This window comes from Micromonospora sp. 067-2 (genome assembly GCF_046549295.1).
In the GTDB taxonomy this organism is placed as follows: domain Bacteria; phylum Actinomycetota; class Actinomycetes; order Mycobacteriales; family Micromonosporaceae; genus Micromonospora.
In genome coordinates this window covers 1-229,285 of sequence record NZ_JAJPWB010000001.1, presented here as the reverse complement: position 1 = coordinate 229,285, position 229,285 = coordinate 1, and the positions used below count along the sequence as shown (strand labels likewise).

Genomic DNA, 229,285 nt, shown 5'->3' with positions numbered 1-229,285 from the left:
GTGCCCGGCCCGGCCAGCGCGTCGGCGAAGAGCGCCGGCCCGGCGGTGGCCGGCAGCAGGGTCAGCGGCTCGCGTCCCTCGCAGAGCGGGGTGCCGCTGCGCGCGGCCAGCTCCTGCATGGCCGTGACACCGGGCACCGTGGCCACCCGTACCTCGGGGCGCAGGGCCCGGACGCCCTGTGCGAGGTAGCCGAAGGTGGAGTAGACGTTCGGGTCGCCGATGGTGGCGAAGGCCAGCGACCGCGCGCCCGTGTCGATCGCCTCGACCACGGCTCGCGCCGCGTCGTCCCAGGCCCCCGTTCGGCGGGCGGTCACCCCACCCCGGTCGTCCAGGGCGAACGGCAGTCGGCGCAGCCGGTCCGCCGCGACGTAGGACCGGACGGTCGCCTCGGCGCGCCCGGCGTCCGCGCCCGGCGGGGTCGGACCGCCGGTCCCGGTGGGCTCGACCCGGTCCGCCATCACGGGTACGAAGACCAGGTCGGCCTCGCGCAACACCCGCACCGCCTTGACGGTGAGCAGTTCCGGGTCACCCGGGCCGACACCGACCCCGGTCAGCGTGGCAGCGGTGCTCATCGGCACGCCTCGACCAGGGCTCGGGCGGCACCGGGGGAACCGGCCCAGTGGGTGTGCAGATAGGAGGCGTGCAACCGGCCGGCGACGAAGCCGTGCTCGGCGCCGTCCCAGCGCCACGCCGGCCGGTCGCCGTGCCCCGGGTCGGTGCTGGTGCGGTGGAACTCGTGGCCGCGTACCGGCTCGCCGGCCCGGCTCACCGGGGAGTCGGTGACCGCCACGGCCTCGCGGTAGCCGAGAGTGAGCCGGCCGGTCATCCGGGCGGTCAGGTCGAGCCGGCCACACATGGGTACGCCGTCCAGGGACCGCCCGAGGTAGAGCAGCCCGGCGCACTCGGCCACGATCGGCCCGTCGAAGGCGGCCAGCTCGGCGCGCAGCGCCCCGTTTCCGGCCAACGCCTCCGCGTACGCCTCGGGAAAGCCACCTCCGACGACCACCGCGCGGGTGCCGGTGGGCAGCGCCGGATCACGCAGCGGGTCGACGGTGACGACGTCCGCGCCGGACGCGGTGAGCAGCTCGGCGGTCTCCGCGTACGAGAAGGTGAAGGCCGGACCACCGGCGAGCGCGACGCGTGGCCGGTCCGCGCCGGCTGGTCCGCCGACGGCGGCGACCGGGTCCCAGGCCGGCGCGGTCAGTGCCGGGGCGGTCCGGGCCAGGGCGAGTACCGCGTCGAGGTCCACGGTGGCCTCGACCAGTTCGGCCAGGGCGGCGACGATCGCGAGGGACTCGGGTGCCCGCTCGGCGACCGGCACCAGCCCCAGGTGCCGGGCCGGGGCGGCCACCTCGACGGCCCGGGTGACCGCGCCGAGCACCGGTACGCCCACCTCGGCCAGCGCGTCGCGCAGCAGGGTCTCGTGCCGGGGCGAGCCGACCCGGTTGAGGATCACCCCGCCGATCCGTACGGCCGGGTCGAACGCGGCCATGCCCAGCGTCAGCGCGGCGGCCGAGCGGCCCTGCGCCGTGGTGTCCAGCACCAGCAGCACGGGTGCCTCGATCAGCCGGGCCACGTGCGCGGTGGAGGCGTAGTCACGGCGACCGACGGCACCGTCGTGCAGACCCATCACGCCCTCCACCACCGCCACGTCGGCGGGTGTCGGGACGCTGGCGCCGTGGCGCAGCAGCGGGGCGATCCGCTCCGCGCCGACCAGGAACGGGTCGAGGTTGCGGCCGGGCCGGCCGGCCGCCAGGGCGTGGTAGCCGGGGTCGATGTAGTCCGGGCCGACCTTGTGCGGGCTGACGGTGAGGCCACGGCGGCGCAGCGCGGCGAGCAGCCCGGTGGCCACGGTGGTCTTGCCGTGCCCGCTGGCCGGCGCGGCCACCACCACCCGGGGCAGCGCCCAGGGCGTCGCCGGTAGGGTCACCATTCGATACCCTTCTGGCCCTTCTGGCCGGCGTCCATCGGGTGCTTGACCTTGGTCAACTCGGCGACCAGGTCGGCGGCTGCCACCAGCCTCGGGTCGGCGTCCCGGCCGGTGATCACCACGTGCTGGAAGCCGGGCCGGTCGGCCAGGGTGGCCACCACCTCGTCGACGTCCACCCAGCCCCACTTCATCGGGTAGGTGAACTCGTCCAGCACGTACAGCCCGTAGCGCTCGGCGGCCAGGTCCCGCTGGATCTGCCGCCAGCCCTCCAGGGCGTCGGCGGCGTGGTCGGCGTCGCCGCCGCGCTGGATCCAGGACCAACCCTCGCCCATCTTGTGCCAGGAAACCGGTGCGCCCTGGCCGGTGCGCTCGTGCACCTCGCCGAGCGCCCGGAAGGCATTCTCCTCGCCCACCCGCCACTTGGCGCTCTTGACGAACTGGAACACCCCGACCGGCAGGCCGGCGGTCCACGCCCGCAGCGCCAACCCGAAGGCAGCGGTCGACTTCCCCTTCATCTGTCCCGTGTGCACCACCACCAGTGGCCGACGCCGTCGCTGGCGGGTGGTCAACCCGTCGGCGGGCACCGTGCTCGGCTTCCCCTGCGGCATCAGGCGACGCTCCTGTCTGGCGAGCTGGCGGGGCCGGTTGAGACCGTGGAGGGAAGCCGCCCCTGGAAGGGCCGTTTCGCTCCACGATCTGCACGGGCCGGGGGGTGTGCGTGGGGGTTGAGGGCCACGTCGTTCAGGGGACGGTGGGGGGCCCGGAGTTGGGTGGCCAGGCGGTTGGCCAGGTTCAGGCGGACCGGGCCGGATTCACAGTCGACGACGACGCAGGGCGCGCCCGTCGCGGCGAGGACGGCCGCCGCTGCCGCCGCGCGGTCGAGCGGACGCGGGCCGGCGGTGGCCCGGCCGTCGGTCACCACCAGGACCAGGGGGCGGCGCTTCGGGTCGCGCAGGCGCTCCACCAGCAGCAGGTCGGCGGCGGCGAGCAACCCCTCGGCCAGTGGCGTACGCCCACCGGTCGGCAGTTCGGCCAACCCGGTCGACGCGGCCAGCACCGACGAGGTGGCCGGCAGCAGCGTCCGTGCCCCGGTGCCCCGGAAGGCGATTACCGCGACCTTGTCGCGTCGCTGATAGGCGTCGGTGAGCAGGGCCAGCACCGCGTCCTTGACGGCGGTCATCCGCTGCCGGGCGCCCATCGAGCCGCTGGCGTCCACGACGAACAACACCAGGTTGCCCTCGCGTCCCTCCCGGACCGCCTCGCGGACGTCGTCCGCGCGCAACCGCAGCGGGCCGGTCAGCCGCCCCCGGGCGGCCTGGTGCGGCGCGGCCGCGCGGACCGTGGCCGGCAGGTGCAGCGCCCCGACCCGGCCCGCCGGCACCCGGGATCCGGTGGTGCGGCCCCGCCCGGTGCGGGCACGCGAGCGCCGGCCCGGCACCCCGTCACCGACGCCGGGCGCGGTGAGCAGCCGTGCCGTCAACCCACCCCGGGGTACGGCCACCGGTTGGCCACGATCCTGGTCGTCGCCGGCGCCCGTGCCGTGGGGCTGACGAGAGTCGGCTACCCGGTGGCGCCCGCCCCTGTCCTCGTCCCCGTGCCATCCGTCGGGTCCGTCGACCTGCCCGTCCTCGCCCGGGGCTGGATCCCCACGAGGCGCATCCCGTTCGGAGCCGTCGGTGCCGCGCCCGTCCCCGCCGCTCTCGTCGAAACCCCGCCCGTCCGGACCGGTTCCGTCCGGGCCGCTTCCGTCCGGGCCGCCCTCGTCGAGGCCCCGCCCGTCCGGGCCGCTGCCGGGGCCGCCGCCGCGCGGGCCGCCGCCCCCGTCCGAGCCCGGCCCGTCGGAGCCCGATCCGTCCGGGCCGCCGTCGTCCGGGTCGTCGTCCGGGTGCGCGTCCTGGGCCTGCTGCAACGCCTCGTCGAGACGCTTCTCGTCGAGCCCCGGTGTGTCGAACGGGTCACGGCGGCGGCGGTGGGGCAGGGCCAGCCGGGCGGCCACCCGGACGTCGTCGATGGTGACCCGGTCCCGCCCGTGCCAGGCAGCGTGCGCCAATGCGGTACGGGCCGTGACGATGTCGGCGCGCATCCCGTCCACGTCGAACGCGGCGCACACCTCGGCGATCTGGCGCAGCGCGGCGTCGGGCAGCCGTACCCCGGGAAGCCGGCGGCGGGCGGCGACCACCTGGCGGGCGATCTCGGCGTCGGTGTCGGCCCAGCGGGCGGCGAAACCAGCCGGGTCGGCGTCGGCGGCGAGTCGGCGGCGGACCACCTCGACACGGATCGCCGGGTCACGGCTGGCGCCGACCTCGACGGTGAGCCCGAACCGGTCGAGCAGCTGCGGACGCAGCTCACCCTCCTCCGGGTTCATGGTGCCGACCAGCAGGAACCGGGCGGCGTGGCTGACCGAGACACCCTCCCGTTCGACGTGGCTGCGGCCCATCGCCGCGGCGTCCAGCAGCAGGTCGACCAGGTGGTCGTGCAGCAGGTTGACCTCGTCGACGTAGAGCACGCCCCGGTGCGCGGCCGCCAGCAGACCCGGTTCGAAGGCGCGTACCCCCTCGCCGAGGGCCTTCTCCAGGTCCAGCGAGCCGACCACCCGGTCCTCGGCGGCGCCCACCGGCAGCTCCACCAGTCGGGCCGGCCGGGTCTCGGCGGCGGCGTCGGTCGGGTGCGGGCCGTCCGGGCAGGACGGGTCGGGCCCGGCCGGATCGCAGCCGAACCGGCAGCCCGCGACCCGCCGCACCGGCGGCAGCAGCGCGGCGAGGGCGCGGACGGCCGTCGACTTGGCGGTGCCCTTCTCGCCCCGGACCAGCACCCCACCGATCGCCGGGGAGACCGCGTTGAGCAGCAGCGCCAGCCGCATGTCGGCCATGCCGAGCACGGCACTGAACGGGTAGATCGTGGTCACTGCATCTCCTTGGATCGCGACTGCGGGGCTCGCAAACCCGGCTCACTCCTCGCGCTCACTGCGCCTCCTTGGATCGCGACTGCGGGGCTCGCAACCCCGGCTCACTCCTCGCGCTCACTGCGCCTCCTCGGACCGCGACTGCGGGGCTCGCAAACCCGGCTCACTCCTCGCGCTCACTGCGCCTCCTCGGATCGCGACTGCGGGGCTCGCAAACCCGGCTCACTCCTCGCGCTCACTGCGCCTCCTCGGATCGCGACTGCGGGGCTCGCAAACCCGGCTCACTCCTCGCGCTCACGCCCGGTCCTCCAGGTCACCCTCACTGGCCAGGTACGTGTCCCGGAGGCGGTCGAGGGTGGCCGGCTCGGGTTTGGCCCACAGCCCCCGGTCGGCGGCCTCCAGCAGCCGCTCGGTGATGCCGCGCAGCGCCCACGGGTTGGACTTCTCGAGGAACTCCCGGGTGGTGTCGTCGAAGAGGTACGCGGCGGCCAGGTGCTCGTACATCCAGTCGTCCACCACCCCGGCGGTGGCGTCGTAGCCGAACAGGTAGTCCACCGTTGCGGCCAGCTCGAAGGCGCCCTTGTAGCCGTGTCGGCGCATCGCGGCGATCCACTTCGGGTTGACCACCCGCGCCCGGAACACCCGCCGGGTCTCCTCGCCCAGGGTGCGGGTGCGCACGTCGTGCGGCATCGCCGAGTCGCCCACGTACGCCTGCGGTGAGGTGCCGGTGAGGTGGCGGACCATCGCCACCATCCCGCCGTGGTACTGGAAGTAGTCGTCGGAGTCGACGATGTCGTGCTCGCGGGTGTCCTGGTTCTTCACGGCGACAGCGATCCGGGCGAAGGAGCGTTCCATGTCGACACGCGCCTCCCGCCCGTCCAGGCCCCGACCGTAGGCGTAGCCGCCCCACACCGCGTACACCTCGGCCAGGTCGGCGTCGCTGCGCCAGGTGCGGGCGTCGATCAGTGGCAGCAGCCCCGCGCCGTACGCCCCGGGCTTGGAGCCGAAGATCCGGGCGGTGGCCCGCCGCTCGTCGCCGTGCTCGGCGAGGTCGGCGGCCACGTGCGCCCGGACGTAGTTCTCCGCCTCCGGCTCGTCGAGCGCGGCGACCTGCCGGACGGCGTCGTCGAGCAACGCCACGACGTGCGGAAACGCGTCGCGGAAGAAGCCGGAGATCCGCACGGTCACGTCGATGCGGGGCCGGCCCAGCTCGGCCGTCGGCACGACCTCGACGCCGGTCACCCGCCGCGACCGGTCGTCCCACACCGGCCGGCAGCCGAGCAGGGCGAGCACCTCGGCGATGTCGTCGCCCTGGGTCCGCATGGCGCTGGTGCCCCACACGGTCAACCCCACCGAGCGGGGGTACGCCCCGGTGTCGGCGAGGTGCCGCGCCACCAGTGAGTCGGCGAGGGCCACCCCGACGTCCCAGGCGTTGCGGCTGGGGATCGCCTTGGGGTCGACGGAGTAGAAGTTGCGGCCGGTGGGCAGGACGTTGACCAGGCCCCGGGTGGGCGAGCCGGACGGGCCGGGTGGCACGAACCGGCCGTCGAGCGCGCCGAGGGTGTTGGTCAGCTCGTCGGTGGTCCGGTCGAGTCGGGGCACCAGCTCGGTGGCGGCGAAGCGCAGCACCGCGGCGGCTTCCGGGATCGGTCGGCCGGTCACCTCGTCGACGACGGTCTCGACGGTCTCGACGGTCTCGACGGCCCAGCCGAGGGTCTCCATGCCGACGACCAGCCGTCGGGCGAGGGCCTCGATCAGGTCGATCGCGTCGGCGGCGGTGCCGGCCGGCCCGTCCACCACGTCGGTCAGCGCCGCGGGCAGGGCCAGCCGCTGCCCGGGTGAGGCGAGCAGGTCCTGCTCGTCGAGCCCGTACGCGGCCGCGAGGGCCTGCCGCAGGCCGGGCAGGGCACGGGCGCCACCCCAGATCTGCGGGGCGCGCAGCACCGCGAGGACCAGGTTGACCCGTGGCTCACCGGTCGGCGCGGCGGCCAGGATGTGCAGCCCGTCGCGGATCTGCACGTCCTTGACCTCACACAGGTAACCGTCGAGGTGCAGCACGAAGTCGTCGAAGTCGTCGGCGTCCGGCATCGCCTCGGCGTGCAGGTCGTGGTGCAGCTCGGCGGCGCGGACGAGGTCCCAGATCTGCGCCCGTACGGTGGGCACCTTGGTCGGGTCGAGCGCCTGCACGGTGGCGTACTCGTCGAGCAGCTGTTCCAGTTTGGCCAGGTCGCCGTATGTCTCGGCGCGGGCCATCGGCGGCACCAGGTGGTCGATCACGACGGCGTGCGCCCGCCGCTTGGCCTGGGTGCCCTCGCCGGGGTCGTTGACGATGAACGGGTACACCAGTGGCAGATCACCGAGGACCGCGTCGGGTGCGCAGCCGGCGGCCAGGCCGAGGCCCTTGCCGGGCAGCCACTCCAGGGTGCCGTGCTTGCCCAGGTGCACCACGGCGTCCGCGCCGAACCCTCCGTCGGCGGCCGGCGCGGCCAGCCAGCGGTACGCGGCCAGGTAGTGGTGGCTGGGCGGCAGGTCCGGGTCGTGGTAGATGGCGATCGGGTTCTCCCCGAAGCCGCGCGGCGGCTGGATGAGCAGCACCACGTTGCCGAAGCGCAGCCCGGCGAGCGCGATGTCCCCGCCGTCGGTGTACAGCTCGCCGGGGGGCTCACCCCAGTGTTCCCGGATCCGCATCCGCAGCTCGGCGGGGACCGCCTCGAACCACCGCCGGTACGTCTGGCCGGGCACCCGGGCTTCGGCGGCGGCCAGTTGCTCCGGAGTGAGCCACTCCACGTCGTGACCGCCGGCGGCGATCAGCGCGTGGATCAGCGCGTCGCCGTCGTCGGGCAGCGGCGCGTCGCCGAGGTGGTAGCCGGCGTCGGCGAACGCGGCGAGGAGTCGGACCGCCGACACGGGGGTGTCCAGCCCGACGGCGTTACCGACCCGGGAGTGCTTCGTGGGGTACGAGCTGAGCACCACGGCGACCCGCTTGTCGGCGTTGGGCACGTACCGCAGCCGGGCGTGGCGCACCGCGATCCCGGCGACCCGGGCGGCCCGGTCGGCGTCGGCGGCGTAGACCGAGAGCCCGTCGGCGTCGATCTGCTTGAACGAGAACGGCACGGTGACGATCCGGCCGTCGAACTCGGGGATGGCCACCTGCATCGCCGCGTCCAACGGGGACAGTCCGGCGTCGCTGCCCGCCCACTGCTCACGGGTGCTGGTCAGGCAGAGCGCCTGGATGACCGGGACGTCCAGGGCGGCCAGCGCGCCGACGTCCCAGGCGTCCTCGTCGCCACCACCGGAGGCGTCCGCGGCGACCGCACCGCCGGCCGCGAGCACGGTGACCAGCAGCGTGTCGCAGCGGGCGAAGAGCCCGAGCGGGCCGGCGCCCGCGGTCAGCCCGCGTAACGAACCGCAGAAGATGGGCAGCGGGTTGGCGCCGGCCGCCCGCACCGCGTCGGCGAGCACGTCGACGAAGCCGGTGTTGCCGGCCAGCGCGTGCGCCCGGTAGAAGACGATCCCCACGGTGGGCCGGTCCGGGTCGACGGGGTGCTCACCGTGCACGCCGTACGCCGGGGTGGGTGCGGGTGGGGCGAAACCCTCACCGGTGAGCAGCACCGTGTCGGAGAGGAACCGGGCCAGGTGGCCCAGGTTGTCCGGGCCGCCCTCGACCAGGTAGGCCAGCGCCTGGGTGACGACGCCGGACGGCACGGTGGAGATGGCCATCAGCTCCGCGTCGGGCACCGCCTCACCGCCGAGCACGACCGTCGGCCGGCCGCTCGCGAGCACCGCGGCGAGCCCGTCCGGCCACGCCTGCCGACCCCCGAGCAGGCGTACGACGGCGAGGTCGACCCCGTCGAGAAGCGCGGGCACCTCGTCGGCGCTGACCCGGGCGGGGTTGGCCAGCCGGTAGTCGACACCGCTGGCGCGGGCGGCCAACAGGTCGGTGTCGGCGGTGGAGAGCAGCAGGATGCGCACGGGAGGCTCCGGTGAGTGACGCCCCGGCCGCCGTGGAGGCGACCTGGACGAAGCGGGTGGGTGCGGCGTCAGCCGGTACGACGGCCCGGCGCGCGGTCACCGACGGCTGTCGGCAGCCGGTCGACGCCGGGTGCGCGGCTCAGCGGCCGCAGGAACCGGCGTGACCGTGCGCCCGGCCGGCCGAACGTCCGCAGACGTGGCCGGGTGCGGGGGCTGCGGAGCGCCCACCGTGCGGGTCACGACGATACTCGTCGATGAAAGAGACGCCGTGCGTCATCGGGTCCTCCTCGGGTGTCCACGCCCTGGGGTACGTCCCGACGGCCGAAGTATCCTGGCTTCCGGATCGACGCTCTCCCCCGGCCTTCCAACCGCAGACACACGGTCGTGGCGCACGAGGGGGGATCACTCCCCGGTGACAGTGGCGGGACCGCGTCGGAATCACACCGACTTCCTTCACTGCCGTCAGGCCGCGAATGCTGCCACACCGCTGCGCCGCCGGTCAACGCCGCCCCCTCAGCGGACGGCGCCGCCAATCCATCGACAGACGGCAATTTCTAGGCGCCGATTCACGATCGTCACGACACCGCACCTCGTGTCCCGCACCCGATGCTCCACTCCACCGGCGCCCGGCCAAACGGCCATGATCAATTGGAACCTGCGCTTCGGGATGGCCCGAACGCGAGATCTTGGACACTTACCGTCAACTCGAAACGGTAAGTGTCCAAGATCTGCGTGCCTCTACCGAGCACCGGTCCGCCAGGGGCCGCGGGCCGCGCGGGCCGCGCGGGCCGCGCGGGCCGCAGGTCGCGGGTCGCGCGGGATGCGCGGGCCGCGCGGGATGCGCGGGCCGCGCGGGATGCGCGGGCCGCGCGGGATGCGCGGGCCGCGCGGGCCGCAGGTCGCGGGTCGCGCGGGATGCGGACTGCGGGCGGCGGGCTCGTTGTCGGGCCTCAGCGGGCGTGGCGTTCCGGGTGTGCCCGGCTCCAGGTGCGCATGCGTTCCGGATAGCCGGTGCGGGCCGCCTCGTACAGCGGCACCGCGTGCTTGCGGGCGATGGCGCCCGCCGCGCGTGGCGTGCCGGTCCGGCGGCGGATCCACTCGCCGTCGTGGGCGATGGCCACGACGGTCGTGTCCGTGGCCGTGGTCTCCGGCTCCAGGTAGAACTCCACCCCCCGCCGGCTGGCGAGAAACGCCTCCAGCGCCGCGAGATCCTCCCGGGTCCCCTCGCGGTCCAGCTTCGTCGGGGTCGCCTCGGTGCCCCGTGCCCGTCGACTGAACCAGCCCATGCCCCACCCCTTCCTCGACGCTCCCGCCAGTGCACCACCGCTTCCTGGCAATACGCTGCACGCCGGGTGGGAGTGAGCTGGTCGCGCCACGGTTGGAACCCGCCGCGCCGCAGCGGTGTCATGAGTGTGATGCAACCGGAGGTCTCCCTGAACGACGACGTGCTCGTCAACCGCGCTCGGTCAGGTGACCTGGAGGCGTACGACCTCCTGGTCGCCCGGCACACCCCGTCCGCGTACCGGACGGCGGTGCTGCTCGGCGCGGGCGCGGACGCCGAGGACGTCATCCAGGAGGCGTTTGTGAAGGGGCACCGCAGCCTGTCGCGCTATCGGGGCGACTCGTCCTTCCGATCCTGGCTGTTGGCGATCGTCGCCAACGAGACCCGCAACCTGCACCGGTCCCGTACCCGCCGCGACGGCCTCGTCCTGCGGGCGGCGGCGGCCAACCCGGTGTCCGAGATCACCGAGGACGGTGCGGTCGGGGCGGTCCTCGCCGGTGAGCGTCGCGCGGCGCTGGTGCAGGCCCTGCGCCAACTGCCGGAGCGGGACCGTGAGGTGATCGTCTGCCGGTTCCTCCTCGATCTCAGCGAGGAGGAGACGGTGGCGATGTTGGGTTGGCCGCGGGGCACGGTGAAGTCGCGGACGTCCCGGGCGCTGACGAAGCTCCGTGGCCTGCTCGACCGGGAGGAGGTCCGACATGGCTGACCTGGAGAGGGAACTGCGGGACCTCTCGGCCTGGCTGGAGACACCGGACCCACCCGACGTGAGCGCCCGCGTACGCGCACAGCTCTTCGAGCCCGCGCCCCGGCGGCGCCGGTGGCGCCCCTTCGTCGCGGCGGCGCTCGTCGCCCTGCTGCTGCTCCTGCTGCCGCCGGGGCGGGCCGCCCTCGCCGACGCCGTCGCGGGGCTGCTGCGCTTCGCCGGCGTCACCGTCGTCACGTCGTCGGAACCGGTGGTGCCGACCGGCACTCCGTCTCCGTTGCCCTCGTTGCGGGCCGTCACACTGGATGAGGCACAACGGGCGGTGCGTTTCCCGGTCCGGCTACCGGTGAAGCTGGGTCCGCCCGAGCGGGTGTTGGTCGCCGACCCCGACGGCACGGGCGCCTGTCGGGTGGCGACGCTGCTCTATCGCTCAGGCGCGCTGCGCATCGACGCCTTCGACGGCAGTCTCGACCTGGCCTTCCACAAGCAGACCAGCCGGCCGGCCTCGGAGTGGGTCCAGGTCGACGGCGACTTCGCCATCTGGGTCGGCGGCCCACACGTCCTGTCCTACGTCGACCGTGCGGGAGAGGTTCGCCAGGAGACGGCACGGCTCGCCGCCTCGACCCTGATCTGGCAGGAGGCCGGCGTGAGCTACCGGCTCGAGGGCGACCTCACCAAGCTCGAGGCGATCGAGATCGCCGAATCGCTGGACTAGGGAAGGGGCGAAATGGGTTCCTGGGAAAGGTTTCTGCTGGGGTCGGTGGTCCTGCTGGCGGGCTGCACGACCGGCCAGTCAGCCACGCCGACCGGCGTTGCGGCCACGGCGGGCGCGGCGACAAGCGCGGCGGTCGCGGCGGGCGCGGCCACTACGGCGGGCGCGGCGACGGGCTGCGGGTCGCGGGTCGAGACGGGGCCGTTGCCGGAGTGGGCGAACGCCGGGTTCAGCGGCGACGCCGGAACCCCGCACGTGCTCGGCGCCAGGGGCGAGATCGTGGCCGTGCTGTTCTCCCATCCGCTTGCGCAGGTGCGGCAGGATGGGTCGACCAACAAGATCCTGTGGGTCTCCCGACCGGCCACCTCGCCGTCGGACAGCACGTCGTCGGCCAACCTGACGATCACCGCGACGCTGGACGGCACCGACACCAAGGCGTCCCGGGAGGTCGTCGGAGGGCCGGGCCCGTCGATCATCGACATGCCGCGGGCGGGTTGCTGGCACCTCGAACTCCGTTGGGCCGGGCACACCGACACCATCGACCTGGTGTACGCCGATCGGCTGCCCTGACCGTCGTGCTCCCGCCGACCATCCGTGCCACCGGCCGTACGTGCGCCGGACAGCGAAAAGGAAGGGAGCAACCACTCCCTTCCACTCCCAGAATATAACGCACTGGGGGACTTGCCGCAAGACCCCATTTATGCCGCAGAATTGCTGGCCGTGGCCAGAATCTGCCGAATTGGGAGTGGCGAATGGGCGTTGATGTCGACGGTGCGGTCGTGCGGGAACCAGGCGTGTTCGCCCTTCCCGAACACCTCTCCCCCAAGGCCGACCCGGCGCTGATCGCCCGCGACGTGCAGCACTTCGCGGCCATCAAGAAAAGCCTCGCGCAGTCGTCCGCCGACCTGTCCGACCGCCTCGACGCCGCCCGCAGGGCGCCCGGTGGCAAGGGCCGGCAGGCGGTGGACCGGGACCAGGAGGTCCGCCGGGTGACCGCCCGCCTGCGGAAGCTGTCGCGCTTCGGTCTGGATCTGTGCCTGGGACGCATGGTGGGCGCGGACGACCCGGAGCCCGTGTACGTCGGACGCCAGGGCCTCACGGACAGCGAGGGTCGACGGCTGCTGCTGGACTGGCGCTCCCCCGCGGCCGAGCCGTTCTTCGGGGCGACCCACGCCAACCCGATGGGTCTGGCCAGCCGCCGCCGGTACCGCTGGACCCTCGGCCGGATCAGCGACTACTGGGACGAGGTGTTCGCCGCCGACGGCCTGGAGGGGCACGTCGCGCTCGACGACCAGTCCGCCTTCGTCGCGAGTCTGGGCAGCAGCCGGTCGAGCCGGATGCGGGACGTACTGAGCACCATCCAGGCCGACCAGGACGCCATCATCCGCGCGGGGTCGAGCGGCGCGCTCGTCGTCGACGGCGGTCCCGGTACGGGGAAGACGGTCGTCGCCCTGCACCGCACCGCCTACCTCCTCTACGCCGACCCTCGCCTCGGCAGGGGACGGGGCGGCGTGCTGTTCGTCGGTCCGCACCAGCCCTACCTGTCCTACGTCGCCGACGTCCTCCCCAGCCTCGGCGAGGAGGACGTGCAGACCTGCACCCTGCGGGACCTCGTCGCTGAGGGCGCCGGGGCAGCGGTCGAGACCGACCCCGAGGTGGCCCGGCTCAAGTCGACCGCGGACGTGGTGACGGCGGTCGAGGCGGCCGTCCGGTTCTACGAGGAGGCGCCGACCAGGGGGATGACCGTCACGACCGACGAGTCCGACCTGTGGCTGAGCGCCGACGACTGGGCCCGGGCGTTCGAGGCGCCGGGACCTGGCGCCCCGCACAACGAGGCGCGCGACGAGATCTGGGAGGAACTGCTCACGATCCTCATGGACAAGTACGACGGCGACGAGCCGGACGACCTCGTCCGCGGGTCACTGTCGCGCAACCGGGACCTGCTCACGGCCTTCCACCGCGCGTGGCCGCTGCTCGACGCGGCGGACCTCGTCGGGGACCTGTGGTCGGTGCCCGCCTACCTCCGGAAATGCGCCCCCTGGCTCAGCCCGGACGAGGTCCGCACGCTGCAACGCGGGGACGCGCGGGCTTGGACAATGTCCGACCTGCCTCTGCTGGACGCCGCGCGGCAGCGCCTGGGCGACCCGGAGGCGTCCGAGCGCAAGCGACGGCGCGAGGCAACCGTCGCCGTCGAACGCGCGCGCATGGCCACGGTCGTCGACGACCTGATCGAGGCCCAGGCCTACGACGACGGTGAAGGTGTGCTGTCGAGCCTGCGCCAACTCGATCTGCAGGATGCCCTGGTCGACGAGGCCGCGCTGCCCAGCACCGAACCGGACCTGCTCGCCGGCCCGTTCGCGCACATCGTCGTCGACGAGGCCCAGGAACTCACCGACGCCGAGTGGCAGATGCTGCTGCTCCGCTGCCCGTCGCGCAGTTTCACCATCGTCGGGGACCGCGCCCAGGCCCGGCACGGGTTCACCGAGTCGTGGCGGGAGCGGCTCGAGCGGATCGGGCTGGACCGGGTCACCCTGGCCTCCCTGAGCATCAACTACCGCACGCCGGAGGAGGTCATGGCGGAGGCCCAGCCGGTCATCCGGGCCGTGCTTCCGGACGCCAACGTGCCGACCTCGATCCGCGGCAGCGGTCTTCCCGTCGTCCACGGAGCCGCGTCGGACCTGGGTCCGGTCCTCGACACCTGGCTCGCCGCGCACGCCGACGGCATCGCCTGCGTCATCGGCGATCCCACGTTTGCGGCGACGTCGCGCGTCCGGTCGCTGACTCCGCAGCTGTCGAAGGGCCTCGAGTTCGACCTGGTCGTCCTCGTCGACCCGGAGGCCTTCGGCGAGGGCATCGAAGGGGCGGTCGACCGCTACGTCGCGATGACCCGGGCGACGCAGCAACTGGTCATTCTCAGCACGTCCTGAGGTCGTACGCTGCCTGGCGTGCGCGAGGACGTCCGGGGGGTGGCGGCCCGCGACAACGCCGAGTGGTGCGGGATGGTCTGCGCCAGCCACGGGCTGACCGCCTCCGACGCCCGGTCGGTGCCCCGCCGCTCCCCACCCTGGTATCCGGACGCGGCCACGCGGCTGACCCTCACCCCGTTGATCATGAAGTTGGCGGCGCGACCCGCCGACACGCAGCACAACAACCTCATGATCAACCGGGAGGGCCGGGGCCGGGGCGGGGGCGGGGGCGGGAATGGAGTCGAAACCCGTCCGGTGCACCGTGCGGTCGCCCACCGGTCCAGCTGCTTGCCGCGGCGGCGATCTCCGGGGTTGGCACTGGGCGACCCCCGGGCCAGTGGGGGTGCGCGGCTGTGGTCGGCCGCGCACCCGATAGCGCTCGGCGGTCGGCCGGGTTAGATCTTCTCTGCTGACGGGGCCGGCTGGGCGGCGTTCGGCGGGCGCAGCACCGACACCAGCGCCAGCGTCGGCAACAGCAGCAGCGGCACCACCAGCAGCGCGTGCCGGATGCCGACCTGGTCGCCGAGGAACCCCAGCAACGGCGGCCCGCCCAGGAATGCGGTGTAGCCGATCACCGCGACCACGCTGACCCGGACAGCCGCGTGCGCCTCCTCGTCGGCTGCCGCGCTCATCCCGACCGGGAAGCCCAGCGACGCGCCCAACCCCCACAGCGCGACGCCGACGATGGCCACCGGCCCCGAATCGGCCAGCACGGCCACGCCCGCGCCGACCACCGCGAGCAGGATGGTGCCGGTGAGCACCGGCACCCGGCCCCACCGGTCGAGCGCGACCGTGCCGGCGGTGCGCCCGAGGGTCATGCCGACGACGAAGACGCCGAAGACCGCCGCGCCGGCTGCCTCGCTCAGGTCCCTGCCGTCGACGAAGGCGACCGCCAACCAGTCGTTGGCGCTGCCCTCCGTGAACGCCGCCACCAGCACGAACAGGCCGATCAGCAGGGTCCGTGGCTCCCGCCAGGCCGCAAGCTGCGCCCGGCGGCCGGCGGCCGGGCTGGCGGCCGTCGGCTGGTCGGCCGGGTCGACGGCCAGCCGGGGCAGGAACGCCCGGGCGCTGAGCACGGTACCGGTCAGCACGACCACCGCCACCGCGATGAGATGCGCGCCGACCGGCACGTCGAAGCGGGCCGCTCCGGCGCCGAGCGCCGCGCCGGCCACCGACCCGAGGCTCCACGCCGCGTGGAAGCGGGGCATGACCGTACGCCCCAACCGGCGCTCTACCGCCGCCGCCTCGACGTTCATCGCGACGTCACAGGCCCCGGAGCCGTAGCCGAAGGCCATCAGCCCCACCGCGACGACGATCGCCGAACCGGCCACCGTGGCGCCCAGCCCGGCAACGGTCAGACCGAGCGCGACAAGCGTCGTGGCCAGCGTCACAGTGCGGGCCGCGCCGAGGCGCTGGGCGAGCAGACCGGAGGTGGGCATGGCGAGCAGCGCGCCGACGCTCATCGCCAGCAGGAGCAGCCCGAGCCGGCCGGCGGTGAGGTCCAACGCCTCGCGGACCGCCGGCACGCGGGAGAACCAGCTGCCGACCGCCAGTCCGTTGAGGGTGAAGGTGACGGCGACGCCGTTGCGGGCTGTCCGTACGACCCGCGCGGGCACCGAGGTGGTGTCCGGGGAACGGGGTGGGCTGGTGGGGGCGCTCACGGGGGCAGGTCCTCTTTCTCGACGGTGATCTCCTGGCACGATCGCACACCTGAGAGCGCTACCACCACAACCGCCCCTTACCACCGACGCTCCGGCCGGAGGATGATTCGGGGCAGGGGTTCGTCCGCGGGACGAGTTGACCGGAGGAGGGAACCATGACGGCAGCGGCACAGCGACCCGCGACTCTTCAGGACGTCGCGCGCGTCGCCGGGGTGTCCCGGTCCACGGCGTCCCGGGTGGTCGCCGGCACCGGGTTCGCCTCCCCGACCGCCCGGCAACAGGTCGCGGCGGCCGTCGACCAGCTCGGCTACGTGCCCAACCCGGCCGCCCGGGCGCTGGTCCGCGGCGGAGGCGTACGACTGGTGGTGGCGGTCGCGGGGACCAGCTCGGCGGTGCTGGACGACCCGTACGTCCACCGGGTGGTCGGTTCGGCCGCCCAGGTCTGCGCGCCGGCCGGCATCGGGGTGGCGCTGCACTGGCTGCCACTGGGCGAGCCGGGCGCCCTCGACCAGCTCGCCGGCGACCGCAGCGTGTGCGGCGTGGTGCTGGTCAACACCACCGTTGATCTGTTGGACGCCCTGCCCCGGTCGCTGCGCGGCCGGGTGGCCTCGATCGGCATCGGATCGGCCACCGTGCCGTCGTTCGACGTCGACAACGACGCCGGCGCCAGCGAGGTGCTGCGCCACCTGTACGCCACGGGTCGCCGCCGGATCGCCATGGTGACCGGCCCCCGGTGGCTTCCGTGCTCGCAGCGCCCGGTGCTGGCGTACCGCCGGTTGATGCGCCAGGCCGGCCTGCCGGAGCGTGTGCTGCCCGGGGACTTCACGGCGGCGCGTGGTCGGGCGGCGGCCGGCGAGGCGTTGCGGCGGTGGCCCGACGTCGACGCGATCTACGGGATCAGCGACGAGACCGCGCTCGGCGTGATGGCGACGCTGCACGACCGCGGGGTGCGGGTGCCCGGCGACGTGGCGGTGGCCGGCTTCGACGACATTCCGCTGGCCGGCATGACCGCCCCCGCGCTGACCACCGCGAGCCACCCGGTGGGCCGGATCGCCGTCGCCGCGGCCACCGCCGTGCTGGACGGGCGACCGGTCGCACCGGTGACCCTCTTCCCGTCCGCCCTGGTGGCCCGGAACAGCACCTGACCCGCCGCCGGTCCGTGGCGGCCCCCGGGTAGGGGAGAGGAGCGGGGGCCGGGGGGTCAGAGTGCGGGGAGGCCGAGGGCTTCGTCGACCCGGGCGAGGACCGCGGCGTCGTCCTCGGGGTTGACGCCGCGCAGCAGGTCGATGGCCGTGGCCCGGACCTGGCCGATGATCATGGCGAGCGGGAGGGTCTGGGCCGACCCGAAGAGCTGCCCGGCGGTGTGCACGGCGGCCAGCGCCGACTCGTCGGCCCGGGTGGCGTGCCGGTCGGCGACCTCGTCCTGCCCGTCCAGGTCGGCGGCGAGCGCCGCGCCGGCCTCCCGGACCGCCTCGGCCAGCGACCGCAGCGCCGCAGCCAACCCGGGCGGCGCCGGGGTGTGCAGCCGGCTGAGGGTCACCCCGGCGCGGGCGAGCACGCGGACGTTGCGGACGACGTAGTCGATCTGCCGGATCGACTCGTCCACCGACCGCAGCCGGCCGATGTGCCGCCGCCGCCGTACGTTGAGCCGCAGCGCCTCGCCGGCGGCCAGCACCCCGTCGCGCAGCCCGTCGACCCGCACGTCCATGTTCCGCGCGCGGGTCAGCGCGGCCACCGCGGCGGCCTCGTCCGAGCGGTCCAGCGCGTCGGCGATCCCTGCCAGCAGCTCGGCCAGTTCGTCGAAGGTGCGGCGCACCTCGGCGACCAGCGGGGCCAGCGGGTGCCGGGCGTCGACCAGCAGGCTGGCGGCGAGCGCGACCACACCGCCGACCAGCGCGTCGACGAAGCGGAACGGCACCAGCGACCCGTCCGGTGGCGCGACCACCACCAGGTACAGCGCGGAGACCGCGGCCTGCACCAGCGTCACGCCGGTGGCGCCGAAGGCCACCGCGAGCAGCACGGTGAGCAGGATGACGGTGAACACCGTCCAGGTGCTGCCCGGCCCCAACGCCTGCACCACCAGGTCCGCGACCAGCACCCCGGCGGCCACGCCGAGGACGACCTCGACGGCCCGCCGGATCCGCTGCCCCCGGGCCTGACCGAGGACGATGAGCGCGGCGGCCGGGGCGAAGAAGGGCTGTGGATGGCCGAGCAGCCGGGTGGCCAGCAACCAGGCGGCGGTCGCCGCGAGGGTCGCTTCCAGCACCGGCCGCCAACCGTGCCGCAGCCGTCCACCGGCCACCCGCAGGCCGCCGAACCGCACCATCGTCCACCTTCCCCGTACACCGCGCCGAGGGGTCCGTGCGCGGTCATCCGCACCCCGCCGGTGGCTCGCGGCACCCGGAGCGCCCCTTGCGATCGTCTACCATCGCGCGATGGACCCGCTCACCGGGCTGCTCGACGGTCCCCGCGCCCGGGGCGCCTTCCTGCTCCGCTCGGTGCTCGACCCGCCGTACGCGCTGCGGATCGAGGATCGCGCGCCGCTGACCGTGGTGGCCCTGGTTCGCGGCACCGCCTGGCTGGTGCCGGATGACGCCGCGCCGGCGACTCTGCGGCCCGGCGACGTGGCGGTGCTGCGGGGGCCGGACGGCTACCTCGTGGCAGACGACCCGGCCACACCACCGCAGGTGGTCATCCACCCGGGTCAGCGGTGCACGACCCTGCGCGGCGAGCCGCTGGCCGAGTCGATGGCGCTGGGCGTACGCACCTGGGGCACCGGCCCGGACGGCTCGACGGTGCTGCTGACCGGCACATACCAGTTGCCCGGCGAGGTGAGCCGGCGGTTGCTCACCGCACTGCCGCCGCTGCTGGTGGTTGCCGCTCAGGAGTGGCGCAGCCCGTTGGTTGCGCTCCTCGCCCAGGAGGTGACCCGGGAGGCGCCCGGCCAGGCGGCCGTGCTGGACAGGCTGCTCGACCTGCTGCTCATCGGCGCGCTGCGCACCTGGTTCGGTCGTCCCGACGCGGCACCGGGCTGGTACCGGGCGGCCGGCGATCCGGTGGTCGGTCCGGCGTTACGGCTGGTGCAGAACGACCCGGCCCGAGCGTGGACGGTTGCCGCGCTCGCCCTCGAGGTGGGCGTGTCCCGGGCGGTGCTGGCCCGCCGCTTCACCGAGCTGGTCGGTGAGCCACCGATGACGTACCTGACCGGGTGGCGGCTGGCGCTCGCCGCTGACCTGCTGCGCGAGCCGGACGCCACGCTGGGGGCGGTGGCCCGACGGGTCGGCTACGCCAGCCCGTACGCGCTGAGCACCGCGTTCCGCCGGGTCCGCGGCATCACCCCCAGCCAGCACCGGATCGCCGCCACCACCGACTGACCCGGCGGTCGTCTCAGCCGGTGGTGCTCGTGCGGGCGTCGGCGTACTCGGGCGAGGTGAGGAAGCGGGTCAGCACCTCGACGGTGCCCGGCGTGTAGGGGCGGCCGTCGAGCACCCGGTCGCCGGGCACGAAGACGATCGCCTCCCCCTCGCCGAGCACCACATCCTCCTGTCGGGCCCGGGTGCGGCCGGTGAAGTAGTGCTTCACCCGGCCCAGCTCGGGATGCGGTTGCACGGCGAACGGGCGCAACGGACCCTCGGCGCGCAGGCCGGTCTCCTCCCACAGCTCCCGTTCGGCGGTCTGCTCCGGGGTCTCCCCCGGCTCGCCGTGGCCACCGGGCAGCCCCCAGACATTCGGGTGGAAGCGGGCATTGCCGTCGCGTAGTTGCAGAAGTAGTTGCCCGTCGGGATCCACCAGCAGCACGCACGCGATCGTGATCATTGCCTCAGCCTAGGCCGGGCCGGACTGCCCGCAGGGTAGGCCCGCTCCCCCACCGCGACCAGCCGCGCGCGGGTCGTCGCGTCGCCGAGCATGCCGCGCAGGCCGGCGGCGTACGCGGTCGCCGCGTCGACCCCGAGCCGGTCCGCGAGGGCGTACTCGTCGGCCAGGGTGATGTCGAAGATGGCCGGATCGTCGGTGGACACCGAGCAGACGACTCCGGCGCCGGTCAACACGGTCAACGGATGCGGACGGTCCGGCCGGGCCACCCCGAGACGCAGGTTGGACGTGGGCGTCACGTCCAGCACGACGCCCCGCCCGGCCAGTTCGGCGACCAGCTCCGGCTCGTCCACGGCGCGTACCCCGTGCCGGATCCGGACCGCTCCCATCGCCAGCACCTCACGGACCGCCGCCGGTCCGGCGGCCTCCCCGGCGTGCGGCACGAACGGCAGGCCACCGTCGCGGGCCAGGTTCACCGCGCGGGTGTACGGGGTCGTCGGGTACCGCCCCTCCGCGCCGGACAGTCCGAAACCGACCACGCCCCGACCGGCGAACCGGGCGGCGACCCGGGCCGCGTCCTGCGCGAAGTCGACGTCGTGGCCCCGGCAGACCTGCGGGGTCAACCCGATCGAGACGCCGTGGCGCTCGCGTGCCTCGGCCGCCGCGTCGACCAGGGCGGCGAGCACGTCCGCAAAGCCGGCCAGCCCGAGCCGTTCGTCAGCGTCCACGATGGGCTCCAGGTGGACCGCGCCGTCCCGCGCGGCCTCGGCCGCATAGGCCAGCAGCGCCCGTCGATAGTCCCGAGGGGTACGCAGCACGGTCGTCATCGCGTTCCAGGTGGCGATGAAGGCGTACAGGTCGTCGAAGACCTCGGGCGGGCCGGCCGGCGCCGGGAGGCGGTTGCCGTGGGCCAGCGCGGCGAGCAGCGCCGGACGGACCGTGCCCTCCAGGTGGACATGCAGCTCGATCTTCGGCGTGTGGCGCTGTACGGGCGTCATCGCGGTTCCTCCGGGGGTACGACCGAGGGGTCCCCCAGCGTGTCGCATCCCGGGCCCGGTGGCCTCCCCTGTGGGAGGGAACATTGGCGTCGACGGGCAGTGGGCGCAAAGCTCCAGAATAGTCATCTGCGCCGCATGAGGACTCATCCGAACGTGACAGCGCGCCGGTAAGATCGGCGACTGCGTTGTGACCGATCGCTGACTGCTCGTGGTGAAAGCGATCACACACACTGAGCGCATGAACAGGAGAGTCAACCGCGGTAAGGCACTCCGCGTCGCGGCGTGTCTCCTCCTTCTCGCCGTTCTGAGCGGCTGCATGCAACTCAACATGGGGCTCACCGTCAACGCCGACGACACGGTCGACGGGCAGCTCCTGCTGACCGCCCAGAAATCCCTGCTGAGCTCACGGAACAAGAACATCCCGGTGGCCTTCGCGGAGCTGCGGCAGAACATTCCCGCCCTGCCGGCGGGCGAGGAGACCGGCTACGAGGACAGCAAACTCTTCGGAACCCAGATCAGTTATCGCAAGGCGCCGTTGGCGAGCTTCGACAGCGAGAGCGTGAAACTGGTCCGGGACGGTGATCTCTACCGCTTCACATTGCCTCTGGACCCGGCGAAATACGGCGGGAAATTGGACCAGACGAATCCGCAGCAGCAACAGGCGTTCCTCAAGCTGATGTCGTTCGAGATCTCGGTGACATTTCCCGGCCGGGTGATCGACACCAATGGCACCGTCAACGGCCGGTCGGTCACCTGGAAGGTGGACTCCAACCAGGACAAGCCGGCCGAGCTGCGGGCCGTCGCCGAGGCGCCGCCCCGAGCGTCGGCCTCGCCGGTCGCCGCCGCCGCCGAGGGCGGGTTTCCCTGGCTGCTGATCGTCGGCGGGTTGCTGCTCCTGCTCCTGCTCGCCGCGGTCGGCGTACTCCTGCTGCGTCGTCGGCGCCCGGCGGCGCCTGTCGCGCCGAGCCCGACCGCCCCGGGCCCGCCCGCGGGCGCGCCGGGCCCCGGCTGATCGACCTCACCACCACCACAACCCGGTCGCACCATCGCAGAAAAGGGGGATCGCCGTGAACGATCTCTTCACCTGGGCCGCCCTGGGCAGCCTCGCCGGCGCGAGCGCCGCCACCCTGCTGGCAACCAACGTCATCGGAGGGCTGATCGGCCCCAGCGGCGACAAGATCCGCAAGTGGATCGCCATCGGCATCGCACTGCTGCTCTCCTACGTGACGGCGGCGTTCGCCGACGACGCCGGCGGCGAGAAGTGGATCATCGCGTTCTTCAACGCGCTGGTCATCTTCTCCGCCGCCCTCGGCGTCAACCAGTTCCCGCCCGGCAACCGGCAGGCGACCCAGGCGTCGCCGACCCAGGTCGCCCAGGGCCGCGAGCCCCGCGTCTTCCGCTCCTGGGTCTGAGGAGGGCCATCATGATCTTCGGAATTCTCAGCGCGGCGGTCCAGGTCGCCTTCGGCGCCGTGCTCGGCCTCCTGGCCGGCGGCCCGATCGGCCTGCTCATCGGCGCCGTCGTGGGCCTGCTCGTCGGCGCGGTCTTCGGCTGGGCGGTGGCCTCCGCCGGGGTGTACGCCCCGGACGCCCGCGGCATCCTCCTGTTCGTCGTCGATCACACGTGGAGCCTGCTGAACACTGTCGTCGGGGCCATCTACCTGGCGGTGCACCTGCTGTTCGGGCACTCACTGGACCGGCCCACCGCACAGGCCAGCGGCCGGGTCAGCGTGGTGGAGGGAGTCTCCCCCCGCTACGCGACCACCATCGGCACCGTCTGCGCCGGCGCCAGCTCCGGCATCCAGCGGCACGAGGACGTGCACATCTTCCAGGGCCGCCTGCTCGGCCCGCTCTACATCCCGCTCGTGCTGGCGAACTACGTGCTGTTCACCATCGCCCCGGTGTGGTTGCTCTACCACGACCACACCAACGCGCCCATCAACCGGTTCACGCGCTACTTCGAGATCGGCGTCTACCCGCACGTGTGGAACGAGGCCATCGCGTACCGGATCCAGGGGACGCCGCCGCGATGAGCGCCGACGGGCGCGGACCGATCGAGACGGCCACCGCCGCGCTGTCCACCTGGCTGAGCAGCGCAGCGGGAGAACCCGTCCCGATCGGCCCGCCCCGCACCGACGGCGACGCCGCCGGGCTCACCCTCTGGCCGATGGAGTTGCGCCCGGCCCGGCAGACCCGCTCCAGCGGCGCGGTCCGCGAACCGTACCGGTTCACCGTCCGCTACCTGCTCAGCGCGGCCGGGCCGGCCGGGCTGACCGGGCTGGACCGGGTGCTCACCGCCGCGACCAGCGACGGCAGCTACCCGGTGGTGCTGGAGGCCGGCGACGCCACACTGTGGACGGCGTTCGGCACCGCGCCGCGCCCAGCGCTGCTCATCGACGTACCGGCGCAGGTGGACCACCCGACTCCGGCCGCGCCGCCGGTCCTGCAACCGCTGCGGCTGCGGCAGTTGGAGCTGCGTACGCTCGCCGGCCGCGTGGTCGGCCCCGAGGACCAACCACTGGCCGCCATGCGGGTCGACCTGGCCGGCACCGCGTCGGCCACCCGCACCGACACCGATGGTCGCTTCCAGCTCGTCGGAGTCCCGCACGACCCCGCACAGCCCGGCCCGGTCCGACTCCGGCTGACCGGCCGAGGGCTCGTGCTCACCGCCGAGGTCGACCCCGCCGAAGAAGACATCGTCATCGTCTGCGCGCCACCGACCAACTGACGCCACCCGCACAGGAGGACCGATGCCCAGCTACTTCTCCCCCGGCATCTATGTCGAGGAGGTCCCCAGCGGCGCCCGACCGATCGGACCGGCGAGCACCAGCATCGCCGCGTTCGTCGGCGTCGCCCCGAACCGCAACGCCCACCTGGGCAGAGCGGTGCCGGTCAACAACTGGACCGAGTTCCTGCGGCTGTTCGCCGACGGCGAGCAGGTGGAGAGCACGCCCCTGGCGCGGGCGGTCTTCGGCTTCCTGGACAACGGCGGCGCGCGCTGCTGGGTGGTCAACGTCGGCGAGGGTGGCGCGATCACCGGCGCGGGTCAGCGGCGCGGCGGCCTGCAGCTCCTGGAGGCCGTCGACGAGATCTCCATCATCGCCGCGCCCGGCTTCCACGACGTGGTGGCCCACGAGGCACTGCTGAGCATGGCCGAGCGGACCCGCACCATGGTGGCGATCTGCGACCCGGCGCCGGACATCGACGACATCTCCGCGCTGACCCGGGTCGCCACACCGTCCTCCGGCAAGCCCCCCAAACCCGCCGAGGGTGCGGGCGGCCCTGCCGGCTCCGGGGGTGCGGGCGGCCCGGGCGGAGGCGAGGGAGCGGCGTACCGGCCCCGACAGTCCGAGTTCGGCGCCTTCTACTACCCGTGGCTGCGCGTCCGCGACCCGATCAGCGGGGAGCTGGAACTCACCCCGCCGAGCGGGCACCTGGCCGGCATCTGGGCCCGCACCGACGCCCTGCGGGGCGTACACAAGGCACCGGCCAACGAACCGGTCCGCGGCGCCGTCGACCTGGGCTATCTCGTCACCCGACCCGAGCACGACGTGCTCAACCCCAAGGGCGTCAACGTGATCCGTTACTTCGCCGGCGAGGGCATCCGCGTCTGGGGCGCCCGTACGCTCGCCGCCGAGGCCAGCGAGTGGCGCTACCTCAACGTGCGCCGGCTCAGCATCGCCATCGAGCAGGCCATCGCCAACGGCACCCGGTGGATGGTCTTCGAGCCCAACGACTTCACCCTCTGGCGCTCGATCCGGCGCGACATCGGCGCGTTCCTGACCCGGGTGTGGCGCGACGGCGCGCTGCTCGGACGAAGTCCGGAGGAGGCGTTCTTCGTCAAGTGCGACGAGGAGACCAACCCGGTGGACGTCCGCGACGCCGGCATGGTGATCGCCCACATCGGCATCGCCGTGGTCAAGCCCGCCGAATTCGTGGTGTTCAAGCTGAGCCAGTGGGCCGGCGGCACCGAGACCGAGACGATCGGAGGCTGACATGCCGCCCACCACAGCCACTCCGCAGCCGGGCGCCCCGGTCGACCCGTACCGGGCGTACAACTTCAAACTGCTCATCAACGGCGTCACCAATGGCCACTTCACCGAGATGAGTGGGCTGGAGGTGAACATCCCCGGTCAGCCGTACCGTGAGCACGGGCTCGGCCGGATGCGGATGGTGCCCGGTCAGGCCGAGTACGAGCCGGTCACGCTGCACTTCGGGCTCACCGCGTCGCGGGAGCTGTGGGACTGGGTGAACGCCACCGCCCAGGGCACGCTCAACCGCCGCAACATCTCCGTCGTGCTGCTGGACTCGGTGGGCACCGCCGAGGTGCTGCGCTGGAACCTGATCGACGCCTGGCCCACCCGGTGGCGGGGGGCGCACCTCAACACGCTCAGCCACGAGATCGCCATCGCGTCACTGACCCTGCGGTACGAGGGCCTGGAGTTGGAGTCCGGCGGTGCCACCGCGCCGACTCCCGCGTAGCTGGCTGGCCGGCCGGCTACGCTCGGCGGCCGGGGCGGTGCAGCGCCTCGCCGGGCGGGTCGATCCTCCCGGCGCGACCGGGCAGCGCTCGGTACGCCGGCCGTCGGACGTGCGCACGGCGGCACCGCGCCGCTTCGGGGAGCCACCGCAGCACTGGTTGGATGTGGTCGCCGCGCACGCCCCCGGTCTGCTGCAGGACCTGAACCTCGACGTACCCCCTGGCGGTCCGGGCTCGACCGGCGACGCGTACGACGCTGCCCGAGGGTTCGGTGTCGACGGCGGAGCGATCGGCGGACCTACCGGCACCGGCGGCCCGGACGCCGCTGGTGTGTACGCAGGGCGCGACGCTGGCGGCTTCGGAGAGCCCGGCGCGGCGGATGGGCTGGTGGGACAGGAACCCGGTACGGCTGGCCGACTCGGAGTATTCGGTGCTGGCGGACGGTTCGGAGAACCGGGCGGCCGGCGGGCGGTAGGTGGTTCGGGCCCTTCCGACGACACGTCCGGCACAGCTGACGGACCCGGCAGATCTGGGCTTGGCACCGCCGGTTCGTCCGGTGCCGCCGGCACCGTCGGCGGGATCGGCTGGTTCGGCGAGGGCGGCAGGCACGGTGCCTCCGATGCCGCAGGTACCACCAGGATGTTCGGCACGGGGATGGAGTTGCGGGCAGGGGGTGGACCGCCAGCCGGCGGGCCGCCGCCGGCCCGCCTGGGCTTCCGTCGCGGATTCCACTCAGCGGCTGGGCGCGGTGCACCGGCAGGATCGACCGGGTCGGCGGGATCGGATGCGCGGGCCGGATCGGGTCTGCCGACCGAAGCGGGCGCGTCAGCCGAATCGGGCAGGTCAGCCAGATGGGGCGCGTCAGCCGAATGGGACGCATCACCCGGATGGGGTGCGTCCGCCGGATGGGGCGCGTCAGCCGGTCGGGGCGGATCGGGGCAGCGGGGTGCCGTCACCGGGGTGGCGCGGGACGGGTCGGCGGCATCTGGACGGGAGGGCGAAGCTGTTGGCCCGTCCCGACCGATGCTCCGCCCTGCGGTCCCCGGTCCGCTCGGCTCGACCCCGGGCTCCGACCCATTCGACCAAGCCGGAACAGCCTCAACCACCCCCCCACAACCAACCTCTGTGCGGGAACCGCGCCAGATCTTGGAAGATTTCGGCCCCTCTGGGGGCACTTTCCCTCCAAGATCTACCGCTGCGTTCGGAGACGCCGCGGAGGAGGGGGACAGCGGACGGTTCTCGGTGGGCGGAAGCGGGTTATCGGCCAGACCGGATGGGCGCGGGGCAGACGGGGACGGGGGCGGGGTCGGGTTCCGCCCTAGCGGATTTGGGGGTGGCGACGGCCGGAACGGGTGCGGGGGTGGCGACGGCCGGAACGGGTGCGGGGGTGGCGACGGCCGGAACGGGTGCGGGGGTGGCGGTGACGCGAGTGGGTTCGGGGTTGGCCGTGGACGGCTTGGTGTGGTCTCCGCGACGGGTGGCGGGCCGCGCGGGCGGGACCTGGTCGAGAGTGGAGGGCCAGCCGGGTGGACGGCTTCGACGGGTGCGGGGCTCGCGACGGGCGGTGGCCCGCTCGACGCGGCCCGCGCCACCGGCAGCGGTCCCTGGCCGGCCCTGCCGGACGAGGTGGCCTCGCCCGGACACCCGGCCGGCGCCACGGCCACCGGGCCGGCGGGGCCGGGTGGATCGGGGGCGGGTGGATCGGGGGCGGGCCTGATCGGCGGTGGATGGTCGGCGGTGGCCAGCGGACTGTGGCCAGCACTACCGGACGATCGACCGCTGTGGACTGTGCCCGGTGAAGCGGTGGACGCGGCCCAGCTGCGTCGGCTCGATCGGGAACAGGCGGGCGACTGAATGGAACGGGTCGCCTTCCTCATCGACTCCTCCGGGGAGCGGGTGGACTGCCTGCTCAATCCGGAGACCGTGCAGGTGACGCGGCTCGCCGGCGTACGCCATCGGGGTGCCGGCGGCAGTCAGCTCACCGGGTCCGGGCTGGCCGACGATCCTCTGCTCTTCACCGGCGGCGGCCGGACCGAGCTGGTGCTCGACCTGCTCTTCGACGTCGAGTTCGTGGAGGCGCAGGTCAGGCCGGGCGATGTGCGGGTGCTCACCCGCCCGCTGTGGATGCTGGCCGAGAACTCCACCGCCGAGCACGGGTGGCTGCGACCGCCGCTGGTCCGGTTGGTCTGGGGTAAGACCTGGAACGTGCCGGGCGTGATCATCGCGGTGGCGGAACGGTTCGACGCGTTCACCGGCACCGGCTCGCCGCGGCGCTCGTGGCTGCGGCTGAAGCTGGTCCGGGCGGCCGAGACGGCCGACCAGGCGGAGGCTGGCTTCGCCGAGGAGTTGGCGGCGGCCAGCACCCCGACCGCCGCCCCGGGCAGCGCGGTGGTCGCCGCCGGGGACGGCGCCGCCGAGCCGGGCCGGTCCGGGGTGCGCTTCGACCTGTTGGCCAACGACGCGCTCGGCTCGCCGCTGCGCTGGCGGCTGCTGGCCGAGCACAACCGGATCACCGATCCGTTGGCCGTTCCGGCCGGCACCACGCTGGCCGTCCCGCCGCCCGGGGGCGCTCCGGCCGGCGGTGCGACGGGCGGCGGTGCGACGGGCGGCGGTGCGACGGGCGGCGGTGCGACGGGCGGCGGGTCGACGCTGGCCGGCGCGGTGGCCGGGGTCGCTCGGGCGGTCGCCGGTGCGGTGGGTACGGGCGCGTCGTTCGTCGGCGCCTCCATCGCCACCGCCCCGGCTGCCTGGGTTACGGCAACCGCGACAACGACCACCCCCGCACCGGGCGGCACCAGCCCGGCCGGCACCAGCCCGGGCGGCAGGCCGTGACCAGCGTCGCGCCCCCGGCGCTGACCGTCCTCCTCGACGGCGTCGAGCTGGCCGCCGCGGCCCGTCGACGGGTCCGCTCGCTGCGGGTGGCCGCCCGGCTCGACCAGCCCACCCAGGCCGAGCTGGTGCTCGCCACCAACGCCGGCGGCGGCGCGTTCGACCCGGCCGTACGCCCCGGCACCGCCCTCGACGTGCGACTGGCCGATCATCCCGACCCGCTGTTCGCCGGGGAGGTGACCTGCGTGGAGGTCGAGTACGCCGCCGACGGCGTGGCGGTGCTGCGGCTGCGGGCGTACGACGCGCTGCACCGGCTGCGCAAGCGACAGGGGTTGCGGGTGTTCACCTCGGTGACGGCCGCCGAGCTGGCCCGGGAGCTGTGCGGCGAGGTCGGGCTCACGGTGACGGCGGAGACCGACGGGCCGCGACTGGAACGGCTGCTGCAGCACCGGCACAGCGATCTCGACCTGCTGCGGGAGGTGACGGGCCGCGCCGGGCTGCACCTGGCCGCCGACGGTGGCGAGGTACGGCTGATCACCCTGGCCGGGTACGGCGAACCGGTCGCGTTGACCCTCGGCGCGGGCGTGCACACCCTGCGGCTCGCCACCAACCTGGACCAGGCCGGTGGCGCGAGCGCCGCGCTGGGCTGGCATCCGCAACGGGCCGAGGTGATCAGCCAGCAGGCCGACGAGGCGCGCTGCGGCCGGCCGGCGGGCGACCGGCCGGATCCAGCCGACGTGGGCGCCGACGGGGTACGCACCGCGGTCGACCAGCCCGGCCGCAGTGACGACGAGCTGGCCGCTCTGGCCCAGGCTCGGCTCGACACCCGGGCTGCCGCCCTGGTGACGGCCGAGGGGGTGGCGCAGGGTGATCCGGCGTTGCGGCCCGGCCGGCGGATCGACCTGACCGGTGTGCCCGACCCGGTCGCCGGGGCGTACGTGCTGACCGAGGTGGTGCACACGGTGGACGGCGCCGGGCACCTGACCCGGTTCTCCACGGTGCCGCCGGTCGCGCCGCCCACCCCGTCGAACGCGGGCGCGGTGGTCACCCTCGGCACGGTCACCGACGTCGCCGACCCGGACGGCCTGGGCCGGGTGCGGCTGAGCCTGCCGGCGTACGGGGACCTGGACGCCGGCTGGCTCGCCGTGCTCTGCCCGGGCGCCGGGCGCGGCAAGGGGCTGGTGGCTCTTCCCGATCCGGACGACACCGTGCTGGTGGTGCTGCCCGGCGGCGAGCCGGCCTCGGGCATCGTGCTCGGCTCGCTGTTCGGTGCCGTCGAGCCGTACGACGCGGGCATCGACGACGGCCGGGCCCGCCGTTGGACGCTGCGCACCTCCGGTGGGCAATCGATCGTCGTCGACGACGTCCAGCGCAGCCTGCGTATGGCCACCGAGGGTGGCAGTTGGCTGGAACTCACCCCCGACCTTGCCACGCTGCACGCGGCGAGTGATCTGGTGATCTCCGCGCCCGGACGGGCCATGGTGGTCCGCGCCCGCAGCGTGGACTTCCTGCACGCCGAGTCGACCGAGGACCCGACCACCGCTGCGGAGCGTGCGCGTGCGCTCGCTCGCGAACACCACGAAGGAGGCGGCTGATGCGCTGGATCCACCGCGACTCGGTGATCTTGTGCGACCACGACGGCCGGGTCGAGAACCGGCCGTCGCAGCGGTGGGTGACCATCACCGCCGTACCGGTGCTGGTGGACGACGACCCGGAGGGACGGAAGATCATCGCCTGTCCGAACTACGGCCCGACCGTCAAGCCGTGCACCACGACGGAGAAGCCGCACGTCGGCTACAGCGACTGGCTGCGGGTCGACGGGCACCGGGTGGTGCTGTCGCACCTGGAGGGGTTCACCAACGGGACGCCGCCCAGGGCGGTCCACCACACGGTGCGCGATCCGCGCCAGCGCTTCCTGGGGTCGGACCGGTGAGGGCGTTCCGCTTCGTCGGCGCCGGCTTCGACGCGGGCCGGTCCGGCGGGTTGGCGCTCACCGCGGCCGGCGGGCTGGCCATGACCGAGGGCGACGAGAGCGTACGCCAGGCGCTGTTTCTGCTGTTGTCGACCACGCCGGGCGAGCGGCTGATGCGGCCCGGCTACGGATCTCGACTGCACCGGCTGGTCTTCGCGCCCAACGACGACACCACCGCCGGGCTGGCCATCCACTACGTCCGGCAGGCCATCGCCCGCTGGGAGCCCCGGGTCGAGGTGATCGACGTCGACGCCGGGCCGGACCCGGTCGACGCGTGGCGGCTGGTGATCCGGTTGGACTACCGGGTCCGGGCCAGTCTGACCCCCGGGCAGCTCGTGTTCTCCGTGGACCTGCTTCCGATCGACGATCCGGCGCAGGAAGGACCGTCATGACACTGCCCGTGCCGCACCTGGACGACCGCGCGTTTCTCGACCTGGTCACCGAGGCCCGGGAACGGATCCGGCAGTCCTGCCCGGGCTGGACCGACCTGTCGGCACACGACCCGGGCATGGCGCTCGTGGAGGCGTTCGCGCACCTCACCGAGGTGATGATCTACCGGCTGAACCAGCTGCCGGAGAAGGCGTACGTCTCGTTTCTGAACCTGCTCGGGGTGGCGCGGCACGCGCCGACCGCGGCCTGGGCGGACGTGCGGTTCACCCGCAGCGGCACCGACCGGGGCGCGGTGCGGATCCCGCCCGGCCTGCGGGTCGCGGCGGCCCGTGGCGCCGATCCCCGACCGGTCGTGTTCGTCACCACCGAGCCGTCGTCGCTGCCCGCCGGCGAGGCGTCGGTGACCGTACGGATGCACCACTGTGAGCCGGTGGAGGCGGAGCTGCTCGGCACCGGCACCGGGCAGCCGGGTCAGGTGCTGAGGGCGGCCCGTGCCCCGCTGGCGCACACCGCCGAGGCACTGGACCTGCTGCTCGGGGTGGAGGTGCCGACCGGCACGGTGGAGCTCGGCGCGGCCGCCCGCGAGTACGACGGGCGCACGTTCGAGATCTGGCGGCCGGTGGACAGCTTCGCCGGGCTCGGCCCGCAGGCCAGGGTGTACCGGGTCGACCGCTGTTCGGGCACCGTGACCTTCGCACCGGCCCTCGACCTGCGGCCGCCGGTCGGGCCGGCGCACCCGGGCACTCCCGGCGAGACCGCGCCGGCCGGTCCGGGCGCACCCGGCGAGCCGCTGCTGTCGGCGGTGGCCGTGGCGGCGGTGCCGCCGGCGGGGCGCCAGATCCGGCTCTGGTACCGGGCCGGCGGCGGGCCGGCCGGCAACGTGGCCGCGGGCACGCTGACCAGCCTCCGTGACCCACTGCCCGGGGTACGGGTCGACAATCCCGCACCGGCGGCGGGCGGGCGCGAGGTGGAGGCGTTGGAGTCGGTGCTGCTGCGCGGCCCGTACGAGTTCTTCGCCCAGCAGCGGGCGGTCACCGCCCGGGACTTCGAGGTGCTGGCGACCAGCTCCGGCGCGGTGGCGCGGGCACGGGCGTTCACCCGTGCCGCGGTGTACAGCTTCGCCCGGCCGGGCGAGGTCGAGGTGGTGCTGGTGCCGTACGTGCCGCCGCCGGCCCGCCCGGGTGGTCGGCTGCCGGTGGCCGTGCTGCGGGAACACGAGGTGCCCGAGGCGCGGCGCCGGGTCGAGGCCGACCTGGAGGAACGCCGGATGGTCGGCATCCGGTCCCGGGCGACCTGGGCCCGCTTCAAGGCGGTGTCGGTGCAGGCGCGGGTGGTGGTTCGGCGGGAGGAGGACGTGGACGCGGTCCGGCGGCGGATCCACGACCGGCTGCACCAGACGCTGAGCCCGTTGCCCACCGCGCTCAACCCGACCGGCTGGCCGTTCGGCGAGCCGCTGCGGGCCTCGAACGTGTACCGGCTGCTGGAGCAGGCCGAGCCGGGCGTGCGCTACGTCGAGTCGGTGCGGTTCGTGGTCGACGAGGCACCCGACGCCGAGGTACGCGCCCTCGCCGTCGACCAGTACCAGCCGCGCACCTGGTACGCCGGGCGGGGCTCGGTGCTGTTCCGTTCCAGCAACGCGGGCGCGGGCTGGGAGCCGGCCGGCCGGTTCGACGAGGAGACGGTGCTGCGGGTGGCGCCCGCTCCGGCACCGGTGCGGCCGGGCATCGTGCCGCGGCCCGGCTCGGTGGCCGTGGTGACGCTGCGCGCGTCCGGCGGCTCACGGGTGCACCTGAGCACCGACCTGGGCGAGACGTGGTCGCTGCTGACCGACCTGGATTCGCGGATCTCCGACGTGGCCTGGTTGGACCGCGACGGCGCGGGTGCGCTGCTGGTGGCCACCGACACCGGGCTGTACGAGGTGTCGCTGCTGCCCGGCGCGGTGCCGTTGCAGATCCTGGTCGACCCGTCCGACGCCGACCGGGGGTTCTACGCGGTGCGGGCGTTCGTCTCCGAACGGGGTGCGCCCGGTGTGGCGGTGGCGGCCCAGGCGAGCTTCGGGGTGTACCTGTCGACCGCCGGCGGCCGGCCGGGCAGTTTCGCCCACGTCGGTCTCTCCAACGTGGACAACCGGGTGCTGGCGGTGCAGTACGACGGCCCGGCCACGCTGCTGTGGAGTGGCGCGGGTGAGCCGGATCCGAAGAAGCCCGGCCAGGGCTGCCACCGCACCCGGCTGTTCGAGTCCGACGTGCAGTGGCAGTCGGTGCAGGGCGGCTGGATCGGGGGCACCTGCCGTGACCTGGCGTTCGCCGGCCCGCTGGCGGTGGCGGCCACCCAGAGCGGCGGGGTGCTGCGACTGGACACCCTGGCCGCCCAGCCGCAGTGGCAACCGGTGATGGTCAACTGCGGGTTGCCGCTGCGGGACCGGACCCGGTTCGTGCCGGTGGACGCCATCGCCGTGAGCGGCCAGGCCACCGGCGCCACGACCGGCGCCGACAACCAGCCGGCGGAGCGTCTGATCCTGGCCGGCGGCGAGCGCGGTGTGTACCGCAGCGCCGCCGCGGTCGACTGGACCGCCAGCGCCAACCAGGCCACCGCCGACGTGGTGACCGTTCCGGACACCTGGCTGCTCTGCTCCGGCGAGCACGACATCGAGGTGGTGCGGCAGGATGCGACGCTCGGCGATTGAACGACTGCTACCCGCCGCCTACCAGCGGGCCTGCGTCCCGGGCAGTGTGCTCTGGGCGCTGCTGGAGGTGATGGAGGGGCTGCACGCCCCGGACGAGGCGATCCTCGCCGAGGTGGACGCCCTGTTCGACCCGTACCGGGCACCGGACGGGATGGTCGTGCGGCTGACCCGCTGGGTGGCGATGGACCACGTGGTGGCCTCGCCACGCCCGGACGCCCCGCTGCCGCTGCCGGTGGGCCGGCTGCGCGACCTGGTGGCCAACGGGGCGCTGCTGGCCCGTTGGCGCGGCACCCCGTACGGGCTGCGCCGGGCCCTGGAACTGGCCACCGGGTTTCCGGGTTTCGCGATCGACGAGACCGCGGAGCAGCCCTTCCACCTCGTGGTGCGGGTGCCACCGGCCGCCGCGCACCTGCTCGCCGTGATCACCCGCATCGTCGAGGCGGAGAAGCCCGCGGCGGTGACCGCCGAACTCGTTCTCTCCCCGCCGCCTTCCGGATCGTCCGCAGAGGAGCCGTCATGACCACCGAATGGGCTGTCGTCGCCGCCGCCCAGCAGTTCACGCTGAACGCCGGCAACGGCGGCGAGCTCACGTTCACCGTCTCCAACCCGGGGCTGGCGCCGGACACCGTGGTCTTCGACGTGGCGCCCGGCGAGGGCAGCCAGCGGGCCTGGTTCACCGTCGTCGAGCCGCAGCGGGTGGTGCCCGGGCAGGGCTCGGTCTCGTTCCTGGTCCGCCTCGCCGTGCCGCCGGGCACGGCGGCCCGCCGCTACGACATGACCGGCTTCGCGTACTCGGCGAACACCGCCCCGGAGGAGAGTTCCCGCTCCAGCGGCCGGGTGACGTACGAGGTTCGCGCGGTGGCCGCACCGAAGCGGGCGCCGTGGCCGTGGATCGCCGCCGCGGTGGCTCTGGTGCTGGTGGTCGGCGGTGTGGTCGGCTACCTGCTGACCCGCCCCGACGGCCCGCCGTCGCCCGGCACGCCGCGGGTCGTGACGGTGGAGGCCGAGGGCCTCATCGCCGGCGCGAAGGTGGAGTCCCCGGCCGGAACGGCGGCGTCGGTGGCGCCGCAGCCGAACTGCTGCGCGGTGACCTGGTCGGGTGACAAGCAGCTGTTCTTCCAGGGCCTGGCACCCGGCGACCGGGTGAGTGTCACCGTCGACCTGCCGGCCGAGGCCGTCTGGCGGTTCTCCACCGCGCGCACCACCTCGTTCGACTACGCCAACACCATCTGGCAGATCGACGGTACGCAGGTGGGCGGCACCTTCTTCGGCTTCACGGCGAAGGTGGTGCTGCAGGACTTCACCGACGTCGGCGTCGTCCGGCTCGGGGCTGGCCGGCACACGCTCACCCTGATCGCGGTGGGTAGGACGCAGGGCGTCGAACGGTACTTCGCCGGTGTCGACCAGATCCGCTTCACCGAGGTGACCGGGGCGGTCGCGCAGCGATGAGCGGTCGGCAGAAGGTGTTGGTGGGAACGCTGGCGGTGCTGCTGGTGGCGTTCTTCGCGGTGGCCGTCGGCGTGGGGGGCGGTGACCAGGGCCGCGCGGCCGAGCCGCCGGGGGTCGTCGAGCGGCTGGGCCGGCTGGCCGGCGGCAGCGGCACCGTCGACCCGGCGACCGTACGGGCCGACTGCGACCGCACCGGGGACGTCCTCAGCTTCGTCGGCGACTGCGAGCTGGGGGTGGCCGACCCGGGCGGGCTCCGGACGTTGGTGCTGCGCAGTGGCCGCGCCTTCTCCGCGACCGCACCGGCTCCGCGGGACGCCGACCTCACCGTGCACGCCGAGGTCGAGCCGAGCGACGGCGCCGAGGCGGTCGCACGGATCGCCGTCGACCGGGCCGCCACCGTCCTGCTGAGCTGCCCGGGAGGTGTCGGGTGCACGGTCACCGTCGCCGCCTCCTGAACCACCCGCCGGCCGGCACCGGCGGGGCCACGTCCGCTCGGCCCGCTGGCGAGGAGACCCGACATGGGTGAGTTGCGTAAACCCTTCTTGCTGCTCGCGCTGGTCGCGGTGACGCTGGTGGTCCTGGTCGAACTCGGGTCGTCGCTGCTCACCGGCGGCGGGGACGCCACCGGCGCGCTGCGGGCCAATGCCCTGGACCTCGGCGTGGACGTGGACGCCGGCGCGATCAGCGAGCCCTCCGGACGGGGTACGAGCTACCTGGCGCTGATCGACGTGGTGGCGCTCTGGACCACCGGCCTGTTCTGTCTGAGTCTGGTGCTGCCCGAGCGGGTTCAGGGCCGGATCCAGGGGTTGGCGACGCTGATCTTCTCGATCCTGCTCATCCTGGCGTCCCTGGTGTTGCTGATCATCGCCTTCGTCGAGCTGACCATCATGGTGTCGCTGTTCCTGGCCGTGCCGTTCGGCACCCTGGCGTACCTGGCGCTGTGGGGCTTCTTCCCGGTGGGCGAGGCGAGCCTGCTGCTCGGGCTGGTGCTGCTGCTGAAGCTGGTCTGGGTGGCGCTGCTGCTGCTCGCACAGCCACGTTTCCTGCAGAACAAGGGCCTGGTGCTGCTGGCGCTCACGACCCTGCTCTGCACCGTCGTGCTGGAGTTCCTGCACCGGCTGGTGCCGGTCATCGTGGTGAGCATCCTGGACGACGTCGGGGCGTTGGTCTTCGCCATCGTCGCCATCATCTGGGGTCTGGTCCTGCTGATCGGCTCGATCCCCGCGATCGTCAAGTCCCTCCGGGTGACCGTCGCCGCGCCCACCCGTTGACGCCGGCGACGCTGCGGGATCAGTGCGCCGGGGACCCGACCAGGGCCGTGGCCCGATCCCGGTCGAGGGTCCCGTCGGCCACCCACACGCGGTAGTGGCCGTGCCGGGTGTCGCCGGCCGGCACCACGGCCGGCCGGTCGAACGCGAACGCCACGCAGATCCCCGGGTAGGTGGCGGTCCGCACGAACCACCGGTCGTCCCGCCCCAGACCGTCGACGACCAGCGTGTACGCCCCGCCGCCCGGCCCGACGCCGGTCAGGGCGAGCCAGGGCGCCGCGCTGCCGTTGACCGTTTCCTCGCCGGTGGCGTCGGCGGTGAACACCGTCGCCGCCCCGTCGGCGGCCGCCCGCCAGAAGAACCCGCCGTAGCCGGCCCCGTCGGAGCGTCCGTTGGTGGCCGGGCTGCCCAGGCGCACCTCCCGGTCGGCGGGTGCGGTGAGGGCGGAGTGCAGGTCGAGCCGCCAGACGTCGGGTGCCACCGCCGACGCGGCGAGGCGACGCCGCTCGGTCAGCAGCACCTGGCCGGCCTGGTCGCGCCACTGGAGATCGTGCGCGTACCGGTCCGGCGCCTGCTCGACCTCACCGGTGTGCGCGATGACGCCGTGGTCGTCGCGCCAGGTGTAGCCGACGTCGCGGACGTAGGTGCGCCCGCCCCAGAGGTTGGCGCCGTTGACGTCCTGCACCGCGAGGGACGCGCCGAGGTGCCACACGTGGTCGGCGGGCAGCGCGTCGGTGACGACCGTGCCGCCCAGGGTGCGTACCGGATGCAGGTACGGCCGGGGACCGTGCCGCACGTCGAGCGCCGGGTCGAGCACGTACCGGGCCACCTCCGTGTCGCCGACCCGCAACCGGGCCGGCGCCAATCCGGTGCTCTCGGTGGTGACGTCGGCGGGGTTGGCCCTCACGGCAGCTCCAGGTGGGCGGGGACCGGCCAGCGACCGGCGACGGCGTGCAGGGCGGCCACGGTATAGCCGGCGAGGATCGGCACCGCCACCGGGGTGACCAGCACGGCGAGCAGCCCGGCCAGCGCGGTCACCCCACTCAGCGCCGCCCAGCGGGCGGGCTGGTCGAGGCAGGCGCGGGCGGCGGACCGGGCCGCGGCCCGCCACCGCACGCCCCCGTTCCCGCCCACCTCGACGACGACCAGTCCGGCCCAACCGGCCAGGCCGGCAGCGATCAGTGCGGTCACCAGCAGCGCGGGCGGACCGCCCGGCACCCGTCCGGTGGCCAGGGCCGTCAGGTCGGCGGCGAGCAGCCCGACCACGGCGACCGCGAGCAGGCTGACCGGCACGCCCGGCAGCACCGCGCGTCCGAACCGCCGCAGGTTGGCCCGTGCCGGCGGCCAACTGCCGGTGCGGGTCCAGTCGTGCACCGCCGCGCTGGCCGTGCCGACGGCCGCGGTGGCGGTGACCAGCGGGGCTGCCGCCAGCACCAGCAGGATGCCGAGCAACGCCAGGTCGGCGGCGTCCCGGGCGACGTCGCGCCAGTCCCGCCGGCCGCCCTGCTCCTGCGGTTCAGCCCTTGATGCCACTGGTGTTGATCCCCTCGACGAGCATCCGCTGGAACGCGACGAAGAACAGGAAGACCGGCAGCAGCGACAGCACCGACATGGCGAACATCGGCCCGACCGCGCTCTGACTGGTCGAGTCGATGAACAGGGTCAGCGCGACCGGCACCGTGTAGTCCTCCAGTTGGGACAGGAAGACCAACTGCCGGAAGAAGTCGTTCCAGGTCCAGATGAACGAGAAGATCGCCGTCGTGACCAGCGCGGGACGACTCAGCGGCAGGATGACGTGCCGGAAGATGCCGTACGGGCCGGCGCCGTCGATCCGGGCCGCCTCGTCCAACTCGCGCGGGACACCCCGCATGAACTGCACCATGAGGAAGACGAAGAACGCCTCGGTGGCCAGGAACTGGGGGATCAGCAGCGGCAGGTAGGGCCAGTCGCCGCCGACCAGCCCGAGGGTGCGGAACAGGATGTACTGCGGCACGATCAGCACGTGTGAGGGCAGGAGCAGCGTGCCGATCATCACGGCGAACCACATGCCGCGCAGCCGGAACCGCAGCCGGGCGAAGGCGTACGCGGCCAGCAGGCAGGAGATGCCGTTGCCGACCACGGTGAGCAGGCTGACCATTGCGCTGTTCAGGAAGAACCGGCCGAAGCTGATGTCGAAGTTGCTCCACCCGGCGCTGTAGTTGCCGGGTGTGAACCGCTCGGGCAGCAACCCGATGTTGTTGACGATCTCCGCCTGGGACTTCAGCGAGGTGCCGACCATCCAGATCAGCGGGTACAGCACCACGGCGACGATCGCCAGCAGGATGAGCAGCCGCAGCACCGGCCGGCCGGTCGGCCGCCGGCGCGGGGCCGGCGCCGGCGTGTTCGACGCGCCGGCCATCGGGGTCACCGCCACCATCTACCGGTCCTCCCCGTCGGAGTAGTGCACCCAGAACCGTCCGGTGCTGAAGAAGATCGCGGTGATCCCCGCGATGGCGAGCAGGAAGACCCAGGCCATCGCCGAGGCGTAGCCCATCTCGAGGTCGGTGAAGCCGGTGATGTAGAGGTTCAGCGTGTACATCAGGGTGGAGTCGACCGGGCCGCCGGTGCCGTTGCTCAGCACGAACGCGGCCGTGAAGCCCTGGAAGCCGTTGATGGTCTCCAGCACCAGGTTGAAGAAGATCACCGGGGAGAGCATCGGCAGGGTGACGTCACGGAACTTGCGGAACCGGCCGGCGCCGTCGACCGAGGCGGCCTCGTACAGCTCGGTGGGCACCTGCTTGAGCCCGGCCAGGAAGATGACCATCGGTGCGCCGAACTGCCAGATGGCCAGCACCATCAGCGTTTGCAGTGCCCAGTCCGGGTCGTTGACCCAGGGTTCGCCCTCGATGCCGAAGAGGCTCAGCAGTGAGTTGAAGGCGCCGTCACGGTTGAACATGTTGACCCACACGATGGCCAGCGCGACGCTGCCGCCGAGCAGCGACGGCAGATAGAACAGCCCGCGGAACAGCCCGACGCCACGCCAGGCGCGGTTGAGCAGCAACGCCACGCCGAGCGCCGCGGCCAGCTTCAACGGGACGGCGACCAGCGCGAAGGTCAGGGTGACCCGCACCGCGTGCCAGTACGACGGGTCGGCGGTGAACATCCGTTCGTAGTTGGCCAGCCCCACCCACTGCACCTCGGAGAAGGGCGTGAGGATGTCGTAGTTCGTGAAGCTCAGGTAGAGCGACAACAGCATGGGGACCGCCGTGACACCCATCAGGCCGATGAGCCACGGCGACAGGAAGACGTACCCCGCCAGACCTTCGCTGTGCCGGAGTCGTCCGGGCCCGCGCCGCTCGGCGTGGGCCCGGACGGATCCGGGGGCGGGTCGGGTCGGGTCGGGTGCCGTGGTCAATGCCACGAACAGCTCCTCTCCTCGCCTGGTGGGGCGGTCAGGCGATGGCGGACTTGCACGCCTCGACGAACTGGGCGGCAGCCGCGGCGGGGGTGACCCGGCCGTACTGCGCGTTCTCGGCGGCCTTGATCAGCTCCGAGCGGACCTTGCTGTGTCCCTTGATCGGCACCTGCGGGGACGTGCCGAACTTCTGGGTCAGCTCCGCCTCGACGGCGATGGACTGCTTCATCGCCGGGTCGGTGGTGTCGTCACTGACCACCCGGCGCAGGTCCTGGTTGGACGGCAGGCCCCGGTCGGTGCCGAGCAGCTTGACCGCCTCCTGGTCGTTGTTCAGGAAGTTGATCACGTCGACGGCGACGTCCCTGTGCTTGCTGCCCTTGAAGACCGACCAGTACATCGAGGCGCGGGCCCACTGGGCGCTGGGGTCACCGGGATAGGCGACCACGCCCAGCTCGTCCTTGGTGTTCTTCTTCAGGTCGGGCATCTGGTTGGCCCAGACCCAGGAGGTCGCCGACTTGCCGGTGACCACCAGCTGCTTGGTGATGTCGCTGGAGTTGCCCTGGTGGATGATGTCGGCGGTCGGGGTGGCCTTGCGGTCCCGCGCGCCCTTCCACAGCTCGAACCACGTGGTCACGTCCTCGGCGGTGAAACCGAGCTCCTTGCCCTTGTACAGGTCCTTGCCCTGCTGGCGCAGCCAGACCCAGAACGCCTTGTAGTCGGCGCTCGGGTCCTGGGTGCCGGGCACGCCGGTCTTCTTCGACACCTCCTCGGCCCAGGCGATGTGCTGCTCCCAGGTCATCCCGGTGGTCGGCTCGGGCAGGTTGTTCTTGGTCAGCAGCGTCTTGTTGTAGACCAGGCCCTGGGTGTTCTCCCCGGCGGCCAGACCGGCGAGCTTGCCGTCGACCACGCCGTACTGCCAGAGGCTCTCCGGGAACTTCGAGGTATCCAGCTTGCCGGATTTCTGGTAGGAGGAGAGGTCCAGCGTGGTGCTGCGGGCCGCGTACTCCGACAGGTAGTTGTCGTCGATCTGGAACAGGTCCGGCGGGTTGCCGCCGGCGGTGAGCGTGGCCAGCTTGTCGAAGTAGCCCTGGTTGGCCTGCCAGGTCTTCTCGAAGGTCACGTTCGGGTGCTTCTTCGAGTAGAGGGCCAGGGCCTCCTCGGTGAGCTTGGCCCGGGCGTCGCCGCCCCACCAGAAGATGGAGAGCTTGACGGGGGCGTTGGGGTCCGCGGAGGGCTCGTCGTCACCGGCGCAGGCGGCGGCGCCGAACAGCATCGGCCCGGCGACCGTCACGGCGAGCAGGCCGCGCAGCAACCGTCGCCGGGGCAGCGGGGTACGGTGGGTGCGCCCGACGGGCGCGCTGGTGGGAGGCGTTGCGGGGTGCATGTGCGCTCACTCCTCGGCATTAGGAGGCGACGGCGTCACCGGTGGCCGCGGTCGGGTTGCCCGGGCCCGCAGGGCAATGCGGGTCCGGGCTCGGCGGCGCGGCCAGGGGACGTACCGGTCGGGCCTGCGGGCCCGGGCCGGTCGAGTCGCGGATGACCAGTTCGGTTTGCAGCATTACCTGTGCGGTGGTGCGACGGACACCGAGCGCCGTGCCGCCACCGAGCCCCCGCGAACCGCGCGGTGACTCGGTGTCCTGTTGCAGCAGCATGTCGACGGCCGTTCGGCCGGCGGCCGCGGTGGGCGTGGCCACCGTCGTCAGTTTGGGGCGGGTGAGCCGGCTCAGGGCGATGTCGTCGACCCCGACGACGCTCACCTCCTGCGGCACCCGGACCCCGAGCGCGTCCAGCCCCTCGATGAGGCCGATCGCCATCAGGTCGTTGTAGGCGAGCACGGCCGACACTCCGCTGCGCCGCACCTGCTCGGCGATGGCCGAACCGCCGGTCTCGGTGGGCGCGTTGGGGCCGAGCAGGGTCAGCTCCGCGCCACCGGCCCGGGCGGCCGTGGCGGCGGCCCGGCGCATCTCCCGGTTGGTCCACGAGCTGCGGGGCCCGCCCAGGAGCGCGATGCGGCGGTGGCCCAGACCGATCAGGTGTTCGATCGCCACCCGGGCGCCCTGCCCGACGTCCATCAGCACGCAGGGCAGGCCGGTCACCTGGCGGTTCACCACCACCAGCGGCACCTCACGGCTGAGTTGCTCGATGAGGCTGTTGCTCATCCGCGGGCTGCACAGCAGCACACCGTCCACCTGCTTGGCCAGGGCGTGGACCAACTCCTCCTCCGCCATCGGGTCCTCGTTGGTGTCGGCCACGAAGACGTGGTAGTCGCGGTGCCGGGCCTGACTCTCCGCCGCCTTGATCAGCGGCGGGAAGAACGGGTTCGCGATGTCCGCGATGATCAGCCCGATGTTGTGGGTCCGGCCGGTGATCAGCGCCCGGGCGGCCCGGTTGGGCCGGTAGCCCAGGTTCTCCGCGCAGGCCAGCACCCGCACCCGGGTCTCCGGGTTGACCAGGTGCGGGGCGGAGAAGGTGCGGGACACGGTGGAGATGTGCACACCGGAGGCACGGGCGACGTCCCGGATGGTGACTGGCACGGCGGCCCCTTCGTCCGATGTGGCGGTGGTCACGTAGGTGTGGCCCATTAATGCAAACGGTTGCGCCAGTGTCAACGGTGGATGGTTACGGTTTCGTTTCGCCAGCCCTTTCAATGGCCACTTCCAATACCGCAAACACTGACATTAGCCACCGATTGTGCCGCCTTCGTTGACTCGGTCGGATCGAGCATGATTACTTCACTGCAAACGTTTGCAGGATCAACCGGGAGGCGACCACATGTCATTCCGAGCCGACGGCCGGGTCCGGTACGCCGTCGTGGGCACCGGCTCACGGGCGGAGATGTTCGTCCGGGCCCTGGTGCTCGACCATGCCGACTCCACCGAGCTGGTCGCCTTCGCCGACGTCAACCAGGCCCGGATGGACGCGCACAACCGCTGGCTGACCGGGCTGGGCCACCGTCCGGTACCCACGTACCAGGCCGCCGACTTCCTGGTCATGCTGGACAAGGAGCGCGTCGACGTCGTCCTGGTGACCAGTGTGGACGTCACCCACGACGACTACGTGGTGGCCGCTCTGCACGCCGGTCGGGAGGTCATCACCGAGAAGCCGATGACCGTGGACGCGCCGCGCTGCCGACGGATCCTGGACGCGGTGACGGAGACCGGCGGCCGAGTGACCGTCGCCTTCAACTACCGCTACAACCCTTTGCACGAGCAGGTCCGCCGGCTGCTCGCCGACGGAGCGGTCGGCGAGATCGGCTCGGTGCACTTCGAGTGGCTGCTCGACGTACGGCACGGCGCCGACTACTTCCGTCGCTGGCACCGGGACAAGGCCACCTCCGGCGGGTTGATGGTGCACAAGGCCAGCCACCACTTCGACCTGGTCAACTGGTGGCTGGCCGCCACCCCCGTCGAGGTGTACGCGGCAGGGCGGCTGTTCTTCTACGGCGAGGGCGGCCGCCGGCACGGCTACGCCCGCGACTACGAGCGGGCGCACGGCTCCCCCGCCGCCGTCGGCGACCCGTTCGCGCTGCAGCTCGACGCCCACCCCCAACTGCGCGACTTGTACCTCGACGCCGAGGCCGAGGACGGCTACCAGCGCGACCGCAACGTGTTCGCCCCCGGCGTGAGCATCGAGGACGACATGGCGGTCCTGGCCCGCTACTCCACCGGCGCCACGATGACCTACCACCTCACCGCGTACGCCCCCTGGGAGGGCTACCGGGTGATGGTCAACGGCAGCCGGGGCCGACTGGAGCTGGAGGTCACCGAGAACGACTACGTCGACGCGGGCACCGCCGGAGCGGTCAAGGGCGCCGCGTTGCACGGCACCGAGGCTCCCGCCGAGGGGGGCGGCGCGACACTCACCCTGCGCCCGTTCTGGGCCCCGGCCCGACAGATCCCGGTCGAGGGCTGGACGAGACTCGGGCACGGCGGCGCGGACACCAGGATGACCGGGGTGCTCCTCGGTGGCGACCCCGACCCGCTGGACCGCGCCGCGACCGCCGAGGACGGCGCCCTGGCCCTGCTCACCGGCCTGGCCGCCAACCGGTCCTTCGAGACCGGTCAACCGGTCCGGGTCGCCGACCTGCTCGCCCCCCGCTGACGCAGAAGACGAGGAGCTCATCCCCCGTGTCGACGTACGACCACACCGATCTGCTCCTGCCACCCGAACCCGGCCTGCGCGCCCTGGCCCGGGAGCTGTACGCGCTGGCCGCGGAGCAACCCATCATCTCCCCGCACGGGCACGTCGACCCGGCTCTGCTCGCCGAGGACCGGCCGTTCCCGGACCCGGCGCAGCTGCTCATCGTGCCCGACCACTACCTGACCCGGATGCTGCTCAGCCAGGGCGTACCCCCTGCCGAGCTGGGCGTGCCCACCCGCGACGGCAGCCCGGTGGAGGCCGACGGGCGGGTGATCTGGCGGCGTTTCGCCGCGCACTGGCACCTGTTCCGGGGCACTCCGTCGCGGCTCTGGCTGGAGCAGACCTTCCGCACCGTGTTCGGGGTGCACACCCCGCTCGGCCCGGCCACCGCCGACACCCTCTACGACGAGGTGGCGGCCCGGCTCGCCGAGCCGGACTTCCGGCCCCGGGCACTGTTCGAGCGGTTCGGCATCGAGGTGCTGGCCACCACCGAGTCGCCGCTGGACGACCTCGGTCAGCACGCCAAGCTCGCCGCCGACGGTTGGGGCGGGCCGGGCGGCCGGGTGGTCACCACGTTCCGCCCGGACGACGTGGTGGACATGGAGTTCGAGGGCTGGTCGTCCAACGTGGACCGCCTCGGCGAGCTGGCCGGCGAGGACACCGGCACCTATCCCGGCTACCTGGCCGCGCTACGGGCCCGCCGGGCGGCCTTCATCGCCGCCGGCGCGACCTCGTCGGACCACGGTCACCCCACCGCGCGCACGCTGGACCTCAGCCCGCAGGAGGCCGCGCGGCTGTACGACCGGGGCCGGCGCGGCGAGGCCGACGCGGCCGACGCGGAGACCTTCCGGGCGCACATGCTGATGGAGTTCGCCCGGATGTCGCTCGACGACGGCCTGGTCATGCAGCTGCACCCCGGCGCGGTGCGCAACCACAACCGCTGGCTGCACGCCCGGCACGGCCGGGACGTCGGCGGCGACGTCCCGCAGGCCACCGAGTACGTGCACGCGCTCGCCCCGCTGCTGGAGCGCCACGGCAACGATCCCCGGCTGCGGGTGGTGCTCTACACCCTCGACGAGGACACCTTCACCCGTGAGCTCGCGCCCCTCGCGGGCGGTTACGCCGCGCTGCTGCTCGGCGCGCCCTGGTGGTTCCTGGACTCCCCCGAGGTGCTGCGGCGGTTCCGGGAGACGGTCACCGAGAGCGCCGGTTTCTACAACACGACCGGGTTCGTCGACGACACCCGGGCGTTCTGCTCCATCCCGGTCCGCCACGACGTGGCCCGCCGGGTGGACGCCGGCTTCCTGGCCCGCCTGGTCGCCGAGCACCGGCTGCCGATGGACGAGGCGGCCGAGACCATCGTCGACCTGGCGTACCGGCTGCCCAAGCGGGTCTTCAACTTCGGCGGCGACAACCGGTGAGCGCGAGGAGTGCAGCAGCGGAGCCCCGCAGTCGCGAACGAAAGGCAGGCCCAGTGACCACGACCATCACCTCCGTCGAGGTGCACGACGTGCGGTTCCCGACCGCCGCCCGGGGCGACGGCTCCGACGCGATCAACCGGGGTGACTACTCGGCGACGTACGTGGAGCTGGGCACCGACGCCGGGCCGACCGGCGCCGGGTTCACCTTCACCAACGGCCGGGGCAACGAGATCACCTGCGCGGCAGTCCGCGCGCTGGCCCACCACGTACGAGGGCGCACGATCGAGGAGATCGTGGCCGAACCTGTCGCGTTCTGGCGCTCGCTCAGCGCCGACGTGCAGCTGCGCTGGTTGGGCCCCGAGAAGGGCGTCATCCACATGGCGACCGGCGCGCTGGTCAACGCGGTCTGGGACCTGCGGGCCACCCTGGCCGGCAAGCCGATGTGGCGGTTCCTCGCCGAGCTGCCCACCGACGAGTTGGTCGCCAGCATCGACTTCCGGCACATCAGCGACGCGCTCTCCCCCGACGAGGCGGCGGCCATCCTCGACAAGGGGCGCGACGGGCTCGCCGACCGGTTGGGCACCCTCGAACGTGACGGCTTTCCCTCGTACACCACGTCGGTGGGCTGGCTCGGCTATCCCGACGAGAAGGTGCGGGCGCTGACCCGGCAGGCGTACGACGACGGCTGGCGGGCCATGAAGATGAAGGTCGGCGGACCGCTCGCCGACGACCTGCGGCGGGCCCGGATCATCCGGGCCGAGATCGGCCCGGACGCGCTGCTCATGATGGACGCCAACCAGGTCTGGGACGTCGACGAGGCGATCACCGCGATGGCGACGCTGGCCGAGGTCGACCCGTACTGGATCGAGGAGCCGACGCACGCCGACGACATCCTCGGGCACGCTCGGATCGCCCGCGCGGTCACCGAGCTGACCGACGGGCGGTGCCGGGTGGCGACCGGTGAGGTGGCCGCCAACCGGGTGATCTTCAAGCAGTTGCTCCAGGCCGAGGCGATCGGCGTGATGCAGATCGACGCGTGCCGGGTCGGCGGGGTCAACGAGGTTCTCGCGGAGCTGCTGCTGGCGGCGAAGTTCGGGGTGCCGGTCTGCCCGCACGCCGGTGGCGTCGGCCTCTGCGAGTACGTACAGCACCTGGCGATCTTCGACTACCTGCGGGTCGGCGCCGGCCTGGACGGGCGGATGGTCGAGTACGTCGACCACCTGCACGAGCACTTCGTCGACCCGGTGCGCACCCGGGGCGGCCGTTACCTGCTGCCCGAGCGACCCGGTTACAGCGCCACCATGAAACCGGCGTCGATCGCCGAGTTCCGCTTCCCGGACGGTCCGGCGTGGCGGTGACCGGGAGCGTCTCCCGGCTCGGCCTGGGCGCGCTGCGCCACCTGCCCGCCGAGGCGCGGCCACTGATCCGGCCGGGCACCGTACCGGCCGGCGTGGTGCACCTCGGGCTCGGTGCGTTCCATCGGGCGCACCAGGCCGTCTACACCGAGGCCGCCCTCGGCGCGGCCGGCGGCGACTGGGGCATCGTGGCGGTCGCCCCCCGCAGCACGGCACTGGTCGAGGCACTTGCCGCGCAGGACAACCTGTTCAGTGTCAGCGCCCTCTCCGCGGGCGGCAGCGCGACCCGGGTGGTGGGCGCTCTCAGCGGGGTACGGCACGCGGCCAGCGACCCGGACGCCGTGGTGGCGCTGCTCGCCGACCCGGCGGTACGGGTGGTGACGCTGACCGTGACCGAGAAGGCGTACCAACTCGACCCGGTGACCGGCCTGTTGTGCCCCGACTCGGCGCTCGACGGGGACCTGGCCGGTGGCCGGCCCCCGACCACGGTGCCGGGTCTGTTGCTGCGCGGGTTGGCCGCCCGGGCGGCCGCGGACGCCGGGCCGGTGGCGCTGGTCAGCTGCGACAACCTGCCCGCCAACGGCCGGCGGCTGCGCGGCCTGGTCGACCAGGCGGTCAGCCGTGCCGCCGGAGTTCCGGCCGGGCTGCTCGACTGGGTGACCGGCAACGTCACGTGCCCCGGCACCATGGTCGACCGCATCGTGCCGGCCAGCACCCCGGAGACGATCGAGGCGGCGCGTCGGGCGCTCGGCGTGAGCGACCTGGCCGCGGTGGCCGCCGAGCCGTACGCGCAGTGGGTGATCGAGGACGACTTCCCCGGCGGCCGGCCGGGCTGGGAGCACGCCGGGGCGGTGCTCACCGACGACGCCGGCCCCTGGGAGCGGTTGAAGTTGCGCACGCTCAACGGCGTGCACTCGGCGGTGGCGTACCTGGGCGCGCTGGCCGGCCGGGAGACGATCGCCGACGCGTTGGAGATCCCGCACCTGACCGGCGTGCTGCGCCGGCTGATCGCCGAGGACGTGGCGGCCAGCTTCACCCCGCCGGACGGGGTGCGGGTGGTCGACTACGGCGAGCAGGTCCTCGCCCGGTTCGGCAACCCGGCGATCCGGCACCGCACCCTGCAGGTGGCGATGGACGGCTCGCAGAAACTGCCGCAGCGGATCCTGCACACCATCGCCGACCTGCGTGCGTCCGGCCGGTCCGCGCGGTGGGGGGCGCTGGTGGTGGCCGCCTGGTTGCGCTTCGCGCTGGGCTACGCCGACGACGGCCGACCGCTGCCGTTCCAGGATCCGCTCGCCGGGCCGATCCGGGCCGCCCTGGCCGCTGGCGCGCAGAGCCCGGCCGGCGCCGTCGACGCGGTCTTCGCGCTGCGCGAGGTCGTCCCGGCCGAGGTCGCCGGCGACGACGAGGTACGCGCCGAGGTCACGGCCTGGCTGACCGCGTTGGCGCGGCACGGCGTCGAGGCGACGTTGGCCGGCACCCGGTGACCGGGGCGGTGCCGCCGCCCCGGGTCGCGGTGATCGGGGCGAACGGGCACGGCCGGTGGCACCGGCGGGTGATCGCGCCACTGCACGCCGACGGCCGACTGCGCCTGGTCGCCCTGGTCGACGTCCGGCCACTGGAGGACGATCCGGCGGCGCCGGTGCCGCCCGGGGTCGAGGTGTTCTCCGATCACCACGCGATGCTCGCCGCCGCGCGGCCGGAGGTGGTGGTGATCTGCACCCCGCCGCACACCCACCTGCCGATCGCCCGGGACGCCCTCGCGGCCGGCGCGGACCTGCTGCTGGAGAAGCCGCCGGTGCTGTCGCTGGCCGAGCACGAGGAGCTGACCGGGGCGCTGGCGGCCACCGGGCGGGTGGCACAGGTCGGCTTCCAGGCGCTCGGCTCGGCGGCGCTGACCGCGCTGACCGACGCGCTGGCCGCCGGCCGGCTGGGCACGGTCACCGGCATCGCCACCGTCGCCGCGTGGCAGCGACCGGACGCGTACTACGCCCGGTCCGCGTGGGCCGGTCGACGGACCCTGCACGGCCGACCGGTGCTGGACGGCGCGCTGGCCAACCCGCTCGCGCACGCCGTGATGCAGTGCCTGGCGGTCGCCGAGGCGCTCGGCGGGGCGCCGCCGTGGCCGCTGGCGATCGAGGTCGAGCGCTACCGGGTCCGGCCCATCGAGGTGGAGGACACCGCGGTGCTGCGGGTCCGGTTCCGCGCCGGCCCGCCGGTGCTGGCCGCGGTCACCCTGGCCGCCGAGGAGTTCGTGGCGGGCGAGGTGGTGGTGACCGGCACGACGGGACGGGCGGTGCTGGAGTATCCGACGGACCGGTTGCGGCTGCCCGGGGACGTGGTGACCCGCCGGGTCCCGGGGCGGCTCGGTCTGCTGGAGAACCTGCTGGCGCACCGGGCCGATCCGGCCGGAGTACCGCTGATCGCCCCGCTGGCCCGGACCGCGCCGTTCACCGCGCTGCTGGACGCGTTGCGGGCCGCACCGGATCCCCGGCTGCTCGACGGTGACCTGGTCACGGCGGTGGGCGACGGCGGGGCGCGGACACGCCACCTTCGGGGCGTGGTCCCGCTGCTGCGGGAGGCGGCCGAGCGGGGGGCGCTGCCCAGCGAGTGGGGAGTGCCGTGGGCCGTGCCGGCGTACCGCGCGGAGCTGGCGGGATAGGAGGCGACTGCAACATTCCTGCACACTATTCGTATTGACTCTTATAAAACCGCGAATCTACCGTTCCTGGTGACCGACGAATCACCATCAGCGAATGAGAAGAATCGATGCGCAGAATCCTCACCGGCGCTACGGTGATCGCCCTCCTGCTCGGTGCCGCTCCGGCCGACGCCGCCCCCCGCTCCGACTCCCCGGCGGCGGCCGACCAGCTCTCCTGGTTGGCCCGCCACCTCGGCCGGCAGGTGCTGCCCGAGCGGGACGGCTGGGCTGCCGAGGGCGCCGGCACCACCGGCGGCTCGACGGCGACCCCGGAGCGGACCCGGGTGGTCCGCAGCCGCGCCGAACTGGTCACCGCGCTGGGCGGCGACAACGCCAGCAACGCGACCGACGCCACCCCGAAGCTGATCTACGTGGACGGTGCCGTCGACGGCTTCGAGGGACCGGACGGCACGGCGCTGAGCTGCGCCGACCTGGCCGATCCGGGATACCGGCTGGACGCCTACCTGGCCGCGTACGACCCGGCGGTGTGGGGTCGAGCGACGCCGACCGGGCCGCTGGAGGAGGCCCGGGTGCGCTCGGTGGTCAACCAGACCCGGCAGACCCAGATCAACGTCGGTCCCAACACGACAGTCGTCGGGCTGCGCGGCGCCCGGCTGACCGGGCTCACCCTCATGGTCGACCGATCCTCGAACGTCATCGTCCGCAACCTGACCTTCGTCGACGCCCGGGACTGCTTCCCCGCCTGGTCCCCGACCGACGGCGAGGCCGGCAACTGGAACAGCCAGTACGACCAGATCTCGGTTCGCCGCAGCGAGCACGTCTGGGTCGACCACAACACCTTCACCGACGGCGACAACCCGGACAGCGGCCAACCGACCTACTTCGGACAGCCGTACCAGGTGCACGACGGCTCACTGGACGTGACGCACACCGCCAGCCTGGTCACCGCCTCGTGGAACCGCTTCTCCGGCCGGGACAAGCTGATGCTGATCGGCTCGTCCAACACCGTCGGCCCCGACGTGGGACGGCTGAAGGTCACCCTGCACCACAACCTCTTCGACGGCGTGCTGCAACGGCTGCCCCGGGTGCGCTTCGGTCAGGTCGACCTCTACAACAACCACTATCGGCTCGGCGGCGCCGACTTCCAGTACGCGCTCGGCGTCGGCGTGCAGTCCGCGCTGTACGCGCAGAACAACTTCTTCACCGTGGACGCGGCGGTCGAGGAGGCCGACCTGCTCTACGACTGGGGTGGCACCGCGCTCACCGAGCGGGGCAGCTGGGTCCGCCGGGGCGACGGTCCGGCACGACCGGTGGATCTGCTGGCTGCGTACAACGCGCTGCACGACCCCGACCTGGGCGCCGATGCCGGCTGGACGCCCACCCTGCGCCGCGACCCGGTCCTGCCGACGCCGCTGGTCCCGCTCCTGGTCGGGCCGCTCGCCGGCGCCGGCCGGCTGCCGATCTGACCGGTCCACCAGCTCGTCGACCGGTGCGCGGGGCGATCGACGTGGGAAAGATCGGCTATAAGTGAGGCATGGACTTCCCGCCGCACCTGGGCAGCATGCCGATGCACGCGATCACCGAGATCCACGGCGAACCGGGCCTGCTGGAACGCTTCCGGTTGGAGGTCCAGCAGTTCGACGACACCTCCCGGGCCCGGCTGACCGCGGCACTGGACCTGGCCGCCGACCTGCACCGCGACGACCGGCGGGTCCGCGAGCCCTACCTCAACCACCTGCTCCGGGTGGCCATCCGCCTGATGCACCACTACCAGGTGCGCGACGTGGACGTCGTCGTCGCCGGTCTGCTGCACGACGCGGTCGAGGACCACGCGCCCGAGCTGGCCGACGGCGCGCCCGGCGCCGACCCGACAGCCGCCGCGCTGGCAGCGCTCGCCGGCCGGTTCGGCCCGCGGGTGGCCACGCTGGTCGCCGCCGTCACCAATCCGGTGTACGACCCGCAGCGCGACCGCAACACGCAGTACCGCGAGCACCTGGCGGTCAGCCTGGCCGGGGAGCCCTGGGCTCGGGTGATCAAGGTGTCCGACTTCACCGACAACGGCGTCGGGGTGATCCACACGATCGGGCCGAAGGTCGTCTCGTCGGCCCGGAAGTACCGACCCCTGGTGCCGCTCTTCCGCGACCTGATCGGCCGGCCCGACACCCCGCTGGCACCGGCGGTGAAGCGGCACATCTTCGATCAACTCGACCTGGCCGAGGAGCGGTTCGGCGCGATCCTGGACCAGCCGGCCCACCGCGGCTGACCGACCCGGCCGCCGCGCTGGTGATCGACGCCGTGTCTATGCGCTCCGGTCCGCCGGCGGACCGCCCCGCACCAGGTGTTCTAACCACGGCGTCGGCGCGACGCCGAGCTCCCGACCCAGGTCGGCACGAAACAGCTCGAAGCGCCGCAGCGCCTCGTTGATGTTCCGCTCGGCCAGGTGCACGGCGATCAGCGTCCGGGTGGCGCTCTCCCGCAGCGGCTCCAACTGCACGGCGGTCAACGCCACCTGCACGGCCTCGCTGAACCGGCCCTGCGCGGTGAGCCGCTCGGCGAGCGCCTCCAGCGCGTACAGCTGTGTCTGGCGCAACCGCTCGCGCTCGGTCAGCACCCAGTCGTCGTACCACCCGGGAAGCAGCTCGCCGGTCGCCAACACCGGCACGCCGGGGCCGACGCCCACCGGCGACCCACCGGCCAGCAGCGCGGTGGCCGCCGCGCCCAGGGTGGCCACGTCGCTGGTCACCCCCGGGGCGAGAGCCAGCCGGTCGTCCTCCTGCACCAGCGGCTCCGAGGTGATCCGGTGCAACCGCCAGAGCATGGTGCGCAGGTTGGCCCGGGCCCGCTCCTCGTGCGAGCCCGGCCAGAGCGTGCCGGCGGCCTCGGCGCGCGCGCACCGCTGACGTACACCGAGGTAGGCCAGCAGCCGGCGGGCCCCCTGCGGGACCGTCACGGCCCGGCCGTCGCGTTCCAGCCCGAACCCGCCCAGCAGCCGCAGCGTGTACCGGGGCGGCGCCTCCGCCCCGGCGTCGTTCGCCCCGGAGCGGAGATCGTGCGACATTTCTTGAACAGCCATGTATGCGCCTCTCGCACCCGATCGCCCCGTGGCAGTTTCACGGTCGGGTGTGGAGGGTTGACGCACCAGCGCTGTGTCGTCACACCGACCCGGCGAGCGGCGTGGATCAGCCATTCGCCGGAGTCGTCACCAACCGTTCAGCGCAGCTTGTTCAGCGTCCGGGCGTAGCCGGTCCACTCGGCGGCGTCGCCCACGTCGGCGCGCACCTGAGCCTCCTTCATGATGGCCAGTACCTGTTCGGCCGGCGCCTCGGCCAGCTTGCCGAGCGTGTCGATGCCGCTGCGGGTCAACGCCGCCCGAGCCCTGGTGGGCACCGCCGTGAGCATCGCGAGGTCGGCGTCACCGACGTTCTCCAACTCGGTCTCGATGCCGAGTGCGGCGGCGACCGCCGCCTGGGCGCCGACCGTGGTCCGGACGATCACCGCCTCCCGTTCGCTGACCTCGGCGAACATCGCGTCGACGCTCTGGTAGGTGGTCTCCGCCGGCAACACCTTGAGCACGTCGCGGACCAGCCGGCCGTCGGCCACCTCGTCCTCGCCGAAGGTGCGGAGAAACTCGGTGAGCTTCACCTCGCGCGGGAAGCGCTGCCGGACGTCGGAGTGCTCGGCGGCGTACCGGTCGAGGTAGGCGGCGCCCTTGAGCTTCGGCCCGGCGACCACGTCCACGCCGAGGGTCTCCACGGCGGGCAGCACGATGGTGCCGGCCTTGGTCTGCCAGATGCTGACCTTCTTGTCCAGGAACATCGTGGTGCCCATGTACTTGCCGAAGTCCAGAGGGGCGTAGTAGTTCGGGGGCTTGTCGAGCGTGTACACGCCGCCGTCGACCCTGTCCTCGTGCACCGTCGAGTGCAGCCGGTTGATCTCCGCGCGGATCTCGTCGAGCAGCCGGCGCAGGCTCACCCGCATGGCAGCCATGCAGGAGAACGCCTTGGCCAGGTCGGTGCCGAGGTGGTCCAGGTCGTGCTCGATGCGGTGGAAACGCTCGTTGAAGCCCTGCTCGCCGGTGGTCTGCCCAGCCTGCACCACGTCCTCGCCGTCGACCCAGTCGGCGTGCGCGAAGGTGCGGGCGAACGGCGGCGGCGCGCACCCCGGCTCCACCGCGGGGAACGACTCCGCGTAGCTGAACACCCGCTTGGCGGTGCCCACGTTCTCGTAGATCCAGGACGAGACGAGCACGCTGGCGTCCGAGTGCGGGATGCCGTGCTCGGTGAACGTCTTGTAGAGCTCGGTGACGGTCACCCCGTCGTAGTTGATCTCGCTCGCCATGATGGTGTCCCTCTCAGAGCTGGTCGTACACGCCGCGGTGCCGGCGCTGCTGGAAGCTACGGAAGGTGCGGGCCACCGCCGGGCGCAGCGGCTCGGCGGTGCCGTCGGCGTCGAGGTCGACGTGGTCGCGGCGGATGCCGAACGTGTTGATCTCCACGCCCAGGGGGCAGACCCTCGTCAACGTGTTCATCAGCCGCTCGTACTGGGCCAGGGTCAGCGTCACCCCGTCGGGCAGCTCCACCCGGAACTCGTACGGGTCGGTCAGCCCGGTACGCACGTAGGAGAGCGCCACCACCGCGACCAGCCCGGCAGCGGTGGGACGCAGCGTGGTCCGCGCGCCGACCGCCTTGATCTCCGCCGTGCCGCCGCCGAGCCCGACGGTGTACCAGCGGAACCCGGTGGCCCGCCGTTCGGCCAGGTTGAGTCCGGCCTGCGGCAGGCCGATCACGCTGCACACCAGCAGCACCCGGTTGCCGGTGTCGACCAGCGGCAGCACGGCGGCCAGGTGAGCATCGCGCAGCAGCCCGACCAGCCGGGCCAGCCGGTCGGCGGCGGCCGGCTGCCCGGCCACCAGGGCGCTGGCCAGCGCCGCCGGTAGTTCGATGGTCTCCACCAGCTCGTCGGGGAGCCGGTCGAGAGCGGCGACCACCGGCGCCGGTTCCCGTACCGCGGGCAGGCCGGCGGCGGCCAGCACCTGGTCGACCGGCTGCCCGGCCGGCCGGGTCGGCACGGCCGCCCACCGGGTCCTCGCCGCCGCGTCGGTCAGCGGCGTCCAGGCCGGCTCGCCGGCGGCGGTCCAGGCCGCCGCCGCGGCGGTCAGCCCGGCCAGCAGCAGCGCGTTGCCGCCCGGGTCGCCCGGCGCGTGGAACTGCGCCTCGACCGCCGCGCTGGCGCCGACCGCGGCGGTCACCGGAGCGGTCACCGCCAGCCCACGGGTGGGCAGGTGGGACAGGTACAGGGTGCCGGTGCTGACCCGGTGCGCGGTCTGCACCCCGCAGACCCGCCACAGCCAGGCGAGCTCGGCGTCGGCGGCCACCGGAGGCACGCCCGCCACCCGGGCGGCGGCGATCAGCGCCTCGGCGGTCCGGTCGTCGGTGGCCGCGCGGCCGGTGTTCAGCACCCGGTTGCGCAGGTCGGTGGCCTGGGCGGCGGTCGGCGGGGTGACGTCGACGCCGAGGCCCAGCTCGTAGCGGCTGCCACCGGCGTCGTCCTGCGCCCGGGTCACCTGCCACACGACGGCGGAACCGAGGGCCCGACACACCCGCCCGGCCCGGTCCAGCGCCGCTGCCAGCGGCGGCGCCAGGCCGTGCGCGCTGTCGAAGGCGTACGACTGGCGCAGACTGGCCCGCAACGCGGTGACCTGGGTCAACCGGCTGCCCGGCAGCGCCCGGCCGGCGTGCGTGGTGTTGTTCGGCGGGGTGTTCGCCGGCAGCACGAGCCGGTCGCGGCGCAGCTGGGCGAGGAAATTGGTGCGGTGCTGCGGGTCACCGGCGGCGACCAGCCGGATCGCCACCGCGAACCGGTCGTCGTCCTCGCGCAGGGTGAACCGCGCCCCGCCGGGCAGGTCCGCGAAGAGCCCGGCGTTCGGGTCGGTTGCCGCGCCGGGGCCGTTGAGCAGCTGACGTACCGCACCCGGGGTGGGCAGCAGGAACCGCCGGTAGAGCCCGAGCCGGTGGGCGTACGCCGGGTCCGGCTCGCGGGCCGGTGGAGCCAGTCGGCGGGCGTACACCTCGCCGGTTGCCGTTTCGTGGACCAGTTCGTCGACGAAGCGGGCCACCCCGACGTCCGCGCCGATCCGGTCCAGCGCGTCACGCCGCGCGTGGGCGAGGGTCCGGTACGCGTGCACCTCCCGGGCGGCCCGGCGCAGCCGGTGCTTCTCGTACGACACGAGGTAGAGCAGCCGGCCCAGGTTGCCCTCGACCACGGCCAGCTCGACCAGGGCGGGCAGCGCCGTTCCGGTGACCGCCGTGGGCGCGGCGCCCTCGACGGCCCGCTCGACCGCCACGGCGACGGAGAACGCGGCGACCAACGGCTCGTCGGCGGTGTCCGGCACGTACGCGGGCACCGACGCGCCGGCGGCCGACCAGGGCGCGAAGACCACCGGCGGCAGCACCCGCTCGCCGGTGCCGCCCGGATCGACGGTGACCGTCACCCGGACGGTCTCCTCGACCAGGTCCCGGCGCAGCACCACGGTCAGCAGCGGATGGCGGCTGGTCCAGTCCACGGCGGCGGTGCCGGCGGTGGCGATCGGCACCACCACCCGCCGCACGGTGCCCGGGTACGGGCCCTCCAGCTGGTCGACGAGATTGCGTTCGACGGACGGGTCGGCGCCGTCCACGGGTACCCGGATGTCGGCCATTCGCGCCCCCGCTCAGACGATCCGGAACGGCCGGGGGTCGTCCCGGTCGACGTAGACGGGCACCTGGTTGGCGGCGAGCACCGCGTTGTCGCCGACCGGCAGCCGCTGCACGCCGTCGCCGGTGGGCGCGCTGCCGGTCACCACCACCGCCGAGTCGGCGGGAAAGCGCACCAGCCGCAGCGCGCGGACGTCCGCGACGCCCGGCTCGTTCATCAGCGTCCAGATCACCTCGGCCGCCCGGACCGGCTCGCCGAACGGCAGCTCGTCGACGTAGCGGCGCAGCCGGGCGTGCAGCCGGGCGCGCAGCTCGGTGGCGGCGGTGGACGCGTTCACCGTCTCCCGGGAGCCGGTGGGCAACGGCAGGCCGCGGATCACCAGGTCGGCCTCGACGCCGATGCCCACCTCGTCGGCCCGGTCCACCGAGGCGAAGATGCCCACCGGGCGCAGGTCCTCGATGACCGACTCGACGGCGGCGTGCAGCCCGTCCGGGCCGTCCCAGATGGCGGCGGCGGTCGGCGCGACCAGCACCGTGACGTAGTACGGGTTGCCGAGGTCACGTTCGGTGCTGAAGACCCGCTCGATGAAGGTGAAGTTGCCGAAGATGGACTGGTTGAGGTCCAGCCCGCCCCGGCCGTCGAAGACCTGCACCTGGCGTACGCCGGGCACGGTGGCCACGGCCAGCCCGATCGCCTCGGCCGTCCAGATGGAGCGCGGTGCGGCCAGCAGCAACTGCCGGTAGCGGGCGTCGGGGACCTGCTGCTCACCGCCGGCCAGCGCGGCGGTGTGGGTGATCTCCACCAGCTCCTTCCCGGCGGCCTGCTCGGCGTCGTCCAGGTCGGCCAGCAACGTGTCGGCCCGGTTCCACCGGTCGATCCTCTGGCTGGGCTGGGTCGGATCGAGGTTGTGCGCGGGACCCGGGTGGAAGGCGGCGACGGCCGGTTGCCGTTCGACGACGGCGGCGGTGAGCACCACCGTCTCGTCCAGCGCCACGTGGTGCCCGCCGGGAGTGGACAACCGCGCGCCGCGGGGCAGCGTCAGTTGGATGCGGCCGGTGGGCAGCGCCGCCTTCAGTTTCAGCCTCACGGTGCCCCGGGCCTGCAGGTACGGCCGCACGATGCCGAGTTCCTCGCCGAGGCGGGTCAGGGCGTCGGCGGTCGCCGACACCACGTAGGAGTTGTCGTACACCGCGCCGAGCGCCGCCCACAGTCGGGCGTCCTCCAGCGCGGCCAGCTCGAGGACCTTGCGCAGCACCGCGCCGCTGGTCAGGTCGACGTCCTCGCCGAAGAGCAGCCGGGCGGTGGCCAGCTTCTCGGCGAGCAGCCGGGCGAAGGACTTCGGCACGAAGCCGCTGTCGACGATGCCGAAGCCGGTGGAGCCGGTGGCGCGCAGCGCGGCGGCGTCGACGGCGAGCACGTCGGCCAGCTCGGCGGGAAGGGTGGGGTCAGACATGGGGCAGCTCCCCGAGGTGCACCGAGAGCCGGTCGTCGGTGATGGTTTCGAACTGGACCTGCACCTGCAGGGTGCGGGAGGCGCGCAGCGCGGCCCGGGCCGCGTCGTCAGCGCCGCCGGCGCTGCTGTCGGTGCCGCCGACACCCAGCCGGCCGTCGTCGAGGTTGACGTCGACGATGCGGCGGACCCGGGGATCACGGTCGAGCAGGGTGATGATGCCGATCCGTACCTGCTCGCGGACCAGGGTCGGCTCGATCGGTTCGGCCAGGGCGTTGAGCCCGTCGAACCCGAAGGTGGCGTCGAAGACGTTCGAACCGCGCAGCGTGGTCAACGCCACGGCGAGGCTCTGCGCCACGTTGCCGGTACCGGCGACGAGGGCCAGCACCCGGCCGTTCGGGCCGTCGTCGAAGACGATGTCCCGGGCCAGGTCCAGCCCGGGCATGGTGGGTTCGAAGGCCAGCCCCCAGCCGAGGTAGCGGCGCTGGGCGGCCTGCCGTTCGCGCTCGGTCCGGTCCATCTCACACCGCCTTCAGCTTGCTCTGCCCGGCGGTGGCGGTCAGGCCGGATGTGCTGCCGTTGGTGGTGCCGGTCAGGGTGTCCAGGGCCACCCCGGCCCCGCCGACGTGCAGTTTCTGGGCGGCGCCGGACGCCGACACGACGTTCTTGCACTGGACGGTGGAGTTGCTGTCGGTGATCAAGCAGCCGGTCACCGACTTACCCGTGACGCCGTCCGGGCGGACCACCGGGGCACCGGCCACCGTCAGCTTCGCCTGCCCGGCCGGGGTGACCGTGCCCTGGCTGGGACAGTGCACGTCACTCGACGTGGTGAGCACGAAAGCCATGTCGCCCTCCTCAGTGGACGTTCATCGCGTTGCTGACCTGGACGTCGACGTCGTCCGCGGCGATGTTGACCGTGCCGCCGCTGATGTTCACCGCGCCGTTGCCCGCGTCCAGGTCGATCTGCTTGGCGGTGATGGTGATGGAGCCGTCCTGTTTCATCACGATCGACGAGCCGCCGGCGGCGTGCGCGATGGTGATGCTGTCCGCCTCGTCGGCGCGTGGCGGGCGCTGGCCCCGGCCGCGCAACTGGGCGCGTCCCACCCGCACGGTCAGCTCACCCAGCTCGATGACCCGGTTGCCGTCGCCGTCGGTCAGGTCGTGCGCCACCGTGCCCTCGTGGTCGGCGGGCACCACCGCGTCGCCGACCGAGGAGCGGCTGTCGCTGGCGACCCCGACCGGCAGCGAGAGCCACCAGTCCCCCGGCTGGGAGACCGGGGCGTGGCCGGCGGGCCAGAGCGCACCCACCTCCACCGGGTCGTCCGGAGCGCCGTTGCGGTAGGCCAGCGCCACCCGGGTGCCCGGATAGCGGGGCAGGATGAGCCCACAACCACCCCAGGCGAACGGGGTCAGGTAGGTCACCCCCGGCAGCGGCGCGGGCTGCTCCCGGCGTACCGGCAGCCGCCGGGCGCCGTTGGGCCGGCCGTCGGGGCGGGCGAGGCCCTCCCAGACCGTCTCGGTCTGCGCCGGCGGCTCGACCGCGCCGCTGGCGTTGGTGGCCGCCGCCCGCACCTCGCCGATCTCCAGCCCACGCGACTCACCCCGGACCGCCCGGGCCGCGCGGCGCACCGCCTCCGCGGCGGCGACCCCGGGTGAGGAGGCTGGGCCGACCGGTTCGGCGGTGCCCACGCCGGACGCGTCACTCCAGGTATCCCAGGCCCGGGCGGCGGACGCGACCTCCACCCCCTGCACGACCGTGACGAACCCGGCGGTACGCGACAGGGTGTGCCGGGCGGCACCGAGATAGAGCAGCTTCGCCCCCGCGCCCAGCTCGCCGGTGGACGGCGCGAACGGGGCGGCGAACGAACCGAGCAGCGCAGCCCCGACGCTGCCCAGCGTGGTCGCCTCGTCCACCGCCGGCGGGTCGAAGAGCACCAGGTCGCCGGGCTTCAGGTCGGGGCGGCCCTTCAACGTCAGCGTCCACGCCCGCCGGTGTGGTGGCGCCGTGCCGCCGGCCTCGGTGGCCGCGTACGGGTCGGTGTCCTGGCTACCGTTCTCGGTGCACTCCAGCAGGCCGGTGGCGAGGGTGAGGGGCTTCGGCTCCCCCTCCGGGTACGGGATCGGCCGCTTGCCCACGTGCACGGTGCCGTCGCGGATCAGCAGCATCCCCCGCCCGTACGCGTTCAGCGACTGCTGCAGCGCCCCACCGATCCGGTCCAGCGCGGCCCGGTAGAGCAGCCCGGCGCCGAAGGCGACCCGCTCGTTCCCGGCCGCCTCGCTGGCGCCGGAGGTCATCGTGCCGTCCGGGTTGGCGCCCCAGCCGGTGACGTCGACACGGGTGCGCTCGGCGATGGCCTGGATCGCGGCGGTGAACGTCGCCGCCTCGAACCGTTCGGCGACGCGCTGCCCGAGCCGGGCGTACGCCTGCTCGACGAGCGTCAGCTCGGTGTCGTACGTCCGCTCGCCGGTGCGCCGGCGCACCTTGGTGACCCGCAGCACGGCGACCAGCGCCTGGGTCAGCTCGGCCGGTGACGGCCCGGCGTTGACGCCGACCAGGTTGGTGAAGAACGCGCCGACGGAGGTGTTGGCGTCACGCCAGTACAGGTGCAGCTTGGCCACCAGCGGCGGTTGCCCCTCGGCGGTGCGCAGCACGGCGAAGTGCTCGTCGATAAGCCCCTGCACGGTGATGGTGTACGCGCCGGGGCCCAGCCCGTCGGGCAGCGCGGCGTCGATGGCCGCGTAGTAGTCGGCGCTGGACAGGGTGAGTGCGACATCCGGGTTGAGCCCGGTCGGGGTCTCCCGGTGGAAGGTCAGGGTCCAGCCGGCGTCGTTGCCGACCGCGCCCTGGCGCACCTGGCCGGTCTGGAACGGCGTGAGCGTCATCGCAGAACCCTCCGCAGCTTCTTGTCGAGCAGGTAGCGGTAGCGCAGCTTGCCGGCGCCCAGCTCGGACTCGATGCGTTGCGCGGGCGGGCGGCGACGCCAGACGAACTCGTTGATCGGCGGCGGTCCGAACTGGTCGACAGCCCGGTCGGCGCGGCGCCAGGCCAGGGCGATCGACGAGCCGTAGTCGCCGGAGCCACGGACCGTCCCGGCGTGCAGCAGCCACGTCAGCACGAGGAGCTCCACGGCGACCGGTGCGGATCCGGAGGCCGACGGGCCGGCGTCCGGGCAGACCCGGCGCAGCCCGGCGCAGAGCGGCACCGAGCCGAGGATCCGGGTGCCCTGCCGGACGACCAACCGCAGCGGCACCCGGCCGACCAGCACCGGTGGGCGGGGCGTGGTGGGCGGCGTCGACCGGGGCGCCAGGTCGTCGGCGGAGGTGCTGACCACCGCGAGGGGGTCGGTGTCGAGCCACTGCCGGGCCAGGCCGGTGGGCAGGATCAGCACGGCGTGCACACCGGCGCCCAGCTCGACGCGGTGCGGCAGGCCGGCGGTGAGGCTCTGCCGGATCTCGGTGAACCCGGCCGGCACCTCGATCGGCGTCTCCGGCACCAGGTAGCGGTCGATCGGGAACGGTGGCATCAGTTTCCCAACCCGTCGGCGAGCGCGCCGACTCCGATGCTGGCCACGTCGAGCAGCTTGCCGAGCAGGCTGGGACGGGGCACGTGGACGAGGGTCATGGTGGTGTCCAGCACGTCGCGGCGGGCCGCCGAGGCGTTGAAGGTCAGCGACTGCACCTGCATGTCGGTGCGGATGGTCATCGAGGTGACCAGGATCAGGCCGCCGAACCTCCCACCGGAGTACGCGGCCAGCGCGGTCCCCCGTTTGCTCGCCTCGGCCATCGTCTCCAGGGCGAACTTCCAGGCGTAGCGTTCCGGGCCGACCAGCACCCCGGTCAGCGTGATGGTGTCGTCGTGGGTGGCCACGATGGCCTTGTGCGCGGTCGAGCCGATCGGCGGCAGGTGGTAGGTCTGGGCCAGGGAGATGGCGGTGACCGCCCAGATCGGGATGGGCAGGATCCCGTCGCTGATGATCGCGGACGGCACCGTGCCGTACCGCATGAAGCTGCTGGTCATCCTCAGCGCCCTCCGGTGGGTGGCAGTGGCACCGGCGTACCGGTGGGTTCGACGGCCAGGCCGAGGTCGCGCAGCGCCTGGGTGATCTCGCGGACCTCGCCGGCGGCGCTGGTGACCCGCAGCCGCAGGCGGCGGGCCTCCAGCGCGGCGCTGATCCGCGCCGGTCGGGTGGATGCCGAACCGCGCCGGTTGATCCGCTCGATCTCGGCGGCGGCGTCCTCCATCCGGGAGATGGCGTCCAGGATCCGTGGGTCGGGGGTGAAGCCGGGGTCGTCGCGTTGCAGCCGGGCGATGGCGTCGCGGAAGTCGGCGGCGTCGCGGCGCAGGTTGGTGACCAGGTTGTCGGTGAGCGCGCTGACCCCTCCGACGCTGGTCGACCGGTGTGACTTGTCGTCGATCAGCCACACCCAGCCGTCGTGGCCGATGCCGACCAGGTCCGTGCCGGCGACCTTGACGTTGGCGTCCGGTCCCTTGAGGAACAGCTCGATGCTGCTCAGCGAGAACGCCGCGGCGTACTCGCCGAGCACGCCCCGACCGTAGGTGACCATGTCGTGGCGCAGGTAGGCGCGGAAGCCCGGGCCGTCGTCGGCGCGGCCGCCCCGGTCGCGGAAGCGCCGCCACAGGGTGGCCAGGGCCTCGGGGTTGTGCACGGCGAGCTGCTGGGTGAGCCACACGTCACCGCCCTCGACCACCCTTCGCAGGTCCGGGTCGGCGATCCGAGCGAGGGCCTCGGCGAGGCGGGCCTGGCTCATCTGCAGGCCGCGCGAGCGGGCCCTGCCGAGGTCGTCGACGGCGGTGCGCAGCCGGGCCACCTCGTCGGGGGTGAGCCGGCCGCCGAGCCGGGTCTCCAGGTCCGCGACGGCGGCCCGTTTGCCGGCCTCGGTCTCGGCGGCCACCGCGTGCCACAGCGCGGCCGGTTCCAGCTCGGCGGCACGACGTAGCGCGGCCTGCCGTTCCGCCGGCATGGCACGGAACGCGTCGTTGACCACGGCGGCGGGCTCGACGTGCCGGCCGGCCGCGCCACCGCCGCCGGCGTCGAACTCCCGCAACAGCGATTCGGCGTACGCGGCGGAGTCGTCGGCCAGCCGCAGCGGCGCGTCGCCCACGATGCCCTCGCGGGGTCGGCTCAGCTCGCGCATCTCGGTGCTGAGCTGGTCGAAGTACTCGCCGAGGGTCGCCACCCGCACCCCCTCGGGCAGGGTGCCGCCCTCGAGGACGTGGTCGAGGATGGCGGCGATGTTGTCGCGCAGCACGCCGATGCGTTCCAGCCGGTCGACCGCGTTGCCCAGGTGCAGGTCGCCCACGTCGTCGACGATGCGGCGGATGAGGTGCTCCAGCAGCCGCCGGGAGCGCACCTCGCCGGCCTCGCTGTGCGCGGCGACCGTCCGCAGGAACCGGCGCAGGCGCGGGTTGGCGTCAGCGGCGGCGTGCACGGCGGCGGCGTCGAGGAAGCGGCCGGCGCGGAACCGGCGGGGCCCGGTCACGGCCGCACCACCGGGACGCGCGGTCGGGCGGCGGCGCCGCCGGGCTGCGAGTCGAGCACCATGAGGATGAACCGTGCGCCCTCCGGGCCGCCGACCGCGCCACTGAGCATCGCCTCGCGCTCCACGTAGGCGAGCACCGGCTCCATCAGCTTCTGCACCACCCGTTCCAGGACCTCGTTGAGCAGGATCTCGGTGAGGAACGCCTGCAGCAGGTCACGGGACGCCGCCTCGAGAATCTGCCGGGTGACCCGGCGCACCACATACCCCCGGGCGGCACGCAGGCCGGCGCGGACGCCGAAACGCAGGGCGACCCGGCCGCCGCGCAGGGTCGCGCCGCCGATCGTGCCGGCCTCGGGGATCAGCGACAGCGCCAGTCCGAGGTACGCGGCGAACAGCTCGACCTCCACCTCGGTGCGGGTGAGCACCAGCTCCGGGTCGAGCATCGAGGTGTAGAGGCGGGCGCGCTGGTGGGCGTGCACCACCTCGACGGCGGCGACGGCCACCCCGACCACGAAACCCAGCGGTGGGCAGAGGATGGACAGCGCGATGATGCCGACGGTGATGCCGAACGCGGTCAGCGCCTCACGGCCCAACTCGGTGGCGAACAAGGTGTCGATGCCGGTGGCGTAGTAGAGGTTGCCGCCGAAGAACTCGCCGAGCTGCTGGTGGGTGACCAGGTGGACACCCTGCAGGGCGAAGCGTCCGCCGGGAATGGTGGCCGACGGGATGTGTTCGCTGATCCGGCTGGACCGGAACGCGAAGTGCGCGTCGCCGCGGGCACGGCCGAGCATCTCGGCGTTGGTGCGCCGCATCTCCTGCAGCACCCGCCACAGCTCGTCGCGGATCGCCGACCGGTTGCCGGCGAAGCGGGCCAGCACGTCGGGCAGGTCGGTGATCTGCTTGACCAGCGGGTCGATGCCCTCGGCCTCGCCGCGTTGGACGACCAGCGCCTGTTCGATCTCGGCGAGGGTCCAGAGCACGTTGTGCGAGTCGCGGATCCGGGCGGTGCCGTCGGTCTCGACGATCTCGCCGGCCGCACCGGGACTGGTCAACGTGGCCTCGGCGGCGAGGAACGCGCCGGAGATGGCGCGGGCGGCTCCGTACCAGGCGGTCGCCGGGTTGGTCACGCTCGCCGCGGCCAGGGCGTCGCCGCCCATCGCGGTCTGCGTAGACGTCCACCGGGCGGCCTCGTGGCGGCGCAGCCGCTCGCGCAGCCCCCGCAGTTCGGCGTAGTCGCTGAGCTGGGAGACGATCAGCCGCTCGAAGATCGGGGCGTACCGGTTGAAGTTGGTGATCCGTGCGTCGATGCCGGTCCGCGAGGTGAGCAGCAGTTGCACCAGCATCGCCTGACTGCCCACGATGAACAGCTGCCCGACGGCGCCCTTGAGCGCGACGCTGAACCGCTGCACGAAGTGCAGGTTCCAGGAGGCGGACGAGTCGATCCAGCCACCCTGGATCCGGGCGAAGTGCTCGGGCTGGCTGTAACGGCGCATGATCAATTGGGCGAGGTGGTCCAGGCGGGGCACCACACCGGCCAGGTGGCGTAGGAACTGCACGGCGGGCGAGGCGACCGGCCGGAAGTCCAGCGGCCCGAGCCCACCGGTGCCCTCCGGGACGGGCCGGCTGAACGCCTCCCGTTCGGCGGCCCCGACCAGCACGCTGATCGCCGCGGACCGGCCCCGCAGCATGGCGGCGGCCTGGAGGCAGAAGTTCGCCGGATATCGGCACGGCTCGCCCGACTGCAGGCGGAACGCGATGTCGTCCATCAGTCGGCGCAGCTCGTCGCCGTCCGGGCCGAGCGCGTCCAACTCGGGCTCACCGTTGAGCGGAGCGCAGGCGGGCAGCTCGGCGTGGTCGCCGCCGACGACGGGAAAGCGCCGGCCCTCGGTGCCGGGTGGGGCGCTCGGGGTGCTGGGGTCGAAGACGAACCCGCCCCGCCGGGCACCGGCGGCGCCGTCCCCGGTGCCGCCGGCGCCACCGCCCGGCCCGGTGCCAACGCCGCCGGTGCCGCCCGGTCCGCTGCCGGTACCGGTGCCCGCGCCGGACCCGCTGCCGGTACCGCTGCCGGCCCCGGAACCCGTGCCGTCGCCGACGCCTCCGCCGGCCGGTGCGTTCGGGTCCGGCGGGGCGGCCGGGCGCTGCTCGACGGTGATCGGCAACAGGTTGGCCGTGCCGGTCCAGTGCATGGTGGCGTCGGTCTCCTCGGTGCCCACCAGCAGCAGGGAGACCCCGCCGATGCTGACCACCACGAGGCAGGTCGGCGTCGCCCCGCCCACCGAGGCGAGGATCGCATCGACGCGCCGGGACACCTCCGCCGTGACGGCCCGCTCGATCTGCGCCTGGTACTCGTCCACGGTGGTCGTCTCACCGCGCGGCTGGGCGATCCGCAGCCGTTGCCGGATGTCGGGGCTGAGTTCCTCGTCCACCATGGCCACCAGGGCGCTCCGGTCGGCGACCGGCCGCCGCTGCACCGTTCCGGGCTGCGGGCTGGGCACCCGCTCCTCCACCTCGAAGTGTGGCTGCGGGGTGGCCCTGAACACCGTCTCGCCGAACCGCTCGAAGGTGAGCACCGACCACGGTGTGGTGTTCACCATGACCGCCCAGGCCGGTCGGCCGTCGGAGCCGACCACCCGGGCGATCACACCCTGTGGGGTGCCCGACGGCAGGCCGCCGTGCTGGCGTACCGCCTCCCGACCCAACTCGGTGAGGTGGCCCACCAGGTAGGTGGCCGGGCGCAGCAGCCACTGGTAGGTCACCGTGGGCGCCTCGTCGCCGCCGTCCACCGGCACCTCGGTGGCGTCACCACCGTCGTCGTAGGACGGCAGCCGGTAGACGGCCAGCAGGTGGCGCATCCGTGACGGGTCGAACAGCTCCTCGGGCGGCCGGCTCAGCGGCGCGGCCACCCCGACCGGCAGCCCCGGGTCGAGCCGCGCCGCGCTCACCACCTCGTCGACGCGCCGGCGCAGCCGGGCCTCGAAGGCCCGTCGGTCCTCCGGGGACACCCGCTCGCCGGCCGCGCCGGTCCAGCGGAACTGCGGCGCTTCGGCGCGTACCTCCAGATAGCCGCCGCGGGGCGCGACCACCTCGCGCCGGGAGCGTTCCAGGGCGCGGGCCAGGGCCGCGGCCAGCGCCTCGGTCACCTCCTCCGGCCGCTCGGTCACCGACCGGGCGTCCAGCCGGATCCGCACCGGCACGTGCACCGAGATGGCCACGTCAGGCCCGCCCGTCCAGGTGCTCGGCGAGCCGGGCCAGCGCGAGGTCGGCGAGCGCGTCGGCGTCGACCGCACCGCCGGCGGCGACCACCTCGATCTCCACCGGAAAGTGGTACGCGATGACCGCGCGATCGTCCTCGGCCACCTGCTCGGCCTCGGCCTCGCTGCCGGCCGCCGGCAGCACCAGCTCACCCGCGTGCACCAGGGCCAGCCCGGTACGGGTGACCCGGGCGGCCCGACCAGCTCCGGTCGCCATCTGCTACCTCCGGTTCGTCGTCGGCGGGTTGTCGTCCTGCCCGGTCAGGGCAGCACGGACGGGTCGCCGGTCTTCGGGTCGACCGACGCGGCCAGGCTGAAGCCGCTGAAGGTCGCCGCCGGCGCGCCGGAGATGGTGGCGGTGGTCGGCGTCGCGCTGGTGATCATGCAGTCCTGCAGGACGAAGGACGAGAAAGCCCAGTCGTCGCCGGTGTGCTCCAGCAGCGCGATGTCGAACAGCTCACCGTCGAGCGCCAGCTTGGTGAGCCGACCGGCGACGTCCCCGATCGCCTTGACGGTCATCGTGAAGTTCATCGACACCGGCGCGTGGATGGCACCCATGTGGGTCACCTCGCACGAGTGCAGCGGCTCGACGTTGAGCGAGAAGGACGGGCTGAACGAGTCGATCGGGCTGATCAACACCGTCTCGGTGCCCTTGGTGTACTGCACCGCGAGGCGGGTCTTCCACTCCATGGTCTGGTTCCTCCGGGTCAGAACTTGGCCACGAGCGTGACCAGCAGGCGGCTCACGGCCGGGCCGTACGTGACGGTGACGACCAGGTCGACGGTGCGGTCGGCCCGGGCGGCGGTGACGATCGAGGTGTCGGTGGCGGTACGCGCGACCTCGGGGATGGCGAGGATGTCCAGCACCGGGATCTCGATGCGGTAGTCGTCGATCACCGCCTGCCGCTTGAGGGGGCCGAGGATGCCGTCCACCTGGGTCTTCAGCAGGGTCATGCCCGGCTTGGTGATGCGCGCGTCCCCGACCAGGCCGATCAGGCCGGCGCGGAGCAGGAACTCGATCTGGTCGAGGGTGCGGACCAGGTCGACGTGCAGCAGGCTCGCATCGGAGGTGAACAGCCGCCCGTCGGCGAAGTGCAGGCTCTCCCCGGTGATCAGCGTCGGGTCGATGATCGGCGTGAGGTTGGCCTCGGAGAGGCCCTTGATCTCGGCCGGGCTGTACTGCTTGGCCACCGGCATGGCCACCCCACGGATCTTCTTGAGCACGATGCTGTGGTGCACCGGCAGTCCGGCCACGGCGGCCATCGCCGCGGTGGCCGCGTCGCCGTCCGCTCCCCGGGCGGCGATCATCACCATCCGGCTGGTGCTGCTCTTGAGTGGATTCGCCGCGGTGACGATGTCGGCGACGTAGGTGGGGCTCTTCTCGGTCGCCGGGTTGACCATCGCGAAGCCGATCCGCCGCTGGCCGGCCGCGGACATCGACTCCACGTGCGCCTTGAGCGCCTGCAACCCGGTCGGCGGGTTCGCCCCGGCGGGGTTGCCGACGGCTGACTCGTTGGCCAGCGACACCATGGTCACGTCGTCGGCGGCCTCCAGCCCGCTGAGCGCGGCGGCGTAGTCGTCGCCGGCGACCTTGACCCCGTACACCTTGGCGGGCCGCGGATCCTGCAGGAAGGCCAGCTCCAGGGAGTTGTAGAGGGCGTTGCGGACGACGTTGCCGGCCTGCCGGCGGGCGAAGTTGGTGACCGCGTCGTCGAGGGTCTCGATCCGGACCGGTGTGTTCGCTGGCGCCGCGCCGCCGTCGGCGGTGGCCGGGGCCTTGCCGACCACGGCGATGACGCCCGGCGAGCGCTGGGCCAGCGGCGCCGGTGGCGGCACGATCCGGACCTCGATGAACGGAAAAGCTGCGGTGATTGCCACGGGTCCTCCCGGACGGAGTTGCTGCTGCGGTCGGTGAGCCTGGTGAGCTCAGGTCGTCAGGGCGGCCAGTCCGATGCCACTGCGGGCGAGCCACTGGCCGGCCCGTGCGAACCGGGCGGCCCGCCGTTGCGCGTCGGTGCCGGTGTCCCCGCCGGGCCAGCCGTCGTCGTCGAACGTCTCGATGGGCACCACCCAGACGGCGACGACCCGGTGCCGCCGCCGGACGTCGTCCGGTGCGGGCACGTCCAGCCCCAGGTCCTCGGCGCGGGCCCGCACCAGACGGGTCTCGACGAGCAGGTCGGCCAGGGAGAACCCCTGGTCGCGGATCAGCACGGCGGCGGCGAAGGGCAGCGGCCGCGGGGTGGGTGGGGCGGCCGACGGCGCGGCGTAGCGCAGTTGAACGGTGGCGCCGGCGGCCTGCCCGCGCATCCGTGCCACCAGATCGCCGGCGTTCGCCGCGCCCACGCCGGCGAGCAGCCGGTCCAGGTGCGCGTCGGTGAACGCGGCCGGCTGGTGCAGCCCCGCCCGCAGCCGGGCCACCAGCCGGGTCCGGCGCTCGGTCTCCAGCAGCGCCGGGTCGCTCGGCAGCGCGCCCAGGTCGGCGATGATCTGCGGGTCGACGTCGAAGGCGGGCACCGCCACGTCCAGGTCCTCGACCCGGTCCCGCGCCACGCTGGTACGCACCACCAGGCTGCCCCGCCACAGCGCGTCGATGCGCAGCGCCGGACCGCCGAGGCCGTGCAGGCGTACCCGAAGCTCGGTGCGGGTGGTGCCGCCGGAGCCCAGCCACTCCCCCTCGGCCAGGGTCTCCGGTGCGGCCGCGAAGCCGAGGGTCAGCTCGTCGAACACCGCCGCGTACGGGGGCGCGACAGGCATCGCCTCCGTGTCGTACGCGGCCTCCACGAGGTGGGCCAGCGACGCGTCGTCGAAGACCGCGGCGCGGGTGCCCGGATCGGCCAACCGCACCAGCACCCCGTCGACGAAGTCCACCGCCCCGGCCTCCCCGCTGCTCGCGCCGGCACACGCTGTCCGGCTCGGCACGAGGATCGCGAAGGGCCCGTCACCCGAGCGTCACCGCCACCGTCACCGTTAGCAGAGGCGGCCCGGACTGTCGGAAACTGAGCACCCACACAGCCGGCGCCGCGTGGGCTGTGTGGCGTGACGTGGGCAACGCGGGATGCCACAGGGTCATTTAGATGCCTCAGGGGCATCACGCCCGTCGAGACACGCACGCCCCCGTGACGTCACCCTCCGTGAGGCTCCGGCCCGGGCAGCGGCCCACCGGAGGAGACATTGGCGAGAACGACCCGCAGGGGGTGCGGCGCGGTGGCGGCGAGATCGCCGAGTACGGCGAGCAGCAGGGCGTACTGGCCGGCCGGTTCGTCGGCGAGCAGCTGTCCGGCGTCGTGAACCAGCAGGGTGAGCGGGCCGGCGTCCAGGCGGTCGGACAGCACGTCGGCGAGGGCGTCCCAGGTGCTGCCCAGGTAGGCCGGCAGGGCGAGCGCGTCGGTCAACGCGGCGAAGAGCGCGGGTCGGGTCCGGGTCGCCGCGCCGGCCAACACCGACGCGCCCGACACCTCCGGAGCGTCCCGGAACACGGTCAACCAATCGGGCAGCCGACCACCGTCCTGCTCGACCATCGCGTGTCTCCTGATCTCGCCGGGAGGCGACGGCGGGGCCGGCCGGGTCGGCCGGCCCCCCGACACCCCTCAGAGCCGGTAGAAGTCGGTGTAGTGGTTGGGCGAGAACCAGGTGACCCCGGTGCTGCGGTTCACCACGATCCGGTACGCGTCCCGCGCGGCGCCCTGGGTGCGCGGATAGACGTCGTACTCGTAGTAGGTGGCGTTGGTGGGCAGTTGACCCTCGTAGTTGTAGAACTGGCCGCCGGCGAAGTTGGACTTGCCACCGCTCCAGGAGTACCAGCCGCGACTGGTCGGGAAGCCCTTGGCGGACCACCCCGACCGGGCGGTGCGGGCGTCCGCGCAGCGGCTGACGGTGCAGGAGCCGTAGACCGCCGCCGAGGCGGAGTCGGTCAGTCGTGGGGTCACCACGGACGGTCCGACCAGCGCGGCGCCGACCGTGGCGAGGAGCAGGACGAGGGTGGTGATACGCCGGCGGATCACGCCGAGCGTGGCCAACGGGGACACGAGGGTGGACACAGGCTGCCTCCAGACCATTCAATCCATCGATCTGAGTCATTGTCAGATCGGGACCAGTCTCACCGTTGCTGACCGCCGGCAACAGCTCCCACCGTGCCAACTGCTCCACAATGCTCGGTGAACCCCGGATGATCTGCTTCCCCGACGGCGGTCCCCCGGCCGCCGTGTCGCCGATCCCTCGACGGCGTGGCGGCGGGCAAATCGGTCACCGGTTGTTAGCGTGAAACGCAGATCCGTGACGATGGAGGGGTGCCATGACGGACGCCCCCGACGGGAGGCCGAGACCTGCGGACCGGTGGCGGCACCGCGGCATCCGCGGGCTGACCATCACCCGGAACGCGAGTGTCCGCGGCTGGCGGTGGTGGGCACGGTCCTGGGATCGACTCGTCGCGTCGCTGCAGGACGAGGCGCCCGTAGGGTCTGGCGCCGCACCGTCGCCGTCCGGCCCCCTCGTCGAACAGCGCGGCGCGCCGCGACCGATAGCGGTGCCCGCCCGGGGCTACGTGTACTCGTTCTACATCCGCGCCACGTTCGCCTGGTCGTCGCCCGCGAGCCTGCGCTCCGAGGTGTTGAGCTGGTACGTGGACTACTTCCAGCCCAATGCCATCCAACGGCTGACCCGGCTCGCCGCGGACCTCGCCCGGGACCTGCCCCCGCACCGAGCCGCCGACCTGGAGCGGGCGTTGCAGCGGGCGCTCACCGACGACCCCGTCTGGACCTACGAGCGTGGCGACGTCGTCCTCACCTGCCAACCCGACGCCACCGTCCGGCTCGACGAGCGGATCATGCCGACGTACCAGCCGCACGTCGACCGGCTGATGAAACTGGAGTACCAGTTCGACGAGCAGCTGCGAAGGGCGCGGTACGCCCGAGAGTTGAGCAGCCGGTGGACGGCGATCCTGAACGACCACGTGGACGGCGGAGATCAGGACCTGGCGGACGCCCGCGACCACCTGCTCAGCGCGCAGCGGGAAGCAGCCCGCTGGATCAACGACCTCCTCCACTCCCACCAGCGCAACCCCACCGACCCGCCACCCATCCCACCCCAACCCAGCTCGACCCCGCCGCGCTGAGCATGTTTGCAGGCCGACACCTCAGGACCAGCACACTCACCCTGACGGCGCACGATCAAACCGTCCGCTGCTCCGCTGGCACGGGACGCACGCTCGACCGATCGAGGAGTGCCTGTCGCAGCGACGCTGACTGCTCTACCGATCCGCCGTGGACGCCCAGGCTGCGGCGGGCGGCGCGGTAGTAGTCGTCGCGTGCCTCGTTGACCCGGGTGAGCATCCCGGCGATCTCTTCCGGCGGGTCGACGAATCCGCGCGCGAGCCGCTCGACCTGCCAGACCGCGTCCCGCCAACCGGCGGCCGCCACGACCGTCGGCTCGTCGCCGAGCAGCAGCAGGTTCTCCCAGACGATGGTGCGCCGGGCATCGGTCTCGGCCAGTCGGGCCAGGCCGTCCTCCCGGGCGATCGGGTGGCTACGCGATCCTGGCCGGTGATCGGCTGTCATCCGCAACGCCACCGCGTGACTCTCCTTGATGGCGTGCGCGTACTCGACGTACGCGTCCAGGCGCCGCTCGTCCCAGCGGACACCCTGGCTGCGCCGCCAACGAGCGCGGTCGGCCAACGACGTGGCGAGGATCGTACCGAGCGTGCCGACCAGTACACCGAGGAGCGCCGGAAGCTGCGTCAGAAGCGTGCCCACGTCGCCGAGACTGCCAGCACCAGGCAAGCCCGTCACCTGGCACTGCTGGGTTTTTCCGACAGAGTCAGGCGGCCAGGGTGGCGTAGCGGCCGTTGTGGTGCAGCAGGCTGTCGTGGGTGCCGGCCTCGACGATGCGGCCGTGGTCGAGCACCGCGATCTGGTCGGCGTCGCGGACGGTGGAGAGCCGGTGCGCGATGGTGATCGTGGTGCGGCCCTCGGCGAGCACGTCGAATGCCCGCTGCACGGCGCGTTCGGTCTCGGTGTCCAGTGCGCTGGTGGCCTCGTCGAGGACCAGGATGCGGGGGTCGCGCAGCAGCGTACGGGCGATGGCGAGGCGCTGCTTCTCGCCGCCGGAGAACCGGTGCCCGCGCGAGCCGACCATGGTGTCGTACCCGTCGGGCAGGCCGGCGATCAGGTCGTGGATCTGCGCCGCGCGGGCGGCGTCCTCGATGTCGGAGTCGGTGGCGTCCGGCCGGGCGTAGCGCAGGTTCTCCCGGACGGTGGTGTGCAGCAGGTAGGTCTCCTGGCTGACCACACCGACGATCGCGGCCAGGTTGGCCAGGCGAAGGTCGCGCAGGTCGACGCCGTCGACGGTGAGCCGGCCGCTGTTGGGGTCGTGCAGCCGGCTGACCAGCCCGGCGAGGGTGCTCTTGCCGGAGCCGGTCTCGCCGACGAGGGCGAGGCTGGTGCCGGCGGGCACGTCGAGGGTGATCCCGGCGACGGCGGCGGTGTCGCTGCCCGGGTAGCTGAAGGTGACCTCCTCCAGGCGCAGGTCGCCGCGCACGCGGCGGGGGTCCAGGTGCACCGGGTCGGCGGGGTCGGCGACGTCGACCGGCAGGTCGAGGTATTCGAAGATCCGGGCGAACAGCGCCAACGAGGCGGTCAACGACACACCCACGTTGAGCAGCCCCATCAGGGGACGGAACAGGCCGTTCTGCAGGGCGGTGAAGGCGACCAGGGTGCCGATGCTGAGCGTGCCGGCGGTGCCGGGCAGCCCGGCGCTCAGGTAGATGACCGCCGGTACGGCGGCGAAGATGACGCTCATCGAGGCCATCCGCCAGCGGCCGGCCAGCTCGCTGCGCAGCTCCAGGTCGACGAGGCGGGCCGACGAGGTGGTGAAGCGCTCGACGAGGGCGGGGCCGGTGCCGAGGGTCTTGGCCAGTTGCACGCCGCTGATCGAGAGGCCCTCGTCGATGGTGACGTTGAGGTCGGCGAGTTCGCGTTGGCGCTGCGCGGTGACCTCCCGGCGCATCCGGGCGACGCGGCGGGTGAGCCAGATCGCCGGCGGCAGCACCACGAGCGAGACCAGGGAGAGCTGCCAGGACAACGCGACCATGGCCACCACGGTGGCGACCACGGTGGTCAGGTTGGACGCGACGGACGTGGCGGTGGAGGTGACCACCGACTGCATGCCGCCGATGTCGTTGGTGATCCTGGACTGCACCTCGCCGGTGCGGGTGCGGGTGAAGAAGCCCAGCGACTGGCGCTGGAGGTGGCTGAAGACGTCGGTGCGCAGCCGGTGCATGATCTGCTGCCCGACCCGGGTGGAGATCCAGGTCTGCACCACGCCGAGCACGGAGGTCACCGCGGCCACGGCGACCATGCCGACGACCAGCCAGACCAGCAGCGTCAGGTCGCTCTGCGGCAGGGCCCGGTCGATCACGTCGCGGAGCAGGAACGGGGTGGCCATCGCGATGATCGAGGAGGCCACGATGATCGCGGTGACCACGGCCAGGGCGGCGCGGTGACCGGTGAAGAGGCGGCCGATGCGGCGCAGCGACACCTGGCTGGCCTGCTCCTTCTCGGCGGCGCTGACCGTGCGGGGGCCGCGGTCGCGGCCGGCGGGGGTGGGTTCCAAGGGGAGTTGCCTCTCGTCGGGGATATTGCTGAGGTTACCTCATCATGAGGCAACAACCGCATCTCCTGCTACCGTATTCCCCGTGATGGAGCGCACGGCGGACGGCGACGACGAGAGCCTTGCCGAGACGTTCTGGGCGGTCGCCGCCCGGCTACGCCGGCAGGCGCGGGAGTCGCTGGAGCCGTGGGACGTCACCCCGAGCCAGTCCCGGGCGCTCGGCGTGCTGGCCCGCCACGGCCTGGTGCGCCCCGGCACGCTCGCCGAGCACCTGCACATCGCGCCCCGCTCGGCCACCGAGGTCGTCGACGACCTCCAGGCCCGGGGGCTCGTCGAGCGCCGGCCCGACCCGGCCGACCGCCGTGCCACCCTGGTCGCGTTGACCGACGAGGGTACGCGGATCAGCGCCGCCATCCGGGCGGCCCGGCGCGTCGAGGCCGACCGCTTCTTCGGCCACCTGGCCCCGGCCGACCGCGAGCAGTTCACCCGCATCCTGCGCACCCTGCTCGACTGACACGTCGGGCCGGGATCCGTCCGCCCGCCAGGGGCGCGGCGCTGGTGGGGACGTTTGCGCCCCGCCCCGGCGGGTAGCCGAGCCGCCCGGCGCGGGACCGACCTCGACAAGCGTTCGGGATCAGGAGGGTGTGGTGCTTCTGCGGTCCCGTCCGAGCGATGGTCGCCGCTGATGTGCGGAATCAGCGGGGAGGCGCGGTTCGACGGCGGTCAACCCGACGCCGCGGCTGTCACCCGGATGACCGAGGAGATGCGGTCCCGAGGCCCGGACGGCGAGGGGCTGTTCGCGGACGGCTGGGTGACCCTCGGGCATCGTCGGCTGACCATCATCGACCTGTCCGACGCGGGCGGGCAGCCCATGGTCCGCGACGACCTGGGCCTCGCGCTGGTCTTCAACGGCTGCGTCTACAACTATCCCGAGCTGCGCGAGGAGCTGCACAACGCGGGGTACTCCTTCGGGTCCACCAGCGACACCGAGGTGATCCTGGTGGCGTACGCGCACTGGGGTGAGCGCTTCGTCGACCACCTGGTCGGCATGTTCGCGATCGGGCTGGTCGACCGGGCCCGGCGCCGGCTGGTGCTGGCCCGCGACCGGCTCGGCATCAAGCCGCTGTACCTCGCCGAGACCCCGGGGCGGCTCCGGTTCGCCTCCACCCTGCCGGCCCTGCTGCGCGCCGGCGACGTGGACACCAGCATCGACCCGGTGGCGCTGCACCACTACCTGTCGTGGCACTCCATCGTGCCCGCGCCGCGGACCGTGCTGCGCGGCGTGCGCAAGCTGCCGCCGGCCACCCTGCGGGTGATCGAGGCCGACGGCAGCAGCCGGGAGGAGGTGTACTGGCGTCCGGACTACGTGCGGGAACCCGCCGACACCGGGATGGACGCCGCCGGGTGGCGGGCCGCCGTCGGGGAGGCGCTCCGCACCGCCGTACGCCGACGGCTGGTCGCCGACGTTCCGGTCGGTGTGCTGCTCTCCGGCGGTCTGGATTCCAGCCTCATCGTGGCGCTGCTCGCCGAGGCCGGCCAGCAGCACCTGCGGACGTTCAGCATCGGCTTCGAGAGCCGCGGTGACGAGACCGGCGACGAGTTCCACTACTCCGACCTGGTGGCCACCGCGTACGACACCGACCACCAGCGGATCCGGCTCGCCGACGACGACCTGGTGCCCGCCCTGCGGCGTGCCGTGCTGGCCATGGCCGAGCCGATGGGCAGCCACGACGTGGTCGCCTTCCACCTGCTCTGCGAGCAGGTGGCCCGGCACGTGAAGGTGGCCCAGTCCGGGCAGGGCGCCGACGAGGTGTTCGCCGGCTACGGCTACCACCAGCCGCTCGTCGAGGCGTCCCGGCACGGCGCGGGCGAGACGTTCGCCGCCGCGTTCTTCGACCGGGACCACGACGAGCTGCGCGGCATCGTCGGCCCGGCGTACGCGCTGGACCACGACGCCAGCCGGGAGTTGCTCGCCGCGCACCTCGCCGCGCCCGGGGCGCAGACCGCTCTGGACGCGGTGCTGCGCCTGGACACCCACCTGATGCTGCCCGACGATCCGGTCAAGCGCGTGGACAACATGAGCATGGCGTGGGGCCTGGAGGTGCGTACCCCGTTCCTCGACCAGGACCTGGTCACCCTGGCTGCCCACTGTCCCCCCGAGCACAAGGTGGCCCTGGGCGGCAAGGGGGTGCTGAAGGAGGTCGCCCGGGAGGTGCTGCCGGCCGAGGTGATCGACCGGCCCAAGGGCTACTTCCCGGTGCCGGCGCTGCGCAACGTGGACGGGCCGGTGCGCGAGCTGGTCGCCGAGGCGTTGCAGGCGCCGGCCGCGCGCGAGAGAGGTCTGTTCCGCCCGGAGTACGTGGCCCGACTGCTGGCCGAACCGGACCGGGCCGCGGCGGCGGCCGGCAGCAACAAGCTGTGGCAGCTCGGGCTGTTGGAGCTCTGGCTCCAGTCGCACGGCATCCGCTGAGCGCCGGTCACCCCGCGGTCGTGCGGTCAGCCAGGTCGTCGAGGACCTCGCGCAGGTCACCGGTACGCTCCAGCACCCGACGCTGCCGGGTCGCGCCGGTGCCGTCGCGGCGCAGCCGGGCCAGCTGGGCCACCACGTACCCCAGGTCGCCGTGCCGAAGGAGAGCCGGAGCGACCACCGACAGCAGATCGTCGACCAGCTCCCAGGCTGGCCGGGCGCCGCCGGCGCGCAGGTCGATCAGCTCGCCGTCGAGGCCGTCGTGGGCGGCCCGCCAGTGCGCCGCGGCGATCAGACAGTCGCGGGTGTCCGGAGCGGCCACGCCGGCGCGCACGTCGTCGGCGAGGGTGCCGACCAACGCCCGGACCAGCGCGGCGACCAGCACGGAGTCGTCCACGTCCGCGCAGACGTCACCCACCCGCACCTCCACCGTCGGGTACGCCGACGACGGCCGGGCGTACCAGTAGACCATCGCGGCGTCCAGCATGATGCCGGCGGCGATCAGCTCGTCGACCGTGCGGTCGTAGTCGGCGGCGCAGTCGAAGTACGGTGTCGGGCCGATACTGGGCCAGCGTTCCAACTGCATCGACCGCCAGCTGGCGTGACCGGTGTCCCGCCCGTCGTGCAGGGGTGAGTTGGTGGTGATCGCCTGCACCACCGGCAGCCACACCCGCAGGTGGTTGCAGACCTGCACGGCCAGTTCGCGGTCGGGCAGCCCGACGTGCACGTGACAGCCGCAGACCGCCGGGTCGTGCGCCACCGGCCCGTACCGGCGGGACATGGCGTGGTAGCGCGGTTTGTCGGGCACCGTCCGGTGCGGCTCGGCCACCGGGGTGGCGCCGACGGCCACCAGCCGGGCCCCGGCAGCCGTGGCGGCCTCGGCGGCGGCGCGGCGCAACGCCACCAGCTGCGCGCGCAGCTCGGCGAGGTCGGCGCAGACCGGGGTGACCATCTCGACCATGCTGTGCCGGAACTCCTGCCGGCTCTGCTCCCGGGCCGGGCCGTGCAGCGCGGCCAGCACCCGGTCGGCCACCGGCAGGTTCCGCTCGCTGTCCGGGTCGAGCAGCAGGAACTCCTCCTCGACACCGAGCGTCAGGGTGGCCAGGTCGGGCACGGTGCGGGCGGCCGTCGCACGGCGCGTCATGGCCTACTCCATCCGTTCCTGCGGCCGCGGGAACGCCGCGGTCGGCGGGTGCCTCGGGTTCCCGGCCCGGTCCGCCGACAAACGCGCGGGCGGTGCGGAGGGCGGCGAACGGCGCGGCGCACGTGGTGGTCGTCCAGGCGTGCCGCGGACCCGGTGGCTGCCGGGCTCCCAGGTGGGCATCGCCGCCTTTGCTCTGCTTCATCACACGCAACGGTGAGCGACGTCGAATGTTGCGTGGATTGAACCAGAGCAAAGGACGCGACACATGGTGTTGTGCACCCCGTACAGCCGGAACGCGATCAGCACCGGGAACGCCGGGAGTCATACACGCGCACGCGGCGGGTAGACCTCGGGGTGACCGACGGCAGCCGGGTGGTGGTGGTCGGCGCCGGATTCTCCGGGCTCGCCGCCGCGCTGGCGCTGACCCGCGCCGGTGCGCACGTGCGGGTGCTGGAGGCCCGCGACCGGGTGGGCGGTCGGGTGCTGACCCGCTGGCTGCCCGACGGCACCCAACTCGACCTGGGCGCGCAGTGGATCGGCCCGACCCAGGACCGGATGTACGCGCTGGTCGCCGAGCACGGGCTGGCCACCTTCGCGTCGGCGGCGGTCGGCGCGTCCACCCTGCTCTGGGCCGGCCAGCGGCGGGCCGCGCCGCCGGCGCCGGCCGGTCGGGTGCTCGGCCTGCTCGACGAGTACGCCGCACGGCTGGACCCGGCCGCACCCTGGCGGGCGCCGGAGGCCGCCCAGTGGGACCGGACGATCCTCGGCGGTTGGCTGCGGACGACGGCCGGGGACCCCGACACCGGCGACTACCTCGGTCGGCTGCTCGCCGGTGGTCTGCTGGCCACCGGAGCGGACGAGATCTCCCTGCTCCAGTTGCTGTTCTACCTGCGCAGCGGCGGCGGCACCGCGGTCCTGTTGGGGATGGCCGGCGGCGCGCAGCAGGACCGGATCGTGGGTGGGCCACCCGCGCTGGCCGAGCGGATGGCGTCCGCGCTACCGCCGGGGACGCTGCGGTTGGCCGAGCCGGTGCGCGCGATCGGGCAGGACGCGGACGGGGTCACGGTGCGCACCGACACGGGCCGCGTCGACGGCGATGCGGTGGTGGTCGCGCTGGCGCCGGCACTGGCCGGCCGGATCCGGTACGACCCGCCGCTGCCGCCGCTGCGCGACGGACTGACCCAGCGGATGCCGATGGGGTCGGCGCTGAAGGTGCACGCCGTCTACCCGGAGCCGTTCTGGCGCGACGACGGGCTCTCCGGTGTGGCCACCAGCAGCGCCGGACCGCTCACCGAGACGGTGGACAACAGCACCCCGACCTCGGCGTGCGGGGTACTGACCGGGTTCAGCTACGGCGCGGACGCGGCCACGCTGCGCGCGACGTCCCCGGCCGGACGTCGGCGGCGCGTGCTGGACGCGTTCGCCGCACTGGTCGGGCCACGGGCCCGGACTCCGATGGAGGTGGTCGAGTACGACTGGTCGGCCGATCCGTGGACCCGCGGGTGCTTCTGCGGCTCGCTCACCCCGGGAACCTGGAGCACGTACGGCCCGAGGCTGCGCGCCGGGGTGGGGCGGGTGTATTGGGCGGGCACCGAGACGGCCACCCACTGGGCCGGCTACCTGGAGGGTGCGGTGCGAGCCGGCGAACGGGCGGCGGCCGAGGCGCTGGCACGGTGAGGCGCGACCGGGCCGACCGGGTCTTCGGCGGGACCCGGCCGGCCCGGTCCACGGTGCGCCCCGACCGGCCCGGTCGACGGCGCGACCGGACCGGCGCGGGCGCCCCGGTCAGGGGTAGGTGGTCAGGTACACCTGCTGGTTGGCCGCGTTGGCCGTGCCGCCGGCGTTGTTGATCACCCGGTTGATGGTGCCGACGCCGCCGAGCGAGACGGTGACCATGTTGGTGAACCGCACGTTCGGGTTGGTGGGCGCCTCGATGGCCCGGTCGGCGACGACGGCCGGGTTGACGTTGAAGTAGCAGTAGCTGCCGAGCCCGAACGCCTGGTGGCTGGTGACCGAGTCGGCGACCTTGTACGCCGCGTACCCGCGGGTCGCGCCGTTCGTCCAGGCGCCCTGGTTGGGCGGGTCGTAGGGCATCTCGTTCTGGTAGAAGTACGTCCGCCCGCCGTTGCCGTTCCAGACGGTCTGGTACTTCTGGTAGTGCTCGACGAAGAGGCCGTACATGGTGACGTCGTCGCCGTTGACGGTCAGCCCGGTGTCGGCGGTGTTCAGCGTCCATCCGGTGGGCACGCCGTCGGCGGCGTGGTCGGCCCGCCACAGCCACATGTGGTCGCCGATCACGTTGTCGCTGTTGACGGTCAGCGTGTTGGTGGCCTTGCCGACGTGCGGCCCGCCGATGCGGAAGAACACGTCGTGCAGCGAGGTCGGGTTCGCGGCGTGGGTCGCCGACGAGCCGGCCGGACCGACCTCCATGAGCACCGGTGAATTGGTCGTGCCGGCCTCGAACATGAGGCCGGCCACCTTCACGCCGTCCACGTCGGCCACCCGCATGCCCACGCTGCCGTTGTCGGCCTGGATGGTTGCCAGGCCGAGGCCGAGGATGACCGTGTCGGCCCGGTTGACCTGGATCGGCTCGGTGACGCGGTGCACGCCCGGGGTGAACAGCAGGTGCTTGCCCTGCGCGAGGGCGGCGTTGATGGTGGCCGCGCCGGTGCCGGGCTGGACGACGAAGAACTGCGACAGCGAGATCGACGAGCCGGCAGGGGTCTTGTTGTACCAGCTGGTGCCCGTGGAGTTGCTGCGCAGCGCCGGCACGAAGACCCGGTACTCACCGGTGCCGTCGACGTACAGGAAGGGCTTCTCGCGCACCTGCGGGGTCTGGGCGATGACGGTGTGCGACGGGTTGGGGAAGTGCGGCGGCGGCGCGCCGGTCACGCCCTGGAAGACCATGTTCCACACCGAGCCGGTCCAGCCGTTGCCGAACTCGCTGTTGCGGGAGTACCACTGCTGCTGCGAGCCGGAGACGACCAGTCCGTCGACGCGGGTGTCGGCCATCAGACCACCACTGGACCAACCGTCGCCGCCGTTCCACAGCTGGATCTGGTTCTGCGCGCCGCGCAGGTGCATCCGCCGGTACGGCGCGGCCTGGGACACGGCCCAGCGCTCGACACTCACCCCGGCCGGCAGGGTGACCGAGAGGTTCTCCGCGGCCCGCCAGAAGTTCTGGGTGGCGTTGCCGCCGAACCAGGTCGCCTCCACCCGGACGTGCCCGTTGAGGTTGACGTCGTCCGGGCTCATGCCGAGGCCGGCGACCTGGGTGAAGAAGCCGAGGTTGACGTCGGCGGTGTAGGTGCCCGGCTTGAACAGCACCGCGTAGCGCTGCGGGCCGAACTGGTTGGTCTCCTGCTGGGTGAAGAGGGTGTTCAGTCGACTCTGGATGGTCGCGGTGGGGGTGCCCGGGTCGAAGACGAAGGTGTTCGGCCCGAGGTTCGGGTTGCGCGGGTCGGTCGGGTCGACGGGCGGCTCGCTGGTTCCGCCGGTCGTGTTGACCGTCAGCTCCCACAGCGAGTAGCCGTAGGCGGTGCCCCGGGCGGTGCCGTACACCCGCAGGTAACGGCCGCTGCCGGTGACGGTGAGGCTCTGCGTGCCGCCGGCGCCGGTGGTGGTCGAGTAGATGGTGGTCCAGGTGCTGCCGTCGGCCGAGGTCTGGAGCTGGAAGGCCCGGGCGTACGCGGCCTCCCAGGTGAGCGCCACCCGGCAGATCGACCGGGTGCTGCCGAGGTCGACGCGCAGCCACTGGGGGTCGCTGGCGGCGCTGGCCCAGCGGGTGCCGGTGTTGCCGTCGACGGCCGCGGACGCGGGCGTGCCGGCGTTCTCGGTGGACGAGGCGGTGGCCGGCTGGTTCAGCGCGGCGTTGGCGCTGCCGCAGGTGGGTGTGGTGCCGCCGGCCTCGCCGTAGACCTGGAACTCCCAGAGCGAGTAGCCGTAGCCGGTGGCCCGAGCGGTGCCGTACATCCGGACGTACCGGCCGGCTCCGGTGACGGCGAGGGTCTGCGTGCCGCCGGTGCCGGCGGTGGTGCTGTAGACGGAGGTCCAGGTGGTTCCGTCGTCGGAGGTCTGGAGCTGGAAGGCGCGGGCGTAGGCACCCTCCCACTGCAGGGTCACCTGGCTGAGGGTGGCTCGGGCGCCCAGGTCGACCTGGAGCCACTGGGGGTCGCTGAACGCGCTGGCCCACCGGGTGCCGGTGTTGCCGTCGACGGCGGCGGTCGCGGGCGTGCCGGCGTTCTCGGTGGACGAGGCGGTGGCTGGGCGGCCCTGGGAGAGCAGGGTGGGGGCGGCCTGCGCCGGTGTCGGAGCGGCGGTCGGGGTGAGGGCCGCGACCAGGGCAACGGTCAGCCCGAGGAGCAGGTGCCGGAGGGCACGCCGGGGACGCGGGCGTACGGATGTAGCACGAGATGTCATGACATCGCCTGTCGATAGGGGGTTACGGACGACGCGCGGGTGGGGTCGGGCTCGCCCGTGGTGCCGTGGGTGGTGCCGCCGATGCGACGCCGCGGGATGGAGAGCGCTCTCGTAGGAGTGTTGCGGCGCGGTTGCGACGGCGTCAAGACATCGATCTATAACACTGTTATTTATCCCGAAGGTTTGTTCTGGGCGTTTTGCCCTCAGCGACGTACGCCGCCTTCGGTGAGGAACCGGGCGATCGGCAGCGTGGCCGCACCCAACGCCACCGCGTCCACGCCGAGCCGACACAGCTCGATCGACGCCTGCTCGTACGGCTGGCGCAACGCCTGCCGACCAGCGGCCTCACGCACCGCCGGTAGCAGCTCGCCCAGCGCCATGGCGGCCCAACCCCCGAGCACCACCCGCTCCGGGTTGAACAGGTTGATCAGGTTGGCCACCCCCGCGCCGAGGTAGCCGGCGGTCTCGTCCAGCACGCGACGAGCGGTGGTCGAGGTCGCGGCGGCGGCGACCAGGGCGGCGAGTTGCGACTCCTCGTCCTCGCCTGGCACGGCTCGGCCTCGACGCGCCTCCCGGTAGCGGTCGATGATCGCCTCCGCGCCCACGTACGCCTCCAGACAGCCGCGGGCGCCGCAGCGGCAGGCCCGGCCGCCGTACACCAGGGTGGTGTGCCCCCACTCCCCCGCGCTGCTGGACGCGCCCCGGTAGGTGGCGCCGTTGGTCACCACGGCCGCACCGACACCGGAGCCGACCAGCGCGAAGACCGCGTGCCGCGCGCCCCGGCCGGCGCCGAACCACATCTCGGCCTGGCCGAGGGTCTTCGCACCGTTGTCGATGTGCAGCGGCAGGTCGGTGCCGGCCCCGATCAGGCGCTCCAGCGGCACCCGGTCCCAGCCCAGGGCCTGCGCGTGCACCACGGCATGGCTGCCCTGCTCCACCACGCCGGAGACACCGATGCCGACACCGAGCACGTCGGCGGCAACCACCCCCGCCTGGCTGGTCACCGCGTCGATGCCGGCCAGCACGTGCCCGGCCACCACGTCCGGCTCGGTGCGGGCCGGGTCGAGCGGGAACTCGACACTGGCCAGCAGGGTCATCGCGAAGTCGAACAGCTCGACCCGCACCCGGGTCTCGCCCACGTCCACACCGATGACGAAGGCGAAGCGGGGTGCGACCCGCAGCAGCATGCTGGGCCGGCCACCGTCGGACTCGGCGGCACCCGCCTCGGCCACCAGCCCCTCGTCGATCAGGTCGGCCACCACGTTGCTCACCGCCGGCTGGCTCAGCCCGGTGCTGCGCACCAGATCCTGCCGGGTGAGCGGGGCATCGAGGAACAGCTTCGTCAGCAGGGCGGACCTGTTGCGCAGCCGGACGCTCCGGTTGGTGGCTCGCGCCAGCTCCACTCGGCACCTCGATCCCGTCGGTCGTTCGGGCGACTGTAACCGCCCCGTGCTTGACGACCCACTGGACAGCTACTTTAATGACGACATTCATTAAGCCGTGATGTAACTCCCGGGAAACGCCGGCGGACCCTCCGACGGCGCACCCGAACCCCGTCCGAAGCCGGCCCCCGTCGCCACACCCCTATCGACGACGGAGGTCGGTGGACCCCCACCACGTACCGGAAGGGCTGACCGTGTCGAGACGACACCTCGGGATATTCACCGCCGCCGTACTGGCTGCCGCCTCGCTGACCGCCTGCGGCGGCGGCTCCAGCGACGACTCCGCCGGATCGAGCAAGACCCTCACCTACTGGGCCAGCAACCAGGGCGCCAGCCTGGAGGCCGACAAGACCATCCTCCAGCCGGAGCTGGACAAGTTCGAGAAGCAGACCGGCATCAAGGTCAACGTCGAGGTCGTCCCCTGGTCGGACCTGCTCAACCGGCTGCTCGCCGCCGCCGCCTCCGGCAAGGGCCCGGACGTGGTGAACATCGGCAACACCTGGTCGGCCTCGCTGCAGGCGACCGGCGCGCTCGTCGAGTTCGACGACGCCACCCTGCAGGCCGTGGGCGGCAAGGACAGGATCGTGCCCGCCGCGCTCGCCGCCGCCGGAGCCCCCGGCAAGCCGTCGGCCGCCGTGCCGCTCTACAGCATGGCGTACAGCCTGTACTACAACAAGAAGGCGTTCGCCGACGCCGGGATCACCGCACCGCCGACCACCTGGGAGCAGCTCGCCGAGTACGGCAAGAAGCTGAGCACCGGCGGCAAGTGGGGCCTGGCGATCGAGGGGGCCAACCCGTCGGAGAACGCCCACCACGCCTTCACCTTCAGCCAGCAGTACGGCGGTGAGTGGTTCGACTCGGCCGGCAAGCCGACCTTCGACACCCCGCAGAACGTCGCCGCGATCAAGCGCTACATCGACTTCGTGGCGGCCGACAAGATCACCAACCCGAGCAACGCCGAGTACGCGCAGAACCAGTCGGTCTCCGACTTCGCCAACGGCAAGGCCGCCATGCTGCTGTGGCAGTCCGCCGGCTCGAACCTGAAGACGCAGAACATGCCGGCCGACGCGTACGGGGTGGCCCCGGTGCCGTTCCTGGCCAGCCCGCCGGCCGGCGGCAAGAAGGTCAACAGCATGGTCGCCGGCATCAACATGGCGGTCTTCAAGCACACCAAGAACAAGGACGCGTCGCTGAGCTTCGTGAAGTTCATGACCAGCGACGAGGAACAGACGATCCTCAACCGCACGTACGGCTCGCTGCCGGCGGTGAAGACCGCGGGCAGTGACCCGGCGTTCAGCGCCACCGAGCAGAAGACCATCCAGGAGACCCTGGTCACCACCGCGGCCCCGCTGCCGCAGGTGCCCGAGGAGAGCACCTTCGAGACCCTGGTCGGCACCGCCATGAAGGAGCTGTTCGCGGACGCGGCCAGCGGCAAGCCGGTCACCGAGGCGTCGGTGAAGGCCAAGCTGACCGACGCACAGCAGAAGATGCGCTGACCCAGGCGTCACCGGTGGTCGTGGTCGGGCGCTGAGCCCGGCCACGGCCACCGCCTCCGAGAGGACCCCGATGGCAACCAGCACCACCGCGCCGGACGCCGACCGGCGCGAACCCCGGGCCGGGTCACCGGCCCGGCGACCGGCCCGCCGGCCCCGCGGCCCCCGCCGCTCGCTCCTGCCGTACCTGCTGCTCGCCCCGGCCGTGGTGCTGGAACTCGCCATCCACGTGATCCCGATGGTGGTCGGGGTCTGGATGAGCCTTCTGGAGCTGACCCAGTTCCACATCCGCGACTGGTCCACCGCGCCCTTCGTCGGGCTGGAGAACTACCGGGCGACGCTCGACCTCAACAGCGCCGCCGGCAAGGATCTGCTGCACTCGTTCTGGGTCACCCTGGCCTACAGCGTGCTCTCGGTCGGGTTCGCCTGGCTGCTCGGCATCGCGGCGGCGGTCGTGCTGCAGAAGCCGTTCCGGGGGCGGGCGATCCTGCGGGCGCTCTTCCTCACTCCGTACGCGTTGCCGGTCTACGCCGCGGTGATCACCTGGAGCTTCCTGCTGCAGCGCGACACCGGCCTGGTCAACCACGTCCTCGTCGACCAGCTCGGGCTGCTCGACGAGCGGCCGTTCTGGCTGATCGGCGACAACAGTTTCTGGTCCCTGCTAGTGGTGTCGGTGTGGCGCAACTGGCCGTTCGCGTTCCTCTGCCTGATGGCCGGCCTGCAGAACGTGCCCGGCGAGCTGTACGAGGCCGCCGCGATCGACGGCGCCGGATTCTGGCGTCGGCTGCGCTCGGTCACCCTGCCGATGCTGCGGCCGGTGAACCTGGTGCTGCTGCTGGTGCTGTTCCTGTGGACGTTCAACGACTTCAACACCCCGTACGTGCTCTTCGGCGGCTCCGCGCCGGAGCAGGCCGACCTGATCTCCATCCACATCTACCGCAGCTCCTTCAAGACCTGGGACTTCGGCTCCGGCTCGGCGATGTCGGTGGCGCTGCTGCTGTTCCTGCTGGTCGTCTCGGCCGCGTACCTGTTGATCACCAACCGTCGGAGGGACGACCATGCGTGAGACCGCCGGTGAGCGCTGGGGTCGGCGCATCGTGCTGACCCTGCTCACCCTCTTCGTCGTCCTCCCGCTCTACGTGATGGTGACCTCCGCGGCGAAGCCGTTGCAGGACGTGCAGAACGGCTTCACCTGGTGGCCCAGCCGGCCCACCCTGCAACCGTTCGTGGACATGTGGAGCACCGTGCCGCTGGCCCGCTACCTGGTGAACAGCCTGGTGGTGTCGACCGTCGCGGCGGTCTGCTCGGTGACGGTGGCGATCTTCGCGGCGTTCGCGGTGAGCCGGTACCGGTTCCGCGGCCGGGGGGTGTTCTCGGTGACGGTGCTGTCCACCCAGATGTTTCCCGGCATCCTGTTCCTCCTGCCGCTGTTCCTCATCTACGTCAACCTGGGCAACGCCACCGGCATCGAGTTGTACGCCAGCCGCACCGGCCTGGTGATCACCTACCTGACCTTCTCGCTGCCGTTCTCGATCTGGATGCTCGTCGGCTACTTCGACTCGATCCCCCGAGGGCTGGACGAGGCCGCCCAGGTCGACGGGGCCGGGCCGCTGCGCATCCTGTTCCGGGTCATCCTCCCGGCCGCCGTGCCCGGCGTGGTCGCGGTCACCGTGTACGCGTTCATGACCGCCTGGGGCGAGGTGCTGTTCGCCTCGGTGATGACCGACGAGGGCAGCCGCACCCTGGCCGTCGGCCTGCAGGGCTACTCCACCCAGTTCAACGTCTACTGGAACCAGATCATGGCCGCCTCGCTGGTGGTCAGCATCCCGGTCGTCGCCGGTTTCCTTGCCCTCCAGCGCTATTTCGTCGCCGGCCTGACCGCCGGCGCGGTCAAGTGACCCACACACACCCAGAGGAGAACCGACCCGTGCCGGACCTGTCCAAGCTGCCGCCCGACTTTCTCTGGGGTGTCGCCACGGCGGCGTACCAGATCGAGGGGGCCGTCGACGTCGACGGCCGGGCGCCGTCCATCTGGGACACCTTCTCGGCGACCCCCGGCACCGTCGACAACGGCGACACCGGCGCGGTGGCCTGCGACCACTACCACCGGTGGCCGGAGGACCTGGCGCTGCTGCGCCGGCTCGGCGTCGACGCGTACCGTTTCTCGGTGGCCTGGCCCCGGGTGATGCCCGACGGTGTCGGGCGGGTCAACCCCGCCGGGTTGGACTTCTACGACCGGCTGGTCGACACGCTGCTCGCCGACGGGATCAGGCCGTTCGTGACGCTCTACCACTGGGACCTGCCGCAGGTGCTTCAGGACCGGGGCGGCTGGCCGCAGCGCGCCACCGCCGAGGCGTTCGCCGACTACGCGGCGGTGGTCGCCGCCCGCCTCGGCGACCGGGTGGCCGACTGGTGCACCGTCAACGAGCCGCTCTGCGTGGCCTGGATCGGTCACCTGGACGGGAAGATGGCCCCCGGCGAGCGGGACCTGACCCGCGCGGTGCACACCTCGCACCACGTGCTGCTCGGGCACGGCCTGGCCACCCAGGCGGTACGCGCCAACGCCACCCGGCCGGCCTCGGTGGGGCTGGTGCTCAACCTCAGCCCGATCGAGGCGGCGACCGACCGGCCCGAGGACGTCGCGGCGGCCCGCCGGGCGGACGGGCACGTCAACCGCTGGTGGCTCGACCCGATCCACGGGCGCGGCTACCCCGCCGACATGATCGCCACCTACGGGGTCGAGCCGCCGGTGCGGGGCGACGACCTGACGGTGATCGCCACGCCCACCGACTTCCTCGGGGTGAACTACTACTTCCGGCAGGTCGTGGCCGACGACCCGAGCGGGCCGCCGCCGTACGCCCGGCAGGTGCCGGTGCCCGGCTCGGTGGAGACGGCCATGGGCTGGGAGATGTACCCGGCGGGCCTGGAGCGGCTGCTGGTCGAGGTGAACGAGGCGTACCGGCCGGGCCGGATCATCGTCACGGAGAGCGGCTCGGCCTGGCCGGACGAGGTCACGGCGGACGGCACGGTGCAGGACAAGGAACGCACCGATCACCTGGAGCAGCACCTGGCGGCCTGCGCGTCGGCGGTGGCCCGGGGCGTGCCGCTGGACGGCTACTTCGTGTGGTCGCTGTTGGACAACTTCGAGTGGGCGTACGGCTACGACAAGCGCTTCGGCCTGGTGCACGTCGACTACGCCACCCAGCGTCGGACGGTGAAGGCGAGCGGCCTGCGCTACGCCGAGCTGATCCGCGCCCACCAGCACGCTGCCGAGGCGACCGGGACCGTCACGCCGGTGGCGTGAGACGTGCGGGCATCGGCGGCAGCCTCTGACCGCTTCGGAAGAGCTGTCGCCGATGCTCCGGGTGCACCCTGCCCGTTGGCGCACGAGGGCGATCCGACACCGCCTAACGTGTGTCGGCACGCTCAGGCGGGTGACGTAGTTTGATCGACGCGTCGATCCGAGAGGGGAACAATGGGACGCAGGGCGATCATCTTTCACGGCACCGGCGGCAACCCGGACGTGTGCTGGTACCCCTGGCTGGCCGAGCGGCTCGCCGCCCGGGGCTACGTCGTCGAGAGGCCGCACCACCCGGGCATCAACGTCGAGCCGATCGCCACGTTCCTGCCCACGGTGCTGAACAGACACACCTTCGACGAGGACACGGTCCTGGTTGGCCACTCCGGCGGCGCGGCCCTCCTCCTGGCCCTCCTGGAGCATGTCGATGTGACAGTCGCCCAGGCAATCCTGGTCGCCGGCTACAGCACCCGACCCAACACCACGGAAGAACCGGTCCTCCAGCAGGAGTACGACTGGCCGGCGATCCGGTCGCACGTGCGGGACATCTACTTCGTCAACTCCCGCGAGGATCCGTACGGCTGCGACGACCGGCAGGGACGCGCCATGTTCGAGCGGCTCGGCGGCACCCAGATCGTGCGCGACGACGGGCACTTCGGCGACCACAACCAGCCGTACGAGCGGTTCGACCTGCTCGACCGGCTCATACCCTGACGCCGCCGGCGAGAATCGGGATCACTGTGCGGCCCATGCGCGTTCCCGGCTGGCTCGACGACACCCGGCGCTGCTACGACACCGTGGCGGTCGGCTACGCCGGCCTGCTACGCGACGCTCTCGCCCGCGAACCGTTCCGGCGAGGCATCCTTGCGCTCTTCGCCGAGCGGGCCACCCCGTTCGTGAGCGTGGGCGGGCAGAAGAAAGTTGTCGTACGGCTGTTCTAATCTGCTGTCATGGATCGTTCGTTGACGCAGCTGAACGCTGATGTCGACGACTGTGCCGACGTCGCGATGTGGGCGTTGTCCGAGGAGGATTTGCTCGCCTGGCTGGACACCACGCACCGGGTGACGCAGCGGCTGGCCACCATCCAGCTCGGGCTGGTGCGCGAGCTGGACGCGCGCGGGGTCGCGGTCGCCCAGGGCGCCTCGTCCACCGCCGTCTGGTTGCGGCAGCGTCTGCGTCTGTCGGCGCGCTCCGCCCGCCAGCTGGTCGAGCTGGCCGCAAGCATCGATGCCGCGCCACCTACCGTGCGCAACGCCATGCTCACCGGCCTGATCACGGTCGAGCAGGGTCAGGTGGTGGCGGAGACGGTCGCCGCCCTGCCTGCCGAGGCGGGTCCGGAGGTGGCCGACAAGGCCACCCAGACGCTGCTGACCTGGGCCGACCGTTTCGATCCGGCCACCCTGCGCCGCCTCGGCGACCGCGTGCTCGCGCACGTGGCGCCCGACCTCGCGGATCAGGCCGAGCTGACAGCGCTCGAACGCGCCACCGAGCGCGCCGAGGCCCGCCGGCACGTCACCCTCTCCGATCAGCGGGACGGGCAGGTCAAACTCACCGGCTCACTCGACGCCGAGACCGCCGCGCTGGTGCGTGAGGCCATCGACCCGCTGTGCGCGCCGAACGGCCTGCACGACGACCGGAGTCCGGGGCAGCGTCGCGCGGACGCTCTCGGCGAGGTCTGCCGGCTGGCTCTGCGCGGTGGCCGGCTGCCGGACAACGGCGGTGACCGACCGCAGCTCGTCGTCACCGTGGGGCTGGAGACGCTGCTCGACGGCGTGCGCGCCGGAACCCTGGACACCGGGGCGCGTCTCACACCGGGTGCGGTACGCCGCCTCGCCTGCGACGCCGCCGTGCTGCCGGCCATCCTCGGCGGTGACAGCCAGATTCTGGACGTCGGACGCCAGCGGCGGCTGTTCACCGGTCCGCTGCGCCGCGCTCTCGTGCTCCGCGACGGCGGCTGCGCCTTCCCCGGCTGCGATCGGCCACCGCGCTGGTGCGACGGCCACCACGTCCGGCACTGGGTCGACGGCGGGCCGACCGCGCTGCACAACGCCGTTCTCCTCTGCGGTCACCATCACCGGCTCGTCCACCGAGGTGAGTGGACGGTCCGGATCGCCCACGACGGTCGGCCCGACTTCCTGCCGCCTGAGTGGCTCGACCCGTACGTGCCCCGCGCCGCAACCTCTACCACCGACTGTGCTGAGACTTGCTGGGAAAACGACTGGCAGCGGTTGACGTGCGCCCGTGGCCGCGTAGCCGACCGGGGTCGGAAGGCACCACCGCGGTGCTGTCGTCGCGGGCGCGGTCTGGTCAACCACCCGGCACCAGGCGACGGCATCGGCCGCCGACACCACAGCGATTCATCGTGCTGGCAGGTCAGCCGGGGTGTCCACGTCGGCCGGTGAACCGGCGTCGTCGCAGGGCACCTCGACGACCAGGTCCGGGCGGGCACGCAGGAGGTCGCGGGCGCCCCGGTCGCCGACCGCATAGACGTCGAGCAGCGCCCAGGTCGAGCGGTCCAGCACCACCGGGTGACCGGGTCGACCTGCGTAGGTGGCCACCGCGACCGCCGCACCCGCGCCGTGCGCGGCTCGCACCCGGCGCACCGCGACAGGGCTGAGCAGTGGCTGGTCGACCAGGACGACCACGGCCGCCGGCACCGTGGCGGGCAGCGAGGCCAGGCCCCGGCGCAGCGACGAGCCCAGCCCGTCCCGCCAACGGTCGTGGCGCACCGGCACCGCTCCGGGCAACTCGGGCAGATCGTCGGCGCCCGCACCGAGCACCACGTGCACCGGTGTGCAACCGCCAGCGCGCAGCAGCCTGATCCCGCGCCACACCAGCGGCTCCCCGTCCAGTTCGACGAGCGCCTTGGGCCGGCCGTACCGCCGACCGGCGCCGGCTGCCAGCAGCAGCCCGGCCGTCACCGACCCAACCGGCACAACCGGCACAACCGACCCAGCGGCACAACTAACCCAACCGACCCACCTGGCATCCGGACCACCTCTCGCGTTCGAGCCTTTGGGCTATTCGCCCGTTTATGTGCCGGTAACGCTAGTCTGGGCCGGTGCAGGGCAGACCGGATAGCGAGACAACCACCGACGAGCGACACTCGTCCCTGGTGACGTTCGCGGTCAACGGCGAGCACCGGCAGCTGACCCTGGACAACCGCACCACGCTGCTGGACGCGCTGCGCGAGCGGCTCGGCCTCATCGGGGCGAAGAAGGGCTGCGACCACGGCCAGTGCGGATCCTGCACGGTACTGCTGGACGGCCGCCGGGCCAAGAGCTGTCTGATCTTCGCCGTCACCGTGGACGGCCGGTCCGTGCTCAGCGTCGAAGGGCTGGCCGGGCCGGACGAGCTGTCCCCCCTCCAGGCCGCCTTCGTGGCGCATGACGCGTTCCAGTGCGGCTACTGCACCCCCGGCCAGCTCTGCTCCGCCCGGGCGATGCTCGACGAGGTCGCCCAGGGTTGGCCCAGCGCGGTGACCGATGACCTCACCGCTCCGATCGAGTTGACCGACGCGGAGATCCGCGAGCGGATGGCCGGCAACCTGTGCCGCTGCGCCGCGTACCCGCACATCGTCGCGGCCGTGCGCGAGACGGCGGCGGCGACGTGAGACCGTTCCGCTACCACCGGCCGACCGACGTGGCCGACGCGGTTGCCGTCCTGGCCGCCGAGCCGCAGGCGGCGTACCTGGGCGGCGGGACCAACCTGGTGGACCTGATGAAACTCGGCGTGCAGCGCCCCGACGTGCTGGTGGATGTGACCGGACTCCCGCTGGACACCGTCGAGGAGGTGCCCGACGGCGGGCTGCGGATCGGCGCGACGGTACGCAACAGCGACCTGGCGGCCCACCCGGTGGTGCGCCGGGACTACCCGGTGCTGGCCCGCGCCCTGCTCGCCGCCGCCTCCGGGCAGCTGCGCAACATGGCCACCACCGGCGGAAACCTGTTGCAGCGCACCCGCTGCGTCTACTTCCAGGACACCGGCAAGGCCTGCAACAAACGTGAGCCGGGCAGCGGTTGCGCGGCGCTCCACGGCCAGAACCGCGACCTGGCGGTGCTGGGCTGGTCCGAGCAGTGCGTGGCCACCCACCCATCGGATCTGGCGGTCGCGCTGGCCGCACTCGACGCGGTGGTGGAGGTGCACGAGCCCGACGGCGACCGCGACGTGCCGATCGCCAGCCTGCACCGCTGCCCCGGGGAGCACCCGGAGCGGGAGACCACCCTGGCCCGTGGCGCGCTGATCACCGCCGTCCGGTTACCGCCGCTGCCGGCTGCCCGCCGCTCGACCTACCTCAAGGTGCGGGACCGGGCCTCGTTCGCCTTCGCCGTGGGCTCGGTGGCCGCCGTGCTGGACCTCGACGGCGAGGTGGTCCGCGACGTCCGGCTGGCGTACGGGGCGGTGGCGCACCGGCCCTGGCGGGCCCACCGCGCCGAGGAGGAACTACGGGGTCGACCGTTCAGCCCGGAGCTGGCGGCGCGGGCCGCCGACGCGGAGCTGGCCGAGGCGCGCCCGTTGCGGCACAACGGCTTCAAGCTGCCGCTGACGCGGGCCATCACGGTGCGGGCGCTCACCGAGCTGGCCGAGGGGACGCCGGCGTGAGCACCGGTGCGGTCGGGAGGGCGTACCCCCGTCTGGAGGGCCGGGAGAAGGTCACCGGCACCGCGCGGTACGCGGTGGAGTACCCGGTGGACGACGTCACCTACGGTTGGGCGGTGCCGGCGGCGGTGGTCCGGGGACGGATCACCCGGTTCGACACCGCGGCGGCGCTCGCGCTGCCCGGCGTGCTCGACGTGCTGCACCACGGCAACGCGCCCCGCCTGGCGCCCGCGCCCGAGCCGGAACTCTGGCTGCTACAGGAGCCGGTGGTGCACTACCGGGGTCAGCTGATCGCGGTGGTCGTCGCCACCAGCATCGAGGCGGCTCGGGAGGGCGCCCGGCTGGTCCGGATCGACTACGACACCGGAGCGCACAGCACGGTGCTCACCGCCGACCATCCCGGTCTCTACCGGCCGGACCACGTCAACCCCAGTTATCCGACCGACACGGCCGAGGGCGACTTCGACGCCGGGTACGCGGCCGCGCCGGTACGGATCGACCACGTCTACCGGACCCCGGCCTACCACAACAACCCGATGGAGCCGCACGCCACGACGGCCCAGTGGCGGGACGGGCGGCTGCTGGTGCACGACTCCAACCAGGGCGCCGCGCCGGTGCAGGCCACCCTGGCCGAGATGTTCGAGGTGCCCCGGGACGCGGTGCGGGTGGTCGCCGAGCACGTCGGTGGCGGCTTCGGCAGCAAGGGGTACGCCAAGGCAGCCGTGGTGCTGGCCGCCCTCGCCGCCCGGCAGGTGGACCGGCCGGTCCGGCTCACGTTGACCCGGCAGCAGCTGTTCGGCCCGGTCGGCTACCGCACTCCCACCATCCAGCGGGTCCGACTCGCCGCCGACGCCGACGGGCGACTCACCGCGATCTGCCACGACGCGATCAGCCAGACCTCGACCCTGCGCGAGTTCACCGAGCAGACCGCCGTCTACACCCGCAGCATGTACGCCGCGCCGCACCGGCGCACCACCCACCGGGTGGTCCGCCTCGACGTGCCGACGCCGTTCTGGATGCGCGCCCCCGGCGAGTGCCCCGGCGCGTACGCCCTGGAGTCGGCGATGGACGAGCTGGCCATCGCCGTCGGCATCGACCCGGTGGAGCTGCGGATCCGCAACGACCCTGCGGTCGACCCCGACCTGGGGCAGCCGTTCAGCAGCCGCAACCTGGTGGCCTGCCTGCGCGAGGGCGCCCGCCGCTTCGGCTGGGCCGACCGGGATCCGACGCCCCGGGCTCGACGCGACGGGCGCTGGCTGATCGGCACGGGGGTGGCCGGTGCGAGCTACCCGGCCCGGGCACGCGCCGCAGACGCCGCGGTCACCGCCCGACCCGACGGCGTCTTCCTGCTCCGGATCGACGCCACCGACATCGGCACCGGCGCCCGGACCGCGCTCTGGCAGGTCGCGGCCGACGCGCTGGGAGTTCCGCCGGAGCGGGTGGAGATCCGGATCGGCGACAGCGACCTGCCGCCGGCCGGGATCGCGGGTGGCTCGATGGGCACCGCCTCGTGGAGTTGGGCGGTGATCCGGGCCTGTGCGGCGCTGCGCGAGAAGCTGAGGAACGTTCCCGGCGGGGTGCCGACCGACGGCGAGGTGACCGCCGAGGCGAGCACCGCCGACGAGGTGCGCGAGCAGGCCCAACTGCCCCGGTACGCGTACGGGGCGCAGTTCGCCGAGGTCCGCGTGGACACCGACACCGGCGAGGTGCGGATGACCCGGATGCTCGGGGTGTTCGCCGCCGGTCGGGTGGTCAACCCGACGACCGCGCGCAGCCAGCTCATCGGCGGCATGACGATGGGGATCTCGATGGCCCTGCACGAGGAGGGCGTGCTCGACGAGCGGTACGGCGACTGGGTCAACCACGACCTGGCCACGTACCACATCACCGGCTGCGCGGACGTGGAGCGGATCGACGCGTACTGGATCGACGAGCAGGACGCCGAGCTGAACCCGGCCGGTGTGAAGGGCATCGGTGAGATCGGCATCGTCGGTGCCGCCGCGGCGATCGCCAACGCCGTGCACCACGCCACCGGCGTACGGGTGCGCGACCTGCCGATCCGACTGGAGAAGCTTCTACCGGCCATGGCTTAAATAAGCCAATGCTGATATAACTGTCGTCGTGCACGCCTTCGACGTGCTGGGCGATCCGGTCCGGCGCCGCATCCTGGAGCTGCTCGCCGCCGGCGAGCAGACCGCCGGCGCGGTCAACGCGGTCATCCGCGACGAGTTCGGCATCTCCCAGCCCGCCGTGTCCCAACACCTCAGGGTGCTGCGGGACAACGGCTTCGCCACCGTGCGGCCCGAGGGCACCCGTCGGCTCTACGCGGTCGACCCGCACCCGCTACGGGAGGTCGACGACTGGCTTGGGCACTTCCGCCGGTTCTGGACACCGCCCCTGGCGGCACTCGCCACCGAGCTGGCCCGGGGTCGACGCGAGCGTCGGCCCAGCGCGCCCGCCGACCCTCCCGAGGAGAGGTAGTCACGATGATCGACGCGACCGAGCAGATCAACGCCGTCCAGCGCCAGGTCGGCAGCCGCACCCTGGAGGCCGGCGAGGCCCGGGTGTCCACGATCAGCCAGACCTACCGCACCACGGTCGAGGACCTCTGGGACGCCTGCACCAACGCCGAGCGCATTCCGCGCTGGTTCCTGCCCATCTCCGGCGATCTGCGGCTGCACGGCACCTACCAGCTCCAGGGCAACGCCGGCGGCACCATCGAGAGCTGCGAGCCGCCGCACCGCCTCACCGCCACCTGGGAGTACGGCGGTGAGGTGAGCTGGATCGAGGTGCGGATCACCCCGGTCGGCAAGGAGCAGGCCCGCTTCGAGCTGGATCACATCGCGCACGTCGACCAGGACCGGTGGACCCAGTTCGGGCCGGGGGCCGTCGGCGTCGGCTGGGACCTGGGGCTGCTCGGGCTCGCCTCGTACCTGGCCGGTGACGGCAGCGGGGTCTCGCCGGAGCAGAGCGTCGAGTGGAGCGCCTCCGACGAGGGGCGTCGTTTCATGGAAGCGAGCAGCCAACTGTGGGGCGAGGCGAGCATCGCCGCCGGCACCGACGCCGACGAGGCGAAGGCCGCCGCCGAGCGCACCACCGCCTTCTACACCGGCGCCCCGGCCGCCTGAGCACCCCACCCGAGCCGCCGCCGACCCGAGGACCACGGCGGCGGTGCGGGTAACGTGGCGCGGCATGACCGGTACGCCGTACTCGCACTGCTCCTCCTGCGGCGTCGCCTACCCGGCGGCGGCCGGGTGGCCGCGGGTCTGCGCGGCCTGCGGCGAGACGGTCTGGCGTAACCCGCTGCCGGTCGCGGTGGCGGTGCTGCCGGTGCGTACCGCCGGGGGCCTGGGCGTGGTGGTGGTCCGCCGGGACATCGAGCCGGCGCGCGGGCTGCTCGCGCTGCCCGGCGGCTTCATCGAGTACGGCGAGGAGTGGTCCGACGCGCTGGTCCGTGAGCTGCGGGAGGAGACCGGGCTGGTGGCGGCGGCGCGGGACGTCCGGCTGTTCGCCGTGCACGGCGCACCGGCCGGCGGCACCATGATGGTCTTCGGGGTGCTGCCCGAGCGGCCGGTCGAGGAGCTGCCGCCGTCGGCGCCGACCGAGGAGGCGACCGAGTGGCTGGTGCTCACGGACCCGGTCGAGCTGGCGTTCTCCACCCACACCCGGGTGCTCGCCGACTTCCTGACCGGTCGGGCCGGCGGCTGAGCGCCCACTTCGTGGTCATCCCACGGGGCATCGGCCTGCGCGGCACCGGCCGGTGTCAGCGGGGTACGGAGTCGTCGGTGCCGGCGAGGTAGCCGGCGGCCTGGAGGTCGAACAGCTCCCGGTAGAGGCCGCCGGCCGCCATCAGCTCGTCGTGACTGCCCTGCTGGACGAGTCGACCCCGGTCCATCACGAAGATCCGGTCGGCGTGCCGGACGTTGGCCAGCCGGTGGGTGATCAGGACGACCGCCCGGTCGGGTCGGCGGCGCAGGTGCTGGAACAGGGCGTGCTCGGCGCGAGCGTCCAGGGCGGCGGACGGCTCGTCGCAGATCAGCAGGGCGGCGTCGCGGTAGAGACCCCGTGCGGCGACCAGCCGCTGCCACTGCCCACCGGACAGCTCGTGGCCGTTCTTGAACTCCCGGTCGAGCAGGGTGTCGTAGCCGTACGGCAGACCGACGATCATGTCGTGCGCGGCGGCGGATCCGGCGGCCTCCTGCACACTCGGACCGGGTTGCTCCGCAGGCCGGTCGTGCCGGCCGACCCGGATGTTCTGCCCTGCGGTGAACGGAAACTTCCACCACTCCTGGGTCATGACGGCCACCTGGGCGCCGAGGGCGCGCGGGTCCAACTCGGCGGCGTCGACGCCGTCCCAGCGGATCACCCCGCCGGTCGGGCGGTAGAGCCCCGCGATCAGCTTGGCCAGGGTGGTCTTGCCGGAGCCGTTCTCGCCGACCAGGGCGATCACCTCGCCCCGCCGGACGGTCAGGCTGACCCGGTCCACCGCCGGCTCGTCGATGTCCGGGTAGCGCAGGCTCACGCCGTCCACCTCGATCGCGTCGACGGCGTGGATCACCCGGTCACCGCCCAGCGGCACCCTGGTCTGGGCGCGGTCGAGGAAGTCGCGGTAGTCCTGGTAGTAGAGGGCGTCCTCGTACAGCGAGTTGGTGGCGACGACGGCGACGCCCAGGCTGGTCCGCGCGGACTGCAGGGCGAGCAGGGCGGTGGCCGCGGCGGCGAGGGCAACCAGCCCGTTCAGCAGCAGGCCACCGAGGACCGCGTACACCCCGAAGGTGGCCAGCCCCGCCACGGTGGCGCCAACCACCCGGGTGCCGGTCTGCGAGCGCACCAGGCGCAGCTGGGCGCGGGTCTCGACGGCCATCACCCCGCGGTACTCGGCCAGCAGGAAGTCACGCATCTGGTAGGCGCGCACCTCGGCGGCGGTGCGCCGGTTGGCCATCAGGTTGGCCAGCATCCACATCCGACGTCGACGGGTGATCGCGGCCAGCATCGCCAGGTACTCCCGGCGGGCCATCCGCACCGCCGTGATCGCCTGGGGTATCGCCGCGAGCAGCAGGCAGGGCAGCAGCAGCGGCTGGATGACGGTCACCGCCACCGCGGTGGCGAGCATCCCGACCACACCGGTGACGAGGTTGACGGTGTGGTCCACGATGTACGCCGCCTCCGCCATTCCCCGATCCCGCGCCCGGTCCATCTCCTCGGCGAAGCCCGCGTCGTCGAACGCGGCCAGGTCCACCGCCGTCGTGGCCTCGAACAGCCGCAGCTCCACCTGATAGTTGATCTGCGGGGTCAGTCGGGCCTGCGCCCACCCGGCCGCGATGGCGAGCCCGCCGCGCGCCGACACCGCCGCCGCGGCCACGATCAGCGCCGGCAGGGCCGCGCGGACCCGGTCCGGGGTGGGGCCGGCGGCGAACAACTCACGCAGCACGCTGGTCGTGGCGAGCAGGCCGAACGTGGTCATCACCCCGGCGGCGACGTTCAGACCGATGGAGGCGACAGCGTCCCGGTGGTTGGTGGCCCAGGCCAGCCCGACCGCCTCCCGGACCAACCGGGGCAGCCGGCGGGCCACCGCCCAGAAGCTGGTGTGCGCGAACTCCTGGGCGTGGTGCAGCCATTCGCGATCCTCCAGCTCCGGCAGCATCGTCTCGGGGGGCGGATCGCCCGGCTCGTCGTCGTCCTGGAAACCGGTGCGCTGCCGGGCCATCGACTCCACGGACCCTCCTCCGGGCGGGATCACGGACGCCGCCCGAGACTACTGCCCGCAACCGTCAGGTGTCTTCAGGTAACCGGCGCGTCGCACGCGTGTGCCAATGGCGTGTCCTGCGTCGCCCAGCGTGCCAGTTCGGGTGGGTCAGGACGACGGTGGTCCGTCGCCGATCGGCAGCAGCACCCGGAAGGTGGTCCGCCCGGGCTCGGTCTCCACCCGAATGTCGCCGTGGTGCTTGTGGACCACGATCCGGTACGAGATGTCCAGCCCCAAGCCGGTGCCCGCGCCCACGGGCTTGGTGGTGAAGAAGGGCTCGAAGATGCGGGGACGCACCTCGGGCGCAATGCCGGGGCCGGTGTCGGTGACCTCCACCGTCAACAGGTCACCGACACGACCGGTGCGTACCGTCAGGACGCCCTGCTCCCCCATCGCACCCAACGCGTTGTCGATCAGGTTGGTCCACACCTGGTTCAGCTCGGCGGCGTACGCCGGGACCGGTGGAAGCCCGCGGTCGTACTCGCGGACCAGCCTGACCCGTGCGGGAATCTTCGCCTTGAACATCACCAGCGTGGCGTCGAGCAGGTCGTGCACGTCCACCACCTGGTGCGGCGCGCGGTCCAGCTGGGAGTACTGCTTGGCGGCGCCGACCAGACCGGAGATCCGGGTCACCGCGTCACCGATCTCACGCATCAGCAGCTCGGTGTCGACGGTGTAGGTGAGCCAGCGCACCGCCGCCTCCAGATCCGCCGGACCGACCGCCTCCTTCACCCGATGAAGCCACGCCGTGTCGAGCCCGCCGCCCACCAGGATGGGCGCCAGGTCCCAGGCGCCGCTCACCCCGCGCTCCTCCAGCCAGTCGGTGAGGGTGTCCTCGGCGTCGGCGGTCGCCATCGGGGTCAGCGTCGGCGCGGTCGCCACCCGGGCCACCGCCTCCTCCTGCAACGCGACAAGCCCGTGCAGCGCCCGGCCGTCCAGCCGGCCGTCGGCGACCATCGCCAGCTTGTGCCGCATCCCGGCGACCCGGTCGCGTAGCACCGAGGTGGCGCGGACCGCCGCCGCGGCCGGATTGTTCAGCTCGTGGGTCAGCCCCGCCGACAGCGAGCCGAGCGCCAGCAGCCGCTCCCGTTCGCCGACGATCGTCTGGCTGTCCCGCATGCCGAAGAACAACCCCTCCAGCAGGTGCATCGGCATCGGAAACCAGGACCGCAGGGCATGCGCGAAGTCCCCCGCCGGCAGCACGAAGAACTCCGCGTCGCTCACCGCACGCAGGCTGCTGCGATAGACCTGCTCGACCTGGTCACCCAGGTACGCCTGCACGGCCCCGCCGTACACCCCGCGCTGGTCGGTCCGGCTGGTCTCGACGTCGTCGCCACGCACCTGCCGGCTCAACGCCACCGCGCCGCGCAACAACACGAAGAAGCAGCTGGCGGCCTCGCCTTCGGCGTACACCAACGTGCCGCCGGCACGCCGCTCGACACGGCCGCGCCCCGCCAGCCAGTCGAGTTGCCCGTCGTCGAGGGCCTCGAACAGGAACAGGGTACGCAGCTGCGCAGCCGTCAGGCGATCAGACTGGCTGGTCACTGGGCCTCCTTCGTTCGCGACTGCGGGGCTCGCAAACCCGGCTCACTCCTCGCGCTCACTGGGCCTCCTTCGTTCGCGTCTGCGGGGCTCGCAAACCCGGCTCACTCCTCGCGCTCACTGGGCCTCCTTCGTTCGCGTCTGCGGGGCTCGCAAACCCGGCTCACTCCTCGCGCTCACTGGGCCTCCTTCGTTCGCGACTGCGGGGCTCGCAGAACCGGCTCACTCCTCGCGCTCACTGGGCCTCCAGATAGCGGTGCACGAGCGACACGGCCATCGCACCCTCGCCGACGGCCGAAGCGACCCGCTTGACCGACTCGGCCCGCACGTCCCCGGCGGCGAACACCCCGGGCAGGCTGGTCTCCAGGTGGTACGGGTCGCGCGACAGCGACCAGCCGGCCGGTCGCCGCCCGCCGCTCATCAGGTCCGGACCGGTCACGATGAAGCCCCGCCCGTCGCGGACCAGCACCCCGTCCAGCCAGTCGGTCCGGGGCTCGGCGCCGATGAAGATGAACAGCCAGGAGGTGTCCACCGAACGGGCCTGACCGGTACGGGTGTCACAGAGGGTGAGGTGTTGCAGGTGGTCCTGGCCGGCACCGCCGACCACCGCGGTGTGCGGGTGCACCGTGATCGTGTCGATCCGTTCCAGCTGGTCGATCAGGTACCGCGACATCGAGGTGGTCAGGTCCGCGCCCCGGATCAGCAGGTGCACCCGGGCCGCGTACCGGGAGAAGTGCACGGCGGCCTGGCCGGCCGAGTTGGCCCCGCCGACGATGTAGACGTCCTGCTCGACGCAGCTCGGTGCCTCGGTGGCGGTGGATCCGTAGAAGACGCCCCGCCCGGTGAAGTCGGCCAGCCCGGGGGCGTCGAGCACCCGGTAGGAGACGCCGGTGGCCAGCACCACGGTGTGGGCGGCGATCTCGGTGCCGTCACCGAAGCGCAGCAGCCGGGCGCCACCGGCCTCACTCAGACCGACCACCTCGCGCGTGCTGAGCAGTTCGGCGCCGAACTTCACCGCCTGCCGCCGGGCACGGTCGGTCAACTGGGCACCGGACACGCCGTCCGGAAAGCCCAGGTAGTTCTCGATCCGGCTGCTCTGGCCGGCCTGCCCGCCGGTCGCCCGCCGCTCGACGAGCACGGTGCGCAGCCCCTCCGACGCGCCGTACACCGCCGAGCCCAGACCGGCGGGACCGCCGCCGATCACCACGAGGTCGTAGAAGTCCGACGCCGGCACCACGGTCAGCCCGGCCAGCCCGGCCAACTCGGCCTGGCTCGGCGCGACCAGCGCCTTTCCCTCGGCGGTCACCACGAGCGGGACGTCGGCCTCGGTGGCCCCTGCCGCGTCGAGCAGTCGGGCGCCCTCCGGATCGTCGGCCAGCAGCCAGCGGTACGGCACCAGGTTGCGGGCCAGAAAGTCGCGCACCTTGAACGACGGCGCCGACCAGCGGTGACCCACGACCCGGATCTCGGCACTCGCCGCGTCCGGGGTGACCGCCCACGCCTCCAGCAGGCCGTCCACCACCGGATACAGCTTCTCCTCCGGCGGGTGCCAGGGCTTCAGGAGGTAGTGGTCCAGGTCGACCACGTTGATCGCCTCGATCGCGGCGTCGGTGTCCGCGTACGCGGTGAGCAGCACCCGGCGAGCCGCCGGGTAGATGTCCATGGCGGCCTCCAGGAACTCGACGCCGGTCATCTCCGGCATCCGGTGGTCGGCCAGCAGCAGCGCCACCTGCTCACCACGCAGCTTGACCTCTCGCAGCGCGTCCAACGCCTCCGGCCCCGAGGCGGCGCGCAGCACGCGGTAGCGGTCGCCGTACCGGCGCCGGATGTCCCGGGCCACCGCCCGGGACACCACCGGGTCGTCGTCGACGGTCAGGATCACCGGGTTCGCCATGGCGCCCATGAAACCACCTGGCCGGGGTACGCCGCACCGAGCCCGGCGGTCCGGACGCCGATGCGCGGTTGGTCGGGGCCGAGATGGGTAAGCCGGGTCGCCGCGCGGGTGGCCGCACGCCGACGTCCGCCGCGCTGCCGCGCACACCTCGGGGGGCCCATGGCGGACGCGTCGCCGACCGGACCGACGACGTCCGGCAACGTCGTGGAGCTGCGGGTGCACGGCGTCTCCGGGGCGGGGGCGGACCAGGTGCTGGACCGGCCGCACGTGGAGCAGGTCGCCGGGGACCGCAGCGGCGGCTTCTACCGCACGCGACCCGGCTACCCGGGTGCCACCGGTACGGACGGGATGATGCTGGAGGCGTACCGCTGGAGTGACCTGCCGTCCGGCACGGCCGTGCGGACGCTGTCGCTGGTGTTCCTGCTGCCGTTCATGCTCTGCAACGTGGCGCTCTGGATGTGCCCGCCCATCACCGCCTACAAGCACGTCATCATCGCGCTGTGCCGGGTGCTCGCGCTCACCCTCACCATGCTGTACGTGCTCTCCATCGTGGGGGTGGCGCTGGACCTCATCGCGTGGCGTTGCATGGGCACCCCGTCCTGCCTGGCCGAGCGGAGTTGGCTGTCCTGGCTCGGCGGGCGCTCGCCGGGGCTGCGCCTGGGGGTCCTGGCCCTGGTGCCGATCGGTGCGGTCGGGGTCGTGTGGTGGTTGGCCGCGCGTTCGGGCCACTCGTTCGACGCGTTCCGGACCCGGGAGCCCTCGGCGTCCGTGCACGAGTTGAGTGCGGTCGGCCAGTGGGACGGCATGCCGCTGGTGAGCCGGCTGCGCTCGGTGCACGTCGCCGCCGCTTTCGCCACCCTCGACGGCAGCCTGCTGGCCGCCCGCGCCAGCCAGGGCGCCACCGGGGAGATGGTGGCGCTGCTCGTGGCCACCGGCGCGGTGCTGGTCGCCTGCGTGGTGCTGCTCTGCGTGGTGCGGCCCCTCGACCAGCCCATCCCGTCGACCCGGGTCGACGGGCTCACCCGCGGGCTGCGCACGATCGCCTGCGGTCTGACCATCCTGGTGATCGCGCACACCGTCCGGAGTCGGAGGCCGTGGCCGCAGGCCGGCGAGTTGCCCGGGTACGGCGCCATCGTGGCCTGGCTGTTCGTCAGCCAGACCGCGCTGCTGGCCGTGCTCGCCGTCGTGGTCATCTGGCGAAGGAGCGCGACGCCGGGGAGATCTGCCCTGCGCGCCCTGGGAGCGCCGGTCTTCGTCACGGTGGCCGCGGGTCTCGCCGTGGCGTTCTCCGCCGAGCTGGTCTACCGGGTGTCGGACCTGCTGGACCGCGACGGGCAGACCGCCGGACGCCTGGTCACCAGCCCTCCCCTGGCGTACATGTGGGCGATCTTCGGGTTCTTCATCGCGGTGCTGACCGCGCTGCTGGTCGGCGGCGTGGTCACGGTGCTGACCCGCCGCGAGCGGTGGCGTACCGCGGCGGCGATCGTGGCCGCCGACTTTCCGCACGCGCCGCCGGAGGCGGCGGAGCGGCTGCGCCAGGTCGAGCGGACGGTCGCACGGGCCCGGTTCACCGAACGGCTGATACCGCTCACCGTGGTCTACGCCGGGCTGGCCGCGCTGGGCCTGGCCACCAGCGTGCTGGGCCTGCTCCAGCTCCATCCGGGCGACGCGATCCAGCGTTACGTCGGCGTGCCCGCCGGCATGGTCGACTTCCTGATCGGGATGGGCAGCTACGTGATCGCCGCGATCATCCTCGGGCTGGTGATCGGCGGAATCTTCGCGTACCGGACGGCGCAGTTCCGCCGATACGTGGGCGTGTTGTGGGACCTGGGCACGTTCTGGCCGCGGGCCGCACACCCCTTCGCTCCGCCCTGCTACGCCGAACGGGCCGTGCCGGAGCTGGCCCGTCGGATCACCTACCTTGTCGACCAGGGCGAGTCGGTGCTGCTGGCCGGGCACAGCCACGGCTCGGTGCTGCTCGCCGCCACGGTGCTGCAACTGCCGCCCCGGGTCACCGACCGGGTCGCCCTGCTGACCTACGGGTCGCCGTTGCAGCGGTTGTACTCGCGGCTGTTCCCCACCTACGTCAACGACGGGGCGCTGCGCGAGATCGGTGAGCGGGTCGGGTGGCGCTGGACGAACCTGTGGCGCGACACCGACTCCATCGGCGGTTGGATCTTCGCCCCGCAACGGCCGGGCGACCGCGCGAAGCCGACCGGTCCGACGGCGACGGTGGATCAGCGGTTGACCGACCCGGACGACGTGGTGCCGCCGCCGTACGACAGTGTGCCGCCGCCGATCCTGGGGCACTGGCCGTGCGAGTCGGAGGAGGCGTTCACGGAGGCGGAGCGGGACCTGGCCGAGCGGCTGCGGGCGGACCGCAGATGGACCGGCTGAGCCGGCGGCCAGCTATCGTCGCCGGGTGACCCCGTCCAAGCAGCCCGAACGCCGGCTGATCGCCTCGAACAAGAAGGCCCGACACGACTACACCGTGCTGCGCACGTACGAGGCGGGCATCGTGCTGGTCGGCACCGAGGTCAAGTCGCTGCGCGAGGGGCGAGCCTCACTGGTGGACGCGTTCGCCCACGAGCGCGACGGCGAGATCATGCTGTACGGCCTGCACATCGCCGAGTACGCGTACGGCACGTGGACCAACCACGCTCCCCGGCGCAACCGCAAGCTCCTGCTGCGTCGAGCCGAGATCGACCGGATCCTGGACAGGGTGCGGGAGGGCGGGGTGACGCTGGTCCCGCTGTCGATGTACTTCGACAACGGCTGGGCCAAGGTCGAGCTGGCCCTGGCCAAGGGCAGACGCACCTACGACAAGCGGCAGGCGCTGGCCGAGCGGGACGCCAGCCGGGAGATCGCCCGCGAGTTGGGCCGTCACCTGAAGGGCCACCCCCGCCGCCCGTGACCCGTTCCGGGGGTGGACCCGGCACGGCCTCCGCCGGAAGCGGTCAGCGGGCGGCACCGCGCGGCGGGACAGCTGCCGGCCCGCCGGCGACGGCTCAGCCGGCGAGCAGGTCGGCGTGCGCGGCGCGCAGCCGGGCCAGCGCCGGGTCGCTGCCGGGGACGACCCGGCGGTCCAGTTCGGCCCACGTCTGCGCCAGCGCCGTGCGGACGGCGGCCAGCTCGGCGGCGTGCCGTTGGCTGCTGCGCCGGTGCTGCTCGTCGAGCCGACGGGCCCAGCCGGCGGTGACCGTGGCGAGCCGGTCGGCGTCGGCGCGGGCCTGCGCACCGCTGCGGGCGGCAGCGGCCGGGACGATGGCGGCGACCGGGCGGGGATCACCGTCGCGGGTGACGACGGTGACCGCGTCGGTCAGCTCGGCCAGCGCGACGAGCTGACTGAACCGGGTGCGCGCCTCACGCAGCGGCACGGAACGCGGCGGGTCGGTTTGCGGGGTGAGCGCGGGGACGGCCATGGATGCATGCTGCCGCCCGGGTACGACAGAAACCGCGGTCGTCAATGGACGGTGAGACGCCGGACAGCCGGCCCGGCCACCCACTCGTCGGCCAGCACCGACCAGACCTCGAGGTCGACGCGCCCGCGCGGGCTCGGATGGAGCTGGCGGAGCGTGCCGTCGTGACGCAGACCGAGCCGGCGGGCGAGCGCGATGCTGCGGCCGTTCGCGGCGTCGGTACGCCACTCCACCCGCTGGATGCCGCGCTCGCGTACCGCCCAGTCGACGATCCGGCGGATCGCCGGCGCGACGAGCCCGTGCCCCTGCGCTGTCGGCTCCAGCCAGCAACCCACCTCGCAGACGCCCAGGTCCGCGTCGAACGACGCGAACAGGACGCCGCCGACCAGCGTGCCACGCCACCACAGGCCCCAGATGCCGCCGGCGTCGCGGGCCCAGCGGTCGGCGTACCGCTGCAGCAGCGCCCGGGCCGACGGCAGGTCGGTGGCGGCGAAGGACGGCGACACCCATGGCTCGATGTGCTCGCGGGCCCGGTCCAGGTGGGCGAGAAACTCCTCGGCCCGCCACGGGTCAAGCGGACGCAGCTCGACCTCCTCGGTCAGCGGCAGAACGAACATCGGGCCTCCACGGGTGCGCTCCATCGTCGGGCAGCAGAGTCGCACACATGAGTCAGTGGATGGTTGGCGTCACGTCGGTCAGCAGCTCGGCGAGGTGGATCGCGCGGACGGCGGAGCGGCGCCGACGCAGCCCGGACTGGAGCTGGCGCAGGCAGCCGGGATTCACCGCCACCACAAAGTCGACGCCGGCCGCCTCGATCTCGTCGAGCTTCGCGTCCAAAATCCGGCGCGACTCCTCCGGGCGCAGCAGCGAATAGGTGCCGGCGGCGCCGCAGCAGGTGGCGGCCGAGGGCAACTCGACGTGGTCGGCGACCCGCCGCAACAGGGCCCTGGGTTCGGCGTACACGCCCAGGCCGTTCCGCAGGTGGCAGGAATCCTGCAGGGTGACCCGGGCCCGGCGGCCCTTGACCTGCAGTTCGCCGCTGGGCGCCCGGTCCCCCAGCCACTGGGACAACTCGCGCACCCGGTCACGGCCGAGCACCGCGGCCAGGTGTGCGGCGCAACCGCCGGAGGTGGTGACGATCGTGCCCGGCAGCTGCACGCCGAGCCGGTGCGCCATCCGCTCACCGCCCGCCAGGTCGCCGTTGTGCGCGTGCAGCGCCCCGCAGCAACCCTGCCCGGGCGGAACGGCCAGGTCCGGATCGAGGTCTCGAACAGCGCGGCTGACCCTGGGAAAGAGCCCGCGTTCGAAGCAGCCCAGCATGAGTTGCGCCCGGCCGGCGGCGGTCGCGCCGCCAGCGGGAGCGTCACCGCCCGGCGAGGCACCGGACGCGGCCCGGCGGACGAGGCCAACCAGTCGCAGCAGCCAACGCTGCTCGGCGAGCAGCATCAGCGCGCGGGCCAGCGGTGGCCGCCGTCGGCCACGCCACTGGTGCACCCGCCACTGCTCCAGCAGGCTGCCGTACTCCACCCCGGCCGGGCAGACCGGCTCGCAGGCACGGCAGCCCAGGCAGAGGGACGCCTGCTCGGTGAGGGTCTCGTCGTCCGGCGGCAGCACACCGTCCTGCAACGCGCGCATCAGGCTGATCCGACCCCGGGGCGAGGACGCCTCGTCGCCGGTCAATGCGTAGGTGGGGCAGGCTGGCAGGCAGAAGCCACAGGAGATGCAGCGCGACAGCTGCTCGGGGTCGAACACGTTCCCGGTCACGAGCCCAGCTTTCCGGGGTTGAGGATGCCGGCCGGATCGAACGCGGCCTTGATCCGGCGCAGCAGGGCCACCTGGTCGGCACCGAGCCGGTCGGTGAGGAACGGCAGCTTCGCCGCGCCCACCCCGTGCTCGCCGGTGATGGTGCCGCCGAGGTCGAGGGCGGCGGCGAAGATGTCGGCGAACGCCGCCTCGGCCCGGCCCACCGCGTCGGTGTCCTCGGCCGAGTCGAGCACGCACGTGGGATGCAGGTTGCCGTCGCCGGCGTGGCCGAAGGTCGCGATCCGTACGCCGTGCCGGCTGGCGATGGCATCGATCCGGTCGACCATCTCGGCGATCCGTGGACGGGGCACCGTGGCGTCCTCCAGGATGGTCAGCCCGCCGCGGCGGGACAGCGCCGGCAGGGCGCAGCGGCGCGCCAACAGCAGAGCCTCGGACTGGGCCACCTCGCGGGCGGTGGTCACCTCGACGGCTCCGGCGTCGACGCAGGCCGCCCCGATCCGCTCCAGATGCCGGGCGACGAGGTCCGGCGGGCCGTCGTCACCGAAGAGCAGCAGCGCGCCGGCGTCGGCACGCAGCCCCAGGTGGGCGAAGTCCTCGACCGCGTCGATGCAGGCCCGGTCGAGGAACTCCAGGGTCGCCGGCAACACCCCGGCGCGGATCACCGCAGCGACCGCCGTGCCGGCGTCGGCGAGGGTACGGAAGTAGGCCAACCCCGTGTTGGTGGACTCGGGCGCGGGCAGTAGCGCCACGGTCGCCTCGGTGATCACCGCGAGGGTGCCCTCGGAGCCGGTGAGCAGCCGGGTCAGGTCGTAGCCGGCCACGTCCTTCCACAGCCGGCCGCCGGTGCGGATCACCTCGCCGGTGGGCAGCACCGCCTCCAGCCCGAGCACGTGGTTGCGGGTCACCCCGTACTTCAGTCCCCGCAGCCCGCCGGCGCAGGTGGCGATGGTGCCGCCGACGGTGGCGACGGTCCGGCTGCCCGGATCGGGCGCCCAGAGCAGGCCCTGCGCGGCGGCGGTGTCCGCGAGCGCGGCGCTGGTGACGCCGGGCTGCACCCGGGCCAGCAGCTCGTCGGCGCTGATCTCCAGGATCCGGTTGAGCCGGGTGAGCACCAGCACGATACCGCCGCGCTGCGGCACGGTCGCCGCGCACAGGTTGGAGCCGGCGCCTCGCGGCACCACCGGCACGCCGTGCCTGCTGGCCCAGGCCAGCACCGCCGCCACCTCGGCGGCATCCGCGGGGAAGAGCACCGCGTCCGGCGGGTGGGCGAACAGCGGGGTGGCGTCCCGGGAGTATGCCACCAGGTCGCCGGCGGCGTCGTGCACACCGGCCGGGCCGACGATGCCGCGCAGATCGGCGAGCAGGGGCGCGGGAAGGGTCACGGATACCTCCGGGAGTCGACCCCCGCCCGGTGGTGTTCCCGGGCGGGGGTCGACGGTGGGTCAGAGACCGACGACCGAACGGTCGGCGATCAGGATGGGAGAGTCGTAGAGCGGCACGTTGGTGAAGGTGTAGGAGCTGCCGCTGACCGACCAGCTGCCGGTCGGGATGTCGAAGACCGCGCCGGTGCGCGGGTCGACGTAGACGGGGTCGGCGAAGTTGCCGGCGCTGAACGTGACGGTCACCGGCGTGTGGGTGTTGTCGTCGCCGGGCGTGGCGCCGCTGAACCAGAGCGCCACCGACTGCCGGCCGGTGCCGGCCTTGCCGAAGGCCTGGAACGACAGGGTCGACGCGGTGTCGTCGGTGACGCCGTACCCGCTGATCGGGGTCATCGTGTCGTCGAACAGCGCGGCCACCGACTGGATGGCGTAGTACGACGGCTTGGCGTAGCGGACCTTCTTGTCGGTGCCGGTACGCACCAGGCCCTTCGAGTTCACCTTCGACGGGTAGTGCAGGTCGGAGATGCTGAACACGCTGGTGCTGATCCCCCGGCCCAGGTCGGCGATGGTCCGGCGGAGCATCCACTTGGCCTGGGCCAGCTCGGTCCAGCTCAACTCGCCCAACGCGCCGAAGCTGTCCGGCCGGCTCGGCGCGCCGTTCTCGCCCTGGCGCAACAGCAGGCGCGGTGCGAACGAGTCGGCCGTCTGGCGCAGCAGCCGGACCTGCTCGTAGGAGGCGTCCGGGTTGGCGTTGTACGGGTGGTAGGTGATGCCGTCGACCAGGCCGAGCTTGCCCAGGTCCCGGACCCGGGTCAGCACCGCGTCGGCGTACGAGCGCTCGACCCCGGCCAGCGTGCAGCAGAAGATCACCGCGCCGGGCTGGACCGCCCGGATCCGGGTGGCGGTGCGCACGAAGAAGTCGGCGTAGACGACCGGGTCGATGCCGCCGAGGTTCGGCTCGTTCCAGATCTCCCACTCGGTGACCCGGTTGGCGTACCGGGTGGTCAGCGCGCTCACCCAGGCGTCCCAGGCCGCCAGGGCCTCGGCCGAGGTGGGCACCTGCCCGCCGAGGCCCGCGCCGCCACCGCCGGGGTAGAGCGGGTTGCCGTACGAGGTCTGCAGCCAGGGCCGCACGCCACGGGAGACGGAATCGTCGACGATGGCGTCCAGCCAGGCCCAGTCGTAGCTGCCCCTGACCTTCTCGGTCTTGGCCCAGCCGGCCTGGAAGCGGGCCCGGGTCGCGCCCAACGGGCCCAGGTAGCCCTTGTACGACTGGTAGTTGGTGTAGTCGCGGTCCAGGGTCTCCGCGCCCACGATGAGCTTCGACGAGCCGATCTGGCCGGCGCTGCGCGGTGCGACGGTGCCGATCTGCGGCCAGCTCACCGGGTTCGGCTCGAACCGGGTCCGCACGTCGTCGACCCAGGCGGTGCCGGTGTCGCCCGCCGAGATGCCGAGCTGGACGGTCGACAGGCTGGCGCTGGCCACCCGGAACGCCAGGTTGGTGGCCCGGCGCTGCCCGTCGATCCAGACGCTGGCGGTGCCCGTGCCCGGCCGTGCCACGATCCGCAGGTCGTACCAGCGGTTGGCGGTGTAGGCGCCCAGCTCGACCCGGTTGCCGCCGCTGTAGGTGTAGAGGCGTCCCGCAGCGTCCAGGGCGACGCTGACGGTGTGCCCGGCCGGGCCGTCCAGGTGCAGACCGATGACGGCCGTGGTCTGGGCGGCCCGCAGCCGGGCGTGGGCGACCACGGTCGCGGAGGTGGTGCCGTAGGACCGAATGGCGGTGATCCCGGCGGTGGTGGAGGTGTCGGTGAGGCGCAGACTGCGATCGACCGTGCCGGCGACGTCGGCGGCGGCGCCGGTGCCGCCCCCGCCGGCCACGGTCCAGCCGGCGGGGATCTCGCCGACGGCGGTGGTGTCGAAGGTGTCGTTGAGGTCGGCGGCGAGGGCGGGGCTGGCCGGCACCGTGACGGTGGCGCCGACCAGCGCGGCGGTCAGGACGAGTTTCAGGGGTGTACGACGGGACACTGCGGTACCTCCGGGAGGGGACGGTCTCGGGCGGTGGTACGGGTGCTGCCGGACGGGTACTACCGGGCCACCCCCGCAGCGGTCCGTGGGAGCGCCGGCAAGCGACGGGTCACCGGGCGTCGCCGACGGCGGCACGGCTCTCGTCGTACGCCCGCAGGGTCTGCTCGTCCGGCGGGTAGGTGCCGCGCAGCGGAGCGCCGGCCGCCACCCGCCGTTGCAGGTACGCCTCGAGCTCCTCCTGGTCGCGGGCCGGTTGCGCGATCACCGGCACCAGGTGCCGCGGTACGCAGACCACCCCGTCGGTGTCGCCGACCAGCACGTCTCCCGGGTACACCGGAACACCGGCGCAGCCGATCGGCACCTGCAGGTCGACGGCGTGGTGCTGGGCCAGGTTGGTCATCGCCGCCGCGCCGGCCGCGAAGACCGGCAGCCGCAGCTCGGCGATGCCCTCGATGTCGCGCAGCGTGCCGTCGGTGACGATCCCGGACGCACCTCTGGCGGCCAACCGGGTGAGCAGGATGTGCCCGGCGGAGGCCGCCCGGCCCTGGCCCCGGCAATCCATGACCAGCACCTGACCGGGCTGCACCGACTCGACGGCGAGGCGCTGCGGGTGGTCGTAGTCGGCGAACACGTCGAGGGTGTCGATGTCCTCGCGGGCCGGGATGTAGCGCAGCGTGAACGCCTCGCCGACCATCCGGGGCGCGTGTCGGCTCTGACCGCGCAACCCGGCGAGGTAGGTGTTGCGCAGCCCGAGTTTGAACAGCTGGGTGGTGAGGGTCGCGGTGCTGGCCTCGGACAGCGCGGCGAGGTCGGCGGGGTCGAGCGGGGCGAGGAACTGGTCGGTCATGTCTGCTGGCCTTCGTGTCCGGAGGTGTCGAGGACCGGGTCGGTCCCCGGGGGTCGTGCCTGGACGGAGAGCCCGCCGTCCACGGTGAGCACCTGCCCGGTGATGTAGTCGGCGTCAGTGCTGGCGAGGAAGGAGACCGCGGCGGCCACGTCGGCGCCCGTGCCGACCCGGCCGAGCGGCACCGGGGCGGCACGGGCCGCCTTGGCCACGTCGTCGAGCGCCGCGAATCGGTCGTTGGCGATGGCGCCGGGGGCGACGGCGTTGACCCGGATGCCGAGCGGGGCGAATTCCAGGGCGATGGCCCGGGTAGCCGCCTCCACCGCCCCCTTGGTGGCGTCGTAGGCCACCGCGTGGCGATGCGCCCTGGTGGCGCCGATCGAGGAGATGTTGACCACGGCGGAACCGGGGGTCATCACCCGGGCGGCGGCCACCGCGCACAGGAAGAGCCCCCGGACGTTGACCGCGAAGCTGCGGTCCCAGTCGGCCGGGTCCAGCTCCACCAGCGGGACCCGGCCCAGCATCGTGGCGGCGGCGTTGTTGACGAGCACGTCCAGTCGGCCGAACCGGTCCACCACGGCCGCCACCATGGAGGCCACCGCGTCGGGGTCGGCCACGTCGGCCGGCACGGCCAACGCCGGCCCGGGCAGCCCGGCCGCCGCGGTGTCCAGCTCGTCCGGATCGGGCCCGTTCACCGCGACGGCGGCGCCGTCGGCGGCGAGCCGCCTGGCGATCTCCAGCCCGATGTTGCGGCCGCCGCCGGTGACCAGGGCGACCTTGCCGGCGAGCCGGCTCACCGCGACGCCCCGGCGGGTGCCACCGGTCGGAGTGCGTCGAGCGGGCCGTTGCCGGTCGCGGGGCCGGTCGGTGCCCGGTCGACCACGGTGGCCGCGTCGGTGCCCGCCCAGCTCAGCGGGCCGGCGCTGGCGGCGACCCGGGCCGGGTCGAGCGTCACACCCAGCCCGGGGCCGGCCGGCACCCGGAGTCGGCCACCGACATAGCTGACCGGTTCGCGGACCACGTCGCGGGTGTAGAGCAGCGGGCCTACCGGGTCGCTGGGCAGGGTCACCGACGGCATGGCCATCGCCACGTGCGCGGCGGCGGCCGTACCGATGGACAACTCCTGCGTGGTGCCGACCAGGCAGGACTTCCCGGCCGCCTCGGCGATCGCGAAGATCCGCCGGGCCGGGGTGATGCCGCCGATGGCGATGACACTGACGTTGAACACGTCCACCGCGTCGGCGGCGACCAGGTCCAACGCCCAGCGGAAGCCGTAGACGTGCTCGCTGACCGGCACCGGCAGTCGGTCCCGGGCGTGCGCGAGGCCCGTCAGGTCGTGGTGCGGCGCGGGCGACTCGACCAGGTCGAAGCCGACGTCGGCGACCCGGTCGACGAAACGACAGGCGGCCCGCGCGTCGAGCAGGTTGGAGAAGTCCAACGACTTGATGCTGATCCCGTCGCCGTGCCGGTCGCGGACCGCCCGCAGGAACTGCTCGTCGAGGTCGAGGCGGCGTCCGACGTACACCCGGAAGTGCTCGAAGCCCTCGGCGACGCGGCGGTCGACCATGGCCAGGTTGCGCGCCACGTCGTCGTCGCGCTGCTGGCGGAAGATGGGGTACGCGATCGGCACCGCGTCGCGGACCGCCCCGCCGAGTAGGTCCACCACCCGGACGCCGAGGTGCTTGGCGGCCAGGTCCCACATCGCGATGTCGACCCCGCACTTGATGGTGCGGCTCTTGTCGTAGATGTAGCCGGCCTGCGGGAAGCTCTGCTCCAGGCGCCGTTCCACCTCGGTGATCTGCAACGGTTCGAGTCCGACCAGGAGTTCGTTGAGCGTGCCCTCCAGGTCGGCCACGTCGACGTGGTAGCGGGGCAGGTGCTGGAAGTCCGACATCTCCCCCACCCCGACGAGACCGTCGCTGTCGGTGAGCAGCTCGACCAGCACGTGCCCGCAGGTGATGCTGCCGTGCCGGGGCGTGTTGACCGCTGTGAGGCGGACCCGGGTTATCTGGACCACGCTGCCGTCCTTCCGGTGCGGGCCTGGGTGGGGTGGCCGGGGGCCATCTCCAGCAGCAGGCGGGTGTACTCGTGGGTGGGGTGGTCGTAGATCTGCTCCGCCGGGCCGTGCTCGACGATCCGGCCGTGGCGCAGAACCGCGATGTCGTGCGCGACCGACCGGACCACGGCCAGGTCGTGGGTGATGAACAGGTACGTCAGGTCGTGCTCGCGTTGCAGGTCGGCCAGCAGGTTGAGCACCTGCGCCTGGATCGAGACGTCCAGCGCGCTGACCGCCTCGTCGCAGACGATCAGCCGGGGTCGTGGGCCGAGCGCCCGCGCGATCGCGATGCGCTGGCGCTGACCACCGGAGAAGGCGGCCGGGTGCCGGTCCAGAGCGGAAGCGTCCAGGCCCACCTGGTCCAGCAGCCGGACCAGCTCGGCGCGGGAGTCGTCCAGTCGGTGCACCCGCAGCGGCTCGGCCAGGATCTGCCCCACGGTCATCCGCGGATCCAGGCTGGCGTACGGGTTCTGGAAGACAACCTGCACCTCGCGCTGCAACCGGCGCAACTCGTCACGGTCGGGCCGGGTGACATCGATGCCCGCGTAGCGGACCGTTCCGCCGGTGGGGCGTTCCAGCCGCAGCAGGGTCCGGGTGAGGCTGGTCTTGCCCGAGCCGGACTCGCCGACCAGCGCCAGCGTGCGTCCCGGCGACAGCCGCAGGCTGACCCCGTCGACCGCGCGGACGTGGTCGACCACCCGACGCAGTGGCCCCCTCCGCACCGGGTAGTGCAACACGACGTCGGTGAACTCGGCCACCGGCGGCCCGTCCGGCGCCGGATCGGCCGGCACCGACGTGGGCTGGTCCGGCGCGGGCTCGTCCACGGGCGTCGGCTGCGGGTTGAGGCAGGCCGCCCACTGGTCCGGCGCGTGCGGTTCCAGCGCCGGACGGTGCTCGTGGCAGGCGTCGAGCACCACCGGGCAGCGCGGGGCGAACGCGCAGCCCGGCGCGACGTCGCGCAGGTCCGGCGGCTGCCCGCCGATCGCGGCGAGCCGCTGCCGGGCCGGTGCGTTCAGCCGGGGGGTGGCGGCCAGCAGCGCCCGGGTGTACGGCATCCGCGGATCGCCGAGGACCTGCCCGGTGGGGCCGGTCTCCACCACGCGGCCGGCGTACATCACCGCGACCCGGTCGGCGTGGGCGGCGACGGTGCCCAGGTCGTGGGTGATCAGGACCAGCCCCATGCCGAGGTCCCGGCGCAGCGCGTCGAGCATGTCCAGGATCTCGGCCTGCACCGCCACGTCCAGCGCGGTGGTCGGCTCGTCGGCGATGAGCAGCTTCGGCCCGCTCACCAGCGCCAGCGCGATGGCGGCCCGCTGGCGCATCCCGCCGGAGAGCTGGTGCGGGTACTGCGCCAGCCGGGCCTGCGGGTCGGGCAGCCGGGCCAGCTCCAGCGCGGCCACCGCCCGCGCACGGGCGGTCGAGCGGCTGACCGGCTCGTGGGCCCGTACGGCGTCGGAGATCTGGGTGCCGAGGGTGAGCAGCGGATTGAGCGCCGTGCTCGGGTCCTGGAACACCATGGCCACGTCCCGGCCACGCACCGACCGCCAGCCGCGCGCGTCCAGCCCGGTCAGCTCGGTGCCGGCCAGCCGGATGGTGCCGCTGCTGTGACAGATCGGCGAGCCGGGGTTGAGACCGAGCACGCTGAGCGCGGTGACGGTCTTGCCGGAGCCGGACTCCCCCACCACGGCGAGGGTCTCACCGGCGTCGACGTGCAGGTCGACGCCGGCAACGGCGTGTACCGCGCGCTCCGGCGGGCCGAAGGTGACGGTGAGGTGCTCCACGTCGAGCAGCCGCATGACGCGCACCCCCTTCAGGAGGCGAGTTCGGCTTCGTCGAGGCGCCACTGGCCGTCGACGTTGAGCACGATCCCGCTGAGCTTGGCGCTGTGGATGAGGGGCGACTTGGGCTGGTGCAGGAAGACCCAGTAGTTCTCGCCGACGATGCGGCGCTGCACGTCGACGTACGCCTGTTTGCGCACCGCCCGGTCCTCGGCGCCGACCGCCCTCTCCAGCAGGCCGTCCAGGGTGGCGTCCTTCAGCCCGGACCAGTTGTTGGAACCCTTGCTGGCGAAGTACGGGTCGAAGGACAGTGACGGGTCCAGCCGGGGAATGTCGATCACCAGCAGGGTCGCGTCGAAGTCGTGCTTACGCATCCGGTCGAGCTGGGTCTGCGCCTCCAGCACCTCCACCTTCGGCGCGAAGCCGGCGGCGGTGAGCTGCGACTGCAGCAGCTCGGCGATGGTCGGGTCGGGTGCCCGCCGTCGGGCCACCACGGTGATCGGCACCGGGCTGCCGCCGAGCAGTGACCTGGCCTTCGCCGGGTCCAGCGCCGGCGGGGTGATCGACGGGTCGTAGAACCAGTCCTTGGCGGTGGCGAAGGAGGGCGCCAGGTCGTACTCGCCGCCGGCGGCGGCCTTGCCCACCCCGGCCCGGTCGACCGCCCGGGCGAACGCCTCGCGCACCGACGGATCGTCGAACGGGGCCCGGGTGACGTTGAGCGCGACGTAGTAGGAGCGCCGGACGCCGATGTCCTCCAGCACGATCTGCTTGTTGGCGGCGAGCTGGGTGAACTCCTCGGGCGGCAGCGCCCGGACGAGTTGCACGCCGCCGGTGGTGACCTCGGCGCGCAGCACCTTGGTGTCGGTGACGAAGCGGAACACCACCCCGTCGAGCCGGGGCAGCGCCCCGCCGTCGGCAGCTCTGCGCCAGTAGGAGGTGTTGCGCCTGCCGGTCAGCTGCACCTTGGAGCGCCAGGCGTCGAGGACGAACGGGCCGGTACCGACCGGCTTGCGACCGTAGTCGCCGGCCCTGACGGCGGTCGGTGAGGCCATCATGCCCGGCTCGTGGGCGAGCTGGACCAGCAGCAGCGGGTCGGCGGTCTTCAGGGTGAGCTTCAGCGTGCGCGGGTCGACCACGTCGACGCCCGCGAGCTTCTTCAGCGCGCCGGCCTTGGTGGACTTGGTCGCCGGGTCGATCACCCGGCGCAGGTTGAACGCGGCGGCCTCGGCGTCGAACGGTGTGCCGTCGTGGAAGCGGACGCCGTCGCGCAGGGTGAAGGTGACGGTGGTGCCCTCGACGGCCCACTTCTCGGCCAGTGCCGGCACGAACGAGCCGTCCCGCTCCTGGCGCAGCAGGGTGTCGTAGAAGAGGTTGAGCACGCTGCGGTCGGAGGAGATCGCGCTGCTCAACGCGGGGTCGAGGGTGGTGGGTTCGTTGTCGAAGCCGACGGTGAGGGTGCCGCCGCGCGTCGCGCCGCCGCCCTCGCCGCCGCAGGCGGTCAGGCCGACCGCGGTGAGCGCGGCGACCGTGCCACCGAGCAGGGCGCGGCGGCTGAGCAGGGCAGGGTGCAGCGAGGAAGGTGTGGCCATGACAGGGATCCCTTCCGGGAGGGGGTGGTGGGGGAGGTGGGTCACCGACCGGGGTCGACCTCGGGTCGGTGGGCGTCGAGCGCGTCACGCAACGCGTCGGCGAGGAGGTTGAACGCGGCGATCGTGAGCAGGATCGCCAGGCCGGGGAAGACGCTCAGCGACCAGCTGGCGTCCAGGTGGTCGGTACCGGAGGCGACCATCGCGCCCCAGCTGGGCTGGGGTGGTTGCACGCCGAGACCGAGGAAGCTCAGCGACGCCTCGGCGATGATGGCGGTGGAGGCCTGCAACGCGGCGAAGACGCCGAGGGTGCCGGCGAGGTGCGGAAGCAGGTGCCGGCGCAGCAGCGCCCAGGTGGGCACGCCGACGATGTGGGCGGCGGAAACCCATTCCCGGGTACGCAGTGAGAGCACCTCGCCGCGGACCACCCGGGCGAAGCGGGGGGTGGCCACCACGGCGATGGCGATCAGCGCGTTGCGCAGCCCGGGGCCGAGCGCGGCGACCACGGTGAGCGCGAGGACCAGCAGGGGGAAGGCGAGCAGTCCGTCGACGACCCGCATCAGCAGGGCGTCCAGCCAGCCGCCCCGGTAGCCGGCGAACAGCCCGAGCACGGTGCCCAGCACCAGGGCCGCCCCGACCGCGACGGTGGCGACCGCGACGGTGACGCCGGCGCCGTCGACGATCCGGGCCAGCACGTCGCGCCCCAGCTCGTCGGTGCCCAACGGGTGTGCGGCGCCGGGGCCGGTGAGCAGCCGGTCGGTGTCGGTGGCCCGGCTGCGGGCCTCCAGGAGTGGGCTCGCGGCGGCGGCGAGGGTGACTGCCGCCAGCACCGGCAGCGCGAAACGGGCTCGCCGGTCCCGCAGCAGCCGGCCGAGCACCGGTCGGCGGGTGTCCCGGGTGGCGATGGTGGTGGTCTCGGCGGCCATGACGACCCTCCTCTCAGTAGGTGATGCGCGGGTCGAGCCAGGCGTAGACCAGGTCGGTGACCAGGTTGACCAGCAGGACGAAGGTGACGACGACGAGCACGGCGCCCTGCACCACCGGCAGGTCCCGGCTGAAGATGCCGTTGACGATGAGCGTGCCCATGCCGGGCAGGGTGAAGATGGTCTCGGTGACCACGGTGGCGCTCATCAGGGCGCCGATCTGCAACGCGGTGACCGTCACGACGGGCACCATGGCGTTGCGCAGCGCGTAGACGGCGACGATCCGGCCGCGCCGCAGCCCGGTCGCCTCGGCGGTACGGATGTAGTCCTCACCGAGCGCGGCGAGCAGCGAGCCCCGGGTCTGCCGCAGCACCACGGCGACCACGGTGGAGCCGACGGTGATGGCGGGCAGCACCATCCGGACCAGGTTGCCGCCGGGGTCCTCGCTGAAGGCGACGTATCCGGAGGCGGGCACCAGCCGTAGCCAGATCGCGAAGACGCCGATGAGCAGCGCCGCCAGGTAGAAGTGCGGGGTGGACAGGGCCAGCACGCCGAGCCCGGTGAGGGCGCTGTCGGTGGCGGTGCGCCGGCGGATCGCGGCGAGCACGCCCGCCGGGATACCGATCAGCACGGCGAGCAGCAGGGCGATGAGACCCAGCTCGACGGTGGCCGGCAGCCGGTCCACGATCACCGCGGCGACTGGCTCGTCAGTGAGCCAGGAGCGGCCCAGGTCGCCGGTGAGGGCACCTCCGATCCAGTCCAGGAACTGCTGCCAGAGCGGGGCGTCCAGGCCGAGGTCGACGCGGAGCGCGGCCCGATCGGCGGCGCTGGCCTCCTGGCCGAGGATCTCGGTGGTCGGGTCGCCGGGCAGCAGCCGCAGCAGCACGAACAGCACCACCGAGACGAGGAACAACACAGGGACCAGCTGCGCGACCCGGCGGACCAGATATCCGATCATGGAACGGGCACCTCCTCCCGGTCCGGCGCGACGTGCCGCAGCCAGTCGAGCCGGTCGGCCGGCATCAGGTCGTAGGCGTACAGGGCGAACGCGTCGGCGCCGGCACGCCGCGCGGCGTCGTACGCGGCGGCGAACCGGTCGCGCTGCGGTGAGGCCGGGACGGCGCCGCTCCAGGCGGCGGTGAGCGCGCCGGTCCGCTCCCGGGCGGCGGCCAGGTCGGCGGCGAGCGCCGGCAGGTCGCCGTTCAGGTTGGACACGGTCAGGCCGGCGGTCAGCGCACCGAGGCCGGCCAGGTCACCGCCGACCTTGCCGTCGGTGGCGTACGGATCGGTGGTCACCCGCAGCGACACCGGCGTGGCGCCGGCGGCGGTCACCGCCGCGGTGACGAGCCGCCGGACCACCGTGGCGCGGACGGCGAGCACGGTGTCGTGCAGCTCCCGGCCGAGCGCGGCGACGGCGTCCTCGGCGGGGTCCGGCGCAGCCGGGCGGGGGTCGGCGAGCTGGTCGCGCACGGTGTTCCGGACCCGGCGGGCGAGGTCGCCGCCCTCGACGCCCGCGGCGGCGAACTCGGCGCGGCAGGCGGCGCAGAGGCAGAGCGAGAGCAGCCAGCGGTCGGCCGGGCGGAGCGCGACGCCGACCTTCTCGTGCGCGCCCTGGTGGGCCCAGCCGAGGTAACCGAACGCCTCCAGGTCCAACCCGCTGACCCCGGGCGCGGCGGCGGCGTGGCGGACCAGGCCGGTGGCGTACTCGATCACCTCTGGTCGGGCCGGGCAGAGGGCGTGCCGGTAGGGGTGGTCGAAGGCGTTGCGCAGGGCCAGCTCCGGGTGGGCGGTGGCCAGCGCGCCGTGGTGCAGCCCGACCAGCCAGGCCACCGTGCGCACACCGGCCGCGCCCAGCGCCGCGGTGGCGGGGCCGGCCAGGTCGGCCACCACCGGCGGCGCGAACCGGCCGCCCGACCCGGACGGGGCGAACCAGAGGCCGCCGTCGAGGTCGGCCACCGCGCCGGGGTCACTGGTGCTGAGCAGCCAGCGGCCACTGTGGTACGCGTAGGCGAGCCGCACCGCGCCGACCCCGGCGTCGGCCACCCGGGCGGCCTGCGCCGCGGCATCGGCGCGGAACGAGACCGGGTGGGCGTACACCTCGGGTCTCATCGGGCGGCCTGTTCGTCGAGGACCGCGAGCAGGGTGCTCAGCGCGCTCTCGATGTGGTCGCGGGTGAGCCGCTCGGCCAGCGCCGCGTCGCCGCGCTCGGCGGCGTCGAGCATCGCCTCGTGCTCGGCGGACTCCTGGGCGAAGGTGGCGCGCAGCCGCCAGCCGGCGGTCGCCACGAAGGCGGTCAGATCCTGCAACTGGTCGAGGAACCCGCAGAGGAACGGGTTTCCACAGGCCAGGTAGAGCTCGCGGTGGAAGCGCCGGTTGGCGATGCCGAGCCCGGCGGTCTCACCGGTCTCGACGAGCACGGCCGCGTCGGCCAGCGCCGCGCGGGCGGCCGCGAACGGGCCGGCGCCCCGCGTGGCGGCGAGCGACGCGGTGCCCCGGGTCGCGACGCCTCCGGCGGCGGCGAGGTCGACGGCGCCCTGGGTGGCGAGCCGCACGGCGGCCGGCTCGACCGAGGCGCGCGCGGTGTACAGGTGGCGCACGGTGTCGGCGTCGATCCGGCGGACGCTGACTCCCTGGTAGGCGTTGATCTCGACGAGGCCGCTGGAGTGCAACTGCTTGAGCGCCTCGCGCACCGGCGTCTTGGAGACGCCGAGTAACTCGGCGAGCTCCCGCTCGACCAGCGGCCGGCCCGGCGCGAGAGTGCCGTCCAGGATGGCGCGACGCAGCGCGTCACGGACCCGGTCGGCGCGGGAGGCGGGTTGCTCCAGCGCGAGGGCGGCGCCCGGCGGCACGGCAGGTTCCACAGTGGGAGGAAGCGATCGCGGCATGCCAGTATCGTGGTATACCACGATGCCGCAGACAAGCCCTCGCGGCGGAAATTCTTCATTTCCTGCTGACCGGCTCGTCACCCCCACGTAACAGGAGCAGCCGTGCCCCCTCCCAACTCCCCCGCCGCCGTCGTCGCCACCACCGTGGTCGCGGAGGCGGTCGACGCCGCCCGCGCCGCCGCCCCGCTCCTCGCCCGCGAGCCCCTGCCCGTCCGCGCCGGGCGGTTGCGCGCCGCCGCCGACGCACTCGACACGCACGGGATCGAGGTCGTCGCGCTCGCCGCCACCGAGACCCACCTCGGGTCGGCCCGGCTCACGGGTGAGCTGGCGCGCACCACGGCACAGCTGCGGCTCTTCGCCGACGCCGTCGAGGAGGGGTCCTTCCTGGACATCGCCGTCGACCACGCCGACCCGCGGGCGGCGCCGGTCGCCCGGCCGGACATCCGCCGGATGATGCGCCCGATCGGCCCGGTCGCCGTGTTCGCGGCGAGCAACTTCCCGCTGGCCTTCTCGGTCGCCGGCGGCGACACCGCCTCCGCGCTGGCCGCCGGCTGCCCGGTGGTGGTCAAGGCGCACGAGGGACATCCCCGACTGTCCGACCTGGTCGGCCGGGTGCTCGCCGGCGCCCTGCCGGCGGGCGCGGTGACCGTGCTGCACGGCCGGGCGGCCGGCCGAGGCCTGGTCAGCGATCCGGCCGTACGGGCTGTCGGGTTCACCGGCTCCGAGGCCGGCGGTCGAGCGCTGTTCGACCTGGCCAGCGGGCGATCCGACCCGATCCCCTTCTACGGCGAGCTGGGCTCGGTGAACCCGGTGATCGTCACTCCGGCCGCCGTGGCGAGCCGGGGAGCGTCGGTGGCGGCGGGGTACGTCGCCTCGTACACCCTCGGTCTCGGGCAGTTCTGCACCAAGCCCGGCCTGCTCTTCCTGCCCAGCGGGCACGGCCTGGAGTCGGCGCTGGTCGACGCGGTGCGGGCCGTGACGCCCGGCCCGCTGCTCGGCGAGTGGATCCGCGTCGGGTTCGACGAGGCCGCCGCCGCACTCGCCGGCCTGGACGGCGTCCGGCCGCTGGTGCCGCCCACGGCCGGCAGCGGGATCACCGCCGCACCGGCACTGCTCGCCATGTCCGCCGCCCGTTTCCGGGCCCAACCGGCCGCCGCCCGGGAGTGCTTCGGCCCGGCGTCGCTGATCGTCGAGTACGACGACCCGGCCGAGCTGCTGGCCGCGCTGGCCACCGTGCCCGGCTCGCTGACCGCCACCGTGCACGCCGAGCCGGGCCGCGATGGTGACCTGGTCGGCGCGCTGCTCGACGCGGCCGCCGAGCGGGCCGGGCGGGTCGTCTTCAACGGCTGGCCCACCGGAGTGGCCGTGACCTGGGCGATGCACCACGGCGGCCCGTGGCCGGCCACGACCGCGCCGCTGCACACCAGCGTCGGAGTGGCCGCGATCCGCCGGTTCCTGCGCCCGGTCGCCTACCAGGACGTCCCCGCCGAGCTGCTGCCCGAGGCGCTGCGCGACGGCAACCCGCTGGGTCTGCCGCGCCGGGTGGACGGCATCCTGGACACCGTGGCGTACGCCGGCTGACCCACCGCCGCGGTGTCGCGTCACCGCCGTTCCAGGGCGCCCCGGTCCACCTGCCCGGCCCGGGGCGCCCGGGCGGCGTCCACCTCGGGCGCGCCGGCCGCGACGCCGCTGTCCACCGCCGGACTGCCGGCGGCCAGCCGGAAGTCGCCGGCACCCGCGTCGGCGAACCGGGGGGACGCGGACAGGCCCGCCGGATCGGCCGGGGCGGTGGAGCGACCGACGACCAGGTTGTGGCTGAACCGGACGTCGGTGCAGCGCGACACCGCGACCGCCGGCGCGCCGGGCGTGGACACCACCACGGCGTTGCTCACCCGCACGTCACGGCAGCGGGTGAGCACCAGGTCGGTGTCGATGTCCGCGTGGGTGGCGTTGTGGTACAGGGTGTTGTTCACGACGTCGACGTGCGCGGCGTCGAAGACGTTGATGCCCCTGCCACCGTTGCGATAGGCGATGTTGTTCTCCACCAGGGTCCGCCCGGCGTACGGGGTCTGGCGCAGCGGCGCGCCCCGGACGTCCTCGTTGGTCAGCGACTCGACGATGATGCCGTTGCCGTCGGTGATCCGCCTGCTCGCGCCACTGCACAGGCAGGGCACCAGATTCATGTTGTCGTGCACCACGTTGCCCCGGACGATCATCTTGGTGCCGGTGTCCGCGTCGGAGTTCCAGCTGCTGTGCACCGAGATGCCGCTGCCGCCGTACGGCGAGTAGTGACCGTTGCGGGCGGCCACGTTGTAGGCGATGGTCACGTGGTCGGCGTACTGCGCCGAGATGCCCGCCAACGGGCAGTCGCTCACCGTGTTGCCCCAGACGACGACGTGGTGCGGCCGGCGCGGCGGGTCGGCGGTGCGCTGCTCGTCGACGGCGATGCAGTTGGTGGAGACCGCCGGGTCGGAGACGTCGCCCCGCTCGGCCGCCGCGATCTGTGTCGCCCGCAACGCGGTACGCGGACCGACGACGGTGAACCCCTGCACGACGACGTAGGAGGCGTGCACCCGGATCCCCTGCCAGGCGCTGGCCCGCACCACCGGCCGCGCGCCGGGCAGCGCCGCCCAGGTGATCCACCGCTGGGCAGTGCCGGAACGCTCGATGGGCAGCACCGCGAAAGTGCTCTGGTCGGCGTACTCCCCGTCGTCCACCAGCACGGTGTCGCCGGCCCGGGTCAGCGTGGCCGCCCGGCCCAGCGTGCGCAGCGCCGTCCGCCGTGACCGGCCGTCGGCCCGGTCGTCGCCGGAGCCCGCGACGTACAGGTAGCGGCCCCCGTTGGTGGGCGGGAGGTCGGTGGCCCCCCAGGTCGGGCCGCCGGTGCCGGCTCCGGCCCCCGGCCGGTCGGCGACCGGTGTGGGCGACACGGGTGCAGACGGTCGTGTCGAGGGCGCCGCAGTGGTGGGTGGGGCCACGGCGGCCGGGGTTCGGGCCTCGATCTTCGGAGGCAGGTCCTTGAGCCCGTGCAGCGCGCCGAGCACCAGCGCCACGACGATGCCCACGGCCGCGACCCCGACGACCGCGCGCACCGGATGCCCGAGCCCTCCGATGGAAGGGACGGCGGGACCGGCCGGGGCGGCGGGGGCGGCGGGGGCGGCCGGGGCGGCGGGGGCGGCGAACGCTGCCAGCGCCGGATGGTCGATCGGCGGGAGCAGGTGCGCCGGCGGCACCAGCAGCGGCGTCGCGGCGAGCAGCCGCTCGGCCGGCAGCAGATGAGCGCCGGCTGCCGTGCAGGCCGGGCAGTCGTCCAGGTGCCGGGCCAGCCGCTTGCGCCAGAGCCCGGAGGGCCCGCCGTCCCAGCCGGCCAGCAGGCGTCGCATCGCCGCGCAGCCGTCCGGCCCCCGGGCCGCCGTCCGCGCCGCCACGATGCGCCGGGCCGTGCCGAGCCGGGACAGCAGGCGGTGCCGCCGGACCCGGGCGTGCGCGGCCGGGACACCCAGCGTCCGGGCGAGGTCTCCGGGGGCGAGCCGGCCGACCTGGGTCAACCACCACAGGCCGAGCAGCTCACGGTCGTCGGCGTCGAGCCAGCCGGTCGCCTCGGCGAGTTGCCGGCGTTGCAGGTCCAGCTCCCGGCGGCGTGTGGCGTCGTCGTCGGTCGCGTCCGCGGTGCCCGGCAGATCGTCCGGGTCCATCAGCAGCACGGCCCGCCGATGGGCGACGGTGCGCGCCCCGCGCCGACGGGTCTCGTGCACCGCGATGGCCGCCAACCAGGCACGGAACCGTGCCGGTTCGCGTAGCCCGGGTAGCCCACGGATCGCTCGGATCATCGTCTCCTGGGTGACGTCGTCCGCGTCCGCGGGCTCCAGGCTGCGCGCGGCGAGGTTGTACACCAGCGGCAGGCCGGCGCGTAGCAGACGGTCCAGCGCTCCCGGGTCGCCGCGCTGAGCACGGTGTACCAGCCGGGTTGTCTCGTCGACGGACGTCATCGTGTCTGCTCCTGCTGTTCGCGGGCTGGCCCGACGGCGCCTGTGCTCCGCTCGCCGGTCGCCGCCGGGGCCTGCGACACCCCGGCGGTCGCCTCCTGTCCACTGTCGTCGGCAAGTGCGCGCAGCACGTCCCGGACCAGGCGTTCCGGCCCGGCGTCGGGCCGCCAGGCCAGCAGCACCGTGGCCGGCGGAGCGTCGCGCACCGGACGACGGACGACGCCGGCGGCTGCGGGCGCGGTCGTCACCTCCAGGCTCACCGCCCGTCCGGCCGCGACCAGGGCCGCCGCCTGCGTCCGGTCGTCGGTCACGTGACCGATCACCGGGCTGAAGCCGCCCAGCTGCCGGCAGGTGCGCCGCAGCGCGTCGCGCACCTCGGAATCCACGCTGGCCACCCACTCCTCCTCGGCGAGGTCGGTCAGCTCGATCAGCGGCACGCCGGCGAGCCGGTGCGTGGCGGCGAGCGCCACGGTGAGTGTGGACTGACGCACGGCGAGCACCCGCAGTCCGGTCAGGTCGACCTGCGGGGTGTGCGGCCAGCTACACCAGAGGCCGAACTCTACGTCGCCCAGGCGCAGCCACTCGCTCACCGTGGCCGGGTCGGCCACGGTGCGCAGCCGCCAGTCCACCCCCGGCTGGTGGCGCCCCAACTCGTCGACGACGTGACTGCCGGGGAGCCGCGACACCGCGATCCGTACGGTCGTCGGAGGCGTACGGGCGGCGTCGCCGAACTCGGCGAGTTCCAGCTGGAGCTCGTTCCAGCCGCGCTGGGTGGCGGTGACCCAGCCGGCGAGCGCCTGACCGGCCGGGGTGGGCACCGCACCTCGTGGGGTGCGGTCGACCAGGCGCGCGCTGAGCGACCGTTCCAGGCGACCGATCCGCACCGACAGCGCCGGCTGGGAGATGCCCAGCCGGGTGGCGGCTCCGGTGAAGCGACGCTCCTCGGTCAACACCTTGAACGCCAGCAGATCGGTCCAGTTCACCGCCCACCCACCCCCGGTCGAGACGGGTCGGCCCGCCGGCGGCGGTGCCCCGGGTCGCGCAACGTTCGAGGCCGGTCGACACGGCTCATGCTTCCCCCTTCGAACGGCCCGTCCGTGTGGACGGCCGCCCGAAGGGACCCCGCTGCTGCGCCTGGCGTAACAGAAATTCGGCAAACCGACGGAACGGGGCGGGAGGGAGAGCCGGCGCGCCCGCCCCGCACCGAGGGGTGTGCGGGGCGGGCGCCGGGGAGTGGTCTCAGCCGCGCTCGAGCGCACCCCGGTCGACGCGGCCGACGCGCGGCGCCCGTCGGCCGTCGGTGACCGGCGCGAGCGCCGAGGTCCCGCTGTCGATCGCCGGGCTGCCCGGCTTGAGCCGGAAGTCGCCGGCGGACGGGGCGACGAAGCGCGGGTCCCCGGTCAACGCGTTCGGGTCGGTCGGCGCGTTCGACCTTCCGACCACCAGGTTGCTGGCGAGCCGGAGATCCGCGGCGTTGCTCACCCACACCGCCGGCTTACTGCCGCCGGCGACCACGACGTTGTTCGCCACCCGGACGTCGTGTGCCCGGTTCACCCCGAGGTCGGTCTCGATCGCCGCGTGCCGCGCATTGTGGTAGAGCGTGTTGTTGACGACGTCGACGTGGTCGCTCCTGAAGACGTTGACGCCCCGTCCGCCATTGTTGTAGGAGATGTTGTTCTCCACCAACGTGCGCCCGGCGTACGGCTTCTGGAACAGTGGGCCCCCACGGTAGCTGTCGTTGTCGTGGGAGTCGACGATGATGCCGTTTCCGTCGGTGACGGTACGGAATCCGCTGCACCGGCAGGGCAGCATGTTCCAGTTGTCGTGGGTGACGTTGCCCCGCACGATCAGTTTGTAGCCGGTGTTGCCGTCGGAGTTCCAGCCGCCGAAGACCGAGATGCCGCTGCCGCCCAGCGGCGACCAGTACCCGTTTCGGGCCGCGACGTTGTACGAGATCGTCACGTAGTCCGCGAACTGCGCCGCGATGCCCACCAGCGGGCAGTCGGTCACCGTGTTGCCCCACACCACGACGTGGTGCGGCCGGTGCGGCGGGTTGGCCGTCTTCTGCTCGTCCACCGCGATGCAGTTGCTCGTGACCTCGATGTCGGAGATGTCGTTGCGTTTGGCCTTGGCGATCTGGGCCTGGCTGAGCGTGCCGCGGGATCCGATCACGGTGAAGCCGGCGACGGTGACGTACGCGGCCCGGACGTTGATGCCCTGCCATCCGGTGGCCCGCACGACCGGTCGCTCACCGGGGTACGCGGCGTAGGTGATCCAGCGTTGCGGGGTCCCGGACCGGCTCACGCCCAGCACGTTGGCCCGGCCCGGTGCGCGATACTCACCCGCCCCGACCAGCACGGTGTCTCCCGGTTCGGTCAGGTCGGCGGCCCGTTGCAGGGTCCGCAGCGCCGTCGCCCGGGAGCGCCCGTCGGCCCGGTCGTCGCCCCGGTTGGAGACGTACAGGTAGCGACCGCCCTGGGTCGGCGGCATCGCGCCGGCCGCCCAGGTCGGCCCACCGACACCCGCGCCGGCGCCCGGACCTTCCGGGGCGCCGGGACGCGCCGGTGACGGGCTGGGGGCGGGCGCGGTGGTGCTCGGCTCGGCGCCGGCAACCGTCGGCGCGGCGGCCGGAACCGAACCGCCGGGCGCCGGCGTGCTGCCCGACGCGGCGGTCGAGGCGGCCGCGGCGGGGCGGCCGGTCGCCCCGTTCTGCGGCCGGCACCCGGTCAGCGCGGCGGTGAGGACGAGCAACACCGCGCCGCCGGCCGCGAGACCGCGCAGCCTGGCCGTACGCCGCGAACGGCCGTCTGAACGAACTGACATGGATCCTTCGCCTTTCGGTGGTGAAGCGTTTTCCCACCGGCGACGGGAACCGCCGCCGGCCTGCCGAAGATTAGCGAGGAAACTGCCTCAACAACCCGATTCAGGCGGCGTCTGCCCAATTCTTATACCACATTTAAATGGCTCGGTTCACTGACCGGCGATTATGTTCGGACAATTATGGCCCACCTCCGGCCGATATCGTCGTCGACATGGGGCGATTGCTGGTCGACTAGTAGGCCGCCAGCAGCGGCAGGCGAACCGCTGGTGGCAGGGGCGCGCTGACAAGGTCGGCGCGAAACGATTGGATCATCAACGCCACGAGGCGACGTGAGGCGGCCAGGGCGGCCGCCGGTGTTGCGGCCCGGATGCCGCCGTTGGCCATCAGCAGCAGCAACAGGTCCTCGAGGACGAAGTCCTGGCGCAACCGACCGGCCTCCTTGGCCCGCCGGGTCAACTCGGCGAAGGACCGCAGGACCCGCTCCCGTGCCTGCCCCACGTCGACCGCCTGCGGGAACGTCGCCACGATCGCCGCCGTGAAGCTGCGATCGGCCGCCTGCATCGCGGTGATCTTCTCGATCAGGGTGCAGAAACCACGCCACGGATCAGGGTCGGCCACCGCCTCGTCGAACACCTCGGTGCAGGCCACCATCTGCACCGCGAAAGCCTCCGTGACCAGCGCCTCCTTGGTCGGGAAACGGCGGTACAGCGTCGCGACGCCCACCTTGGCGCGCCGGGCGATGTCGCGCATCGACACGTCCACTCCGTCACGGGCGAACGTGGCACGGGCCACGTCGAGGATGCGGTCGCGGTTGTCTCGGGCGTCGGAGCGCAGGGACCGGGGCTCTTGTGGCGTCACCGTTCCCACTGTAGCCAAGTGGACGGGGTGTTCCGTTAGCTCAGCCGCACGGCGGCACTCAGATGATCATGTGGGTCCAGTAGGTGAGCCAGAGCACGAACAGCACGCCCTGCACCAAGGCGAGGGTCGCGGTCAGCCACACGTCGATGGTGGCGCGGCGCGCCCAGCGGGCCAGGACAAGGGCCACCGGGAACGCGGCGAGCAGGTAGCGCAGCAGGCTCCGGTAGACCGGCGGGCCCATCGACAAGGGCACCAGCACCACGAGTACGCCGTACACCAGGTAGGCCAGTTCGCGGCGGCGGAAGCCGGCGGCCAGCACCGCCAACACGGCCACCGCGAACCAGACCCGGCCGGCGTCCTGCGGCTGCCCGGTGAGCCCGCCCCACAGCACCGGCACCGGATTCTGCACCCTGATCCCCCATCCGGCCTGCTGGGCGTGCTGGTAGGCGAACCAGCCCCCGCCCTGCCAATGGCAGAACGCCATGAAGGTGAACCAGCCTGCGGGCAGTAGCAGCAACGGCCAGCCGATCCGCAGGTAGCCGAGCAGGGCACGCGGACCGAGGCGCCAGTCGTGCTGGCGCAGCAGTACCAGGGCCAGGGGCAGCGCCACGAGAAGGCCGACCGACCGGCTCATGGCCAGGAAGTAGCCGAGCACGCCCACCAGCAGCCACCGTCGGCGCTCCGCGTAGTAGAACGCGGCCAGCGCGAGACAGACGAAGAGCGACTCGGTCAGCGCGGCCTGGAACAGGAACGCGGTCGGCAACAGCACCAGGTACCGGGTGAACCGACGGGCCGCGTCGGGGTCACCGAGGAGCAGCTCGGCCAGCCGGTGGCCGTACCAGAGGGCCAGGAGGAACGCGACGTTGCTGATCAGCAGCAGGGCCAGCGCGTTGTCCCCGCCCAGCAGCGCGCCGACCGGCCGGGCCAGGAACGGATAGAGCAGGGGGAAACCGAAGTCCCGCCACGGCCCGGTCAGGGGCAGCTCACTCAGCCGCAGATACAGCAGGGCGTCCCAGGCGAACCAGAAGGAGATCCACCGGTGCCCGGAGACCTCCCGCTGCTGCGTCCACATCAACGCCTCGTCGGCCGGCGGCGCGCCGGGAATGCCCTCCCAGGCGTGCAGGACCAGCAGCCCGACGAGGGTGAGCAGCAGCTTCGCCCCGAGGAATAGGCCGAGCAGGTAGGGCCACGGCTCGGGCACCCGTCGGGCGAGCCGCGCCCCGGCCCGGGACGCTCCGGTCAGGCGGATGGCCAGCGCCGTCGCGTGCCCCCGGCCGCTCCGCCACCGGCGCATCCGCCCCGCTCCCCCGGTCCGCCCGTCACGGGGGCGCCACCCCTCCTGTTGTACGCCGAAGCGCGTCCCGCCGAGGCGGAAACCGTCACGACCCGGGTGAGGTCGGCCGCGAAACGGGTACGCGCGGCGCCTCAACCATGGCGGTGAGCAGGGAGTACGGGGCATGAGCGAGCAGCACGGCACGGTGGTCATCGGTGCGGGGCCGGCAGGGCTCACGGCGGCGTACGAACTTCTCCGGCACGGGCTGCCGGTACGGGTCTTCGAGGCCGACGAGGTGGTCGGGGGCATCAGCCGGACCGTGGAGCGCGACGGGTGGCGTTTCGACATCGGCGGGCACCGGTTCTTCACGAAGGTGCCCCGGGTGGAGGCGTTCTGGCACGAGATCCTGCCGGACGAGGATTTCCTGACCCGACCACGGATGAGCCGGATCTTCTACCGGGGGGCGCTGTTCAACTACCCGTTGAGCGCGGGGAACGCGCTGCGCAACCTCGGACTGCCGGAGGCCGCCCGCTGTCTGGGCTCGTACGCCCGAGCCCGACTGCGTCCGCCACGGGACCAGTCGCACTTCGAGGGGTGGGTGTCGGCCCGGTTCGGCTGGCGGCTGTACTCGATCTTCTTCAAGACGTACACCGAGAAGGTCTGGGGTATGCCCGCGGATCGGCTGCAGGCAGACTGGGCCGCCCAGCGGATCAAGAACCTGTCCCTCGCCACGGCGATCCGCAACGCGGTCCTGCCCCGGCGTTACCGCACGGACGTGACCAGCCTCATCGAGCAGTTCCAGTACCCCAAGTACGGGCCGGGAATGATGTGGGAGCGCTGCGCCGAGCAGGTACGCGACCGCGGCGGGAGGCTGTCGACCGGCACCTGGGTCACCGCGGTGCACCGCGACCCGGGCCGGCGGCGGGCGATCAGTGTGACGGTCAACGGCGCGGACGGGCAGCACACCACGGCGGCCGACCACGTGATCTCGTCGATGCCGATCTCGGAGCTGGTGGCCGCGCTGCGCCCGGCGCCGCCGCCGGAGGTGCTGGCCTGCGCAGCCGACCTGCGCTACCGCGACTTCCTGACGGTCGCGCTGGTGGTGCCGGCCGAGTTCTCGTTCCCCGACAACTGGATCTACGTGCACGACCCCGGGGTACGGGTGGGCCGGATCCAGAACTTCGGCTCCTGGTCGCCGTACCTCGTGAAGGACGGGCGCACCTGCCTGGGCCTGGAGTACTTCGTCTTCGAGGACGACGAGATGTGGCGTACCCCGGATGCCGAGCTCGTGGCGCTGGCCACCGCGGAGCTGGAGCGGCTCGGGCTGGCCCGGCCCGGCGTGGTGGAGGCCGGCCACGTCGTGCGGATGCCCAAGGCCTACCCGGTGTACGACGAGCGCTACCAGCACAACGTGGACGTGATCCGGGCCTGGCTGGCCGAGGCGGTGCCGAACGTGCACCCGGTGGGACGCAACGGCATGCACCGCTACAACAACCAGGACCACTCGATGCTGACCGCGATGCTGACGGCGGAGAACATCGCCACCGGCAGCGCGCACGACGTCTGGTCGGTGAACGTGGAACAGGACTACCACGAGCAGTCCGGCGGCGGCGACGGTCGACGGGGAACGGGCCGCGACGCGCCGGTGCTGCCGAGCCGGATCATCGCGGCCCCGGTCACCGTGCCGGGCGTCGGTGCCACCGGGAACGGCGACCGGCCGGCACAGGTGCCACTGGGCTGAACGAGCCGTAGAGTCTCGGACATGACAGGCGGTGAAGCCCTGATACCCAACCCGGCTCTTCGGCCGTTCGAGGTGCTGGTCGGTGAATGGCGCACGACGGGCACGCACCCGTTGATTCCGGATACGACTCTCCACGGACGTACCTCGTTCACCTGGCACGAGGGCGGCGCGTTCCTCCTCATGCGGTCCGAGATCGACGAGGAGGGCATCCCGAGCGGAGTGGCGGTCCTCGGCAGCGACGACGCGGCCGCGACATTCGTCATGGTCTACTTCGACGAGCGCGGCGTGTCGCGGAGGTACGACGTCACGCTGACCGACAACCGGCTGGTCTGGGCACGCGATGAGGCCGGTTTCGCGCAGCGCAACACGCTCGTGATCGACGAGGATGGCTCCCGGATGGTCGGCGTCGGCGAGATGTCCCGTGCCGGCGGTGACTGGGAGGACGACCTCTCACTGACCTACGAGCGGATCAGCTAACCGACGAGCTGAGCTGATCCAGCGCCACCTGTGGTTCAGAGGACACGCCTGGCGGTGGAGTCCCAGCGCCAGGCCTGTCCTCGGCTCTCCGGAGTACGGCCAGTGGCGGCGAGCAGGTCGTGCCAGGGGTCATCGGACCGTGCGGCGTGGGCGAAGATGCGATCGAGGCACGGTGCCACGATCTGCGCCGGCGCCCGGTAGTCGATGTGGTGCGCGCCCACGATGTCACGGGTGTGCAGGACCAGTTCGACGATCCCCATCGCAGCCAGGGCCGAGCGGTCGGGGTTTCCGTACGGATGCCAGCCGGTGCGGTCGGCGGGAACGCTGGCAACCACCGCGACCAGAAGACCTCCAACGGCGTCGAGGCAGTCAAGCACCGCACGTGTGCCACCTTCTTCCTCCGGCCAGAACGTGCACGAGGGTCGCCCGGGGTTCAGCGGGAACTCCATCAGCGGGGCGTAGCCCTCATGACCATGCGTCCCGGACAACTGCATCGCATAGGCGCCCAGGTCATCCAGGATGTGCGCCATCGTCTCCCGGCACGTCCAGTCAAGACCGGTTGCCTGCAGCCCCCACCCGTCGTCGGGGATCTGTCGAAGGCTCGCGCGTGCATGCTCCAGCGCCGCCGAAAGTAGATCGCTGTCTGGAATGCCGATCGAAGCCACCATGGGGGGCAGCTTCCCAGCCGTCACGGCTTCCGGCTACCGAAATTTCCACCTGGCGCCGGCCCCGGTCGCATTTCCACCGGCGCTCAGCATGTCCGCACGCACTCACACTGCGACGATAGGCTTCGTGATCAGCATGGCGTCCGCGTCAGTATTCGCCAGGGGCCAGTTCGGACGGGCGCAGTGCTGGTCTGACGGGTTCGGTTGCATCGCGGCGACAGATTTCTCCGGGGCCGTGTCGATCCGCGGGCCGCTCGTTCGACGTGTGGGTGCGAGGACGAGGGCCGAGAGGCGGCCCCGCCGGACGAGGAGAACGCGATGCCGCAGTACATGCTGATCATGCGGGGCACCGATGAGTCGAACGCGGCCATGATGGCCGACGTCGACGAGCTGATGGCGGCGACCCGCCGGTTCATCGAGGATACGGCCAAGGCCGGCGTCTACGTCGCCGCCGAAGGGCTGGACGATCCGGGCCAGGGCGTCGTGGTGCACTTCGGCGACGAGGCCCCGGTGGTCACGGACGGGCCGTACGGGGAGACCAGGGAACTGTTCGGGGGCTTCTTCCTGCTCGATGTCGCCTCGAAGCAGGAGGCGGTCGAGTGGGCCAAGCGGGTTCCGGCGGTCCCCGGGTCCAAGATAGAGATTCGGCGCGTGCCCGGGGAGGACGAGGTCCCGCACGACAACGGGACGTTCGCCACGGAGGGGACCCTACGCGAGAGCAGCGACCGGACCTGATGGGTACGGCCGACGTCGAGGCCGTCTGGCGGATCGAGTCGGCGCGGATCGTCGCCGCGCTGACCCGGTTCACCGGCGATTTCGGGCTGGCCGAGGATGCGGCCCAGGAGGCGGTGGCCGAGGCGCTGGTGTCGTGGCCGCTCGCCTCTCCGGCCAACCCGGCCGGCTGGCTGATGGCCACGGCCCGGCGGCGGGCGATCGACGCGATTCGCCGCCGGGCCGCCCTGCAGGATCGATACGCCCTGCTGGCGGTCGAGCCGGTGGTCGACGAGGACATCGACCTCGACCGGATCGACGACGACATCCTGGCGCTGATGTTCGTCAGCTGCCATCCGGTGCTCTCCCCCGAGGCCCGGGTGGCGTTGACCCTGCGCGTGGTCGGCGGCCTGTCCACCGAACAGATCGCCCGCGCGTTTCTGATACCCGTGCCGACCGTGCAGGCCCGCATCACCCGGGCGAAGAAGACGATCGCGGCGGCCGGGGTGCCGTTCGAGCTGCCGCCCGCCGGTGAGCGCCGGAAACGGCTGGGCGGTGTGCTCAGCGTCGTCTACGTGATCTTCACCGAGGGATCGACGGCAACATCCGGCGACCGGCTGCTGCGGCCCGCCGTCGCGTACGAGGCGATCCGGCTGGCCCGCACGCTTGCCGCGCTGCAGCCGGACGAACCGGAGGTGCACGGTCTGCTCGCGTTGTGCGAGCTGACGGCCGCACGTTTCCCGGCCCGAACCGGCCCGGATGGCGCGCCGATCCTGCTGGCCGACCAGGACCGGCAGCGGTGGGACCTCTCGGCGGTCCGCCGCGGGCTGGCCGCGCTGACCAGGGCATCCGCTGGCGGGCTCGGCCCGTACGGCTTGCAGGCCGCGATCGCCGCCGCCCACACGTCGGCGGCGTCGGTGCAGGCGACCGACTGGGACCGGATCGTGGTGCTCTACGAGGCACTCGGCCGGATCGCGCCCTCGCCGGTGGTCGAGCTCAACCGGGCCGTCGCCGTGGCCATGGCCTCGGGTCCGGAGCAGGCCCTGGCCATGGTGGACGAGCTGATCGCCCTGGACCGGCTCCCCGGTTCACATCTGGTGCCGACCGTACGCGGCGAGCTGCTGGCCCGCCTCGGTCGGCGAGAAGAGGCGCGCGCCGAGCTGGAGCTCGCGGCCCGACTGTGCGCCAACCAACGCGAACGCTCGGTGTTGCTGCGCAAGGCGGCCGCGCTGGGCTGACCGCGTGGCAGACCGGGATCAGGTACGGCCCGGACGCCGTCGATCATCGTTGGCCTTGGCGGCGAAGCGCCAACCGGCACGAGCGGCGGATCGGCGCATGATCTCGCGGCGTGATGAACTGTGGTCGACGACGCGCGACGTTGGCAGAGGCGTCGGAGGAGGCGGTCCGATGGCCGAGGCAGAGCGTCCCGCGACCACCGACGACGGGCATTTCCTCATCATCTCCGGCCGTCGGTGGCGCGCGACCGACCCCGCCATCCCCGAGCACGTGGCGGCGGCCTTGCGCCGGGCACTCATGGCAGCGAGGCGGGACGTCGGGCGGGCCAAGCGCCGCGGCGAGGATCCCGCGTCGGCGCGCGCACGTGTGCAGACCGCGAAGGTGGCGCTCGGCGAGCGCGGCACCCCGTGGTGGGAGCAGACACTGGAGCAGCGTCGGCAACGGTGGGAACAGGGTCTACGCGAGACCGACCAGTAGAGGACCGCGCCCGCACCGACAGTGCGGTCCAGGCTCTGCCGCTTGCCTTCAAGCCGGCTTCAACACCGACCCTTAACCGGGCCGACTGTGAAGCGGGGAAGCCGTGAGCGCGCTCCGCGAACGGAAGAAGGAGAGCATCCCCGTGGGCACCGAAGCACCGCGCACCCTGCGGCAGCGTCGACAGGACACGCTGGCCCGCCTGAACCATGACCTGGACGCTTGGGTCGCCTCAGCGGACCGGGACGGCAACGCCTATCTGGTGCCCCTGTCCTTCCTCTGGGACGGCACGGCCTTCACCCTGGCGACAGCCGAGTCCAGCCCGACCGGGCGCAACCTGTCCTCCTCGGGACAGGTACGGATGTCGGTTGGTTCGACCCGCGACGTGGTGCTCGTCGACGGCGCTGTCGAGACGTTCTCGCGAGAGGCCGTGCCCTCCGATCTCGCCGACGCATTCGCCGCGAGACTCTGGGATGCGCGGGTGGGTACGACCCACTACGCCTACTTCCGGGTGACGCCCAGGCGGATACAGGCGTGGCGCGAGGAGAACGAGCTCGCCGGCCGCGACCTGATGCGTGAAGGTCAGTGGCTGGTCTGACGGCTGACCTCGCCGACAGCTCGTAGGCGTCCGGGGATCGGCACGGCGCTGACACTCCGTCGAGATGTTCCACTCGTTTCGTCCCGAGTGTCGTTCGGGTAGGTGGGGGCATGGATCGCAACGTGGTCAAGGTGCTGCTCGCCGCCTGGGAACGACCCGACTTCCGGGCTGGCCTGCGGAACCTGATCGACCTTGACGAGGTGACGTCCCTGCTCGCGGCTCTGGCCGTCGACGATCACGACGACGAGGTGCGGCACCGGGCAATGGACCTCCTGCGGTCGGCGCTGGAGACAGCGGAGATCCGCGCTGCGGTCCTGCTGCTGATAGAGACCGACGACATCCGGCACAGCCTCGTTGTCGCGATCTCGGACAACCTCGCCGACCGGCCGGGGCTCGCGGCGTCGATCCGGTCTGCTCTGGACGATCCCGCCGTCCGCGCCGAGATCCGCGACGCCCTCGAGTCGCAGGAGATGCGGACACTGGTGTGGAAGGTGGCGGAGGATGAGTTCCGCGGCCGTCGACTGACGCTGGTCAGGGAGGCAGCGCTGCTGCTTCTGCGGCACCGCCCCGCCCGCCGCCTGGTCTGGGCGCTGAGGCGGCACGGCGTCATCCGAGAGTTGCGGCGCAGGCCGGCATCCACCTGATCACCGCCATCATGGGCACCTGACGAATCGCACCCCCGTGACCACGATTGCCGAGCGCGGTCCGTGGGTTGGTTCGGGCGCGATCGTGATCCAGCGGGTACGCGTGCGGTCGAGCACGGCTGACCGGCAGCTTCCCGGCCGGATAAACCCATCGCCCGGCGGGCGCCGACATGCTAGGAACGGGACGTGTCCGACCTGACAAGCTCCCTTGATGCCACATCGCTGGAGACTCCGCGGCTGCTGTTGCGTCGCTGGCAAGGCGATGATCTGGACGGGTTCGCCGCGGTCAACGCGCAGCCCGAGGTGATGCGCTACATCCATGACGGGCGCACCCTGGACCGGGCCGCGACCGCGGAGCGTCTGGCCACCTTCGAGAGGCACTGGGACGAGCACGGCTTCGGCCTGTACGCGGTGGAGATCAAAGAGACCGGCGAGCTGGCCGGTTTCACCGGACTGGCGGTGCCGACCTTCCTGCCCGAGATCATGCCGGCCGTGGAGATCGGCTGGCGGCTCGGCCGCGCGTACTGGGGTCGGGGCCTGGCCACCGAGGCGGCGCAGGCCGTTGTCGCCCACACTCGTGCCGAGCTCGGCCTGCGGCGGCTGGTCAGCATCCACGTCGTCGGCAACGAGGCGTCCGCGCGGGTGATGGTCAAGGTGGGCATGTCGCTGGAGCGCGAGACCGTGCAGCCGGACACCGGCCGCCAGGTCCGGGTCTACGCGATGGACCTGTGAAACTGTCCTGTACGCCTCGTGGATGACCGCGACACCCGATCCCCACGAGTTGCGCAACGAGTGACCCGGTGGCGGAACGTCTGCCGTGGCCGCACGCTCAGATCTGCGTTCTCGCCCGCTCGATGTGCCGCACGATGGCGTGAGCACCGTGCGCGTGTGCGATGGCGTACGCCTCGTCGAGTGTTGCGATCGCGTCCGCCCGGCGGTCCTGGGCGGCGGCGATGTAGGCCAGCCCGATCATGTTGGACGCCACGCCCGGCAGTGCCCCGACCTCCCGACGCAGCCGGGAGGACTCCTCCAGCCGCTCGCGCGCATCGTCCAGCCGGCCAGCCGCGTGCGCCGCGATGCCCAGGTGCCGCAGCGCCTCGGACCGGGTCGACTTGTCGCCGGTCTGCGCCGCCAGCTGGCAGGACCGCTCGAGGTACGGAACCGCGGTCTCGTTGTCGCGCCGGATGAACTGGTGGAGGCAACCGATCCAGAACAGTGCCTCGGCCTCGCCGCGCGTGTCGCCGATCCTCTGGTACAACTCGAGCGCGCGCTCGAACGACGGCAGTTCGGCGGGATCCTCGCCGGGCAGCGCACCGGCGTCGGCGGGCGCGCTCTGACAACGCGCGTGCAGAATCAGCCCACGCGCCAACGCCGCATCGGCCTCGACCGCGTCCAGGCCCTCCTCGGCGTCGACCAACTCGCTGGCGTCGCCGCCGAACACCGCGCGCTCATAGGCCCTCCTGGCCCGTTCGATCCGATCGTCGCTGCTCATCGCCGCCTCCATTGACGTCGCCGCCGCCTGCTGGATCCGGCAGTCTGGTCGGGGCGCCCCCGTCACCATCCGGGTCGGAGCCCGACGATGCGCGCCGACGGCCAGACTGCCGTACACCGACGGGTTTTCCGGTCAGGGCTTGCGGGCCACCGCGCCGTGGATGGACGCCTCGGCCAGGGAGGGCCGCTGCTCGGGCGGCACCTCCGGCCGCCACTCGGTGACCGGGACGATGCCCGGCTCGGCGAGCTCCAGGCCGGTGAAGAAGCGGGCGAACTCCGCGCGGTCGCGGGGTATCGTGTCCTGCTTCATCCGGCCGGCGGCGAACTCGGCGTACATCCGCTCGACGATCTCGGTCGGGATGTGGTCGGTGGTGAAGTGGGTGAGGGCCAGCCAACTGCCGGAGGGCAGCGCGTCGAGCAGGTGGGCGACCTGCTCGTGCGGGCGGTCGTCGTCGGTGAGGAAGTGGGCCACGGCGACCAGCACCAGGGCTACCGGCCGGGACAGGTCCAGGGTGGATCGCAGTTGCGGATCGCCGAGGATCTTTTCCGGGTCGCGCAGGTCGGCGTCGAGGTAGGCGGTCGCACCGGCCGGGCCACTCGTCAACAGGGCCCGCGCGTGCACCAGCACCATCGGGTCGTTGTCGACGTAGACCACCCGGCACTCCGGCGCCACGGACTGGGCCACCTCGTGGGTGTTGTCGGCGCTCGGGATGCCGGTGCCGATGTCGAGGAACTGCCGGACGCCGGCCTCCTCGGCGAGGAACCGCACCGCCCGGCCGAGAAAGGCCCGGTTCTCGCGGGCCAGCGTGCGGATCGCCGGATAGACGGCGGCGACCTGGTCCCCGGATTCCCGGTCGACGGCGAAATTGTCCTTGCCGCCGAGCCAGTAGTTGTAGCGGCGGGCCGAGTGCATCACGGTGGTGTCGATCCGGTCGGCGCCCCGACCCCCGTACTCCCCCGACGTCGACGATGCCACCACGTGACCTCCCCAGATCGACCGGCCACGCCGTCGGCGGATGCCTGACGACGTACGCGGCAACCATGCTAGGCGTAACCAGCTCGGCCCGGTGACCCCGCTCGCGGCACACGGCTCCGGGTCCGGAGACCGCCCCGCCGGCAAGACTATTGACGGTCATCACTGGCTGTCAGTACCGTGGTGCGGGCAGCGAGAAAGCGCTTTCCGACCCTCACCGTCTGACAGGGAGCGCCCCCATGCCCAGATACCTCCGTGCGGTCTGCCTCGCCCTGCTCGCCGTCGCCACCGTCCTGAGCACCACCACCGCCCTGCCCGCCGAGGCCGCCCCCCGCTTCCGGGTGCTGGTGTTCTCCAAGATCACCAATTTCTACCACGACTCGATCCCGGCGGGCATCGCCGCGATCCAGCAGCTCGGCGCCACCCACAACTTCGAGGTCGTCGCGACCACCGACGCGGCCGCGTTCACCGACGCCAACCTCGCCACCTTCGACGCCCTGGTCTTCAACAACACCAACTCCACCCCGGCCTCGGGTGATCTGCTCGACGCCAGCCAACGCGCGGCGTTGCAGAGGTTCATCCGCAACGGCGGCGGCTGGGCGGGCGTGCACGCCGCCTCGGCCAGCGAACGCGACTGGCCCTGGTACGAGGGCCTGGTCGGCACGATCTTCGACTACCACCCCGACTTCTCCACCACCGGCGGCACCTTTTCCGGCCGGGTGAAGGTGCTCGACCGGGCGCATCCGTCGACCCGCAACCTGCCGGAGCTCTGGGAGCAGAGCGAGGAGTGGTACAACTGGAAGACCAATCCGACCGGCAACGTGCACACCCTCGCGCAGATCAAGGTGCGGGACGGGATCCCCGGGATGGACGAGGGCGTCGACCACGCGTACTCCTGGTGTCAGCGCTACGACGGCGGCCGGTCCTGGTTCACCGCTGGCGGGCACGCCAGCTCGCGGTTCTCCGAGCCGGCCTTCCTGGAGCACCTGCGCTACGGCATCGAGTGGGCCGCCGGCGCGGTCGCCGGTGACTGCTCGGCCACCGAGACCGGCACCTTCGAGCGGGTGGGGCTGGTGACCGACAACCTCGCCGACCCGTTCGAGCTGGCTGTGGCTCCGGACCGCAGGGTCTACTACATCCAGCGCACCGGTGCGTTGAAGGTCGTCAACTCCGACACCCTCCAGGTGACCACGCTGCTGGACCTCGCGTACACCCCGGCGATGACCGACCAGTCCGACGGGCTGCTCGGCATGACCCTGGATCGCAACTTCGCCAGCAACGGCTGGGTCTACCTGCTCTGGTCCGACAAGACCCTCAAACAGCTCAACCTGTCCCGGTTCACGGTCGCCAACAACAGCGTCGCGCTCTCCTCGGAGAAGCGGCTACTGGCCATCCCCACCTACCGCGGGGTGGGCCGGGCCAACTCACATATGGGCGGCTCGCTGACCATGGACGCCGCCGGGCGGCTCTATGCCGGGATCGGCGACAACACCGACCCGTTCGCCTCGAGCGGGTACACCCCGATCGACGAACGGGCCGGACGCGCCGCCTGGGACGCCCAGGGCACCGCCGGCAACACCAACGACCTGCGCGGCAAGATCCTGCGGATCACGCCGCAGGCCGACGGCACGTACGCCATCCCCGCCGGCAACCTGTTCCCGGCCGGAACCGCGAAGACCCGGCCGGAGATCTACGCGATGGGCATGCGCAACCCGTTCCGGATCACCGTGGACCCGCTGACGAACGCCCTGCTGGTCGGCGACTACGGCCCGGACGCCCGCGCCGCCGACCCGAACCGGGGTCCGGAGGGCACGGTGGAGTTCAACCGGATCACCACGGCCGGCAACTACGGCTGGCCGTACTGCGTGGGCAACAACATCCCGTTCAACGACTACAACTTCGCGACCAGCACCTCCGGGGCGACGTTCAGCTGCAGCGCATCGGTGAACAACTCGCCCAACAACACCGGCCTGACCACCCTGCCGGCGGCGAAGTCGGCGCTGGTCTGGTACGCGTACTCCGCCTCCGGCCAGTTTCCGGAGCTGGGCACCGGCGGCGGCGGGCCGATGAGCGGGCCGGTCTACGACTACGACCCGGCCAACACCCGCACCACGAAGTTCCCGGAGTATTTCGAGGGCAAGTGGATCACCTACGAGTTCACCCGCAAGTGGTTCAAGACGTTGTCGATCCACCGGACGGCGCAGACGTTCAACAACGCGCGCTTCGGCCCGACCGCCGTCGGTGACCTCCAGTCCATCAACGGGATCTTCGGCAACATGAGCTGGATCCAGCCCTTCGAGGCGGAGTTCGGCCCCGACGGTTCGCTCTACGTCATCGACTTCGGCGAGGGCACCGGCAGCGGACGCGGCGGCAGCAACGCCGGCGCCGGCATCTACCGGATCGACTACGTCGCCAACGGCCGACCGCCGACCGCGAAGATCGCCTCCACGCCGGACAGTGGACGAACGCCGTTGACCGTCGCCTTCTCCTCGGCCGGATCAGCCGCCGGCGACGCCTCGGCGCTCAGCTACGCCTGGGACTTCACCAACGACGGCACCGTCGACTCCACCGCCGCCAACCCGAGCCACACCTACTCGGCCGCCGGTAAGTTCACCGCCCGGCTGACCGTCCGCAACAGCGGCAACGGGTTGACCGCCAGCGCGGTCACCGACGTGGTGGTCGGCAACACCCGACCCACGGTGACCATCACCGTGCCCGACGGCGGCTTCTTCGACTTCGGCGACAAGATCCCGTACACGGTGACGGTCACCGATCCGGAGGACACCACCATCGACTGCTCCAAGGTGACCGTGCAGACGCAGCTCGGCCACGACTCGCACGCCCACCCGCTGGACGTGTACACCGGCTGCTCGGGGCTGCTGGCCACCGAGGCGGACGCCGGCGACGGGCACGGCCCGGGGCAGAACCTCTACACGGTCGTCACCGCGCAGTACACCGACGGTGGCGCGGCCGGCGGCGTACCGGCACTGACCGGCTCGACCCGGGCGCAGTTGCAGCCCAAGAGCAAGGAGGCCGAGCACTTCAGCGCCCAGTCCGGCCTCACGGTCAACGAGCGACCCACCGCCCGCGCCGGCAGGCGGCTCGGCGAGGTCGACCACAACGACTGGGCGGCGTACGGGCCCGTGGACCTGCGCAATGTCGGCTCGGTGACGCTCGGGGTCACCAACGGCGGGCTCGGCGGCGACATCGAGCTGCGCACCGGCTCACCCACCGGCACCCTGATCGGCAGGGCCACCATCTCCTCGACCGGCGGGTGGGACAACCTGGTCTCGCCCACGGTCACGCTGACCAACAAACCCGCCGGCACCACCACGCTCTACGTGACGTTCGTCAACGCCGCGCAGGTCGGCGGCACCCCGGATCTGCTGTCCCTGGACTGGTTGCGGTTCAACGGGGCCGGCGTCAAGCAGGAGCCGGGTGGGACGCTCTCCGTCGTGGCCAGCCCGGCGAGCGGCGCCGCACCGCTGACCACCACCCTCACCGCCACCGCCTCGGCGCCATCCGGACAGAGCATCACCGACTACGCCTGGGACTTCGGCGACAACACCGCCGTCACGCACGGTGCCACGCTGCGGTCGACCGGCCACGGCTACCCGCGCAAGGGAACCTTCACCGCCCGGGTGACGGTCACCTACACCAGCGGGGAGACCCGCTCGGCCAACCTGACCATCACGGTCAGCTGACTGCGGTCACCGGCGGGCGGGGGCTTACCCCGCCCGCCGGCTATCCGAACCGGTCGGCGAGCTTCGTCAGCCTGGCGACGTACGCCGGCCAGTCGTGGTCGTCGGGGACGCTGCTGCTCTCCCGACGCCAGCCGATCGCTCCGTCGTGCTGCTCACGAATGATGTCGGCGTGACCAGCGTGCCGGGCCAGGTCACCCGTCACGTGGATGATGATCCTCTGCAGCGTCACGTCCCGACTGCCGGGTCGCCACCACGGCACCTGACCCGGCGCGTCGAGGGGCAGCTGTTCGATCGTCTGGTCCGCGAACTCCGCCACCCGGCGATACAGGTCGATCAGCCCGTCCTTCGTCTCACCCTCGTTCGCGTACCAGTCCGCCTGCGGGTCCGCCTCGAACGCCCGCAGGGGAACCAGCTCCTGAGGTGTCGGAAACTCGCGCCCGAATGTGGGCCCGAAGTAGTTGGCTTCGACGTTGAGGCAGTGCTTGATGATGCCCAGCAGGTTGTTGCCGGTCACGGTACGGGGCAGTCTGGCCTCGCGTTCGCTGAGCCCGTCGAGTTTCCAGATCAGGTCATCGCGATTCGCTCGGAGGTAGTGGTGCAGCGCAGCCTTCGGGTCGCCCAGGTCAGCCATGCCCACCAGTCTCCCCTATCCCCGAGCCGGCCGGTGCTGCCCGACCTGTGGTGGATCACGTGGCCTGACCACCGTGGCGCCGCCACAGCAGCGTGAGCGCCCCGGCGAGGGCCAGTCCGAGCAGCGGGGCGACACCCACCCCGGCGAGCGTGCAGCCGACCGCGAGGAGCGCCGGCGGCACCCAACACCACGCGGGCACCGTACGCGGTGTCCGGCCGCGCCGTCGGGCGGCGGCTTCGGTCGCCATCGGCACCACCAGCACCGGCAGCGCGGCGGCCAGCAGCGTCAGCCAGGGCAGCACGAGCCGGTCGAAACGCGCCACCGCCAGCCCTCCGCCGAGCACCGCGACGAACAGCATCGCCGTAGGCGCGGGCACCCGGGGAGCCAGGCCGCGCAGCGCGAGCGCCCCGGAGTACGTCGTGGTCAGCGCCGCGGCGAACACCGCCACCGCGACGAACAGATTGGCGTACGCGGCCAGCCCCGACCCGGCGGCCAGGAGCGCGACCACGTCCGCTGAGCCGGTACGCAGCCACAGGCCGGCACCGGCGAGCACTCCGAGCAGCGCCGGCCCGATCAGCAGTCCCACGCACCAGACCAGGTCCCGCCGCCGGGCCAGGCCGACGCTGAAGTCCGGTGCGCGCAGCGCGAAGACCGCCGCGTACCCGAGCAGCGCCGCCGCGTCGGCGAGCCCACCCGCACCGGCCCGGACCGGTGTGCCGGGCGGCGGCAGCACGGTCAGGCACCAGCCGACAAGCAGAACCGCACTGAGCGTGGTGACCACGGCCACCCGGTTGCCCAGCCGGGCCGGCGCCCACGAGACGGCGAGGACCGCCACCTCCAGCAGCGCCGGCCCGGTCCAGCCCGGCAGATGAGTCAGCGCGGCCAGCGAGGCCCCGCCGAGGCCCACGTTGAAGCCGTTCCAGCCGATCATCGCCGCGGTCAGCACGGCCGCGAGCAGCAACCGCGACGTGTTGCCCAGGTACGCCGGCAGCACCCCGGTCAGCGTCGTACCGTCGCCCAGCGGCGGGCGCAGGCCGATCAGGCCCTGCCACCACAGCAGCGCCGCGATCACCACGGTGCCGAGCAGCAGCCCGGCCACCGGCACCGCGCCCTCGTGCCGGGCAGCCATCGCCGCGCCGAGCACCAGGGTGGCCGGCGCGGTGCCGATGCCCAGCCAGGCACCGGCAGCCGCCGGCCACCGCCGTTCGGGAAACTCAGACAACGTGGTCCAGGTAGCCGGCGATCGAGGCGTCCAACACCTCCCGACCCGGACGCGCCCACACCTCGGCGGAGAAGACCTCCACCTCGATCGGGCCGAGATAGCCGGCCGCGTCCACCGCCTCGCGCAACCGCCGCAGCTCGATGCACCCGTCGCCGGGCAACGCCCGACCGAGCAGCACCCCCTCCGGCAGCGGGGTGACCCAGTCGCACACCTGGAACGCGGCGATTCGCGCCCCGGCCCGGTCGATCTGCGCGTACACCCGGTCGTCCCACCACACGTGGTACGCGTCCACGACCACGCCGACCACCGCCGGGTCGAACCGCTCGGCGATGTCCAGTGCCTGGCCCAGTGTGGCGATCACGCAGCGGTCGGCGGCGAACATCGGGTGCAGCGGCTCGATGGCCAGCCGCACCCCGGCCGCCGCCGCGTGTGGGACCAGCTCGCCGATCGCGTCGGCGACCCGGTCCCGGGCGCCGTCGATGTCCCGGCTGCCCGCCGGCAGACCGCCGGAGACCAGCACCAACTCGGGGGCGCCCAGGGCTGCCGCCTCCTCGATGGCCCGCAGGTTCTCCGCCAGCCAGTCGTCGGCGGAGAAGAACCCACCTCGACACAGCGAGGTGACGGTGAGGCCGGCGTCGCGGACCAGCTTCGCCGCGCGGGCCAATCCGTACCCGGCCACCGGTTCCCGCCACAGTCCGATGCCCGGCACGCCGGCCGCCACACAGCCGGCAACCACCTCCGGCAGCGGCCAGTGCTGCGACGTCGCCTGGTTGAACGAGAACCGCTCCAGCCCACGCACTGTTCCGGTCTCGGTTCGCGACTGCGGGGCTCGCAGAACCGGCTCGCTCCTCGCGCTCACTGTGCAACGCCCGCGACGCTGAAGAACGCCCGGGCGCGGGCGGCGGCCAGCTCGGCATCGGGCAGCAGCCCCGCGGCGTCGGCCAGGGTGAGCAGGGTGGCCAGGTGGGCCGGGGACCGACCGGACTGCGCGCCGCCGACCATCGTGAAGTGGTCCTGGTGCCCGGTCAGCCAGGCCAGGAACACGATTCCCGTCTTGTAGTGCCAGGTCGGCGCCGCGAACAGGTGCCGGGCCAGCGGTACGGTCGGCGCGAAGGTCTCCTCGTACGCCGCCAGGTCCCCCCGGTCGAGCGCGTCCAGCGCCGCGGCGGCCGCCGGCGCGATGGCCGCGAACACCCCGAGCAGCGCGTCGGAGTGGCCCACCTCGTCACCCCGGATCAACTCCGGGTAGTGGAAGTCGTCGCCGGTGTAGAGCCGCACCCCGTCGGGCAGGCGGCGACGCAACGCGACCTCCCGGTCGGCGTCGAGCAGCGACACCTTGATTCCGTCCACCCGGGACTGGTGCGCCTTGATCAGCTCGACCACGGTGTCGGCGGCCAGGTCCAGATCCGCCGCACCCCAGTAGCCGGTCAGCGCCGGGTCGAACATCGAACCCAGCCAGTGCAGCACCACCGGCTCCTCGGCGGCGGTCAGCAGTTCGTCGTACACCCGCAGGTAGTCCTCGGGGCCTCGCGCGGCGGCGGCCAGGTGCCGGCTGCACATCAGCACCGGGCGCGCGCCGGCCGCGCGCACGTCGTCGAGCTGCTCCCGGTAGGCCGCGGTGACCTCGGCCAGCGTGGCCGGCCCAGCCGACAGTTGGTCGGCGCCGACGCCGGCGACGATCCGCCCGCCCACCGCGCGGGCTTCGGCGGCGCTGCGGCGGATCAGCTCCTGGGTGGCCGCATAGTCCAACCCCATCCCCCGCTGGGCGGTGTCCATGGCCTCGGCGACCCCGAGCCCGTACGACCAGAGGTGCCGACGGAACGCGAGGGTGGTGTCCCAGTCCACCGCCGCCGGGGTGCCCGGCACGTTCTCCGCACCGGGGTCGGCGACCACGTGCGCGGCGGCGTACGCGATCCGGCTGCTCGCCGGTGCCGCCGGGCGGGCGAATCCGCCTCCCCCGGCCAGCCGGTGCCGCCGCCCTCCGGGCAGTACGACCTCGGCGCTGCTCATTCGCCCAACTCCGGAACCTCGACGCGGACACCGTCGCGGGCCGAGCGCAACCCCAGCTCGGCGAGCTGCACGCCGCGCGCGCCGGCCAGGAAGTCCCAGCGGAACGGCTCGCCGGCCACGACGTGCCGCAGGAACGCCTCCCACTGCACCTTGAACCCGTTGTCGAACTCCTCGTTGTCGGGCACCTCGGCCCACTGTGCCCGGAAGTCCTCGGTGACCGGCAGGTCCGGGTTCCACACCGGCTTCGGGGTGACCGCCCGGTGCTGCACCCGGCAGTTGCGCAGCCCGGCGACGGCGCTGCCCTCGGTGCCGTCGACCTGGAACTCCACCAGCTCGTCGCGGTAGACCCGCACCGCCCAGGACGAGTTGAGCTGCGCGATCACGCCGCCGTCGAGTTCGAAGATGGCGTACGCGGCGTCGTCGGCGGTCGCCGGGTAGCTGCGGCCGGCCTCGTCCACCCGCTCGGGCACGTGGGTCGAGGTCACGCAGGAGACGGCGTTGACCCGGCCGAACAGCTCCTCCAGCACGTAGTGCCAGTGCGGGAACATGTCGACCACGATGCCGCCGCCGTCCTCGGCCCGGTAGTTCCAGGACGGCCGCTGGGCGGGCTGCCAGTCGCCCTCGAAGACCCAGTAGCCGAACTCGCCGCGCACCGAGAGGATCCGGCCGAAGAAGCCGCCGTCGACGAGCCGCTTGAGCTTGCGCAGGCCGGGCAGGAAGAGCTTGTCCTGCACCACGCCGGTGCGGACCCCGGCCGCGTCGGCGGCCCGGGCCAGGTCGAGCGCCCCGGCGGTGTCCTCGGCGAGGGGCTTCTCCGTGTAGATGTGCTTGCCGGCCTCGATGGCCTGCCGGATCGCCTTCTCCCGCTGCTGGGTGACCTGGGCGTCGAAATAGATCTCGACGTCGTCGCGGGCCAGCGCCGCGGTCAGATCGGTGGTCCACTCGGTCAGCCCGTGCCGCTCGGCGAGCTCCCGAAGCTTCGTCTCGTTGCGCCCGACCAGGACCGGTTCCGGCCAGATGGTCGTGCCGTCGGCCAACGCCACGCCGCCGGACTCACGGATGGCCAGCAGCGAGCGGACGAGGTGCTGCCGGTAACCCATCCTTCCGGTCACTCCGTTGACGATGATGCCGATCGACCTGCGGGTCATGATGTTCCTTCCGTTGTGCTGGTCGTGCTGGTCGTGCCGATCCGCGCTCAGTGGTTGGCGGCCGCGCTGCCGAGCAACCCACGCAGGTCGGTGGCGAGCCGGTCGAAGCGGGAATCCGACATCACCTGCGCGTAGTCGCGGTGCGCCGGCAGCTCGACCGGAAAGGTGCGGATGATCCGGCCGGGCCGGGCGCTCATCACCACGACCCGGGTGCCGAGGAAGACCGCCTCGGCGATGGAGTGGGTGACCAGCACCACGGTGGTGCCGGTCTCCCGCCAGATCCGGTGCAGTTCGGCGTTCATCTGCTCCCTGGTCAGCGCGTCCAGGGCGCCGAACGGCTCGTCCATCAGCAGCACCGGCGGGGAGTGCAGCAGTGCCCGGCAGAGCGCGACCCGTTGCTGCATACCGCCGGACAGCTCGTGGGGCAGCGCCTTCTCGAAGCCGGTCAGGCCGGTCATCTCGATCAGCTCGTCCGCCCGGCGGGCCGCCTGCGCCCGGTCCATGCCGCGCATCTCGGCCTGGAGCAGGATGTTGGCCCGCGCGCCGCGCCACTCAAGCAGCGCGGCCTTCTGAAAGACGAAGCCGATCTCCTTCTGCGGGCCACGCACCGGGCGGTCGAGCAGCGACACCGCACCGCTGGTTGGCCTGACCAACCCGGCGACGATCTTCAGCAGGGTGGACTTGCCGCAGCCGGACGGACCGACGATGGTGACGAACTCCCCCGGGGAGATGTCCAGGGACACGTCGTCCAGCGCGGTGGTCTGCGAACGCCGGGAGGTGAACCGGACGGTGAGCCCGGACATCCCGATGGCGGTGCCGGTCCGTGCCGGCGCGGCGGTCACCGGATCACCCCTGGGCCGCGTACGAGGCGTCCCAGTACGCGTTGGGCGCGCCCGGGTCCTTCAGCTCCGCGTAGCGGGACATCAGGTCGATGGTCTCGGTCCACTGGGCCTCGGTGTTCACCCCGGGCGGGCCCTCGGCGCCGATCAGCGGCAGGTTGAGGGTGAGCTGCTTCGTGAGCACCTCGGGCGCGGGCTCGTTCTCGGCGAGGGTGGCCATCGCGCTCACCGCCCCGGCCGGGTCGCGGGCGGCGTCGGCCCACGACTTCTGGGTGGCCCGGACGAACTTGCGGGCCAGCTCCGGGTCCTTCTGCAGGGTCTGGGTGTTGGCGATCAGGCCGGTGCCGAGCAGGTTCATCCCGTAGTCGGCGAAGAGCAGGACGTCGACCTTCTTGCCGGTCTTGCTCTCGATGGTCGGCGCCTGGTCGTGGAAGAAGCCCATGATGGCGTCCACCTTGCCCTCGGCCAGCGCGGCGATCTTGCCGGCCGCGTCCACGTTGACCACCTTGACCTCGGTCGACTTGATGCCGTTCTTCTCCAGCCACGCCGGGAAGGTGGCGTAGAGGGCGTCGCCGGGGGTGCCGCCGACCGTCTTGCCCTTCAGGTCGGCCGGCGTCTTGATGTTCTCCGCCGAGAAGAACTCCACCGAGGCCGGGCCCTTCTCCAGGTACGCGCCGAGACTGCGGACCGGCATGCCGCTGGCCACCGACTTGAGCAGCACCGGGCTGTCGGCCCAGCCGAAGTCGGTCTGCTTCTGGGCGACCTGCTTGATGGTGTTGCCCGAGCCGTTGCCCGGGAGGATCTTCAGCTCGATGCCCTCGGCGGCGTAGTAGCCCTTCTGCAGCCCGTAGTAGAAGGGGGCGTGCTCGCCGTACGGCACCCAGTTGAGGGTGAGTGTGACCTTCTTGTTGCCGCCGGCGCCGGTGGCGCCGGAGGAGTCGTCCCCGCCGCCGCACCCGGTGGCGGCGAGGAGCAGGGCGGCGGTGGCCAGGATGGTGGTGGCGGTGCGTTTCATCGGTGCCTCCGTGATGGGGTCGGTCAGGAGGTGGTGAGCGGTACGCCGGCCCGGCGGCTGGCGTGCCAGGGGATGAGCAGCGCCTCGGCGATCTCGACCAGGACGAACAGGACGATGCCGATGGCGGACATCAGGATCAGGTCGGCGAACAGCAGCGGCGCGTCGAGGTTGCCGTTGGCCAGTAGCAGGACGTAGCCGAGCCCTTCGCTGGCGCCGACGAACTCGCCGACCACCGCGCCGACCACCGCGAGGGTGACCGCCACCTTCAGCCCGGCCATCAGGTGTGGCAGCGCGTTCGGAAAGCGGATCTTGCGGAAGGTGCGCCACGGCCCGGCGCCCATCGTGGCGGCGAGGTCGAGCAGTTCCGGGTCGGTGGATCGCAGCCCCGCCACGCCGGAGATGACCACCGGGAAGAACGCGATGAGCACGGCCAGGATGATCTTCGGGGTGAAGCCGAGACCGAACCAGACCACCAGCAGCGGTGCGATGGCGATCTTCGGGATGACCTGTGCGAACAGGACGATCGGGTAGAGCGCCTTGTCCAGGGTCCGCGAGTAGGCGATGGCGACCGCGGTGGCCAGCCCGAGCGCCCCGGCCAGCACGAAGCCGACGACCGTCTCGTAGAGCGTGACCATCGTGTGCCGGGCCAACTCCGACCACTGGTCGGTCATCGTGGTCCAGACCTGGGCAGGAGTGGGCACCAGGTAGTTGGGCACGTACTCCCGGGCGGCGACGAACCACCAGGCGACGAAGAACGCCGCCAGGACCAGCGCGGGACGCCACAGCGAGTCGGCGAGGGCGATCGCTCGCCGACCGAGCGTCGGTCGGGGCGGGCGACCACCGACGCCGGGCGGCGGACCGGCCACCGTGGACGGCCCGGGTTCCCCCGCCGCCGTCGAGGCGGCCTCGCGGCCCGCCGTGTCCAGAGCGTTGTCGGTCACGCGGAACCTCCTCGGGGCCCGGCACGACACCGCGGACCGGGCTGGTCGGCGTATCAGGCAAACGCTTTCCTGGAGCGTAGGCGGCCCTCCCACACCAGGCAAGGCCTTTCCTGGATCTGTTTCCCGCCGGCTCGACACCGACCGGCGGACCGTTCGGAGAGGACGCTCAGGCGATGGCCGGATAGGTGTCGAGCAGGCCGCACATGCCCAGCCGACCGCGCTCGACCGGCTCGCCGACCACGTACACCCCGGCCTCGCCCAGGTGGCCCGGATCCCCCCGGTCGAGGGCGTCGAGCTGCCCACCGGTCCCGGCGGCGGCCCGACCCGCGCCGGCCTCCCACCGCTCCCGCCACCGCGCCAGCAGCGGCCGGCGCAGCGCCAGCGCGGCACGGTGAAACGCTGCCAGCGCCGTCGGACCGCCGGCCCGCAGCGCCTGGAAGCCGGTCACCGCCAGGTCCCGCCGGCGGTACGCGGCGCTCAGGTCGGCGCCCGGCGCTCCCCCGCCCGGAAGCGCAGCGGCGGCGGCGTACGCGGCCGGGTCGGCCAACACCTCGGGCGGGAAGGTGAGGACCGCGTCGCCGGCCTCGGGCAGGCCGCTGTTCTGCATGAGCACCACAATGGTCAGCCCACCGCCGTTGACCAGGCGGTGCACGGTGCCCGGCTCGAACCAGACCACCGCGTCCGGCCGCAGCGGTGTCTCCTGGTAACCGGCGGCGGTGAGGGTCTGCACCGCGCCCTCGCCACCGGTCACCAGGTATCCCTCGGTGCAGCAGAGGTGCACGTGCGGGGTGCCGCCGACGACGCCGTCCGGTGCGGCGGTGTCGTAGACGCGCAGCCGGGACACCCCGATCCCGCCGGGCAGCGGGGCCGACCGGTCAGGCATCGAAGTACTCGTCGGTGTCGTCCGCCGCCGGCAACGACACCAGCAGCACCGTGAGGTCGCCGATGGCCCGGTGCCGGCAACCCGGCTTGATCAGGAACGCGGACATCGGTCGGGCCGGATGACGTACGCCGTCCAGCTCGACCTCGCCCTCACCGGCCAGCACCACGTAGTACTCGGTGGCGATCCGGTGGTGGTGGGTGACCGCGTCCTGCACCGACAGCAGGTGCACGCTGGCCTGGCCGTCGCTCTCGGCGGCGAAGCCCCGACGGGTGGTTCCGCAGGAGCAGCGTCGGGCGGGAAGCTCGTCGAGGTGGAGCACCGCGTAGCGATCGGACATGACCGGGCCTCCCTGCTGCAGGAAAGGGCTTTCTCTGCGGTACCGTGACGCTAGCCGGCAGAACGAAACGCCGTCAACAGATCGAGGGGGCGGGCCATGGCGACCCTGTCCGACGTGGCGCGTCGCGCGGGCGTCTCGCCCGCCACCGCGTCCCGCGTGATCAACGGCAGCAGCAAGCCGGTCACCGACGAGTTGCGCGAGCGGGTGCTCGCCGCCGTCGCCGAGCTGCAGTACGTGCCGAACGCCCACGCCCAACTGCTGGCCCGCTCGCACCGCAGCGCGGTGGGCGTGATCGTGCACGACGTCTCCGACCCGTACTTCGCCGAGATCACCCGCGGGCTGCAACGGATCGCCACCGATCAGGGCCGGCTGCTGATGATCTGCAACAGCTACCGGGACCCGGACCGCGAGTTGGAGTACGTGGAACTGCTGCGCGGCCACCAGGTCGCGGCGCTGATCCTGGCCGGCTCCGGCTACCACGACGCCGCATTCACCCGACAGCTCAACGAGAAGCTCGCCGCGTACGAGGCGACCGGTGGACGGGTCGCGGTGATCGGCCGGCACGAGCACTCCGGCGACGCGGTGATGCCCGACAACCGGACCGGCGGCTACCTCGCCGGGCGGGAGCTGTGCGAGCTGGGCCACCGGGCGATCGGCGTGGTGGCCGGTCCGCGCATCCTCACCACCACCACCGACCGGTTGGCAGGGCTTCGGCAGGCGCTCGCCGAGCAGGGCCACGACCTGCCCGAACGGCGGATCCGGTACGCGGAGTTCGACCGCGACGGCGGCGCGGAGGCCACCGCCCGACTGCTCGACGGCGACCCGGAGCTGACCGCGATCGTGGCGCTCAACGACTCGATGGCCATCGGTGCGCTGGCCACCCTCCGGGCGCGCGGAGTGCCCGTGCCGCAGCGGGTCTCGGTGGTGGGTTTCGACGACATGCCGATCGCCCGGGACGTGACCCCGGCCCTGACCACCGTGCGGCTGCCGCTGGTCGAGATGGGGGTCCGCGCGATGTCCCTGGTGCTCGACGACGAAGCGTCGGCGCCACGGGTCGAGGTGCTTCCCGCCGAGCTGGTTCGCCGGGACACCGCCGGCCCGGCCCCAGCCTCCGAGCGGGACGTTCCCGCCGCTGCGCCACGCTCGCGGCGTGCTGCCACCCCCTCCTGACCGTGGCCAGCCCGACCCAGCGTGCCCTCACGGCCGACGACGTGGCGTACCTGGTCCGTGCGTCGTTGGGGCCGCAGGCCCTGGTCCGGGACACCGGCCCGCTGACCGGTGGCGGGTACGCGACGGTCTGGTGGGTGCTGCTCGACGACGACCGCCGGATAGTGGTGAAACTGGCGCCGCCGGCCGGGACGCGGCTGCTGCGCTACGAGCGCGGGCTCTGCGCGGCCGAGGCGCGATACTTCCGGCTGGTCGCCGAGCGGGTGCCGCAGGTGCCCGTACCCCCGGTGCTGCATCACGGCACCGACCCGGCGTACGGCGAATGGCTGTTGACCGGGATGCTGCCTGGCGGGTCGTTGCGCGAGTTGGCCCAGGCCGGCGCCACGGTCGACGACGGCCCGGCGCGGTACGACCTCGGCGTGGCCCTCGCCGCGCTGCACCGGGTCACCGGCGACCAGTTCGGCTATGACGACGACCGGTCCAGCGGGTCGACCTGGCGTGTGGCGTTCACCGCGATGCTCGACGCGCTGCTCGACGACGCTGCCGACTGGGTCGTCCGGTTGCCGGTCACTCCCGATCGGTTGCGCGCACTGGTCGGGCGGCACGCCGACGCCCTGGACGAGGTGCGCCGCCCCGCCCTGCTGCACGTCGACTGCTGGGACGGCAACGTGTTGGCCGCGCTCGACCCGGAGGGCCGGCCGCGGCTGACCGGGCTGGTCGACGGTGAGCGGTTCCTGTACGGCGATCCCCTGCTCGACCTGGTCTCCCCGCTGCTGTACGGGCGGATCGAGGACGAGCCGGAGCATCCGCTGCTGCGTGGCTACCGCACCGCCGCCGTGGAGCCGCTGGTGCTGGACGGCCCCGCGCGTCGACGACTCGGTCTGTACCGGCTGCACCTGTATCTGCTGATGACCGTCGAGATGCCCAGCCGTGGAATGACCGCGCGGAGCCATCCGGGGCGGCACGCCCGGCTGGCGGCCCTGCTCGGCGAGGAGCTCGACACGCTCGGCCGGGACTGACCCGACGGGTGGCGCCCGACGTGTGGTCGGACGCCACCCGTAGCTCGGTCAGGGCAGGTCGATCGGGCGCAGCACCCGGTCCACGACGTGCGCGATCTGCCGGTTGCCCTTGTTGACGTCGAAGGCGACGACCCGAGCGTCCCGGTCGTCGGTGTCGGCGTCGACGAGCCGCACCTGACGGAAGTAGTGCCAGTAGGTGCGCACGTCCACCTCGACGGTCGGGCCGAGCGCGGTGGTCAGTTCCGCGCCGTCGGACCGGACGGCCGCACGGCGGTCGATCGTGGCGCCCGGCACCACGTGGTACAGCAGGACCGACTCCACGGTGTCGATGCCCAGGCCGGCGACGGCGGTGAACGAGGCGCTCTCGCTGGGCAGCTTGCGGGCGTCGGTGATGTCGCGGACCAACTGTTGGAACGCGGCGTCGTTGGGGAGGAACGCGGTCAGCGCGACGGTGCCGTCGGTGAGCACCTTGACCGGAGAGCTCGGCTTGGCCTTCAGCACGGCCAGCACGGCCGCGGTCAGCACGTCGAAGTCACGCGGGTTGTGGTCGAAGCCGCTGCTGTCCCTGGTGAGCACCTGGGCGAGCGACGTGGTGCCCAGGGGCTTCTGCTTGCCGGTGGCCTGTGCCGCCGGTACGGCGACGGCGGTGGTGGCCAGCGCGGTGGCCATCGTGCCCACCGCCACCCGGGCGGCGAGTCGTGCGATCTTCATCAGTGGGCCTTTCGTCGAAGGCGAACGGTTCCATGACGTCTCGTCACGACCCATGCTTCGTATCGGGCGCGCCGCCCGGATGCACCCGGGGGATAACGGATTGTCGGAGGCCCTTTCCGGGCTTAGCCTGCCCCGATGCGGGTTCGGGAGTTCGTCGACCAGGACTGGTCGCAGGTGTGGCCGATCGTCGAGGAGGTGATCCGGGCACAGGAGACCTTCCCCTACGACCCCGCGATGACCGCCGAGCAGTCGTACGGCATGTGGGCGGAGGCGGCGCCCGGGCGGACCGTCGTGGCGGTGGACGGCACACGGGTCCTGGGCACCGCGAAGATGGGCACCAACCGGCCGGGCCCGGGAGCGCACGTGTCCACCGCGAGCTTCATGGTCGCCGCCGACGCCCGGGGCCGGGGTGTGGGCACCGCGCTGTGCCGCGACGCGCTGGCCTGGGCCCGCCGGCAGGGGTACGCCGGCATGCAGTTCAACGCCGTGGCGGAGAGCAACCGGTCGGCGGTGCGGCTGTATCGGCGGGAGGGCTTCGAGGTCGTCGGCACGGTGCCGGGCGCGTTCCGCCACCCGACCCTCGGTCGGGTCGGCCTGCACGTCATGTACCAGGAGTTCTGACCGGCCTGGATCCCTCCGGCGCAGCCACCGGCCGACCCGGCCGGGGCCTGGTGGCACTCAGCGCCTTTGGAGCTGATGTCGTAGACGAATCGGCTGGCCTGCGCTCCTGCCTGAATCGTTGACGACATCACCTCCACAGCGTCTCAACCGGTGCCGCCGGCCGGGGCCGGTTGGAGTTCCGGCTGCCCGGGTCGCGCCTCCGCGCCAGCTCGACGGATCGGGGTGAACAGGCCGCCGACCGCGACCAGCAGGCATCCCGCCCCCGCCACGACGGTGACCACCGCGACGCCGTAGCGGGCGGCGGCCCAGGTGAGCACGACCGCGCCAACCGGCCCGAGAGCGTAGTGCGTGCTCCAGAACGCCGAGGTGACCCGGCCGAGCAGGTGATCGGGCGTGATCTCCTGGCGCAGCGACAGCGAGCAGATGCCACCCACGCTCACGCAGCACAGGTACACCGCGGTGAGGGCGGTGACCGCCGGCACGGTCGTCGCGACGCCGACGCCGGCCACGGCCAGACCGCAGATCGCCTGCGCGCCGATCCAGGTGAAGCCGAAACCGCGCCAGCGGCGCAGCGGCGCCACCAGCAGCGCACCGGCGACCGTGCCCAACGCCGCCAGGCCCAGCACCGTACCCACGGTGCCCTCGGAACGGCCCAGGTCGTGGGTGACGTGGAAGATCAGCACGTCGACGAAACCGTAGGTCAGGAAGACGAAGACCGACAGTAGGACGGTCAGCGCGCGCAGCACGGGCTGACGCCACAGGAATCGTGCCCCGGCGAGGAACTCGGCCAGCGGCCGCTGCCGGGTCACCGGTACGGCGTCGCCGGCCTGCACGGGTCGCAGGCGGATCAGCCGCAGGCCGGCGGCGGAGAGCGCGAAACTCGCCGCGTTGACGGCGATCGCCGTGGCCGGGCCGAACCGGGCCGACACCACGCCGGCGAGCAGGGGCCCGAGCACGGCCGCCGCCGCGTAGGTCGCCTGTAGCCGGCCGTTGGCCTCGGTGATCCGGTCCCGGTCGACCAGGTTGCGGACCGCTGTCACCGCGGCGACCTGGAACACCATGCCGGCGGCCTCGCAGATCGGCAGGACCACGAAGAGCAGCCAGATCTGCGGGCCGGCGAGCCAGGCCAACGGCACGAGGCCGTAGAGCGCGAGCCGGGCCAGATCCGCCACGATCATCAGCCTGCGTCGGTCGTACCGGTCGACCAGCACGCCACCGAAGATCCCGGCGCCGACGGCCGCCGCACCGGCGACGGCCGTCAGCAGACCCATCCGGGCGACCGACCCGGTGGCCTGGAGCACCAGCAGCGGAACCGCCAGGTAGGCGAACGAGTCGCCGGCCGCGGAGAGCGACTGGGCGATCCAGTACGTGCCGAAGGTGCGATCCCGCCACAGCGGTGGCCGGACGACGCCGACAGGTCGGATCATGGCGAGAAGGGTAGTGGGCACGCTCGGCGGAGGTGGGGCGGTTGGGGTCAGCGCACGCAGCGCACGCGCGCCTGACCGATGTCGCGGAAGTTGGTGAATCCGTCCTCGTAGTCCAGGGCCCACGGCCGGCCGGGATCGCTGCGGTTCTGCGCCGTCAGGCCCGCTGACGACGACCAGTACCAGCCGTCGGCGACGGTGGCCGGGAAGGCGGCCCGGTCGATGGCTGGCGCCACCCGGGACTCGTCCACCGTGGTGGCGAGTTCCTTCACGCTCGGCAGCCGCCACCGTGTTCCGGCGAGGCTGAGCGCGGCACAGTAGCCGGCCGCCTGTCCGGCTCTCATCGTCCGGCCGGAGTCGGCACGCTGCCAGGTCAGCCCGGTGCGCGGATCGCTCACCTCGCCAGCCGTCACGCGGAGCCGGGGCCGGCCGGAGCCGACCGGCGAGCGCACACACCGGACGTGGAACGCGCTGGCCTGGTTGCCGGCGTTGGTGGCCAGCCCCTCATAAAAGTTGATCATCCAGGAGAGGGCGGGGCTGCGCCGGACCGCCCACGGGCTCGCCGTCCAGAAGAAGCGGGGCGGCGTGCCGGGGAAAGCTCGGGTGTCGATGGCCGGATTGGCGGCGCTGACGTCGACCAGCGAGGTCAGCTCGACCCGGGTCGGCAGCCGCCAACCACCGCCGGCGAGGGTCAGGTCGGCGCAGTAGCGCGTGGCCGCGGCCCAGTCGTACGTCCGGGGAGCCGGGCTGCGTTGCCAGACCAGGCAGGTGACGTTGTCCCGTACGGTGCCGTCGCCCCGGACGGTGTAGCTGGCCGGACGGGGCAGGCCGGTGCCGCGCGGGTTGGGCATCGGCCAGCCGGCCCAGACGGCGGCCGGCCCGCCGGCGCCGCAGCCACCGGATGCGCGGGTGGCCGGGCCGGTCGACCCGGCCGCTGGGCCACTGGATGAGGGCGACGGCGGCGGCGCCGTCCCGAGGTCGCTGCGAGCGTCGGCCGTCGGCGTGGCCGCGGCGGTCGCGGCCTCGGGGGCCGACCGACCCGCCTCGACCGGTGTGGCCGGCGCCCGGCCGCAGGCAGTCGGGACGAGCGCCAGCGTGCCGGCGATCAGCACTGTCGACAGTCGGTTCTTCATCTGATCTTTTCGCTCCGCACGGGGGTCATTCGGGCCGCATGGTCAGCCCGGACGCCCGCACAAAGTAGAGCCACACGGCGATGGAAAGCTAACCTAGATCACTCCTTTAAGGACTATTTAAGGTCGGCGCACGCTCCGCCTGCTTCACACCACCCGCCCCAGGAAACACCACATTCATCTGATGATTTCGATCGGTCCGGTCGACAGGCACGGTGGAATCAGCCGGGCAGCCGTCCCGGCCCGACCAGGGCCCCGGCGAGCAGCCCGAACGCGGCCGTCGAAGCGATCGCACGCACGGCGTTCCCGCGCACCCAGGGCACCTCGAAGCGCTGCCGCAGTGCGGCGAGATCGGCGACCCGGTCGACGTCGCCGGCCCGGGCCAGCACGTCGTTGAGCGGCACGTTGACCACCGCCGTGACGCCGAGCACCAGCAGGTACAGCACCAGCGCGGCGATGACCCACGGCAGCACCGCGCGATGCCCGGCGCCGACATGCAACGCCGCCGCCAGCAGCGTGAACAGCAGCGCGCCGCCGAAGCAGAGCGCGAACCATCCGTTGAGGATCGACTCGTTGATCCGCTGCATGGCGAGCACCAGCGTCCGGTCGTCGGTTCGGCCCAGGCCCGGCATGACCGCGTAGCTGAACGCGGCGAACAGGCCGGCGGTCAGCCCGGTGGTCAGGGTGGCGGCGAACAGGCTTGCGGTGCGCAGAAAGCTCATCGCACGCCGCCCAGGACGAGGACGGGTCGTGTGGTCTCGGTCATGTCCTCCATTGCACCCGTCGGCGAGCGTCCTGACCATGTGCGACAGCCTCAGCCGCATACGCGGACGTCTCGCCGTCAGCGGGCCGGGGCGTAGGGGGCCAGCGGGTTGGTCAGGGTGCCGACGAACTGCAGGGCGGCCGACGGATCGGCCAGGTCGATCATCTGCTGGTTGTCGCGCAGTTGCAGCCGGTTGAGGCAGGACAGCGTGAACTCCGCGGCGAACAGGTCGTAGCGGCGGGCCCGCTCGGCCAGGTGCGGCACCCGGTCCAGGTAGTCGGCGGCGCAGGCCGCGACCGTACGCCAGAAGTCCTCCTCGGCGAGCACACCGGCCTCGACGAGCACCGCGTTGAGGTGACGCAGGAAGCAGTCGACCACGTCGGTGAAGATGCTCAGCAGCTTGGTGTCGTCGGGCACCTCGACCCTGATCCGCTCCACCGCCGCCGGCAGCTCGATCTCGGTGCCCATCACCGCGATCTCCTCGGCGATGTCCTTGAAGATCACCCGCTCCACGGTGTCCCGCTCGTCGAGGACCAGGATGACGTTCTCGCCGTGCGGCATGAACGCCAGGTCGTGGGCGTAGAAGCTGTGCAGCAGGGGGGTCAGGTAGGCGTCCAGGTAGCGGCGCAGCCACACCTCGGGCGCCAGGCCGGAGCGGGCGATCCACGCCGCCGCCAGCGAGCCGCCCGCACTGTCCACGTGCAGCAGCGCGGCCATCGTGGACAGTCGCCGCCCCGGCGCCAGGCCGGGCACCGGGCTCTCCCGCCACAGGGCGGCCAACATCTTGCGGTACGGCGAGGTGCGGTCGGTGGCCGACTCGTACTGCCGGTGCCGGTAGCCCACCGCGGCCCGTTCCCGGATGATGGTCAGCCCGGTGCCGGCCAGCACCTCGTCGCCGGCGATCAGCTCGGCCAGCCAGTCGTTGATCGCCGGGGTGGCCGCCATGTACGCGGCCGACAGCCCGCGCATGAAGCCCATGTTCAGCACCGACAACGCGGTCTTCACATAGTGCCGGCTCGGCTCGGTGACGTTGAAGAAGGTGCGGATCGACTGCTGGGCCAGGTGGTCGTCCGGCCCGGGGCCGAGGTGCACCAGCCGACGTTCGGCCAGCTCACCGGCGAAGGTGACCGCCATCTTGTTCCACCACTGCCAGGGGTGCGTCGGGATCAGGTGATAGTCGGCCAGGTCCAGGCCAAGGTCGGCCATCGTGGCGGCGAACCGCGCCCGGGTCTCCGCGTCCAGCTCACCGGCGATCAGCGCGTCGTAGTCGAGGTCGGCGGCGCTGCTGAACGTCGAGTGGTCCCGGTGCGCGGCCAGCCACTCCAGCCGGACCGGCGCGGCGGCCTCCGGGGCGTACCGGTGGTACTCGTCGACGCCGAAGCCGAGCCGACCGTTGTTGGCCACGAAGCAGGGGTGACCCTCGGTCATCGACGTCTCGATGGTCTGGAAATCAGCCCCGGCCAGCTCGGCGGCGCTCGGCGCGGGCCGGGCCAGCTTGTACGCGGTGCCGGCCAGAGTGGAGGTGATCTCCTCCAGGTAGACCGGGAGCACCCGCGCGGACAGACCGAGGGTGTCGCGCAGCTCGACGATCAGGTCCACCGCGTCGGGTGGCAGCGACGTGCCGTCGCGGTGCCGCGTGATGCTCTCCGGGTCGATCTGCCAGTGCGCCAGGGCGAGCACCCGTGCGGCGAACCGGTAGGTGACCGCGCTGTCGTCGCTGCGGATCTCGTACCACTGCCGGTCGTCCGCCGTCGGCGCGGGCACCGGTTCGGGGGTGAACAGCCGCTCGTGGGTGAACTCGGCCAACGCCTTGCGGACCAGCAGGCGGTTGGCCCGTGCCCAGCGCTGCGGGGTGAGGTGCCCCACCGGGTCGACGGAGGCGGCCGGTACGGCGGCGGACGGCTGGGTCGGGACGGCGGTGGCGGTCACGCCGGGGCTCCTTCATCTCGGGTGGCGGTGGCGGGCTCGGCAGCGGCGAACCGGTCCCGGGTACAGACGCTGAGCAGCGCGTCCTTCTCGGGCTTGGCGACGGTGCCGACGACCTCGAAGCCGGCGGCGGCGTTCAGCGCGTGCACGGCGGTGTTGCGCACGTCCGGCTCGACCACCACCCGGCGGTTCGCCGGGTCGGCGAAGAGCCAGGCCAGAACGGTGCCGATCACCGCGCGGGTGAAGCCGTGCGCCGGAGTGCCGGTGGGGGCGCAGAGAAAGTGCATGCCCACGTCGCCGGGCTGGGGGTCGTACAGGCCGACCAGCTCGTGGCGGGCCGGGTCGTAGCGTTCGGCGAGGAAGGCGGGTCGCCCACGCCACAGGCCGAGGTACGCGTCGTGGTGCGGGTGGTCGGCGATCCGCCGGTACTCCTCGGCCACCCCGGCCGGGTCGGCGTCCTGCATCAGCCAGAACGCCGCCTTCGGGTGCGTCACCCAGGTGTGCAGCAGCGCGGCGTCGGCGTCCGGGTCGAGGGTGCGCAGCGCGAACTCACCGAGCCGGTCGTCGACGCGGGTGAAGACGACGGTCACGAGATCCCCCCGGCGGGCGCGCCGAACTCCTGGAAGGTGATGCTCTTCTCGATCGGGTAGTGCTCCCGGCCGAGCAGCTCCCGGATGATCCACGAGTTGCGGTACGCGCCCATCCCCAGGTCGGGCGAGGTGATGCTGTGCGTGTGGGTGCCCGCGTTCTGCAGGAAGACGCCGCGCCCGGTGTGGTCGACGCTGTAGTTCCGGGCCACGTCGAAGCGGCCGTGGGAGTCCCAGCGGATGCGGTCGCGCACCGGTGTGAGGAACTCCGGCACCCGGTAGTGGTAGCCGGTGGCCAGCACCAGCCCCTCGGTCCGCAGGGTGAAGTCCCGCTCCTGCTCCGTCTGGCGCAACCCCAGGGTGTACGCGCCGTCGCCGTGCTCGGCGCTGGTCAGCTCGGTGTTGGTGAGCAGCCGGGTGTTCACCGGTCCGTTGACACTGTGCGCGTAGAGCAGGTCGAAGATGTCGTTGATCAGGTCGGCGTTGATCCCCTTGAACAGGCCCTTCTGCTCGGACTCCAGCCGGTACCGGGTCGCCTCGGGCAGAGCGTGGAAGTAGTCCACGTAGTCCGGTGAGGTCATCTCCAGGGTCAGCTTCGTGTACTCGAGCGGAAAGAACCGCGGCGAGCGGGTGACCCAGTTGAGCTGGTAGCCGTACCGGTCGAGGTCGCCGAGCAGGTCGTGGTAGATCTCGGCGGCGCTCTGGCCGCTGCCCACCACGGTGATGCTGCGCTTGGCCCGCAGCGCCTCCCGGTGCTCCAGGTAGCGTGAGTTGTGCACCGCGTCGCCGGGCAGCCCTGCGACGGCGGGAGGCAGGTGCGGCGGCGTGCCGGTGCCGAGCACCAGGCGCCGGGCGCGGTACTCGACGCTCTCCCCCGCCCCGGTGGAGGCACGAACCACGTACCGTTCGTCGGCGTCGTCGTACTCGACGGTGGTCACCGACTGGCCGAAGCGCAGGTTCGGCAGCTTCGCCGCCGCCCACCGGCAGTACGCGTCGTACTCACTGCGCAGCGGGTAGAAGCTCTCCCGGATGTAGAACGGATAGAGCCGACCGATCTCCTTGAGATAGTTGAGGAACGAGTACGGCGAGGTGGGGTCGGCGAGGCTGACCAGGTCCGCGATGAACGGGGTCTGCAGCCGGGCCGACTCCAGCAGCATGCCGGGATGCCAGGCCAGGCTCGGCCGGGCCTCCAGGAACACACCGTCCAGCTCGTCGATCGGCGCGGTGAGGCAGGCCAGACCCAGGTTGTACGGGCCGAGCCCGATGGCGATGAAGTCGTGGGTGGACATCGGGATCTCCAGGCGCGGGGTCGGGTTCACCGGCGTCAGCCGACGTGGCAGGTCAGATCGGCGGCGGTGTGGTCGTACACGTAGCGGCCAGCGTGGTGGGCGATCAGTTCGAGCACGTGCCCGACGTCCTCGACGGTCGTGGCGGGGTTGAGCAGGGTGAACTTCAGGAAGTGCCGCCCGTCCACCCGGGTGCCGGCGACCACCGCGAGCCCGGACGCGGCCAGCGCCTCCCGGGCGTACAGGTTGGCCGCGTCGGCCAGCTCGCGGCCCGGGCCGGTGGTGGGCAGGTAGCGGAAGACCACGGTGCTCAGCGAGGAGCGGGTCACCACCTCGAAGCGGGGATCCTCGCTGACCAGCTCCCAGGCGTCGGCGGCCCGGTCGACCACCTCGTCGAAGAGCGCGCCGAGCGCGTCCGGGCCCATCACCCGCAGGGTCAGCCACAGTTTCAGCGCGTCGAACCGGCGGGTGGTCTGCAGGCTCTTGTCCACCTGGTTGGGGATCCGCTGCTCCACCATCCGCGCCGGGTTCAGGTAGTCGGCGTGGTAGGTGGCGTGCCGCAGCGCCCGCCGGTCGCGGACCAGCAGCGCGCTGGAACTGACCGGCTGGAAGAACGACTTGTGGTAGTCGACGGTCACCGAGTCGGCCCGCTCGATGCCGTCGAGCAGGTGCCGGCGGGTCGTCGAGACGAGCAGACCGCAGCCGTACGCGGCGTCCACGTGCAGCCAGACGTCGGCTGCCGCGCAGATCCCGGCCAGCTCGGCGAGCGGGTCGATGGAGCCGAAGTCGGTGGTGCCCGCGGTGCCGACGACGGCCATCACCACCAGCCCGGCCTGCCGGCACCGGGCGATCTCGTCGCGGACGGCGGAGGGCCGGACCCGCCGCTGCGGGTCGGTGGCCACGGCGATCACCGCGTCCGGGGCGAGGCCGAGCAGCTTGGCGGACTTCTGCACGCTGAAGTGGCCGGCCGCGGAGGTGAGGACGCGTAGCCGGGGTAGCAGCTCGGCGCGGGCCGCCGGGTCGATCGCGGCGGCGCACGCCTCCTCGCGGGCCAGCAGCAACGCCTGGAGGTTCGACTGACTGCCCCCGCTGGTGAACACGCCGTCGGCGTTCGGGCCGAGGCCGATCCGGGTGGCCGTCCAGTCGATCAGGCGCCGTTCGATGAGGGTGGCCCCGGCGCTCTGGTCCCAGGTGTCCAGCGAGGAGTTGACCGCGGTGAGCACCGCCTCGCCGAGCAGCGCCGGAATGGCTACCGGGCAGTTGAGGTGGGCGAGGTAGCGGGGGTGGTGGAACCAGACGGCGTCGCGCAGGTAGACGTCCTCCAGCTCGTCCAGTGCGGCGCCGGCGTCGCCGAGCGGCCGGTCCAGGTCGACGCGGTCGACCAGGGGCGCCAGCTCGGCCGGGGTGATTCCGGTGACGGGCTGGTCGACGGTGGCCACCCGGCGGGCGACCCGGTCGACGCCGTCGGCCAGGGTCCGCCGGTACTGCTCGACCGAGCCGTCATGCAGCAGCTGGGCTCGCGCGGCGGCCGCGGCGGTGGCCCGCACCGGTGGCGGCGCGGTGGTCTCGACGGGGTACGTCGGCACGGTCACGGGAAGTCCTCCACGTTCTCGACGATGAGCAGCCGAAACCTCCCCCGGGGCAGGGCGCCGGGGGCGGTGCTGCGTTCGGATGGGTCGCCGCTCAGGCGGTGGGGTCGGCCGGCGCCTCGGCGCGCAGATCCTCCTCGGATGCACCGCGCCGCCAGTAGCCGGCGAAGGTCACCCGCTGGCGGTCGATGCTCCGCTCGCCGACGAGGTGCCGGCGCAGCGCCCGCACCGCCCCGGACTCGCCGGCGATCCACGCGTACGGGATGCCGGTGGGCAGCCGGGCGCCGCGGACCGCGGAGACCAGCAGGTCGCTGCCCGCCGGGGTGTTGCCGCGGACGATCCACCTGATCTCCGCCTGCGCCTCGGTGGGCAACTCGACGATGTCGGCGGCGGCGGGCACCTCGATCCAGGCCCGGACCCGGGTGCCCGCGGGCAGCCAGGCCAGGATGCCGGCGGCGGCCGGCAGCGCGGTCTCGTCGGCGGCCAGCAGCACCAGCTCGGTGTCGTCCGGTGGGCGGAAGCAGACACTGCGGTTGTCGTGCACGGCGGGGCCGAGCAGCAGCACCCGGTCCCCCGCCTGGGCACGGCCGGCCCAGCGCGTGGCGGGGCCGGTGTCGCCGTGGGCCACGAAGTCGATGTCGACCTCCTCGACGGCGGGACGGTGCTCCCGGATGGTGTAGGAGCGCATCACGGCGCGGACGTCCGCCGGCAGGGCCCGCCACGCGCCGAACCAGTCCTCCCCCCGCTCGGTCGGCACCACCGGGGCGCCCTGACCGGGGTGCGGCAGGAACAGCGAGACGCTCTGGTCCCGGCCACCGCCGGCGAAACCGGTCAGCTCCGCGCCGCCGAAGGTCACCCGGATCAGCGAGACGCCGACCCGGCGGACCCGTACGACGTGCGCGGCGAAGAAGCGGTACTGGAGGACGACGGGTTCGACGGTGCTCGTACTCATGGCGTCAGCTGACCTTCTTCGCGGCCCGGATGGCGGTGGCGAGGTTCTCCAGCAGCGGCGCGGAGCCGGCGTACGAGAAGCGGGGTACCGCGTCCCACGGGGTCACCTGGTTGGCCTTGACCGCCGGCAGCTGCTGCCAGGTGGGCTTGCCGGCGAGGTCCTTGGGTTGCAGAGCGGTGCTGCGGTTGTCCAGCAGGAGCAGGTCGGCCGGGAACTTGGCGGTGTTCTCCCAGCTGAGCGCCTCGAAGTAGTCGCCGGCCTCCAGCTTGGTGGGGACCACGATGTCGACGCCCAGCTCGGCGAAGTACATCAGGTCGGTGCTCACCTTCGGGTTGGAGACGTAGAACAGGTCGGGGCTGCCGGAGCAGGCCATCACCCTGATTCCGGGGTTGGCCCTGACCGCCTGCCGGACCGCCTCGGCGGCGGCGTCGAAGCGGACCTTGGCGTCGGTGACCTTCTTGGCGGACAGGTCCGCGCCGAGCGACTCGGCCAGTGCGGCGTACCGCTCGATCGGCGTGGTCATCGGCACCCGGGCGGTGGTGATCGCCACGCTCGGCGCCAGCGGCAGGATCTTGGCCTTGCTCTCGTCCGGTACGTACCAGAGGGCGTCCGGGTCGTACATGTGGGTGACCAGCAGCTCGGGGCGCAGCGCCGCGTACTTCTCCAGGCTGAACTCTCCCCACGCGTTGCCGAGGATCTCCACAGCGTCGATGTTCAGGTCACCGGCCTGCGGCTCGGCCGTGCCGTCGGCGCGCTTGGTCTCACCGAACACGCCGACGAGCTGCTTGTCGAGACCGAAATCGATCAGTGCTGCCGCTACGCCGGTGAAGGCCACCACGCGGGCCGGCCGGGCCGCCGCCTCGATCTTCGTGCTGCGGTCGTCGGTGAAGGACCAGGGGCCACTTCCGTTGCTGGCGGCGGGCTTTGCGGCGTCGTCCTTACCACAGCCGGCGAGCAGGGCGGCCAGCGTGGCGGCGCCGCCGGCGGCCAGAAGGCCACGGCGGGAGAGGCGACGTGCGGACAGGGAATCGGGCATGGTGTTGTCTTTCGATCAAGGGTTGGCCGGTGTCGACCAGGGCAGCGGGGTTAGGTTAGCCTAACCTCGGACATTGTCAACAGCGGTACCTCGTGTCGCCACACCACCGGAGCCCACACTGGACGCCACACCCTCCGTCACCGTCTCGGCGCGGCCCGTGCCCAGCGGGTCGGCGGCACCCCCTTCCGGACCACCGGCGGTGCGTCGCGGTCGTCAGGCGACCCGCGCCGCCGGCCTGGTCGCCGCCGTGGCCCTCCTGGGCGTGGTCCTCCTGCTCAGCATCGCCGTCGGCGCGAAGGCCATGCCGCTGGGCGACGTCTGGTCCGGGTTGCTGCACCGCGACGCCGCCGAGTACGCCGTGGTGCACAGGATGCGCCTGCCGCGCACCCTGCTCGGGCTGCTCGCCGGCGCGGCCCTCGGGGTCGCCGGCGCGGTGATGCAGGCCCTCACCCGCAATCCGCTGGCCGACCCGGGGCTGCTCGGCATCAACGCCGGCGCGTCCGCCGCCGTCGCCACCGCCGCCGCGTTCCTGGGCGTCACCGCCGTCGGCGGGTACGTCTGGTTCGCGTTGCTCGGCGCGGCGGTGGTCACCGCGCTGGTCTACGCCGTGGGTGGCGGGCGCGGCGCCACCCCGGCCCGCCTCGCGCTGGCCGGCGCGGCGCTGAACGCCACCCTCTACTCGTACGTGAGCGCGGTGATGCTCCTGGACAGCGCCTCGCTGGAGCGGTTGCGTTTCTGGACGGTGGGCTCACTGGCCAGCACCGATTCCGCGACCGTGAGCCGGGTGCTGCCGTTCATCCTGGTCGGCCTGCTGGTCGCGCTGGGCGCCGCCCGCCCGTTGAACGCCCTCGCGCTCGGCGACGACGCGGCACGGGCTCTGGGTGCACGACCCGCGCTGATCCGGGCCGCCGTGATCGTCGCGGTCACCCTGCTCTGCGGAGCCGCGACCGCCGCCTGCGGCCCGATCGTCTTCGTCGGGCTGCTGGTGCCGCACCTGGTTCGCGCCCTGACCGGCCCCGACCTGCGCTGGCTGCTGCCGTACTGCGCGGTGCTCGCCCCGGTGCTGCTGCTCGGCGCCGACGTGCTGGGCCGGGTACTGGGCCGACCGGGCGAACTCCAGGTCGGCATGGTGACCGCCGTGCTGGGCGGCCCGCTCTTCCTCTGGCTGGTCGCCCGCTCACGGGTGGCCCACCCGTGAGCGGGCGCACCGGCAGGCACAGCACCGTTCTCCGTACCCCCGGTGGGCTCTCGCTGCGGTTCCGCCCCCGCGCGCTGGCGGTCGGCGCCGGCGCCGCGCTGCTCGCCGCCGGGCTGGGCCTGGTCGCCGTCGGCAGTGGTGACTACCCGATGGGCGCGGCCGACGTGCTGCGCGCCCTCATCGGCGGCGGCACCCCGGCGGAGCAGTTCATCGTGCACGAGCTGCGGCTGCCCCGGCTGGTCACCGCCCTGCTGGTCGGCGCGGCGCTGGCGCTTGCCGGCACCGTGTTCCAGTCGTTGGTCCGCAACCCGCTCGGCAGCCCGGACGTGCTCGGCTTCACCCAGGGCGCGTCGACCGGCGCGTTGGTGGTGATCGTCCTCGGAGGCGGCAGTCTGGCCCTGGCCGGCGCGGCGGTGGCCGGCGGGCTGGGCACCGGCCTGGTGATCTACACCCTCGCCTGGCGACGCGGGGTGCACGGTTTCCGGCTGATCCTGGTCGGCATCGGCGTCGCGGCGATCCTCACCGGGGTCAACGGTTACCTGCTCACCCGTGCGCCGCTGATGGACGCCGCCCGCGCGGTGCTCTGGCTCACCGGCAGCCTGGACGGGCGGGGCTGGGCCAACGCCGGGCCGCTGCTCGTCGTCACCGCCGTGCTGGCCCCGCTGGTGCTTGTCGGCTGCGGTCCGGCGCTGCGGATGATGGAGCTGGGCGACGACACGGCCAGCGCCCTCGGTGTGCCGGTGCGCCGGCTGCGTCTGATCCTGCTCGCCGCCGCGGTGCTGCTCGTCTCGTTCGCGGCGGCCGCCGCCGGGCCGGTGTCCTTCGTGGCGCTCGTCGCGCCGCACGTGACGAAGCGGCTGACCCGGGCGCCCGGTCCGAACCTACTGCCGTCCATGGCGGTCGGCGCGGCGCTGCTGGTCGGTGCCGACCTGCTGGCCCAGCGTGCGTTCCCCGGGCACCAGCTTCCGGTCGGGGTGGTGACCGGGGTGATCGGCGGTGGCTACCTGGTCTGGTTGCTGGCCGTGGAACGCCGGGCGGGCCGGCTGTGACCATCCCCGACACGATCGAAGGAGTCTCGATGACATCCCGGCTCGGCGGTACCGCGCTGACCCTCGCCTACGACCGGCGCACCATCGCCGAGGACCTGACCGTGGCGGTGCCCGACCGGTCGTTCACGGTGATCATCGGTCCGAACGCCTGCGGCAAGTCGACCCTGCTGCGGGCGTTGTCCCGGATGCTGCGTCCGACCGTCGGGACGGTTCTGTTGGACGGCCGGGACATCCACGACCTGCCCGCCCGGACGGTGGCACGCACCCTCGGCCTGCTGCCGCAGTCGTCGATCGCGCCCGACGGGATCAGCGTCGCCGAACTGGTCGCCCGGGGCCGCTACCCACACCAGGGGCTGCTGCGGCAGTGGTCGCGTGAGGACGAACGGGTCGTGCAGGAGTCGATGGCCGCCACCGGGGTCGACGACCTCGCCGACCGGTCGGTGGACGAGCTCTCCGGCGGGCAGCGGCAGCGGGTCTGGATCGCCATGGCGCTGGCCCAGCAGACCCCGCTGTTGCTGCTCGACGAGCCGACCACCTACCTCGACATCGCCCACCAGATCGAGATCCTGGACCTCTGCGCCCGGCTGCACGAGGAGCAGGGCCGTACGCTGGTCGCGGTGTTGCACGACCTGAACCACGCGGCCCGCTACGCCACGCACCTGATCGCCATGCGCGACGGTCGGGTGGTGGCCGCCGGCGAGCCCGCCTCGGTGGTCACCGCCGACCTGGTGGCCGAGGTGTTCGGGCTGCCCTGCCGGGTGATCGACGACCCCGAGACCGGCACTCCGCTGGTCATCCCCGCCGCCCGGCGCCGCGCCACCGCCCCCACCCGGGAGCTGGCGTGACCTCCCGACGGTTCCGCGACCGGTGGGGCGTGCCGCACCTACGGGCCGACGATCCGCTCGCCCTGGCCACGGCGCAGGGCCGGGTGACCGCGTACGACCGGGCGTGGCAGATCGAGGTGGAGCGGCACCGGGCGCAGGGCACCAGCGCGGCCTTCCTCGGTGTCGAGGCGCTCGGCTGGGACCGCTTCGCCCGGCAGGTCCGGCTCGACGACACCGCCCGCCGCTGCCACGCCGCGCTCGATCCGGCGACCGCCGAGTGGGTGGGCGCGTACGTGGCCGGGGTGAACGCCGGTCTCAGCGCCGGGGCGGCCCGGGCGCCGGAGTTCGCCGCCACCGGCCTGACCCCCGGGCTGTGGCAGCCGTGGACGCCGCTGGCGGTCTGGCTGGGCCACCACATCCTCTTCGCGGGGTTCCCCTCCAAGCTCTGGCGCGAGCACGTGGCGCACCGGCTCGGCCCGGCCGCCATCGACCTGTTCGCCACCGACGGGCCTGCGGTCGCGGGCAGCAACGGCTGGCTGCTCGCCGCCGAGCGGACCGCAACCGGGGCCGCGCTGCTCGCCGGCGACCCGCACCGGTTTCTCGAGGATCCCGGCGTCTACCAGCAGATCCGACTGGCCTGCCCGGAGTACGACGTGGTCGGGTTGGCGGTGCCGGGCGTGCCGGGCATCGCCCACTTCGGGCACACCGGCGCGGTGGCCTGGGCCATCACCAACGCGATGGCCGACTACCAGGATCTGTACGCCGAGCGGCTGCGCCGCGACGGTCCGGCGGTGCGCGCACTGGGACCGGACGGCTGGCGACCCGCGCACACCCACGTCGAGACGATCGAGGTGGCCGGGGCGGACCCGGTCGAGGTCGAGGTAATGGAGACCGATCGGGGTCCGGTGATCGTCGGTGGGCCGGACGAGCCGACCGCGATCAGCCTCCGCTATCCGCCCCGGGTCCGCGCCGAGCTCGGCTTCGCGGCGCTGCCGGAGCTGCTGCGCGCCCGGTCCGTGGCCGACGTCGACCGGGCGCTGCGGCACTGGGTGGAGCCGGTCAACGTGGTGCAGGCGGCGGACACCGCCGGCGGGCTGCTGCATCGGGTCGCCGGCGCGGTGCCGGTGCGGGATCCGGGCAACGGTCGGCGGGTGGTGCCGGCCTGGCGCGCCGAGCACGCCTGGCGCGGCTGGTACGCGCCGCTGCCACGGGCCGAGGTGGCCGGGTACGCGGTGATGGCCAACGAGCGAGGGCTGGCGGCACCGCTCGGGGTCGAGTTCGCCCCGCCGCATCGCGCACGCCGGATCGCCGAGCTGCTCGAGGGCGGCACCGGCTGGACGGCCGAGCGGCTGGCCGCCGTGCACACCGACACGTACCTCGGCTCGGCCGGTCCGCTGCTGGCGGCGCTGGGCGGGCTGACCGGGCTCGGCTCGGCCGCCGCCGCGCTGCGCGACCGGCTGCTGCGCTGGGACCGGCGGATGGCCGCCGACAGCACCGACGCCGCGGACTTCGCCACGCTGCGGGCCGCCGTCGTGCGCCGGCTGGCCGCCCACCCGACGGTGGCCACGCTGGCCGAGCCGCCGGCGTACCCGGAGGTGTTCGCGCCCTGGTTGGCGCTGACGCCGCGGGTCGGCTTCGCGCTGGAGCACCTGCTCGGCGCCGCCCTGCTGCCGGGCCTGGACGTGGCCGCGCTGGTCCGCGCGGCGGCCGAGGAGGTCGCGGATGCGGCGGACGGGCAGGTGCGGTGGGGTGACCTGCACCGGCTGGCGCCGTGGCGGGCGCTGCCCGATCCGGATGCCGGGCCCGCCCCCCGACTGGACGGCGACCACGACTGCGTGCTGGCCACCTCCAGCGTGCCCGGAGTCACCCACCGGTGCGCACGCGGACCTGCGGCGCGCTTCGTGTGGGACCTGCGTCGCCGCCAGGACAGCCGCTGGGTGGTTCCGCTGGGTGCCTGCGGGGTGCCCGGCGACCCGCACCACGACGACCAGAGCGCCGCCTGGCTGGCCGGGGAACTCCTTCCGGTGACCACGGACTGGGACCAGCTCACCGAGGAGCCGGAGCACGGGCGCGACGACGGCTGAGCTTCACTACCGGGTGGGCGTCCCGAGCGTGACCAGTTCGGCGAGTCGGTCCAGCTGGTCGGGATCGGCCAGGGCTGAGCCGACCGCCACCACCCGCACGCCGGCGGCGAGGAACTCCCCGGCGTTGCCCGCGTCGAGGCCCCCGGTGGCGACGAAGCGTAGCTGCGGCAGCGGGCCGGCGACGGCCCGGAACCAGGACGGGCCGAGGGAGATCGCGGGGAACGCCTTGAGCCAGGTGAGCCCGTGTCGCAACGCCTGCTGCGCCTCGGTCGGGGTGGCCACGCCGGGCAGGTGGGGCAGGCCGCGCGCGGCGGCGGCGTCGGCGACGGCCAGGTCCAGGCCGGGGGCGACGGTGAACGTGGCCCCCGCGTCGGCCGCCGCGGCCACCTGCTCGGTGCCGAGCACGGTGCCGGCGCCGACGATCCTGCCGCGCTCCGCGCCCGCCTCGACGGCGGCGCGCAGCGCCGGCACCGCGTCGGCGGTCGCCACCGGCACCTCCACCACGTCGATGCCGAGGTCCCAGGCCTTCCCGGCGAGCCGGACGGTCTCCGCCACCGGCAGGCCGCGCAGGATGGCCATCACCCTGGCCGTGCCGAAGACGTGGTCGAAGTCGGGTGTGGTCATGGTGCGCTCCATCCGAGGTCGCGGGAGATCGACTGCGTGGTGGCCAGCAGCCGGGGTAACAGTCGGTGCAGGTCGGCGAGGGTGGCCACCACCGTGGGCGCGGTCACCGACACGGCTGCGGTGACCGCGCCGTCGGCGTGCCGCACCGGGGCCGCCACGCAGGTGATCAGCGACTCGAACTCGCCGTCGTCGGCGGCCCAACCACGGCCGGCGACGGCGGCCAGCTCCGCGCGCAGCGCCGCCGGGTCGCGGATCGTGGCAGGGGTGTACGCCCGCAGCTCGGTGCGGTCGAGCAGCCCGGTCAGCCGGGGTTCCGGGCAGTACGCCAGCACCACCTTGCCCACCCCGCTGGCGTGCAGGGGTGCGGTGCGGCCGATCTGGGAATACATCCGCACCTGGCCACGGGCCTCGATCTTGTCGACGTAGACCAGGTCGTCGTCGACCAGTTGGGCCAGGTGGATGGTGTGCCCGCAGTCCCGGCCCAGCGCCGCCAGGTGGGGACGGGCCACCGCGCGCACGTCGAGGGAGTCCAGTGCCTGCTGGGCGAGGCCGACCAGCCGCAGCCCGACGGTCCAGCCGTCGTCGCGACGACGCGCGAAGCCACCCGCCTCGAGGGTCTGCAACAGGCGCAGCGCGGTGGACTTGTGCACCCCGAGGTGGGCGGCCGCCGCACCGAGCCGGGCGGGCTCGCGGGCCAGCAACTCCAGCAGGCGCATCGCCCGGTCGACGCTCTGCGACACGCCTCAGACCTCTTCCCGGACGGTCAGGTCCAGAGGCGACCAGGTCTCGACGGGTGCGCCGAGCAGCCGGTCGAGCCAGGCCCACCCGGGCACCGGTGCGTTGTCGCCGCTGCTGCCCAGCGCCTGTGCCGCGACCAGGTGGCCGAGGCGCAGCCGGCGTACCGGATCGAGGCCGCGCAGCACGCCGGTGAGGTAGCCGGCGGCGAAGGCGTCTCCGGCGCCGACCGGCTCCACGAGGGCGACCCGGGGCGCCGGGACGAAGACCGGTTCGGCGTCGCGGCACAGGGCTGTGGCACCCAGCGCGCCGTCCTTGACCACCACCGTCTGCGGCCCGGGCAGCAGGTGGCGTACCGCCTCCGGGTCGGCGGCGCCCCACAGGGTGTCCGCCTCGTCCTGACCGACGAAGACCAGGTCACAGCTGTCGGCCAGGTCGCGCAGCACGGGCGCGGCCTCGCCGGCCGACCAGAGCCGGGCCCGGTGGTTGACGTCGAAGCTGACCAGCGCGCCCGCCAGCGGCCGGTCGGTCACCGCGTGCTCGACCAGCGCGCGGCAGGTGGCGGAGAGCGCCGGGGTGATCCCGGACAGGTGCAGCACGCACGTGCCGGCCAGCCGTGTGTCGGCCAGGACGCTGGAGTCCATCCGGGAGGCGGCCGAGCCGGCCCGGTAGTAGTGCACGGCGGTCGCCGTCGGGCCGGGGTCCTTGACGTACAGCCCGGTGGGCGCGCTCGGGTCGACGGTCACCAGGGCGACGTCGACCCCGGCGGCGGCGACGTGCCGGACGACGGCCCGACCGAACGGGTCGTCGCCGACCCGGCTCACCCAGGCCGCCCGGTGTCCGAGCCGGGCCAGGTAGCCGGCCACATTGGACTCGGCGCCGCCGACCGACACGCTCACCCGTTCGGCGTGCTCCAGTGGCTCACCCGACGGAGGGCAGAGCACCACCATCGTCTCCCCCACGGTGGCCACCTCGACCGCGCCGGGGGCGGCCGGTGGGGTCGCTCGGTCGTCCGGCGTCATGGGCACACATCCTTGCGGCGGGGTCCGGGGTGCCGCCGAGCCTAGGACCATTGCGCAGGATGGGCAACCCGTTGCACCCTGCGCAACGGAGGTCAGGGCAACGTCAGCCCGTACGCGGCCAGCACCTCCCCGATCGGCTGGTAGAAGCTGGTGCCGCCGGAGGTGCAGTTACCGCTGCCGCCGGAGAGGATGCCGATGATCGTGCCGGTGGACACCACGTAGAGCGGCCCGCCGCTGTCCCCCGGCTCGGCGCAGATGTTGGTACGGATCAGGCCGTAGACCACGTTCCCACCGGCGTAGTTGACGGTCTGGTTGAGGGCGGTGACAGTGCCGCAGCGCACGCCGGTGGTGACGCCGCTGCGGCACACCGCCTGACCGACGGACGCGCTGCCGGCGCCGTAGATGGTCAGCAGACCCGGATAGGTGTAGACCGCGCTGGGGTGGGCGATCCGGCCGGTGTAGCGGATCAACCCGTAGTCGTTGGTGGGAAAGCTGGTGGCGGTGCGGGTGCCGAGCACGACGGTCTGCGCGCTGTCGGCGTACCAGGCACTGGCGAGCGTGGTGCAGTGCCCGGCGGTGACCACGTAGTAGGTGCTGCCACTGCGCACGTTGGCCCCGAGCGAGCAGCGTCCACCACCGCCGTAGATGCCCTGCCCCCCGGCGATCAGGGTGCGCAGCGTCCCCGGTTCCCGCCGCAGCAGGGCACCAGCCCGGTCGGCCACCGCCCGCAGCGCCGCCACCTCGGCGGGAGCGACGGTGTCGTCGACGGTGATGGTCATCCGGCCGGTGGCCGGGTCGAGGCCCCAGGCGGTGCCGGCTGTGCGTACGCCGGCCAGCGCGACCGCCGGGTCGGCGACCTGCGGGACGGGCCCGGACCTCTCGGGGACGGCGGCCTGCGCGACGCCGGGCACGACGAGGAGGAACGTGGTCAGGACGAGGGCGACGAGCGGGGAGCGGCGCATCCGAACCTCCGAAGAGATCGACATATATGGATGCTGTTAAGCATCACCCGCCGGCTGACGCACTGGCAACCTCGCGTGCGACAGCCCATCGGCGCAGGGGCGATCGCCACTCCGCCGAGCGGGGCCACTCATCGCAGGAACGCCGCGGCGACCTCCCGCGTCGACCGGACCGTGCAGGCCGGTGGTGTGCGACAGGTCCCCGCCGGTCAGCGCGAACGCGGGTCCGCGCCCAGCCGGTTGGACCGGGCGATCCGCTCGTCCGCCTCGGGCATCAGGCACCCCACCCCGCAGCCTGGCCACCGACCCGCTCGGTGCGGATCCGCTCGAAGTAGCCGGAGCGGGCGTACGCGGCCATCGGGTCCGGGTCCAGACCCTGCTCGGTACGCAACTCCCGCAGCAACGGCCGCACGTCGGTGTTGTACGCATCCATCACCACCGCATTGGCACCCAACACATCACCGGCACGCTGCGCGGCAGCCAACGCCGACGCGTCGACCAGCAACGCCTTCGCCGTCGCCTCCTGCACATTGAGCACCGACCGGATGATCGCCGGAATCTTCGGCTCGATGTTGTGACACTGGTCCAACATGAACGCGATACCAGCCTCCGGAACCAACGCGCCAGCCTGCACGATCTCCACCATGATCCGAAACAGCTGGAACGGGTCCGCCGAACCCACCATCAGATCGTCGTCGGCATAAAAACGCGAGTTGAAATCGAACGCACCCAACCGACCAGCACGCAGCAGGACCGCCACAATGAACTCGATATTGGTACCCGGCGCGTGATGCCCCGTGTCGATCACCACCTGCGCCCGCTCGCCCAACTCCAAGCAGTGCGCGTACGCCGTACCCCAGTCCGGCACATCCGTCATGTAGAACGCCGGCTCGAACAGCTTGTACTCCAACAACAACCGCTGGTCGACGCCGAGCCGATCGTAGGTCTCCCGCAACGCCGCCGCCAGCCGATCCTGCCGAGCACGGATGTCATCCTGACCCGGATAGTTCGTGCCGTCGGAGAACCACAGCTTCAAGTCCCGCGAACCCGTGGCGTCCATGATGTCCACACACTCCAGCAGATGACCGATCGCCTTGCGCCGCACACCCGGATCCGGGTTCGTGACACTGCCCAACCGGTAGTCGTCATCCTGGAACACGTTCGCGTTGATCGCACCCAGGCTGACTCCACGGTCCACCGCGTACGCGGCCAGGTCGGCGTAGTCGTCGACCCTGTCCCACGGAATGTGCAGCGCCACGCTCGGCGCCACCCCCGTGAGCTGGTGCACGACCGCCGCGTCCGCGACCTTCTCGTACGGGTCGCGCGGCACACCCTCCTGCGCGAACACCTTGAACCGGGTGCCGGAATTGCCGTACGCCCAGGACGGCGTCTCGATCCGCTGCAACCGCAGGGCGGCCAGGACCCGGGCCCTGGTTCCCGCCGTCAGATCAGTCATCGTGGTTCTCCGATCGAGGCCCGCGGGCGGCCCGGCCGGTGGCATGCCGACGAGACCGCCCGCGAGGTAATGAAACGTTTCATGGTCACTGTACCCGACGGTACGACGACAGTTCCGCAGCCGTCAAGGGCCACCAACCCGACGCGACCACGGGCTCGGACGCCCCGATGTCCACCGACAACCGCCGCCGGCCGGAGCGCCCCTCCTGAAACGTGTCAGGAGGATTGCTCCGGCCGGCGGTGGTTGTCGATGTCCGGAAGGTGCTACCCGGACACCGAGCGGCAGGTCAGCGCCGGTCGGCGACGTCGATGTCGGTGCGACGGACGGGCAGCGGGTAGGCCGGGTCGAGGAAGAAGCTCGGGTGTGGCGGCTGGTTGTACACCACGTTCTCCGAGGCCACCTGGTTGCGGTACTGCGGGTCGTGCATGAGCGTGCGGAGCTTGTGCACGGTCGCGATGGTGGTGGTGTAGACCCGCAGGTGGTCGGTGCCGACCCGCCACACCACCTCCTCACGCCAGTCGCCGTACAGGTCGGCGGTCAGGGCGGGGCTGCCGTTGCCGCCGTCACCGTTGGCCACCGCACCCGGCGCGGTCAGCAGCACGGTCTGACCCACGCTGGTCGGCCGGGTGGTGTACGCGGTGTCCGGCTTGGCGATCACGTTGTCGCCGACCAGCTCACTGGTCAGGTCGCCGTCCCAGTAGATCGGGAAGTTGCCGGTCAGGCCGCCATTGGCGTACAACTCCTCGCCGGTGACCGCACTGAACACCGTGCCGCCGGTCCAGTACTCCGCACCCGGGCTGTGCGGGTCGATGTTGGCGGCCACACCCCGCTCGTTGTCGCCGCCGCCGTACATGGCCGCGGTGACCTCGCCGGTCTCCGGGTCGTACACCGCCGCGCCGGGGCGGTAGCCCAACCCGGTGCGGCCGTCGCGGCCCACCGCGTCGAGCCCGGCCGCCTGCTCCTGGACGAGGAACACCTCCGTGCCCGGCCGGGACGGGTCGAAGTCACCCACGTGGTACGCGTCGCCGTGCGCCAGGTGGATGAAGCGGTCGTCGGCGTCCGGATTCTTGATCTGCGGGGTCAGGTCGACGTTCAGGGGCGGCGCGGGGTACGGGAACCACGTGCCGGCCACCGCCTGGATCTTCAGGTGCTCGTCCAGCACCATGGCACCGTAGATGATCTCGTCACGGCCGTCGTTGTCGATGTCGGACGTCATCAACGAGTGCATGCCCCGGTCCTCGCCGAGGTCCGGGTCGGGCAACGTGTCCGAGTCGAACGTCGCCCCCAGCACCAGCTTGCGGTCCTTGAGGGTGTACGCGGCGACGGTGGTCTTCGCGTAGTAGCCGCGGGCCATGATGGCGCTCGGGTGCACGCCGTCGAGGTAGGCGACCGAGGCGAGGAAGCGGTTGGCCCGGTTGCCCTGCGGGTCGCCCCACGGGTAGTAGCCCCATCGGGTGTCCGGATCGGTCCAGTACGGGTCCGGGATCTCGCTCGGGTCGATCGGCTCCTGCTCCCCCGGTGCCTCGCCGTCGCGGACCGCCCCCTCGAAGTTGGCGCCCCGGTGGTCGACCGGGGCGGCACCCCAGTTCTTCGGCCCGTAGGGAAAGGCGTAGTCGACGGTGTCGACGACGCGGCCGGTGCGGCCGTCGAAGGCGGTGAGGTACTCGTTGCTGGTGCCGATCGGGCCGTAGGTGTAGACCTTGCCCCACTGGCGGACGTTCTGCTCCGGGGGCGTGTTCCCGCCCGGCAGCACCCAGGCGACGTTGTAACCGTTCGTCGCGTCGTAGTACCTGTCCAGCTTCGCCTCGTCGCCGGCGGCGAAGTAGCCGGCGAACCGGTCGAAGGTGGCCTGCTTCTGGCCGATCACGCCGCGCACCTGGTAGCTGCCGTCGGCGGCGACGGTGCCGGTGGCGGTGCCGTCGGCCGTCTTGATCAGCAGCTCGGCCCGGCCGTCACCGTCGAGGTCGGCCACCACCGGCTGGGTGTCGTGCGCCCCGGCCCGGATGTTGTAGCCCACGTTGACCCGCCACAGCAGCGTGCCGTCCAGCCGGTACGCGTCGATGATCGCCGGTGCGGTGAAGCCGGACTGCGACGAGTCCTTCGCCCCGGACGGGTTCCACTTGACGATCAGCTCGTAGTCGCCGTCGCCGTCCAGGTCCCCGGGGCTGACGTCGCCGGGCGTGTAGGTCGCCGTCGACGTCGCGATCGAGCCGTCGGCGTTGCGCACCCACTGGAGCTTGGCGCCGCGGTCGAGGTGGTCGACGTAGCGGGTGAAGGTCTTGTCGAGTTCGGTGAAGAGTGTGTCGCTGATGCCGTAGCGGTTGCCGCCCTTCCAGGTGGCGCGGGTGCCGAAGGCGTTCTTGGGTGCCCAGTCGGGTTCGTCGAGGTAGGTGCGGAACGGGGCGATGAGGGTGGCGAACTCGTTCTCGGTGAGGCCGGTGGGGTTGTCGTGGGCCTCGCGGATGTGCCGCAGCAGGTTCATGTCCACCGGCTCGAACTGCTTGCCGGACACCGTCGTGGGATAGGTCTGCACCCGTGGATACGGCGCCGCCGGCGGTCGTTGCAGGGCGATGTCGCGGAACTGGTCGGTCAGCGGGGTGACGGCCGCGGATCTGGGTCGGGTGACGCCGTTGACGATGGCGGCGATGCGGTAGGTCGAGGTGGTGGTGCCGGTGGTGTCGGTGTGGTTGCTGCTGGCGGTGACGGTGGTGAGGAGTTTGTTGTCGCGGTAGACGCGGTAGGCCACGTCGTCGGGCTCGTCACCGAGGAACCGCCAGCTGAGGTACACGCCCTCGGCGGTCTTGACCGCGACCAGACCACGGTCGAGATGCTCGAGCTGACGCAGCCCCGCGCCGGGGGCCGCGGCAGCCGCGACCTGCGGCGCCACCAACCCGGACGCCAGCAGGGGCAGGGTGGCCAGCAGCACCGCGGCGCGGCGGGCTGGCCGGGATCGGGAACTCATGGGGGTCCTTTCCAAGGGGTACTTGGTGTGCCGGTCAGCGGTGGCCGAGGACGTGCGGAAAGCCTCCGTGGGGGGTGGCAGGGAATTCCCGGAGCACAATGAACCGTTTCAATTTCTCGCCGCAACGTAGCCGCTGTGTTACAAGAGTGTCAAGACCCCCCGCTCCCGACGGCCAAGAAAGGCGTCTACACGCGGATTTGGGCGGTCATTCCGTTGACACTCCCGGGGGCCACCGGTAACTTCCCGATGATTGAACTGTTTCATCTAACCCTGATCCACTCGCTCCGGCGGTGGGCGATCGGAAGCTGAGCCGATGACAGTGCAGACACTCGACGCGCCGGCCGCGCCGCCCGCCGGGTCCGGCGCCAGCCGGTCCGGCAGGCGACACCGGCGGGACCGTCCCGGTATCGCCTTTCTCTTCCTCTCTCCCTGGGTCTGCGGGGCGCTGCTGCTCACCGTCGGGCCGATGCTCGCCTCGCTCTACCTGTCCTTCACCGACTACGACCTCTTCACCAGCCCCCAGTGGGTCGGCTTCGACAACTACCGGCGGCTGTTCACCGACGACAGCCGGTTCCTCGCCTCGGCCACCGTCACCGCGAAGTACGTCCTCCTCTCGGTGCCGCTCAAGCTGGCCGCCGCACTGGCCGTCGCGTTGTTGCTCAACCGGCCACGGCGTGGTCAGGGCTTCTACCGCTCGGCGCTCTACGCGCCGTCACTGCTCGGCACCGGCGTCGCGCTGGCCCTCGCCTGGCGCGCGCTCTTCACCGACGACGGCGTCGTCGACTCGCTCACCAACACCGTCGGTTGGGACACCGGTGGCTGGATCAACGAGCCGGACTACGCGCTCTACGTCCTGATCATCCTGGCCGTCTGGCAGTTCGGCGCACCGATGGTCATCTTCCTGGCCGGCCTCAAGCAGATCCCACAGGAGCTGTACGACGCCGCCGCGGTGGACGGCTCCGGCTGGTGGCGCACGTTCCGCTCGGTTACCCTGCCGATGCTCTCCCCGATCATCCTGTTCAACCTGGTGCTGGAAACCATCCACGCCTTCCAGGCCTTCACACCGGCCTTCGTGGTCAGCGGAGGACGCGGCGGGCCCAGCAACTCCACGCTGTTCTACACGCTCTACCTCTACGAGCGCGGGTTCGCCCAGTTCCGGATGGGCTACGCCTCGGCCATGGCGTGGATCCTGCTGCTGACCGTGGCCGCGATCACCGCATTGTTCTTCGGCACCTCACGCCGATGGGTCTTCTACTCGGGGGAGGACAAATGACGGCGACCCCAGCCGCCGCGCCGGCACGCCGCCCGGCACCCCGCCGCCCGGCACCCCGCCGCCCGCTGGCCACGTCGGCCTGGCACGCCGGCATGATCCTGCTGGTGCTGCTGCTGCTCTATCCGGTCCTCTGGCTGCTCACCGCCTCGGTGAAGCCCACGTCCGAGATCCTGTCCAGCATCAGCCTGGTGCCGAGCCGACTGGCCCCGGAGAACTACGGTGCCGCCTTCGACGGCATCGCCGGCATCAGCGTCTGGCGGTTCTTCGGCAACTCGCTGATCGTCGCGATCGGGGCGGTCGTCGGCAACCTGATCTCCTGCTCGCTGGCCGCGTACGCCTTCGCGCGACTGCGGTTCCGGCTGCGCGGCCCGCTCTTCGCGCTGACCCTGCTCACCATCATGCTGCCGTACCACGTGGTGTTGATCCCGCAGTACACCATCTTCCAGAAGCTCGACCTGGTCGGCTCGTTCGTGCCGCTGATCCTGCCCAAGCTGTTGGCCACCGACGCCTTCTTCGTCTTCCTCATGGTGCAGTTCATCCGCGGGCTGCCACGCGAGCTGGACGAGGCCGCGGAGATCGACGGCTGCGGCCCGATCGCGATTTTCCGGTACGTCATCCTGCCGCTGCTCAAACCGGCCCTGGTCACCACGACGATCTTCACCTTCATCTGGACCTGGAACGACTTCTTCAGCCAACTCGTCTACCTCAACGATCCGGAGACCTACACGCTGCCGCTGGCCCTGCGCCTCTTCATCGACCAGACCAGCGAGTCGGCGTTCGGCCCGATGTTCGCCATGTCGGTGCTGAGCATCCTGCCGGTGATCTGCTTCTTCCTGGCCTTCCAGCGCTACCTGGTCGAGGGCATCGCGACGTCCGGGCTGAAGGGCTGAGCGGTGACCAGCGACACCGACCGCACGGCCACCGGCCGGCCCGCCCGGGACCTCGCCGGCGGGCTGGCGTGGCTCGCCGACGTGCTGGTGGTCGGGCTGCTCGTCGCGGTCACCGCGCTGCCGGTGGTGACCGCGTACGTGGCCACGGCCGCCGGGGTGCTGGCGCTACGAAAGCGCGCCGAGCGAGGCTCCGGCGTGACCGTCGGGCGCTACCTGCGCGCGTTCTGGGCGGTCGCCCGCAGCAGCCCGTGGCCGTACGCCGTGGTGCCGGTGCTCGCCGCGCTGGCCCTCGCCGAGCTGACCGCCGTGGCGTCCGGGCTGCCCGGCGCCCGCCTGATGGGGCCGGCGCTGGTCGTCGCGCTCGCGTTGGTCGTGGCGGTGCTGCTGCGTACCGCTGCGCAGTGGCGTCCGGGAATGTCCTGGCCGGCGGCGGCGGAGTCGGCTCTGGCCCGGGTGCGTGCCGACCCGGGCGGCACACTGCTGCTGCTGGCGGCGACGCTGGTCGTCGGGCTGCTGGCCGTGTCGGTCCCGCTGCTCCTGCCGCTGCTGCCGGGGCTGCCCGCGTTCGCCGCGGTGGCGGTGGAGGCGCGGGCGCGACGGAGGGCGCAGCCGCGCTGACCGGCACCGCGCGGTGGTGAGCGCGACACCGGCAGCGGGATCGGCCGGAGTCGACGGGCGAGCCGATATGCTCAAACCGTTTCAACAGCCGTCCCGTCCGCCGGGGCAATCGGGAGGCAGCGTGATTGCGCCGATGGTGAGTATCAAGGACGTGGCCAGCCGCGCCGGAGTGTCGGTCGGCACCGTCTCCAACGTGCTCAACCGGCCCAATCTGGTGTCCGAGATGACCCGAAGCCGGGTCCGGGCGGCGATCAACGAACTCGGCTTCGTGCCCAACGACGCGGCCCGGCACCTGCGTCGCGGTCGAGGCCGCACGCTCGGCCTGGTCGTGCTGGACGTGGCGAACCCGTTCTTCACCGACATCGCCAAGGGCGTCGACGACACCACCGGGCCGGCCGGCATGGCCGTCATCTTCTGCAACAGCAACGGCGACATCGCCCGGGAGGGCCGATACCTCGACCTGCTCGAGGAGCAACGGGTGCAGGGCGTTCTGATCACCCCGGTGGGCGACGACAACGCGCGGCTGGATCGGCTGCGCAGCCGGGGCATCCTCGTCGTGGTGCTGGACCGACCGGCGCCCAGCCGCGACTTCTGCTCCGTCTCGGTCGACGACCGGCTCGGCGGAGAGTTGGCGGTGCGGCACCTCGTCGAGGCCGGGCACGAGCAGATCGCGTTCGTCGGCGGGCCCTGGCGACTGGAGCAGGTCAGCGACCGTTACCACGGCGGCGTCAAGGCGTTGGAGGAGGCCGGGCTCGGTGCGGACAACCTGCGGAGGTTGGACACTCCGAGCCCGACGGTGGCGGCCGGGCGGGACGCCGTGTCCCGGATCCTCGGTCTGCCCCGCTCCGCCCGGCCGACCGCGATCTTCTGCGCCAACGATCTGCTGGCCCTCGGCGTGTTGCAGGGGCTGACCCGCCAACAGATCCGGGTGCCCGACGACATCGCGCTGGTCGGTTACGACGACATCGAGTTCGCCGCCGCCGCCGCGGTCCCCCTGACCTCGGTCCGGCAGCCGCGCCAGCAGCTCGGCCGCAGTGCGGCGGAGCTGATCCTGGATGAGGCCAACAACCCCGACGGCCACCAGCACCGGCAGGTGGTCTTCGAACCGGAACTGGTGGTTAGAGAGTCCAGCCAGCATTCCTTCCGCCGCGACTGACCGGCGTCGGAGGCCCCGCGCGGCCCCGCGCCGGCAGCCCCACCCCCGAGGAGTCGATGTGCGTACCGTCTGTTTCCTTCTCCAGGTCCGACCGGACCGGCTGGCCGAGTACCGGGAGCGGCACGCCGCCGTCTGGCCCGAGATGTTGCGCGCGCTCCGCGACGCGGGTTGGTACGACTACTCGCTGCACCTGCGCGAGGACGGGCTGCTGGTCGGTCACTTCCGCACGAAGGACCTGGCGGAGTCGCTGGCGGCGATGGAGCGCACCGAGGTCAACGCCCGCTGGCAGGAGTCGATGGCGCCGTTCTTCGACGGCCTGGACGGGCGCCGGCCGGACGAGGGCTTCCTGGTGTTGGAGCACATCTTCGACCTGGACGCCCAGCTCGACGCCGTGCAGCTCGACGAGCCTGCGCCAGCCGGATCAGCGCTTGAAACGACACCAACGCCTGCCTAGCGTCGACGTCTGATCCGTATCCCCGCCCTGCTGGCCGACTTCGCGGAATCCGGGCAATCGTCGGCCGACCCGGCGCGGCGGGTCACACCGCGCCTGGGCTGAGAGCATCGGGCCGTACGGCAGTGGTTGACGGCGATGGCCGACGGTCCTAGAGTCGCAGCCACGATTGAAACGATTTAGAGCGGAGTGGCCGCCACCGTCCACCTCGTCACCACCGGCGGACCAGGCGTGCCCTCCCGATCCAGGAGGTTCCCGTACATGACCCGAACGCTCCGCACGGCAGCGGCGCTGGCCGTCCTACCGCTGCTCGGCGCCGCGCTGGCCGTGCCCGCCGCCGCGGCGGCACCGGCCGACGCGCCCCCGGCACGTCAGTTGGAGTTCCTCGACCGTGGTCTGGTGGCGGTCAAGACCGCCGAGGGCGTGTACCTCAGCTGGCGGTTCCTCGGTGACGAGCCCGACGACGTGGCCTACCGCGTCTACCGCGACAACAAACTCCTCACCACCGTCACCGCCAGCAGCAACCACACCGACACCACCGGCACCACCACCTCGACCTACCGCATCGCCGCCATCGTCAACGGCGTCACCCGACCCAGATCCGCGGCGGTCACCCCGCTGACCGACCAGTTCCGCGACATCCAGCTGCGGCGGCCGGCGCCCGCCGTCACGCCGGTCCTGCAGACCTACCCGACCACGGTCACCGGCAAGCAGTACGAGCCGGTGGACATGAACCTGCTGCGGCACATCCGCGAGGCCCACGACAACCCCGCCGGCCTCACCGAGAACGAGTTCGCCACCCTCATCGCCCCGTTCCGCACCTACCTCGACGAACCCGACTGGGCACCCAAGAACGCCTTCGGCACCCGCGCCACCTGGAAGGGCGGCAACCGCTACGGCATCAGCGACACACTCTTCACCGAACTCGACAAGACCTTCACCCGCTACGTCGACCACCTCGACCGCGGCGCCAAACTCCAGTGGGTGCGTAACGCGGACGGCTCCCTGGCCACCAACACGGCCACCTACGCCCCCGGCGACGCCAGCACCGGCGACCTGGACGGCGACGGCGACTACGAACTGATCCTCAAGTGGGACCCGAGTGACGCCAAGGACTCGTCCGCGTACGGCTTCACCTCCCCCACGCTGATCGACGCGTACAAGCTGGACGGCACGCTGCTCTGGCGGGTCGACGTGGGCTACAACATCCGCTCCGGCGCGCACGACACGCAGTTGGTCGTCGCGGACTTCAACGGCGACGGCCGATCCGAGCTGGTCATCAAGACCGCGGACGGCACCAGCAGCGGCACGGTCGCCGCCGACGGCACGTACCAGGCGCGGGACGTGGTGGGCAACCGGCAGGCGACCAGCGAGAAGATCCGCTCCTACCTGCGCGACGGTGACACCGCGAAGCTCGACCGCTACCAGGACTCGATCAACTCGTACAGCGTGGCGTGGGTTCTGCCCGGCGGGAACACGCCGCCGGAGCAGAACGTCCGCCAGTGGGGCAAGGTCTACACCTACGGCCCGATCGGCACCAGCAACGAGTACCTCACCGCCTTCGACGGCCGCACCGGCCGCGTCGTCGACACCGTCGACTACGCCTTTCCCTACGGACCGAAGAACTGGGGCACCGCCCCGGTCGACCACCGGGGCGCGTTCTTCAAGGCCGAGGTCGACCCGTACTGGCAGAACCCCGCGACGCAGTGGGGCAACTTCCCGTGGGGTGACCCGCAGGGCAACCGGGCCAACCGGTTCCTGGCCGGCGTGGCCTACCTGGACGGTGTGCACCCGAGCGCCATCATGGCCCGCGGCTACTACGCGAAGACCACCGTCGCGGCGTACTCCATGCGGGGTAACGAGCTGATTCTCGGGGACACCTTCGACTCGGGCCGGCTGCCCGACCCGAAGCTCGGCGAGGACCGCGGCGTACACAGCCTGATGGTCTCGGACGTGGACAGCGACGGCCGCGACGAGATCGTCTACGGCGCCATGGTGCTGGAGAGCGACCTCAGTATCAAGACGGTGGCACACACCTGGTTCCCCTACCCGGCTCCCCCGGTCAACGTGGACCTGACCCCGCAGATCAAGAACCCGGACGAGAACGCCCGGTACGTGAACCTGGCACACGGCGACGCCATGCACATCGGCGACCTCGACCCGACCCGGCCCGGCACCGAGGTGTTCCTGGTGCAGGAGGAGTGGAACGCCCGGGCCGACGCGAAGGACCGGGCCGGCAACACGGTCGACGGGGTACGCCCCGGCGGCGGCGTCTACGACCCGGTGACCGGCGAGCTGCGGACGGCCTTCTACGCCGGCAAGGACAACGGGCGGGGCGCGGCCGACAACATCGACCCGAACAGCCCCGGCGCCGAGTACTGGTCCAACGGCTACGTCTACAGCGCGGTCACCGGCGAGCAGCTCTACGGCAGCGGCAACCTGCCGGTGAACTTCCTCGTCTACTGGGACGGCGACCTGACCCGGGAGCTGCTGGACAGCAACCGGATCTCCAAGGCGAACACCGACTACACCAGCCGACCGACGACGGTCAACAAGACCGACCTGCTGGTGGCCACCGGCGCGACGTCGATCAACGGCAGCAAGTCCAACCCGGTGCTCTCCGCCGACCTGCTCGGTGACTGGCGCGAGGAGGTGGTGTTCCGCCTCGGTGACGACAAGCTGCGGCTGTACACCACCACCATCCCGACCCCGCACAAGATCCGCACCCTGATGCACGACCCGCAGTACCGCAACCAGGTGGCCTGCGAGAACGTTACCTACAACCAGCCCCCGCACCCGAGCTTCTTCCTGGACCCGGCGTACCCGCTGCCGGCCAGGCGGACCGACATCGACGTGTCCCGGCGCGGCTGAGCCGACGACACCCGGCGGGCGCCGCGCACGATGCGTGGCGCCCGCCGCGGCCGGGGCCGCTACTTCCGCCCGGCCCGACGTGGCCGCCTGACCCACGTCCGCCCGAGGACCGGAACGGCCGAATCGGGGACGCGTCTCCGCGGCGCGGTCGATACTGCCAGGGGGACGCGGCGCCCGGGGGCGCCCCGCCGTGCGCCGGGCGGCCGGTGCCGGGACGCGGTGGGAGGGCCGGGCATGACGACCGCAGGCGCCGCCGAGCTGGTGCGCCGGCCGGAAGGATCGACCCGGGCCACGCTGCTGGAGCTGCTCTTCGACGTGGTCTTCGTGGCCGCCCTCGCACTGACGTCGATGCTGCTGGCACGGCGGGACACCTGGACCGGCGCCGGGCAGGTCCTGCTCATGCTGGCGGCGATCTGGTGGACCTGGTCGATCACCACGACCACCACCGACTTCTACGACCCGGACCGTCGGCCGATCCAGGCCATCCTCATGGTCACCATGCTCGGCGCAGTGGGAATGGCGGCCGCGCTGCCGCTGGCCTCCAACGAGCACGCCCTGGTCTTCGCCGTGGCGTACGTGACCCCGCACCTGGTGCGGGGAATCGTGCTGATCAGCGTGTTGCACCGGCACCGACACCGAGCCCAGGAACGGGCGGCCCGCTTCCTCTTCTGGTTCCTCGTCTCCGGGGTCTTCTGGATCACCGGCGCGCTGCTCGGCGGCTCCCTGCACTGGGCCTTCTGGATCATCGCGGTGGTCGTCGACTACGTCTCCTCCGCCGCGCGCTACCCGACGCCGTGGCTGGGCCGCGTGCCGGTCGAGCAGTACGAGAAGACCGCCGAACACCTGGCCGAGCGGTACCAGCAGTTCCTCATCCTGGCCCTCGGCGACATCATCCTGGTGCCCACCCTGGAAATCAGCACCGCGGACTTCACCCGGGCCCGACTGGGCGCCTTCCTGACCGCCTTCGTCACCATGCTGCTGCTCTGGCAGATGTACGTCTTCAGGGCCGGCGCCTTCCGGCGGCCGACGTCGGCGCGGGAACTGGGGGTGGCGGCCCGGCTGGGGCCGTACACCCATGTGGTGATGGTGACCGGCGTCGTCGCCACGGCCGCCGGCGTCGACCTGGTCATCGCCCACCCCACCGGGGAGACCTCCCCGCGCTGGGTCGCGCTGATCTTCGGCGGCCCGGCGGTGTTCCTCATCGGGCGGGGCCTCTTCACCTACCTGATCGCCGGCAGGCTGCCGCTGCACCGGGTCGGTTGGCTGGTGCTGCTGCCGCTGGGGTTCTGGGCCGTCACCTGGCCCCCGGTGCTGGTCAGTACCGTCGCCGTGCTGGTGCTGGCCGCGATCGCGGCCGCTGACGCGCTGCCCCGGGAGCCGACGGCCCGTCCACGGCGCTGACCGGTGGGTGCGACGTCCGGTTCGCGGCGGCGGGCACCTCGAACGTCGCGACACGACCGGCCCGGGTCAGCCGAGGTGGTGTCCGGCCCAGTCGGCGAGGTCCCGGGCGCAGGCGTCCACCGACTCCCGCCAGGTGCGGGCCGCGCCCTCCCCCGCCTCGTCGCTGACCTGCTTGACCAGCCGACACGGCACACCGGCCTGGCTGGCCGCCCAGGCCACCGCGTACCCCTCCATGTCGACCAGGTCGGCGCGTTGCGCCAGGCGCTCCCGTGCGTCGTCGTCGGCCACGAACGTGTCGCCGGTGGCCAGTACCGCACCCGCGACGGCCAGGGTCAGCGGCGCACCGTAGGTCTGACCGGTGAGGGTGCGCAGCAGCGCGGTGTCCAGGTCGTGCTGCAGCACGGTGGCGATCTCGTGGATGCCGGTCCAGCCGGGACGCAGCGCACCCGCCGTGCCCAGGTTCAGCACCAGCAGCGGTCGCGGGCCGGCGGCCAGCACGGCCGCCACGGCGCTGGCGGCGTTCACCTTGCCCATGCCGGTGAGCAGCACCGGCAGCTCCGACGGCAGGTGCAGGGCCTCCTCCTCGACCGCGAGCACCACCAGCGGCCGATCGGCGCGAACCGTACCCCGAAGAATCACCGCAGCATCGTACGGGCGCCGTCCGTGACGGTCACCGCCCGCCTCAGCCGCCGGCGGTGACCGTGGTGGCGGTCACCGTGCCGTCGGTGGCCGGTCCGCCCTGCACGGTCACGCTCTGGCCGGCCTTGAGCGCACTGAGCTTGCTGGCCTTGGCGGTGCGGACGGCGGTGTCGTCGGTGGTGCGGACGGTGATCACGGTGCCGTCGGCGGTCTCCAGGTAGAGCGTGCCGCCGTCGACCAGCTTGACCTTTCCGCTGGTGCTGGCCGGCGCCGCCGCTCCGCCGGTCGCGCCCGCGTCGGCCCGCCCGGCGCCGTTCTGGCCGGCGCCGTTCTGGCCGCGTCCGGCCGCTCCCGGGAAGGCGGTGGGGAAACCACCGGGGAAGGTGCCGGTGCGCCCGGCGGCGGCCGTCGGCTCGCCCCAGCGCTGCTGCACCTGCAGGCCGCTCAGGAAACCGGCGAGCACCAGCACCAGCGCGCCGAGAACCGGAGTGGCCCGGTTCCACCAGCGGCGCGGTGCCGCCGCCGCCAGCGCGGCGGTGAGGTCGGTGTCGTTGGCGTTCGGTGCCGGGGAGCGTGGGGAATCGTCGACCCGGTCGAAGAGAACGGTGTCGCTGCTGTCCATGTCGGATCCTCGCATGTCGGCCTACTCGTAGCGCAGGGCATCGATGGGTCGCAGCCGGGCCGCCCGGGCCGCCGGCAGACCGCCGAAGAAGAGGCCGATGGCGACGGACACCCCGAGGGCGAGCGCGACCGAACTGGGCACGATGACGGGGTGGACCCCGACGATGGTGAACCGGGCGCCGACCAACGCCGCGGCCACGCCCAGCGCCCCGCCCAGCAGGCTCAGCAGGGTCGCCTCGACCAGGAACTGGGTGAGCACGCTGCGCCGGCGGGCGCCGAGGGCCTTACGGATGCCGATCTCCCGGGTTCGCTCGGTCACGGTCACCAGCATGATGTTGGTGATGCCGATGCCGCCGACCAGCAGGCTGATGGCGGCCACCGCGCCGAGCAGCACCGTGAACGTCTCGGCGGTGTCGCTGGACGTCTGGAGCAGCTGCGCCGCGTTCTGGATCCGGTAGGGGGTGGTGCCCGACGTCGACGTCGGCAGGCGCTGGGCCAGCACGGTGGAGACCTGCCCCTGCGCCGCCGTCACCCGGTCCGTGTTCACCGCCTGGACCACGATCGAGCTGAGCGGACCGTACCCGGTGAGCACCTCGCGGACCGCGCGCAGCGGCGCGACGGCCGTGTCGTTGGCGTCCTGGAACCCGGTGGACGACTTCGGCGCCAGCACCCCGACCACGGTGAAGAGGGCACCGCCCACGGTGACCTGCCGGCCCACCGGGTCCACACCGGCGAACAGCTCGTCGGCCACCGTCCGGCCGAGCACCACCACCCGGCGGCCCTGCGCCTCGTCGTCGGCGGTGAACGCCGCGCCGCTGGCGACCGGTGAGTTGGCCGCCGTGAACCAGCTGGGCCGGGTGCCGACGAACTGTGACACCGCGTGGTCGGTGCCGTCGTGGGTGACGGTCGTGCTGGTCGTGGCCAGCGGGGTCACCGACCGGACGTCCGGCGCGAGCACCGGGTCGGCGAGCGCGTCGGCGACCTGGAGGGTGAGCCCGCCGCTGCCGGCACCCCGGTTGGTGCCGGTCACGGTCAACGTGTTGGTACCCAACGCCTCGATCCGGCCGGTGATCGCCTGGGCGGAGCCGTTGCCGACCGCGACCAGCAGGATCACCGCGGCCACGCCGATCAGGATGCCCAGCATCGTCAGCGCCGAGCGCAGCCTGTTGGCGGCCACGCCGCGCAGCGCGAACCGGACCGTCTCGGTGATGCTCACCGGGGTACCCCCACCGCTGCGTGCCGCCCGGTCGGGCGCTGTCGGACGTCGGAGTGGACCTGGCCGTCGAAGAGCCGGATCAACCGCCCGGCCCGTGCGCCGACCTCCGGCTCGTGCGTGATCAGCACGATCGTGCGGCCGGCCGCGTTGAGCTGGTCCAACACGGCCAGGATGTCGTCGGTGGACCGGCTGTCCAGGTTGCCGGTCGGCTCGTCGGCCAGCACCAGCGCCGGCTCGGTCACCAGCGCCCGGGCCACGGCGACCCGCTGCTGCTGCCCGCCGGAGAGCTGGTTGGGGTGGTGGCCGGCCCGGTCGGCCAGCCCGACCGCGTCCAACGCGGCAAGCGCACGCCGCCGCCGCGCACCCGCCCGCACCCCGGCGTACGCCAGGGGCAGCTCCACGTTGGCCAGCGCGCTGGTCCGCGGAATCAGGTTGAACGCCTGGAAGACGAAGCCGATGAGCCGGTTGCGGACCAGCGCGAGCTGACGGTCGGCGAGCCGGCCGACGTCGACGCCGTCGAGCAGGTACCGCCCGCCGCTCGGCACGTCCAGGCAGCCGAGGATGTTCATCAGGGTGGACTTGCCGGAGCCGGAGGAACCCATGATCGCGACATAGTCGCCGGCGGCGACGTCCAGGGACACCCCGCGCAGGGCGTGCACCGCGGCCGTGCCCTCGCCGTACACCTTGGTCAGTTCGCGGACGTCGAGGACCGGGTGGCGCGGCGGGGTGCGGGGGGCCGTCACCGGGTTCCGGTCCCGCCGCGCGTGCCGCCGCCGGGGAAACCGCCACCGCCGGGGAGGCCACCGCCGCCCCGGAAGTTGCCGCCCGGGAAGTTGCCGCCCGGGAAGCCACCGCCGCCGGTGCTGCCGGTGGTGGTGCCCGTCGGCAACACCACCCGCTCGCCCTCGGTCAGCCCGGACGTGACCTCGTACGCCTGGTCGCCGGCAAGACCGACGGCCACCCGCCGGGTCTCCTGCCCCGCCCCGGTCACCACCGTGGCGCTCCGCCGGTCGCCACTGCCACTGATCGCGGCCGAGTTGACCAGCAGGACGTCCCGGGCGGTGCCGGTGACCACGGTGACGCGCACCGTCTGCCCCGGCCTGGCCCCGGCGGGGAGCTGGTCGACGCTGACGGTGACGCCGTAGGTGACCACGTTGTTGGCGGTGGTGGCCTGCGGGTCGACCGCGACCACCTTGCCGTCGGCCTGGGCGCCCTCCAGAGCGTTCCAGGTGACGGTGGCGGCCTGGCCGTCCTTGAGCCGGGTGGCGTCGGCCTCGGCGAAGCCCGCGGTGACCTGGAGCTTCGTCAGGTCGGCCACCTCGACGAACCCGCTGGAGGAGCCGGAGCCGGTGGAGGAGGAGCCATTGCCGCCCTGCTGCCCGCCGGTGGCACCGCCGCTGGATCCGCCGCCGTTCGACCCGCCGCCGTTCGACCCGCCGCCCGAGGTGCTGCCGGCGGACCCGCCGGAGGAACTGCCCACCGTGCCGTGCACGGCGACCACGGTGCCCGCCATCGGCGCGGTCAGTCGGGTGCCGGTCACCGCCGCCTGCGCCTCGTCCACCGCCAGGTCGGCCTGGGTCACGGAGTTCTGCGCCGACGAGGTGTCCGACCCGGCCTTCTCGGCCCGGTCCAGGGCATCCTGGGCGGCCGTCCGGTTCGCCTTCGCCACGTCGAGGTCGCGCTGCGCGGCGGCCGGGTCGACGGTGGCCAGCAGTTGCCCCTTCTTCACCCGATCCCCGACCTTGATCGAGACGCCGGTGACGGTGCCCGCGGTGGCGAAGCTGGCGCTGGCCGTCGACGCGCTCTGCACCGAGCCGTCGGCGGAGACGCTGGCGGTCACGGTGCCCCGGGACACCGCGACGGTCCGGGTGCCGGTCGACCGGCCGGCCTGCGCCGAGGAGTCACCGCGCACCGACAGCCAGGCCCAGACGCCGCCTCCGGCAAGCAGCAGGACCAGGGCGGCGTTGACCGCGACGGGGGGCCGGCGCAGGCTGGCCGGCAGGCGCACTCGCATGCCGGCCAGCCTCGCCGGCACGGCTGGGAGGATCTTCGACGCCAGCTCAGAGCTGGCTCGGAATCTCCCCCGGGGCGTCGAGCGCCCCGGCGCCGTCGCGTGCCGAGCTCGCCGGGCGGGCCGCCGGCGGGTCGCTGGGCGGGGAAGCCGGATCCCCGGGTACGGCGGGCAACAGCACCCGGAACGTGGTGCCCGCGCCCGAGGAGCCGGTGTCCAGCTCGATCCAGCCGCCATGGGCGTGCACGATCGACGCGGCGATGGACAGGCCCAGCCCGGAGCCGCCGCCGTTGCCCCGGCCCCGGCTCGGGTCGGCGCGATAGAGCCGCTCGAAGACCCGGGCGGCGTGCTCGGCCGGGATGCCCGGTCCCTCGTCGTGTACCTCGAGCACGGCCAGACCCTCGGCGGTCGGGCCGGAGACCGGCGCGGAGCGGATCACCGCGCCGGGCGGGGCGGTGGTGAGCCGGCCGACGCGTACCGTCACGCGGACGCCGGGCCCGGTGTGCTGCAGAGCGTTACCGACCAGATTGGCGGCGACCTGACGCAGGCGGTGCTCGTCGCCCCGCACGACCGGCGGGTCGAAGGTCGTGTCGTGCTCGTCGAGTGTGCTGAGCCGGACCGCCCGGCCGGGGGTCCGCGCGTGGGCGTCCCGGATGGTGTCGGCGGCGATCTCCAGCAGGTCCACCGGGCTCAGCGCGGGAGCGCGCCGCCGGTCCAGTCGGGCGAGCAGGAGCAGGTCCTCCACCAGCACACCCATCCGGGCCGCCTCGTTCTCGATCCGGCTCATCGTCTCGTCCAGCAGCGGGCCGGCCGGCGAGCCACCACGCCGGTACAGCTCGGCGAAGCCCCGGATCGAGGTGAGCGGGGTCCGCAACTCGTGGGAGGCGTCCGCCACGAACTGCCGCAGCCGCCGCTCGGAGGCCGCCCGGGCGGTCATCTCCGTACCGATCCGATCGAGCATGAGGTTGACCGCGGCGCCGAGACGCCCCGGCTCGGTGTGCCGGTCGGTGTCGTCGACCCGTCGGGTCAGATCACCGCCGGTGATGCCGGCGACAACCCGCTCCATCCGGGTCAGCGGCCGCAGCCCGAGCCGGACCACCGAGGCGGCCAGCAGGCCCAGTCCGAGCAGCACCCCGCCGGTGACCGCGACGTCGATGAGCAGCAGCCGGTCGGCCGTCTGGGTCACCTCGGCCAGGGACGCGCCCACCACCACCACCGCGCCGGTCTCCCCCACCGGCGCGGCGTAGAGCCGCCAGTTCGCCCCGCCGTTCCCGCCGGGCAGGGTGTACGGACGGCCGGCGCGGGCCCGGGCGACCACGTCGGGAAATGGTCCCGGATCGGGTGCCGCGGCGCTGGGCGCGCTGCTCCGGTCGGCGTCCCGGGTGCCGTCGGCACGGTAGAGCAGGACCATCTGGTCGGGCCCGAGCCGGGCGAACCGGCTGACCGGCCCCGGCACCGAGGCCGGATGTGGCGACGGGCTGGCGGAGGCGAGGGCCGAGCCCGCCCGTGGCCCGCTGGCGAACGGACGGACCTGCGCGCCGAGCTGGTCGTCGACCCGGTCCACCAGGTAGCTGCGCAGCAGGAGCAGCCCCGCGGTGTTGGCCCCGAGCAGCGCCAGCGTGGCGAGCGCCCCCACCACCAGCACCAGCCGGGAGCGCAGCGTCCAGTGCGCCCACGGGCGCACCCCGGGCAGCCTGCTCACTCGTCGCCGCGCGGCAACCGCAGCGTGTACCCGACACCCCGCACGGTGTGGATCAGCGGCGGATCGACCCGGTCGACCTTGCGCCGCAGGTAGTAGACGTACGACTCGACGATCCGCCCGTCGCCGCCGAAGTCGTAGTTCCAGACCCGGTCCAGGATCTGCGCCTTGCTCACCACCCGGCCGGCGTTGACCAGCAGGTAGCGCAGCAGCCGGAACTCGGTCGGCGACAGGTCGATCGGCCGGCCGCCCCGGCGTACCTCGTGCGCGTCGTCGTCGAGCTCCAGGTCGGCGTGGCGCAGCTGCCGCGCGTTGGGGGTCGGTGGCAGCTCCGCCCGGGTACGCCGCAGGATCGCCCGGATCCGCAGCACCACCTCCTCCAGGCTGAACGGCTTGGCCACGTAGTCGTCCGCGCCGGCCACCAGCCCGGCGACCCGATCCTCGACGGTGTCCCGGGCGGTGAGGAAGAGCACCGGCACCGGCCGGCCGGCGGCGCGCAGCCGGCGGGCCACCTCGAAGCCGTCCAGGTCGGGCAGCATCACGTCGAGCACGACGAGGTCCGGGGTGAACTCGTCGACGGCGGCCAACGCGGCCCGGCCGGACCCGGCCACCCGCACGTCGTAGTTGACCAGCCGCAGCGTGGCGGCGAGCAGCGTGCAGATGTTGGGCTCGTCGTCGACCACGAGCAGACGGCCGGCGCCGGGACCGCCGTCGACGGTGGAGGTGGAGGATGAGCCGACCGTGGCCGGACGCAGGATGTCGGTGTGCACCCGGACTGCGTACCGGACCGGGCTCGACGTTGGCTGTGACAAACCTGTGGTTCCGCTGTCACCAGGTGCGCAGCACGAGGTCACCCGCGGTGAGGCCGGACGTTATCTCGGTGTACTGACCGCCGCGCAGCCCCACGCTGACGCTGCGGGCCGGTCCGCCGTCGGCCGGCTGCACCGTGCCGGTGCGGTCCACACCGTCGTGCACGGCGGTCGACGGCACCCGCAGCGCGTCCGGCACCGCACCGGTCCGGACCGTCACCCCGGCGCTCTGCCCGACGAGCAGGTTTCCCGGTGCGGTGGTGAAGGACAGCACCACGCCGTAGCGGACCATCGCGCCGTCGACGGCGCCCACCGGGTCGACCTGCACCACGGTCGCCGCGAACGTCTGCTCGGGCCGGTCGGCCAGGGTCAGCGTGGCGCTCTGCCCGACCGCCACCGCGCCGGCGTCGGCTTCCGGAAAGGTGGCCGCGACCTGCATGGCGTACGTGTCGGCCAGGGTGATGAACGCGCCGCCGCGGGTGACCCGACTGCCCACCGGCCCGGCTGTCGAGAGCACGGTGCCGGCGATCGGGGCGGTGATGGTGGCGCCGTCGAGTGCTTCCCGAGCCTCGGTGAGCGTGGCCTCGGCCTGGTTGACCCGGCGCTGTGCGTCCAGGATCGGGTCGGTGCCCGTACCCCGACCGGGGTTTCCGGCGCCCGCGACGCAGCCGGCACGGCCGGACGCGGTTGGCGTCCCGGGTGCGCCGGTGCGGGGCGGCGCGGACGACGGGCGGCCGGATGCCGTGGGTGGCGTGCCGGAACCCGTTCCGGGGCGCGGGGTGGGGCTGGTGGAGGGCACGCCGGTGCCCGGCGTCGCGCTCGGCGTGCCGGCGGGCTCGGGCGAGTGCCAGGCCACCGGGCGTACGCCAGCGCCGGCCGGGCAGCTCGCCGGCGGTTGGTCGGCGGCCTTGCGGGCATCGGCCAGCGTGTCCCGTGCGTCGGCCAGGTCGTCCGCCGCCTTCCGCACCGTCACCTGCGCGCCGGCGGTGTCGGCGTCGGTGAGCCCGGCGAGCCGCTGCCCCGCCTTCACCACGCTTCCCGGCCGTACGGCGATGCTCTGCACGGTGCCGGCGACGGTGAAGCCGAGGCTGCGGGTCGTGGCCGGCTGGACGGTGCCGGACGTGGCCACCTCGACCGCGACCGGCCCCCGGTCGGCCGCGACCGTCACCGGACGCGCTGGCGGGTCGGCCGCGTCCGCGGTCCAGGCCCGCACACCGGCGACGCCGAGCAGCAGCACACCCGCGGCGCCGGCCGCCACCCACCGCACCTGGCGGGTACGCCAGCGTCGTCCCAGGCCGATCCCCATGGTCGGGGAGTCTGCGCACCGCGCCTCGCGGCCGGCTCGACCCCAGCTCAGAGTTCGCTCGGAACGGGCCCGCGAAGCCCCTGGGACTGACGCGGCCCGCGACAGCCCTGGGACCTCTGAGGCAACTCCGAGGCTGGTCCGAGGCGCCGACGAGGTCGGGCCGGTTGCCTGAGCAGGTCCCGGAGCAGGCTTGAGGAGCACCCGTGCCGTTGACTGGAAGGCGCCGCCGGCTGGCGGCCGTACTGATCGCCGCCTCGTCCGTGCTGCTGTTGGCGGCCTGTGGCGGCGGCTCGGCCGACAGCCCCGCGTCGAGCGGGGCGGGCGGGGCCGGGAACGGGTTCGCCGCGTACCAGACCTGCCTGCGCGACAACGGGGTGACGCTGCCGACGATGAACCCGTCCCGCTTCCCCGGCGGCACGGCCCGGCCGTCCGGGTTCCCGACCGCCAGGCCGTCGGGCTTTCCGACCGCGCGGCCGTCCGGGAGCGCCCACCCGTCCCGTGGCGCTGGACGAGGGGGCTTTTCCGGCGGCGGGCGGCCGGAGGGGGTGGACGAGCAGACCTGGCAGAAGGCACAGCAGGCGTGCGCGTCGGTCCGGCCCAGCGGCCGACCGGACGGCTTCCGAGGCCCGGGCGCCTCCGGCGCACCGGGTGCCGGGCCGGGCGGGTCGGGCGACGGGCGGGCCACGGCGTACCGCACCTGCCTCAGCAACCGCGGCCTGGATCCGGACCGGCTCGACAGCGGCGACCCGAAGACCACGCAGGCGCTGGCCGCCTGCGCGGTGCTGAGCCCGTCCCCGAGCAACTGAGCACCACCAACCGGTCGCGTCCAGCCAACGTCCAGCCCGGTCGCATCGCAGGTTCAGCGACCTCGGGCAGTCTGGTGCGACGAGCCGCCGCCGACGGTCGTGCAGTCCGTCGGCTCCGGGCCGCCGACCGGGAGGTGACGAGGGTGTACGACGGGCAGGAGTTCCTCCGCGACAACCGCTGGTGTCTGAGCCGGCGCACACTGCTGGCCGGGGCCGGCGCGGTCGGTGCCGCCGGGCTGCTCGGCGCGTGCGGCGACGGCGACGCCCCGGCCGACGCTGCGGCGGCCACGTCGGGCACCGTGCTGGCCCGTACCGCCGACGTCCCGGTGGGCGGCGGCACCGTGGTTGCCGGGGTGCTGGTCGTGCAGCCCACCGCCGGCGTCTTCCAGGCGTACGACGCGGCCTGCCCGCACCAGGGCGTGCAGATCGCCGCGCCTCGCGACGGGGTGAGCACCTGCCCCGCGCACAACTCCACGTTCGCCGTCGCCGACGGCGCCCGACTCGGTGGCCCGGCCACCCGTGGGCTCACCGAGATCGCCGTCCGGGTCGACGGCACCGACATCGTCCGGGCCTGACCCGACGTCAGTCCCTGGCCAGGTGGCCGGTACGCCCTTCGCCAACCGCCTCCGCGACCAGCCTGAGCGCCTCCGCCGGCCCCACCTGCTCCAGCACCCGTTCGTTGATCAGAAGACGAACCTCATCGGTGACCTGCGCGAACGACACGCAGACGTCCACGTCGTCGCCGTACACCCAGAGATCCAGGCAGCTGGGCACGCCAGCCACGTCCCGCAGATCGAACTCGACCTCGTTCGAGACCAGAGGGCCTAGTCGCGCTGCGAATTCATCAGCACGCCGACGGACTTCCGTCATGTCGCCACCACTTTCAGATACGACAAGCCACTGGACGTGGTAGGTCGGGGCCTTTGCCGAGAACAACAGCCCACCCAGGAGACCCGTCCCGAGCAACAGCGATGATCGCCGTGGACCGACGTAGGTGCGGGGGTTGGAAAACTTCGCTCACCAACAACCCGACCAGCCGAAGCTGGTCACAGTCTGAGGAGTCCACCAGACTCGGGGCGGTTCAATGACGTAAGAGGATCGCAAGATCTTCGAAGCCGTGGGCCGGCATCGGCGCTGGCTAGGCTGGCCCGGGGAGGTGGCCGGTGACGCAGCGGGTGCTCGTGGTGGACGACGACCGGACCGTCAGCGACGTCGTCTGCCGCTATCTGGAGCACGCCGGCTACCACGTGAGTCACGTCGGGGACGGGCTGGCCGCGCTGGATGCGGTGCGGGACCGCGCGCCGCACCTGGTGGTGCTGGACCTGATGCTGCCCGGGATGGACGGGTTGCAGGTGTGCCGGCGGCTGCGGGAGAGACCCGACGGCGTACCCATCATCATGTTGACCGCGCGTGGCGACGAGGCCGACCGGGTGCTCGGCCTGCAACTGGGCGCGGACGACTACCTGGGTAAACCGTTCTCGCCGCGCGAGCTCGTGCTGCGGGTCGGCTCGGTGCTGCGCCGGGCCGGGGAGCCGGCGGCGCCGCCCGCCGAGTTGCTGGCCGATGCGGGGTTGGAGGTGTCCACCGGGCCCCGGATCGCCCGGCTGCGCGGCCGGGAGCTGGCTCTGACGCTGCGCGAGTTCGATCTGCTGGCGCACCTGATGCGGCACCCGACGCGGGCGTTTCGACGTACCGAGTTGCTGGAGCGGGTGTGGGGTTGGAACTTCGGCGACCAGTCGACGGTGACCGTCCACGTGCGGCGGTTGCGGGAGAAGATCGAGGACGACCCGGCAGAGCCGCGACGCATCGTCACGGTCTGGGGCGTGGGTTACCGGTACGAGCCGACCGATGCGTGACCTGGCACTGATCTTCGGGATGTCGCTGGCCGCGGCGCTCGGTGTCGGCGTGGCCGGTGCGCTGACGCTGCGGCTGCTGCGCGCCCGCTCCATCACCGTGCACGTGTGCATGCTGCTCACCGTCACCGTGGCGGCGGTGGTGGCCGGCGTGGTGGTGGTCGCCCAGGCGATGTTCCTGTCCCCGCACGACCTGCAGGTCGTGCTGCTCACCGTGGCCGCGGCGGCGGCGGTGAGTCTCGCCGTGGGCTGGTTCTTCGGGCGGCGACTGGCCACCGCCGCCGTCTGGGCCGACCAGGCCCGCGAACGTGAGCGGCGGATCGAGAAGGGCCGCCGGGACCTGGTCGCCTGGGTCTCGCACGACCTGCGGACGCCGCTGGCGGGGCTACGGGCGATGGCTGAGGCGCTGGAGGACGGGGTGGTCGCCGACGCGGCCACGGTGGCCGAGTACCACCGGCGGATCCGGGCGCAGACCGACCGGATGACCCGCCTCGTCGACGACCTGTTCGAGCTGTCCCGGATCAACGCGGGAGCGCTGAAGCTGTCGCTGTCGGCGGTGCCGCTCGGCGAGGTGGTCTCCGACGCGCTGGCCGGGACCGCACCTCTGGCCGAGGCCCGACGGATCCGCCTGGTGGCCGCCGAGTCGGGCTGGCCGACGGTGCTGGCCAGCGAGCCCGAGCTGGCCCGGGTGGTGGGCAACCTCCTGCTCAACGCGGTGCGCTACACCCCGAGCGACGGCACCGTACGGGTGGACGCCGGGCGTGAGAGTGACGCCGCGTGGCTGGCCGTCGCGGACACCTGCGGCGGCATCCCCGAGCACGACCTGCCCCGACTCTTCGACGTGGCGTTCCGGGGCGAGCCGGCGCGTACACCGCACCCGGGCAGCGCCGGCGAGGGCTCCGGCGGGCTGGGCCTGGCGATCGTCCGGGGGCTGGTGGAGGCGCACGGCGGCCGGGTGGACGTGCACAACGTCGCCGGTGGCTGCCGTTTCGTCGTCCGCCTCCACGCCGCCTGACCACCTGGCCACGGCGAACTGACCGGGCGGGTCGGTCAGGCCGGGCGAGGCGCCGGAGGGCGGTCGACGGTCAGCTCGACGAACCAGCGCCGACCGCGCCGGAACACCGCCCGCACGGCCAGGCCGGCGGCACCGGCGACCTGGTCCACGGCGTGCGCGTCGAGGCGGGCCCAGCGGAACGGTGGCCCGAGCCGGAGACGGCCGGCCGGGTACGCGGCGGCCACCCGGGCGTGCCCCTGCCAGAGCCCGGCGCCGGGCGGCTCCACCTCCACCAGGACCGTGCCGTCGGCGGCGAGCAGTGTCCGGCACCGGCGCAGCAGCGCGACCGGATCACCGCCGATGCCGATGTTGCCGTCGATCAGGACCGCGTGCGCCCACCGACCCTCACCGGGCAGCGGGTCGAACAGGTCGCGGCGCAGGGCGACGGCGCCCCGGGCGCGGGTCATCCGCACCGCGTGCGCCGAGACGTCCACACCCAGGGCGGTCAGACCGGCGCGGGTCAGCGCCACGGTGAGCCGGCCCGGCCCGCAGCCGAGGTCCAGCGTCGGCCCGGCGCAGCGGGCCACCAGGGCGGCCACCGCCGGCTCGGCCCGACCGTGCCAGCGGGCGATCGGGAGCCGGCTGCGAACCCCGTCGCCGTGCACCAGCCACCGAGCACCGGCGGGCCGGTCGACGAGCGCGGCGGCGAAGGCGTCCGGCGTGGCGAGGTGGGGTGGACCCGCGCCGACCGTGTCGGCCCGGTTCACGGCCACTGCCCCGGCACCAGGGCGAGTCGGACCGCGGCGACCTGCCGGGCGAACCGGCCCTCGGGCACCTCGGCCGCCACGACGAGCGCGTCGGGCCACTCGTCGACGTCGCGCAGCACCGGCAGTGCGACGGTACGCAGCCTCCGCCCGGCCAGCGCCGCCCAGGTGTCGCGCCCGGTGTCGGGCGTCGACATCGGCACTCCGCGCAGCAGTCCGCCATGCCGGGCGTCGCGCAGCCCCAGCGACCACCAGCCGCCGTCGCGGGCCCGCCCGAGCACCGCGTCCGCGGTGCCGAGCCGGCGCACCGCGGCGGCCAGCCCTGCCGCGGTCACCTGCGGGGTGTCCATGCCGATCTGGAGCACCGGCCGACCCGGGTACGCCGCCGCCACCTCGCTGTACGCGTTGGCGAGCCGGTCGCCGAGCCCGCTCCCCCGCTGTTCCAGCACCGCCCAGCCGGCCAGCGCGGCGGTCAGCCCGGCGGCGTCCTCGGCCTCGATCAGCTGGCCCGCGCAGGCCAGCACCGGCGTGACCCCGGGGGTGGCGCGCACCGCGTCCAGGGTGTCGCGCAGCGCGGCGGCGGCGATCCGGGCGGCCTGCCCGGGGGTGGCCGGCGGACAGAGGCGGGTCTTCACCGCACCGGGCACCGGCGCCTTGGCCATCACCAGCAGGACGGTCACCGGGGGCCGTCCACGGTGCGCAGCACACCGGCGAAGTCACGGGTGGCGCGCAGCGTGCCGCGTACCGAACCGGACACCTTGGAGCGGGTGCCGGCGGCCCGGGGCGCGTAGGTCACGTCCATCTCGTGGATGCGCCAGCCGGCGGCGGCGGCCCGGATCAGCAGTTCGAGGGGGTAGCCGAAGGCCCGGTCGGTGACGCCGAGGGCGAGCAGCGCGTCGCGGCGGGCCACCCGGATCGGGCTGAGGTCGCGCAGCGGTACGCCCCGGCGGCGCAGCAGCGCCGCGACCAGCGCGGTGCCGGCTCGGGCGTGCCACGGCCACACACCGGCACCGACCGGGCGCCGCCGGCCGACGCTGAGATCCGACCACCCGCCCGCCACCGGGGCGACCAGGGCGGGCAGCTCGGTCGGGTCGAACGAGCCGTCGGCGTCCAGCACGCAGACCAGCTCGCCGCCGGCGGCTTCCAGGCCGGCGTGCACGGCCGCGCCGTAACCGCGTCGGGGCTCGTGGACCACGCGGGCACCGTGTCGGGCGGCGACCTCCGGCGAACCGTCGCGCGAGCCGTTGTCCACCACGATCGCCCGGTAGCCGGGCGGCAGGGCGGCGAGCACGCCGGGCAGGGCGGCCGCCTCGTCCAGGCAGGGCAGCACCACGTCGATCTGGGTCGGCATACCGCCGACGCTAGGGCGGGACCCGGCCGGCAGAGGCCGAAATGTGCTTACCGAACCCTTACCGCCGACGCGTTTCTTACCGTACGGTGACGGGCCGCCGATTCGCCCCCCGGCGGGCCGGTTGGGGCCGTACCGTCGCGTCGTCATGACCTCGACCACCGCTCCCGCCGCCGCCCCCGGGCGTGCCGCGACCCGCCGCTGGGGTGCCGACCTGCTGGTGCTCGGGCTGGAGGGGGTGCTGCTGCTCGCGGCGGTGCTCGTCGGCGCCCTGCTCAACGCCCGCGGCGCCGACATGCACGCCGACGCCGCACCCCTGTACGCCAGCTGGCGGCCGCACCTGGGCTGGGGCAGCCCGGCCGCGGTGCTGGTCGCGGTGGCGGTGATCGGCTGGGGGGTGCGGTGGGCGCGCACCGCCCGCTGGGGTGTCGTGCTGGTCGCCGGGTGGCTTGCGGCGGTGGCCTGGACGCTGTCGCTGGCCCTGGTGGACGGCGTGACAGCGGGGTTGACCCGACGGCTCACCCCGCAGGCGGAGTACCTGTACGAGGTCCCCCGGGTCGCCGACATCCCGGCGATGCTGGCCGGGTTCAGCGGCCGGATCCTGGACTTCCAGCCCGACGCCTGGTCCACGCACACCGCCGGTCATCCGCCGGGCGCCCTGCTGATCTTCGTCTGGCTGGACCGGGTCGGCCTCGGCGGTGGGGCCTCGGCGGCGCTGGCCTGCGTCCTGGTCGGGGCCACGGTGGTGGTGTCGGTGCCGGTGACGCTGCGGGCGCTGGGTGCCGGCGACGCCGCCCGCGCGGTGCTCCCGTTCCTGGTGCTGCTGCCGGGCGCGGTGTGGGTGGGCGCGTCCGCCGACGGCATCTTCGCCGGGGTGGTCGCCGCCGGGCTGGCCCTGCTGGCGGTCCGCGGCCGGGTCGCCGCGGCGGCCGGCGGCGTGCTGCTCGGCTTCGCGCTGCACCTGTCGTACGGGTTCCTGCTGGTCGGGCTGCTGGCGCTGACCGTGCTCGCGCTGCGCCGTACGCACCGCCGCAGCGCGCTGCTGGCTGCGGCCGCCGGGGTGGCGGCCGTGACGGCGATCTTCGTGGCGGCCGGTTTCCGCTGGTGGGACGGGTACCAGTTGGTGGTCGAGCGCTACCAGCAGGGCTGGGCGGCGGACCGCCCGTACGGCTACTGGGTCTGGGCCAACCTGGCCGCCCTGCTGCTCTCCGCCGGTCCGGCGGTGGGCCCGGCGCTGCGCCGGGCGCTGGTCGCGGCCGGGTCCGAGCTGCGTCGCACGCTGCCGGTGACCGCGGGCCGCAGCTCCGTACCGTCGGCCGGCCCGGTGCCCGGCGGGCCGCGCTTCGGTCCGGGCCCGGCCGCGCGCGGGTGGCGGGCGGTCGGCCGCCTGGTCGGGCCGGCGGTACGCGCGGCCGGCCCCACGGTGCTGCTACCACTGGCCAGCGCGGTCGCCGTACTCGGCGCGGACCTGTCCGGGCTGAGCAAGGCCGAGGTGGAGCGGATCTGGCTGCCGTTCACGGTATGGCTGCTGGTGGCCGCCGCCCGACTGCCGGCCGGTTCGCGGCGCTGGTGGCTGGCCGGCCAGGCGGCCACCGCGCTCGCGGTGAACCACCTGCTCTGGACGGTCTCCTAGCCGACGCACCCGTGCCGACCGACGCACCCGTACCGGCCGAGGCCCCGTGCCCGACGGCTGCTCCGTGCCCGTCCGCTGCGGCCCCCGCGGGGCGCCACCACACATGAGCTTGATGACACTGAGGCATAAAGATGCCTAAGTGTCATCAAGCTCTTCGGCACGACCGCCGCTGCACGCATGACCTGCGACGTCGCCGCAGGCGGTGAACGCCGTCCCGTCCCGAGGGATCGGGGCCGCAACGAGGTCGCCGCGCGGGGCGGTCAGCCGGCGAGCGCGGCCGGTTCGCGCAGCGGATCGGTGGCGAAGCCGGCCACCCCGTCGGCGAAGCCGACCCGGGCGGTGTAGCCCAGCAGTTCGGTGGCCCGCCGCGGGTCGGCCACCACGTGCCGCACGTCGGCCGCGCGGGCGCCGCCGACCACCTGGGGGGCCGGTCCGCCCATGGCCTCGGCGAGGGTGTCTGCCAGCTCCCCGACGGTGTGCGGCTCGCCGGAACACACGTTGACCGGCACCAGGTCCGCCGGGGCGGGGGTGGTCAGGGCCAGCACGTTTGCCCGCGCCACGTCGGTGACATGGACGAAGTCGCGGCGCTGCCGACCGTCCTCCAGCACCCGGGGGGCCCGCCCGGCGGCCAAATCGGAGCGGAAGATCGAGGCCACGCCGGCGTACGGGGTGTCCCGAGGCATCCGCGGGCCGTAGACGTTGTGGTAGCGCAGCGCCCAGACTGCCCCGCCGGTCTGGCGGGCCCAGGCGCCGGCCAGGTGCTCCTGCGCCAGTTTCGTCGCCGCGTACGTGCTGCGCGGCTCCAGCGGGGCGTCCTCGGGCACCAGCGCCGGGTCGAGGCCGAGGCCACAGCGCGGGCAGGTCGGGTCGTACCGGCCGACCGCCACGTCCTCGGTCCGCCGGGGCGCGGGACGCACCGTGCCGTGGCCGGGGCAGGTGTAGCGACCCTCGCCGTAGACCACCATGGAGCTGGCCAGCACCAGCCGACCGACGCCGGCGCGGTGCATGGCGGCCAGCAGCACCGCCGTGCCGAAGTCGTTGTGCGTGACGTAGTCCGGCCCGTCGGAGGGGTCCAGGCCGTGCCCGACCATCGCCGCCTGGTGGCAGACCACGTCGACCCCGGTCAGCAGCCGGTCCAGCAGCGCGCCGTCGCGCACGTCACCGCGGACCACGTCGTGCCGCCGGGACCAGACCGGCAGGTCGTCCCCGCCGTGCGCCTGCGGCAACAGCGCGTCCAACGCCACCACCTCGTGTCCCTCGTCGACGAGCAGATCGCTGACCTGCGATCCGATGAACCCGGCCGCGCCGGTGAGCAGTACCCGCATGCGGGTCACGGTAGGCGGGCGGGACGTCCGGGGGGCAGGTTCGGCGTACCCGTAAGAAGTTCGCAACAGCGGAGCCGCCGGTAAGTGTTCGGTAATGCGGCAAACCCGTCCGGGGCGTACCGGCGCGTTCTAGCCTGCCCGCAGTGCACCCGCCACCGACCGGTGGCGAGGGAGGAGCAGCGGTGTCCCCCAGCAGGCCCGGTCCAACCACGGACCCGGTACCACCGGAGCCGGTGGAGTACGGCGCGCCACGCCGGTTCTGGCGTGCCCTGGACCGGCACCGGCCGCCCGGCGTCCAGGCGGTCGACCGAAGCTGGCGCAGCCCGCTGCGCGGCCCGTGGCTCACCGCCGTCTACGGGTCGGTGCTGCTGGTCGGGCTGCCCCTGGTGATCATCACCGGGCTGCTCGACTACGCCGCCTACAGCCCCCGCTTCGACCAGGCGTACCCGAGCGAGGTGGGCTGGCTGCGGCTGCCGTTCTTCGACTGGCCGAGCCGGCCGTCCTGGCTGTTCCGGGTCACCCAGGGGCTGCACGTCACGCTCGGGATCGTGCTCATCCCGGTGGTGCTGGGCAAGCTCTGGTCGGTGATCCCGAAGCTGTTCAACTGGCCGCCTGCGCGCTCACTGGCCCAGGTGCTGGAACGGCTCACCCTGCTCCTGCTGGTCGGCGGGATCCTGTTCCAGATCGCCACCGGCCTGCTCAACATCCAGTACGCGTACCTGTTCGGCTTCGACTTCTACACCGCCCACTACTTCGGTGGCTGGATCTTCATCGGCGCCTTCGTGTCGCACGTGGTGCTCAAGATGCCCCGGCTGGTCTCCGCGCTGCGGTCCCGGCCGGTCGGCGCGGAACTGCGTACGCCGGCCGCCGCGACCCGACCCGAGCCGCCCGACCCGGACGACCTGGTCGCCGGCCGGCCCGGTCCGGCGACGGTGAGCCGGCGCGGCGCGGTCGGCCTGGTCGGGGGCGGGGCGCTGCTGCTGGCGGCGCTGACGCTCGGGCAGAGCCTGGACCCGCTGCGGCGCACCGCCCTGCTGCTGCCCCGGGGACGGCGGCCGGGGCCGGGGCCGAACGGTTTCCCGATCAACCGCACGGTCGCCGCCGCCGGTGTGCGGCCCGAGGAGACCGGCGCCAGCTGGCGCTTGACCCTGCGCGGCGCCGGGCGGACGGTCACCCTGGACCGGCCCGGGCTGCTGGCCATGGCACAGCACACCGCCTCGCTGCCGATCTCCTGCGTGGAGGGCTGGTCGACCCGACAGACGTGGACCGGCGTACGGCTGCGCGACCTGGCCGCCATGGTCGGCGCCGACGATCCGGACGGCACCCGGGTGACCTCGCTGGAGAAGGGCGGGCAGTTCCGCCAGGCGGTGCTGCAGGGCAACCAGGTCCTCGACCCGGACTCCCTGCTCGCGCTGCGGGTCAACGGCGCTGATCTCTCGCCCGACCACGGCTACCCGGCGCGCGTCATCGTGCCCGCGCTGCCCGGGGTGCACTGCACCAAGTGGGTCGCCGAGATCGCCTTCGGGGAGCGGGCCGATGGGTGAGCTGGTGGGCCGGCTCCGCACCGCCTACGGCGCCGGCGCCCGGCACGCGATCGTGGTGACGCTCGCCCTCGTGCTCGCCGGCTGGGTGGCGCTGCGGCTGTCCGGGGAGGCGACCGCCGGCCGGATGCTGCTGTGGTTCGTGGGCGCGGTCATCGCGCACGACCTGGTGCTCTTTCCGGTGTACGCGGCCGCCGACCGGGCGTTGGGCGCGATCGTGCGACCCCGGACCGACGGCCGGGTCGCGCTGCTCAACCACCTCCGGGTGCCGGCGCTCGCCAGCGCGCTGCTCTTCGTGATCTTCTTCCCCGGCATCCTGCAGCTGGGCCAGACCACCTACCTGGCGGCCACCGGCCAGGACCAGCGCCCGTACCTGGCCCGATGGCTGCTGCTGACCGCTGCGCTGTTCCTGCTCAGCGCCGCGTCCTACGCCCTACGCCGTCTGGCATCCCGTCGACCCGGTGATCACCGGGGGGAGTCGCCGAAGCGCTCGGAGAGGGCGTAGCGCAGCAGCACCACGTCGCCGAGCTGCCGCACGTCGGCCACCCGCGCCCGGCTGCCCGAATGCCAGGGGAACCGGCCCTCCCCGACGAACCGTGGCGCCCGGGCGTCGCCGACGAAGAACGGGGCCACCACGAGGTGCAGCTCATCGGCGAGACCGGCGCTGAGGAACTGGCCGTGCACCGTGGCGCCGCCCTCCACCATCAGCCGCCGTATCCCGCGCGCGGCCAGGTCATCGAGTGTCCAGCCGGGATCGACCGACTCCCCGGCGTCCACAACGGTCGCCAGCCGGCCGAGCCGCTCGCGGGTCTTGTCCACCGAACCGGTGGCACAGTAGACGATCCGCTCCGCGTCGCCCGCGGTGAAGAACCGGGCGGTCGGGTCGAGGTCACCGCGGGCGGTCAGTGTGACCTTGGCGGGTGAGGGCGGCAGCCCACCGGCCAGCCGCTCGGCCCGACGTCGCGCCGAGCGGACCAGCAGCCGGGGATCGTCGAGCCGCACCGTGCCGGCGCCGACCAGGATCGCGTCGCAACTGGCCCGCACCGCGTCCACCCGGTCCAGGTCCTCGGCGTTGGACAGCAGTAGCCGCTGGTCGGACGTGTCGTCGATGTAGCCGTCGATCGACGTGGCGCAACTCAGCAGCACGTACGGCCGGGCGGACGGGCCGGTCACCGGACGACCCCTGCGCCGGGGGCACCGCCGGACGGAGTGCCGACGGCCTGCGTCTGGGCCGCCTTGGCGGCCTTCGCGGCGAGGTAGCCGGCGTTGGCCGGAGAGAGGAACAGACCGGTGGGCACCCGCTCGGCGACCGTCACGCCCAGCCGCGTCAACTGCTCGGCCTTGTCCGGGTTGTTGCTGAGCAGGCGGATCCGCGGAACGCCCAACGTGGCCAGCATCTGCGCGGCGGCGCTGTAGTCGCGCTCGTCCTCGCCCCGGCCGAGCGCCAGGTTGGCCTGGTAGGTGTCCAGGCCGGCGTCCTGCAGGGCGTACGCGTCGAGCTTGGCGTACAGGCCGATGCCGCGGCCCTCCTGGCGCAGGTAGAGCAGGAACCCGCCGGCCTCGGCGATGCGCTGCGCCGCCTCGCGCAACTGCGGCCCGCAGTCGCAGCGCTGACTGCCGAACACGTCGCCGGTCAGGCATTCGCTGTGCGGGCGGACCAGCGGTGGCTCGCCACCGGCGGCGAGCCGGTCCAGCGCCCCGGCCCAGTCACCGAGGCCGAGGGCGAGATGCTCCCGGCCGTCCACCAGGCCCTTGAAGGAGAACACCCGGGCGGTCGTGGTGAAGCCGTCGGGAAACGCCAGCGGCACCGTGACCTGCGTACGAACGGTGGCGACCGGAAGTGCTTCGCGCATGGGACTCCTCTGTCCGGCGCCACCGTCGCGCGGTGACGCGTACCGTCTCACAACCGGCTCAACAGTCGCCGGCAGAGGCGGCTTCCCGATCGGCGGCCGGAATCCGCACCCGTCGGGCGAGCAGCACAGCGGCGCCCGGCAGACTGGCCACCAGCACCAGTGCACCGTAGACGGTGGCGGTGGCGACTCCCTCGGCCGCGCTCAGACCGGCCGCGCCGAACGCCCACGCCGCCACCCCTTCGCGAGGGCCGAAGCCGGCGATGTTCAGCGGCAACCCCATGGCGAGCAGGGCCAGCAGGGTCAGGGGCAGCAGCCGGGACAGCGGGGCGTCCGAGCCGGCGGTACGCGCCGCCACCAGGAAGGTGGCCAGGTGACCGGCCACCATCACGGCGGAGGCGAGCAGCACGCCGAACCAGGTCCGGCGGGCCAGCAGCCCGGCCCGGACGTCCGCGACGGCGGCGCGCAGCCCTCGCGCCAACCGTGACCGGCCGGCGTGCGGCAGGACCCGCGCCAGCAGCACGGCCGCCAGCCCACCGGCGGCCAGCAGCGTCGCGGCGGCCGGCAGGTACGGTCGCACCGGCGACGGGAAGGCGGCCAGCACCACCACCGCGACGGCCAGCAGGACCACCTGACCGGCGGCGCGTTCCCAGACCACCGCGCGGATGCCCCGGCTCACGTCGCCGGCGTCCCGGCCGTGGCGTACGGCCCGGTGCACGTCGCCGAGCACCCCGCCGGGCAGGGTGGCGTTGAGGAACACCGCCCGGTAGCAGTGCGCCACCGCCGTCGTCAGGGGCAGCCGTACGCCCAGCCCGCCGGCCACCAGGCTCCACCGCCAGGCCGCGCAGACCGTGGTGAGCACCCCGATGAGCAGTGCCGCGGCCAGCGCCGGCGCGTCGATCAGCCGCACGCCGGCGAGGAACGGGCCGCTGCCCACCTGCCACAGCAGGACGGCGAGCAGACCCACCCCGCCGCACACTCGTGCCCAGGCCCAGAACATCGGCGCCGGTCCTCCCTGAAGATCGTCCCCTTGCCCTAGTGCACGTATCCGGGGTGCCAGCGGTTCACCCGTGGGCGAGGAGGTCCCGGTGCTCGACCAGCACGCCGAGATGTCCGGCGGCCGCCTCGGCCAGCCGCCGCTGGACGTACGCCCGGGCCGGGCCGGCCAGTTCCGGGCGCTGTTCGCACGCCGCACCCACCCAGCCCCGGAACCACTCGGCGGCCAGGTCGGCCTGGTCCGGGCCGAGCCGCCACGGGCTGTGCCGCTCGACGACCCGTACGCCCCGGCGGGCGAACGCCGAGACGGCGGCGGCCGCGGCATCCGGGCCGAGCAGTCGTCGACCGTCGACGGTCCGTCGCTGGTGGTCGTTGAACGCGGCCTCGAACTCCGGATCCAGGGGGTCCGTCGGGGTGAGCCGTACCTGGCCGGTCACCGAGAGTGCGAACAGCGTCGGACGGCCGACGCAGGCGGCCACCACCTGGTCGACCTCCTCGGCGGTCAGCATGTCCAGCAGCGCGGACGCCGTGATCAGGGTGCCGTCGGCCAGGTCGTCGGCGGTCAGGCGGGTGAGGTCGCCGTGTCGGGTGCGCACCGTGACCGGCGTTCCGTCGGCGGCGGTGACCCCGACCATGGCATCGGCGGCCCGGGACAGCAGGTCGGCGTCCCGGTCGTGCAGCACCCAGTGCTGCGGGCCCGGCAGGAGGGCCGCCAGCCAGCGGCTCATCGAGCCGGTGCCGCTGCCCAGGTCGTGGATCAGAATCGGGGCGCCACCGGCCAGAACGGGGCCCAGCACCCCCACCAGGTCCTCGGCGCGGGCCGCCGCGTCGGCGGGCTCACGCAGCCGCAGCCAGTCGGCGAACGGCAGGGTCTCCTCGATGGTCACGCGGCCACCTCCTCCAGCGCGGCGGCCAGCAGCGCGGTGGTCACCGGCCAGTCGGTCAGATTGTCCCGCCGGGCCGAGGCTGCGCGCCGCAGGCGGGCACGCAGCGTGTCGTCGCCTAACCAGCGGGTGAGCGCCGTGGCCAGCGGCGCCGGGTCGCCCGGCGGGACCAGCAGGCCGGGTCGGTCACCGTCGGGGGCGTGGCCGAGCGCCTCCGGCAGGCCGCCCACCTCGGTGCCGAGCACCGGCAGGCCGCGGGCCAGCGCCTCGGTGACGACCATGCCGTACGTCTCACCGCGCGACGGCAGCACCAGCAGGTCGGCGCCGACGTACGCGTCGTCCAGCGCCGCCCCGGTCAACGGACCGGTCATCCGGACCCGGTCGGTGAGACCGGCCTCGGTGAGCCGGTCACGCAGTCGCCGCACCAACTCCGGCTCCCGGGTCAGCGTGCCGGCGCAGACCAGCGTCCAGGGCAGCCCGGCGAGCGTGGACAGCGCGTCGACGAGGACGTCGTGGCCCTTGTGCCGGGTGACCGCCGCCACGCAGAGCAACCGGTCGCCGGCGGTGCTGCCGGGCACCGTGGGGGCGGCGGTGACGCCCGGCGGCACGGCCCGGACCCGGTCTTCGGGCAGCGGGTGGCGGGCCAGCAGCCGGCTGCGGGTCCACTCGCTGGTGGTGACGACAAGCCGGGCGGTGGCCAGCGCGTCGGCTTCGGCCTCGTCGTCCAGGGGCATGTGCACCAGGACGACCAGCCGCAGCCGGTGGGCGTGCGGCGCCAGCAGGTCCGGCACGGTCGAGGCGATCAGACCGTCGAGCAGGACCACCGCGTCGTCGGGCGAGGCCGCGAGCAGCCGGGCCAGCGCCGTACGGTCGTCCCGTTCGGGGTGCGGCCAGGCGCCGGGGACCGCGTGCTCACGCACCGACCATCCCCGCTCGCCGAGCCCTCGGCAGATCCGCCGGTCGTAGACGTTGCCGCCGCTGGGCGCGGCCGGGTCGTCGATGTCGCCGGGCAGCACGACGTGCACCGCGCGGCCGGGCGATCCCGGCCGGTCGACAGACACCGCCCGGCCGGCACCGGTCACAGGTGCCGCTCGTAGCTGGCCCAGGCGACGTGTGACTCGTGCAGGGTGACGGTGATGCCGGCCAGCTCCCGGGCCCCGGCGCCCAGCTCGCCGGCGTGCACCCGCTCGGCCAGCCGGTCGGCGACGGTACGGGCCAGAACCTCGGTGGTGGTGTTCACCCCGGCGAAGGCCGCCTCGTCGTCCAGGTTGCGGTAGGTCAGCTCGCCGAGTACGGCCCGCAGCTGCTCGGTTGCCAGGCCGATGTCGACCACGATGCCGTCGGCGTCCAGGTCGGGCCGGCGGAACGTCGCGTCCACCACGAAGGTCGCGCCGTGCAGCCGCTGGGCCGGGCCGAACACGTCGCCGCGGAAACTGTGGGCGATCATCATGTGATCCCGAACGGTCACGCTGAACACGGTCACTCCCCGTCGTAGGTGATGAGGTGGCAGAGCGCGGGCAGGTCGCCCGTGCTCAGTCGGGCGAGCACGTCGGGCAGCTCCGCGAACCGGGACGCGCCGGTGATCAGCGCGTCGAACGCCGGATCGTCGAGCAGGTCCAGGGCGAGCGCCAGCCGGTCGGTGAAGCTGCGCCGACTCCGTCGGGCGGGCGAGACCGCGCCGACCTGGCTGCTGCGGACGGTCAGCCGGCCGGAGTGGAACGCCCCACCCAGCGACACCTGCACCGGGCGGTCGCCGTACCAACTCAACTCGATCACGGTGCCCTCGGGCGCGAGCAGGTCCAGCGAGCGTTGCAGCCCGGCGGCGGTGGCGCTGGCGTGCACGACCAGGTCCCGGTCACCGGAGGCGCCGTCCGGACGGGCGAACTCGACGCCGAGCGCGCCGGCCACCCCCGCCCGACGGGCGTCGGTGTCGACCAGCTCGACGTGCACGCCGGGAAACCGGGCGAGCAGGGCGGCGACGCAGCAGCCGACCATACCTGCGCCGACCACGGTGACCCGGTCACCGACCAGCGGCGCGGCGTCCCACAGCGCGTTCACGGCGGTCTCCACCGTGCCGGCGAGCACCGCCCGCGCGGGCGGCACCCCGTCCGGCACCGGCACCACGGCCGTGGCCGGCACGACGTAGGCGCTCTGGTGCGGGTGCAGGCAGAAGACCGTGCGCCCGAGCAACTCCGGCGGACCCTGCTCGACCACGCCGACACTGAGGTAGCCGTACTTGACCGGGCCCGGAAAGTCGCCCTCCTGGAACGGCGCGCGCATGGCGGCGTACTGGTCGGCGGGGACGCGGCCGGCGAAGACCAGTGTCTCGGTGCCCCGGCTGACCCCGGAGTAGCGCGCCCGTACCAGCACCTCGTCCGGGCCCGGGGCGGGCAGCGACACCGGCCGGATCTCGGCCGCGCCGGGCTCGCGCACCCAGCAGGCGTACGCCTCGGGGATCACTGTCGCGCACCTCACCTTCTGCTCCCGGCCGAACCGAACGGCCACGTCATCCGTGTTCCCTGTCGGGTCGTCGATCATAAACACGGAGGTACGGTGCCCACAGTTCGAAGTGGTCCGATGATCGGGCTGGGCGCGCAACTCGTCGTGCTGGCGGCGCTGGCCGCCACGGTGGGGCTGGGCGGCGCGGGCTGGCTGGCCGGGACCGGCTACGCGGTCGTCACCTGCCTCGCGTTGAGCCGGGGTCTGCACCGGGCCGGCGCGTCCCGGCTGGGTCCCGCCGACCGGGTGACGTTGACCCGGGCCGTCGGAGTCGGGGCGGTCACGGCGCTGGTGGCCGACTCGTTCGGCCGGCCCGCGCCGGTGGGGTTGCTGGTCGCGGTGAGCGCGGTGGCGCTGCTGCTCGATGCTGTGGACGGGCAGGTGGCGCGCCGCACCGGCACGGTCAGCGGTCTCGGCGCGCGCTTCGACATGGAGGTCGACGCGTTCCTCATCCTGGTGCTCAGCGTGTACGTCGCGCCGACCGCCGGCGCGTGGGTGCTGGCCATCGGCGCGATGCGGTACGCCTTCGTCGCGGCGAGCACGGTGCTGCCCTGGCTGAGCGGGTCGCTGCCGCCGCGCTTCTGGCGCAAGGTGGTCGCCGCCGTGCAGGGGGTGCTGCTGGCGGTGGCCGCGGCGCGGGTGCTCCCGGAGCTGTGGACCACGCTGGTGCTGGTGGTGGCGCTGACGCTGCTGGTGGAGTCGTTCGGCCGGGATGTCGCCTGGCTGTGGCGCCGCCGGCCACCGCTGCTGCCGGCCGCCGGGCACTCCCCGGTGATCGGGCCGCCCCTGCTGCCGGTCCACGCGCCCGCGATGGCGGCCCGCTCGGGCGGTACCGTCCATTCCGACTGGAGGCTCTGATGGCTCTTTCCACCCGGGTACGCCGGCTGGCCGGCCGGTTCCGTCCGCGCCGCCGGGCGGGAGAGAAGGAGTCGGCGCGTACCCCCGGGGTGTCGGCCGCGGCCGCACGCGGCCCGGCGCGGCGGGCGGCGGGCGGACTGGGCAGCATGCTGGCGGTGCTGGTGGTGTTCGCCGTTCTGGTCGGTCCGGACCGGCTCGGCCTGCTCACACCCGGCGCCTTCCTGCGCATCCCGCTGGAGGGGCTGCTCGTCGCGGCGCTGCTGCTGGCGCTTCCGGCGCGAGCGCGCCGGGTGGTCGTGGTCGTGGTCGGGCCGCTGCTCGGCCTGCTGGCCGTCGTGAAGCTCGCCGACCTGGGTTTCCGCGCGACCCTCGACCGGCCGTTCGACCTGGTGCTGGACTGGCTGCTGCTGGACGACGCGTTCGGCTTCGTCCGGGATGCGGCCGGTCGGGCCGGTGCGATCGGCGCGGCGATCGGCATCGTGCTGCTGGTCGGCACGCTGCTGCTGGTGCTCACGCTGGCGCTGCGGCGGCTGGCGGCGCTGCTGGCCCGTCACGAGCGGGTGGCGACCCGGGCGGTGGCCACGCTGACCGTGGCCTGGCTGGCCTGCGCCGTCGTCGGGGTGCGGGTCGTCCCGGGCGCGCCGGTGGCCGACGCCGGCAGCACCGCGCTGGTCGGCGCGCACGCCGCGCAGGTGGACGCACGGCTGCGCGATCGGGGGGAGTTCACCGCCGGGATCGCCGCCGACCCGTTCCGCGACGTCCCGGGCGACCAGTTGTTGACCGGGTTGCGCGGCAAGGACGTCATCGTCGCGTTCGTGGAGAGCTACGGGCGCGACGCGGTGGAGGATCCGGAGCTGGCGCCGCAGGTCAACGCCGTGCTGGACGCCGGGACCCAGCGACTACGCGCGGCCGGGTACGGCGCCCGCAGCGGCTTCCTCACCTCACCCACGTTCGGCGGTGGCAGTTGGTTGGCCCACGACACGCTGCTGTCCGGCCTGTGGACGGACAACGAGCAGCGGCACCGCAGCCTGCTGGCCAGTGACCGTCTCACCCTCAACGGTGCGTTCCGCCGGGCCGGCTGGCAGACCGTCGGGGTGCTGCCGGCGGCCACCCAGCCATGGCCGGAGAAAGGCTTCTTCGCCTACGACCGCTACTACGACGCCGAGGCGCTCGGCTATCGGGGGCCGCCGTTCAGCTACGCCCCGATGCCGGACCAGTACACGATGTCGTTCTTCCAGCGGCAGGTCCGCGCCGGCGCCGACCGGCCGGTGATGGCGGAGATCCCGCTGGTTTCCAGCCACTCCCCGTGGACCGCGGTGCCCCGGATGATCGGCTGGGACGAGGTGGGCGACGGCTCGATCTACCACGGTGCCGCCGCCGGCGAGGACAGCGGCGACGCCGACGGGGACACCAGCCGGATCCGGGCCGGATACCGGCAGGCCATCGGGTACTCGTTGGAGACGCTGATCTCCTACGTGCAGACCTATGGGGACGACGATGTGGTGGTGGTGTTCCTCGGCGACCACCAGCCCGCACCGGTGGTGACCGGCGAGGGTGCCAGCCGGGACGTGCCGATCACCATCGTCGCCCGCGACCCGGCGGTGCTCGACCGAGCGGCGGTCTGGGGTTGGCAGGACGGCCTGCGACCGGGTCCGCAGGCACCGGTCTGGCCGATGGACACCTTCCGGGACCGGTTCCTGACCACCTTCGGGCCCTCGACGCCCCCGATCGCCGTCCCCCGCTGACGAGTCCGTCTGCGGTGACGGGTACCTCAGCTCACTGGTCGACGACGCGGCCGAGGAAGCGCTCACCAACCCCGGCGACGTCGTCGGTGGTCCAGTCGAGGGCGGGTGCGGCCACGGTGACCTCGGTCATCGCGATACCCGGCACGGCTGTTTCCTGCCAGCCGGCTACAAACCACACCTTCTCCTCTTCGGCGAGTGCCAACGCGGCGTCGTTCAGCGCCTGCGCCGGATGGGGCAGGTACAGGCGGAATCGATGGGTGTGCGGAGGTTCTGGAAACACCCGCGCGCCGGGAAGTGCGGTGAGTGCGGCAGCGACTGTCCGCGCGTGCCGCACATACTCGGGGATGCGGGCAAGCTCCCTGTCCAGGCCGGCGAGTGCGCTCAGAGCGGCTGGCCACTGCTGGAAAACCTCGCCGCCGCAGCGGTGCCGCCAGATGCGAGCGTAGGACGCGAGCGGGGTGGTGCCCGCGAGGGCCGCCCCACTGATACCGCCGATCGTCTTGTAGAACGAGACGTAGGTGCTGTCGGCGAGGTCGACGATCTCGCTGAGGGTGTGCGCCAGGTGCGCGGTGGATTCCCAGATCCGGGCGCCGTCGAAATGGACGCGCGCACCGATCGCGCGCGCCGCGGCGGATGCGGCGACGAGTTCGTCCCAGTCGGGAAGTACGAAGCCGGCGTCGCGCAGCGGGAGCTCGATGACAACGGTGCTCACCGGCTCGGCGATCGCGGTGATCTCCTCGGCGGTGGGGTTACGGGGCGCGGTTGTCGGCCAGGTGCTGCGCAGGCCGCTGACGTTGGCGTAGGCCTGCCGTTCATAGGCCTCCAGGTGACCGAGCGGGTGCAGGGCGACCGTCGGGTGACCGGTGCGGTCGGCGCCATAGCGCAGCGCTACCTGCTGGGCCATCGTGCCGGTGGGGAAGAAGACGGCGGCCTCGGTTCCCAGCAGGTCTGCCACACGCTTCTCCAGCGTGGCCACCGGACCGTCGCCGTAGAAGTCGGGTTGGCCATCCAGGTCCCCGCCTGCTCCCAGGTCCGCGAGCCGCTCCCTCATGGTCGTGGGCCTGCTACCGGAGAGGATCTGGTCACAGGCGCGCAGCGCGGCCAGCCGACGCTGCCTCGTGTTGTCGGACATCGGCGGATCCTTACAGGTCACGGCGTCGGTGGCGAATCAGTTTCCGGCGGTGCGTGATCGGCATCCCCCTTCCTGCCCACCCGTCGGAGCGCCATGCCTCTAAGGTGGACCGATGGCGTCGGTCAAGCAGGTCCAGATCACGTTCGACTGCGCGGAGCCCGAGCGGGTGGCTCGCTTCTGGTGCGAGGTGCTGGGATACGTCGTCCCCCCGCCACCGGAGGGGTTCGCCTCCTGGGGCGATGTCGATCGCGCGCTGCCGCCGGAGCGTCAGGGTTCGGCGTTCGCCTGCGGTGATCCCTCGGGTGTGGGTCCGCGACTGTTCTTCCAGCGCGTTCCCGAGGGCAAGGTCGTCAAGAATCGGCTGCACCTCGACGTGCGGGTCGGCACCGGGCTCGTGGGTGAGGAGCGTCTGGCCGCACTCGAGGCCGAATGTGCGCGACTGGTCGCGCTCGGTGCGACACGCGTGCGGCTGCTGCGTGCCGATGAGCACAACGAGTCGTGCCTCGTGATGCAGGACGTCGAGGGCAACGAGTTCTGTCTCGACTGACTGACCGCGAACGGGGCGCCTTCGCCGCTGGGGCACCCCGACCGCCGACATGCGCTGGTCAGACGAGGGTCGGGCGCGTACGTGTGGTCCAGCGGAGCAGGACGCCGACGGCGATCAGGGCGGCGCTGGTGAACGCGAGCGTGAGCGGGATGGCCGGATGCGAGCCGGTGACGGGCAGGATCTTCGCCACGGCGAGTGCGGTGTTCGAGGGATCTCCCGGGGGGATGCTGGCTGAGCTGGTGTAGTCGGGTCCGGTGAGGGTGTCGGTGAAGGTGTAGCAGCCGGCCTTGGACACGTGCGTGGTGGGCACGGTGTACGAGCCGTCGCCGGTGACCGGTACCGTCCCGCTGGACAGCACGGGCGCTGCGCCGAAGTCGACGTCGGCACATGACCCGTGGATGGGCGGCACCGGGCCGAGCAGCCGCCAGGTCAGCGTGCCCGGCTTGCCGCCGGTGCCGGTCACCGTGACGGTCTGGGAGAGCTTGCCGCCCACCGTCACGCTGGTCGCGCTGATCACGCCGGTGATGGACGGGTTGGCTGGCCTCGTGCACAGGCCCGCCGGGAACGACGTGACACCTGTGTTGTTGGTCCAGTTGTTGGCCGTACCGGCGGTGCCGCCGCCGGTCGTCTCGTCCCGGCAGTCGGTGCTCACGCTGGTGAGTGCGGTGTTGCCGGTGACCGTGAACTGGGAGCCACCCTGCAGCCAGATGCCGTTGCCGCCGGCGGCCGGCCCGGGAACGGTGTCGCCGACCCCGGCGTCGCTGATCCGGTTGCCGCTGATCGTCACATCGGTGGCCACGGGGCCGGCGTTGGTGCTGGCCGGGACCCGGATGCCGTTCAGGCGTCGGGTGATGGTGTTGCCGGTGATGCGCACCGCGGATGACGGGTTGCCGGAGTAGGAGATGTTGTTGAGGTTGATGCCGGACGCGGCGCCGCCGTCGATGGTGTTGTCGGCGACGGTGACGTCGTTGTTGCCGCCACTGAGGTAGAGGGCAGACCCGGCTGCGGTGTCGTTGGGGTTGGTCCAGCGGATGGTGTTTCCGGTGATCCGGACGTGTTGGGCGAGGAACAGCGCGACGAAGTTGACGTCGTCGACGCTGGTGTTTCCGGTGATCGTGAGGTTCTGGGACCGGGTCGTGCCGTCACCGGCGCCGGTGGTGTTGATGGCCGGTGAGTTGCCGGCGAAGGCGTTGTCGCTGATCGTCACGTTGTTGGCCGGGCCGTTGGTGAAGAAGATTCCGTTGCCCGAGCTGGAGCCGGCGGCGGTGTTGTTGGTAATCCGGTTGCGGCTGATCAGGGTCGGAACGGCGCCGGTGGCCTTGAAGTTGATGCCGGTCGTGTTGCCGGTGATGATGTTGTTGATCCAGGTGTAGCCGGCTCCCGGGTTGTCGATGGCGACGATCCCGTCGTCGTCGCCGGATGACGGTGTGCCTCGCAGCGTGAATCCGTCGATGACGCCGGTCGTCGCCGTGCCGGAGTAGCGGAACTCTCCACTGGGAGAGGAGACGATCGTCTCCTCGGCCGGGTTGGTGCGCCCGGTGCGGGCGTCGACCCCGAACTGGGCACCCAGCAGGGTCAGGTTCTTGGTGATCTGCACGTTCTCGGCGTACAGGCCGGCGCAGACGTAGATGACCGAGTCTGCCGGGGCGGCGGCCACGGCGGCGGTGATCGTCGCGAAGGCTGGTGCCGGGCAGGCGGCGCCGCTCACACCGACCACGATCGCGCCGGGCGGTGGCGGCACGACCGCCGCCGAGGCGGCAGAGGCGGGCAGGCCGGCCGCTGCCGCGGCCCCGAGCAGCGCGAAGACACCCACACCACGAGCTGAACGCACAAATAGCATGAAAGGGAGATTAATCCCTAAACCACGCCGTACGTCATCTTTGGTCTTTTTACTGCCCTCATGCCGGGTCGGCGGGGCGGGCGCGGACGTGCAACCGCTCCCCCTGCGGCCCGAAGAGGGTGAGCGCCTCGGCGGTGCCGGGGCCGGGGTTGAGCAGCCGGTGCGGGACACGGGTGTCGAACTCGGCAACCTCCCCCGGGGTCAGCATCAGGTCGTGCTCACCGAGCAGCAGGCGCAGCCGACCGGAGAGCACATAGATCCACTCGTACCCCTCGTGGGTCTGCTGGGTCAGCTCACCCGTGGGCGTGTCCCGCGGGAGGATCTGCTTGAACGCCTGCAGACCACCCGGACGGCGGGTCAGCGGCAGGAAGGTGACGCCGTGCCGGACGATCGGCTTGGGGTGCACCCGCGGGTCGCCGGTGGCCGGCGCGTCCACCAGTTCGTCCAACGGCACCCGGTAGGCCCGGGCCAGCGGGAGCAGCAGCTCCAGGGTGGGCCGGCGGCTGCCGGATTCCAGCCGGGACAGTGTGCTCACCGAGATGCCGGTCAGGTGGGCGAGCTGGGTCAGCGTCGTTCCGCGCTGGTGGCGCAGGGCGCGCAACCGAGGCCCGACGGCGGCCAGCGCCGCACTGTCGTCGTTTGCCATAACGGCAAGGATAGTTGCCACCCTGCCGGTGGCGACGGATGGTGGGCGCAGACGACAAGCCGAGGAGAACACCGATGGACGAGACATATGACGTGGTGGTGGTCGGCGGTGGCGCAGCCGGGCTCAGCGGAGCACTGGCACTGAGCCGCGCCCGGCGGTCGGTCCTCGTGATCGACTCGGGCGAGCCGCGTAACGCGCCTGCCGAGCACGTGCACAACTACCTGGCGCGAGAGGGGACGCCGCCGGCCGAGCTGGTCGCGGCCGGTCGCGCGGAGGTTGCCGGGTACGGCGGGCAGTTCCTGGCCGGACGGGTGGAAACGGTGGTCCGCGACGACGGCAGGTTCCGTCTCAGCCTCGACGACGGGCAGTCGGTGCGAACCCGGCGACTGCTGGTGGCCACCGGACTGACCGACGAGCTGCCCGACGTGCCCGGGCTGGCACAGCGGTGGGGTCACGACGTACTGCACTGCCCGTACTGCCACGGCTGGGAGGTCCGGGACCGGCGGATCGGCGTGCTGGCCACCGGCCCGCTGGCCGTGCACCAGGCCGAGATGTGGCGGCAGTGGAGCTCGGACGTGCTGTTGCTGCTGCACGACGCCCCGGCCCCCGACGAGGAGGCCGCCGAGCGCCTCGCCGCCCGAGGTGTCGCCGTGGTGCCCGGTCCGGTCGACGGACTGGAGGTGACCGGGGACGTGCTGACCGGCGTCCGGCTCGCCTCCGGCAGGGTGGTGGCGGTGGACGCGGTGGTGGTCGCGACCCGGACGGCGCCGCGCGTCGGGCTGGTGGTGGGCCTGGGCCTGGCTCCGGAGGAGGTGACGGTGGGCGGGCACATGATCGGCAGCCAGATCCCGGCCGACGCCACCGGGGCGACGACCGTGCCGGGCGTCTGGGTGGCCGGCAACGTCGCCGACGTACGCGGCCAGGTCATCGCCGCCGCGGCGGCCGGCCTGACGGCCGGGGTGGCGATCAACGCCGACCTGATCGCCGAGGACACCCGCGACGCGGTGACCGCGTACCGGCAGCTGCGGGCCACGGCGTTCGAGGAGCCGGCGTGGGAGGAGCGTTACCGCTCCCGGCCGGCGGTGTGGAGCGGTCGGCCCAACCCGCAGCTGGTCACCGAGGCGAGCGACCTGACCCCGGGACGGGCGCTCGACGTGGGCAGCGGCGAGGGCGCCGACGCCGCGTGGCTGGCCGAACGCGGCTGGCGGGTGACGGCGGTGGACATCTCCAGCACCGCCCTGGGCCGGGCCGCCAGGCACGCCGACGCGGTGGGCGTCGGCGACCGCGTCGAGTGGACGCACGCCGACCTTCGCGAGAAGCCACCTGCCGAGGAGGCGTACGACCTGGTGTCCGCGCAGTTCATGCACCTGCCACCGCCGCAGCGGCGGGAGCTGTTCGCGCGGCTGGCCGCCGCGGTGGCGCCCGGCGGCACCCTGTTGGTCGTCGGACACCACCCGTCGGACCTGTGGACGTTGGCACGCCGGCTGCACCTGCCGGACATGATGTACACCGCCGAGGACGTGGCCGGCGAGCTGGATCCGGCGCGGTGGGAGATCCTCACCGCCGAGGCCCGCCCCCGTGCCGCCACCGACCCGGAGGGTCGGGAGATCACCGTGCACGACGCGGTGCTGCTCGCCCGGCGGCGCTGAGCACGGCTGCCGGTGGCGTTCGCCCCGCCACCGGCACGCCGCCATTGACACACACAGTTACCAACACTCTGTGATGCCGAGCCCTGAGCTGCACTCCCGTCGATGAAGCACTCCGCAGTGTTAACGCTGCGTAGTGCAATGTCATTGCCGTGACAGCCGCCGGCCACCTGACCGATCACCGGACCACCCCGGCCGGACGTCCAGGCTGTGCAGGCTGCCCGACGTGACAGCTCCGACACTGCTCGCGGCCACACCTGCCGCCGGGCGTACCGACCGGCCGCCCGGCCGGACCCGCCGGGGGGCCGCCCCGGCACGGACCAGGGAGACGGCGCTCGCCCTGCTCTTCGTCCTGCCCGGCCTGGCCGGCCTGGGCGTCTTTGTGATCTTCCCGCTGTTCCAGGCGGTGTACCTGGCGACCCGGGGCAACGACATCCTCGGCAACCCGACCCGATCGGTGGGGCTGGCGCACTTCCAGGAGCTGCTCACGCCGGCGTTCGGCACTGTGCTCTGGCAGACGCTGGTCTTCACCGTGCTGGTCGTGGTGCCCGGCGTGCTGCTGCCACTCGCGCTCGCCGCGCCGATGACCCAGCGGCTGCCCGGCATGCGGGTCTTCCGGACCGCCTTCGCCCTGCCGTTCGCGTACTCGGTGTCGGCGGCCAGCGTGGTCTGGCTGATCATGCTGAACCCCGGGGTCTCGCCGGTGAACTGGGCGTTGGGTCTTCTCGGCGTTCCCGCGCCCAACTGGGTCACCGAGCCGGGCTGGGCGATGGCCACGGTCGCCCTGGTGACCGTGTGGACGGTTTCCGGGTTCAACCTCCTCGTGCTCGCCGCCGGTCTGGCCGGCGTCGACGAGGACGTGGTGGAAGCGGCCCGGATGGACGGCGCCACCGGCCCTCGGCAGTTCGTCAGCATCGTGCTGCCGATGATCTCGCCGAGTCTCTTCTTCGCCGTGGTCACCACCACCCTCGCTGCGCTCCAGGCGCTCGGCCAGGTGCAGATCATGACCGACGGTGGGCCGAACGGGCACACCCGGACGCTCGTCTATTCGATCTTCGACAACGCGTTCCACAACAACAACAGCAACTTCGGGCTGGCCAGCGCCCAGGGCCTGGTGCTGCTGCTGGTCGGCGTGCTGATCGCCGTGGTGCAGTTCGGCGTCCTGGAGAGGCGGGTGCACTACCGGTGAGCAGGCGCGTGAACCAACCCGGTCCGGTACCGACGGTCCTGACCTACCTCTGGCTGGGCGTCGCCGCGGTGGCGTTGCTCTTTCCGGTGCTGCTCACCGTTATCGGTGGCTTCCTGCCGTCGAGCGCGCTGCTGCACCAGCCACCGCAGCTCTTCGGCGGGCACTGGACGCTGGACAGCTACCGGGCCGCCTGGCGGCAGCCGGTGGTGCCGCTGGCCCCGGCCTTCGTGAACTCGCTCTTCGTCGGGCTGAGCGTGATGCTCGGGCACCTGATCACCTCGTGCCTGGCCGCGTACGCCCTGGTCTTCCTGCGCAGCCCGCTACGCCGGCCGATCTTCTGGCTGTTCCTCGCCACGATCATGGTGCCGTACGAGTCGATCGTGGTGCCGAACGCCCTGTTCATCCGGTCGCTGGGCATCAACGACAACCGGCTCAGCCTGATCCTGCCGTTCCTGGCCAGCGGGTTCGGTGTGTTCATGCTGCGTCAGGCGTTCGCCCAGTTCCCCGGGGAGCTGCGCGAGGCCGCCGTCCTCGACGGCTGCGGCCACCTGCGGTTCCTCTTCACCATCCTTCTGCCGGCGACCCGGCCGGCGCTCATCGGCATCGCCGTCTGGTCATTCCTGCAGGGCTGGAACATGTACTTCTGGCCCTTGATCATCTCGTCCAGCAACAACTCCCTCAACACCCTGCAGACCGCGGTCTTCGCCCTCAAGGGCAACGAGGGCGACAGCCCCGCCGTCCTGCTGGCAGGCATCACGATCACGCTGGTGCCGACGCTGCTGCTGGTCGTCTTCGGCCAGCGCTGGCTCGTCCGGGGCTTCACGGCCGGCGCGGTCAAGTAAACCCTTCCACCTCAGTCCTAGGAGAAAACAGTGCGTACCACTCTGCGCCGGATGGCGGTCGGGCTCTCGCTCGCCGCTCTCACGGCCACCGCCGCGGCCTGCGGTTCGGCCACGGCGAACACCAGCGACGCCAGCAGCGGCACGGACGCCCCGGCGGCCAGTGCGTTGGACGGCAAGGGTGAGGTGTCGATCGACTTCTGGCACGCGATGAGCGGCAAGAACGGCGAGGCGCTCAAGCAGCTCACCGACCAGTTCAACGCCAAGAACAAGGGCCGCGTCAAGGTCAACCTCCAGTTCAAGAACACCTACGACGACACCCTGTCGGCGTACAAGGCCGCGCTGAACAGCGGGCAGGCGCCGGACGTGGTGCAGGTGTACGACATCGGCACCCGCTTCATGATCGACTCGAAGTCGACAGTGCCGATCCAGTCCTTCGTGGATGCCGACAAGACCAACACCTCGGACATCCAGCCGAACATCGCCGGGTACTACTCGGTCGACAACAAGCTCAACTCGATGCCGTTCAACACCTCGATGCCGCTGCTATACCTGAACAGGACGGCGTTCACCAAGGCTGGCCTGGACCCGGCGAACCCGCCGAAGACGCTCGACGAGATCACCGAGGTGGCCCGCAAGCTGACCGTCAAGGACGCCAACGGCCGGGTCACCCAGTACGGCTTCGGCGCCGCGCTCTACGGCTGGTTCCTCGAGCAGTGGACCGCCGCCGGCAACCAGGAGTACTGCGACCAGGGCAACGGCCGTGACGGCCGGGGCACCACGGTCAACCTGGCCACCGACGACCACGTCAAGCTCCTCACCTGGTGGAAGAAGATGGTCGACGAGGGCCTGGCGCCCAAGCTGGACAGCAAGACCGAAACGGCGGACAACGCGTTCACCGCCGGCACGGTGGCGATGACGCTGGAGTCGACCGGCTCGCTGAGCGGCTTCCTCAAGAGCACCCAGGGCAAGTTCGACATCTCCACCGGCAACTACCCGAAGATCAACGCTACCGACGCGGGTGGGCCGATCATCGGCGGCGCCTCGCTCTGGGTGGTCGGCAAGGGCAAGGATGACGCGCACAAGCGTGCCGCCTGGGAGTTCGTGAAGTTCCTGTCCGACAAGGACTCGCAGGCGACCTGGCACACCTCGACCGGCTACTTCCCGATCAGCAAGGGCGCGCTGGACACCGACGTCGACAAGCAGTGGGTGGCCCAGCGGCCGCAGTTCCAGACCGCGATCACCCAGCTGCAGAACACTCCGCTGAGCAAGGCGACCCAGGGCTGCCTGCTCGGCGCGATGCCCCAGGCCCGCAAGGCCGCGGAGCAGGCCATGCAGGCTGCCGTGCTCAGTGGCACCGACCCGCGCGCCGCGCTGGAGCAGCAGCAGCAGGCCCTCGCCGCCCCGATCAAGGACTACAACCAGTCCGTGGCGGGCTGACGCCGCCCACTGCCAGGTCGATCATGGAGTTGTGCTGGACGACAACGACCGCAGATAGGGGTCTTTCGGACACCACAACTCCATGATCGACGCGGCGGACGGGCGGTGGTGGGGCGGGCCTTTCCGGGGCACTGGCTCGGCGGTAGCGTTGCGCCACACTCACGGCCCGTCCGGCGGTCGACCGCCGGCCCTGGCGCCCCGACCGTACGGAGGATGGCGCATGTCCATCGGCGCTGAGCCGCTCGCAGCACGCGACGACGCGGCCTCGCGGCCGAGCTTCGAGCTCGCCCTGCGCGGCTACGACAAACGCCAGGTCGACAAGCACCTGGAACAGCTCGACGGTCAGGTGGCGATGCTCAGCGGAGAGCACGGGCGCTCCGCCGTCCGGGTCCGTGAGCTGAACGCCGAGGTGCAACGACTGCGCGCCGAGCTGGCCGAACTGCACGAGCAGCCGGTGCAGGTGGACCGCGCGTCGTTCCAGGATCTGGGCCCGATGGTCGGCGAGATCCTGGCACTCGCCGAGAAGCAGGCCGCCCTGATCACCGATTCGGCCGCCGATCGGGCGAACGAGTTGCGCACCGAGGCGGAGCGGATCCTCGTCGACACGCGCGAGCGGGCCGCGCAGGCGCGCCAGGACCTGGCCGAGGAGCTGGCGGCCCGACGCGCCGAGCACGAGCAGGCGCAGGAGGAGCGGCGCAGCGTGGTCGAGGCCGAACTGACCGCGATCAGGGAGCACGCGGAGCAGGTGCGGGCCGACGGTGAGGCCGCGCACGAGCGCGCACAGCACGAGGCCAAGCGGATCACCGAGCAGAGCGCGCAGCAGCTCAACCAGACCCGGGTCGCCGCCGACGCGTTGATGAAGTCGGCGCGTACCCAGATCCAGCAGGAGCTCCAGGCGGCCCGGTCCAAGGGCCAACAGGAGATGGCCCAGTGGCAGGCCGGGGTCGAGCGCGACGTCAACGACCGGCGGACCGCCACCGAGCAGGAGATCGCCGAGCACCAGGCGGTGGCCCAGCGGGAGCTGGCCGAGCAGCGCAGCACGACCGAGCAGCAGATCGCCGCGCTGCTGGCCGAGGCACAGCAGCACGTGACCGAGCTGCGCAACCGTTCCGACGAGCAGGCCGCCGCCCACCAGGAGCAGCTCGCCACCGTGCAGCAGGAGCTTGCGGAGCGCCGGCAGGAGTCGGCCCAGCTGCACGCCGAGCTGGAGAGCGCCCGGCAGCAGCTCGCCGAGGTCCGCGAGGAGGGCGAGACCCTGGAGAACGAGCTGGGCCGCGTCCAGCAACGGCTCAGTGAGGTACGCCGAGATCTGACCGCCGAGAACACCCGGCTGGACGAGGCGCGACGGGCCGGGGATTCCGCCGAGCGGCACGCCAAGGACGTCCGCGCCCGCGTTCAGCGGGAGGCCAAGCGGGTGGCCGACCTGGCCTCCGCCGCGGTGATGGCCGCCGCCGCGGGCGGTTCGGAGACCGCCGAGTACCCGATGGTGGGCTCCCGGTCCGGTGCCGAAAGGCCCGATGGTGAGCGATCCGCCGCCCACCGACTCGACAGCGACCGGTTCGGTGGCGACCGGCCCGCCGACGTCCGGCCCGACGACCAGCCCGTCGGCGAGCGGCCCGTCGGCGAGCGGCCCGCTACCGAGCGAGCCGCTGGCGAGCCGCTCGGCAACGACCGACCCGACGGTGAGCGGGTCGACGGCTCGGATGAGCAGGCTGGTACCACCGACCGCGCGACCGCACCGGACGTGCCCACCAGCGACGCCCGGCCGACCTTCGGGCGACCCGGCCGCACCGACGACCCCACGCCCGTGCCGTTCCTGGCATTCGGAGCGCCGGTCAGCGAGAACGGCGCCGCCCGGACCTGACCTCGGTGACCGTTGGGCCGGGGCGGAGTGTCAGCCGGGACCGGTCGACGTGTGGGCGGTTCTGCCCGGACCGGGTCGACGGTCCCATCGGAGCTGGCTGGCCGTCGAGACCTGGCGGCGGCCGATCAGGCTCCGCTCGGTCCGCTAGGACGTGCCAGCGATCTCCGCGCGGACCCGGTGCTGGAAGGCGCGCGCCTGTGCGCCGGTGGGCGGCGGCCCGCCGCGCCGCGCGGCGACCGCCCGACCGATCACCTCGGCCGGGTTGCCGGCGTCGATCAGCCGCTGCCCGGCCGCCACCTTCGCCAGCCAGACGCCGTCGCGGTGGCGCACCAGGGCCCGGCAGGCGCCGAGTACGGCGTCCTCCGCGCCGGGCGCGGGCTGGTCGTCCGGCGGCGTCGGCAGGGCCAGCCACCACGACAGCGCCTCGATCAGCAGGCGGCGCAGGTCGGCCGGGGCCAGGTCGGCGAAGACCTTCTCCGCCGGTGGCCCGAGCAGCGGCAGTCCGCTCTGGTGCAGGATGCTGCGATCCAGCCCGTACCAGAAGCGACCGTCGGTCGCGGGTCGGTCCACCGGGTCCAGGGTGCACCGGAAGGTCATCCCGGGCCCGGTGTTCAGCTCGAGCTCGAAGCCTGGCTCCGGGGCACCGGCGGCGGCCACCGCCCGTTGGTAGGCGACCAGTTCCAGCCCGCGCGCCGGGCAGGGCAGGGCTTCGTGGCGCAGCCGGGCCACCAGCGCACGCTTGTCGGCGTCGGTCAGTGGTCCGGCGCAGACCAACGCCACGTCCACATCGCTGCGACCGGGCTGGTACGCGCCGAGCCCCACCGAGCCGGCCGCGTACGCGCCCACCAGGTCGTCGCCGAGAACGGCGCGGGCGGCGTCGACCAGCTCGTCGAGGTAGCGCCGAAGATCCGTCTCCACGCCCTCATCCTCGCCCGTGACCCGCGCCGCCCCGATCCCGGGCCCGCCTGCCCTACCCGGCGTAGAGCAGCAGCAGGCCGGCGACGGTGTAGGCGACCATCAGCGCCAGCAGCGGAAGCTGACCGGCCACCGCTCGGGCACGGGGGAACAGGTACAGGGCGCGGTCGTGCGCGAGCAGCGTGCCGAGCAGGTGCCCGAGGATGATGACGGTGAGCTGGAGGCTGGCCACCCCGGAAGGGGTGACCAGGCCGGTGTGCGGCTGCCAATCGGCGGTGCCGAACCAGTTGGCACCGGTGTCGAGGGGGTCGGAGAGCAGCGCGATGGTGCGCTGTCCCTCCAGGATCAGCAGCGAGTAGTAGTGCGCCACCAGGTACCCCGCCGCGATCGGCACGATCGAGTGGGCGAGTTCCCCGGGCGCGGCGCTGGCACGGCCGATCCGGGGCGCGGCGCTGGCACGGCCGATCCGTGCCGCGGATCCGGTGGCGGCGAGGTACGCCGCGGCGACGGTGGCGATGACCAGGATCAGCCCGACGCTGCCGGTGACCGCCGGCGGCAGACCGTTCTGCTGGCTGAAGCGCAGCCAGGCCGGCGCGTTCGAGAGGCTGTCGAACATGGTCGAGCCGAGCAGCACGACCACCACGGCGACCAGCCCGGGTCGGGGCCGCAGCCCAGCGATGCCGTCGAGCGGGTTGCGCCACACCAGTACGCCGTCCGCGGCCCGGCCGATCGGGGCGAGGTGACCGACCAGCCCGCTGTACGTCTCGAACGGGTCGGCCCGGTCGAACCAGCCCGCGCCGAACAGCGCCGCCCCGGCCAGCATGACCACCGCGTAGCCGGCGAGCCAGGCGGTGATGACCGGCAGCGTGGCCCGGTTCGGTGCGACCAGCTCCAGCCAGACGAACCCGAAGAGGGTGACGGCCGCCGGCCAGATCCCCAGGCCGGCCGGCAGCTCGCGGACGCCGCGCTCCGGGTCCCGCCGGATCGCCAGCGCGGCGAGCGCATGCACGGTGCGTAGCGGGTTGACCGTTCGCCAGACCGGGCCGAGCAGCAGCGACACGGGCACCAGCCCCACCCAGAGCAGCACGTAGAGCGCGCCGGCCGTCGGGTTGTCGGCAGTGTCCGGCCCGGCCAGCAGACCCAGACAAAACCAGCCCGCGGCAAGCAGGCCGATTCCACGAAGCCCCCAGCGGAAGGCGGGCGCGTCGACGAGCAGGGCCAGGCGTCGCGGCACCGGCCGGCCGCCGGACGCGTCCCGGTCGAGCCGGGGCTCGCGCCAGAGCAGGCCCAGCGCGAGGAACGTCACGACCAGGGTCAGGGCCGCGGCGACGACGAGCTGCGGCAACGTGATGGGCAGGTCCTGGCGCCCACCGACGCCGTGGGCAAGCACCACGGGGGCGCCGGTCATGCTGCTCAGCGGACGACGAGCTGGAACAGCACCAGCTCGCTCTCGTGCGTCTCCACCTCGAACAGCCCGGTCTTCTCGGCGCGGAACTCCACCGAGGCGGGCATGCCGGCGGGCAGTCGGGCTCCCAGGTCGTAGCCGTGCACGTGCAGCTCGTCGGGGACGTCAGAGGTGACGGTGATCCGTACCAGCTCGCCCTTACCGACGGTGATCCGAGCGGTCGGCGGACTGACCCGCCGCTTCGCGATCGTCACGGTGATCTGCCGGTCCACCGTCGGCGTGCTGGCTGTCGCGCTGGGCGTGGGGCTGTCGGAAGGGGCCGGCGCGGCGGTGGTCGTCGACGGTGCTGCGGCTGTCGGCGACGGCGACGGGTCGGCTACGGACGGGTCGTCGCTCTGGCCGCACCCCGTGGCGAGCAGGGCGGCGAGGACACAGGTGGCGACGACGGCGGGAACGCGGGAACCGGGGGCACGGACGAACACGGGCGGACTCCGAACGACGCGAGGGGACGAGTGTCGAGTTGATCGTCGGGGAGGAGAACTCTACGTCTTGTTCGATGGCGAGGAAATGACCATGATGAACGGATGCGATCGAGGCTGGTCACTGTCCGTCACGCCCTGAGCCGAATCGTGGCGGCGCTGGCCGCGACGCTGGCGGCGTCCCTGCTGCTGCCCGCCGCTCCGGCGTCCGCGCACGGCCAGTTGGCGACCTCGACCCCGCTGACCGGCACCGTGGTCCGCGAGCCGTTGGCACAGGTCGCGTTGTACTTCACCGAGAAGCCGGCCTCCAACGCCCACTTCACCCTTACCGGGCCGGCCGGGTCCCGTGTGGACAACGGCTGGTCGCACGGCGAGCCGAAGCGGTTGGACAAGCCGGTCCAGGAGTACTTCATGGTCAACGGGGTCTTCGAGCCCCGGCTCTACCACACCGGCTTTCCTGCCGTGGTGTCCGTGGCGCACTGGCCGGCAAAGGGGCGCTACACGGCCAGCTACCTCTCCGTCGCCTCGGACGGTGAGGCGGTGCGGGGCAGCGTCACGTTCGACTACCAGGGTGCCAGCACGGCGGCGCCGGCTGGTTGGACGGCGCCCACCGACGGGCCCGCGTCCACGCTGCTCGCCCTGATCGAGGGCACCCCGTCGGCGAGTCCCGGCGCGGCCGGAGCGACCGGCAGCCCGGCGAGCGAGCCCGCAAACGCCGGCAGGGCAGGGCAGGGCGGCGGGCTGCCGCCCTGGCTGGTGCCGGCCCTGATCGTCGCGGTCGTCGCCCTCGTGGTGCTGGTGGCGGCCCGCCGTCGACCCCCGGCACGCGGCACCACCACCCCACCTCGCAGACCCGGCACCGGAACCCGCAAGCCCGGCAATCGGGCCGGTGGTTCGGAGCGGCGCGGACGGCGGTAGTCGAGCGCCACGACACCGGACATTTCCCGCGTACCACCGCGAACTTTCGTACGCACATCTGAAACTTTTGATGTATCGATGCAAAGGCATGGACAGCCCGATCGAAACAATTTAATGTCTCGACCCATCAACCCGATGTTTCCACAGCGTCACTCGTCGGCGTCGAGGACGTTTCGAAACCCGGGCCGGCGGCCATCGCCTCCACCCATGATCCACGCCGGCCGTCGGACACTCCTACCTCTCCCTGGAGGAACGATGGGCACACGGCTGCTACGCCGATTGCGCGGTCCTGTCCTGGTAACACTCGCTCTGAGTCTGGCTGCTACCGGTCTGGGTGCTGGTTCGGCTGGTGCTGCTCCGGCGCAGGAGCCGGGCGTGACCC

Annotated in this window: 204 protein-coding genes, 2 pseudogenes and 1 riboswitch (1 of these 207 cut by a window edge); of the genes and pseudogenes, 89 read left to right on the top strand and 117 right to left on the bottom strand. The window is 72.9% G+C overall.

The genetic code is table 11. From position 1 onward, the window contains the following. From cobI to cobN, 5 genes and pseudogenes are all read right to left on the bottom strand, one after another. On the bottom strand, positions 1-572 hold the 5' portion of the coding sequence (gene cobI / locus ACLJN9_RS01030) for a precorrin-2 C(20)-methyltransferase (RefSeq protein ID WP_410809046.1). The gene continues 208 nt to the left of window position 1, outside the view; only the first 572 of its 780 coding nucleotides appear in the window; the start codon lies at positions 570-572; its stop codon lies beyond the left edge, outside the window. Continuing rightward, positions 569-1,933 (bottom strand): cobyrinate a,c-diamide synthase, encoded by a 1,365-nt coding sequence (locus tag ACLJN9_RS01025; RefSeq protein ID WP_410809045.1) that lies wholly within the window; start codon positions 1,931-1,933, stop codon positions 569-571. The genes cobI and ACLJN9_RS01025 overlap by 4 nt, the downstream gene beginning before the upstream one ends. Continuing rightward, positions 1,927-2,538, bottom strand: a complete 612-nt coding sequence (cobO, locus tag ACLJN9_RS01020) for a cob(I)yrinic acid a,c-diamide adenosyltransferase (protein ID WP_410809044.1) — start codon at positions 2,536-2,538, stop codon at positions 1,927-1,929. The genes ACLJN9_RS01025 and cobO overlap by 7 nt, the downstream gene beginning before the upstream one ends. Before the next feature lie 71 nt (positions 2,539-2,609). Continuing rightward, positions 2,610-4,894 (bottom strand): annotated as a pseudogene (locus ACLJN9_RS01015) (magnesium chelatase subunit D family protein); the annotation flags it as partial. 232 nt (positions 4,895-5,126) lie between these two features. Next, a complete protein-coding gene (gene cobN / locus ACLJN9_RS01010; protein WP_410809043.1) occupies positions 5,127-8,804 on the bottom strand; it encodes a cobaltochelatase subunit CobN in 3,678 nt (1,225 codons plus the stop codon). Between the two features lie 11 nt (positions 8,805-8,815). Between cobN and ACLJN9_RS01005 the strand changes: the two genes are divergently transcribed. Further along, a complete protein-coding gene (locus tag ACLJN9_RS01005) occupies positions 8,816-8,968 on the top strand; it encodes a hypothetical protein (RefSeq protein WP_410809042.1) in 153 nt (50 codons plus the stop codon). A 160-nt stretch (positions 8,969-9,128) separates the two neighbouring features. Then, a riboswitch (cobalamin riboswitch) is annotated at positions 9,129-9,258 on the bottom strand. Positions 9,259-9,754: 496 nt separating this feature from the next. Here ACLJN9_RS01005 and ACLJN9_RS01000 read toward each other — a convergent pair. After that, entirely contained in the window at positions 9,755-10,090 is a 336-nt protein-coding gene (locus ACLJN9_RS01000) for a hypothetical protein (protein WP_410809041.1), read from the bottom strand. 120 nt (positions 10,091-10,210) lie between these two features. Between ACLJN9_RS01000 and ACLJN9_RS00995 the strand changes: the two genes are divergently transcribed. From ACLJN9_RS00995 to ACLJN9_RS00975, 5 genes are all read left to right on the top strand, one after another. Continuing rightward, positions 10,211-10,792 carry an RNA polymerase sigma factor gene (locus ACLJN9_RS00995; protein ID WP_410809040.1) on the top strand — a complete coding sequence of 194 codons (582 nt, stop codon included), beginning with the start codon at positions 10,211-10,213 and terminating at the stop codon, positions 10,790-10,792. Then, positions 10,785-11,504, top strand: a complete 720-nt coding sequence (locus ACLJN9_RS00990) for a hypothetical protein (RefSeq protein ID WP_410809039.1) — start codon at positions 10,785-10,787, stop codon at positions 11,502-11,504. The genes ACLJN9_RS00995 and ACLJN9_RS00990 overlap by 8 nt, the downstream gene beginning before the upstream one ends. 12 nt (positions 11,505-11,516) lie before the next feature. Further along, positions 11,517-12,071 (top strand): hypothetical protein, encoded by a 555-nt coding sequence (locus tag ACLJN9_RS00985; protein ID WP_410809038.1) that lies wholly within the window; start codon positions 11,517-11,519, stop codon positions 12,069-12,071. 182 nt (positions 12,072-12,253) lie between these two features. Next, complete coding sequence (helR, locus tag ACLJN9_RS00980; RefSeq protein ID WP_410809037.1) at positions 12,254-14,428, top strand: RNA polymerase recycling motor ATPase HelR; 2,175 nt, start codon at positions 12,254-12,256, stop codon at positions 14,426-14,428. A gap of 18 nt (positions 14,429-14,446) precedes the next feature. Next, positions 14,447-14,866 carry a hypothetical protein gene (locus tag ACLJN9_RS00975; protein WP_410809036.1) on the top strand — a complete coding sequence of 140 codons (420 nt, stop codon included), beginning with the start codon at positions 14,447-14,449 and terminating at the stop codon, positions 14,864-14,866. On the opposite strand, the gene ACLJN9_RS00970 is transcribed toward ACLJN9_RS00975, so the two are convergent. Then, positions 14,863-16,128, bottom strand: a complete 1,266-nt coding sequence (locus ACLJN9_RS00970) for an MFS transporter (protein WP_410809035.1) — start codon at positions 16,126-16,128, stop codon at positions 14,863-14,865. The genes ACLJN9_RS00975 and ACLJN9_RS00970 overlap by 4 nt on opposite strands. Before the next feature lie 155 nt (positions 16,129-16,283). Here ACLJN9_RS00970 and ACLJN9_RS00965 point away from each other — a divergent pair, with 155 nt between their 5' ends. Continuing rightward, positions 16,284-17,273 (top strand): LacI family DNA-binding transcriptional regulator, encoded by a 990-nt coding sequence (locus tag ACLJN9_RS00965; protein ID WP_410809034.1) that lies wholly within the window; start codon positions 16,284-16,286, stop codon positions 17,271-17,273. 56 nt (positions 17,274-17,329) lie between these two features. Here ACLJN9_RS00965 and ACLJN9_RS00960 read toward each other — a convergent pair whose 3' ends face one another. Next, the gene (locus ACLJN9_RS00960; RefSeq protein WP_410809033.1) at positions 17,330-18,454 is read right to left on the bottom strand and encodes an FUSC family protein; all 1,125 of its coding nucleotides are present in this window, start codon (positions 18,452-18,454) and stop codon (positions 17,330-17,332) included. A 109-nt stretch (positions 18,455-18,563) separates the two neighbouring features. Here ACLJN9_RS00960 and ACLJN9_RS00955 point away from each other — a divergent pair, with 109 nt between their 5' ends. After that, entirely contained in the window at positions 18,564-19,502 is a 939-nt protein-coding gene (locus tag ACLJN9_RS00955; RefSeq protein WP_410809032.1) for an AraC family transcriptional regulator, read from the top strand. Positions 19,503-19,515: 13 nt separating this feature from the next. Here the strand turns inward: ACLJN9_RS00955 and ACLJN9_RS00950 are convergent, their stop codons facing one another. Together ACLJN9_RS00950 and ACLJN9_RS00945 are read right to left on the bottom strand one after the other, a co-directional pair. Continuing rightward, positions 19,516-19,944 (bottom strand): NUDIX domain-containing protein, encoded by a 429-nt coding sequence (locus tag ACLJN9_RS00950; protein WP_410809031.1) that lies wholly within the window; start codon positions 19,942-19,944, stop codon positions 19,516-19,518. Further along, entirely contained in the window at positions 19,941-20,939 is a 999-nt protein-coding gene (locus ACLJN9_RS00945; protein WP_410809030.1) for an adenosine deaminase family protein, read from the bottom strand. Before ACLJN9_RS00945 ends, ACLJN9_RS00950 begins: the two co-directional genes overlap by 4 nt. A 238-nt stretch (positions 20,940-21,177) precedes the next feature. On the opposite strand from ACLJN9_RS00945, the gene ACLJN9_RS00940 reads away from it, so the two are divergent. Genes ACLJN9_RS00940 through ACLJN9_RS00915 form a run of 6 tightly spaced genes read left to right on the top strand, consistent with a single transcriptional unit; the run spans position 21,178 to position 25,420 of the window. Continuing rightward, positions 21,178-21,951, top strand: coding sequence for an LppM family (lipo)protein (locus ACLJN9_RS00940; RefSeq protein WP_410809029.1), 774 nt, complete (start codon positions 21,178-21,180; stop codon positions 21,949-21,951). Positions 21,952-22,006: 55 nt separating this feature from the next. Continuing rightward, positions 22,007-22,351: a hypothetical protein gene (locus tag ACLJN9_RS00935; protein WP_355171324.1), complete on the top strand. Its 345-nt coding sequence runs from the start codon at positions 22,007-22,009 to the stop codon at positions 22,349-22,351. Between the two features lie 11 nt (positions 22,352-22,362). Next, complete coding sequence (locus ACLJN9_RS00930; RefSeq protein ID WP_410809028.1) at positions 22,363-22,971, top strand: glycine zipper family protein; 609 nt, start codon at positions 22,363-22,365, stop codon at positions 22,969-22,971. Continuing rightward, complete coding sequence (locus tag ACLJN9_RS00925) at positions 22,968-23,666, top strand: carboxypeptidase-like regulatory domain-containing protein (RefSeq protein WP_410809027.1); 699 nt, start codon at positions 22,968-22,970, stop codon at positions 23,664-23,666. Before ACLJN9_RS00930 ends, ACLJN9_RS00925 begins: the two co-directional genes overlap by 4 nt. Positions 23,667-23,688: 22 nt before the next feature. Then, positions 23,689-24,933 (top strand): phage tail sheath family protein, encoded by a 1,245-nt coding sequence (locus tag ACLJN9_RS00920; RefSeq protein WP_410809026.1) that lies wholly within the window; start codon positions 23,689-23,691, stop codon positions 24,931-24,933. 1 nt (position 24,934) lies between these two features. Then, on the top strand, positions 24,935-25,420 hold the full coding sequence (locus ACLJN9_RS00915; RefSeq protein WP_410809025.1) for a phage tail protein: 486 nt from the start codon (positions 24,935-24,937) through the stop codon (positions 25,418-25,420). Between the two features lie 16 nt (positions 25,421-25,436). Here the strand turns inward: ACLJN9_RS00915 and ACLJN9_RS00910 are convergent, their stop codons facing one another. Further along, complete coding sequence (locus tag ACLJN9_RS00910; RefSeq protein WP_410809024.1) at positions 25,437-26,027, bottom strand: hypothetical protein; 591 nt, start codon at positions 26,025-26,027, stop codon at positions 25,437-25,439. Positions 26,028-27,272: 1,245 nt separating this feature from the next. Here ACLJN9_RS00910 and ACLJN9_RS00905 point away from each other — a divergent pair. From ACLJN9_RS00905 to ACLJN9_RS00865, 9 genes are all read left to right on the top strand, one after another. Further along, positions 27,273-28,250, top strand: a complete 978-nt coding sequence (locus ACLJN9_RS00905) for a hypothetical protein (RefSeq protein WP_410809023.1) — start codon at positions 27,273-27,275, stop codon at positions 28,248-28,250. Continuing rightward, positions 28,247-29,842, top strand: coding sequence for a phage baseplate assembly protein V (locus ACLJN9_RS00900; protein ID WP_410809022.1), 1,596 nt, complete (start codon positions 28,247-28,249; stop codon positions 29,840-29,842). The genes ACLJN9_RS00905 and ACLJN9_RS00900 overlap by 4 nt, the downstream gene beginning before the upstream one ends. Then, positions 29,842-30,180: a hypothetical protein gene (locus ACLJN9_RS00895; protein WP_410809021.1), complete on the top strand. Its 339-nt coding sequence runs from the start codon at positions 29,842-29,844 to the stop codon at positions 30,178-30,180. Before ACLJN9_RS00900 ends, ACLJN9_RS00895 begins: the two co-directional genes overlap by 1 nt. Next, positions 30,177-30,611: a GPW/gp25 family protein gene (locus ACLJN9_RS00890; RefSeq protein WP_410809020.1), complete on the top strand. Its 435-nt coding sequence runs from the start codon at positions 30,177-30,179 to the stop codon at positions 30,609-30,611. The genes ACLJN9_RS00895 and ACLJN9_RS00890 overlap by 4 nt, the downstream gene beginning before the upstream one ends. Further along, a complete protein-coding gene (locus ACLJN9_RS00885) occupies positions 30,608-33,295 on the top strand; it encodes a putative baseplate assembly protein (protein ID WP_410809019.1) in 2,688 nt (895 codons plus the stop codon). Before ACLJN9_RS00890 ends, ACLJN9_RS00885 begins: the two co-directional genes overlap by 4 nt. After that, positions 33,276-33,815, top strand: a complete 540-nt coding sequence (locus ACLJN9_RS00880; RefSeq protein WP_410809018.1) for a phage tail protein — start codon at positions 33,276-33,278, stop codon at positions 33,813-33,815. The genes ACLJN9_RS00885 and ACLJN9_RS00880 overlap by 20 nt, the downstream gene beginning before the upstream one ends. Further along, positions 33,812-34,744, top strand: a complete 933-nt coding sequence (locus tag ACLJN9_RS00875; RefSeq protein ID WP_410809017.1) for a hypothetical protein — start codon at positions 33,812-33,814, stop codon at positions 34,742-34,744. Before ACLJN9_RS00880 ends, ACLJN9_RS00875 begins: the two co-directional genes overlap by 4 nt. Next, complete coding sequence (locus ACLJN9_RS00870) at positions 34,741-35,199, top strand: hypothetical protein (RefSeq protein ID WP_410809016.1); 459 nt, start codon at positions 34,741-34,743, stop codon at positions 35,197-35,199. The genes ACLJN9_RS00875 and ACLJN9_RS00870 overlap by 4 nt, the downstream gene beginning before the upstream one ends. A gap of 63 nt (positions 35,200-35,262) precedes the next feature. Further along, positions 35,263-36,015, top strand: a complete 753-nt coding sequence (locus ACLJN9_RS00865) for a hypothetical protein (RefSeq protein WP_410809015.1) — start codon at positions 35,263-35,265, stop codon at positions 36,013-36,015. Between the two features lie 19 nt (positions 36,016-36,034). Here ACLJN9_RS00865 and ACLJN9_RS00860 read toward each other — a convergent pair whose 3' ends face one another. The 6 genes from ACLJN9_RS00860 to ACLJN9_RS00835 are packed head-to-tail and all read right to left on the bottom strand — an operon-like array spanning position 36,035 to position 41,940. After that, complete coding sequence (locus ACLJN9_RS00860) at positions 36,035-36,919, bottom strand: PmoA family protein (protein ID WP_410809014.1); 885 nt, start codon at positions 36,917-36,919, stop codon at positions 36,035-36,037. After that, positions 36,916-37,545, bottom strand: a complete 630-nt coding sequence (locus tag ACLJN9_RS00855) for a hypothetical protein (protein ID WP_410809013.1) — start codon at positions 37,543-37,545, stop codon at positions 36,916-36,918. The genes ACLJN9_RS00860 and ACLJN9_RS00855 overlap by 4 nt, the downstream gene beginning before the upstream one ends. Then, entirely contained in the window at positions 37,529-38,428 is a 900-nt protein-coding gene (locus ACLJN9_RS00850; RefSeq protein WP_410809012.1) for a carbohydrate ABC transporter permease, read from the bottom strand. Before ACLJN9_RS00850 ends, ACLJN9_RS00855 begins: the two co-directional genes overlap by 17 nt. After that, positions 38,429-39,412, bottom strand: coding sequence for a carbohydrate ABC transporter permease (locus ACLJN9_RS00845; protein WP_410809011.1), 984 nt, complete (start codon positions 39,410-39,412; stop codon positions 38,429-38,431). It abuts the gene before it with no gap. Between the two features lie 31 nt (positions 39,413-39,443). Next, complete coding sequence (locus ACLJN9_RS00840; RefSeq protein WP_410809010.1) at positions 39,444-40,790, bottom strand: ABC transporter substrate-binding protein; 1,347 nt, start codon at positions 40,788-40,790, stop codon at positions 39,444-39,446. Positions 40,791-40,809: 19 nt separating this feature from the next. Then, on the bottom strand, positions 40,810-41,940 hold the full coding sequence (locus ACLJN9_RS00835) for a LacI family DNA-binding transcriptional regulator (protein ID WP_410809009.1): 1,131 nt from the start codon (positions 41,938-41,940) through the stop codon (positions 40,810-40,812). A gap of 238 nt (positions 41,941-42,178) precedes the next feature. Here ACLJN9_RS00835 and ACLJN9_RS00830 point away from each other — a divergent pair, with 238 nt between their 5' ends. The 7 genes from ACLJN9_RS00830 to ACLJN9_RS00800 all read left to right on the top strand — a co-directional run bounded on the left by ACLJN9_RS00830 (position 42,179) and on the right by ACLJN9_RS00800 (position 51,247). After that, a complete protein-coding gene (locus ACLJN9_RS00830; protein ID WP_410809008.1) occupies positions 42,179-43,507 on the top strand; it encodes a Gfo/Idh/MocA family protein in 1,329 nt (442 codons plus the stop codon). Positions 43,508-43,533: 26 nt separating this feature from the next. Beyond that, a complete protein-coding gene (uxaC, locus tag ACLJN9_RS00825; protein WP_410809007.1) occupies positions 43,534-44,967 on the top strand; it encodes a glucuronate isomerase in 1,434 nt (477 codons plus the stop codon). A gap of 53 nt (positions 44,968-45,020) precedes the next feature. Further along, positions 45,021-46,325, top strand: a complete 1,305-nt coding sequence (locus ACLJN9_RS00820; RefSeq protein ID WP_410809006.1) for an enolase C-terminal domain-like protein — start codon at positions 45,021-45,023, stop codon at positions 46,323-46,325. Next, positions 46,316-47,809: a mannitol dehydrogenase family protein gene (locus ACLJN9_RS00815; RefSeq protein WP_410809005.1), complete on the top strand. Its 1,494-nt coding sequence runs from the start codon at positions 46,316-46,318 to the stop codon at positions 47,807-47,809. Before ACLJN9_RS00820 ends, ACLJN9_RS00815 begins: the two co-directional genes overlap by 10 nt. Continuing rightward, positions 47,806-48,984 (top strand): Gfo/Idh/MocA family protein, encoded by a 1,179-nt coding sequence (locus ACLJN9_RS00810; RefSeq protein WP_410809004.1) that lies wholly within the window; start codon positions 47,806-47,808, stop codon positions 48,982-48,984. The genes ACLJN9_RS00815 and ACLJN9_RS00810 overlap by 4 nt, the downstream gene beginning before the upstream one ends. A gap of 107 nt (positions 48,985-49,091) precedes the next feature. After that, positions 49,092-50,450, top strand: coding sequence for a polysaccharide lyase family 1 protein (locus ACLJN9_RS00805; protein ID WP_410809003.1), 1,359 nt, complete (start codon positions 49,092-49,094; stop codon positions 50,448-50,450). A gap of 68 nt (positions 50,451-50,518) precedes the next feature. After that, positions 50,519-51,247: an HD domain-containing protein gene (locus tag ACLJN9_RS00800; protein WP_410809002.1), complete on the top strand. Its 729-nt coding sequence runs from the start codon at positions 50,519-50,521 to the stop codon at positions 51,245-51,247. Between the two features lie 36 nt (positions 51,248-51,283). Here the strand turns inward: ACLJN9_RS00800 and ACLJN9_RS00795 are convergent, their stop codons facing one another. The 17 genes from ACLJN9_RS00795 to ACLJN9_RS00715 all read right to left on the bottom strand — a co-directional run bounded on the left by ACLJN9_RS00795 (position 51,284) and on the right by ACLJN9_RS00715 (position 69,916). After that, the gene (locus tag ACLJN9_RS00795; RefSeq protein WP_410809001.1) at positions 51,284-52,057 is read right to left on the bottom strand and encodes an AfsR/SARP family transcriptional regulator; all 774 of its coding nucleotides are present in this window, start codon (positions 52,055-52,057) and stop codon (positions 51,284-51,286) included. A gap of 137 nt (positions 52,058-52,194) precedes the next feature. Further along, positions 52,195-53,322, bottom strand: a complete 1,128-nt coding sequence (locus tag ACLJN9_RS00790) for a hypothetical protein (protein WP_410809000.1) — start codon at positions 53,320-53,322, stop codon at positions 52,195-52,197. A 13-nt stretch (positions 53,323-53,335) separates the two neighbouring features. Next, positions 53,336-55,681 carry a hypothetical protein gene (locus tag ACLJN9_RS00785; protein WP_410808999.1) on the bottom strand — a complete coding sequence of 782 codons (2,346 nt, stop codon included), beginning with the start codon at positions 55,679-55,681 and terminating at the stop codon, positions 53,336-53,338. Between the two features lie 12 nt (positions 55,682-55,693). Then, entirely contained in the window at positions 55,694-57,130 is a 1,437-nt protein-coding gene (locus ACLJN9_RS00780; protein ID WP_410808998.1) for a hypothetical protein, read from the bottom strand. Then, positions 57,123-57,647 carry a hypothetical protein gene (locus tag ACLJN9_RS00775; RefSeq protein ID WP_410808997.1) on the bottom strand — a complete coding sequence of 175 codons (525 nt, stop codon included), beginning with the start codon at positions 57,645-57,647 and terminating at the stop codon, positions 57,123-57,125. The genes ACLJN9_RS00780 and ACLJN9_RS00775 overlap by 8 nt, the downstream gene beginning before the upstream one ends. Position 57,648: 1 nt before the next feature. Continuing rightward, the gene (locus tag ACLJN9_RS00770) at positions 57,649-57,972 is read right to left on the bottom strand and encodes a hypothetical protein (protein WP_410808996.1); all 324 of its coding nucleotides are present in this window, start codon (positions 57,970-57,972) and stop codon (positions 57,649-57,651) included. A gap of 10 nt (positions 57,973-57,982) precedes the next feature. Continuing rightward, positions 57,983-60,010 carry a hypothetical protein gene (locus ACLJN9_RS00765; RefSeq protein ID WP_410808995.1) on the bottom strand — a complete coding sequence of 676 codons (2,028 nt, stop codon included), beginning with the start codon at positions 60,008-60,010 and terminating at the stop codon, positions 57,983-57,985. Continuing rightward, positions 60,007-60,651 (bottom strand): hypothetical protein, encoded by a 645-nt coding sequence (locus ACLJN9_RS00760; protein ID WP_410808994.1) that lies wholly within the window; start codon positions 60,649-60,651, stop codon positions 60,007-60,009. The genes ACLJN9_RS00765 and ACLJN9_RS00760 overlap by 4 nt, the downstream gene beginning before the upstream one ends. Then, complete coding sequence (locus tag ACLJN9_RS00755) at positions 60,651-61,145, bottom strand: hypothetical protein (RefSeq protein ID WP_410808993.1); 495 nt, start codon at positions 61,143-61,145, stop codon at positions 60,651-60,653. Before ACLJN9_RS00755 ends, ACLJN9_RS00760 begins: the two co-directional genes overlap by 1 nt. Before the next feature lie 2 nt (positions 61,146-61,147). Beyond that, on the bottom strand, positions 61,148-62,629 hold the full coding sequence (locus ACLJN9_RS00750; RefSeq protein ID WP_410808992.1) for a hypothetical protein: 1,482 nt from the start codon (positions 62,627-62,629) through the stop codon (positions 61,148-61,150). Further along, entirely contained in the window at positions 62,626-65,841 is a 3,216-nt protein-coding gene (locus ACLJN9_RS00745) for a hypothetical protein (RefSeq protein WP_410808991.1), read from the bottom strand. Before ACLJN9_RS00745 ends, ACLJN9_RS00750 begins: the two co-directional genes overlap by 4 nt. 1 nt (position 65,842) lies before the next feature. Next, positions 65,843-66,097: a hypothetical protein gene (locus ACLJN9_RS00740; protein ID WP_410808990.1), complete on the bottom strand. Its 255-nt coding sequence runs from the start codon at positions 66,095-66,097 to the stop codon at positions 65,843-65,845. A 44-nt stretch (positions 66,098-66,141) separates the two neighbouring features. Next, entirely contained in the window at positions 66,142-66,570 is a 429-nt protein-coding gene (locus ACLJN9_RS00735; protein WP_410808989.1) for a hypothetical protein, read from the bottom strand. Positions 66,571-66,587: 17 nt separating this feature from the next. After that, positions 66,588-67,757 carry a hypothetical protein gene (locus tag ACLJN9_RS00730; RefSeq protein WP_410808988.1) on the bottom strand — a complete coding sequence of 390 codons (1,170 nt, stop codon included), beginning with the start codon at positions 67,755-67,757 and terminating at the stop codon, positions 66,588-66,590. Positions 67,758-67,805: 48 nt separating this feature from the next. Further along, positions 67,806-68,747 (bottom strand): hypothetical protein, encoded by a 942-nt coding sequence (locus ACLJN9_RS00725; protein WP_410808987.1) that lies wholly within the window; start codon positions 68,745-68,747, stop codon positions 67,806-67,808. A gap of 254 nt (positions 68,748-69,001) precedes the next feature. Further along, complete coding sequence (locus tag ACLJN9_RS00720) at positions 69,002-69,397, bottom strand: barstar family protein (RefSeq protein ID WP_410808986.1); 396 nt, start codon at positions 69,395-69,397, stop codon at positions 69,002-69,004. Between the two features lie 69 nt (positions 69,398-69,466). Further along, positions 69,467-69,916: a ribonuclease domain-containing protein gene (locus ACLJN9_RS00715; protein ID WP_410808985.1), complete on the bottom strand. Its 450-nt coding sequence runs from the start codon at positions 69,914-69,916 to the stop codon at positions 69,467-69,469. Between the two features lie 254 nt (positions 69,917-70,170). Between ACLJN9_RS00715 and ACLJN9_RS00710 the strand changes: the two genes are divergently transcribed. After that, positions 70,171-70,989 (top strand): hypothetical protein, encoded by an 819-nt coding sequence (locus ACLJN9_RS00710; protein WP_410808984.1) that lies wholly within the window; start codon positions 70,171-70,173, stop codon positions 70,987-70,989. Between the two features lie 55 nt (positions 70,990-71,044). On the opposite strand, the gene ACLJN9_RS00705 is transcribed toward ACLJN9_RS00710, so the two are convergent. Continuing rightward, entirely contained in the window at positions 71,045-71,626 is a 582-nt protein-coding gene (locus ACLJN9_RS00705; protein WP_410808983.1) for a hypothetical protein, read from the bottom strand. Positions 71,627-71,690: 64 nt separating this feature from the next. Continuing rightward, entirely contained in the window at positions 71,691-73,484 is a 1,794-nt protein-coding gene (locus tag ACLJN9_RS00700; protein ID WP_410808982.1) for an ABC transporter ATP-binding protein, read from the bottom strand. Between the two features lie 85 nt (positions 73,485-73,569). Between ACLJN9_RS00700 and ACLJN9_RS00695 the strand changes: the two genes are divergently transcribed. Both ACLJN9_RS00695 and ACLJN9_RS00690 read left to right on the top strand, forming a co-directional pair. After that, on the top strand, positions 73,570-73,995 hold the full coding sequence (locus ACLJN9_RS00695; protein ID WP_410809512.1) for a MarR family winged helix-turn-helix transcriptional regulator: 426 nt from the start codon (positions 73,570-73,572) through the stop codon (positions 73,993-73,995). A gap of 171 nt (positions 73,996-74,166) precedes the next feature. Then, a complete protein-coding gene (locus ACLJN9_RS00690) occupies positions 74,167-75,951 on the top strand; it encodes an N-acetylglutaminylglutamine amidotransferase (protein WP_410808981.1) in 1,785 nt (594 codons plus the stop codon). A 7-nt stretch (positions 75,952-75,958) separates the two neighbouring features. Here the strand turns inward: ACLJN9_RS00690 and ACLJN9_RS00685 are convergent, their stop codons facing one another. Next, entirely contained in the window at positions 75,959-77,092 is a 1,134-nt protein-coding gene (locus tag ACLJN9_RS00685; protein WP_410808980.1) for a glutamate--cysteine ligase, read from the bottom strand. Positions 77,093-77,365: 273 nt separating this feature from the next. Between ACLJN9_RS00685 and ACLJN9_RS00680 the strand changes: the two genes are divergently transcribed. Beyond that, positions 77,366-78,769: a flavin monoamine oxidase family protein gene (locus ACLJN9_RS00680; RefSeq protein WP_410808979.1), complete on the top strand. Its 1,404-nt coding sequence runs from the start codon at positions 77,366-77,368 to the stop codon at positions 78,767-78,769. Between the two features lie 108 nt (positions 78,770-78,877). Here the strand turns inward: ACLJN9_RS00680 and ACLJN9_RS00675 are convergent, their stop codons facing one another. After that, entirely contained in the window at positions 78,878-81,511 is a 2,634-nt protein-coding gene (locus ACLJN9_RS00675; RefSeq protein ID WP_410808978.1) for a discoidin domain-containing protein, read from the bottom strand. A gap of 203 nt (positions 81,512-81,714) precedes the next feature. Continuing rightward, positions 81,715-82,914 carry an ROK family protein gene (locus ACLJN9_RS00670; RefSeq protein WP_410808977.1) on the bottom strand — a complete coding sequence of 400 codons (1,200 nt, stop codon included), beginning with the start codon at positions 82,912-82,914 and terminating at the stop codon, positions 81,715-81,717. A gap of 233 nt (positions 82,915-83,147) precedes the next feature. On the opposite strand from ACLJN9_RS00670, the gene ACLJN9_RS00665 reads away from it, so the two are divergent. The 7 genes from ACLJN9_RS00665 to ACLJN9_RS00635 all read left to right on the top strand — a co-directional run bounded on the left by ACLJN9_RS00665 (position 83,148) and on the right by ACLJN9_RS00635 (position 90,146). Then, positions 83,148-84,449 carry an ABC transporter substrate-binding protein gene (locus ACLJN9_RS00665; protein WP_410808976.1) on the top strand — a complete coding sequence of 434 codons (1,302 nt, stop codon included), beginning with the start codon at positions 83,148-83,150 and terminating at the stop codon, positions 84,447-84,449. A 70-nt stretch (positions 84,450-84,519) separates the two neighbouring features. After that, positions 84,520-85,512, top strand: a complete 993-nt coding sequence (locus tag ACLJN9_RS00660) for a carbohydrate ABC transporter permease (protein WP_410808975.1) — start codon at positions 84,520-84,522, stop codon at positions 85,510-85,512. Next, entirely contained in the window at positions 85,505-86,344 is an 840-nt protein-coding gene (locus tag ACLJN9_RS00655) for a carbohydrate ABC transporter permease (protein WP_410808974.1), read from the top strand. Before ACLJN9_RS00660 ends, ACLJN9_RS00655 begins: the two co-directional genes overlap by 8 nt. A gap of 29 nt (positions 86,345-86,373) precedes the next feature. Further along, entirely contained in the window at positions 86,374-87,750 is a 1,377-nt protein-coding gene (locus ACLJN9_RS00650; RefSeq protein ID WP_410808973.1) for a GH1 family beta-glucosidase, read from the top strand. Between the two features lie 171 nt (positions 87,751-87,921). Next, positions 87,922-88,458, top strand: a complete 537-nt coding sequence (locus tag ACLJN9_RS00645; protein WP_410808972.1) for an RBBP9/YdeN family alpha/beta hydrolase — start codon at positions 87,922-87,924, stop codon at positions 88,456-88,458. Positions 88,459-88,493: 35 nt separating this feature from the next. Then, the gene (locus tag ACLJN9_RS00640) at positions 88,494-88,685 is read left to right on the top strand and encodes a hypothetical protein (protein WP_410808971.1); all 192 of its coding nucleotides are present in this window, start codon (positions 88,494-88,496) and stop codon (positions 88,683-88,685) included. A 9-nt stretch (positions 88,686-88,694) separates the two neighbouring features. After that, a complete protein-coding gene (locus ACLJN9_RS00635; protein ID WP_410808970.1) occupies positions 88,695-90,146 on the top strand; it encodes a DUF222 domain-containing protein in 1,452 nt (483 codons plus the stop codon). Here ACLJN9_RS00635 and ACLJN9_RS00630 read toward each other — a convergent pair. After that, positions 90,102-90,665 (bottom strand): NTP transferase domain-containing protein, encoded by a 564-nt coding sequence (locus tag ACLJN9_RS00630; protein WP_410808969.1) that lies wholly within the window; start codon positions 90,663-90,665, stop codon positions 90,102-90,104. The genes ACLJN9_RS00635 and ACLJN9_RS00630 overlap by 45 nt on opposite strands. Before the next feature lie 140 nt (positions 90,666-90,805). Between ACLJN9_RS00630 and ACLJN9_RS00625 the strand changes: the two genes are divergently transcribed. The 6 genes from ACLJN9_RS00625 (at position 90,806) to ACLJN9_RS00600 (ending at position 96,051) form a co-directional block, all read left to right on the top strand. Further along, positions 90,806-91,357 carry a 2Fe-2S iron-sulfur cluster-binding protein gene (locus ACLJN9_RS00625; RefSeq protein ID WP_410808968.1) on the top strand — a complete coding sequence of 184 codons (552 nt, stop codon included), beginning with the start codon at positions 90,806-90,808 and terminating at the stop codon, positions 91,355-91,357. Then, positions 91,354-92,346, top strand: a complete 993-nt coding sequence (locus tag ACLJN9_RS00620) for an FAD binding domain-containing protein (RefSeq protein WP_410808967.1) — start codon at positions 91,354-91,356, stop codon at positions 92,344-92,346. The genes ACLJN9_RS00625 and ACLJN9_RS00620 overlap by 4 nt, the downstream gene beginning before the upstream one ends. Continuing rightward, on the top strand, positions 92,343-94,436 hold the full coding sequence (locus ACLJN9_RS00615) for a xanthine dehydrogenase family protein molybdopterin-binding subunit (RefSeq protein ID WP_410808966.1): 2,094 nt from the start codon (positions 92,343-92,345) through the stop codon (positions 94,434-94,436). The genes ACLJN9_RS00620 and ACLJN9_RS00615 overlap by 4 nt, the downstream gene beginning before the upstream one ends. A 28-nt stretch (positions 94,437-94,464) precedes the next feature. Then, positions 94,465-94,824, top strand: coding sequence for an ArsR/SmtB family transcription factor (locus tag ACLJN9_RS00610; RefSeq protein WP_410808965.1), 360 nt, complete (start codon positions 94,465-94,467; stop codon positions 94,822-94,824). A gap of 5 nt (positions 94,825-94,829) precedes the next feature. After that, positions 94,830-95,471: an SRPBCC family protein gene (locus ACLJN9_RS00605; protein WP_410808964.1), complete on the top strand. Its 642-nt coding sequence runs from the start codon at positions 94,830-94,832 to the stop codon at positions 95,469-95,471. 64 nt (positions 95,472-95,535) lie between these two features. Next, entirely contained in the window at positions 95,536-96,051 is a 516-nt protein-coding gene (locus ACLJN9_RS00600) for an NUDIX domain-containing protein (RefSeq protein ID WP_410808963.1), read from the top strand. A gap of 55 nt (positions 96,052-96,106) precedes the next feature. On the opposite strand, the gene ACLJN9_RS00595 is transcribed toward ACLJN9_RS00600, so the two are convergent. The 3 genes from ACLJN9_RS00595 to ACLJN9_RS00585 form a co-directional block, all read right to left on the bottom strand. Then, positions 96,107-98,050: an ABC transporter ATP-binding protein gene (locus tag ACLJN9_RS00595; RefSeq protein ID WP_410809511.1), complete on the bottom strand. Its 1,944-nt coding sequence runs from the start codon at positions 98,048-98,050 to the stop codon at positions 96,107-96,109. Between the two features lie 147 nt (positions 98,051-98,197). Continuing rightward, positions 98,198-99,634 carry an ATP-binding protein gene (locus ACLJN9_RS00590; protein ID WP_410808962.1) on the bottom strand — a complete coding sequence of 479 codons (1,437 nt, stop codon included), beginning with the start codon at positions 99,632-99,634 and terminating at the stop codon, positions 98,198-98,200. Between the two features lie 232 nt (positions 99,635-99,866). Then, positions 99,867-101,534 carry an FAD-dependent oxidoreductase gene (locus tag ACLJN9_RS00585; protein WP_410808961.1) on the bottom strand — a complete coding sequence of 556 codons (1,668 nt, stop codon included), beginning with the start codon at positions 101,532-101,534 and terminating at the stop codon, positions 99,867-99,869. A gap of 150 nt (positions 101,535-101,684) precedes the next feature. On the opposite strand from ACLJN9_RS00585, the gene ACLJN9_RS00580 reads away from it, so the two are divergent. Then, positions 101,685-103,922 carry a hypothetical protein gene (locus ACLJN9_RS00580; protein WP_410808960.1) on the top strand — a complete coding sequence of 746 codons (2,238 nt, stop codon included), beginning with the start codon at positions 101,685-101,687 and terminating at the stop codon, positions 103,920-103,922. A 25-nt stretch (positions 103,923-103,947) separates the two neighbouring features. Next, the gene (gene smpB / locus ACLJN9_RS00575; RefSeq protein WP_410808959.1) at positions 103,948-104,439 is read left to right on the top strand and encodes an SsrA-binding protein SmpB; all 492 of its coding nucleotides are present in this window, start codon (positions 103,948-103,950) and stop codon (positions 104,437-104,439) included. A gap of 94 nt (positions 104,440-104,533) precedes the next feature. Here the strand turns inward: smpB and ACLJN9_RS00570 are convergent, their stop codons facing one another. From ACLJN9_RS00570 to ACLJN9_RS00505, 14 genes are all read right to left on the bottom strand, one after another. Further along, positions 104,534-104,947 carry a type II toxin-antitoxin system Phd/YefM family antitoxin gene (locus ACLJN9_RS00570; RefSeq protein ID WP_410808958.1) on the bottom strand — a complete coding sequence of 138 codons (414 nt, stop codon included), beginning with the start codon at positions 104,945-104,947 and terminating at the stop codon, positions 104,534-104,536. Between the two features lie 41 nt (positions 104,948-104,988). Beyond that, positions 104,989-105,561, bottom strand: a complete 573-nt coding sequence (locus ACLJN9_RS00565) for a GNAT family N-acetyltransferase (RefSeq protein ID WP_410808957.1) — start codon at positions 105,559-105,561, stop codon at positions 104,989-104,991. A 52-nt stretch (positions 105,562-105,613) separates the two neighbouring features. Beyond that, entirely contained in the window at positions 105,614-106,708 is a 1,095-nt protein-coding gene (locus tag ACLJN9_RS00560; protein WP_410808956.1) for a (Fe-S)-binding protein, read from the bottom strand. Then, the gene (locus ACLJN9_RS00555) at positions 106,705-108,090 is read right to left on the bottom strand and encodes an FAD-binding oxidoreductase (protein WP_410808955.1); all 1,386 of its coding nucleotides are present in this window, start codon (positions 108,088-108,090) and stop codon (positions 106,705-106,707) included. Before ACLJN9_RS00555 ends, ACLJN9_RS00560 begins: the two co-directional genes overlap by 4 nt. Positions 108,091-108,150: 60 nt before the next feature. Beyond that, positions 108,151-110,112, bottom strand: a complete 1,962-nt coding sequence (locus tag ACLJN9_RS00550) for a hypothetical protein (protein WP_410808954.1) — start codon at positions 110,110-110,112, stop codon at positions 108,151-108,153. 109 nt (positions 110,113-110,221) lie between these two features. Continuing rightward, positions 110,222-110,959 carry a ribonuclease activity regulator RraA gene (locus tag ACLJN9_RS00545; RefSeq protein ID WP_410808953.1) on the bottom strand — a complete coding sequence of 246 codons (738 nt, stop codon included), beginning with the start codon at positions 110,957-110,959 and terminating at the stop codon, positions 110,222-110,224. Continuing rightward, entirely contained in the window at positions 110,956-111,753 is a 798-nt protein-coding gene (locus tag ACLJN9_RS00540) for an SDR family NAD(P)-dependent oxidoreductase (protein ID WP_410808952.1), read from the bottom strand. Before ACLJN9_RS00540 ends, ACLJN9_RS00545 begins: the two co-directional genes overlap by 4 nt. Beyond that, positions 111,750-112,973, bottom strand: a complete 1,224-nt coding sequence (locus ACLJN9_RS00535; RefSeq protein WP_410808951.1) for a mandelate racemase/muconate lactonizing enzyme family protein — start codon at positions 112,971-112,973, stop codon at positions 111,750-111,752. The genes ACLJN9_RS00540 and ACLJN9_RS00535 overlap by 4 nt, the downstream gene beginning before the upstream one ends. Next, a complete protein-coding gene (locus ACLJN9_RS00530) occupies positions 112,961-114,808 on the bottom strand; it encodes an ABC transporter ATP-binding protein (RefSeq protein ID WP_410808950.1) in 1,848 nt (615 codons plus the stop codon). The genes ACLJN9_RS00535 and ACLJN9_RS00530 overlap by 13 nt, the downstream gene beginning before the upstream one ends. Before the next feature lie 14 nt (positions 114,809-114,822). Further along, positions 114,823-116,379: an ABC transporter substrate-binding protein gene (locus tag ACLJN9_RS00525; RefSeq protein WP_410808949.1), complete on the bottom strand. Its 1,557-nt coding sequence runs from the start codon at positions 116,377-116,379 to the stop codon at positions 114,823-114,825. 41 nt (positions 116,380-116,420) lie between these two features. Further along, positions 116,421-117,302: an ABC transporter permease gene (locus ACLJN9_RS00520; RefSeq protein ID WP_410808948.1), complete on the bottom strand. Its 882-nt coding sequence runs from the start codon at positions 117,300-117,302 to the stop codon at positions 116,421-116,423. Between the two features lie 13 nt (positions 117,303-117,315). Continuing rightward, a complete protein-coding gene (locus ACLJN9_RS00515; RefSeq protein WP_410808947.1) occupies positions 117,316-118,257 on the bottom strand; it encodes an ABC transporter permease in 942 nt (313 codons plus the stop codon). Then, on the bottom strand, positions 118,254-119,408 hold the full coding sequence (locus ACLJN9_RS00510) for a hypothetical protein (protein WP_410808946.1): 1,155 nt from the start codon (positions 119,406-119,408) through the stop codon (positions 118,254-118,256). Before ACLJN9_RS00510 ends, ACLJN9_RS00515 begins: the two co-directional genes overlap by 4 nt. Next, a complete protein-coding gene (locus ACLJN9_RS00505; protein WP_410808945.1) occupies positions 119,405-120,184 on the bottom strand; it encodes a GntR family transcriptional regulator in 780 nt (259 codons plus the stop codon). The genes ACLJN9_RS00510 and ACLJN9_RS00505 overlap by 4 nt, the downstream gene beginning before the upstream one ends. A gap of 102 nt (positions 120,185-120,286) precedes the next feature. Here ACLJN9_RS00505 and ACLJN9_RS00500 point away from each other — a divergent pair, with 102 nt between their 5' ends. Continuing rightward, the gene (locus ACLJN9_RS00500; protein ID WP_410808944.1) at positions 120,287-121,765 is read left to right on the top strand and encodes an aldehyde dehydrogenase (NADP(+)); all 1,479 of its coding nucleotides are present in this window, start codon (positions 120,287-120,289) and stop codon (positions 121,763-121,765) included. Positions 121,766-121,785: 20 nt separating this feature from the next. Here the strand turns inward: ACLJN9_RS00500 and ACLJN9_RS00495 are convergent, their stop codons facing one another. From ACLJN9_RS00495 to ACLJN9_RS00475, 5 genes are all read right to left on the bottom strand, one after another. Further along, positions 121,786-124,173, bottom strand: a complete 2,388-nt coding sequence (locus ACLJN9_RS00495; protein WP_410808943.1) for a sigma-70 family RNA polymerase sigma factor — start codon at positions 124,171-124,173, stop codon at positions 121,786-121,788. Next, on the bottom strand, positions 124,170-125,153 hold the full coding sequence (locus tag ACLJN9_RS00490; RefSeq protein WP_410808942.1) for a LysR family transcriptional regulator: 984 nt from the start codon (positions 125,151-125,153) through the stop codon (positions 124,170-124,172). The genes ACLJN9_RS00495 and ACLJN9_RS00490 overlap by 4 nt, the downstream gene beginning before the upstream one ends. A gap of 256 nt (positions 125,154-125,409) precedes the next feature. Next, a complete protein-coding gene (locus ACLJN9_RS00485) occupies positions 125,410-126,993 on the bottom strand; it encodes a right-handed parallel beta-helix repeat-containing protein (protein ID WP_410808941.1) in 1,584 nt (527 codons plus the stop codon). Positions 126,994-127,222: 229 nt separating this feature from the next. Then, the gene (locus tag ACLJN9_RS00480) at positions 127,223-127,849 is read right to left on the bottom strand and encodes a TetR/AcrR family transcriptional regulator (protein ID WP_410808940.1); all 627 of its coding nucleotides are present in this window, start codon (positions 127,847-127,849) and stop codon (positions 127,223-127,225) included. Between the two features lie 58 nt (positions 127,850-127,907). Continuing rightward, positions 127,908-129,143, bottom strand: coding sequence for a hypothetical protein (locus ACLJN9_RS00475; protein ID WP_410808939.1), 1,236 nt, complete (start codon positions 129,141-129,143; stop codon positions 127,908-127,910). A gap of 163 nt (positions 129,144-129,306) precedes the next feature. Between ACLJN9_RS00475 and ACLJN9_RS00470 the strand changes: the two genes are divergently transcribed. After that, on the top strand, positions 129,307-130,863 hold the full coding sequence (locus ACLJN9_RS00470; protein WP_410808938.1) for an NAD(P)/FAD-dependent oxidoreductase: 1,557 nt from the start codon (positions 129,307-129,309) through the stop codon (positions 130,861-130,863). Between the two features lie 21 nt (positions 130,864-130,884). Continuing rightward, positions 130,885-131,340: a hypothetical protein gene (locus ACLJN9_RS00465; protein ID WP_410808937.1), complete on the top strand. Its 456-nt coding sequence runs from the start codon at positions 130,885-130,887 to the stop codon at positions 131,338-131,340. 35 nt (positions 131,341-131,375) lie between these two features. Here ACLJN9_RS00465 and ACLJN9_RS00460 read toward each other — a convergent pair whose 3' ends face one another. After that, complete coding sequence (locus tag ACLJN9_RS00460) at positions 131,376-132,008, bottom strand: DinB family protein (protein ID WP_410808936.1); 633 nt, start codon at positions 132,006-132,008, stop codon at positions 131,376-131,378. 315 nt (positions 132,009-132,323) lie between these two features. On the opposite strand from ACLJN9_RS00460, the gene ACLJN9_RS00455 reads away from it, so the two are divergent. The 6 genes from ACLJN9_RS00455 to ACLJN9_RS00430 all read left to right on the top strand — a co-directional run bounded on the left by ACLJN9_RS00455 (position 132,324) and on the right by ACLJN9_RS00430 (position 136,400). Next, the gene (locus ACLJN9_RS00455) at positions 132,324-132,740 is read left to right on the top strand and encodes a YciI family protein (protein WP_410808935.1); all 417 of its coding nucleotides are present in this window, start codon (positions 132,324-132,326) and stop codon (positions 132,738-132,740) included. Next, positions 132,740-133,954: an RNA polymerase sigma factor gene (locus ACLJN9_RS00450; RefSeq protein ID WP_410808934.1), complete on the top strand. Its 1,215-nt coding sequence runs from the start codon at positions 132,740-132,742 to the stop codon at positions 133,952-133,954. The genes ACLJN9_RS00455 and ACLJN9_RS00450 overlap by 1 nt, the downstream gene beginning before the upstream one ends. A gap of 169 nt (positions 133,955-134,123) precedes the next feature. Beyond that, on the top strand, positions 134,124-134,429 hold the full coding sequence (locus ACLJN9_RS00445; protein ID WP_410808933.1) for a hypothetical protein: 306 nt from the start codon (positions 134,124-134,126) through the stop codon (positions 134,427-134,429). 142 nt (positions 134,430-134,571) lie between these two features. Further along, positions 134,572-135,024 carry a pyridoxamine 5'-phosphate oxidase family protein gene (locus tag ACLJN9_RS00440; RefSeq protein ID WP_410808932.1) on the top strand — a complete coding sequence of 151 codons (453 nt, stop codon included), beginning with the start codon at positions 134,572-134,574 and terminating at the stop codon, positions 135,022-135,024. A 110-nt stretch (positions 135,025-135,134) separates the two neighbouring features. Continuing rightward, on the top strand, positions 135,135-135,668 hold the full coding sequence (locus ACLJN9_RS00435; RefSeq protein ID WP_410808931.1) for a hypothetical protein: 534 nt from the start codon (positions 135,135-135,137) through the stop codon (positions 135,666-135,668). Positions 135,669-135,854: 186 nt separating this feature from the next. Beyond that, positions 135,855-136,400, top strand: coding sequence for a GNAT family N-acetyltransferase (locus ACLJN9_RS00430; RefSeq protein ID WP_410808930.1), 546 nt, complete (start codon positions 135,855-135,857; stop codon positions 136,398-136,400). 97 nt (positions 136,401-136,497) lie between these two features. Here ACLJN9_RS00430 and ACLJN9_RS00425 read toward each other — a convergent pair whose 3' ends face one another. Then, complete coding sequence (locus ACLJN9_RS00425; RefSeq protein ID WP_410808929.1) at positions 136,498-137,160, bottom strand: tetratricopeptide repeat protein; 663 nt, start codon at positions 137,158-137,160, stop codon at positions 136,498-136,500. Positions 137,161-137,292: 132 nt separating this feature from the next. Continuing rightward, on the bottom strand, positions 137,293-138,072 hold the full coding sequence (locus tag ACLJN9_RS00420; RefSeq protein WP_410809510.1) for an SAM-dependent methyltransferase: 780 nt from the start codon (positions 138,070-138,072) through the stop codon (positions 137,293-137,295). Positions 138,073-138,371: 299 nt separating this feature from the next. On the opposite strand from ACLJN9_RS00420, the gene ACLJN9_RS00415 reads away from it, so the two are divergent. Further along, complete coding sequence (locus ACLJN9_RS00415; RefSeq protein ID WP_410808928.1) at positions 138,372-141,836, top strand: ThuA domain-containing protein; 3,465 nt, start codon at positions 138,372-138,374, stop codon at positions 141,834-141,836. Between the two features lie 40 nt (positions 141,837-141,876). Here the strand turns inward: ACLJN9_RS00415 and ACLJN9_RS00410 are convergent, their stop codons facing one another. From ACLJN9_RS00410 to ACLJN9_RS00365, 10 genes are all read right to left on the bottom strand, one after another. Then, positions 141,877-142,467, bottom strand: a complete 591-nt coding sequence (locus tag ACLJN9_RS00410) for a DinB family protein (protein WP_410808927.1) — start codon at positions 142,465-142,467, stop codon at positions 141,877-141,879. 55 nt (positions 142,468-142,522) lie between these two features. Next, a complete protein-coding gene (locus tag ACLJN9_RS00405; protein ID WP_410808926.1) occupies positions 142,523-143,689 on the bottom strand; it encodes a hypothetical protein in 1,167 nt (388 codons plus the stop codon). Next, positions 143,682-144,479, bottom strand: coding sequence for a sugar phosphate isomerase/epimerase family protein (locus ACLJN9_RS00400; RefSeq protein ID WP_410809509.1), 798 nt, complete (start codon positions 144,477-144,479; stop codon positions 143,682-143,684). The genes ACLJN9_RS00405 and ACLJN9_RS00400 overlap by 8 nt, the downstream gene beginning before the upstream one ends. Before the next feature lie 65 nt (positions 144,480-144,544). Continuing rightward, positions 144,545-145,699, bottom strand: a complete 1,155-nt coding sequence (locus ACLJN9_RS00395; protein WP_410808925.1) for a dihydrodipicolinate synthase family protein — start codon at positions 145,697-145,699, stop codon at positions 144,545-144,547. Further along, positions 145,696-146,847, bottom strand: a complete 1,152-nt coding sequence (locus tag ACLJN9_RS00390) for a Gfo/Idh/MocA family protein (protein WP_410808924.1) — start codon at positions 146,845-146,847, stop codon at positions 145,696-145,698. Before ACLJN9_RS00390 ends, ACLJN9_RS00395 begins: the two co-directional genes overlap by 4 nt. Positions 146,848-146,894: 47 nt before the next feature. Continuing rightward, positions 146,895-147,650 carry an ABC transporter ATP-binding protein gene (locus ACLJN9_RS00385; RefSeq protein WP_410809508.1) on the bottom strand — a complete coding sequence of 252 codons (756 nt, stop codon included), beginning with the start codon at positions 147,648-147,650 and terminating at the stop codon, positions 146,895-146,897. Positions 147,651-147,693: 43 nt separating this feature from the next. Then, positions 147,694-148,701 (bottom strand): ABC transporter substrate-binding protein, encoded by a 1,008-nt coding sequence (locus tag ACLJN9_RS00380; RefSeq protein ID WP_410808923.1) that lies wholly within the window; start codon positions 148,699-148,701, stop codon positions 147,694-147,696. Positions 148,702-148,724: 23 nt separating this feature from the next. Continuing rightward, positions 148,725-149,642 (bottom strand): ABC transporter permease, encoded by a 918-nt coding sequence (locus tag ACLJN9_RS00375; RefSeq protein ID WP_410808922.1) that lies wholly within the window; start codon positions 149,640-149,642, stop codon positions 148,725-148,727. Between the two features lie 166 nt (positions 149,643-149,808). Continuing rightward, positions 149,809-150,525, bottom strand: coding sequence for a cupin domain-containing protein (locus tag ACLJN9_RS00370; RefSeq protein WP_410808921.1), 717 nt, complete (start codon positions 150,523-150,525; stop codon positions 149,809-149,811). Next, positions 150,518-150,862: a cupin domain-containing protein gene (locus ACLJN9_RS00365; protein WP_410808920.1), complete on the bottom strand. Its 345-nt coding sequence runs from the start codon at positions 150,860-150,862 to the stop codon at positions 150,518-150,520. Before ACLJN9_RS00365 ends, ACLJN9_RS00370 begins: the two co-directional genes overlap by 8 nt. 96 nt (positions 150,863-150,958) lie before the next feature. Between ACLJN9_RS00365 and ACLJN9_RS00360 the strand changes: the two genes are divergently transcribed. Together ACLJN9_RS00360 and ACLJN9_RS00355 are read left to right on the top strand one after the other, a co-directional pair. Continuing rightward, positions 150,959-152,032: a LacI family DNA-binding transcriptional regulator gene (locus ACLJN9_RS00360; protein WP_410808919.1), complete on the top strand. Its 1,074-nt coding sequence runs from the start codon at positions 150,959-150,961 to the stop codon at positions 152,030-152,032. A 2-nt stretch (positions 152,033-152,034) separates the two neighbouring features. Beyond that, positions 152,035-153,048 carry a phosphotransferase family protein gene (locus tag ACLJN9_RS00355; protein WP_410808918.1) on the top strand — a complete coding sequence of 338 codons (1,014 nt, stop codon included), beginning with the start codon at positions 152,035-152,037 and terminating at the stop codon, positions 153,046-153,048. Positions 153,049-153,096: 48 nt separating this feature from the next. Here the strand turns inward: ACLJN9_RS00355 and ACLJN9_RS00350 are convergent, their stop codons facing one another. Next, positions 153,097-153,759 (bottom strand): fasciclin domain-containing protein, encoded by a 663-nt coding sequence (locus ACLJN9_RS00350; protein ID WP_410808917.1) that lies wholly within the window; start codon positions 153,757-153,759, stop codon positions 153,097-153,099. 135 nt (positions 153,760-153,894) lie between these two features. On the opposite strand from ACLJN9_RS00350, the gene ACLJN9_RS00345 reads away from it, so the two are divergent. Then, positions 153,895-154,380 carry a GNAT family N-acetyltransferase gene (locus ACLJN9_RS00345; RefSeq protein ID WP_410808916.1) on the top strand — a complete coding sequence of 162 codons (486 nt, stop codon included), beginning with the start codon at positions 153,895-153,897 and terminating at the stop codon, positions 154,378-154,380. A 143-nt stretch (positions 154,381-154,523) separates the two neighbouring features. Here ACLJN9_RS00345 and ACLJN9_RS00340 read toward each other — a convergent pair whose 3' ends face one another. The 9 genes from ACLJN9_RS00340 to ACLJN9_RS00300 form a co-directional block, all read right to left on the bottom strand. Beyond that, the gene (locus tag ACLJN9_RS00340) at positions 154,524-155,807 is read right to left on the bottom strand and encodes an MFS transporter (RefSeq protein ID WP_410808915.1); all 1,284 of its coding nucleotides are present in this window, start codon (positions 155,805-155,807) and stop codon (positions 154,524-154,526) included. Positions 155,808-155,854: 47 nt separating this feature from the next. After that, the gene (locus tag ACLJN9_RS00335; protein ID WP_410808914.1) at positions 155,855-156,937 is read right to left on the bottom strand and encodes a DUF1566 domain-containing protein; all 1,083 of its coding nucleotides are present in this window, start codon (positions 156,935-156,937) and stop codon (positions 155,855-155,857) included. Between the two features lie 218 nt (positions 156,938-157,155). After that, positions 157,156-157,656: a DUF1772 domain-containing protein gene (locus ACLJN9_RS00330; protein ID WP_410808913.1), complete on the bottom strand. Its 501-nt coding sequence runs from the start codon at positions 157,654-157,656 to the stop codon at positions 157,156-157,158. Positions 157,657-157,775: 119 nt separating this feature from the next. Next, positions 157,776-159,626 (bottom strand): IucA/IucC family protein, encoded by a 1,851-nt coding sequence (locus tag ACLJN9_RS00325; protein ID WP_410808912.1) that lies wholly within the window; start codon positions 159,624-159,626, stop codon positions 157,776-157,778. After that, positions 159,623-160,213: a GNAT family N-acetyltransferase gene (locus ACLJN9_RS00320; protein ID WP_410808911.1), complete on the bottom strand. Its 591-nt coding sequence runs from the start codon at positions 160,211-160,213 to the stop codon at positions 159,623-159,625. Before ACLJN9_RS00320 ends, ACLJN9_RS00325 begins: the two co-directional genes overlap by 4 nt. Further along, positions 160,210-161,499, bottom strand: coding sequence for a lysine N(6)-hydroxylase/L-ornithine N(5)-oxygenase family protein (locus tag ACLJN9_RS00315; protein ID WP_410809507.1), 1,290 nt, complete (start codon positions 161,497-161,499; stop codon positions 160,210-160,212). Before ACLJN9_RS00315 ends, ACLJN9_RS00320 begins: the two co-directional genes overlap by 4 nt. Before the next feature lie 35 nt (positions 161,500-161,534). Continuing rightward, positions 161,535-163,088 (bottom strand): pyridoxal phosphate-dependent decarboxylase family protein, encoded by a 1,554-nt coding sequence (locus tag ACLJN9_RS00310; protein WP_410808910.1) that lies wholly within the window; start codon positions 163,086-163,088, stop codon positions 161,535-161,537. Between the two features lie 91 nt (positions 163,089-163,179). Next, positions 163,180-164,037, bottom strand: coding sequence for a siderophore-interacting protein (locus ACLJN9_RS00305; protein WP_410808909.1), 858 nt, complete (start codon positions 164,035-164,037; stop codon positions 163,180-163,182). 4 nt (positions 164,038-164,041) lie between these two features. Next, a complete protein-coding gene (locus ACLJN9_RS00300) occupies positions 164,042-165,073 on the bottom strand; it encodes an ABC transporter substrate-binding protein (RefSeq protein WP_410808908.1) in 1,032 nt (343 codons plus the stop codon). A gap of 199 nt (positions 165,074-165,272) precedes the next feature. On the opposite strand from ACLJN9_RS00300, the gene ACLJN9_RS00295 reads away from it, so the two are divergent. The 4 genes from ACLJN9_RS00295 to ACLJN9_RS00280 are packed head-to-tail and all read left to right on the top strand — an operon-like array spanning position 165,273 to position 170,228. After that, the gene (locus ACLJN9_RS00295; RefSeq protein ID WP_410808907.1) at positions 165,273-166,271 is read left to right on the top strand and encodes a FecCD family ABC transporter permease; all 999 of its coding nucleotides are present in this window, start codon (positions 165,273-165,275) and stop codon (positions 166,269-166,271) included. Then, positions 166,268-167,320 (top strand): FecCD family ABC transporter permease, encoded by a 1,053-nt coding sequence (locus ACLJN9_RS00290; protein ID WP_410808906.1) that lies wholly within the window; start codon positions 166,268-166,270, stop codon positions 167,318-167,320. Before ACLJN9_RS00295 ends, ACLJN9_RS00290 begins: the two co-directional genes overlap by 4 nt. Positions 167,321-167,349: 29 nt before the next feature. Further along, positions 167,350-168,165: an ABC transporter ATP-binding protein gene (locus tag ACLJN9_RS00285; RefSeq protein WP_410808905.1), complete on the top strand. Its 816-nt coding sequence runs from the start codon at positions 167,350-167,352 to the stop codon at positions 168,163-168,165. Further along, positions 168,162-170,228 (top strand): penicillin acylase family protein, encoded by a 2,067-nt coding sequence (locus tag ACLJN9_RS00280; protein ID WP_410808904.1) that lies wholly within the window; start codon positions 168,162-168,164, stop codon positions 170,226-170,228. Before ACLJN9_RS00285 ends, ACLJN9_RS00280 begins: the two co-directional genes overlap by 4 nt. 6 nt (positions 170,229-170,234) lie before the next feature. On the opposite strand, the gene ACLJN9_RS00275 is transcribed toward ACLJN9_RS00280, so the two are convergent. From ACLJN9_RS00275 to ACLJN9_RS00250, 6 genes are all read right to left on the bottom strand, one after another. Further along, on the bottom strand, positions 170,235-170,852 hold the full coding sequence (locus tag ACLJN9_RS00275; RefSeq protein ID WP_410808903.1) for a bifunctional 4-hydroxy-2-oxoglutarate aldolase/2-dehydro-3-deoxy-phosphogluconate aldolase: 618 nt from the start codon (positions 170,850-170,852) through the stop codon (positions 170,235-170,237). Further along, positions 170,849-171,592: an IclR family transcriptional regulator gene (locus tag ACLJN9_RS00270; protein ID WP_410808902.1), complete on the bottom strand. Its 744-nt coding sequence runs from the start codon at positions 171,590-171,592 to the stop codon at positions 170,849-170,851. The genes ACLJN9_RS00275 and ACLJN9_RS00270 overlap by 4 nt, the downstream gene beginning before the upstream one ends. Before the next feature lie 3 nt (positions 171,593-171,595). Continuing rightward, positions 171,596-172,609 (bottom strand): sugar kinase, encoded by a 1,014-nt coding sequence (locus tag ACLJN9_RS00265; RefSeq protein WP_410808901.1) that lies wholly within the window; start codon positions 172,607-172,609, stop codon positions 171,596-171,598. A gap of 92 nt (positions 172,610-172,701) precedes the next feature. Then, positions 172,702-173,571: a S1 family peptidase gene (locus ACLJN9_RS00260; RefSeq protein ID WP_410809506.1), complete on the bottom strand. Its 870-nt coding sequence runs from the start codon at positions 173,569-173,571 to the stop codon at positions 172,702-172,704. Positions 173,572-173,842: 271 nt separating this feature from the next. Continuing rightward, positions 173,843-175,024 carry an L-rhamnose isomerase gene (rhaI, locus tag ACLJN9_RS00255; RefSeq protein ID WP_410808900.1) on the bottom strand — a complete coding sequence of 394 codons (1,182 nt, stop codon included), beginning with the start codon at positions 175,022-175,024 and terminating at the stop codon, positions 173,843-173,845. Positions 175,025-175,310: 286 nt separating this feature from the next. Further along, the gene (locus ACLJN9_RS00250) at positions 175,311-177,986 is read right to left on the bottom strand and encodes a hypothetical protein (RefSeq protein ID WP_410808899.1); all 2,676 of its coding nucleotides are present in this window, start codon (positions 177,984-177,986) and stop codon (positions 175,311-175,313) included. 313 nt (positions 177,987-178,299) lie between these two features. On the opposite strand from ACLJN9_RS00250, the gene ACLJN9_RS00245 reads away from it, so the two are divergent. The 7 genes from ACLJN9_RS00245 (at position 178,300) to ACLJN9_RS00215 (ending at position 186,646) form a co-directional block, all read left to right on the top strand. Beyond that, positions 178,300-179,259 carry a carbohydrate ABC transporter permease gene (locus ACLJN9_RS00245; protein WP_410808898.1) on the top strand — a complete coding sequence of 320 codons (960 nt, stop codon included), beginning with the start codon at positions 178,300-178,302 and terminating at the stop codon, positions 179,257-179,259. Next, on the top strand, positions 179,256-180,149 hold the full coding sequence (locus tag ACLJN9_RS00240; protein WP_410808897.1) for a carbohydrate ABC transporter permease: 894 nt from the start codon (positions 179,256-179,258) through the stop codon (positions 180,147-180,149). The genes ACLJN9_RS00245 and ACLJN9_RS00240 overlap by 4 nt, the downstream gene beginning before the upstream one ends. A gap of 3 nt (positions 180,150-180,152) precedes the next feature. Beyond that, positions 180,153-180,767: a hypothetical protein gene (locus ACLJN9_RS00235; RefSeq protein WP_410808896.1), complete on the top strand. Its 615-nt coding sequence runs from the start codon at positions 180,153-180,155 to the stop codon at positions 180,765-180,767. Between the two features lie 133 nt (positions 180,768-180,900). Continuing rightward, positions 180,901-181,923 (top strand): LacI family DNA-binding transcriptional regulator, encoded by a 1,023-nt coding sequence (locus ACLJN9_RS00230; RefSeq protein ID WP_410808895.1) that lies wholly within the window; start codon positions 180,901-180,903, stop codon positions 181,921-181,923. Between the two features lie 58 nt (positions 181,924-181,981). After that, positions 181,982-182,377: an L-rhamnose mutarotase gene (locus tag ACLJN9_RS00225; protein WP_410808894.1), complete on the top strand. Its 396-nt coding sequence runs from the start codon at positions 181,982-181,984 to the stop codon at positions 182,375-182,377. Positions 182,378-182,635: 258 nt separating this feature from the next. Then, on the top strand, positions 182,636-185,245 hold the full coding sequence (locus ACLJN9_RS00220) for a hypothetical protein (protein WP_410808893.1): 2,610 nt from the start codon (positions 182,636-182,638) through the stop codon (positions 185,243-185,245). A gap of 234 nt (positions 185,246-185,479) precedes the next feature. Continuing rightward, positions 185,480-186,646 carry a low temperature requirement protein A gene (locus ACLJN9_RS00215; RefSeq protein ID WP_410808892.1) on the top strand — a complete coding sequence of 389 codons (1,167 nt, stop codon included), beginning with the start codon at positions 185,480-185,482 and terminating at the stop codon, positions 186,644-186,646. A gap of 66 nt (positions 186,647-186,712) precedes the next feature. Here ACLJN9_RS00215 and ACLJN9_RS00210 read toward each other — a convergent pair whose 3' ends face one another. From ACLJN9_RS00210 to ACLJN9_RS00175, 8 genes are all read right to left on the bottom strand, one after another. Beyond that, positions 186,713-187,285, bottom strand: a complete 573-nt coding sequence (locus tag ACLJN9_RS00210; protein ID WP_410808890.1) for a nucleosidase — start codon at positions 187,283-187,285, stop codon at positions 186,713-186,715. Between the two features lie 43 nt (positions 187,286-187,328). Beyond that, the gene (locus ACLJN9_RS00205; protein WP_410808888.1) at positions 187,329-187,907 is read right to left on the bottom strand and encodes a hypothetical protein; all 579 of its coding nucleotides are present in this window, start codon (positions 187,905-187,907) and stop codon (positions 187,329-187,331) included. Between the two features lie 21 nt (positions 187,908-187,928). Next, positions 187,929-189,122, bottom strand: coding sequence for an ABC transporter permease (locus tag ACLJN9_RS00200; protein WP_410808886.1), 1,194 nt, complete (start codon positions 189,120-189,122; stop codon positions 187,929-187,931). Next, entirely contained in the window at positions 189,119-189,865 is a 747-nt protein-coding gene (locus ACLJN9_RS00195) for an ABC transporter ATP-binding protein (RefSeq protein ID WP_410808884.1), read from the bottom strand. The genes ACLJN9_RS00200 and ACLJN9_RS00195 overlap by 4 nt, the downstream gene beginning before the upstream one ends. Then, positions 189,862-191,136 (bottom strand): efflux RND transporter periplasmic adaptor subunit, encoded by a 1,275-nt coding sequence (locus ACLJN9_RS00190; protein WP_410808882.1) that lies wholly within the window; start codon positions 191,134-191,136, stop codon positions 189,862-189,864. Before ACLJN9_RS00190 ends, ACLJN9_RS00195 begins: the two co-directional genes overlap by 4 nt. A gap of 46 nt (positions 191,137-191,182) precedes the next feature. After that, the gene (locus tag ACLJN9_RS00185) at positions 191,183-192,817 is read right to left on the bottom strand and encodes a sensor histidine kinase (RefSeq protein ID WP_410808880.1); all 1,635 of its coding nucleotides are present in this window, start codon (positions 192,815-192,817) and stop codon (positions 191,183-191,185) included. Positions 192,818-192,831: 14 nt separating this feature from the next. After that, positions 192,832-193,521: a response regulator transcription factor gene (locus ACLJN9_RS00180; protein ID WP_410809505.1), complete on the bottom strand. Its 690-nt coding sequence runs from the start codon at positions 193,519-193,521 to the stop codon at positions 192,832-192,834. Between the two features lie 139 nt (positions 193,522-193,660). After that, positions 193,661-194,947, bottom strand: coding sequence for an efflux RND transporter periplasmic adaptor subunit (locus tag ACLJN9_RS00175; protein ID WP_410808878.1), 1,287 nt, complete (start codon positions 194,945-194,947; stop codon positions 193,661-193,663). Positions 194,948-195,150: 203 nt separating this feature from the next. Here ACLJN9_RS00175 and ACLJN9_RS00170 point away from each other — a divergent pair, with 203 nt between their 5' ends. Together ACLJN9_RS00170 and ACLJN9_RS00165 are read left to right on the top strand one after the other, a co-directional pair. Further along, positions 195,151-195,753 carry a hypothetical protein gene (locus ACLJN9_RS00170; protein ID WP_410808876.1) on the top strand — a complete coding sequence of 201 codons (603 nt, stop codon included), beginning with the start codon at positions 195,151-195,153 and terminating at the stop codon, positions 195,751-195,753. A 143-nt stretch (positions 195,754-195,896) separates the two neighbouring features. Further along, a complete protein-coding gene (locus tag ACLJN9_RS00165) occupies positions 195,897-196,328 on the top strand; it encodes a Rieske (2Fe-2S) protein (RefSeq protein ID WP_410808874.1) in 432 nt (143 codons plus the stop codon). A 7-nt stretch (positions 196,329-196,335) separates the two neighbouring features. On the opposite strand, the gene ACLJN9_RS00160 is transcribed toward ACLJN9_RS00165, so the two are convergent. After that, positions 196,336-196,527, bottom strand: a complete 192-nt coding sequence (locus tag ACLJN9_RS00160; RefSeq protein WP_410808872.1) for a hypothetical protein — start codon at positions 196,525-196,527, stop codon at positions 196,336-196,338. Between the two features lie 389 nt (positions 196,528-196,916). On the opposite strand from ACLJN9_RS00160, the gene ACLJN9_RS00155 reads away from it, so the two are divergent. Then, positions 196,917-197,609 carry a response regulator transcription factor gene (locus ACLJN9_RS00155; RefSeq protein ID WP_410808871.1) on the top strand — a complete coding sequence of 231 codons (693 nt, stop codon included), beginning with the start codon at positions 196,917-196,919 and terminating at the stop codon, positions 197,607-197,609. Then, positions 197,602-198,621, top strand: coding sequence for a sensor histidine kinase (locus ACLJN9_RS00150; protein WP_410808869.1), 1,020 nt, complete (start codon positions 197,602-197,604; stop codon positions 198,619-198,621). The genes ACLJN9_RS00155 and ACLJN9_RS00150 overlap by 8 nt, the downstream gene beginning before the upstream one ends. A gap of 35 nt (positions 198,622-198,656) precedes the next feature. Here the strand turns inward: ACLJN9_RS00150 and ACLJN9_RS00145 are convergent, their stop codons facing one another. Genes ACLJN9_RS00145 through ACLJN9_RS00135 form a run of 3 tightly spaced genes read right to left on the bottom strand, consistent with a single transcriptional unit; the run spans position 198,657 to position 200,715 of the window. Further along, positions 198,657-199,367, bottom strand: a complete 711-nt coding sequence (locus ACLJN9_RS00145) for a class I SAM-dependent methyltransferase (RefSeq protein WP_410808868.1) — start codon at positions 199,365-199,367, stop codon at positions 198,657-198,659. Continuing rightward, on the bottom strand, positions 199,364-200,044 hold the full coding sequence (locus tag ACLJN9_RS00140) for a DUF2064 domain-containing protein (RefSeq protein WP_410808866.1): 681 nt from the start codon (positions 200,042-200,044) through the stop codon (positions 199,364-199,366). Before ACLJN9_RS00140 ends, ACLJN9_RS00145 begins: the two co-directional genes overlap by 4 nt. Beyond that, positions 200,041-200,715, bottom strand: a complete 675-nt coding sequence (locus ACLJN9_RS00135) for a glycosyltransferase family 2 protein (RefSeq protein WP_410808864.1) — start codon at positions 200,713-200,715, stop codon at positions 200,041-200,043. The genes ACLJN9_RS00140 and ACLJN9_RS00135 overlap by 4 nt, the downstream gene beginning before the upstream one ends. A 145-nt stretch (positions 200,716-200,860) precedes the next feature. Between ACLJN9_RS00135 and ACLJN9_RS00130 the strand changes: the two genes are divergently transcribed. Next, on the top strand, positions 200,861-202,345 hold the full coding sequence (locus tag ACLJN9_RS00130; RefSeq protein WP_410808862.1) for a hypothetical protein: 1,485 nt from the start codon (positions 200,861-200,863) through the stop codon (positions 202,343-202,345). A 260-nt stretch (positions 202,346-202,605) separates the two neighbouring features. Here ACLJN9_RS00130 and ACLJN9_RS00125 read toward each other — a convergent pair whose 3' ends face one another. Further along, complete coding sequence (locus tag ACLJN9_RS00125; RefSeq protein ID WP_410808860.1) at positions 202,606-203,670, bottom strand: NAD-dependent epimerase/dehydratase family protein; 1,065 nt, start codon at positions 203,668-203,670, stop codon at positions 202,606-202,608. Positions 203,671-203,852: 182 nt separating this feature from the next. Between ACLJN9_RS00125 and ACLJN9_RS00120 the strand changes: the two genes are divergently transcribed. Then, the gene (locus ACLJN9_RS00120) at positions 203,853-205,214 is read left to right on the top strand and encodes a molybdopterin-dependent oxidoreductase (RefSeq protein WP_410808858.1); all 1,362 of its coding nucleotides are present in this window, start codon (positions 203,853-203,855) and stop codon (positions 205,212-205,214) included. Further along, a complete protein-coding gene (locus ACLJN9_RS00115) occupies positions 205,207-205,716 on the top strand; it encodes a hypothetical protein (RefSeq protein ID WP_410808856.1) in 510 nt (169 codons plus the stop codon). Before ACLJN9_RS00120 ends, ACLJN9_RS00115 begins: the two co-directional genes overlap by 8 nt. Here ACLJN9_RS00115 and ACLJN9_RS00110 read toward each other — a convergent pair. The 7 genes from ACLJN9_RS00110 to ACLJN9_RS00080 all read right to left on the bottom strand — a co-directional run bounded on the left by ACLJN9_RS00110 (position 205,677) and on the right by ACLJN9_RS00080 (position 211,479). Then, positions 205,677-206,384 carry a RibD family protein gene (locus ACLJN9_RS00110; RefSeq protein WP_410808854.1) on the bottom strand — a complete coding sequence of 236 codons (708 nt, stop codon included), beginning with the start codon at positions 206,382-206,384 and terminating at the stop codon, positions 205,677-205,679. The two genes, ACLJN9_RS00115 and ACLJN9_RS00110, sit on opposite strands and share 40 nt — an antisense overlap. Further along, a complete protein-coding gene (locus tag ACLJN9_RS00105; protein ID WP_410808852.1) occupies positions 206,381-207,064 on the bottom strand; it encodes a GTP cyclohydrolase II in 684 nt (227 codons plus the stop codon). The genes ACLJN9_RS00110 and ACLJN9_RS00105 overlap by 4 nt, the downstream gene beginning before the upstream one ends. Positions 207,065-207,122: 58 nt before the next feature. After that, positions 207,123-208,061, bottom strand: a complete 939-nt coding sequence (locus ACLJN9_RS00100; RefSeq protein ID WP_410808850.1) for a lysylphosphatidylglycerol synthase transmembrane domain-containing protein — start codon at positions 208,059-208,061, stop codon at positions 207,123-207,125. A 64-nt stretch (positions 208,062-208,125) separates the two neighbouring features. Further along, a complete protein-coding gene (locus ACLJN9_RS00095; protein ID WP_410808848.1) occupies positions 208,126-208,944 on the bottom strand; it encodes a class I SAM-dependent methyltransferase in 819 nt (272 codons plus the stop codon). Further along, complete coding sequence (locus ACLJN9_RS00090; RefSeq protein ID WP_410808847.1) at positions 208,941-210,002, bottom strand: glycosyltransferase family 4 protein; 1,062 nt, start codon at positions 210,000-210,002, stop codon at positions 208,941-208,943. The genes ACLJN9_RS00095 and ACLJN9_RS00090 overlap by 4 nt, the downstream gene beginning before the upstream one ends. 17 nt (positions 210,003-210,019) lie before the next feature. Further along, positions 210,020-210,418, bottom strand: coding sequence for a 6-pyruvoyl trahydropterin synthase family protein (locus ACLJN9_RS00085; protein ID WP_410808846.1), 399 nt, complete (start codon positions 210,416-210,418; stop codon positions 210,020-210,022). Between the two features lie 2 nt (positions 210,419-210,420). Beyond that, on the bottom strand, positions 210,421-211,479 hold the full coding sequence (locus ACLJN9_RS00080; protein ID WP_410809504.1) for a dehydrogenase: 1,059 nt from the start codon (positions 211,477-211,479) through the stop codon (positions 210,421-210,423). 39 nt (positions 211,480-211,518) lie between these two features. On the opposite strand from ACLJN9_RS00080, the pseudogene ACLJN9_RS00075 reads away from it, so the two are divergent. Further along, positions 211,519-212,178: pseudogene (locus tag ACLJN9_RS00075) on the top strand (CDP-alcohol phosphatidyltransferase family protein); the annotation flags it as partial. Between the two features lie 119 nt (positions 212,179-212,297). Continuing rightward, the gene (locus tag ACLJN9_RS00070) at positions 212,298-214,043 is read left to right on the top strand and encodes a sulfatase-like hydrolase/transferase (protein ID WP_410808845.1); all 1,746 of its coding nucleotides are present in this window, start codon (positions 212,298-212,300) and stop codon (positions 214,041-214,043) included. A gap of 31 nt (positions 214,044-214,074) precedes the next feature. On the opposite strand, the gene ACLJN9_RS00065 is transcribed toward ACLJN9_RS00070, so the two are convergent. After that, complete coding sequence (locus tag ACLJN9_RS00065; RefSeq protein WP_410808844.1) at positions 214,075-215,175, bottom strand: threonine aldolase family protein; 1,101 nt, start codon at positions 215,173-215,175, stop codon at positions 214,075-214,077. Between the two features lie 112 nt (positions 215,176-215,287). Between ACLJN9_RS00065 and ACLJN9_RS00060 the strand changes: the two genes are divergently transcribed. After that, on the top strand, positions 215,288-215,722 hold the full coding sequence (locus tag ACLJN9_RS00060; RefSeq protein WP_410808843.1) for a VOC family protein: 435 nt from the start codon (positions 215,288-215,290) through the stop codon (positions 215,720-215,722). 58 nt (positions 215,723-215,780) lie between these two features. Here ACLJN9_RS00060 and ACLJN9_RS00055 read toward each other — a convergent pair whose 3' ends face one another. After that, positions 215,781-217,553, bottom strand: a complete 1,773-nt coding sequence (locus tag ACLJN9_RS00055; protein ID WP_410808842.1) for a nitrous oxide reductase family maturation protein NosD — start codon at positions 217,551-217,553, stop codon at positions 215,781-215,783. A 67-nt stretch (positions 217,554-217,620) separates the two neighbouring features. Next, positions 217,621-218,208, bottom strand: a complete 588-nt coding sequence (locus tag ACLJN9_RS00050) for a helix-turn-helix domain-containing protein (RefSeq protein WP_410808841.1) — start codon at positions 218,206-218,208, stop codon at positions 217,621-217,623. Positions 218,209-218,282: 74 nt separating this feature from the next. On the opposite strand from ACLJN9_RS00050, the gene ACLJN9_RS00045 reads away from it, so the two are divergent. From ACLJN9_RS00045 to ACLJN9_RS00025, 5 genes are all read left to right on the top strand, one after another. Then, on the top strand, positions 218,283-219,857 hold the full coding sequence (locus ACLJN9_RS00045) for an FAD-dependent oxidoreductase (protein WP_410808839.1): 1,575 nt from the start codon (positions 218,283-218,285) through the stop codon (positions 219,855-219,857). Between the two features lie 223 nt (positions 219,858-220,080). Further along, entirely contained in the window at positions 220,081-221,043 is a 963-nt protein-coding gene (locus ACLJN9_RS00040; RefSeq protein ID WP_410808837.1) for a carbohydrate ABC transporter permease, read from the top strand. Further along, the gene (locus ACLJN9_RS00035; protein ID WP_410808835.1) at positions 221,040-221,885 is read left to right on the top strand and encodes a carbohydrate ABC transporter permease; all 846 of its coding nucleotides are present in this window, start codon (positions 221,040-221,042) and stop codon (positions 221,883-221,885) included. Before ACLJN9_RS00040 ends, ACLJN9_RS00035 begins: the two co-directional genes overlap by 4 nt. Before the next feature lie 30 nt (positions 221,886-221,915). Further along, the gene (locus tag ACLJN9_RS00030) at positions 221,916-223,322 is read left to right on the top strand and encodes an ABC transporter substrate-binding protein (RefSeq protein ID WP_410808834.1); all 1,407 of its coding nucleotides are present in this window, start codon (positions 221,916-221,918) and stop codon (positions 223,320-223,322) included. A gap of 220 nt (positions 223,323-223,542) precedes the next feature. After that, positions 223,543-225,186, top strand: a complete 1,644-nt coding sequence (locus ACLJN9_RS00025; protein WP_410808833.1) for a hypothetical protein — start codon at positions 223,543-223,545, stop codon at positions 225,184-225,186. 144 nt (positions 225,187-225,330) lie between these two features. On the opposite strand, the gene ACLJN9_RS00020 is transcribed toward ACLJN9_RS00025, so the two are convergent. From ACLJN9_RS00020 to ACLJN9_RS00010, 3 genes are read right to left on the bottom strand one after another with little or no spacing between them, the layout of a single operon-like run. Then, positions 225,331-226,104, bottom strand: coding sequence for a nucleotidyltransferase domain-containing protein (locus ACLJN9_RS00020; protein ID WP_410808832.1), 774 nt, complete (start codon positions 226,102-226,104; stop codon positions 225,331-225,333). Positions 226,105-226,156: 52 nt separating this feature from the next. Continuing rightward, on the bottom strand, positions 226,157-227,509 hold the full coding sequence (locus tag ACLJN9_RS00015; RefSeq protein WP_410808830.1) for a hypothetical protein: 1,353 nt from the start codon (positions 227,507-227,509) through the stop codon (positions 226,157-226,159). A 5-nt stretch (positions 227,510-227,514) separates the two neighbouring features. Beyond that, entirely contained in the window at positions 227,515-227,988 is a 474-nt protein-coding gene (locus ACLJN9_RS00010; RefSeq protein ID WP_410808828.1) for a hypothetical protein, read from the bottom strand. Positions 227,989-228,090: 102 nt separating this feature from the next. On the opposite strand from ACLJN9_RS00010, the gene ACLJN9_RS00005 reads away from it, so the two are divergent. Further along, entirely contained in the window at positions 228,091-228,903 is an 813-nt protein-coding gene (locus tag ACLJN9_RS00005; RefSeq protein ID WP_410808826.1) for a copper resistance protein CopC, read from the top strand. The last annotated feature ends 382 nt before the right edge of the window (positions 228,904-229,285 follow it).

What these genes read in the sequence shown, in the direction of transcription:
- ACLJN9_RS00770 (WP_410808996.1), bottom strand. Translation starts at nt 57,972, where the DNA reads ATGGCTTTCGTGCTCACCACGTCGAGTGACGTGCACTGTCCCAGCCAG.
- ACLJN9_RS00735 (WP_410808989.1), bottom strand. Translation starts at nt 66,570, where the DNA reads ATGGAGTGGAAGACCCGCCTCGCGGTGCAGTACACCAAGGGCACCGAG.
- ACLJN9_RS00470 (WP_410808938.1), top strand. Translation starts at nt 129,307, where the DNA reads ATGAGCGAGCAGCACGGCACGGTGGTCATCGGTGCGGGGCCGGCAGGG.
- ACLJN9_RS00690 (WP_410808981.1), top strand. Translation starts at nt 74,167, where the DNA reads ATGTGCGGAATCAGCGGGGAGGCGCGGTTCGACGGCGGTCAACCCGAC.
- helR (WP_410809037.1), top strand. Translation starts at nt 12,254, where the DNA reads ATGGGCGTTGATGTCGACGGTGCGGTCGTGCGGGAACCAGGCGTGTTC.
- ACLJN9_RS00350 (WP_410808917.1), bottom strand. Translation starts at nt 153,759, where the DNA reads ATGAAGATCGCACGACTCGCCGCCCGGGTGGCGGTGGGCACGATGGCC.
- ACLJN9_RS00545 (WP_410808953.1), bottom strand. Translation starts at nt 110,959, where the DNA reads ATGACCGACCAGTTCCTCGCCCCGCTCGACCCCGCCGACCTCGCCGCG.
- ACLJN9_RS00645 (WP_410808972.1), top strand. Translation starts at nt 87,922, where the DNA reads ATGGGACGCAGGGCGATCATCTTTCACGGCACCGGCGGCAACCCGGAC.
- ACLJN9_RS00250 (WP_410808899.1), bottom strand. Translation starts at nt 177,986, where the DNA reads ATGAGTTCCCGATCCCGGCCAGCCCGCCGCGCCGCGGTGCTGCTGGCC.
- ACLJN9_RS00345 (WP_410808916.1), top strand. Translation starts at nt 153,895, where the DNA reads ATGCGGGTTCGGGAGTTCGTCGACCAGGACTGGTCGCAGGTGTGGCCG.
- ACLJN9_RS00950 (WP_410809031.1), bottom strand. Translation starts at nt 19,944, where the DNA reads ATGATCACGATCGCGTGCGTGCTGCTGGTGGATCCCGACGGGCAACTA.
- ACLJN9_RS00985 (WP_410809038.1), top strand. Translation starts at nt 11,517, where the DNA reads ATGGGTTCCTGGGAAAGGTTTCTGCTGGGGTCGGTGGTCCTGCTGGCG.
- ACLJN9_RS00790 (WP_410809000.1), bottom strand. Translation starts at nt 53,322, where the DNA reads ATGGCGAGCGAGATCAACTACGACGGGGTGACCGTCACCGAGCTCTAC.
- ACLJN9_RS00780 (WP_410808998.1), bottom strand. Translation starts at nt 57,130, where the DNA reads ATGTCTGACCCCACCCTTCCCGCCGAGCTGGCCGACGTGCTCGCCGTC.
- ACLJN9_RS00660 (WP_410808975.1), top strand. Translation starts at nt 84,520, where the DNA reads ATGGCAACCAGCACCACCGCGCCGGACGCCGACCGGCGCGAACCCCGG.
- ACLJN9_RS00340 (WP_410808915.1), bottom strand. Translation starts at nt 155,807, where the DNA reads ATGATCCGACCTGTCGGCGTCGTCCGGCCACCGCTGTGGCGGGATCGC.
- ACLJN9_RS00840 (WP_410809010.1), bottom strand. Translation starts at nt 40,790, where the DNA reads ATGCACCCCGCAACGCCTCCCACCAGCGCGCCCGTCGGGCGCACCCAC.
- ACLJN9_RS00925 (WP_410809027.1), top strand. Translation starts at nt 22,968, where the DNA reads ATGAGCGCCGACGGGCGCGGACCGATCGAGACGGCCACCGCCGCGCTG.
- ACLJN9_RS00175 (WP_410808878.1), bottom strand. Translation starts at nt 194,947, where the DNA reads ATGGGGATCGGCCTGGGACGACGCTGGCGTACCCGCCAGGTGCGGTGG.
- ACLJN9_RS00765 (WP_410808995.1), bottom strand. Translation starts at nt 60,010, where the DNA reads ATGACGCTCACGCCGTTCCAGACCGGCCAGGTGCGCCAGGGCGCGGTC.
- ACLJN9_RS00640 (WP_410808971.1), top strand. Translation starts at nt 88,494, where the DNA reads ATGCGCGTTCCCGGCTGGCTCGACGACACCCGGCGCTGCTACGACACC.
- ACLJN9_RS00805 (WP_410809003.1), top strand. Translation starts at nt 49,092, where the DNA reads ATGCGCAGAATCCTCACCGGCGCTACGGTGATCGCCCTCCTGCTCGGT.
- ACLJN9_RS00930 (WP_410809028.1), top strand. Translation starts at nt 22,363, where the DNA reads ATGATCTTCGGAATTCTCAGCGCGGCGGTCCAGGTCGCCTTCGGCGCC.
- ACLJN9_RS00460 (WP_410808936.1), bottom strand. Translation starts at nt 132,008, where the DNA reads ATGGTGGCTTCGATCGGCATTCCAGACAGCGATCTACTTTCGGCGGCG.
- ACLJN9_RS00265 (WP_410808901.1), bottom strand. Translation starts at nt 172,609, where the DNA reads ATGACGCCGGACGACCGAGCGACCCCACCGGCCGCCCCCGGCGCGGTC.
- ACLJN9_RS00150 (WP_410808869.1), top strand. Translation starts at nt 197,602, where the DNA reads ATGCGTGACCTGGCACTGATCTTCGGGATGTCGCTGGCCGCGGCGCTC.
- ACLJN9_RS00465 (WP_410808937.1), top strand. Translation starts at nt 130,885, where the DNA reads ATGACAGGCGGTGAAGCCCTGATACCCAACCCGGCTCTTCGGCCGTTC.
- ACLJN9_RS00130 (WP_410808862.1), top strand. Translation starts at nt 200,861, where the DNA reads ATGACCTCGACCACCGCTCCCGCCGCCGCCCCCGGGCGTGCCGCGACC.
- ACLJN9_RS01000 (WP_410809041.1), bottom strand. Translation starts at nt 10,090, where the DNA reads ATGGGCTGGTTCAGTCGACGGGCACGGGGCACCGAGGCGACCCCGACG.
- ACLJN9_RS00940 (WP_410809029.1), top strand. Translation starts at nt 21,178, where the DNA reads ATGAACAGGAGAGTCAACCGCGGTAAGGCACTCCGCGTCGCGGCGTGT.
- ACLJN9_RS00240 (WP_410808897.1), top strand. Translation starts at nt 179,256, where the DNA reads ATGACGGCGACCCCAGCCGCCGCGCCGGCACGCCGCCCGGCACCCCGC.
- ACLJN9_RS00775 (WP_410808997.1), bottom strand. Translation starts at nt 57,647, where the DNA reads ATGGACCGGACCGAGCGCGAACGGCAGGCCGCCCAGCGCCGCTACCTC.
- ACLJN9_RS00005 (WP_410808826.1), top strand. Translation starts at nt 228,091, where the DNA reads ATGCGATCGAGGCTGGTCACTGTCCGTCACGCCCTGAGCCGAATCGTG.
- ACLJN9_RS00485 (WP_410808941.1), bottom strand. Translation starts at nt 126,993, where the DNA reads ATGTCAGTTCGTTCAGACGGCCGTTCGCGGCGTACGGCCAGGCTGCGC.
- ACLJN9_RS00245 (WP_410808898.1), top strand. Translation starts at nt 178,300, where the DNA reads ATGACAGTGCAGACACTCGACGCGCCGGCCGCGCCGCCCGCCGGGTCC.
- ACLJN9_RS00105 (WP_410808852.1), bottom strand. Translation starts at nt 207,064, where the DNA reads ATGCGCGAAGCACTTCCGGTCGCCACCGTTCGTACGCAGGTCACGGTG.
- ACLJN9_RS00305 (WP_410808909.1), bottom strand. Translation starts at nt 164,037, where the DNA reads ATGAGTACGAGCACCGTCGAACCCGTCGTCCTCCAGTACCGCTTCTTC.
- ACLJN9_RS00875 (WP_410809017.1), top strand. Translation starts at nt 33,812, where the DNA reads ATGACCACCGAATGGGCTGTCGTCGCCGCCGCCCAGCAGTTCACGCTG.
- ACLJN9_RS00015 (WP_410808830.1), bottom strand. Translation starts at nt 227,509, where the DNA reads ATGACCGGCGCCCCCGTGGTGCTTGCCCACGGCGTCGGTGGGCGCCAG.
- ACLJN9_RS00995 (WP_410809040.1), top strand. Translation starts at nt 10,211, where the DNA reads ATGAGTGTGATGCAACCGGAGGTCTCCCTGAACGACGACGTGCTCGTC.
- ACLJN9_RS00205 (WP_410808888.1), bottom strand. Translation starts at nt 187,907, where the DNA reads ATGGACAGCAGCGACACCGTTCTCTTCGACCGGGTCGACGATTCCCCA.
- ACLJN9_RS00895 (WP_410809021.1), top strand. Translation starts at nt 29,842, where the DNA reads ATGCGCTGGATCCACCGCGACTCGGTGATCTTGTGCGACCACGACGGC.
- ACLJN9_RS00710 (WP_410808984.1), top strand. Translation starts at nt 70,171, where the DNA reads ATGACGGACGCCCCCGACGGGAGGCCGAGACCTGCGGACCGGTGGCGG.
- ACLJN9_RS00230 (WP_410808895.1), top strand. Translation starts at nt 180,901, where the DNA reads ATGGTGAGTATCAAGGACGTGGCCAGCCGCGCCGGAGTGTCGGTCGGC.
- ACLJN9_RS00135 (WP_410808864.1), bottom strand. Translation starts at nt 200,715, where the DNA reads ATGCCGACCCAGATCGACGTGGTGCTGCCCTGCCTGGACGAGGCGGCC.
- ACLJN9_RS00285 (WP_410808905.1), top strand. Translation starts at nt 167,350, where the DNA reads ATGACATCCCGGCTCGGCGGTACCGCGCTGACCCTCGCCTACGACCGG.
- ACLJN9_RS00215 (WP_410808892.1), top strand. Translation starts at nt 185,480, where the DNA reads ATGACGACCGCAGGCGCCGCCGAGCTGGTGCGCCGGCCGGAAGGATCG.
- ACLJN9_RS00335 (WP_410808914.1), bottom strand. Translation starts at nt 156,937, where the DNA reads ATGAAGAACCGACTGTCGACAGTGCTGATCGCCGGCACGCTGGCGCTC.
- ACLJN9_RS00570 (WP_410808958.1), bottom strand. Translation starts at nt 104,947, where the DNA reads ATGGCCGTCCCCGCGCTCACCCCGCAAACCGACCCGCCGCGTTCCGTG.
- ACLJN9_RS00595 (WP_410809511.1), bottom strand. Translation starts at nt 98,050, where the DNA reads ATGGCCCGGCAGCGCACCGGTTTCCAGGACGACGACGAGCCGGGCGAT.
- ACLJN9_RS00785 (WP_410808999.1), bottom strand. Translation starts at nt 55,681, where the DNA reads ATGGCCGACATCCGGGTACCCGTGGACGGCGCCGACCCGTCCGTCGAA.
- ACLJN9_RS00125 (WP_410808860.1), bottom strand. Translation starts at nt 203,670, where the DNA reads ATGCGGGTACTGCTCACCGGCGCGGCCGGGTTCATCGGATCGCAGGTC.
- ACLJN9_RS00885 (WP_410809019.1), top strand. Translation starts at nt 30,608, where the DNA reads ATGACACTGCCCGTGCCGCACCTGGACGACCGCGCGTTTCTCGACCTG.
- ACLJN9_RS00220 (WP_410808893.1), top strand. Translation starts at nt 182,636, where the DNA reads ATGACCCGAACGCTCCGCACGGCAGCGGCGCTGGCCGTCCTACCGCTG.
- ACLJN9_RS00830 (WP_410809008.1), top strand. Translation starts at nt 42,179, where the DNA reads ATGTCATTCCGAGCCGACGGCCGGGTCCGGTACGCCGTCGTGGGCACC.
- ACLJN9_RS00360 (WP_410808919.1), top strand. Translation starts at nt 150,959, where the DNA reads ATGGCGACCCTGTCCGACGTGGCGCGTCGCGCGGGCGTCTCGCCCGCC.
- ACLJN9_RS00565 (WP_410808957.1), bottom strand. Translation starts at nt 105,561, where the DNA reads ATGTTCGTTCTGCCGCTGACCGAGGAGGTCGAGCTGCGTCCGCTTGAC.
- ACLJN9_RS00385 (WP_410809508.1), bottom strand. Translation starts at nt 147,650, where the DNA reads ATGTCCGGGCTCACCGTCCGGTTCACCTCCCGGCGTTCGCAGACCACC.
- cobO (WP_410809044.1), bottom strand. Translation starts at nt 2,538, where the DNA reads ATGCCGCAGGGGAAGCCGAGCACGGTGCCCGCCGACGGGTTGACCACC.
- ACLJN9_RS00060 (WP_410808843.1), top strand. Translation starts at nt 215,288, where the DNA reads ATGGCGTCGGTCAAGCAGGTCCAGATCACGTTCGACTGCGCGGAGCCC.
- ACLJN9_RS00865 (WP_410809015.1), top strand. Translation starts at nt 35,263, where the DNA reads ATGGGTGAGTTGCGTAAACCCTTCTTGCTGCTCGCGCTGGTCGCGGTG.
- ACLJN9_RS00415 (WP_410808928.1), top strand. Translation starts at nt 138,372, where the DNA reads ATGCCCAGATACCTCCGTGCGGTCTGCCTCGCCCTGCTCGCCGTCGCC.
- ACLJN9_RS00915 (WP_410809025.1), top strand. Translation starts at nt 24,935, where the DNA reads ATGCCGCCCACCACAGCCACTCCGCAGCCGGGCGCCCCGGTCGACCCG.
- ACLJN9_RS00100 (WP_410808850.1), bottom strand. Translation starts at nt 208,061, where the DNA reads ATGTTCTGGGCCTGGGCACGAGTGTGCGGCGGGGTGGGTCTGCTCGCC.
- ACLJN9_RS00905 (WP_410809023.1), top strand. Translation starts at nt 27,273, where the DNA reads ATGGAACGGGTCGCCTTCCTCATCGACTCCTCCGGGGAGCGGGTGGAC.
- ACLJN9_RS00050 (WP_410808841.1), bottom strand. Translation starts at nt 218,208, where the DNA reads ATGGCAAACGACGACAGTGCGGCGCTGGCCGCCGTCGGGCCTCGGTTG.
- ACLJN9_RS00300 (WP_410808908.1), bottom strand. Translation starts at nt 165,073, where the DNA reads ATGCCCGATTCCCTGTCCGCACGTCGCCTCTCCCGCCGTGGCCTTCTG.
- ACLJN9_RS00685 (WP_410808980.1), bottom strand. Translation starts at nt 77,092, where the DNA reads ATGACGCGCCGTGCGACGGCCGCCCGCACCGTGCCCGACCTGGCCACC.
- ACLJN9_RS00530 (WP_410808950.1), bottom strand. Translation starts at nt 114,808, where the DNA reads ATGCGGCTGCTCGACGTGGAGCACCTCACCGTCACCTTCGGCCCGCCG.
- ACLJN9_RS00070 (WP_410808845.1), top strand. Translation starts at nt 212,298, where the DNA reads ATGGCTCTTTCCACCCGGGTACGCCGGCTGGCCGGCCGGTTCCGTCCG.
- ACLJN9_RS00920 (WP_410809026.1), top strand. Translation starts at nt 23,689, where the DNA reads ATGCCCAGCTACTTCTCCCCCGGCATCTATGTCGAGGAGGTCCCCAGC.
- ACLJN9_RS00740 (WP_410808990.1), bottom strand. Translation starts at nt 66,097, where the DNA reads ATGGCGACCGGAGCTGGTCGGGCCGCCCGGGTCACCCGTACCGGGCTG.
- ACLJN9_RS00370 (WP_410808921.1), bottom strand. Translation starts at nt 150,525, where the DNA reads ATGCCTGACCGGTCGGCCCCGCTGCCCGGCGGGATCGGGGTGTCCCGG.
- ACLJN9_RS00380 (WP_410808923.1), bottom strand. Translation starts at nt 148,701, where the DNA reads ATGAAACGCACCGCCACCACCATCCTGGCCACCGCCGCCCTGCTCCTC.
- rhaI (WP_410808900.1), bottom strand. Translation starts at nt 175,024, where the DNA reads ATGACTGATCTGACGGCGGGAACCAGGGCCCGGGTCCTGGCCGCCCTG.
- ACLJN9_RS00495 (WP_410808943.1), bottom strand. Translation starts at nt 124,173, where the DNA reads ATGACGTCCGTCGACGAGACAACCCGGCTGGTACACCGTGCTCAGCGC.
- ACLJN9_RS00795 (WP_410809001.1), bottom strand. Translation starts at nt 52,057, where the DNA reads ATGGCTGTTCAAGAAATGTCGCACGATCTCCGCTCCGGGGCGAACGAC.
- ACLJN9_RS00695 (WP_410809512.1), top strand. Translation starts at nt 73,570, where the DNA reads ATGGAGCGCACGGCGGACGGCGACGACGAGAGCCTTGCCGAGACGTTC.
- ACLJN9_RS00435 (WP_410808931.1), top strand. Translation starts at nt 135,135, where the DNA reads ATGGATCGCAACGTGGTCAAGGTGCTGCTCGCCGCCTGGGAACGACCC.
- ACLJN9_RS00520 (WP_410808948.1), bottom strand. Translation starts at nt 117,302, where the DNA reads ATGGCCGCCGAGACCACCACCATCGCCACCCGGGACACCCGCCGACCG.
- ACLJN9_RS00330 (WP_410808913.1), bottom strand. Translation starts at nt 157,656, where the DNA reads ATGAGCTTTCTGCGCACCGCAAGCCTGTTCGCCGCCACCCTGACCACC.
- ACLJN9_RS00525 (WP_410808949.1), bottom strand. Translation starts at nt 116,379, where the DNA reads ATGGCCACACCTTCCTCGCTGCACCCTGCCCTGCTCAGCCGCCGCGCC.
- ACLJN9_RS00390 (WP_410808924.1), bottom strand. Translation starts at nt 146,847, where the DNA reads ATGACCCGCAGGTCGATCGGCATCATCGTCAACGGAGTGACCGGAAGG.
- ACLJN9_RS00365 (WP_410808920.1), bottom strand. Translation starts at nt 150,862, where the DNA reads ATGTCCGATCGCTACGCGGTGCTCCACCTCGACGAGCTTCCCGCCCGA.
- ACLJN9_RS00800 (WP_410809002.1), top strand. Translation starts at nt 50,519, where the DNA reads ATGGACTTCCCGCCGCACCTGGGCAGCATGCCGATGCACGCGATCACC.
- ACLJN9_RS00065 (WP_410808844.1), bottom strand. Translation starts at nt 215,175, where the DNA reads ATGTCCGACAACACGAGGCAGCGTCGGCTGGCCGCGCTGCGCGCCTGT.
- ACLJN9_RS00850 (WP_410809012.1), bottom strand. Translation starts at nt 38,428, where the DNA reads ATGGTGGCGGTGACCCCGATGGCCGGCGCGTCGAACACGCCGGCGCCG.
- ACLJN9_RS00275 (WP_410808903.1), bottom strand. Translation starts at nt 170,852, where the DNA reads ATGACCACACCCGACTTCGACCACGTCTTCGGCACGGCCAGGGTGATG.
- ACLJN9_RS00115 (WP_410808856.1), top strand. Translation starts at nt 205,207, where the DNA reads ATGGGTGAGCTGGTGGGCCGGCTCCGCACCGCCTACGGCGCCGGCGCC.
- ACLJN9_RS00260 (WP_410809506.1), bottom strand. Translation starts at nt 173,571, where the DNA reads ATGCGCCGCTCCCCGCTCGTCGCCCTCGTCCTGACCACGTTCCTCCTC.
- ACLJN9_RS00410 (WP_410808927.1), bottom strand. Translation starts at nt 142,467, where the DNA reads ATGGCTGACCTGGGCGACCCGAAGGCTGCGCTGCACCACTACCTCCGA.
- ACLJN9_RS00965 (WP_410809034.1), top strand. Translation starts at nt 16,284, where the DNA reads ATGACGGCAGCGGCACAGCGACCCGCGACTCTTCAGGACGTCGCGCGC.
- ACLJN9_RS00425 (WP_410808929.1), bottom strand. Translation starts at nt 137,160, where the DNA reads ATGAGCAGCGACGATCGGATCGAACGGGCCAGGAGGGCCTATGAGCGC.
- ACLJN9_RS00455 (WP_410808935.1), top strand. Translation starts at nt 132,324, where the DNA reads ATGCCGCAGTACATGCTGATCATGCGGGGCACCGATGAGTCGAACGCG.
- ACLJN9_RS00580 (WP_410808960.1), top strand. Translation starts at nt 101,685, where the DNA reads ATGGCGGACGCGTCGCCGACCGGACCGACGACGTCCGGCAACGTCGTG.
- ACLJN9_RS00515 (WP_410808947.1), bottom strand. Translation starts at nt 118,257, where the DNA reads ATGATCGGATATCTGGTCCGCCGGGTCGCGCAGCTGGTCCCTGTGTTG.
- ACLJN9_RS00955 (WP_410809032.1), top strand. Translation starts at nt 18,564, where the DNA reads ATGGACCCGCTCACCGGGCTGCTCGACGGTCCCCGCGCCCGGGGCGCC.
- ACLJN9_RS00755 (WP_410808993.1), bottom strand. Translation starts at nt 61,145, where the DNA reads ATGACCAGCAGCTTCATGCGGTACGGCACGGTGCCGTCCGCGATCATC.
- ACLJN9_RS00880 (WP_410809018.1), top strand. Translation starts at nt 33,276, where the DNA reads ATGCGACGCTCGGCGATTGAACGACTGCTACCCGCCGCCTACCAGCGG.
- ACLJN9_RS00655 (WP_410808974.1), top strand. Translation starts at nt 85,505, where the DNA reads ATGCGTGAGACCGCCGGTGAGCGCTGGGGTCGGCGCATCGTGCTGACC.
- ACLJN9_RS00045 (WP_410808839.1), top strand. Translation starts at nt 218,283, where the DNA reads ATGGACGAGACATATGACGTGGTGGTGGTCGGCGGTGGCGCAGCCGGG.
- ACLJN9_RS01025 (WP_410809045.1), bottom strand. Translation starts at nt 1,933, where the DNA reads ATGGTGACCCTACCGGCGACGCCCTGGGCGCTGCCCCGGGTGGTGGTG.
- ACLJN9_RS00870 (WP_410809016.1), top strand. Translation starts at nt 34,741, where the DNA reads ATGAGCGGTCGGCAGAAGGTGTTGGTGGGAACGCTGGCGGTGCTGCTG.
- ACLJN9_RS00510 (WP_410808946.1), bottom strand. Translation starts at nt 119,408, where the DNA reads ATGAGACCCGAGGTGTACGCCCACCCGGTCTCGTTCCGCGCCGATGCC.
- ACLJN9_RS00945 (WP_410809030.1), bottom strand. Translation starts at nt 20,939, where the DNA reads ATGACGCCCGTACAGCGCCACACGCCGAAGATCGAGCTGCATGTCCAC.
- ACLJN9_RS00675 (WP_410808978.1), bottom strand. Translation starts at nt 81,511, where the DNA reads ATGACATCTCGTGCTACATCCGTACGCCCGCGTCCCCGGCGTGCCCTC.
- ACLJN9_RS00960 (WP_410809033.1), bottom strand. Translation starts at nt 18,454, where the DNA reads ATGGTGCGGTTCGGCGGCCTGCGGGTGGCCGGTGGACGGCTGCGGCAC.
- ACLJN9_RS00315 (WP_410809507.1), bottom strand. Translation starts at nt 161,499, where the DNA reads ATGTCCACCCACGACTTCATCGCCATCGGGCTCGGCCCGTACAACCTG.
- ACLJN9_RS00445 (WP_410808933.1), top strand. Translation starts at nt 134,124, where the DNA reads ATGGCCGAGGCAGAGCGTCCCGCGACCACCGACGACGGGCATTTCCTC.
- ACLJN9_RS00720 (WP_410808986.1), bottom strand. Translation starts at nt 69,397, where the DNA reads ATGGTCGAGCAGGACGGTGGTCGGCTGCCCGATTGGTTGACCGTGTTC.
- ACLJN9_RS00395 (WP_410808925.1), bottom strand. Translation starts at nt 145,699, where the DNA reads ATGAGCAGCGCCGAGGTCGTACTGCCCGGAGGGCGGCGGCACCGGCTG.
- ACLJN9_RS00600 (WP_410808963.1), top strand. Translation starts at nt 95,536, where the DNA reads ATGACCGGTACGCCGTACTCGCACTGCTCCTCCTGCGGCGTCGCCTAC.
- ACLJN9_RS00635 (WP_410808970.1), top strand. Translation starts at nt 88,695, where the DNA reads ATGGATCGTTCGTTGACGCAGCTGAACGCTGATGTCGACGACTGTGCC.
- ACLJN9_RS00760 (WP_410808994.1), bottom strand. Translation starts at nt 60,651, where the DNA reads ATGCCACCGTTCCCGATCGACCGCTACCTGGTGCCGGAGACGCCGATC.
- ACLJN9_RS00605 (WP_410808964.1), top strand. Translation starts at nt 94,830, where the DNA reads ATGATCGACGCGACCGAGCAGATCAACGCCGTCCAGCGCCAGGTCGGC.
- ACLJN9_RS00475 (WP_410808939.1), bottom strand. Translation starts at nt 129,143, where the DNA reads ATGCGCCGGTGGCGGAGCGGCCGGGGGCACGCGACGGCGCTGGCCATC.
- ACLJN9_RS00025 (WP_410808833.1), top strand. Translation starts at nt 223,543, where the DNA reads ATGTCCATCGGCGCTGAGCCGCTCGCAGCACGCGACGACGCGGCCTCG.
- ACLJN9_RS00080 (WP_410809504.1), bottom strand. Translation starts at nt 211,479, where the DNA reads ATGATCGACGACCCGACAGGGAACACGGATGACGTGGCCGTTCGGTTC.
- ACLJN9_RS00585 (WP_410808961.1), bottom strand. Translation starts at nt 101,534, where the DNA reads ATGGGCGCCATGGCGAACCCGGTGATCCTGACCGTCGACGACGACCCG.
- ACLJN9_RS00190 (WP_410808882.1), bottom strand. Translation starts at nt 191,136, where the DNA reads ATGCGAGTGCGCCTGCCGGCCAGCCTGCGCCGGCCCCCCGTCGCGGTC.
- ACLJN9_RS00990 (WP_410809039.1), top strand. Translation starts at nt 10,785, where the DNA reads ATGGCTGACCTGGAGAGGGAACTGCGGGACCTCTCGGCCTGGCTGGAG.
- ACLJN9_RS00420 (WP_410809510.1), bottom strand. Translation starts at nt 138,072, where the DNA reads ATGCACTCGGCCCGCCGCTACAACTACTGGCTCGGCGGCAAGGACAAT.
- ACLJN9_RS00450 (WP_410808934.1), top strand. Translation starts at nt 132,740, where the DNA reads ATGGGTACGGCCGACGTCGAGGCCGTCTGGCGGATCGAGTCGGCGCGG.
- ACLJN9_RS00505 (WP_410808945.1), bottom strand. Translation starts at nt 120,184, where the DNA reads ATGCCGCGATCGCTTCCTCCCACTGTGGAACCTGCCGTGCCGCCGGGC.